At 68.9% G+C, this 226,309-nt stretch carries 197 protein-coding genes and 3 tRNA genes (1 of these 200 cut by a window edge); 101 read left to right on the forward strand and 99 right to left on the reverse strand.

Annotated elements, in window-relative coordinates; genetic code table 11:
- Nucleotides 1-715 precede the first annotated feature (715 nt).
- A complete protein-coding gene (gene ggt / locus KHC19_RS08905) occupies nucleotides 716-2,305 on the reverse strand; it encodes a gamma-glutamyltransferase (protein ID WP_213352009.1) in 1,590 nt (529 codons plus the stop codon).
- Nucleotides 2,306-2,563: 258 nt separating this feature from the next.
- Here ggt and KHC19_RS08910 point away from each other — a divergent pair, with 258 nt between their 5' ends.
- Nucleotides 2,564-3,799: a Zn-dependent hydrolase gene (locus KHC19_RS08910; RefSeq protein ID WP_343207679.1), complete on the forward strand. Its 1,236-nt coding sequence runs from the start codon at nucleotides 2,564-2,566 to the stop codon at nucleotides 3,797-3,799.
- Between the two features lie 60 nt (nucleotides 3,800-3,859).
- Here KHC19_RS08910 and KHC19_RS08915 read toward each other — a convergent pair whose 3' ends face one another.
- The 3 genes from KHC19_RS08915 to KHC19_RS08925 form a co-directional block, all read right to left on the reverse strand.
- Nucleotides 3,860-5,095 (reverse strand): HlyD family secretion protein, encoded by a 1,236-nt coding sequence (locus tag KHC19_RS08915; protein WP_213352011.1) that lies wholly within the window; start codon nucleotides 5,093-5,095, stop codon nucleotides 3,860-3,862.
- Nucleotide 5,096: 1 nt separating this feature from the next.
- Entirely contained in the window at nucleotides 5,097-5,504 is a 408-nt protein-coding gene (locus KHC19_RS08920) for a hypothetical protein (RefSeq protein ID WP_213352012.1), read from the reverse strand.
- 113 nt (nucleotides 5,505-5,617) lie between these two features.
- The gene (locus KHC19_RS08925; protein WP_213352013.1) at nucleotides 5,618-6,106 is read right to left on the reverse strand and encodes a hypothetical protein; all 489 of its coding nucleotides are present in this window, start codon (nucleotides 6,104-6,106) and stop codon (nucleotides 5,618-5,620) included.
- Between the two features lie 415 nt (nucleotides 6,107-6,521).
- Here KHC19_RS08925 and KHC19_RS08930 point away from each other — a divergent pair, with 415 nt between their 5' ends.
- From KHC19_RS08930 to fabI (KHC19_RS08940), 3 genes are read left to right on the forward strand one after another with little or no spacing between them, the layout of a single operon-like run.
- The gene (locus KHC19_RS08930; RefSeq protein WP_213352014.1) at nucleotides 6,522-8,726 is read left to right on the forward strand and encodes a DUF3141 domain-containing protein; all 2,205 of its coding nucleotides are present in this window, start codon (nucleotides 6,522-6,524) and stop codon (nucleotides 8,724-8,726) included.
- Nucleotides 8,727-8,732: 6 nt separating this feature from the next.
- Nucleotides 8,733-9,701 (forward strand): phosphate acetyltransferase, encoded by a 969-nt coding sequence (locus KHC19_RS08935; RefSeq protein WP_213352015.1) that lies wholly within the window; start codon nucleotides 8,733-8,735, stop codon nucleotides 9,699-9,701.
- Nucleotides 9,702-9,745: 44 nt separating this feature from the next.
- Entirely contained in the window at nucleotides 9,746-10,531 is a 786-nt protein-coding gene (gene fabI / locus KHC19_RS08940; RefSeq protein WP_213352016.1) for an enoyl-ACP reductase FabI, read from the forward strand.
- A gap of 39 nt (nucleotides 10,532-10,570) precedes the next feature.
- Here the strand turns inward: fabI (KHC19_RS08940) and KHC19_RS08945 are convergent, their stop codons facing one another.
- Nucleotides 10,571-11,323, reverse strand: coding sequence for a siderophore-interacting protein (locus tag KHC19_RS08945; protein ID WP_213352017.1), 753 nt, complete (start codon nucleotides 11,321-11,323; stop codon nucleotides 10,571-10,573).
- Nucleotides 11,324-11,515: 192 nt separating this feature from the next.
- On the opposite strand from KHC19_RS08945, the gene KHC19_RS08950 reads away from it, so the two are divergent.
- From KHC19_RS08950 to KHC19_RS08980, 7 genes are all read left to right on the forward strand, one after another.
- Nucleotides 11,516-12,001, forward strand: coding sequence for an RNA polymerase sigma factor (locus KHC19_RS08950; protein ID WP_213352018.1), 486 nt, complete (start codon nucleotides 11,516-11,518; stop codon nucleotides 11,999-12,001).
- 54 nt (nucleotides 12,002-12,055) lie between these two features.
- A complete protein-coding gene (locus KHC19_RS08955) occupies nucleotides 12,056-13,030 on the forward strand; it encodes a FecR family protein (protein ID WP_213352019.1) in 975 nt (324 codons plus the stop codon).
- A 139-nt stretch (nucleotides 13,031-13,169) separates the two neighbouring features.
- Nucleotides 13,170-15,596 (forward strand): TonB-dependent receptor, encoded by a 2,427-nt coding sequence (locus KHC19_RS08960; protein WP_213352020.1) that lies wholly within the window; start codon nucleotides 13,170-13,172, stop codon nucleotides 15,594-15,596.
- Between the two features lie 44 nt (nucleotides 15,597-15,640).
- A complete protein-coding gene (locus KHC19_RS08965; RefSeq protein ID WP_213352021.1) occupies nucleotides 15,641-16,528 on the forward strand; it encodes an ABC transporter substrate-binding protein in 888 nt (295 codons plus the stop codon).
- Complete coding sequence (locus KHC19_RS08970) at nucleotides 16,525-17,517, forward strand: FecCD family ABC transporter permease (protein ID WP_281418556.1); 993 nt, start codon at nucleotides 16,525-16,527, stop codon at nucleotides 17,515-17,517. The genes KHC19_RS08965 and KHC19_RS08970 overlap by 4 nt, the downstream gene beginning before the upstream one ends.
- The gene (locus KHC19_RS08975; protein ID WP_213352023.1) at nucleotides 17,514-18,578 is read left to right on the forward strand and encodes a FecCD family ABC transporter permease; all 1,065 of its coding nucleotides are present in this window, start codon (nucleotides 17,514-17,516) and stop codon (nucleotides 18,576-18,578) included. Before KHC19_RS08970 ends, KHC19_RS08975 begins: the two co-directional genes overlap by 4 nt.
- Nucleotides 18,579-18,598: 20 nt before the next feature.
- Nucleotides 18,599-19,375: an ABC transporter ATP-binding protein gene (locus KHC19_RS08980; RefSeq protein ID WP_213352024.1), complete on the forward strand. Its 777-nt coding sequence runs from the start codon at nucleotides 18,599-18,601 to the stop codon at nucleotides 19,373-19,375.
- Between the two features lie 10 nt (nucleotides 19,376-19,385).
- Here KHC19_RS08980 and KHC19_RS08985 read toward each other — a convergent pair whose 3' ends face one another.
- Nucleotides 19,386-20,273 carry a helix-turn-helix domain-containing protein gene (locus KHC19_RS08985; RefSeq protein ID WP_246548540.1) on the reverse strand — a complete coding sequence of 296 codons (888 nt, stop codon included), beginning with the start codon at nucleotides 20,271-20,273 and terminating at the stop codon, nucleotides 19,386-19,388.
- Between the two features lie 248 nt (nucleotides 20,274-20,521).
- On the opposite strand from KHC19_RS08985, the gene KHC19_RS08990 reads away from it, so the two are divergent.
- The 3 genes from KHC19_RS08990 (at nucleotide 20,522) to fhuB (ending at nucleotide 25,707) form a co-directional block, all read left to right on the forward strand.
- Complete coding sequence (locus KHC19_RS08990) at nucleotides 20,522-22,801, forward strand: TonB-dependent siderophore receptor (RefSeq protein WP_246548542.1); 2,280 nt, start codon at nucleotides 20,522-20,524, stop codon at nucleotides 22,799-22,801.
- Nucleotides 22,802-22,880: 79 nt separating this feature from the next.
- On the forward strand, nucleotides 22,881-23,771 hold the full coding sequence (locus tag KHC19_RS08995) for an ABC transporter substrate-binding protein (protein ID WP_213352025.1): 891 nt from the start codon (nucleotides 22,881-22,883) through the stop codon (nucleotides 23,769-23,771).
- On the forward strand, nucleotides 23,764-25,707 hold the full coding sequence (fhuB, locus tag KHC19_RS09000; RefSeq protein WP_343207680.1) for a Fe(3+)-hydroxamate ABC transporter permease FhuB: 1,944 nt from the start codon (nucleotides 23,764-23,766) through the stop codon (nucleotides 25,705-25,707). The genes KHC19_RS08995 and fhuB overlap by 8 nt, the downstream gene beginning before the upstream one ends.
- A 9-nt stretch (nucleotides 25,708-25,716) precedes the next feature.
- Here fhuB and KHC19_RS09005 read toward each other — a convergent pair whose 3' ends face one another.
- Together KHC19_RS09005 and KHC19_RS09010 are read right to left on the reverse strand one after the other, a co-directional pair.
- Nucleotides 25,717-26,778 (reverse strand): aldo/keto reductase, encoded by a 1,062-nt coding sequence (locus KHC19_RS09005; protein WP_213352027.1) that lies wholly within the window; start codon nucleotides 26,776-26,778, stop codon nucleotides 25,717-25,719.
- Between the two features lie 28 nt (nucleotides 26,779-26,806).
- On the reverse strand, nucleotides 26,807-27,895 hold the full coding sequence (locus KHC19_RS09010) for a LacI family DNA-binding transcriptional regulator (protein ID WP_213352028.1): 1,089 nt from the start codon (nucleotides 27,893-27,895) through the stop codon (nucleotides 26,807-26,809).
- Nucleotides 27,896-28,388: 493 nt separating this feature from the next.
- Between KHC19_RS09010 and KHC19_RS09015 the strand changes: the two genes are divergently transcribed.
- From KHC19_RS09015 to KHC19_RS09040, 6 genes are all read left to right on the forward strand, one after another.
- Nucleotides 28,389-29,384: an ABC transporter permease gene (locus KHC19_RS09015; RefSeq protein ID WP_213352029.1), complete on the forward strand. Its 996-nt coding sequence runs from the start codon at nucleotides 28,389-28,391 to the stop codon at nucleotides 29,382-29,384.
- 41 nt (nucleotides 29,385-29,425) lie between these two features.
- Nucleotides 29,426-30,469 (forward strand): substrate-binding domain-containing protein, encoded by a 1,044-nt coding sequence (locus KHC19_RS09020; RefSeq protein WP_246548544.1) that lies wholly within the window; start codon nucleotides 29,426-29,428, stop codon nucleotides 30,467-30,469.
- Between the two features lie 123 nt (nucleotides 30,470-30,592).
- Nucleotides 30,593-32,170 (forward strand): sugar ABC transporter ATP-binding protein, encoded by a 1,578-nt coding sequence (locus tag KHC19_RS09025; protein WP_213352031.1) that lies wholly within the window; start codon nucleotides 30,593-30,595, stop codon nucleotides 32,168-32,170.
- On the forward strand, nucleotides 32,167-33,195 hold the full coding sequence (locus KHC19_RS09030; protein WP_213352032.1) for an ABC transporter permease: 1,029 nt from the start codon (nucleotides 32,167-32,169) through the stop codon (nucleotides 33,193-33,195). Before KHC19_RS09025 ends, KHC19_RS09030 begins: the two co-directional genes overlap by 4 nt.
- Nucleotides 33,196-33,263: 68 nt before the next feature.
- Nucleotides 33,264-34,265, forward strand: a complete 1,002-nt coding sequence (locus KHC19_RS09035; protein ID WP_213352033.1) for a dihydroxyacetone kinase subunit DhaK — start codon at nucleotides 33,264-33,266, stop codon at nucleotides 34,263-34,265.
- A gap of 10 nt (nucleotides 34,266-34,275) precedes the next feature.
- Nucleotides 34,276-34,914: a dihydroxyacetone kinase family protein gene (locus KHC19_RS09040; RefSeq protein ID WP_213352034.1), complete on the forward strand. Its 639-nt coding sequence runs from the start codon at nucleotides 34,276-34,278 to the stop codon at nucleotides 34,912-34,914.
- A gap of 69 nt (nucleotides 34,915-34,983) precedes the next feature.
- Here KHC19_RS09040 and KHC19_RS09045 read toward each other — a convergent pair whose 3' ends face one another.
- Nucleotides 34,984-35,787, reverse strand: coding sequence for an inositol monophosphatase family protein (locus KHC19_RS09045; RefSeq protein ID WP_213352035.1), 804 nt, complete (start codon nucleotides 35,785-35,787; stop codon nucleotides 34,984-34,986).
- Between the two features lie 288 nt (nucleotides 35,788-36,075).
- On the opposite strand from KHC19_RS09045, the gene KHC19_RS09050 reads away from it, so the two are divergent.
- From KHC19_RS09050 to KHC19_RS09095, 10 genes are all read left to right on the forward strand, one after another.
- Entirely contained in the window at nucleotides 36,076-37,425 is a 1,350-nt protein-coding gene (locus tag KHC19_RS09050) for an ABC transporter substrate-binding protein (protein ID WP_213352036.1), read from the forward strand.
- 123 nt (nucleotides 37,426-37,548) lie between these two features.
- Nucleotides 37,549-38,103 (forward strand): SIS domain-containing protein, encoded by a 555-nt coding sequence (locus KHC19_RS09055; protein WP_213352037.1) that lies wholly within the window; start codon nucleotides 37,549-37,551, stop codon nucleotides 38,101-38,103.
- 58 nt (nucleotides 38,104-38,161) lie between these two features.
- Entirely contained in the window at nucleotides 38,162-39,076 is a 915-nt protein-coding gene (locus tag KHC19_RS09060; RefSeq protein ID WP_213352038.1) for a carbohydrate ABC transporter permease, read from the forward strand.
- Nucleotides 39,076-39,885 (forward strand): carbohydrate ABC transporter permease, encoded by an 810-nt coding sequence (locus KHC19_RS09065; RefSeq protein ID WP_213352039.1) that lies wholly within the window; start codon nucleotides 39,076-39,078, stop codon nucleotides 39,883-39,885. The genes KHC19_RS09060 and KHC19_RS09065 overlap by 1 nt, the downstream gene beginning before the upstream one ends.
- Nucleotides 39,882-40,811: a sugar phosphate isomerase/epimerase family protein gene (locus tag KHC19_RS09070; protein ID WP_343207681.1), complete on the forward strand. Its 930-nt coding sequence runs from the start codon at nucleotides 39,882-39,884 to the stop codon at nucleotides 40,809-40,811. Before KHC19_RS09065 ends, KHC19_RS09070 begins: the two co-directional genes overlap by 4 nt.
- A 10-nt stretch (nucleotides 40,812-40,821) precedes the next feature.
- Complete coding sequence (locus tag KHC19_RS09075; protein ID WP_213352040.1) at nucleotides 40,822-41,796, forward strand: sugar-binding transcriptional regulator; 975 nt, start codon at nucleotides 40,822-40,824, stop codon at nucleotides 41,794-41,796.
- A gap of 47 nt (nucleotides 41,797-41,843) precedes the next feature.
- Nucleotides 41,844-42,926 (forward strand): ABC transporter ATP-binding protein, encoded by a 1,083-nt coding sequence (locus tag KHC19_RS09080; protein ID WP_213352041.1) that lies wholly within the window; start codon nucleotides 41,844-41,846, stop codon nucleotides 42,924-42,926.
- A 40-nt stretch (nucleotides 42,927-42,966) separates the two neighbouring features.
- Nucleotides 42,967-44,004, forward strand: a complete 1,038-nt coding sequence (locus KHC19_RS09085) for an NAD(P)-dependent alcohol dehydrogenase (RefSeq protein ID WP_213352296.1) — start codon at nucleotides 42,967-42,969, stop codon at nucleotides 44,002-44,004.
- Between the two features lie 172 nt (nucleotides 44,005-44,176).
- Nucleotides 44,177-44,905, forward strand: coding sequence for an SDR family oxidoreductase (locus tag KHC19_RS09090; RefSeq protein WP_213352042.1), 729 nt, complete (start codon nucleotides 44,177-44,179; stop codon nucleotides 44,903-44,905).
- 2 nt (nucleotides 44,906-44,907) lie between these two features.
- Nucleotides 44,908-46,527, forward strand: a complete 1,620-nt coding sequence (locus tag KHC19_RS09095) for an FGGY-family carbohydrate kinase (protein ID WP_213352043.1) — start codon at nucleotides 44,908-44,910, stop codon at nucleotides 46,525-46,527.
- A gap of 104 nt (nucleotides 46,528-46,631) precedes the next feature.
- Here the strand turns inward: KHC19_RS09095 and KHC19_RS09100 are convergent, their stop codons facing one another.
- Nucleotides 46,632-48,278 carry an alpha-keto acid decarboxylase family protein gene (locus tag KHC19_RS09100; protein WP_213352044.1) on the reverse strand — a complete coding sequence of 549 codons (1,647 nt, stop codon included), beginning with the start codon at nucleotides 48,276-48,278 and terminating at the stop codon, nucleotides 46,632-46,634.
- A 333-nt stretch (nucleotides 48,279-48,611) separates the two neighbouring features.
- Nucleotides 48,612-49,310: an O-methyltransferase gene (locus KHC19_RS09105; RefSeq protein WP_213352045.1), complete on the reverse strand. Its 699-nt coding sequence runs from the start codon at nucleotides 49,308-49,310 to the stop codon at nucleotides 48,612-48,614.
- A 361-nt stretch (nucleotides 49,311-49,671) separates the two neighbouring features.
- Between KHC19_RS09105 and KHC19_RS09110 the strand changes: the two genes are divergently transcribed.
- Entirely contained in the window at nucleotides 49,672-50,160 is a 489-nt protein-coding gene (locus tag KHC19_RS09110; protein ID WP_213352046.1) for an RrF2 family transcriptional regulator, read from the forward strand.
- A 60-nt stretch (nucleotides 50,161-50,220) separates the two neighbouring features.
- On the opposite strand, the gene KHC19_RS09115 is transcribed toward KHC19_RS09110, so the two are convergent.
- The 3 genes from KHC19_RS09115 to KHC19_RS09125 all read right to left on the reverse strand — a co-directional run bounded on the left by KHC19_RS09115 (nucleotide 50,221) and on the right by KHC19_RS09125 (nucleotide 55,300).
- The gene (locus tag KHC19_RS09115; protein WP_213352047.1) at nucleotides 50,221-50,700 is read right to left on the reverse strand and encodes a carboxymuconolactone decarboxylase family protein; all 480 of its coding nucleotides are present in this window, start codon (nucleotides 50,698-50,700) and stop codon (nucleotides 50,221-50,223) included.
- A 178-nt stretch (nucleotides 50,701-50,878) separates the two neighbouring features.
- Nucleotides 50,879-54,040: an efflux RND transporter permease subunit gene (locus KHC19_RS09120; RefSeq protein ID WP_213352048.1), complete on the reverse strand. Its 3,162-nt coding sequence runs from the start codon at nucleotides 54,038-54,040 to the stop codon at nucleotides 50,879-50,881.
- Between the two features lie 6 nt (nucleotides 54,041-54,046).
- Entirely contained in the window at nucleotides 54,047-55,300 is a 1,254-nt protein-coding gene (locus KHC19_RS09125; protein WP_213352049.1) for an efflux RND transporter periplasmic adaptor subunit, read from the reverse strand.
- A gap of 211 nt (nucleotides 55,301-55,511) precedes the next feature.
- On the opposite strand from KHC19_RS09125, the gene KHC19_RS09130 reads away from it, so the two are divergent.
- From KHC19_RS09130 to KHC19_RS09150, 5 genes are all read left to right on the forward strand, one after another.
- On the forward strand, nucleotides 55,512-56,915 hold the full coding sequence (locus tag KHC19_RS09130) for an L-serine ammonia-lyase (protein ID WP_213352050.1): 1,404 nt from the start codon (nucleotides 55,512-55,514) through the stop codon (nucleotides 56,913-56,915).
- 199 nt (nucleotides 56,916-57,114) lie between these two features.
- Nucleotides 57,115-58,023, forward strand: a complete 909-nt coding sequence (gene osmF, locus KHC19_RS09135) for a glycine betaine ABC transporter substrate-binding protein OsmF (protein WP_213352297.1) — start codon at nucleotides 57,115-57,117, stop codon at nucleotides 58,021-58,023.
- Entirely contained in the window at nucleotides 58,020-59,249 is a 1,230-nt protein-coding gene (locus KHC19_RS09140) for an ABC transporter permease (RefSeq protein ID WP_213352051.1), read from the forward strand. The genes osmF and KHC19_RS09140 overlap by 4 nt, the downstream gene beginning before the upstream one ends.
- Nucleotides 59,246-60,187 (forward strand): ABC transporter ATP-binding protein, encoded by a 942-nt coding sequence (locus KHC19_RS09145; protein WP_213352052.1) that lies wholly within the window; start codon nucleotides 59,246-59,248, stop codon nucleotides 60,185-60,187. The genes KHC19_RS09140 and KHC19_RS09145 overlap by 4 nt, the downstream gene beginning before the upstream one ends.
- Nucleotides 60,184-60,915 carry an ABC transporter permease gene (locus KHC19_RS09150; protein WP_213352053.1) on the forward strand — a complete coding sequence of 244 codons (732 nt, stop codon included), beginning with the start codon at nucleotides 60,184-60,186 and terminating at the stop codon, nucleotides 60,913-60,915. The genes KHC19_RS09145 and KHC19_RS09150 overlap by 4 nt, the downstream gene beginning before the upstream one ends.
- 138 nt (nucleotides 60,916-61,053) lie before the next feature.
- Here the strand turns inward: KHC19_RS09150 and KHC19_RS09155 are convergent, their stop codons facing one another.
- The 17 genes from KHC19_RS09155 to KHC19_RS09235 form a co-directional block, all read right to left on the reverse strand.
- Complete coding sequence (locus tag KHC19_RS09155; RefSeq protein WP_213352054.1) at nucleotides 61,054-62,043, reverse strand: substrate-binding domain-containing protein; 990 nt, start codon at nucleotides 62,041-62,043, stop codon at nucleotides 61,054-61,056.
- The gene (locus KHC19_RS09160; protein ID WP_246548550.1) at nucleotides 62,040-63,818 is read right to left on the reverse strand and encodes a thiamine pyrophosphate-binding protein; all 1,779 of its coding nucleotides are present in this window, start codon (nucleotides 63,816-63,818) and stop codon (nucleotides 62,040-62,042) included. The genes KHC19_RS09155 and KHC19_RS09160 overlap by 4 nt, the downstream gene beginning before the upstream one ends.
- 17 nt (nucleotides 63,819-63,835) lie before the next feature.
- Entirely contained in the window at nucleotides 63,836-65,335 is a 1,500-nt protein-coding gene (locus KHC19_RS09165; protein ID WP_213352055.1) for a tripartite tricarboxylate transporter permease, read from the reverse strand.
- Between the two features lie 7 nt (nucleotides 65,336-65,342).
- Complete coding sequence (locus KHC19_RS09170) at nucleotides 65,343-65,843, reverse strand: tripartite tricarboxylate transporter TctB family protein (protein WP_246548552.1); 501 nt, start codon at nucleotides 65,841-65,843, stop codon at nucleotides 65,343-65,345.
- Between the two features lie 58 nt (nucleotides 65,844-65,901).
- Nucleotides 65,902-66,873: a Bug family tripartite tricarboxylate transporter substrate binding protein gene (locus KHC19_RS09175; protein WP_213352056.1), complete on the reverse strand. Its 972-nt coding sequence runs from the start codon at nucleotides 66,871-66,873 to the stop codon at nucleotides 65,902-65,904.
- A gap of 65 nt (nucleotides 66,874-66,938) precedes the next feature.
- Complete coding sequence (locus tag KHC19_RS09180; protein ID WP_213352057.1) at nucleotides 66,939-68,423, reverse strand: aldehyde dehydrogenase family protein; 1,485 nt, start codon at nucleotides 68,421-68,423, stop codon at nucleotides 66,939-66,941.
- A 108-nt stretch (nucleotides 68,424-68,531) separates the two neighbouring features.
- On the reverse strand, nucleotides 68,532-69,440 hold the full coding sequence (locus KHC19_RS09185; protein ID WP_213352058.1) for an NAD(P)-dependent oxidoreductase: 909 nt from the start codon (nucleotides 69,438-69,440) through the stop codon (nucleotides 68,532-68,534).
- An 84-nt stretch (nucleotides 69,441-69,524) separates the two neighbouring features.
- Nucleotides 69,525-70,151 carry a malonic semialdehyde reductase gene (locus KHC19_RS09190; RefSeq protein ID WP_246548554.1) on the reverse strand — a complete coding sequence of 209 codons (627 nt, stop codon included), beginning with the start codon at nucleotides 70,149-70,151 and terminating at the stop codon, nucleotides 69,525-69,527.
- 173 nt (nucleotides 70,152-70,324) lie between these two features.
- Nucleotides 70,325-72,112, reverse strand: coding sequence for a CocE/NonD family hydrolase (locus tag KHC19_RS09195; protein WP_213352059.1), 1,788 nt, complete (start codon nucleotides 72,110-72,112; stop codon nucleotides 70,325-70,327).
- 21 nt (nucleotides 72,113-72,133) lie between these two features.
- Complete coding sequence (locus KHC19_RS09200; protein ID WP_213352060.1) at nucleotides 72,134-72,535, reverse strand: cupin domain-containing protein; 402 nt, start codon at nucleotides 72,533-72,535, stop codon at nucleotides 72,134-72,136.
- A gap of 40 nt (nucleotides 72,536-72,575) precedes the next feature.
- Complete coding sequence (locus KHC19_RS09205; protein WP_213352061.1) at nucleotides 72,576-74,687, reverse strand: xanthine dehydrogenase family protein molybdopterin-binding subunit; 2,112 nt, start codon at nucleotides 74,685-74,687, stop codon at nucleotides 72,576-72,578.
- Complete coding sequence (locus KHC19_RS09210) at nucleotides 74,684-75,181, reverse strand: (2Fe-2S)-binding protein (protein WP_246548556.1); 498 nt, start codon at nucleotides 75,179-75,181, stop codon at nucleotides 74,684-74,686. The genes KHC19_RS09205 and KHC19_RS09210 overlap by 4 nt, the downstream gene beginning before the upstream one ends.
- Nucleotides 75,178-76,695 carry a tripartite tricarboxylate transporter permease gene (locus KHC19_RS09215; RefSeq protein WP_213352062.1) on the reverse strand — a complete coding sequence of 506 codons (1,518 nt, stop codon included), beginning with the start codon at nucleotides 76,693-76,695 and terminating at the stop codon, nucleotides 75,178-75,180. The genes KHC19_RS09210 and KHC19_RS09215 overlap by 4 nt, the downstream gene beginning before the upstream one ends.
- Entirely contained in the window at nucleotides 76,696-77,187 is a 492-nt protein-coding gene (locus tag KHC19_RS09220; protein ID WP_213352063.1) for a tripartite tricarboxylate transporter TctB family protein, read from the reverse strand. It abuts the gene before it with no gap.
- Nucleotides 77,180-78,880: a CocE/NonD family hydrolase gene (locus KHC19_RS09225; RefSeq protein WP_213352064.1), complete on the reverse strand. Its 1,701-nt coding sequence runs from the start codon at nucleotides 78,878-78,880 to the stop codon at nucleotides 77,180-77,182. The genes KHC19_RS09220 and KHC19_RS09225 overlap by 8 nt, the downstream gene beginning before the upstream one ends.
- 49 nt (nucleotides 78,881-78,929) lie before the next feature.
- The gene (locus tag KHC19_RS09230; protein WP_213352065.1) at nucleotides 78,930-79,916 is read right to left on the reverse strand and encodes a Bug family tripartite tricarboxylate transporter substrate binding protein; all 987 of its coding nucleotides are present in this window, start codon (nucleotides 79,914-79,916) and stop codon (nucleotides 78,930-78,932) included.
- A gap of 436 nt (nucleotides 79,917-80,352) precedes the next feature.
- Complete coding sequence (locus KHC19_RS09235) at nucleotides 80,353-81,390, reverse strand: AraC family transcriptional regulator (RefSeq protein ID WP_213352066.1); 1,038 nt, start codon at nucleotides 81,388-81,390, stop codon at nucleotides 80,353-80,355.
- 246 nt (nucleotides 81,391-81,636) lie between these two features.
- On the opposite strand from KHC19_RS09235, the gene KHC19_RS09240 reads away from it, so the two are divergent.
- From KHC19_RS09240 to choX, 3 genes are all read left to right on the forward strand, one after another.
- Nucleotides 81,637-83,067: a DUF1254 domain-containing protein gene (locus KHC19_RS09240; protein WP_213352067.1), complete on the forward strand. Its 1,431-nt coding sequence runs from the start codon at nucleotides 81,637-81,639 to the stop codon at nucleotides 83,065-83,067.
- Between the two features lie 89 nt (nucleotides 83,068-83,156).
- Nucleotides 83,157-84,047, forward strand: a complete 891-nt coding sequence (locus KHC19_RS09245; protein WP_213352068.1) for a hypothetical protein — start codon at nucleotides 83,157-83,159, stop codon at nucleotides 84,045-84,047.
- A gap of 146 nt (nucleotides 84,048-84,193) precedes the next feature.
- Nucleotides 84,194-85,138: a choline ABC transporter substrate-binding protein gene (gene choX / locus KHC19_RS09250; RefSeq protein ID WP_213352069.1), complete on the forward strand. Its 945-nt coding sequence runs from the start codon at nucleotides 84,194-84,196 to the stop codon at nucleotides 85,136-85,138.
- Nucleotides 85,139-85,404: 266 nt separating this feature from the next.
- Here the strand turns inward: choX and KHC19_RS09255 are convergent, their stop codons facing one another.
- Complete coding sequence (locus KHC19_RS09255) at nucleotides 85,405-86,370, reverse strand: GlxA family transcriptional regulator (protein ID WP_213352070.1); 966 nt, start codon at nucleotides 86,368-86,370, stop codon at nucleotides 85,405-85,407.
- A 92-nt stretch (nucleotides 86,371-86,462) separates the two neighbouring features.
- Here KHC19_RS09255 and bcoG point away from each other — a divergent pair, with 92 nt between their 5' ends.
- From bcoG to KHC19_RS09280, 5 genes are all read left to right on the forward strand, one after another.
- Nucleotides 86,463-87,365 (forward strand): 3-dehydrocarnitine:acetyl-CoA trimethylamine transferase BcoG, encoded by a 903-nt coding sequence (gene bcoG / locus KHC19_RS09260; protein ID WP_213352071.1) that lies wholly within the window; start codon nucleotides 86,463-86,465, stop codon nucleotides 87,363-87,365.
- Between the two features lie 5 nt (nucleotides 87,366-87,370).
- Nucleotides 87,371-88,867, forward strand: coding sequence for a carnitine 3-dehydrogenase (locus KHC19_RS09265; protein ID WP_213352072.1), 1,497 nt, complete (start codon nucleotides 87,371-87,373; stop codon nucleotides 88,865-88,867).
- Between the two features lie 179 nt (nucleotides 88,868-89,046).
- Nucleotides 89,047-91,179, forward strand: a complete 2,133-nt coding sequence (locus KHC19_RS09270; RefSeq protein WP_213352073.1) for an FUSC family protein — start codon at nucleotides 89,047-89,049, stop codon at nucleotides 91,177-91,179.
- Between the two features lies 1 nt (nucleotide 91,180).
- Nucleotides 91,181-91,426 carry a DUF1656 domain-containing protein gene (locus tag KHC19_RS09275; protein WP_213352074.1) on the forward strand — a complete coding sequence of 82 codons (246 nt, stop codon included), beginning with the start codon at nucleotides 91,181-91,183 and terminating at the stop codon, nucleotides 91,424-91,426.
- Nucleotides 91,417-92,286, forward strand: coding sequence for an efflux RND transporter periplasmic adaptor subunit (locus KHC19_RS09280; RefSeq protein ID WP_213352075.1), 870 nt, complete (start codon nucleotides 91,417-91,419; stop codon nucleotides 92,284-92,286). Before KHC19_RS09275 ends, KHC19_RS09280 begins: the two co-directional genes overlap by 10 nt.
- Nucleotides 92,287-92,352: 66 nt before the next feature.
- Here the strand turns inward: KHC19_RS09280 and KHC19_RS09285 are convergent, their stop codons facing one another.
- The 8 genes from KHC19_RS09285 to KHC19_RS09320 form a co-directional block, all read right to left on the reverse strand.
- Nucleotides 92,353-93,135 (reverse strand): hydroxypyruvate isomerase family protein, encoded by a 783-nt coding sequence (locus KHC19_RS09285; protein ID WP_246548559.1) that lies wholly within the window; start codon nucleotides 93,133-93,135, stop codon nucleotides 92,353-92,355.
- Nucleotides 93,136-93,147: 12 nt separating this feature from the next.
- Nucleotides 93,148-94,209 carry an Ldh family oxidoreductase gene (locus KHC19_RS09290; protein WP_213352076.1) on the reverse strand — a complete coding sequence of 354 codons (1,062 nt, stop codon included), beginning with the start codon at nucleotides 94,207-94,209 and terminating at the stop codon, nucleotides 93,148-93,150.
- 10 nt (nucleotides 94,210-94,219) lie between these two features.
- The gene (locus KHC19_RS09295) at nucleotides 94,220-95,716 is read right to left on the reverse strand and encodes a tripartite tricarboxylate transporter permease (protein ID WP_213352077.1); all 1,497 of its coding nucleotides are present in this window, start codon (nucleotides 95,714-95,716) and stop codon (nucleotides 94,220-94,222) included.
- Between the two features lie 6 nt (nucleotides 95,717-95,722).
- The gene (locus tag KHC19_RS09300) at nucleotides 95,723-96,214 is read right to left on the reverse strand and encodes a tripartite tricarboxylate transporter TctB family protein (RefSeq protein WP_213352078.1); all 492 of its coding nucleotides are present in this window, start codon (nucleotides 96,212-96,214) and stop codon (nucleotides 95,723-95,725) included.
- A gap of 26 nt (nucleotides 96,215-96,240) precedes the next feature.
- Complete coding sequence (locus KHC19_RS09305; RefSeq protein WP_213352079.1) at nucleotides 96,241-97,218, reverse strand: Bug family tripartite tricarboxylate transporter substrate binding protein; 978 nt, start codon at nucleotides 97,216-97,218, stop codon at nucleotides 96,241-96,243.
- An 84-nt stretch (nucleotides 97,219-97,302) separates the two neighbouring features.
- The gene (locus tag KHC19_RS09310; RefSeq protein ID WP_213352080.1) at nucleotides 97,303-97,719 is read right to left on the reverse strand and encodes a cupin domain-containing protein; all 417 of its coding nucleotides are present in this window, start codon (nucleotides 97,717-97,719) and stop codon (nucleotides 97,303-97,305) included.
- 2 nt (nucleotides 97,720-97,721) lie between these two features.
- The gene (locus KHC19_RS09315; protein ID WP_343207682.1) at nucleotides 97,722-99,131 is read right to left on the reverse strand and encodes an NAD-dependent succinate-semialdehyde dehydrogenase; all 1,410 of its coding nucleotides are present in this window, start codon (nucleotides 99,129-99,131) and stop codon (nucleotides 97,722-97,724) included.
- The gene (locus tag KHC19_RS09320; RefSeq protein WP_213352082.1) at nucleotides 99,128-100,213 is read right to left on the reverse strand and encodes an isocitrate/isopropylmalate dehydrogenase family protein; all 1,086 of its coding nucleotides are present in this window, start codon (nucleotides 100,211-100,213) and stop codon (nucleotides 99,128-99,130) included. The genes KHC19_RS09315 and KHC19_RS09320 overlap by 4 nt, the downstream gene beginning before the upstream one ends.
- A 157-nt stretch (nucleotides 100,214-100,370) precedes the next feature.
- Between KHC19_RS09320 and KHC19_RS09325 the strand changes: the two genes are divergently transcribed.
- Nucleotides 100,371-101,306: a GntR family transcriptional regulator gene (locus KHC19_RS09325; RefSeq protein WP_213352083.1), complete on the forward strand. Its 936-nt coding sequence runs from the start codon at nucleotides 100,371-100,373 to the stop codon at nucleotides 101,304-101,306.
- A 51-nt stretch (nucleotides 101,307-101,357) separates the two neighbouring features.
- Here the strand turns inward: KHC19_RS09325 and KHC19_RS09330 are convergent, their stop codons facing one another.
- From KHC19_RS09330 to KHC19_RS09380, 11 genes are all read right to left on the reverse strand, one after another.
- The gene (locus KHC19_RS09330) at nucleotides 101,358-102,134 is read right to left on the reverse strand and encodes a LytR/AlgR family response regulator transcription factor (protein WP_246548647.1); all 777 of its coding nucleotides are present in this window, start codon (nucleotides 102,132-102,134) and stop codon (nucleotides 101,358-101,360) included.
- Entirely contained in the window at nucleotides 102,134-103,297 is a 1,164-nt protein-coding gene (locus KHC19_RS09335) for a sensor histidine kinase (protein WP_213352085.1), read from the reverse strand. Before KHC19_RS09335 ends, KHC19_RS09330 begins: the two co-directional genes overlap by 1 nt.
- 286 nt (nucleotides 103,298-103,583) lie before the next feature.
- Nucleotides 103,584-104,816, reverse strand: a complete 1,233-nt coding sequence (locus KHC19_RS09340) for a Hint domain-containing protein (protein WP_213352086.1) — start codon at nucleotides 104,814-104,816, stop codon at nucleotides 103,584-103,586.
- Between the two features lie 512 nt (nucleotides 104,817-105,328).
- Nucleotides 105,329-106,615, reverse strand: a complete 1,287-nt coding sequence (locus KHC19_RS09345) for an NAD(P)/FAD-dependent oxidoreductase (RefSeq protein WP_213352087.1) — start codon at nucleotides 106,613-106,615, stop codon at nucleotides 105,329-105,331.
- Between the two features lie 30 nt (nucleotides 106,616-106,645).
- Entirely contained in the window at nucleotides 106,646-107,803 is a 1,158-nt protein-coding gene (locus KHC19_RS09350; RefSeq protein ID WP_213352088.1) for an alpha-hydroxy acid oxidase, read from the reverse strand.
- Between the two features lie 23 nt (nucleotides 107,804-107,826).
- Nucleotides 107,827-109,290, reverse strand: a complete 1,464-nt coding sequence (locus KHC19_RS09355; protein WP_213352089.1) for an FAD-binding oxidoreductase — start codon at nucleotides 109,288-109,290, stop codon at nucleotides 107,827-107,829.
- Between the two features lie 91 nt (nucleotides 109,291-109,381).
- Nucleotides 109,382-110,446 (reverse strand): polyamine ABC transporter substrate-binding protein, encoded by a 1,065-nt coding sequence (locus KHC19_RS09360; protein ID WP_213352090.1) that lies wholly within the window; start codon nucleotides 110,444-110,446, stop codon nucleotides 109,382-109,384.
- A 41-nt stretch (nucleotides 110,447-110,487) separates the two neighbouring features.
- Nucleotides 110,488-111,585, reverse strand: coding sequence for an ABC transporter ATP-binding protein (locus KHC19_RS09365; protein WP_213352091.1), 1,098 nt, complete (start codon nucleotides 111,583-111,585; stop codon nucleotides 110,488-110,490).
- The gene (locus KHC19_RS09370) at nucleotides 111,582-112,388 is read right to left on the reverse strand and encodes an ABC transporter permease (RefSeq protein ID WP_213352092.1); all 807 of its coding nucleotides are present in this window, start codon (nucleotides 112,386-112,388) and stop codon (nucleotides 111,582-111,584) included. The genes KHC19_RS09365 and KHC19_RS09370 overlap by 4 nt, the downstream gene beginning before the upstream one ends.
- Nucleotides 112,385-113,254: an ABC transporter permease gene (locus KHC19_RS09375; RefSeq protein ID WP_246548561.1), complete on the reverse strand. Its 870-nt coding sequence runs from the start codon at nucleotides 113,252-113,254 to the stop codon at nucleotides 112,385-112,387. The genes KHC19_RS09370 and KHC19_RS09375 overlap by 4 nt, the downstream gene beginning before the upstream one ends.
- A gap of 134 nt (nucleotides 113,255-113,388) precedes the next feature.
- A complete protein-coding gene (locus tag KHC19_RS09380) occupies nucleotides 113,389-114,000 on the reverse strand; it encodes a cupin domain-containing protein (RefSeq protein WP_213352094.1) in 612 nt (203 codons plus the stop codon).
- Between the two features lie 219 nt (nucleotides 114,001-114,219).
- Here KHC19_RS09380 and KHC19_RS09385 point away from each other — a divergent pair, with 219 nt between their 5' ends.
- The 3 genes from KHC19_RS09385 (at nucleotide 114,220) to KHC19_RS09395 (ending at nucleotide 117,581) form a co-directional block, all read left to right on the forward strand.
- Nucleotides 114,220-115,704, forward strand: coding sequence for an aldehyde dehydrogenase (locus KHC19_RS09385; protein ID WP_213352095.1), 1,485 nt, complete (start codon nucleotides 114,220-114,222; stop codon nucleotides 115,702-115,704).
- A gap of 11 nt (nucleotides 115,705-115,715) precedes the next feature.
- Nucleotides 115,716-116,621, forward strand: coding sequence for a dihydrodipicolinate synthase family protein (locus tag KHC19_RS09390; RefSeq protein WP_213352096.1), 906 nt, complete (start codon nucleotides 115,716-115,718; stop codon nucleotides 116,619-116,621).
- A 315-nt stretch (nucleotides 116,622-116,936) separates the two neighbouring features.
- Nucleotides 116,937-117,581: a DUF2239 family protein gene (locus KHC19_RS09395; protein WP_213352097.1), complete on the forward strand. Its 645-nt coding sequence runs from the start codon at nucleotides 116,937-116,939 to the stop codon at nucleotides 117,579-117,581.
- Between the two features lie 223 nt (nucleotides 117,582-117,804).
- On the opposite strand, the gene KHC19_RS09400 is transcribed toward KHC19_RS09395, so the two are convergent.
- From KHC19_RS09400 to KHC19_RS09415, 4 genes are read right to left on the reverse strand one after another with little or no spacing between them, the layout of a single operon-like run.
- Nucleotides 117,805-118,719: an ABC transporter permease gene (locus KHC19_RS09400; protein ID WP_213352098.1), complete on the reverse strand. Its 915-nt coding sequence runs from the start codon at nucleotides 118,717-118,719 to the stop codon at nucleotides 117,805-117,807.
- Nucleotides 118,716-119,801: an ABC transporter permease gene (locus KHC19_RS09405; protein WP_213352099.1), complete on the reverse strand. Its 1,086-nt coding sequence runs from the start codon at nucleotides 119,799-119,801 to the stop codon at nucleotides 118,716-118,718. The genes KHC19_RS09400 and KHC19_RS09405 overlap by 4 nt, the downstream gene beginning before the upstream one ends.
- A complete protein-coding gene (locus tag KHC19_RS09410) occupies nucleotides 119,798-121,375 on the reverse strand; it encodes an ABC transporter ATP-binding protein (RefSeq protein ID WP_343207683.1) in 1,578 nt (525 codons plus the stop codon). Before KHC19_RS09410 ends, KHC19_RS09405 begins: the two co-directional genes overlap by 4 nt.
- A 17-nt stretch (nucleotides 121,376-121,392) precedes the next feature.
- Nucleotides 121,393-122,364, reverse strand: a complete 972-nt coding sequence (locus KHC19_RS09415; protein WP_213352101.1) for a BMP family protein — start codon at nucleotides 122,362-122,364, stop codon at nucleotides 121,393-121,395.
- 295 nt (nucleotides 122,365-122,659) lie between these two features.
- Here KHC19_RS09415 and KHC19_RS09420 point away from each other — a divergent pair, with 295 nt between their 5' ends.
- Genes KHC19_RS09420 through KHC19_RS09430 form a run of 3 tightly spaced genes read left to right on the forward strand, consistent with a single transcriptional unit; the run spans nucleotide 122,660 to nucleotide 125,291 of the window.
- A complete protein-coding gene (locus KHC19_RS09420) occupies nucleotides 122,660-123,463 on the forward strand; it encodes a cysteine hydrolase family protein (RefSeq protein ID WP_246548563.1) in 804 nt (267 codons plus the stop codon).
- The gene (locus KHC19_RS09425) at nucleotides 123,346-124,617 is read left to right on the forward strand and encodes an amidase (protein WP_246548566.1); all 1,272 of its coding nucleotides are present in this window, start codon (nucleotides 123,346-123,348) and stop codon (nucleotides 124,615-124,617) included. Before KHC19_RS09420 ends, KHC19_RS09425 begins: the two co-directional genes overlap by 118 nt.
- On the forward strand, nucleotides 124,614-125,291 hold the full coding sequence (locus tag KHC19_RS09430) for a TetR/AcrR family transcriptional regulator (RefSeq protein WP_213352102.1): 678 nt from the start codon (nucleotides 124,614-124,616) through the stop codon (nucleotides 125,289-125,291). Before KHC19_RS09425 ends, KHC19_RS09430 begins: the two co-directional genes overlap by 4 nt.
- 47 nt (nucleotides 125,292-125,338) lie before the next feature.
- Here the strand turns inward: KHC19_RS09430 and bdcA are convergent, their stop codons facing one another.
- From bdcA to KHC19_RS09445, 3 genes are all read right to left on the reverse strand, one after another.
- The gene (gene bdcA / locus KHC19_RS09435; protein WP_213352103.1) at nucleotides 125,339-126,049 is read right to left on the reverse strand and encodes an SDR family oxidoreductase; all 711 of its coding nucleotides are present in this window, start codon (nucleotides 126,047-126,049) and stop codon (nucleotides 125,339-125,341) included.
- Nucleotides 126,050-126,132: 83 nt separating this feature from the next.
- Entirely contained in the window at nucleotides 126,133-126,417 is a 285-nt protein-coding gene (locus KHC19_RS09440; protein WP_213352104.1) for a hypothetical protein, read from the reverse strand.
- 586 nt (nucleotides 126,418-127,003) lie between these two features.
- Nucleotides 127,004-127,080 (reverse strand) — tRNA-Arg (locus KHC19_RS09445).
- Between the two features lie 147 nt (nucleotides 127,081-127,227).
- On the opposite strand from KHC19_RS09445, the gene KHC19_RS09450 reads away from it, so the two are divergent.
- Nucleotides 127,228-128,067, forward strand: coding sequence for a HesA/MoeB/ThiF family protein (locus tag KHC19_RS09450; protein ID WP_213352105.1), 840 nt, complete (start codon nucleotides 127,228-127,230; stop codon nucleotides 128,065-128,067).
- 16 nt (nucleotides 128,068-128,083) lie between these two features.
- Here KHC19_RS09450 and KHC19_RS09455 read toward each other — a convergent pair whose 3' ends face one another.
- A complete protein-coding gene (locus tag KHC19_RS09455) occupies nucleotides 128,084-129,085 on the reverse strand; it encodes a 2-hydroxyacid dehydrogenase (RefSeq protein WP_213352106.1) in 1,002 nt (333 codons plus the stop codon).
- 306 nt (nucleotides 129,086-129,391) lie between these two features.
- On the opposite strand from KHC19_RS09455, the gene KHC19_RS09460 reads away from it, so the two are divergent.
- Complete coding sequence (locus KHC19_RS09460; protein ID WP_213352107.1) at nucleotides 129,392-129,913, forward strand: SH3 domain-containing protein; 522 nt, start codon at nucleotides 129,392-129,394, stop codon at nucleotides 129,911-129,913.
- Nucleotides 129,914-130,231: 318 nt separating this feature from the next.
- Here KHC19_RS09460 and irrA read toward each other — a convergent pair whose 3' ends face one another.
- Nucleotides 130,232-130,762 (reverse strand): iron response transcriptional regulator IrrA, encoded by a 531-nt coding sequence (gene irrA, locus KHC19_RS09465; protein WP_213352108.1) that lies wholly within the window; start codon nucleotides 130,760-130,762, stop codon nucleotides 130,232-130,234.
- 352 nt (nucleotides 130,763-131,114) lie between these two features.
- On the opposite strand from irrA, the gene fabA reads away from it, so the two are divergent.
- The 3 genes from fabA (at nucleotide 131,115) to fabI (KHC19_RS09480) (ending at nucleotide 133,942) form a co-directional block, all read left to right on the forward strand.
- Entirely contained in the window at nucleotides 131,115-131,621 is a 507-nt protein-coding gene (gene fabA / locus KHC19_RS09470; protein WP_213352109.1) for a 3-hydroxyacyl-[acyl-carrier-protein] dehydratase FabA, read from the forward strand.
- A 143-nt stretch (nucleotides 131,622-131,764) separates the two neighbouring features.
- Complete coding sequence (fabB, locus tag KHC19_RS09475) at nucleotides 131,765-132,988, forward strand: beta-ketoacyl-ACP synthase I (RefSeq protein ID WP_213352110.1); 1,224 nt, start codon at nucleotides 131,765-131,767, stop codon at nucleotides 132,986-132,988.
- A 96-nt stretch (nucleotides 132,989-133,084) separates the two neighbouring features.
- On the forward strand, nucleotides 133,085-133,942 hold the full coding sequence (gene fabI / locus KHC19_RS09480) for an enoyl-ACP reductase FabI (protein ID WP_213352111.1): 858 nt from the start codon (nucleotides 133,085-133,087) through the stop codon (nucleotides 133,940-133,942).
- 54 nt (nucleotides 133,943-133,996) lie between these two features.
- Here fabI (KHC19_RS09480) and KHC19_RS09485 read toward each other — a convergent pair whose 3' ends face one another.
- Together KHC19_RS09485 and KHC19_RS09490 are read right to left on the reverse strand one after the other, a co-directional pair.
- Nucleotides 133,997-135,481, reverse strand: a complete 1,485-nt coding sequence (locus KHC19_RS09485; RefSeq protein ID WP_213352112.1) for a metal-dependent hydrolase family protein — start codon at nucleotides 135,479-135,481, stop codon at nucleotides 133,997-133,999.
- A 277-nt stretch (nucleotides 135,482-135,758) separates the two neighbouring features.
- Nucleotides 135,759-136,616, reverse strand: coding sequence for a prephenate dehydratase (locus KHC19_RS09490; protein WP_213352113.1), 858 nt, complete (start codon nucleotides 136,614-136,616; stop codon nucleotides 135,759-135,761).
- Between the two features lie 417 nt (nucleotides 136,617-137,033).
- Here KHC19_RS09490 and KHC19_RS09495 point away from each other — a divergent pair, with 417 nt between their 5' ends.
- The 8 genes from KHC19_RS09495 to KHC19_RS09530 all read left to right on the forward strand — a co-directional run bounded on the left by KHC19_RS09495 (nucleotide 137,034) and on the right by KHC19_RS09530 (nucleotide 149,196).
- Nucleotides 137,034-137,576 (forward strand): c-type cytochrome, encoded by a 543-nt coding sequence (locus tag KHC19_RS09495; RefSeq protein WP_213352305.1) that lies wholly within the window; start codon nucleotides 137,034-137,036, stop codon nucleotides 137,574-137,576.
- A 224-nt stretch (nucleotides 137,577-137,800) separates the two neighbouring features.
- Nucleotides 137,801-139,696, forward strand: a complete 1,896-nt coding sequence (locus KHC19_RS09500) for an extracellular solute-binding protein (protein ID WP_213352114.1) — start codon at nucleotides 137,801-137,803, stop codon at nucleotides 139,694-139,696.
- A gap of 80 nt (nucleotides 139,697-139,776) precedes the next feature.
- On the forward strand, nucleotides 139,777-141,687 hold the full coding sequence (locus KHC19_RS09505; RefSeq protein ID WP_213352115.1) for an extracellular solute-binding protein: 1,911 nt from the start codon (nucleotides 139,777-139,779) through the stop codon (nucleotides 141,685-141,687).
- Nucleotides 141,688-142,648: 961 nt separating this feature from the next.
- Nucleotides 142,649-143,758 carry a microcin C ABC transporter permease YejB gene (locus tag KHC19_RS09510; RefSeq protein ID WP_213352116.1) on the forward strand — a complete coding sequence of 370 codons (1,110 nt, stop codon included), beginning with the start codon at nucleotides 142,649-142,651 and terminating at the stop codon, nucleotides 143,756-143,758.
- A gap of 1 nt (nucleotide 143,759) precedes the next feature.
- Nucleotides 143,760-144,947 (forward strand): ABC transporter permease, encoded by a 1,188-nt coding sequence (locus KHC19_RS09515; RefSeq protein WP_246548568.1) that lies wholly within the window; start codon nucleotides 143,760-143,762, stop codon nucleotides 144,945-144,947.
- 14 nt (nucleotides 144,948-144,961) lie between these two features.
- Complete coding sequence (locus KHC19_RS09520; RefSeq protein WP_378295668.1) at nucleotides 144,962-146,641, forward strand: ABC transporter ATP-binding protein; 1,680 nt, start codon at nucleotides 144,962-144,964, stop codon at nucleotides 146,639-146,641.
- Nucleotides 146,638-147,324, forward strand: coding sequence for an NUDIX domain-containing protein (locus tag KHC19_RS09525; protein WP_213352117.1), 687 nt, complete (start codon nucleotides 146,638-146,640; stop codon nucleotides 147,322-147,324). Before KHC19_RS09520 ends, KHC19_RS09525 begins: the two co-directional genes overlap by 4 nt.
- Before the next feature lie 96 nt (nucleotides 147,325-147,420).
- Nucleotides 147,421-149,196: an alkaline phosphatase gene (locus KHC19_RS09530; RefSeq protein ID WP_213352118.1), complete on the forward strand. Its 1,776-nt coding sequence runs from the start codon at nucleotides 147,421-147,423 to the stop codon at nucleotides 149,194-149,196.
- Nucleotides 149,197-149,854: 658 nt separating this feature from the next.
- Here KHC19_RS09530 and KHC19_RS09535 read toward each other — a convergent pair.
- The 8 genes from KHC19_RS09535 to KHC19_RS09570 form a co-directional block, all read right to left on the reverse strand.
- Complete coding sequence (locus KHC19_RS09535) at nucleotides 149,855-150,706, reverse strand: C40 family peptidase (RefSeq protein WP_213352119.1); 852 nt, start codon at nucleotides 150,704-150,706, stop codon at nucleotides 149,855-149,857.
- A gap of 362 nt (nucleotides 150,707-151,068) precedes the next feature.
- Nucleotides 151,069-151,431 carry a MarR family transcriptional regulator gene (locus KHC19_RS09540; RefSeq protein ID WP_213352120.1) on the reverse strand — a complete coding sequence of 121 codons (363 nt, stop codon included), beginning with the start codon at nucleotides 151,429-151,431 and terminating at the stop codon, nucleotides 151,069-151,071.
- Between the two features lie 170 nt (nucleotides 151,432-151,601).
- Entirely contained in the window at nucleotides 151,602-153,002 is a 1,401-nt protein-coding gene (locus KHC19_RS09545) for a leucyl aminopeptidase family protein (RefSeq protein WP_213352121.1), read from the reverse strand.
- A 72-nt stretch (nucleotides 153,003-153,074) separates the two neighbouring features.
- The gene (locus tag KHC19_RS09550) at nucleotides 153,075-153,665 is read right to left on the reverse strand and encodes a histidine phosphatase family protein (protein WP_213352122.1); all 591 of its coding nucleotides are present in this window, start codon (nucleotides 153,663-153,665) and stop codon (nucleotides 153,075-153,077) included.
- Complete coding sequence (locus tag KHC19_RS09555) at nucleotides 153,662-154,303, reverse strand: hypothetical protein (RefSeq protein ID WP_213352123.1); 642 nt, start codon at nucleotides 154,301-154,303, stop codon at nucleotides 153,662-153,664. Before KHC19_RS09555 ends, KHC19_RS09550 begins: the two co-directional genes overlap by 4 nt.
- A 37-nt stretch (nucleotides 154,304-154,340) precedes the next feature.
- Nucleotides 154,341-155,138 (reverse strand): enoyl-ACP reductase FabI, encoded by a 798-nt coding sequence (gene fabI / locus KHC19_RS09560; protein WP_213352308.1) that lies wholly within the window; start codon nucleotides 155,136-155,138, stop codon nucleotides 154,341-154,343.
- Between the two features lie 208 nt (nucleotides 155,139-155,346).
- Complete coding sequence (locus KHC19_RS09565) at nucleotides 155,347-156,327, reverse strand: DnaJ C-terminal domain-containing protein (RefSeq protein ID WP_213352124.1); 981 nt, start codon at nucleotides 156,325-156,327, stop codon at nucleotides 155,347-155,349.
- Between the two features lie 164 nt (nucleotides 156,328-156,491).
- On the reverse strand, nucleotides 156,492-156,911 hold the full coding sequence (locus KHC19_RS09570; protein ID WP_343207684.1) for an RT0821/Lpp0805 family surface protein: 420 nt from the start codon (nucleotides 156,909-156,911) through the stop codon (nucleotides 156,492-156,494).
- Nucleotides 156,912-157,025: 114 nt separating this feature from the next.
- Between KHC19_RS09570 and pdxH the strand changes: the two genes are divergently transcribed.
- Nucleotides 157,026-157,664: a pyridoxamine 5'-phosphate oxidase gene (pdxH, locus tag KHC19_RS09575; protein WP_378295663.1), complete on the forward strand. Its 639-nt coding sequence runs from the start codon at nucleotides 157,026-157,028 to the stop codon at nucleotides 157,662-157,664.
- A gap of 45 nt (nucleotides 157,665-157,709) precedes the next feature.
- A complete protein-coding gene (locus KHC19_RS09580; protein WP_213352127.1) occupies nucleotides 157,710-158,456 on the forward strand; it encodes an SDR family NAD(P)-dependent oxidoreductase in 747 nt (248 codons plus the stop codon).
- A 39-nt stretch (nucleotides 158,457-158,495) separates the two neighbouring features.
- Here KHC19_RS09580 and corA read toward each other — a convergent pair whose 3' ends face one another.
- Together corA and KHC19_RS09590 are read right to left on the reverse strand one after the other, a co-directional pair.
- The gene (gene corA / locus KHC19_RS09585) at nucleotides 158,496-159,467 is read right to left on the reverse strand and encodes a magnesium/cobalt transporter CorA (RefSeq protein ID WP_213352128.1); all 972 of its coding nucleotides are present in this window, start codon (nucleotides 159,465-159,467) and stop codon (nucleotides 158,496-158,498) included.
- A gap of 184 nt (nucleotides 159,468-159,651) precedes the next feature.
- The gene (locus KHC19_RS09590; RefSeq protein ID WP_213352328.1) at nucleotides 159,652-159,909 is read right to left on the reverse strand and encodes a hypothetical protein; all 258 of its coding nucleotides are present in this window, start codon (nucleotides 159,907-159,909) and stop codon (nucleotides 159,652-159,654) included.
- Between the two features lie 295 nt (nucleotides 159,910-160,204).
- Here KHC19_RS09590 and KHC19_RS09595 point away from each other — a divergent pair, with 295 nt between their 5' ends.
- Nucleotides 160,205-160,807 carry a L,D-transpeptidase gene (locus tag KHC19_RS09595; RefSeq protein ID WP_213352129.1) on the forward strand — a complete coding sequence of 201 codons (603 nt, stop codon included), beginning with the start codon at nucleotides 160,205-160,207 and terminating at the stop codon, nucleotides 160,805-160,807.
- Nucleotides 160,808-161,035: 228 nt separating this feature from the next.
- Here the strand turns inward: KHC19_RS09595 and KHC19_RS09600 are convergent, their stop codons facing one another.
- Both KHC19_RS09600 and KHC19_RS26190 read right to left on the reverse strand, forming a co-directional pair.
- A complete protein-coding gene (locus KHC19_RS09600) occupies nucleotides 161,036-162,418 on the reverse strand; it encodes an aminotransferase (RefSeq protein WP_213352130.1) in 1,383 nt (460 codons plus the stop codon).
- A gap of 98 nt (nucleotides 162,419-162,516) precedes the next feature.
- Nucleotides 162,517-164,031: an extensin-like domain-containing protein gene (locus tag KHC19_RS26190; protein WP_213352131.1), complete on the reverse strand. Its 1,515-nt coding sequence runs from the start codon at nucleotides 164,029-164,031 to the stop codon at nucleotides 162,517-162,519.
- A gap of 102 nt (nucleotides 164,032-164,133) precedes the next feature.
- Between KHC19_RS26190 and KHC19_RS09610 the strand changes: the two genes are divergently transcribed.
- Together KHC19_RS09610 and KHC19_RS09615 are read left to right on the forward strand one after the other, a co-directional pair.
- The gene (locus KHC19_RS09610; RefSeq protein WP_213352132.1) at nucleotides 164,134-164,841 is read left to right on the forward strand and encodes an HAD family hydrolase; all 708 of its coding nucleotides are present in this window, start codon (nucleotides 164,134-164,136) and stop codon (nucleotides 164,839-164,841) included.
- A 7-nt stretch (nucleotides 164,842-164,848) separates the two neighbouring features.
- A complete protein-coding gene (locus KHC19_RS09615; RefSeq protein WP_213352133.1) occupies nucleotides 164,849-165,634 on the forward strand; it encodes a DUF1499 domain-containing protein in 786 nt (261 codons plus the stop codon).
- 6 nt (nucleotides 165,635-165,640) lie between these two features.
- Here the strand turns inward: KHC19_RS09615 and KHC19_RS09620 are convergent, their stop codons facing one another.
- Complete coding sequence (locus tag KHC19_RS09620; RefSeq protein WP_213352134.1) at nucleotides 165,641-166,552, reverse strand: MBL fold metallo-hydrolase; 912 nt, start codon at nucleotides 166,550-166,552, stop codon at nucleotides 165,641-165,643.
- Nucleotides 166,553-166,789: 237 nt separating this feature from the next.
- Here KHC19_RS09620 and KHC19_RS09625 point away from each other — a divergent pair, with 237 nt between their 5' ends.
- Both KHC19_RS09625 and KHC19_RS09630 read left to right on the forward strand, forming a co-directional pair.
- Nucleotides 166,790-167,404 carry a carbonic anhydrase gene (locus tag KHC19_RS09625; RefSeq protein ID WP_213352135.1) on the forward strand — a complete coding sequence of 205 codons (615 nt, stop codon included), beginning with the start codon at nucleotides 166,790-166,792 and terminating at the stop codon, nucleotides 167,402-167,404.
- Nucleotides 167,405-167,423: 19 nt separating this feature from the next.
- Entirely contained in the window at nucleotides 167,424-168,065 is a 642-nt protein-coding gene (locus KHC19_RS09630; protein ID WP_213352136.1) for an FkbM family methyltransferase, read from the forward strand.
- An 82-nt stretch (nucleotides 168,066-168,147) separates the two neighbouring features.
- On the opposite strand, the gene KHC19_RS09635 is transcribed toward KHC19_RS09630, so the two are convergent.
- Entirely contained in the window at nucleotides 168,148-168,324 is a 177-nt protein-coding gene (locus KHC19_RS09635) for a hypothetical protein (RefSeq protein WP_213352137.1), read from the reverse strand.
- Between the two features lie 290 nt (nucleotides 168,325-168,614).
- Here KHC19_RS09635 and KHC19_RS09640 point away from each other — a divergent pair, with 290 nt between their 5' ends.
- A complete protein-coding gene (locus KHC19_RS09640) occupies nucleotides 168,615-169,583 on the forward strand; it encodes a hypothetical protein (protein ID WP_213352138.1) in 969 nt (322 codons plus the stop codon).
- Nucleotides 169,584-169,987: 404 nt separating this feature from the next.
- Here the strand turns inward: KHC19_RS09640 and KHC19_RS09645 are convergent.
- A tRNA-Pro gene (locus KHC19_RS09645) sits at nucleotides 169,988-170,064 on the reverse strand.
- Nucleotides 170,065-170,252: 188 nt separating this feature from the next.
- Here KHC19_RS09645 and KHC19_RS09650 point away from each other — a divergent pair.
- Nucleotides 170,253-170,327: transfer RNA gene (locus KHC19_RS09650), tRNA-Gln, on the forward strand.
- Between the two features lie 114 nt (nucleotides 170,328-170,441).
- On the opposite strand, the gene KHC19_RS09655 is transcribed toward KHC19_RS09650, so the two are convergent.
- Nucleotides 170,442-170,696 (reverse strand): hypothetical protein, encoded by a 255-nt coding sequence (locus KHC19_RS09655; RefSeq protein WP_213352139.1) that lies wholly within the window; start codon nucleotides 170,694-170,696, stop codon nucleotides 170,442-170,444.
- A gap of 367 nt (nucleotides 170,697-171,063) precedes the next feature.
- Between KHC19_RS09655 and KHC19_RS09660 the strand changes: the two genes are divergently transcribed.
- Together KHC19_RS09660 and KHC19_RS09665 are read left to right on the forward strand one after the other, a co-directional pair.
- A complete protein-coding gene (locus tag KHC19_RS09660; RefSeq protein WP_213352140.1) occupies nucleotides 171,064-172,293 on the forward strand; it encodes a Hint domain-containing protein in 1,230 nt (409 codons plus the stop codon).
- Between the two features lie 366 nt (nucleotides 172,294-172,659).
- A complete protein-coding gene (locus KHC19_RS09665; RefSeq protein WP_213352141.1) occupies nucleotides 172,660-173,895 on the forward strand; it encodes an MFS transporter in 1,236 nt (411 codons plus the stop codon).
- A 150-nt stretch (nucleotides 173,896-174,045) separates the two neighbouring features.
- Here the strand turns inward: KHC19_RS09665 and KHC19_RS09670 are convergent, their stop codons facing one another.
- Nucleotides 174,046-174,195, reverse strand: coding sequence for a hypothetical protein (locus tag KHC19_RS09670; protein WP_213352142.1), 150 nt, complete (start codon nucleotides 174,193-174,195; stop codon nucleotides 174,046-174,048).
- 282 nt (nucleotides 174,196-174,477) lie between these two features.
- Here KHC19_RS09670 and KHC19_RS09675 point away from each other — a divergent pair, with 282 nt between their 5' ends.
- Nucleotides 174,478-174,843 carry a DUF488 domain-containing protein gene (locus KHC19_RS09675; protein ID WP_213352143.1) on the forward strand — a complete coding sequence of 122 codons (366 nt, stop codon included), beginning with the start codon at nucleotides 174,478-174,480 and terminating at the stop codon, nucleotides 174,841-174,843.
- A 63-nt stretch (nucleotides 174,844-174,906) separates the two neighbouring features.
- Here the strand turns inward: KHC19_RS09675 and KHC19_RS09680 are convergent, their stop codons facing one another.
- Complete coding sequence (locus tag KHC19_RS09680) at nucleotides 174,907-176,259, reverse strand: HdeD family acid-resistance protein (protein WP_213352144.1); 1,353 nt, start codon at nucleotides 176,257-176,259, stop codon at nucleotides 174,907-174,909.
- Between the two features lie 211 nt (nucleotides 176,260-176,470).
- Between KHC19_RS09680 and KHC19_RS09685 the strand changes: the two genes are divergently transcribed.
- Nucleotides 176,471-177,208 (forward strand): aspartate/glutamate racemase family protein, encoded by a 738-nt coding sequence (locus tag KHC19_RS09685; protein ID WP_213352309.1) that lies wholly within the window; start codon nucleotides 176,471-176,473, stop codon nucleotides 177,206-177,208.
- 13 nt (nucleotides 177,209-177,221) lie between these two features.
- On the opposite strand, the gene KHC19_RS09690 is transcribed toward KHC19_RS09685, so the two are convergent.
- The 6 genes from KHC19_RS09690 to KHC19_RS09715 all read right to left on the reverse strand — a co-directional run bounded on the left by KHC19_RS09690 (nucleotide 177,222) and on the right by KHC19_RS09715 (nucleotide 184,059).
- Nucleotides 177,222-177,923, reverse strand: coding sequence for an ABC transporter ATP-binding protein (locus KHC19_RS09690; RefSeq protein ID WP_213352145.1), 702 nt, complete (start codon nucleotides 177,921-177,923; stop codon nucleotides 177,222-177,224).
- Nucleotides 177,920-178,690, reverse strand: coding sequence for an ABC transporter ATP-binding protein (locus KHC19_RS09695; protein WP_213352146.1), 771 nt, complete (start codon nucleotides 178,688-178,690; stop codon nucleotides 177,920-177,922). Before KHC19_RS09695 ends, KHC19_RS09690 begins: the two co-directional genes overlap by 4 nt.
- On the reverse strand, nucleotides 178,687-180,546 hold the full coding sequence (locus KHC19_RS09700) for an ABC transporter permease (RefSeq protein WP_246548672.1): 1,860 nt from the start codon (nucleotides 180,544-180,546) through the stop codon (nucleotides 178,687-178,689). Before KHC19_RS09700 ends, KHC19_RS09695 begins: the two co-directional genes overlap by 4 nt.
- 519 nt (nucleotides 180,547-181,065) lie before the next feature.
- Nucleotides 181,066-182,292 (reverse strand): ABC transporter substrate-binding protein, encoded by a 1,227-nt coding sequence (locus KHC19_RS09705; RefSeq protein ID WP_213352148.1) that lies wholly within the window; start codon nucleotides 182,290-182,292, stop codon nucleotides 181,066-181,068.
- A 126-nt stretch (nucleotides 182,293-182,418) separates the two neighbouring features.
- Nucleotides 182,419-183,312, reverse strand: a complete 894-nt coding sequence (locus KHC19_RS09710; RefSeq protein WP_213352149.1) for a DMT family transporter — start codon at nucleotides 183,310-183,312, stop codon at nucleotides 182,419-182,421.
- 243 nt (nucleotides 183,313-183,555) lie between these two features.
- On the reverse strand, nucleotides 183,556-184,059 hold the full coding sequence (locus tag KHC19_RS09715) for a GNAT family N-acetyltransferase (RefSeq protein WP_213352150.1): 504 nt from the start codon (nucleotides 184,057-184,059) through the stop codon (nucleotides 183,556-183,558).
- 178 nt (nucleotides 184,060-184,237) lie between these two features.
- Here KHC19_RS09715 and KHC19_RS09720 point away from each other — a divergent pair, with 178 nt between their 5' ends.
- From KHC19_RS09720 to trxA, 16 genes are all read left to right on the forward strand, one after another.
- Entirely contained in the window at nucleotides 184,238-184,720 is a 483-nt protein-coding gene (locus KHC19_RS09720) for a hypothetical protein (RefSeq protein WP_213352151.1), read from the forward strand.
- Between the two features lie 115 nt (nucleotides 184,721-184,835).
- Nucleotides 184,836-185,558, forward strand: coding sequence for a L,D-transpeptidase (locus KHC19_RS09725; RefSeq protein ID WP_343207685.1), 723 nt, complete (start codon nucleotides 184,836-184,838; stop codon nucleotides 185,556-185,558).
- Between the two features lie 150 nt (nucleotides 185,559-185,708).
- A complete protein-coding gene (ubiE, locus tag KHC19_RS09730; RefSeq protein ID WP_213352153.1) occupies nucleotides 185,709-186,539 on the forward strand; it encodes a bifunctional demethylmenaquinone methyltransferase/2-methoxy-6-polyprenyl-1,4-benzoquinol methylase UbiE in 831 nt (276 codons plus the stop codon).
- Nucleotides 186,540-186,581: 42 nt separating this feature from the next.
- Nucleotides 186,582-188,129 (forward strand): 2-polyprenylphenol 6-hydroxylase, encoded by a 1,548-nt coding sequence (gene ubiB, locus KHC19_RS09735; RefSeq protein ID WP_213352310.1) that lies wholly within the window; start codon nucleotides 186,582-186,584, stop codon nucleotides 188,127-188,129.
- Nucleotides 188,130-188,141: 12 nt separating this feature from the next.
- On the forward strand, nucleotides 188,142-188,369 hold the full coding sequence (locus tag KHC19_RS09740; protein WP_213352154.1) for a hypothetical protein: 228 nt from the start codon (nucleotides 188,142-188,144) through the stop codon (nucleotides 188,367-188,369).
- A gap of 13 nt (nucleotides 188,370-188,382) precedes the next feature.
- Nucleotides 188,383-188,511 (forward strand): hypothetical protein, encoded by a 129-nt coding sequence (locus KHC19_RS26195; RefSeq protein ID WP_281418557.1) that lies wholly within the window; start codon nucleotides 188,383-188,385, stop codon nucleotides 188,509-188,511.
- A 100-nt stretch (nucleotides 188,512-188,611) separates the two neighbouring features.
- On the forward strand, nucleotides 188,612-189,868 hold the full coding sequence (gene coaBC, locus KHC19_RS09745) for a bifunctional phosphopantothenoylcysteine decarboxylase/phosphopantothenate--cysteine ligase CoaBC (protein ID WP_213352155.1): 1,257 nt from the start codon (nucleotides 188,612-188,614) through the stop codon (nucleotides 189,866-189,868).
- A complete protein-coding gene (dut, locus tag KHC19_RS09750; protein WP_213352156.1) occupies nucleotides 189,868-190,341 on the forward strand; it encodes a dUTP diphosphatase in 474 nt (157 codons plus the stop codon). Before coaBC ends, dut begins: the two co-directional genes overlap by 1 nt.
- Before the next feature lie 9 nt (nucleotides 190,342-190,350).
- A complete protein-coding gene (locus tag KHC19_RS09755) occupies nucleotides 190,351-190,794 on the forward strand; it encodes an RrF2 family transcriptional regulator (protein WP_213352157.1) in 444 nt (147 codons plus the stop codon).
- Between the two features lie 107 nt (nucleotides 190,795-190,901).
- The gene (gene cysK / locus KHC19_RS09760) at nucleotides 190,902-191,897 is read left to right on the forward strand and encodes a cysteine synthase A (RefSeq protein ID WP_213352158.1); all 996 of its coding nucleotides are present in this window, start codon (nucleotides 190,902-190,904) and stop codon (nucleotides 191,895-191,897) included.
- Nucleotides 191,898-192,091: 194 nt separating this feature from the next.
- A complete protein-coding gene (locus KHC19_RS09765; RefSeq protein ID WP_246548572.1) occupies nucleotides 192,092-194,578 on the forward strand; it encodes a PAS domain-containing sensor histidine kinase in 2,487 nt (828 codons plus the stop codon).
- A gap of 72 nt (nucleotides 194,579-194,650) precedes the next feature.
- Nucleotides 194,651-196,219 (forward strand): tRNA (adenosine(37)-N6)-threonylcarbamoyltransferase complex ATPase subunit type 1 TsaE, encoded by a 1,569-nt coding sequence (tsaE, locus tag KHC19_RS09770; RefSeq protein ID WP_246548581.1) that lies wholly within the window; start codon nucleotides 194,651-194,653, stop codon nucleotides 196,217-196,219.
- Nucleotides 196,216-196,935, forward strand: coding sequence for a nucleotidyltransferase family protein (locus KHC19_RS09775; RefSeq protein ID WP_213352160.1), 720 nt, complete (start codon nucleotides 196,216-196,218; stop codon nucleotides 196,933-196,935). The genes tsaE and KHC19_RS09775 overlap by 4 nt, the downstream gene beginning before the upstream one ends.
- A gap of 65 nt (nucleotides 196,936-197,000) precedes the next feature.
- Nucleotides 197,001-200,111 carry a double-strand break repair protein AddB gene (addB, locus tag KHC19_RS09780; protein ID WP_213352161.1) on the forward strand — a complete coding sequence of 1,037 codons (3,111 nt, stop codon included), beginning with the start codon at nucleotides 197,001-197,003 and terminating at the stop codon, nucleotides 200,109-200,111.
- Nucleotides 200,108-203,524 carry a double-strand break repair helicase AddA gene (gene addA / locus KHC19_RS09785; protein ID WP_213352162.1) on the forward strand — a complete coding sequence of 1,139 codons (3,417 nt, stop codon included), beginning with the start codon at nucleotides 200,108-200,110 and terminating at the stop codon, nucleotides 203,522-203,524. The genes addB and addA overlap by 4 nt, the downstream gene beginning before the upstream one ends.
- 86 nt (nucleotides 203,525-203,610) lie before the next feature.
- Nucleotides 203,611-203,931 carry a thioredoxin gene (trxA, locus tag KHC19_RS09790; RefSeq protein ID WP_213352163.1) on the forward strand — a complete coding sequence of 107 codons (321 nt, stop codon included), beginning with the start codon at nucleotides 203,611-203,613 and terminating at the stop codon, nucleotides 203,929-203,931.
- 90 nt (nucleotides 203,932-204,021) lie between these two features.
- Here trxA and KHC19_RS09795 read toward each other — a convergent pair whose 3' ends face one another.
- Both KHC19_RS09795 and dapB read right to left on the reverse strand, forming a co-directional pair.
- Nucleotides 204,022-204,645 (reverse strand): 2,3-bisphosphoglycerate-dependent phosphoglycerate mutase, encoded by a 624-nt coding sequence (locus KHC19_RS09795; protein WP_213352164.1) that lies wholly within the window; start codon nucleotides 204,643-204,645, stop codon nucleotides 204,022-204,024.
- A gap of 59 nt (nucleotides 204,646-204,704) precedes the next feature.
- Nucleotides 204,705-205,520 carry a 4-hydroxy-tetrahydrodipicolinate reductase gene (gene dapB, locus KHC19_RS09800; RefSeq protein ID WP_213352165.1) on the reverse strand — a complete coding sequence of 272 codons (816 nt, stop codon included), beginning with the start codon at nucleotides 205,518-205,520 and terminating at the stop codon, nucleotides 204,705-204,707.
- A gap of 342 nt (nucleotides 205,521-205,862) precedes the next feature.
- Between dapB and KHC19_RS09805 the strand changes: the two genes are divergently transcribed.
- The 5 genes from KHC19_RS09805 (at nucleotide 205,863) to KHC19_RS09825 (ending at nucleotide 211,138) form a co-directional block, all read left to right on the forward strand.
- Nucleotides 205,863-207,623, forward strand: a complete 1,761-nt coding sequence (locus tag KHC19_RS09805) for an acetolactate synthase 3 large subunit (protein WP_213352312.1) — start codon at nucleotides 205,863-205,865, stop codon at nucleotides 207,621-207,623.
- 322 nt (nucleotides 207,624-207,945) lie between these two features.
- Nucleotides 207,946-208,464 (forward strand): acetolactate synthase small subunit, encoded by a 519-nt coding sequence (gene ilvN / locus KHC19_RS09810; protein WP_213352166.1) that lies wholly within the window; start codon nucleotides 207,946-207,948, stop codon nucleotides 208,462-208,464.
- Nucleotides 208,465-208,774: 310 nt separating this feature from the next.
- On the forward strand, nucleotides 208,775-209,437 hold the full coding sequence (locus KHC19_RS09815; protein WP_213352167.1) for a TetR/AcrR family transcriptional regulator C-terminal domain-containing protein: 663 nt from the start codon (nucleotides 208,775-208,777) through the stop codon (nucleotides 209,435-209,437).
- Nucleotides 209,438-209,451: 14 nt separating this feature from the next.
- A complete protein-coding gene (gene ilvC / locus KHC19_RS09820; protein WP_213352168.1) occupies nucleotides 209,452-210,471 on the forward strand; it encodes a ketol-acid reductoisomerase in 1,020 nt (339 codons plus the stop codon).
- Between the two features lie 178 nt (nucleotides 210,472-210,649).
- The gene (locus tag KHC19_RS09825; RefSeq protein WP_213352169.1) at nucleotides 210,650-211,138 is read left to right on the forward strand and encodes a DUF2165 family protein; all 489 of its coding nucleotides are present in this window, start codon (nucleotides 210,650-210,652) and stop codon (nucleotides 211,136-211,138) included.
- A 12-nt stretch (nucleotides 211,139-211,150) separates the two neighbouring features.
- On the opposite strand, the gene KHC19_RS09830 is transcribed toward KHC19_RS09825, so the two are convergent.
- From KHC19_RS09830 to KHC19_RS09860, 7 genes are all read right to left on the reverse strand, one after another.
- On the reverse strand, nucleotides 211,151-211,669 hold the full coding sequence (locus KHC19_RS09830; protein WP_213352313.1) for a DedA family protein: 519 nt from the start codon (nucleotides 211,667-211,669) through the stop codon (nucleotides 211,151-211,153).
- Nucleotides 211,670-211,687: 18 nt separating this feature from the next.
- Nucleotides 211,688-212,977 (reverse strand): NAD(P)/FAD-dependent oxidoreductase, encoded by a 1,290-nt coding sequence (locus KHC19_RS09835; protein ID WP_213352170.1) that lies wholly within the window; start codon nucleotides 212,975-212,977, stop codon nucleotides 211,688-211,690.
- Between the two features lie 21 nt (nucleotides 212,978-212,998).
- The gene (gene mutL / locus KHC19_RS09840; RefSeq protein WP_213352171.1) at nucleotides 212,999-214,885 is read right to left on the reverse strand and encodes a DNA mismatch repair endonuclease MutL; all 1,887 of its coding nucleotides are present in this window, start codon (nucleotides 214,883-214,885) and stop codon (nucleotides 212,999-213,001) included.
- A 93-nt stretch (nucleotides 214,886-214,978) separates the two neighbouring features.
- Nucleotides 214,979-215,602, reverse strand: coding sequence for a dual specificity protein phosphatase family protein (locus tag KHC19_RS09845; RefSeq protein ID WP_213352172.1), 624 nt, complete (start codon nucleotides 215,600-215,602; stop codon nucleotides 214,979-214,981).
- Nucleotides 215,603-215,684: 82 nt separating this feature from the next.
- Entirely contained in the window at nucleotides 215,685-216,503 is an 819-nt protein-coding gene (locus KHC19_RS09850; protein WP_213352173.1) for an ABC transporter permease subunit, read from the reverse strand.
- The gene (locus tag KHC19_RS09855; protein ID WP_213352174.1) at nucleotides 216,504-217,430 is read right to left on the reverse strand and encodes an ABC transporter permease; all 927 of its coding nucleotides are present in this window, start codon (nucleotides 217,428-217,430) and stop codon (nucleotides 216,504-216,506) included.
- A 10-nt stretch (nucleotides 217,431-217,440) separates the two neighbouring features.
- The gene (locus KHC19_RS09860; RefSeq protein ID WP_213352175.1) at nucleotides 217,441-218,616 is read right to left on the reverse strand and encodes an ABC transporter ATP-binding protein; all 1,176 of its coding nucleotides are present in this window, start codon (nucleotides 218,614-218,616) and stop codon (nucleotides 217,441-217,443) included.
- 204 nt (nucleotides 218,617-218,820) lie between these two features.
- Between KHC19_RS09860 and KHC19_RS09865 the strand changes: the two genes are divergently transcribed.
- On the forward strand, nucleotides 218,821-220,221 hold the full coding sequence (locus KHC19_RS09865; RefSeq protein WP_213352176.1) for a glutamine synthetase family protein: 1,401 nt from the start codon (nucleotides 218,821-218,823) through the stop codon (nucleotides 220,219-220,221).
- Between the two features lie 579 nt (nucleotides 220,222-220,800).
- Here KHC19_RS09865 and KHC19_RS09870 read toward each other — a convergent pair.
- The gene (locus KHC19_RS09870) at nucleotides 220,801-221,847 is read right to left on the reverse strand and encodes an LLM class flavin-dependent oxidoreductase (RefSeq protein ID WP_213352177.1); all 1,047 of its coding nucleotides are present in this window, start codon (nucleotides 221,845-221,847) and stop codon (nucleotides 220,801-220,803) included.
- Between the two features lie 298 nt (nucleotides 221,848-222,145).
- Nucleotides 222,146-222,517, reverse strand: a complete 372-nt coding sequence (locus KHC19_RS09875; RefSeq protein WP_246548591.1) for a DUF1127 domain-containing protein — start codon at nucleotides 222,515-222,517, stop codon at nucleotides 222,146-222,148.
- Nucleotides 222,518-222,697: 180 nt separating this feature from the next.
- On the opposite strand from KHC19_RS09875, the gene KHC19_RS09880 reads away from it, so the two are divergent.
- Entirely contained in the window at nucleotides 222,698-223,582 is an 885-nt protein-coding gene (locus KHC19_RS09880) for a LysR substrate-binding domain-containing protein (RefSeq protein ID WP_213352178.1), read from the forward strand.
- A gap of 65 nt (nucleotides 223,583-223,647) precedes the next feature.
- On the forward strand, nucleotides 223,648-224,067 hold the full coding sequence (locus KHC19_RS09885) for a VOC family protein (protein ID WP_213352179.1): 420 nt from the start codon (nucleotides 223,648-223,650) through the stop codon (nucleotides 224,065-224,067).
- Between the two features lie 22 nt (nucleotides 224,068-224,089).
- Here the strand turns inward: KHC19_RS09885 and KHC19_RS09890 are convergent, their stop codons facing one another.
- Complete coding sequence (locus tag KHC19_RS09890) at nucleotides 224,090-225,460, reverse strand: glutamate--cysteine ligase (RefSeq protein ID WP_213352180.1); 1,371 nt, start codon at nucleotides 225,458-225,460, stop codon at nucleotides 224,090-224,092.
- 118 nt (nucleotides 225,461-225,578) lie between these two features.
- Nucleotides 225,579-226,309: the 3' portion of a 16S rRNA (uracil(1498)-N(3))-methyltransferase gene (locus KHC19_RS09895; protein WP_213352181.1), read on the reverse strand. The gene runs 34 nt beyond the window's last position; the window shows 731 of its 765 coding nt (coding positions 35-765); its start codon lies off the right edge, out of view; its stop codon occupies nucleotides 225,579-225,581.

Raw genomic sequence — 226,309 nt, forward strand, 5'->3', positions numbered from 1 at the left:
CTGCTTCACAACCCAAAAAGAACCCCACCGATCAGAAATGACCGGCGGGGTTCTTGCTGTTCAATCCCTCTAAAACCGATCCCAAGCCCCGTCGCGAAGAACCGCAACAGCCGCCCGCGCGGAAAAACCTCGCGCGACGGCGGCCGGCATTGTCCGGCGGCCTGCTTTCGGTGGCTTTCGGATCGCCATTGACGCCATTCCAGGTCTTAATCTCGGCGCGGTGTGTGCTCGAAACGCCGCTGCTGCATGTGCAGGGCTCCTCGGCGGCGCGCAGGCGATCCGCCTCGGCCGCCAATGCGAAGGCGCGTGACGCAGGCCTCCGCCGTCGCGCCGCCGTGCCGCGGTCGTGCAGCCGGCCGAACGGGGCAGGCGGGGGCGTCATCAACCGCTCAACACGCTCAACACGCGCGCCCGCCGGCACCCGAGAACCTCGACACGGCCCCGTCCCCAACTCAGCAGTTGGACCCGGTCCGGTGCGGTTCCATGAACGCGAACTCCTTCGGCCACCTCGCCAAGGAGATTTCACCGAGGAAGATGTCCTCCCGCCGGCTCCGCGCTCGCGGAAAACAAACGAGAACCGGCCACCAACCGCCCTTCACGCAGCATTACCCTGTCGCTGAGCCGGCTTTCTTTCCCGGCCGTCCGCTGCGAGAAGAACCGCTCCGGCCACCGGCGGCACCGCTGGTCACACAGTTCCCGATGCGAAGAGACAGTTTCAGATGCCGAGGGCGCAGCCATCCTTGCGCGGGTCGGAACCTCCGGTGAGCGTGCCGTTGGCGCGGTCGAGGCAGATCGCTTGCGCGCCGCCGATCGGCCGCCCCGACGGCACGATGTCGAAGCCGCGACGGCGCAGCTCGGCAATGGTCTCCGGCGGGAAGGTGTCCTCCGCCTCGACGGTTCCCGTCCCGGGCAGCGGGAACAGCCGCGGCAGGTCGATGGCCTCCTGCAGGCCGAGGCCGAAATCCAGCACCTTTGACAGCAGATGCGCGTGGCCCATCGCCTGGTAATGGCCGCCCATGACGCCGAAGGGCATCACCGGCCGGCCCTCCTTCAGCACCATGCCGGGAATGATGGTGTGCAGCGGCCGCTTGCGCGGCGCCAACTCGTTGGGATGGCCCTCTTCCAGCACGAAGCTCTGGCCGCGATTGTGCAGCAGCACGCCCGAGCGCGGCGCCAGCAGGCCGGCGCCATAGGGGTGGAAGATGGAGTTGATGAAGCTGGCGCAGTTCCGGTCCTTGTCGACCACGCAGATATAGACGGTGTCGCGGTGCTCGCCGGCGGCGAAGGCCGGCATGTCGGCGAGAGCCCGGTCGAGCCGGATGCGGCCGGCGAGTTCGTCGGCGAGTTCGTCGGACAGGAGATAACCCACCGGCACGCCGGCCTGCGCGGGGTCGGCGAGGAAGCGGTCGCGGGCGGCATAGGCGAGGCGGGTCGCCTCGATCTCGACATGCAGCCGGTCGGCGGCCAGGGGATCGCCCGAGGCCGGGAAGCGCGCGAGGATGTTGAGGATCATCAGCGCGATGACGCCCTGGCCGTTGGGCGGGCATTCATAGATTTCGTGCGCACGGAAGCGGGCGCGGATCGGCTCGACATACTCGCCCGCGGCCTCGGCGAAATCGTCGAGCGTGTGCAGGCCGCCGAGGCCGGCGAGATAGTCGACGATGTCCTGCGCCACCTCGCCGCGATAGAAGCCGTCGCGACCTTCGCGGGCGATGCGTTCCAGCGTGGCGGCCAGCTCCGGCTGGCGATGCACCTCGCCCATGGCGGGCGGCCGGCCGCCCGGCAGGAAGACGCGGGCCGCATTGGCATCGCCGGCCAGCAGGCCCGCCTCGCGATTCCAGTCGTAATGCACCCGCTCGGCGACGGCATAGCCATGGCGCGCCAGATGGATCGCCGGGGCGAGCAATTCGGCGAAGGGCAGCTTTCCATGATCGGCGTGCAGCCGGGTCCAGGCGTCCACCGCGCCGGGCACGGTGACGGCATGCGGCGACTGGCGGGGAATCTGGGCGAGGCCCTGCCCGCGCAGATGGGCGGCGGTGAGCGCGGCGGGCGCACGACCGGAGCCGTTGAAGGCGTGCACCTTGCCGTCCTCGCCGGCCAGCAGCGCGAAGCAGTCGCCGCCGATGCCGGTGGAACCGGGCTCGACCACGCATTGGACGGCGCAGGCGGCGATCGCCGCGTCGAGGGCGTTGCCGCCGCCCTCGAGGATTCGTATGGCGGCGAGCGTGGCGGAGGGATGCGAGGTGGCCGCCATCGCCTCGCGGGAGACGACGCTGGAGCGCCCCGGCTTCTGGAAGTCGCGCATGTCGGGGTCCCTCGCCTGTTGCTGCCTGTTCCGTGTCGTTATGCCCCGTGCATAAGCGCCGGCGCGCGCGCATTCAATATGCCGGCGGTATGAAGAGGCGGGATCTCCTTCGCCGCTCCCGGGTGTGGAGAGGCGCGCCCGAGGGCGAGGTTTCCGGCCGGCCCGTCGCAAGCATTGTCGCCGCACGCCCGACCGGCGCGCTATGTTCGCGGCATGCGAATCCCCCGCCATATTTCGTCTTCGCCAGGGAGCCTTGCCGTGTCGAACCTGAAGGTCGATGCCGACCGCCTGTGGTCGAGCCTGATGGAAACCGCCCGTTACGGCGGCACGCCGGATGGCGGCATCCGCCGCCTCACCCTCACGCCGGAAGACCGGCAGGTGCGCGACTGGCTCCGCGGGGAATGCGAGGCGCTCGGCTGCACCGTTACCGTCGACGCGCTCGGCAACATGTTCGCCTGCCGGCCTGGGACCGAGGCTGGGGCGCTGCCCGTCGCCATGGGCAGCCATCTCGACACGCAGCCGACCGGCGGCAAGTTCGATGGCATATTGGGCGTGCTGGCCGGGCTGGAAGTGCTGCGCACGCTCGATGCCGCCGGTTACCGCACCCGCCGGCCGCTGATGCTGGTGAACTGGACCAATGAGGAGGGATCGCGATTCTCCCCGGCGATGCTCTGCTCCGGGGCCTATGCCGGCGTGTTCGCCGTCGAGGACGTGCTCGCGCGCCCCGACGCCCGGGGCATCACCTTCGGCGAGGCCCTGCAGGCAATCGGCTATGCCGGTGAGGCGGAGGTCGGCTCGGTGCGGTTCGGCGAGATGTTCGAGCTGCATATCGAGCAGGGGCCGGTGCTGGAGCACGAGGGTGCCGTCATCGGCATCGTCACCGGCGTGCAGGGCATGCGCTGGTACGACCTCGTGGTGGAGGGCCGCGCCGCTCATGCCGGCACCACGCCGATGGCCCTGCGCCGCGACGCACTGGTCGGTGCGGCGCATATCGTTCTCATCGTACACCGCATCGCACGGGAACATGGGGGCGTGGCGACCGTCGGCGAGATCGGGGTGAGCGATGCCTCGCGCAACGTGGTGCCTGGCGAGGTTAGGATGACGCTCGACCTGCGCCACCCCGAGAGCGCGGTGCTCGCGGCGATGGAGGCAGCGATCGAGGCGGCGCTTGCCGGCCCCGACCTCGCGGCGACGCCGGTTCGCCTCGCGCGGCTGTGGGACAGTCCGCCGGTGGCGTTCGATGCCGGCTGCATCGCGGCGATCCGCGAAGGGGCGGCGGCCGCCGGCTATCCGGCGCGGGAGATCGTGTCCGGCGCCGGGCACGATTCCGTCTATGTCGCCCGCGTGGCGCCGACCGCGATGATCTTCGTGCCCTGCAAGGAGGGGCTCAGCCACAATCCGGCCGAAAGCGCAACGCCGGCCGATTGCGCCGCCGGCGCCCAGACGCTGCTCAATGCCGTGCTGGCGCGGGCCGACCGTACCGACTCGGACTAGAAGGCCTGCCGATGAAAAACGCTGCCGAGACAAGGCGTTATCCCGGCGAGAGCCGGCGGGCTAGTGCCCGCCGCTGAAGACCAGTGACTGGATCGGCAGGATCAGCGCCTGCAGTCGCAGCAGCAGGGCATGTACCAGCGCCACGGTGTCCACGACATGCAGGTACACCCATTGCAGCGGGCCCACTCCCCCCGCGGCCAGCCGCTCGTGATTGCTGGAATAGGCATTGGCGATGCAGCTGGATCCCGGCGGCACGCCATCCAGCCCGCCGTCGAAAAGCGGCTCCAGCGTGACGGTGAGCGTGCCGGGCTGCTGGACCTGCTGGGCGTCCAGCAATTGCTCCGTCGCCCGAAACTGGCCGGCGGCTATGACATCCTGCACGCCGGTCACCTTCATCGGAATGATGGCGAAGGGCCGGGAAATGCAGGTCGCCTCGGCCACCATGCCCGGCTGCATGACCTGGGCCTCGATCTGGCCGAAGCCAGCGATGAGCCGTTCGCGGCCGGCGCCGTCGGGGATGAGCAGGCCGGCCGGGCGCATCAGCGGATTGACGAGGTCGCCGACCCGGAGCGCGAACTGCTCCACGCGGCCGCTCACGCCGGCATGCACCACGGTCTTCGCCAGTGCGGTCTCGGCCTCGGCGAGGCTGGCCTCGGCACTGGCCTTCTGGGCGGGAAGCAGCTCGGAGAGACGGGTGCGATTGCCCTCGGCGGCCGCGATCGCGGCATCCAGGGCGCCCTGGCGTCCATCGACGACGTTCTGAAGCCGCTCGATCTCGCGCCGGGTCACGACGTCGGCATTGCGCGTGTTGAGTTCCTGCTTGGTCCGCAGCTCGTCCTGCGCCTGCTGAAGCGCTTCGCGCGCCTGCACGATCTGCCCTTCGCTCGCGACGATGTCCGAGCGTGCCACCGTCATGGCGGCATCGGTCTCGACGATGCGGCGCCGGGCGGTCTCGACCGCGGCCCGTTGCGTGGAATCGTCGAGGCGCAGGATCGGCTGGCCGCGGGTCACGTGGTCGCTGACGTCGACATAGATCTCGGCCACCCGGCCGATGGTCTCCGGCAGGACGGGAACGGTGCGGAAATAGGCGGTGACGTTGGATGTCGAGGGATGGTGATAGAAGATGACGGTGATGAGCCCGACCGTGAGCATGAGGCAGGTGGTGATGCCCCAGCGAAGCTCGAACCACACCGAGTAGAGCGTGATCTCGCGCCCGATCCGCTTACCCTGGCCATAGCGGCGGTAGAGATAGTCCGGCAGCACCGTCAGCAGCGAGCACAGCAGCAGTTCCAGCATGTCACGCCCCTGTCGGTCCCGGAGAGGGAACGGCCTCGTCGCCGGGCGGCGGCGGCTCGGGAGGCGGCGGGACGCCGGCCAGCTTCTCCGAAGCTCGGGCGATGCGGTTGAGCGGCGAGAGAAAATCCGGGAGATCGATGAAGGCCAGCAGCAGCGCCGCCACCCAGAACAGATGGATGTGGGTGAACAGGGCCAGCAGGCAGAGCACGGCGACGAGCTCGAACTGAAGCTTCTGTCCCTTGTGCGCCAGGCGCTCCGGCAGGGAGTGGATGCGCAGGAAAAGCACGCCGGCCAGCAAGACGGATCCGACCAGCACGACGGCAGCGATGATCATCAGCACATCGGTGTCGCCGGGGGCGGTGATGAAGAAGGGCAGGTGCCCGGGGGCGGATGTGTGGGGATCGGTCATGCCCTCGCTCCTTCTCGCGCCCTTTGCGGCGCACCGTCACCCCGCATGGCGGGCCCGCCGGCGGAAGCCGACCACCTTCCCGCCCTGCCCGTCGTCCGCCGGGAGGCCGACGGCTATTTCCTGTTCCATGTGAGGAAGAAGCCGACATCGCCCGGCATGCCGTTCGGCCACTCGACGATCATTGCCTTCAGGCCGTAGCCGGCCGGCTTCAGCCGGTCGCGCCAGAGCTCGTAGGCCTGGCGCGGCCGCCCGGTCAGCGTGTCCGGCCAGCCCGCCAGCGAGTTGTTGATCGCCCGGCCATGATCGGTGCACAGCAAATTGGGGAAGCGCATGACCATGATCTCGGTCTCGCCCCGCTCCGCCGCCGTGCGTAGCTTCACCTGCAGGGTGCCGGCGATTTCCTCCAGCTTCTGGGGGGTGAGTTCCATGGGCTCCGCCAGGGTCTTGGCGAGCTGCTGGCGGGCCTGCGTAGCCCGGTCCACCGCCTCCAGCGCCTCGTTGGCGTGCGCCATCTCGATCTTCTCCATGTAGTTCCGAAGATCGGCGGCGGACATGAAGGTTTCATCGGCGAGCGCGGCGTGCTTCTCGGTCGGGTCGGTCATGACCTTTCTCCCTGAGGACGGTCGACGAGGTGCGATGTGTTGGGAAGAATGCCGGTAGGGGGCCGGAAGGAGGAGCCTGCCGCGGCGAGGCCGTTTGCCGGTCTGCGCGTCAGGCGATGCCGTGCGGGATAGGCGCGTCGCTTCCGGGCAGATATCCAGACGGAACACATGGGACACCGCTGCAATCGACACCTTGAGCCGCCTCGGGAAGACGCGGCCCTGGCCCAGGCCACCAAACTCTGCGCCATGCGTGCCGTTGCTGCAAGATATCCGTTTTATCCTCCGCCTGCCGCTGCGGCATCTGGCCTCGGTCCGGGAGCCGTTGCCGTTTGACACCGATCGGGCCGACCCGCACTGTCACGGGAAATACTTGGAAGCACGATTACCGTAGGCCGTTTTTCAAGAGGGGAGCGTCATGGTCGTTGCTCCGCATGATTTTCTGGGCGCCGGTTCCTATCTCGTCGATGCCGCGCAGCGCTGGACGCTGTTCCTCGACACGCTGCGTCGTCGCGGGCAGCAATATGAAGCGCATATGGCCGAGCCGGCCCCCAATGTGCTGAGCTACCGGGCCGAGCTCGTCTGCGACGGCCGCAGCCTGCCGCGGCCGGTCAACTATCTGCTCGCGCGGATCGTGCCGCCCGAAGGCATGGCGATGGAGGAGACCCGGCGTCCCTTCGTCATCATTGATCCGCGTGCCGGGCATGGCCCGGGCATTGGCGGGTTCAAGGCCGATAGCGAGATCGGCGTGGCGATGGAGGCCGGCCATCCCTGCTATTTCGTCGGGTTCCTTCCCGCTCCCGTCCCCGGCCAGACCATCGAGGATGTCGGCCGGGCCGAGGCGCGCTTCCTGGAACTGGTCGCCGAGCGCCATCCGCTGGCGCAGGGCGGTCCCTGCGTCATCGGCAATTGCCAAGCCGGCTGGGCGGTGGCGATGGTGGCGGCGCTGCGGCCGGAATTGTTCGGGCCGCTCATCCTCGCCGGCGCGCCGCTCTCCTATTGGGCCGGCGTGAAGGGCGTCAATCCGATGCGCTATTCCGGCGGCCTGCTCGGCGGCAGCTGGCTGACCGCGCTGACGAGCGACCTCGGCGCCGGCGTCTTCGACGGCGCCTGGCTGGTGCAGAACTTCGAGAACCAGAACCCGGCCAACACGCTCTGGACCAAGCAGTACAACCTCTATTCCAAGGTCGACACCGAGACGGAGCGCTATCTCGGCTTCGAGAAATGGTGGGGTGGCCACGTCACGCTGAATGCCGAGGAGATCCAGTTCATCGTCGACGAGCTGTTCATTGGCAACAAGCTGGCCTGCGGCGACATCCGCACCTCCGACGGCACGCAGATCGACCTGCGCAACATCCGCTCGCCGATCGTGGTGTTCTGCTCGCGCGGCGACAACATCACCCCGCCGCAGCAGGCGCTGGACTGGATCCTCGACCTTTACGACAGCGTCGACGAGATCCGTTCTTATGGCCAGACCATCGTCTACGCGGTGCACGACACGATCGGCCATCTCGGCATCTTCGTCTCCGGCAGCGTCGCCCGGAAGGAGCATGAAGAGTTCGCCTCCAACATCGACTTCATCGACGTGCTGCCGCCCGGCCTCTACGAGGCGATCTTCACGCCGAAGGCAGGGGCGGACAGCGATCCCGAGCTGATCACCGGCGACTGGATCATGCGCTGCGAGGCACGCGACCTCGACGACATCCGCGCGCTGGGCGGCAACGACATCGCCGACGAGCGGAGTTTCGCCGCCGCGGCGCGGGTGTCCGAGATCAACCTGTCGCTCTACCGGGCGCTGGTGCAGCCCTTCGTGCAGGCAACCGCCAATCCGGCGATGGCGGCGACCCTGCGCAAGCTGCATCCGTTGCGGCTGTCCTACGAGATGTTCGGCGCGCAAAATCCCTTCCTCGCCTTTCTCGACACCGCCGCCGAAAAGGTGCGGGAGGAGCGCCGCCCGGTGGAGCCGGACAACCCGTTCCTGAAGGCGCAGGAGCAGGTCTCCCGGCATATCGTCGAAAGCCTCGATGGCTGGCGCGCGGCGATGGAACGCCAGGCCGAGCTGGTCTTCCGCACCGTCTACGGTTCGCCGATGCTGCAGGCGGCGGTCGGCGTCGATCCCACCTCCCCCCGCCGCCCGCGCACCGCCGCCCGGAGCCCGCTTCATGCCGAGCTGATGGCGCGGAAGATCGAGGAGCGGCGTGCCGCCTTCGATAAGGGCGGGCGGCTGGAAGCGGCGGTGCGTGCCCTCATCTATGTCGGCAGCGCCCGTGGCGGCGCCGATGAGCGCGGCTTCCGGGCCATCAAGCGGCTGCGTCGCGAGGGGGAACATGCGCGCAAGCCGACGCTCGACGAGTTCAAGGCGCTGGTGCGCGAACAGTTCGCCATGCTGCTGATCGACCGCTCCGCGGCGCTGCGGGCGATACCCGATCTGATGCGGAACGAGCCAGACGAGGCGAAGGCGGAAACGCTCGCTCTCGTCGAGCAGGTATTGTCCGCCAGCGGTGCGCTCGAAGGGGCGGCGGCCGAGCGCTTCGAGGAGGTTCGGCAGCTTTTCGGCCTCGCGGCATCCACGCAGGCCGGGACGCCGCGCCGGCTGGCCGTCGCGACCCGGAGGGGAGAATGAGGCAGCATGGTCGATAAGGAAGCCTCCGGGCCGGGGGCTGCGAGCCCTTCGAAATATGACCGGCTGATCGCCGCGGCGCGTGCGGAGACCGCCGCCGCGACCGCCGTCGCGCATCCCTGCGACGAGACCTCGCTGCGCGGCGCGCTCGAGGCCGCCGAGGCGGAGCTGATCGTCCCCATCCTGGTCGGGCCGGAGGCGAAGATCCGCGCCGTGGCGGAGCGCCATGGGCTTAATCTCGCCACCGTCGAGATCGTCGACGTGCCGCATAGCCATGCGGCGGCGGCGAAGGCGGTCGAGCTGGTGCGCGAGGGGCGCGCCGAGCTGCTGATGAAGGGCAGCCTGCACACCGACGAGCTGATGAAGGAAGTCACCGCTTCCGCCACCGGCCTGCGCACCGAGCGGCGCATCAGCCATGTCTTCGTCATGGACGTGCCCGGCCATGCCGAGACGCTGTTCATCACCGATGCGGCGATCAATATCTTCCCCGACCTCGATGCCAAGCGCGACATCATCCAGAACGCCATCGACCTCTGGCGCGGGGTGGGCCTGGGCACGCCCAAGGTCGCCATTCTCTCGGCGGTGGAGACGGTGACCACCAAGATCCCGTCCACCATCGAGGCGGCGGCGCTGTGCAAGATGGCCGAGCGCGGGCAGATCACCGGCGGGATGCTGGAGGGGCCGCTCGCCTTCGACAACGCGGTCGATCCCGAGGCGGCGGCGGTCAAGGGCATCGTCTCGCCGGTGGCGGGCCACGCCCAGATCCTGGTGGTACCCGATCTCGAGGCTGGCAACATGCTGGCGAAGAACCTCACCTTCCTGTCGCATGCCGATGCGGCGGGGGTGGTGCTCGGCGCGCGGGTGCCGATCATCCTCACCTCGCGGGCGGATTCGGTGCGGACCCGGCTCGCTTCCTGCGCCGTCGCCGCGCTCTATGCCGGCCGTCGCCGTCGCGCCGCGCCCGCGGTCGCGCAATAGCCTGCGCAACCTCGTTTCCGGTCGTCATCGAAGGAGCCGTCGCGATGCCCATCCCAAGCCTGCCGATCAAGCTTCTCGACGGCAAGAAGGGGCTGGTGGTCGGCATCGCCAACGAACATTCCATCGCCTGGGGCTGCGCGCGGGCCTTCCGCGCCTTCGGCGCCGACCTTGCCGTGACCTATCTCAACGACAAGGCCCGGCCCCATGTCGAGCCGCTGGCGGCGGAGCTGGAGGCACCGATTTTCCTGCCGCTGGACGTGGCGCAGCCCGGCCAGCTCGAGGCGGTGTTCGACCGGATCGCCGCCACATGGGGCAAGCTGGACTTTCTCGTGCACTCCATCGCCTTCTCGCCGCGCGATACCCTCGCCGGCCGGGTGACGGATGCGCCGCGCGAGGGGTTCCTGACCACGATGGAGGTGTCCTGCTGGTCCTTCATCCGCATGGCGCACCTCGCCGAGCCGCTGATGAAGGAGGGCGGCACGCTCTTCACCATGACCTATTACGGTTCCGAGCAGGTGGTGGAGAACTACAACATCATGGGCGTGGCCAAGGCGGCGCTGGAGAGCGCGGTGCGCTACATGGCCGCCGAGCTCGGCCCCAAGGGCATCCGCGTGCATGCGATCTCGCCCGGCCCGCTGGCCACCCGCGCGGCGTCGGGCATCCCCGAATTCGATGCGCTGCTGGAGAAGGCGAAGAACAAGGCGCCGGCGCGCGAGCTGGTGTCGATCGACGATGTCGGCGCCGCCACCGCCTTCCTCGCCCATGACGCAGCGCGGCTGATCACCGGGCAGGTGCTCTATATCGACGGCGGCTACCACATCATCGACTGAGCGGGGAGGGCGCCGCCCGGGCGGCGCGGCGGCGCGGTCTCAGGCGATCCAGTAGGCGATCGCCTTGCAGCGGGTTCCGGCGAAGGCCGGTATCTTGCGGGCCTTGCGGCGGACGGCGCGCATCGCCGCCTGTTCGCCGGCGGCCCAGAGATAGCCGTTGCCATCCATCATCGCGACCTGCGCGAACTGTTTGTCGAGGGTGCTGGCGCACAGGCCGTTGCCGGTTCCGTGGATCCAGCTGACGGTCGCGCGCGGATGGGCGGGCAGGCTCTGCTCGTGGGAACGGTCGGCCACCTCGATGAAGATCTGCGAGGCGACGTGATCCGGCGTCTGCTCGATGAGGCGCGCCAACGCCGGCAGGCCGGTGGCATCCGCCATCAGCACCTGCCAGCTCAGCTCCTCCGGGGGCTCGTAGAGACCGCGGGGACTGTTGATGACGATGGCCGCCCCCGGCTCCGCGGCACACGCCCAATCGCTCGCCATCCCGCCTGCGTGAACCACGAAGTCGATGTCGAGCTCGCGGGCGGGGGCATCGAACCGACGTATCGTATAGGTGGAGAACCTCACCCGCTCGCGCTCGGCGGGAAAGGTCCAGTGCCCCTCGTCGTCGATCTCGGGCAGCACCAGTTCGCCGGAGGCGGGGTCGGGGAAGAACAGGCGGACATATTCATCGCCGATGCCGGTGGAGGGAAACGCTGCCAGCTCCTCGCCGGTGAAAGTGAGGCGCACCATGCCGGGGGAGAGATAGCGCCGCTCGACGACGCTCAGTTCATGGAATTTGCGCTGGCTCATGGGTCCGTCCGCTCGGGTCGCCATCATCATCCCCGCCTCATTGCCGGACAGCTATAGTCGAAACAAGGAATAGACAAGTCTATACTCCGAAGCATTAATTGTAATATTTCTAAACTGTGTTTGTTGAAGGTATTCATTTTTGTTGTTAAGCATCGACCTGACGATTTTCCAGATCCGCGAGTTTTTGCGCTCATGTCGACCGGTCTCGACGACCTCGAGGAGCTCTATGTCTCCGAGCATCTGAGGCTCCAGCGGGTGGCTGCCGGCAAGGTGGGCCCCGCCCATGCCGCCGACGTGGTGCAGGATGTCTTCATCGCGCTGTGGGAGCGCGGCACCCGGGCCGTTTCGCGGAACTACCTCACCGGTGCCACGCGCTATGCCGCCATCGGCCGCTACCGTGCCGAGTGTCGGCGCGTCGCCCTGCTCGGCCGGCTGGTCGAGGAGCAATATGCCGCGCCTGTCGCGGGCCCGGACCGCCTCGTCGCCGCGCGGCGCGATCTCGCCCGGCTGAACGAGGCGATCGGCGCCCTGCCCGAGCGCACGCGGCAGGCATTTCTCTTGAATCGCGTCCATGACTGCACTTATGACGAGATCGCCGCCGTGCTCGGCGTCTCCTACAGCACGGTCGAGCGGGAGATCGCGCGGGCGCTTCTCGCGTGCCGCGCCAGCATCGACTGACGTGGAGGACGGGCGCGGCACCCGGCCCGGACGTGCCTCGGAGCGATACCGACGATGATCAGCGACGAGGAAGATCCGGTCGGCCTGCAGGCGGTGGCCTGGTTCACACGGATGAACGGACGGCCCTCCGAGGAGGACCGGCGCGATTTCGGCCGCTGGCTCGCGGCAGCTTCCGCGCATCGGGAGGCCTATGAAAAGCTGCGGGCGATGTGGGGCGATCTCCACGCGCTGGCCGACATGCCGGCGGTGCGCCAGGACGCCGGGCTGGCCGGGTTGCGCGCCAGGATCGAGGAGAAGCGCCGCCGGGCGCGCCGCCTCGCCTCGGGCGTGGCGCTCGGGCTGGCCATGCTTGTCGCCGGCAGCTGGGTCTGGCTCGAACGTCCCCATCTGCTGCAGGACCTGCGGGCCGACTATGTGGCGCCGCGCGGCGAGCCGCGCAGCGTCGGCCTTGCCGACGGCTCGGTGCTGCTGCTCGACGCCGACACCGCCATCGAGGTGGATCTCGGCGCGGGGCAGCGCCGCGTCGAGGTGCTGCGCGGCACGGTCTTCTTCCGGGTGAAACCTTCCAGCATCCCCTTCGTCGTCGCCGCCAGCAATGGCGAGGCACGGGTGCTCGGCACCGAGTTCGACGTGGCACGGCGAGAAGGGGGTGACGTCACGGTGACGCTGGACAGCGGCAGCGTCGAGGTCGGCCTGACCGATCGCGACGGCGCCGTCACGCTGCGCCCGGGAGAGAGCGTCGATTATGGCGGCCAGGGGCTGGGCGCGCCGCACACGGTCGATCTCGAGGAGGCGGGGGCGTGGCGGCAGGGGCGCTTCATCTTCACCAATGCCCGCCTCGCCGACGTGCTGGAGCGCATCGGCCGCTACCGCGACGGCCGCATCGTGGTGATCGGCTCCGCGCTCGCGGAGACGCGGGTCAGCGGCAACATCTCCCTGCGCGACACCGAGGCGGCGCTCGCGGCGGTGCGGTCCTCGGTGGGCTTTCCGCTGCACGAGATCGGCCGGCTGACGCTCATCGGGCCGTGACTGGCCGTTCGTCTCGAAAAAATATCGCGTTCCGCTGAGGGTCCCGCCCCTCCTCGCGCGACATGTCAGTGAGAGCCCGCCGCCGCATCCCGATGCGGCTGCCGGTTCGCGCGGGGCAGGTCGTCAAGGGGGACGGGGAATGAGGGTTGAATGCGGAACGGTCCGGCGGGCATGGCTGCTGGCGACCACCTTTCTGATGGTGGCGGCGGCAGGGGCCATGGGCGTCTCGCCGGCCGATGCGCAGGCCACGGTCCAGGCCGCCTACGCCTTCGACATCCCGGCCAAGCCGATCCGTGCGGCGATGAACGACATCGTGCGCGTCACCGGCATCGACGTCGTGTTCCGCGAGACCCCGGCCGCTTCCCGCCTCGGCAATCCGGTGCGCGGCTCGCTCACCGCCAGCCAGGCGGTGGCGACGCTGCTGGGCAATACCGGCCTGGCCTATCGCTTCAGCAACCCGACGACGGTGGAAATCTTCGACCCGGCCTCGTCGTCCGTCGGCAGCGCACCCGACGGGGCCATCTCGCTCGATACCATCCAGGTGGAAGGCTCCGGGACGCTGCCCGCCCCCTATGCCGGCGGGCAGGTCGCCACCGGCGGCACGCTCGGCGTGCTCGGCGTGCGCGACGTGATGGACACGCCGTTCACCGTGGCCAACTACACCTCGAAGCTGATCGACGACCAGAACGCCCAGTCGATCGCCGATGTGGTGAAGAACGATCCGGCGATCCGCAATGTCGAGCCCACCAACACCGGCAACGCCAATTACTACCTCATCCGCGGCATCCAGGTCGGCAATGGCGCGGTGGCGTTCGGCGGCCTGTTCGGCGTGGCGCCCAACAGCCAGTCGACGCTGGCCGGCATCGAGCGGGTGGAGGTGCTGAAGGGGCCGGGGGCCTTCCTCACCGGCCTTTCGCCGAGCGGCGTCGGCGGCGTCATCAACCTGGTTCCGAAGCGCGCCGGCGACGACCCGCTCACCGAACTGACCACCACCTACATCACCGACACCCAGTTCGGCGCCCATCTCGATATCGGCCGCCGTTTCGGCGAGAACAAGGAATGGGGCGTGCGCGGCAACCTGCTCTATCGCGACGGCGACACGCCGGTCAGCGACCAGTCGCAGGAGCTGATGAACGCCACGCTGGGCATCGACTACAAGGGCGAGAAGCTGCGGCTGGCGCTCGACCTCGGCACCCAGATCCTCAACACCGACCGCATGAACAACACCGTCACCCTGGCGGCCAAGGCACAGGTGCCGCGCCCGCCCTCGCCGGAGGACGGCTGGGTGTCGCCGTGGAACTACAGCGACTTCCGCGACAATTACGGGATGATCTCGGCGGAATACGACGTCACCGACAACATCATGGTCTATGCCAAGGCGGGCATCGACACCACGGACTGGGACCAGGCGGTCGAATCCGGCACCAACCTCCAGTACAATGGCGACTTCACCGCCAACGCCTATCGCTATCTGATCGATATCGAGCGCCAGTCGGGCGAGACCGGCGTGCGGGCCTCGTTCGACACCGGGCCGGTGGCGCATCAGCTGGCACTGTCGGCGAGCGCCTATACCGCCACCCGCTGGAGCGCACCCCAGCCGGCAGGATTCCCGATCAAGACTTCGTCGAACATCTACAACCCGACCTTCTCGCCGGAGCCGGTCATCCCCACCATGGTGATGGGTCCGCAGAGCGAGACCTCGTTCTCCAGCTACGCGCTGGCCGACACGCTCTCCATGCTCGACGAGCGGTTGCAGGTGACGCTCGGCCTGCGCCAGCAATATGTCGAGGTCGACAATTTCAATACCACGACCGGCATCCTGGCCAGCAGCTACAGCAGCGACGCGCTCACCCCCATGGTGGCGGTGCTGGTGAAGCCGTGGGAGCGGGTGTCGCTCTATGCGAGCTATATCGAGGGGCTCACCGCCGGCCAGGTGGTGCCGGTCGCCTATGCCAATGGCGGCGACGTGCTGCCACCCTTCACCACCAAGCAGTACGAAGCCGGCATCAAGGTCGATTGGGGCACGCTGCTCACCACGCTGAGCTTCTTCCACACCACCCAGGCCTCCGGCATCGCCAATACCGCGACCAACACCTTCACCGCCGATGGCGAGACGGTGTATCGCGGCATCGAGTTCGACGTCGCCGGCGAGATCGCGCCGTGGCTGCGCATCCTTGGCGGCTTCGTGCTGCTCGACGCCGAGATGACGCAGACCGACAAGGGCCTTTACAACGGCAATGACGCGCCCGGCGCGCCGCCGGTCACCGCCACGCTCGGCGTCGAATGGGACCCGAGCTTCGTGGAGAATCTCACCCTCTTCGGGCGCATGAACTTCACCGGCTCGTCCTATGTCGATGCCGGCAATACCCAGAAGCTCGCCAGCTGGACCACTTTCGACTTCGGCGCCCGCTACACGATCGAGCGCGAGGGCCACGAGCCGATCATCGTCCAGGCCAACCTGATCAACGCCTTCAACGAGGCTTACTGGACCACCTATCCCGGCTTCAACCTGCTCTATTCCGGCGAGCCGCGCACGCTGGCGATCTCTACCGTGTTCAAGTTCTGAGGCCGGCGCATCGGATGAGGCGGGGCATCACGAGGCGCGGCTTGGTGGGAGGCGGGCTCGCCTTTTCCGCTTGCGGGGCGTCGGCGACCCCCGCGCGCCGCACGGTGGAGACGCCGCTCGGCCGGCTCGACATTCCCGTCGCTCCGCGCCGGGTTCTGGCCGTCGATTCCCGGATCAGCCTCGAATCCGCGCTGGCGCTGGAACTGCCGGTGGTCGGCTACAGCCACAGCCGGGCGCGGCCCTGGGTGCCGGTACCGGCCGGTGTGCCGATGCTCGCCGCGCCGCCGGATCTCGAGCAGATCCTGATGCTGAAGCCGGATCTCATCCTCTGCCCGGATACCGCGCCCTATTCCGACTGGTGGCCGCTGGCCCGGCTTGCCGCCATCGCCCCGGTGCTGCCGAGCAACCATCGCCTCGGCTGGCAGGTGAACCTCGCCCGGCTCGCCGGTTGGCTGGCGCTCACGGCTCTGGCGGAGCCGCGCCTTGCCGCGCATGAGGAACTGGTCGCCTCGATCCGCCGCCGCCATGGTGCCGCGATCGCGTCGATGCGGGTCGCCGCGCTCTATTTCGATCCGCTGAAGCGGCGCGCCATGGTGTGCAGCGACGGTACTGCCTATGGCCGGGTGATGCCGGCGCAGGTGCTGGCCGAGCTCGGCGGCCGGGAGGTCGATGCCGGGCGGCTCGGCCCCTCTGGCGACGTCGCCCTCGAAGCCTTCGGCGATGTGTTCGGCGATGTCGATGCCCTGCTGGTTCTCGATTTCGGCGACGGCAGCGTTGGGGCGCTTGCCGGCGAGGCGCTGTGGCAGCGCCTTCCGGCCGTACGTGCCGGCCATGTGCATATCGTCGCCGGCAATTGCACCTTCGGCTCCTTCTACACGGCGCAATATCTGGCGGATGCCTGGGCTGCCCTCTATGCGCGGGCCGAGGCATGAGGCGCAGCGTCGCCGTTGCTCTGCTCTGTACCGGGTTGCTGGCGCTCGCGATGGCTGCGGGGCTTCTTGCCGGCGTGAAAAGCCTGTCGCTGCCGACCTTGCTCGAGGTGGCGCTCGGACGCGGGGACGCGGAGGCCCGGCTCATCCTCCTCGAGCTGCGCTTACCGCGGGTCGTGCTCGGTTGCCTCGTCGGCGCGGCGCTGGGCATCGCCGGCGGCATCATCCAGGCCGCGACGCGCAATCCGCTCGGCGATCCCGGGCTGCTGGGCATCAATGCCGGCGCCGGGCTTGCCATCGTCGTCGGCGCCGGGCTGCTCGGCCTATCCGGCATGGGCGCCCTGCTCACGCTCGCCGCGGCCGGCGCCGCGCTGGCCGCGCTCGGCGTGCAAAGCCTCGCCGGGCTCGTACAGGGCAGCAGCGCCCCACTTCGGCTGACCCTTGCCGGAGTCGCCGTCGGCGCCATGTGCATGGGGCTGACGCAGGCCATCGCGCTCGCCGATCCCGAGCGCTTCGATCTCGTGCGCAACTGGCGCGTCGGCTCGCTGGCCGGCGATGCCGGGCTCATCCTGCCCTCTCTCGTTCCGGCCCTCGGCGTCGGCCTGGTGGCGACCGCCCTGCTCGCGCCCCGGCTCAACATCGCCGCCCTCGGCGAGGAGCGGGCAGCTTCGCTCGGCCTGTCGATCGGCGTGACGCGCGGCCTCGCCTTGTTCGTCACCGTCCTCCTGGCCGGCACCGCGACCGCCGCCGCCGGGCCCGTCGCCTTTGTCGGCCTCGCAGCGCCCCACGCGGCACGCCGCCTCGCCGGGGCCGACGAGCGGGCGGTGCTGCTGAATGCCGGGCTCATCGGCGCGGCGCTGATCGCCGCCGCCGATGCGCTCGGGCGGATCGCCGCCGCACCGGCGGAAATCCCGGTGGGTGTCGTCACCGCCCTGCTGGGCGCGCCGATCCTCGTCCTGCTCGTCGGCGGCCGTCGTGGAGTGGCGCGATGACAGGTCGTCCGACGGCCATGCCCGCGCGGATGCTGACGCTCCGCCTGCCGGCGGGCCGCCTGTCGCTGCGGGTGGCGCCGAGGGCGGCTCTGTGCTGCGCCGGCCTCGGCGGTGGCTGCCTTCTCCTTGCCCTGGCGGCGCTGACGATCGGTACCATGCCGATCACCCTCGCCGAGGCGGCGCGGGCGCTGCGGGGAAACGCCGGCGCCGACCTTCATTTGGTGGTCGTCGAATGGCGGGCGCCACGCATTGCCGGCGCGTTGCTGGTCGGGGCGGCATTGGGCATGGCGGGGGCGCTGTTCCAGACGCTGCTGCGCAATCCGTTGGGCAGTCCCGATGTGGTCGGCTTCGACGCCGGCTCCTTCAGCGGCGCCCTGATGGCGATGCTGGCGGGAGGCGGCCCGGTCGCGGTCGCCGGCTCCGGCTTTGCCGGCGGTCTCCTGGCGGGCGCGCTGGTCTTCGGATTGTCCGGCTCGGCCGGCGGCTCCCGCGCGCGGCTGATCCTCACCGGCATCGCGGTCGGCGCCTTCTTCACGGCGCTCAACGACTGGATCGTGATGTCGGCGCGGCTCGACACCGCGCTGGCGGCGGCGAGCTGGCGGCTGGGCTCGCTCGCCGGCATTACCGCCGACCGGCTGGCGCTTGCGGCCGTCCTGCTCGCGGCGCTGCTGCCGCTCGGGCTGTCCTGCGGGAGGACGATGCGCGCCCTCGAACTCGGCGACGACAGGGCCGCCTCGCTCGGCATCGGGCTGGCGGCGGCGCGGCTCCGGCTGGCGCTGGTCGGGTTGGGGCTCACCGCCGTTGCCACCCTTGTCGCCGGGCCGATCGGCTTCGTCGCGCTCATCGCGCCGCAGGCCGCACGGCGGCTCGCCGGCGGCGCCTCGCTGCCGCTGCTCGCCTCGGCGTTGTTCGGGGCCTTCTTCCTGCTGGGCAGCGACGTGGCGGGGCGTCTGGCCTTCGCCCCGCTCCAGCTTCCCGCCGGCGCGCTGACGGCGGGGATCGGCGGGCTCTATTTCGTCGCCCTGCTGTGGAGCCGGCGCTCCGGCGGAAGGGTAGCCTGATGCGGGAGGGGAATCCGGCGATGGAGACGCGCGGCTTGACCGCCGGCCATGGCGGACGGCCGGTGCTGGCCGGGCTCGACGCCCAGTTTCCGCGCGGCGGCTTCTCCGTCATCATCGGCCCCAACGCGTCGGGCAAGTCCACCCTGCTGCGCTGCCTCGCCGGGCTGCTTCCGCCGATGGCCGGCGAGGTGCGGATCGATGGCGCACCCCTCGGCAGCTTCGACCGGCGTGCCCGCGCCCGCCGGCTCGGGCTGCTGCCGCAGCAGGCCGAGATGCCCGACGGCATCACCGCGGCGGAGTTGGTGGCACGCGGCCGCCACCCGCATCAGAGCCTGTTCCGCCAATGGTCGGCCCGCGACGAGGCGGCCGTCGCGGCGGCGCTGGCGGCTACCCGCACGGACGAACTGGCGGGGCGGCCGGTGCAGGAACTATCCGGGGGGCAGCGCCAGCGGGTGTCAATCGCGATGGCGCTGGCGCAGGAAACCGACATCCTGCTGCTGGACGAGCCGACGACCTATCTCGACATCGCCCACCAGATCGAGGTGCTGGATCTCTGCGTCGAGCTCAACCGGCGAGGCAAGACGCTGATCGCGGTGCTGCACGATCTCAATCTCGCCTGCCGCTACGCCACCCACCTCGTCGCCATGCGGGAAGGGGCGATCGCGGCGGCGGGGGCGCCGGCCGAAATCGTCACCGAGGCCCTGATCGCGCGCGTCTTCGGCATAGGCTGCCTGGTGCTGGCCGATCCGCTCACCGGGCGGCCGATGGTCATCCCCCGCGGAGCCGGGCACGCCTAGCCCGGTCGCCTCAGCCGCGCCGGTCGCGGCGCCAGGCGGCGGGCGTGGCGCCGAGATGCTGCCGGAACATCCGCGTGAAATGCGCCTGGTCGTAGAAGCCGGTCGCGGTCGCCACTTCGGTGAGCGACATGTCGCTGCCGAGCAGCAGGCCCTGGGCCCGCTTCAGTCGCGCATCGGTCTGCCACTGGTGCGGCGGAATGCCGGTGGCGGCCTTGAAGGCGTGGCTGAAATAGCTGGGCGACAGCCCGACCAGCTCCGCCAGCTCCTCCAGCCTGATGCCCCGCAGGCAATTGGCCGCGATATAGTCGGTCACGCGGCGTAGCTGCCAGGGTGCCAGTGCCGTGCGCTTCTGGCCGAGCCGCCGCGTCGACCGCAGGAAGTCGATGAAGAACGCCGTGGTCAGGCTGTCACCATAGAGCTGGTGCAGCGGCTGCGGTTCCCGGCATTCGGCGGCGATCAGCCCGGCGAAGGTCATCAGCCGCTCGTCGGTGAACATCAGCCGCGGGGTTTCGAACGGCTCGGGATCGAACTCGTCGGCCAGGCGGCGACGCAGCGCCTCCATGTCGAAATGCAGGTCGAGATGCCGCACATAGGTGGTGCGGGACACGCGCGACCAGAGCGGCACCCCGGCGGGAATGAAGCTGATCTGGCGCGGCGCGTGGCGTTTCGGCCGCGTGCGCATCCCGGGCGACAGCAGCATCTCGAATTCGCCGCCGGACTGGTCCAGCAGCACGAAGAGGCGAGGGTGTTCCGAGACATATTCGGCCCGCGCCCCTTCCCGGCCTTCCGCTTCCCACAGTTCCACCAGCACGCCGTCCCAGAACCGGCGATGGCCTTCCCCGAGGACGGAAATGCCCTCGTGTCGCGTGGTCATGTTGGGGGCGAACGGTACGGCCATGCTTCTCCTCGGTGGTTTAAATCTCCCGGATGCACCGCGGGACGAAGTGCGGGCAAATGGAACGTCGCCGTCGCAGCCATTCGGATTGATGAGCCAAGAACGTACAAGGTTTGACAAAAACGAACAATCATCCAAAGAAAAGGGTTGCTACCAGATGTTTCAAGTCGAGATCGGAGTTAAGTGACAGATATTCCTTTGAATATTTCCGATCTGACTGCGGGTTGGGCAAATAGTCTGGAATGATTGCAATGTATCGGTCCTCGTTCAAGCTGCTGCTTCTGACCACCACCATGGCGGCGAGCCTGCCCTGCTGGCAGGCGGCCCTCGCCCAGGAAGCGCAATCGCCGGCGCAATCTTCGGCGGGCTCGGCGATCGAGCTCGATACCGTGTCGGTCCAGTCCGACCGGCAGACCGGCACCGGCCCGGTCAACGGCTATGTCGCGACCCAGACCACCGCCGGCATGAAGACGGATGTGCCGATCACCGAGATTCCCCAATCCGTCTCAGTGATCGGGCGCGACGAGATCGACGACCGCAAGGCGCTGAAGGTCGACGAGGCGCTGCGCTACACCGCCGGCGTGCACGCCTCTCCCTATGGTGGGCCCGACCCCGATACCGACTGGTTCTATATTCGCGGCTTCAACGCCACCCAGACCGGCATCTTCCTCGACAGCCTGTCACTCTACAGCTACGGCTTCGGCGGCTTCCAGATCGATCCGTTCATGCTGGAGCGCATCGAGGTGCTGAAGGGGCCGGCCTCCGTGCTCTATGGCGGTTCGAGCCCGGGCGGACTGGTCAATCTGGTCAGCAAGCGCCCGCGCGAGGAGCGCTTCGGCTATGCCGAGGTAGGCATCAACAATTTCGGCAATGCCTATTTCGCCTTCGACATCAACGAGGTCTATGGCGCCGCGGATCCGCGCACGCGCGATCCCAACGATCCGAGCCTGGTGACCAAGGCGCCGGCCGCCACCAATCCGGTCTGGATGTATCGCATCACCGGCCGCATTGCCGGCGGCGACACCTATACCGACTATTCCAACGACCTGCGCGGCGTGATCATGCCCCAGGTCACCTATCGGCCGTCGCAGCAGACCGAAGTGACCGTCTATGCCCAGCTCGCAGCGCTCGACCAGGTCAATGTCGGCGGCGGCTTCCTGCCCTATTACGGCACGGTGGCCAACGCCCCGTTCGGTAAGATCTCGCGCGACGCCTATTTCGGCGAGCCGGACCTCGACAACAGCCGCTATACCCAGCTCCTGATCGGCTACGAGCTGAAGCACGAATTCGAGAATGACTGGATCTTCCACTCCAGCGCCCGCTACGGCCATCTCAACAAGCGCGAGATCGGCCCCTATCCCTATGGCTATTACGACCCGACCACCGGCTATGGCGGCAATCCCCTGCCGCTGACCTCGAACAACCTGCTCAACCGCATCGGCTTCGAGGGCAATAGCGAGGTCAACAGCTTCGCAACCGACAACCATTTCCGCCGCGAATTCGCTACCGGCGCGGTGGAGCACGACTTCATCGTCGGCGCCGACTACACGCTCTATCACCTCGACAACGTCCAGGCCTCGGGCGGGGCGACGCCGATCAGCGCCACCGACCCGGTCTATGGCGTGCCGCAGGGGCCGACCACGGTCTATATGGACCAGGTGCTGACCCAGCAGCAGTTCGGCGGCTATGTGCAGGACCAACTGCGCTTCGGCGATGGCTGGATCGTCACGCTCAACGGCCGCTACGACTATGTGAACACCAAGTCGGAGAGCCCGCCGACGCTGGCCTTCTCGCCCAATTACGAGACGAATGACGGCGCGTTCACCGGCCGGGCCGGCCTCGGCTACGAGTTCGCCAACGGCATGACGCCCTATGTGGCGGTGTCCAGCTTCTTCAACCCGGTGGTGGGCGTCGACGTGAACAATACCGGCTTCAAGCCGGAGGAGGGCCACCAGTACGAGGCCGGCATCAAGTACCAGCCGACTTTCGTCGACGCGCTGATCACCGCCTCGGTGTTCCAGATCACCCGCCAGAACGTCACCGTGCCGGATGTCGACAACATCTTCTTCGACACCCAGCTCGGCGAAGTCCGTTCCACCGGCTTCGAGCTGGAGGCCAAGGCGAATGTAACGAAGAATTTCCGCCTGATCGGCACCTTCACCGTGCTGGACATGGAGATCACCAACGACACCAATCCCGCCATCATCGGCAACGAGCCCATGCTGGTGCCGGACGTAATGGCTTCCGCCTGGGCCGACTACACCTTCGACCAGGGGCCGCTGGCCGGTGTCGGCATCGGTGGCGGCGTGCGCTATATCGGGGCGTCGTGGATCGACGACGAGAACACGTTGCAGGTGCCCTCGGTGACGCTGTTCGATGCGGCGATCCGCTATGAGCGCGACAGCTGGGGCGTCGCCCTCAACGTCAACAACATCTTCGACGAGGTCTATGTCTCCGGCTGCCAGGGCATCTCCAGCTGCGGCTATGGCGACAGCCGGACCATCACCCTGTCCGCCCACTACAAATGGTGAGAGCCGACCCGATGCCCGCTGATCCCGCCGTCGCGCCGCTACGCGCTCGCCATGTCGGCGTTCGGGCGGGTCTTGCCCGATGAAGGCTGACGGCGGCATTGGCCGCCGCGTCTTGCTCGCGGCGGCGGCGGCCTTCCCCTTCGGCGCGCCGGTGGGGGCGAAGGCCGCCATGCGGGCGGCGACGCTGGATTGGGCGATATTGGAGACGCTGCTGGCGCTCGGCCATCCGCCGGTGGCCGCCACCGAGCTGGTGCAGTTCCGCGAGATCGCGGTGGAGCCGCCGGTGCCGGAAGGCGTCGCCGATCTCGGCCTGCGCGGCCTGCCCAATCTGGAGACGCTGCTGCTCGCGCGGCCCGACGTCATCTTCAATTCGAATTTCTACGTCGCCCTGGAGGCGCGGCTGACGACGATCGCCCCGGTTGAAGGCTTCACGCTTTACCGCCCCGGCGTCGCGCCCTATGAGGCCGCTCTCGCCATGACCCGCCGGATCGCCGCGCGTCTCGGCATCGCCGCCGCGGCGGAGACACTGATCGGAGGGGTCGAGGCGGATTTCGCGCGGGCGCGCCAGCGTCTGGGGCCGATGGATCGCCCGGTGCTACCCATCAATCTCGGCGATGCCCGCCATTTCCGTGCCTTCGGATTCGACAGCATGATCGGCGAGGCATTGCGGCATATCGGCATCGAGAATGCCTGGACGCTTCCCACCAGCTACTCGGCGGCCGCCCCTCTCGGGCTGGAAACTCTCGCGCGGCACGGCGAGGCGTGGATCGCCATCATCGGGCCGGTCCCGCCGGATGCCGCCGACGTGCTGCGGCGAAGTGCGCTCTGGCGGGCATTGCCGGCCGTCGGGGCCGGGCGGGTGATGTGGCTCGATCCGGTCAACCCCTTCGGCGCGCTGCCTTCCACGCAGCGCTTCGCCCGGCTGCTGGCCGATGCGCTGGTCGCAAGCCGTGGTGACGCCCGTGGCTGATCCGAGGCGCCGGTGGCTCGGCGCCCTGCTCGTCGTCGCTCTCGCTCTCATTGCCGCGCTGGCGGCGCGCCCGGTCGTGCCGGGTCTCGAGGAGACGATGCTGTGGCAGGTGGCGCTTCCGCGCGCGGCGGTGGCGCTGCTGGCCGGGGCGGCGCTCGGCCTGTCAGGGGCGTTGCTGCAGCATGTGCTGCGCAATCCCATCGCCGATCCCTCGACGCTCGGCATCGCCTCCGGCGCCCAGTTTGCGCTGACCATCGCCCTTGCCTATGCGCCGGGCCTGCTCGGCTTCGGGCGCGAGGCGGTGGCGCTGGCGGGCGGCGCCGCCACCGCCGCGCTGGTGCTCGGCGCCGGCTGGCGGGGCGGCCTCGATCCGGTGGCGGTCGTCCTGTCGGGCATGATGGTGTCGCTGCTGGTGGGCGCGCTGAGCGCGACGCTCATCCTGGCGAAGGGCGATTATGTGCTCTCGCTCTTCATCTGGGGAGCCGGCGTGCTCGACCAGCAGGACTGGGGCAGCGCCGGCACGCTCGGCATCCGGCTCGCCATGGGGCTCGCGGCGAGCCTCCTCCTCCTGCGGCCGCTGGCGGTGCTCGGGCTTGACGATGCCGGCGCGCGCAGCCTGGGAGTGCGGCTGTCGGGTGTTCGGCTGGCGGCGCTGGCCCTTGCCGTCTGGCTGGCGGCCACGGTGACGGCCGAGGTCGGCGTCATCGCCTTCATCGGCCTTGCCGCCCCGGCGCTGGCGCGTTTCGCCGGTGCGCGCACGATCCGACAGGTCATGCTCGCCGCTCCCCTCGCCGGGGCGCTGGTGCTGTCGCTGACCGACAGCCTGGTCCAGCTCGGCGGATCGCAGGGGCGCGACCTGGCGCCGACCGGCGCCGTGACGGCGCTGCTGGGCGGGCCGTTGCTGCTCCTGCTGCTGGCGCGGCGACGGGCGGAACCCCGCCGCCATCCTGCATCCGCGCCCGTCTCGCGGCGGCTGTCGCGGCCGTTGCCGAGGCTCGGCCTGCTGGCGGCCGGCGCAGTGCTGGCGGCCCTCGCGGCGCTCTGCCTCGGCCGCTCGGCGCAGGGATGGCACCTCGCCACCGGCCCGCTGTTCATGGAGCTTCTCCCCCTGCGCTGGCCGCGGCTCGCGGCGGCGGGCGGCGCCGGCGCGATGCTGGCGGCAGCGGGGCTGATTCTCCAGCGCATCACCGGCAACCCGATGGCGAGCCCGGAAGTGCTGGGCGTCAGCGCCGGCAGCGGCGTCGGCCTTTCCGTCATGCTGCTGGCGGGGGGCGCGTCCGGGCCGCTGCTGTTCGCCGGCATGGGCGCCGGGGCGCTGGCCGTGCTCGCGATCATGCTGATCGTCGCCGCCCGGTTGTCCTTCGGCCCCGAGAGCTTCCTGCTGGCGGGGCTCGCCTGCGGCGCCTCCTGCATGGCGATCCTGTCGGTCGTCCTCTCCAGCGGCGGCATGGCCGCCTACATGCTGCTCGTGTGGATGTCGGGCTCGACCAACCGGGTCGGCCCGGGGGAAGCGCTGACCGCGCTCGGCGCGGCGCTGGTGCTGATCGCGCCGGTGTTCCTGCTGGCGCGCTGGCTGTCGATCCTGCCGCTCGGGCCGGGCGCGAGCCACGGCGTCGGCCTTCCCGTCCGGCAAGCGCGGCTGACCCTGGCGGTGCTGGCGGCGCTGCTGACCGGCATGGCGTCGTTCGTGGTCGGCCCGCTGAGCCTGGTCGGGCTGATGGCGCCGCATCTCGCCCATCTCGCCGGCTTCGCCCGCCTGCGCGAGCAATTGGCGGCGGCGCTGCTCATCGGCGCGACGCTGCTGGTCCTCGCCGATTGGCTGGCGCGGCTGGTGGTCTTTCCCTACCAGGTGCCGACCGGGCTTTTCGCCGCCCTGATCGGCGTTCCCTATCTCCTCTGGCTGCTCAACCGGGCGCAGAGGCCGCGCTGCGCCTGAGGGGATATGTCAGACCTGGCCGAGGTCCTCATACCCCGCATGCAGCGCCCAGTCGCCGGCGCCGAAGCGGTCGCGGGCGAAATTGTGCTGGTGCCAGTAGGGATAGAGATAGGGTGGCCGGCTGACGAGGTTGAGCCGTTCCAGTTCCTCGGCGGTCAGGTCGAGGTCGACCGCGGCGATGTTGTCGCGGAAATGGCTCTCCTGCGTGCCGCCCACCACCAGCGAGGCGATGCCCGGCCGCGACAGCGTCCAGGCGATCGACACCTGCGCGGCGGTGACGCCGCGCGCGGCGGCGATGTCGTTCAGCGTGTCGACGATGTTCCACAGCCGCTCGCTGTCGCGGATCGGCGGCTCGCTCCAGCCGGCGGCCTGGCGGGAATCGGCGGGAAACTTGTCCCGTCCGAACGCGCCGGAGAGCAGGCCGGCGGCGAGCGGGCTCCACACCATCACCCCGACTCCCTGGTCGACGGCGATGGGCAGCAGCTCGTACTCGGCCTCGCGGGCTTCCAGCGTGTAATGGATCTGCTGGGTGACGAAGCGCGGCAGGTTTTTCGCCTCGGCGATGCCCAGCGCCTTCATCACATGCCAGCCGGAATAGTTGGAGCAGCCGATATAGCGGATCTTCCCCGCCCGCATCACCGCATCGAGCGCCGAGAGCGTTTCCTCGAGCGGCGTCGTGCCGTCCCATTCGTGCAGGAAGTAGATGTCGATGCGGTCGGTGCGCAGCCGCTTCAGGCTCCGCTCGCATTCGCGGATGAGGTGGTAGCGCGACGTGCCTTCGTCATTGGGGCCGTCGCCGATGCGCATGCGCGCCTTGGAGGAGATCAGCACGCGGTCGCGCCGGCCCTCCAGCACCTCGCCGACGATCTCCTCCGAGCGGCCGAGCGAATACATGTTGGCGGTGTCGAGCACGTTGATGCCGCCGTCGAGGCAGACATCGACGAGCCGGCGCGCTTCGGCGACGCCGTGATTGGCGACCTTGGCGAAAGCGCCGACCCCGCCGAAGGAGAAGGTGCCCATGCTGAGCGCCGAGACCTTGAGGCCGGAGCGGCCGAGCGTGCGGTACTTCATGGCGGTTCTCCCGGAGTGATCGGTGCCGTCAGGCGGTTTCGGCGATGCCGCGCCGGCGGACCACGCGCGGGGCAGGGTGGGGCGCGGCGGGGCCGCGGTCGCTGGCGCGGCTCACCAGGCGGGCGCCGACGAGGATCTTCACCGGCGGCTGCGGCTCCGCGGCGCCGATGAGATCGTCGAGCAGGGTGACGGCGAGATTGCCAATCTTGCGCTTCGAGACATCGATGGTGGTGAGCGGCGGCTCCATGGTGGCGCTGAGCGGCAGGTTGTCGAAGCCGATCACCCCCACGTCGTCGGGGATGCGGACGTTGAACTCGCGCAGCGCCTTGATGAAGCCATAGGCGATCACGTCATTGGTGCAGAAATAGCAGTCGGCGAGGTCGATGCCGCGGGTCAGGGCCGCCACCGTATCGGCATAGGCGCCATCATAGGTCGATTCGACCGAGAGGATATGGGCGGGATCGGTCGGGAGGGCGAGCCGGGCCATATTGCGGTGGAAGGCTTCCTGCCGCAGCCGGAAATTGGTGGTGTCGACATGGCTCGCCACGAAGCCGATGCGCTCGAAGCCCTGCTGGCGCAGACGCGCCAGGACCTGGTAGACCGCGTCCTCATTGTTCATGTTGACGAAATTGGCTTCCACCACATCGTAGAAGGTGTCGATGAACACGATGGGGCGGCCGACGCCCTGCAGCACGCGTATGTCGGTTTCCGATATTTCGGTCCCCAGCGCGATGACGCCGCTGATCGGTGCCACCGCCAGCGTGTCGGCGACGGAAATGATGCTCTGTTCGTCGTGGCTGACCACTTCCAGCGTGTAGCCGCGCCGCGTCGCCTCGGCGGACATGCCGTCGATGTAGTCGGAAACGAAGACGCTGTGGTCGCGGTTCACCGTGTGGCCGTGCTTGGCGATCTTGAGGAAGCGGAGGGTGCCGGCGGCCTCCACCCGCGGCTTGGCGAGGCGCGGGACATAGTTGAGGCGCGCCGCGGCTTCGAGCACGCGGGCCCGGGTGAGGCCGGAAATCTCTCCCTTGCCGTTCAGCACGAGCGAGACCGTGGCCGGTGATACGCCCGCCGCTTCGGCAATGTCCCGGATGGTGAAGGACTTTTTCTCTTTCATGGCCCGATGCGTATCCTCAAGGAGCCCATGATGCGCCTGATGGCGCAATTTGTTTAGTAAACATTGAGGCTCCCTTTTGAGGGTTAAGCCAAAAGAAATGGGCTGGCAACAGCCGTGCAAGAGCAATGCAAGGTTCCGATGCCGACCTTGTCGTTTCGCTCATGATTTGTGCAGGCGTGGGCATTAAATCCGCCGCTCCCGACGACGCCCTCTGTGGCGGTGATCCGGCCGCGGCGGTGCTCAACTGGGTGAGAAGTGCTGTCCTATAAGGGTTTGGCATACATAATTCTTCCCCTGGTCGAAGGACGGTGGCCGTGCTTGGGCATGGCGTGATTTTCAGCGGGCCTCGGCGAGGGGCGCCACGGGTACCGGAGGCGAAACTCCGGCGTGTCGTATTGGAAGGCGGCTTGCACCCCGCAAAAGCCTTTGCTAGGGATTTAGTGAAGCTGGTCATAATTTAGTAAAAAGCTCGAACCACTCCGGGGAGGAGGCCATGCGGACCACCGGCGGACAGCTGGTCATGCTCGTCGTCATCAATGTGGCGCTGCTCGCTTTCGGCGCCGCCATATCCGGCGGCACGTTCCTCTCGCCGTTCAATCTGCAGTCCATGGCCGGCCAGCTGCCGGAAATCGGCTTCCTCGCCATCGGCGTCATGCTGGCCATGTGCGCCGGCAATGGCGGCATCGACCTGTCCGGCATCGCGCTTGCCAATCTGTCGGGCGTGGTCTCGGCGGTGGTGGTCGGCTCCTTCCTGTCGAGCGCGGATCAGCCGGCCGCCTATTCGCTGGCCTTCATCGCCGGCGCGCTGGTGGTCGGGGTGCTGGGCGGTACTTTCAACGGCGTTCTGATCAGCCGGCTCAACATTACGCCTATCCTCTGCACCCTCGGCACGCAGATGCTGTTCACCGGCCTCGCCGTGGTGGCGTCGGACGGACGGGCGGTGACGGTCGGCAGCCCGGACCTGCTGTCGGAGATCGGCAACGGCCTGTTCCTCGGCGTGCCCATCAGCTTCGTGATCTTCATCGCGGTGGCGGCCTTCATCGCCGCGCTGCTGAAGTTCACTCCCTTCGGCCTGTGGCTAATGCTGATGGGCACCAACCCGAAGGCGGCCGTCTATGCCGGCTTCCCGCGCACCAAGGTGCTGATCGCCACCTACGCGACCAGCGGCCTGCTCTCCGGCCTCGCCGGGGTGATCATCGCCGCGCGCAACGTCAACGTGAAGTGGGACTACGGCACGTCCTACCTGCTGATCGCCATCCTGATCGCGGTGATGGCCGGCGTGCGCCCCGAGGGCGGCTATGGCCGGGTGATCTGCGTGGTGCTGGCGGCGATCGCGCTGCAGCTGATGTCCAGCATGCTGAACTTCGGCGGGCTGTCCAATTTCGTGCGCGACTTCGCCTGGGGCGCGCTGCTTCTGACCTTCCTGGCGGTCGGCCGCTACAACGTCGTCGGCTTCCTGAACCCGAACAAGAGCAAAAAGCTCGTGTGATGCGGACCCCTCACGCATCGATCCGGCCAATCGAACCGGCCATGAGGGTGGCAACAACAGTGGAGGAAACTGTGGGCGCTATTTCGAAGAAGATCCTGCTCGGCTCGGCGATGGCGATGGCCCTCGTCGCGGGAACGGCCGGCGCGCTGATGGCGCAGGACAAGCCGGTCATCGCCACCGTGGTGAAGATCAGCGGCATTCCGTGGTTCGACCGCATGGAAACCGGCGTCAAGCAGTTCCAGAAGGACAATCCCGACGTCGTCGCCACCCAGTACGGTCCCGCCACCGCGGACGCCGCCCAGCAGCTGCAGATCGTCACCGATCTCGTCGCCAAGGGCGTGAACGGCCTCGCCGTGGTGCCGATGGATCCGTCGGTGCTGGAAGGCACGCTGAAGCGCGCCATGGACCGCGGGATCATCGTGGTGACCCACGAGGCCGACAACCAGAAGAACACCCATGCCGACGTCGAGGCCTTCGACAACGCCGATTACGGCAAGGCCCTCAACGAGCGCCTCGCCCAGTGCATGGGCGGCAAGGGCAAGTGGACCACCTTCGTCGGCTCGCTGGGCAGCCGTACCCACATGCAGTGGGTCGGTGCGGGCGAGGCCAACGCCAAGGCCGCCCATCCCGAGATGACGCTGGTCGACCCGAACAACGAATCGTTCGACGACGCCAACGGCACCTATGAGAAGGCCAAGGAAATCCTGCGCAAGCACCCGGACATCAAGGGTTTCCAGACCTCGGCCGGCAATGACGTGCTCGGCGTCGGCCGCGCCATCGACGAGGCTGGCCTGACCGGCAAGGTGTGCCTGGTCGGCACCGGCCTGCCCAACCCCTCCGCCGATCTGCTCGAAGCCGGCGCCATCACCGCCATCGGCTTCTGGGATCCGCAGAAGGCCGGCATGGCGATGAACGCCGTCGCCAAGAAGCTGATCGCCAAGCAGAAGGTCGAGGACGGCGCCAATCTCGGCGTGCCCGGCTATGAGAAGGTGAAGGTCACCAAGGGCCCGGGCGAAGGCCTGCTGATCATCGGCAACGGCATGGTGATCGCCGACAAGAAGAACTACAAGGAATACCTCTTCTGATCGGTTGTCCGACCCTGGATGCCCGGAGGCGGCTCGTCCGCCTCCGGGACCTCCCGAACGCGCCGTCGCGCGCCACGCCCGCCCATCGGTGAAGGGGGATCGCCCGTGTCCCAGGTTTCAGCAATGCCCCGCCCGGACGCCGCCGCCAAGGCGGACGCGTTCCTTGAGCTGCGCGGCATCCACAAGCGCTTCGGCGGCGTGCACGCGCTGCGCGGCGTCGGCTTCACCATCGAGCCGGGCGAGGCCTATCATCTGCTCGGCGAGAATGGCTGCGGCAAGAGCACCGTCATCAAGATCATGTCCGGTGCCCATGCCCCGGACGAGGGCGAGATCGTCCTCGAAGGCAAGGTTTACTACTCACTGACCGCCATCCAGTCGCTGAGCGCCGGCATCGAGACGGTCTACCAGGACCTCTCGCTGCTGCCGAACCTCACGGTGGCGGAGAATGTCGCGCTCAACGAGCAACTGGTCGCCAGCGGCGGGCGGCTCGCGCGGCTGTTCGACCGCGCCCGGCTGCGCGAGACCGCGGCGTCGGCGCTTGCCACCGTCGGTCTGCCGACCGACCGGGCCTTCCTCGGCACCGTCGTTTCCGACCTGCCGCTGGCGCAGCGCCAGCTGGTCGCCATCGCCCGCGCCATCGCCACCCGGGCGAAGATGGTGATCATGGACGAGCCGACCACCTCGCTCACCCGCCGCGAGGTCGACAACCTCATCGCCGTGGTGGAGCGGCTGCGCTCGGAAGGCGTGGCGGTGCTGTTCGTCACCCACAAGCTGGACGAGTGCTACCGCATCGGCGGCCACGCCATCGTGTTCCGCGACGGGCAGTGCGTCGAGCAGGGCCCGCTCGCCAACTACACCAAGCAGCGCCTCGCCGAGCTGATGACCGGCCGCCGGATCGACGCCGAGCGCTATCGCACCGGCGCGCCGATGGCCGGCGAATTGTTCGCCGCCAGCGGCCTCTCCCTGCTGCCCAATGTGCGCGACGTCAGCTTCTCCGTCCGCAAGGGCGAGATCCTCGGCATTACCGGGCTCGCCGATTCCGGCCGCAACGAACTCGCCATGGCGATCGCCGGGGTGATGCCGGCGACAGGCGGCAGCCTCCGCATCGACGGCAAGGCGGAGAAGATCCGCCACCCCTCCGAGGCGATCAAGCTCGGCATCGGCTATGTGCCGGAGGACCGGCTCGCCGAGGGGCTGTTCCTCGACAAGTCGATCTTCGAGAACGAGATTGCGCTGGTGGTGCGCGACCTCGCCAATGGCTTCGGCGTCGTCGACAAGGCGAAGGGCCGGGCGCTCGCCGACAAGCTGTCGCAGGACATGCGGCTGAATACCCGCAATCTCGACCTGCCGGTCGGCGCGCTCTCGGGCGGCAACCAGCAGCGGGTGCTGATCGGCCGCTGGCTGTCGATCCTGCCCAAGCTCCTGGTGCTGCACGGCCCCACGGTGGGCGTCGACGTCGGCTCCAAGGACACGATCTACCGCGTCATCCAGCAGCTCGCCGAGGCCGGCATGGGCCTCGTCATCGTCAGCGACGACCTGCCGGAGCTTTTGCAGAACTGCGACCGCATCCTGGTGATGAACAATGGCCGCGTCGTCGCCGAATACGACGCCCGCGAGACGGACGAGGACCAGCTGTACAAGGCCATGCTGGTCTCCAAGCCCGTCACTCAGCCCGCCGTGAACACGGAGACCGCCCGATGAGCGCCACGCATCTCACCGAGAGCGCCGCCGTGCCGGTCCCCCGGCCCAATCGGCTGCTGGAGCTGGTACGCCGGCGCCCGGAGATCATCACCCTGGTGCTGCTGGTGGCGATCTGCGTGGCGGTGTCGATCATCAACCCGGCCTTCCTCCAGCCCTCCTCGCTGGTCGATATCGGCCGCGCCAGCGTGGTGATGGGGCTGTTCGCGCTCGGCGTGTTCATCATCCTGGCGGCGGGCGGCATCGACGTGTCGTTCACCGCCATCGCCGCCTTCACCATGTATTCGATGACGCTGCTGGTGAAGAACCACTGGCCGGACGCGCCGATCTCGCTGGTGCTGGTGGCGGCGACGGCCGGCGGGGCGCTGCTCGGCGTCGTCAACGGCCTGCTGGTGCATTACCTCAAGGTGCCGTCGCTGATCGTCACCATCGGCACCCAGTATCTGTTCCGCGGCATCCTGCTCGCCTTCATCGGCACGGTGTGGATCATGTCGCTGCCGCCCACCATGGGCGCCTTCGGTCGGCTGCCGCTGGTGCAGTTCGATTCCGGCGGGCGCACCATCACCCTGCCGTTCTATTTCCTGGTGCTGCCGGCGGCGGCGCTGATCACCTGGTGGATGCTCAACCGCACGCTGATGGGCCGGGCCATCTTCGCGGTGGGCGGCAACGCCAATGTGGCGGAGCGGCTCGGCTACAGCCTGCGCACCATCCACGTCTTCATGTTCGCCTATGCCGGCGCGCTCGCCGGCCTTGCCGGCATCATCCACACCGCCGCCAACCGACAGTCGAACCCGTTCGACCTGGTCGGCACCGAGATCAACGTCATCGCCGCCGTGGTGCTCGGCGGCGCCCGCATCACCGGCGGCACCGGCACCGTGATCGGCACGCTGCTCGGCGTGCTGCTGGTGGTGGTGGTGAATAGCGTGCTGGTGATGGTCGGCATCCCCTCCACTTGGCAGCGCGTGGTGGTGGGGGCCTTCATCCTGCTCGCCGCCGCCTTCTTCGTGTTCTGCCAGAAGAAGAACTGATTTCCAAAGAGACACGCCAAAGCCACGTGTCAGAGACACGCCATAGCTTCGAGCTCAAGAGGACCGAGATGAAGAAGTTTCTCAACGATCCGGCGAATTTCGTCGACGAGATGCTCGAGGGCATCTACCGGGCTCATCCCCAGGTGACCTATGTGAACGACGACAAGCGCTGCCTCGTCGTTGCCAAGCCCAAGGACGGCAAGGTCGGCATCGCCACCGGCGGCGGCTCGGGCCATCTGCCGCTGTTCCTCGGCTATGTCGGCGACAACATGCTGGACGGCTGCGCGGTGGGCGGCGTGTTCCAGTCGCCGAGCGCCGACCAGATGCACGAGGTGACCAAGTACATCGACCAGGGCGCAGGCGTTCTCTACATCTACGGCAACTACACCGGCGACATCATCAATTTCGACATGGCCGCCGAGCTCGCCGACATTGACGGCATCACGGTGAAGCAGGTGGTCGGCAATGACGACATCGCCTCTTCCGTGGTCGGCGAGGAGCACAAGCGTCGCGGCGTCGCCGGTATCTTCTTCGTCTACAAGGCGGCCGGCGCGGCGGCGGCGAACGGCCTGTCGCTCGACGAGGTGACCCGTCTCGCCGACAAGGCGCGGCTGAACGTACGCACCATCGGCGTCGCGCTGTCGAGCTGCGTGGTGCCGGAAATCGGCCACGCGACCTTCTCGGTCGGCGAGGACGAGATGGAGATCGGCATGGGCATCCATGGCGAGCCCGGCATCAGCCGCAAGAAGCTCGCCCCGGCCGATGCCGTCGTCGACGAGATGACGGAACGGGTGTTCGCCGAGCTGCCGGCCGGCGCGGGCGACGAATTCGCCGTGCTGGTCAACGGCCTCGGCGGCACGCCGAAGGAAGAACTCTACATCCTGTTTCGCCGCGTCTCGCAGCTGTTCGAGGCGAGGGGCTCCAAGGTGAAGTACGTCTGGATCGGCGAGTTCGCCACCGCCATGGAAATGGCCGGCGCCTCGATCTCGGTCTTGAAGCTCGACGCCGAGCTCGACCCGCTGATCGCCGCGCCGGTGAACACGCCGTTCTTCGCCCACTACAAGGCGTGAGGAGAGAGCGATGGACGCGATCCGCGCCGACGATCTCATCGGCCTGTTCCAGAGCTGGCGCGACATGTTCGCCACCGAGCGCGAGTTCCTGATCGCGCTCGACGGCAAGGTCGGCGACAGCGATCTTGGCATCACCATGTCGAAGTCCTTCGCCGCCGCCTATGACACGGTGGCGGCCGAGGGCGCGGCGGCGGGACTGACCAAGCTGCTGCGCTCGGCCGGCGCCATCATGGCCAAGACCGCGCCTTCCACCATGGGCACGCTTACCGCCACCGGCTTCCTGCGCGGCGCCAAGGCGCTGGAGGGCAAGGACGCTATCGGCACCGCCGAGGCGGCCGCCTTCTGGCGCGCCTATGCCACCGGCATCGCCGAGCGCGGCAAGGCGAAGCTCGGCGACAAGACCATCCTCGACGTGCTCGACCCGGTCGCCGGGGTGCTGGAGACACAGGCGGCGTCCGGCGCCGCGCTTGCCCCGGCGATGGCGGCTGCGGCGGATGAGGCCGAGGCGGCGCTGGAGCGCACCAAGACCATGAAGGCGCAGCACGGCAAGGCGGCCGTCTTCCAGGAGCAGACGGTGGGCCTGCAGGACGCCGGCGCCACGGTGGGCGTGTTCCTGGTCAAATCCATGAGCGCGTTCGCCGCCGGCTGAGCGGCGTTCGGACGGAACGGCAGTGGCGGCGGCCATGACCCGCCGCCGCGCCTCTGACAAAGGGAACGATCAGGAGGCTGCGCCGCTCAGGCGGCGGAGCTGGCCATGCACGCGGTGATTGCCGGCCCAGATCGGGCCGGGTTGGCCAAGATCCCCCTCGAAGGTCACTACGCCGCCGGCTTCCCGCACGAGGACGATGCCCGCCCAGCAATCCCAGCAGTGGAGGGTGGGGTCGTAATAGCCGGCGAGCCGGTTGGCCGCGACATAGGCCAGCATCAGCGCTCCCGAGCCGACCCGGAACAGCACCCCGCCCTCGCGATAGAGCGCTTCGACGAACGCCCCCGCCTCCTGCGGCGAGGCCTTCTGGGTGGCGCCGAAGCCGATGGTCGTCGAGGCGACGGTCCAATCGGGATTCATGGTCAGCGGCCGGCCGTTGAGGCGGGCGCCGGCCCCCGTCGCCGCCGCATAGAGCTCGCGCAGCATCGGCGCATGGACGACCCCGGCCGCCGGCTCGCCCCGGCGCGCAATGCCGATGGAGACGGTCCAGTTCGGCTGGCCGACTAGGAAGGGCATGGTGCCGTCGATCGGATCGATCACCCAATCGAATCCGGAAAGGCCTTCGGTGGCGGCCTCCTCCTCACCGACGATGCCGTCATCGGGGAACTGCTCGCGGATCATCCGCCGCAACCAGATCTCGATGCTGCGATCCGCCTCGCTGACGAGATCTTGGGAATCGGACTTCGAGGTCGGATGCAGCGTGTCGCGATTGAGAAAGAAGGAGCGCGCCTTGGTCCCGGCCATGCGGGCCAGTCTTTCCGCGGCGGCCAGCCGCCTGTGGAGCGGATCGGCCTCGCCGTCTGTTGTCGCTGCCATCGCCTGCCTCTCCGCTTCCAAAGGTGCGTTCGGATCATATGCCGTCATGATGCTATTGCATATTTGAGTTTACAAATGTATCGATTTCATCGTCGAAAGACGGCGCGCACCGCCTTGCCGGTCTGGCTTTCCGAAGCTCCGGCAGCGGGATGGCGCGTTGCGCGGGTATGCGGACAGGAGCGGTCGCCTCGGCGAGGCCGTCTCGTTCGCCAATAAGGAGAGACGGCCCGAGCCGTCCGCATGTCGGCCTCGCCCAGCACCGGCGCTGCGCCATCTCAGGAGGAAAAAATGAAGCGTGCATTGAGAATCTGCGCCAGCGTCGCCGCCCTCGCGGCCGCGATCGCCGCGATGCCGGTCGCCGCCATGGCCGACTGGCTCGAAGAGGCGGCGAAGCCGCTGAAGGGCACCGAGGTCAACGGCATCTTCCTCGACCGCCCCGGCTACCGGGCCATCATCAAGCTACTGCCCGAATTCGAGAAAAAGACCGGCATCAAGGTAAATTACGAGATCGTCCCCTACGAGAACGCCCGTGAGAAGGAAGTGCTGAACTTCACCTCGCGCGGCGACCTCACCATGGCGCTGGTCGATCTCGTCTGGATCGGCGAGTTCGCCGAGAATGGCTGGCTGGTGCCGGTCGACGATCTCGCCAAGGACAAGGCGATCACCGATCCCGACCTCAACCTCAAGGGCTTCTTCCCGCTGCTGCTGGACGCGTTCGGCTCCTGGGGCGGCGTGACCTACGGCCTGCCCTTCGACAATTATTCCGGCCTGCTGTTCTACAATTCCTGCAAGCTGAAGGAGGCCGGCTTCGACAAGCCGCCGGCGAGCTGGGCCGAGCTGAAGGACGTCTATGGCCCGAAGCTGACCGATGCCTCCAAGAACCAGTACGCCTATGCTCTGCAGTCGCGCCGCGGCGAGACGCAGTCGGCCGACAGCTTCATGCGCTTCCTGTGGCCGTTCGGCGGCTCGCTGCTGAACAAGGACTTCAAGTCCAACCTCAACAGCAAGGAAAGCCAGACCGGTCTCGCCTTCCGCCAGGACCTGATGAAGTACATGCCGCCGGGTGACGTGTCCTTCGATCACGCCGAGGCGGTGAACGCGCTGGCGCAGGGCCAGGTGGCGATGATCACCGAATGGTCGGCCTTCTACTCGACCCTCGCCGACCCGGCGACCTCCAAGCTCGGCGACTGCCTCGCGGTGGCTCCCGAGCCCGCCGGTCCCGCCGGCCGCCTGCCGGCGCTGGGCGGCTTCTCGCTCGCCGTCGCCTCGCAGGCCTCGCCCGAGCAGCAGAAGGCCACGTGGCTGTTCATCCAGTGGGCGACCTCGGAAGCCATCGCCAAGGCCTATGTCGATGCCGGCGGCGTGTCGGGCCGCATGGCGGTCTATAACGACCCCGAGGTGAAGGCGAAGTACAAGTTCGTCGAGCCGCTGGTCGCCTCCTGGCAGGCCGGCGTGCCCGAGTATCGTCCGCGCTTCCCGGCCTGGCCGGCGATCTCCGAGATCGTCGCCGAGTGGGGCTCCAAGATGATGCTGGGTGAAGTCACCGTCGAGGGCGGCGCCAAGGAGATCGGCACCCGCATGGAGCAGATCCTCGGCAAGGAAGGCTATTACGACGGGAAGAAGAAGCTTCTCCAGTGATCTGAAGCCGGCGGTGCCTGCGGTTCTCCCCCCAAGGCATCGCCGACCTCGACGGGCGGGCGCCCTCTCCCGCGAAGCGGCGTCCGCCCCCTTCTTTCTGAAACCGTGCCGGGATCCGACGACATGACCACTCTCCATGGCCGGGCGCTGGACGAATTGCGCGGCTGCCTCGACGCGGTGCGTAGCGAGGAGTTCGATGGCGCTGTCGCTGCGATCGCTGCCGCCGGACGCGTCGCGCTCTATGGCGTCGGCCGCGAAGGGCTGCAGATCAGGGGTCTGGCGATGCGGCTGTTCCATCTCGGCCTCAAGGCCGCGGTGGTGGGCGATATGACGACGCCGCCGGTCGGCGCGGGCGACCTGCTCGTTGTCTCCGCCGGTCCGGGCGACTTCTCCACCGTCTCCGCGCTGATCGGCGTGGCGCAGGACGCCGGAGCCCGGGTACTGGTGGTCACCGCCGAGCCGGCCGGCGCCGCCGCGAAGCGGGCCGATCTCGTGCTCGCCGTGCCCGCCCAGACCATGGCGAGCGACCGGGGTGCCGCCGCTAATTCGGTGCTGCCGATGGGCTCGCTCTATGAGGGCGCGCTCTACATCCTGTTCGAGATTCTCGTCCTCAGCCTGCGCGAGCGGCTGGGCGTGTCGCCGGCGCAGATGCGCGCCAACCATACGAATCTGGAGTGATCCGGCGTCTGCCGCCGCGCGGCGCCTTGCTCCCGATCCCTGCCATCAGGACGATGCCATGAGTGAAACCATGCGGGCAGCGCCCACCAAGCCCAATCGCGGTTACGGCCGCTGGACGCCATTGTGGTTCCTGGCGCCCGCCGTGCTCACGCTGTTCCTGATCGGCATCTACCCGACGATCTTCGCGCTGGTCACTTCGTTCCGGCGCTACAACATCACCCGGCCGCGCGAGGGCTTTCCCTTCGTCGGTTTCGAGAACTACGTCGCGGTTTTGACCGACAGCACCTTCTGGTCGTCGCTGCTGCTCACCGCCAAGTTCTACGTCACCGTGCTGCCGATCCAGGTGGTGCTCGGCCTGATCATCGCGCTCCTGCTGCACAAGCCGGGCATGGGCCTGTTGAAGTCGCTCGCCCGGGTGACGTTGGTGGTGCCGCTGGCCACCACCTATGCGGTGGTCGGCCTGATCGGCCGGCTGATCTTCAACCGCGATTTCGGCGTCGCCAACCAGTTCCTCGGCTTCGCCGGCTTCGGTCCGATCGACTGGCTGTCGACGCCGGGCGGCGCCTTCGCCGCCATCGTCATCATGGACGTCTGGCAGTGGACGCCCTTCTGCGCGCTGATCTTCCTCGCCGGCCTTTCCATGGTGCCCGGCGAGATCGAGGAGGCGGCGCGGCTGGAGACCTCCTCCAAGCTCGCCTTGCTGCGCCATGTGCAGCTGCCCTATCTGCTGCCGGGCCTGACGGCGGTGATGATCCTGCGCTCGGCCGACGTGCTGAAGCTGTTCGACATGGTGTTCGTGATGACGCGCGGCGGGCCGGGCTCGGCCACCGACCTGATCTCGATCTACATCCAGCGCGTCGGCTTCCGCATCTTCGATCTCGGCACCGCCTCGGCGCAGGCGATCCTTTTGCTGATCATCACCATCGTCATCAGCCGGCTGTACATCCGCCTGCTCTACCGGGAGGTCCAGTGATGCGCGGCAAGATTCTTCACGCCATCGGGCTCGCTGCCATCGTCGTCTTCACGCTGTTCCCGTTCGTGTGGATGGTGATGGCGAGCTTCAAGACGCAGTCCGACATCCTCGCCTCGCCGCCGGTGTGGCTGTTTACCCCGACGCTGCAGAACTATGTCGACATCTTCGCCGATACCAAGGTCTCCGGCGCCATCGTCAACTCGCTGATCGTGGCGACGCTGAGCACGCTCCTGTCGGTGATCCTCGGCACGCCGGCGGCGTTCGCGCTGGCCCGCTACGATTTCCGCGGCAAGTCCGACCTGTGGTTCTGGTTCATCTCCAACCGCATGACGAGCCCGATCGTGCTGGCGCTGCCGGTCTACCTGCTCGCCATGTATGCGAACCTGCTCGACACCCACATCGTGCTGATCCTGATCTACCTCACCTTCAACATCCCGATCGTGGTGTGGATCGTCACCGACCAGTTCAAGTCGATCCCGCCGGACCTCGAACAGGCGGCGCGCCTCGACGGCGCCGACCAGTTCACCATCTTCCGCAAGATCTACCTGCCGCTCGGCGCGCCGGGCATCGCGGTCTCCGCGATCTTCTCCTTCATCTTCTCGTGGAACGAGCTGCTCTACGCGCTGGTGCTGACCCGCCGCAACGTGCAGACCGCGCCCGTCGTCGCGACCTCCTTCATGTCCGGCTACGAACTGCCCTGGGGCAAGATCATGGCCACCGGCACCGTCATCGTGCTGCCGGTGACGATCTTCGCGCTCATCGTCTCCCGCCACATGGTGCGCGGCCTGACCATGGGAGCGACCAAGTGACGGATGACGTCGTGACGGGTGACGTGCAGTCCATCCCCTTCGGCATCAACCTGTCCTTCTGCGTGAAGCGCTGGGTGACGCCCGAGCTGTGGGCGCCGCTGGTGCGCGAGCGCCTCGGCCTCGACCTGGTGCAATTTTCCTACGACCTCGCCGACCCGATGTGGCCGGATGCCATCCTCGACCGTCACGCCGCCGAACTGCGGCGGCAGGCGCAGGCGAGCGGCATCACCGTGCACAGCGCCTTCATCGGCCTCGCCCACTACACCTTCAACCAGTTGCTGCATCCCGACCATGACGTACGCGATTATGCGGAGCAATGGCTCGTCCGCGCCTACCGCTTCGCGGCGCTGGCCGGCATTGCCCGCGTCGGCGGCCCGCTCGGCGCCATCCCGGCGCGGCTCGACGGGACCGAGGCGGAGGCGCTCGACGCGGCGGACTATGCCGATCTCGTCGCCCGCATGCACCGGCTCGCCGAGCACGCGAAGGCCGAGGGCCTGGCGGAGCTCTATGTCGAGCCGACGCCGATGCGGCGCGAATGGCCGTGGACGGTGGCGCAGGCGCGCCGGATGATGGACGATGTCGCCGGCAGCGCCGTGCCATGGCGACTGTGCCCCGACTGGGGGCACGGCACCTTCGAGCCGCTCTACGGGCCGGACCATGGCGCGATGGAGCCGTGGTTCCGCGACCTCGCCGACGTCATCACCGCCGTTCACATCCAGCAGACCGACTTCCTCCTCGACCGGCACTGGGACTTCACCGTGCCCGGCAAGGTGGATCCCGTGGCGGCCGCAACGCTGCTGCGCCGCACCGGCCTCGCCGCGGCCCCGGTGTTCCTCGAGGTCTTCTATCCCTTCGAGCACGACAGCGGCTCGATCCTGACGGCGCTCGAGGCGACTTCGGCGCGCCTCAAGCAGGCCTTAGCCTGATGGGGAAGCCATGAACGGCGGTGGGCGCGAGCGCGGCAGGCAGATGGCGGGACAGGAGATCGAGGCGGCGCAGATCCGCGCCCGCGTCGCCTGGCTGTATTTCATCGGCGGCCTGACGCAGCAGGACATCGCCGACCAGCTCGGCCTCACCCGCCTGCGCATCAACAAGATCCTCGGCCAGGTGCGCTCGGACGGCTCCGTCTTCATCGACATCCGCCTGCCGATGGCCGAATGCGTCGAGGCCGAGCAGCGTTTGAAGGCGCGCTACGGGCTGGAGGCGGCGACGGTGGTACCGAGCCTGCCGGACGAGGCCGAGCAACAGCGCGTCATCGGCGAGGCCGCCGGCGCCGAGCTCGACGGCCTGCTGGAGAACGGCATGGGCCTCGGCGTCGGCTGGGGCAAGACGCTGGCTGCCGGCCTCAAGCGCGTGACGGTACGGCCGATGCCGCAGAGCTGGGTGACCTCGGTGATGGGCGGGCTCACCCGCGGTTCCGGCGCTTCCACCTTCGAGGTGGCGACCGGCTATGCGCGTTCGATCTCGGCGGAATGCTACTATCTCGCCGCGCCGCTCTATTTCCCGACCCCGGAGAGTCGCACCATGCTGCTCTCGCATCACGGAATCCGCGAAACCATGCGCCGGGCGCGTACTGTCGACGTGGCGCTGCTGTCCTGCGGCGACATGACGAACCGCTCGCTGCTGGTGCAGACGCAGACCGTCTCGGAGAATCTGCCGAGCCTTGCCGCCGCTGGCGCCGTCGGCGACCTGCTCGGCGTATTTCTCGATGGGCAGGGGCGCCCGGTGCATCATCCGCTCAACGAGCGGGTGCTGTCGCTGGCGCCGCACGAGCTGAGCCCGGTGCGCCATTCCATCCTCGCCTCGGGCGGGCTCTACAAGGTGCCGATTGTCCGGGCGATCCTCCGGGCGGGCTATGTGAAACGACTGGTGACCGACGAGCGGTGCGCGGGCGCGCTGCTGGAAAGCTGATGGACGGCGTCCGCATGCCCGGACCGGCCCTATCTGGAGTTGAGCTGATGACTTTCCTGCGACTGGACAACATCAAGAAGAACTATGGTGACGCCTCGGTCATCAAGGGCGTCAGCTTCGCCGCCGCGAAGGGCGAGTTCGTGGTGTTCGTCGGTCCCTCGGGCTGCGGCAAGTCCACGCTGCTGCGGATGATCGCCGGCCTGGAGGATGTCAGCGAGGGCCAGCTCTACATCGACGGCAAGGACGTCACCTATGAGGAGCCCGCCAAGCGTGAGGTCTCCATGGTGTTCCAGTCCTACGCGCTGTACCCGCACATGAACGTGTTCGAGAACATGGCGTTCGGGCTGCGCATGGCCAAGCGCCCGGAAGCGGAGATCAAGGCGCAGGTGGCGGAGGCCGCCCGCATCCTGCAGCTGGAGCACCTGCTCGACCGCAAGCCGCGCGCCCTGTCCGGCGGCCAGCGCCAGCGCGTCGCCATCGGGCGCTCCATCGTCCGCCATCCCAAGCTGTTTCTGTTCGACGAGCCGCTGTCCAACCTCGACGCCGAGCTGCGCTCGCAGATGCGCGTCGAGATCGCCAAGCTGCACCGCAGCCTCGGCGCCACCATGGTCTACGTCACCCACGACCAGGTGGAGGCGATGACGCTGGCGGACCGCATCGTGGTGCTGCGCGCCGGCCTCGTCGAGCAGATCGGCTCGCCGACCGAGCTCTACGACAAGCCGGCCAACACCTTCGTCGCCGGCTTCATCGGCTCGCCGAAGATGAACTTCATCAATGCCAAGGTGTCCTCCGCATCCGGCACCGGCCTGCGGCTCGACCATCCGGCCTTCGCCGGCGGTACGCTGGGCGTCGACACGCCGGCTGCCGCCCGCGCCAAGGTCGGCGATACCGTGACCGTCGGCATGCGGCCGGAGCACCTCACGGTCGGCGCGGCCAATCCGGTGCTGTCGCTCACTCTCGACTTCGCCGAGAGCCTGGGCGGCTCGACCCAGCTCTATGCCCGTTCGGAGGGCGAGCCGGTGATCGCGCTCACCGCCGGCCGGCCGGAACTCAAGCCGGGCGATACGCTCAATCTCGGCATCGATCCGCGCCACATCTATCTCTTCAACGCCGCCGGCCTCGCTCTCTAGAGCCTGCCGACGACGGCAACCCCAGCAGGAAAAGCCCATGGTGCAGGCACTGGTTCTCGAAAAGAAGGGCGAGCTTTCCCTTCGCGACATCGATCTCCCGCAGGAGGTCGGCCCCGACGACGTGAAGATCGCCATCGACACGGTCGGCGTCTGCGGCAGCGATGTGCATTACTACACCCACGGCGCGATCGGCTCCTTCGTGGTGCGCGAGCCGATGGTGCTCGGCCACGAAGCGGCAGGCACCATCATCGCGATCGGCGCCAACGTGAAGAACCTAAAGGTCGGCGACCGGGTCTGCATGGAGCCGGGCGTGCCGAACATGAACTCCCGCGCCACCAAGCTCGGCATCTACAATGTCGATCCCGACGTGCGCTTCTGGGCGACGCCGCCGATCCACGGCGTGCTGACCCCCGAGGTCGTGCATCCCGCCGCCTTCACCTACAAGCTGCCCGACAACGTCTCCTTCGCCGAGGGCGCGATGGTCGAGCCCTTCGCCGTCGGCCTGCAGGCGGCGACGCGGGCGCGCATCACCCCCGGCGACGTGGCGGTGGTGATCGGCTGCGGCCCGATCGGCATCATGACCGCGCTGGCGGCGCTCGCCGGCGGCTGCGCCCGGGTCTACATCTCCGACCTCTCGGCGCCGAAGCTGGCGATTGCCGGGCAATATGCCGGCATCCATCCGGTCAACATCACCGAGCGCAAGCTCGCCGACGTGATCGCCGAGGAGACCGAGGGCTGGGGCGCCGACGTGGTGTTCGAGGCCTCGGGCTCGCCGCGCGCCTATGACGGCATCTTCGACATCGTGCGGCCCGGCGGCACGCTGGTGCTGATCGGCATGCCCGTTGAGACGACGAAGTTCGACGTCGCGGCGGCGATCATCAAGGAAGCGCGCATCGAGACGGTGTTCCGCTACGCCAATAATTTCGACCGCGCGGTCAACCTCATCGCCTCCGGCAAGGTCGACCTCAAGCCGCTGATCTCCGAGACCTTCGACTTCGCCCGCAGCATCGAGGCCTTCGACCGCGCGGCCAAGGGCCTGCCGGACGACGTGAAGCTGCAGATCAAGCTGCGCGGCTGAGCGCGGGAGCCTCCCTCTCGCGACCTTGGTTCCCTCTCCCCATTGGGGAGAGGGTTAGGGTGAGGGGGGAGCGACGTCCAAGGCTCCGCAACCGCGCCCCTCACCCAGCGCTATGCGCCGACCTCTCCCCATTGGGGAGAGGTTGTTTCACCTCACCCATTCGGAGTTTCTCATGGGAAGCAGGCTTCAGGGCAAGGTTGCCGCGATCACCGGCGCGGCGTCGGGCATCGGCCTCGAATGCGCCCGCGCGATGCTGGAGGAGGGCGCCACCGTCGCCCTCGTCGACCGCGCCGCCGATGCGCTGGAGGGTGTCTGCACCGAACTCGGCCCCAAGGCCGTGCCGGTGGTGGTCGATCTCCTGGATCCGGCCAGCGTGGCCACCATGCTGCCGCAGATCCTGGACAGCTGCGGTCCGCTCGACATCTTCCACGCCAATGCCGGCGCCTATATCGGCGGCAACGTGGTGGAGGGCGACCCGGACGTGTGGGACCGGGTGCTGAACCTCAACGTCAACGCCGCCTTTCGCACCGTGCAGGCGGTGCTGCCGCACATGGTCGAGCGCAAGACCGGCGACGTCATCTTCACCTCTTCGGTCGCCGGCGTGGTGCCGGTGGTGTGGGAGCCGGTCTACACGGCGTCGAAATTCGCCGTGCAGGCCTTCGTCCACACCGTGCGCCGGCAGATGGCCCCGCATGGCGTGCGCGTCGGCGCGGTGCTGCCCGGCCCGGTGGTCACCGCCCTCATCAAGGACTGGCCGCAGGCCAAGCTCGACGAGGCGCTTGCCTCGGGTGCCCTCATGGAGGCAAAGGAGGTGGCGGACTGCGTCATGTTCATGCTGACCCGTCCGCGTAACGTCACGGTTCGTGATCTCGTCATTCTGCCGAACGCAACGGATCTTTGAGCATGAGCGGATGTTTCGCTGGAATTGACGTCGGCACCGGCAGCGTTCGCGCCGGCATCTTCGACAGCAGCGGCAAGCAGCTGGCCGTCGCCAAGCGGGACATTCGCATCTGGAAGGAACATGGCGATGTCGTCGAGCAGTCGAGCGACGACATCTGGGCCTGCGTCTGCGCCAGCGTGAAGGAGGCGGTCGCCCGTGCCGGTATCGCGGCGGGCGACGTGAAGGGCATCGGCTTCGATGCCACCTGTTCGCTGGTCGTGCTGGGGGCGGAGGGCCGGTCGCTGCCGGTCGGTCCCCATGGCGATCCGGCGCGCAACGTCATCGTGTGGATGGACCACCGTGCGACCGGGCAGGCGGATCGCATCAATGCGCTGGGCAGCCCGGTGCTCGACTATGTCGGCGGCACCATCTCTCCCGAGATGGAGACGCCCAAGCTGCTCTGGTTGAGCGAGAAGCTGCCCAACACCTTTGCCGATGCCTGGCAGTTCTTCGATCTTGCCGATTTCCTGACCTGGAAAGCGACCGGCAGCCTTGCCCGCTCGGTGTGCACGGTCACCTGCAAATGGACCTATCTCGCCCATGAGCAGCGCTGGGACCCGGATTACTTCCGCAAGATCGGCCTCGGTACGTTGGCCGACGAGGGCTTCGTGCGGATCGGGACCGAGATCGTCGCCGCAGGGACGCCGCTCGGCGGCGGCCTCACCGCGCAGGCGGCGGAGGAACTCGGGCTTGCAGATGGGATCGCGGTCGCCGCGGGCCTCATCGATGCGCATGCGGGGGGCCTCGGTACGGTCGGCGCGCGGCAGGGCGGCGGCGAGGCGGGGGCGAACGGGGCCTTGAGCCGCATGGCCTATGTGTTCGGCACATCGGCCTGCACGCTGCTCACCACGACCGATCCTGCCTTCGTGCCCGGCGTATGGGGCCCTTATTTCTCGGCGATGGTGCCGGGTTTCTGGTTGAACGAGGGCGGCCAATCGGCCGCCGGCGCCGCGATCGATCGTCTGGTCCGGCTGCATCCGGCGGCGGCGCAGGCGACCGAACTCGCCAAGGCCGACGGCCAGAATCTCAGCGCATGGCTGGCTCGCCGCGCCGAGGCGGCCGGAGGGGCGTCGGCCATCGCCGCGCTGGTCGGCACGCTGCATGTCGTGCCCGAGTTTCTCGGCAATCGCGCGCCCTTCGCCGATCATCTCGCGCGGGGCGTCATCGCCGGGCTGGACATGGACGAGGACCTCGATAGCCTGGTCGGACTCTACATGGCCGGGCTTGCGGGCATCGGCTACGGCCTGAAGCAGATTCTCGACGCCCAGGCGGCGAAGGGCGCCCGAACCGAGACCGTTGTGGTGTCCGGTGGGGCCGGCCAGAGCGCCCTGGTGCGGCAGGTGCTCGCCGATGCGGCCAATGTGAACATCGCCGCCATCGGCGCGCCCGAGCCGGTTCTGCTCGGAGCGGCCATGCTCGGCGCCGTGGCGGCCGGACGCTATGCCGACTTCCGCGAAGCCATGTGGTCGATGTCGGAAATCGAGGTCGTCTATCCCCCCGATGCCGCCACCCGGCTCTGGCACGAGCGCCGCTTCAAGGGGTTCGAGGCTCTGCAGGCCGCCTATCGCCATCTTCGTGATTGAGGTCTGCGGATCGACGCAAGTGGCCCGCCCCCGGCCATGCGGGGGCCGCCGCCGGGGCGCAGGGCGACGGAGATCCTCCGTCGCTTGCGCGCGGGATGCCGCGGTCAGCCTTCCGCGGCGGCCTGCTTCATCTTCTCGCTCAGCTTCAGCGAGAGCGGGGAGGCGTCGTAGCGTCCCGTCACGACTTCGATATAGGCTCCCTTGTCTGCGGCCGCGGCCGCCGTCAGCGCAGCATCGAGCTCGGCGCAGGTCGTGGCGCGCATCACTGTCCAGCCATCGCAGCCGAAGGCGTGCGGAAGCTCGGTGTACCGCCAGGGCGCGATGTCGTTGTAGAGGATCTCGGGATCCTTGCAGAGCAGCCGCTCGATCAGGTAGCCGTCATTGTTGAGCACGAAGACGACGGGCTTCAGTCCCAGCTGCTCGAACAGCCCGAGTTCCTGCACGGTGAGTTGGTGCGAGCCTTCGCCGGTGATCAGCACGGTGCGCCGTGTGGGATCAGCCAGCGCCGTTCCCACCGCTGCCGGGGTCGCCCAGCCGATCGCTCCCCAGAGGGTCTGGTTGTAGAAATTCGCCCCTGACGGCATGCGGGCGAAGCCGAGACCCATGGAGGCGGTGCCGGTTTCGGCAACCACGATATCGCCCGGCTGGATGAATTCCGCCCAGCGCGGGTAAAGCGCCTCGGCACTGATCGGCTCGTCGCCGGCGCCACTTATCGGCCCGAGCGAGCCGGCGGCAATGCCTGGCCAGTCGCGCTGCTTCAGGGCCCGGGTGAGCGCCGCCAGCATGTCGCCGAGCTCGACGCTGGGATAGGTGTGGCCATCGACGCTGACGCTGTGGTGGTCGATGGCGATGGTGCGCGCCGGATCGAGATTCGCGGTGAAGGAGCCGGTATTGAAGTCGGTCATCAGCGTGCCGACGGTGACGATCCGGTCGCGGCCCTCGACGAAGGCCTGAACCTCCTCGTTCATCAATGCGCCGTCATACATGCCGGCATAGGCCGGTTGCCGCTCGTCCAGAACGGTCTTGTCGTGGAACATGGTGGCGAAGGGCAAGCCGGAGGCATCGACCAGTTCCTGCAGCCGATGGCCCAGGCCGAGGCGGGCGACGATCAGGCCCGGCAGCAAACAGGCGGTCTGCGCCCTGTCGAGCGCGGCGACCACGGCCCTGGTGGCCGCGGCGAGCTGGTCGGGATCGCTCCTGGGGGCCGGTACCGGTGCGGCGCTGCTCACCACCGGCTGGTTGGCGAGATCGGCCGGGAAAGCCATGTAGACCGGGCGTAGATGGTAGAGAGCCTCGGCGATCAGACGCTCGGTCTCATAGGCGACGTTCTGGGGCGTCATGACCGCGTGGGCGCACACCACCGGCTCGCTCATCCGGCGGAACAGATCATATTCGCCGGTGCCCAATGTGTGATGCACGATGGCGCGTGCGCGCTGAACCGCCATGCGGGGCGTGCCCACCAGATGGAAGATCGGCAGCCGTTCGGCATAGGCCCCTGCCACACCGGCGAGCGCGCTGAGTTCGCCCACGCCATAGGTGGTGCTGAGCGCCGCCACGCCCTTGATGCGGGCATAGCCATCGGCGGCATAGGCGGCATTCAGCTCATTGGCGCAGCCGACCCAGCGCATGCCGGGCTGCTGGCAGATGGCGTCGTTGACCGGAAAGGCGAAATCGCCAGGCACGCCGAAGACATCGGAAATGCCGATCTCATGCAATCGGGTGAGGACGTGCTGGATGACGGTGAGTGCCATGGAAGGCTCCAGTGGAGGCGTGTCGGTGGGCCGGCATGCTCAGAACGTGGTCGCGGAAAGCGACGACGGCAAGAGAACGGCAGCGGTTTCACCGAGGTTCCCGGCTGGCAACGATATGTGCCTCGCCGGCGTGGAGGTGCCTCGCCCGGGCGCAGCAGGCCGGTGTGCTCGCGGCTCCTCGATCGCAGGGCGCAGCCATTCGCGCCGTATCCGCCAGGTTGGCGGATCGGCGATCTCTCCTGCCTGTGGAGCGCGAGGACGTCGTCGAGAGCGTGGAAAGAGGCAAGCGCGCGGATGCGCCGTCAGCGCCTCATCCTTCGTCGCTCCCCGTCTTCATACCTCGATCATTCCGATCCTGGTGGAGACGGAGAGGCTTCCCTTGACATAATTCTCGTTGGACACCTTCTCCCAGCAATTGCGCATATCGTCCGAGAAATTGACGTCGTCGAGAATGACGATACCTCCCGGCCGCATATATCTCCGCAGGATTTCCAGCTGGCTCAGAACGAAATCCTTGGTGTGGATGGCATCTATGAAGCCGATATCCACCGACCCCGCCGACAGGGTTCGGTCGGCGTGATGTTCGAATGTGCCGCGGATAAGGGCGAAGTTCGAGGATATGGCCGACAAATTCTTGGCGGCGAGCTCCGCCCATATGTCGTTCGGCTCATATGTGAAGAGCTTTCCTCCGGTGTGCTTCAAGCCGGACAGCCAGTACATGCCCGACGCGCCGAAGGCCGTTCCGAACTCAACGACCGTCTTGGCGCGCAGTCTGTCGACCAGCCACACGTAAAGACGCCCATATTCGGAGCTGGTCCTCACATTGTTGCTGCGCCGGACTTTCGAATGGGCGTTCTTGTAATTCTTTACCGTTGAATATCCGGACCAAAGAGGGTGCTCGCCTGTTTCGTTGGTCAGGCGGCAACGCTTTTCCACGATCGGCTCTTCGTCAAAACCCGATGCTACGAACTCGTCGCTACAGAATAGGTCGGCGAGGACGCCGGATTTCTTCGTGAACTTGATGGCCGACATATTTCTCTCCCGGAGATTGAATTTGGGATGACGCGAGCATGACAAGAGCGAACTGGCGCTTTTCGCTCCGTCGCAGCGGCGACGTCTCCGGGACAGCGATGCTAGTGCAATAACCTAGCGTAAGGAACAGTGAAATGTTGGGATGCAGGGCGCCTGTTTGATTGCCGCGAGAATTGTGTACAGCAGACGAGGACCCGATTACCGGTTCATTCGTTCCCGGATGGGAAAAGTGCTCCGCCATGTCGGGAGCCGGCGTCGGGGATTACTGAAGCGGACCGGAGGGAAGAGCGGCATTTGCAGCTCTGCCAATTTAAGGATATTTTCAATCCACAATTAGGGCGGCGTTTGGTCGGGCAGCGGCATGATCCTCAAAAGCCAGGTGGAATGGGCGCTTCATTGCTGCGCCATCCTTGCCGGACTTCCGGCGGGTCGTTACCTGTCGACGAAGGCACTGGCGGAATTCCACGGCTTGCCGAAGGAGTATCTCTCCAAGGCGTTGCAAAGCCTTTCGCAGGCGGGTCTCGTCGACACATCCCTGGGGCCGAGCGGAGGCTACCGGCTGCGGGTGCCGGCTTCGGAACTCACCTTCCTCGACATCGTCGAGGCCGTGGAGGGCAAGGGAAAGTCGTTCGTCTGCAACAATATTCGCGCCAACAACCCATGCCGTCCGCAAGGCTTTTGCGAGAGCCACCCCTGCGCCATCGCGCGGATAATGTGGGAGGCGGACGAAGCCTGGCGTGTCAGGCTTCGCGCTGTGCGCATCGCGGATCTCATCGCCATGCTCGGGGAAGAGATCCCCCCGGACGTCTGGAAAAAGACGGCGGACTGGGTCTTGAAACGAGCCGGCTAACGGTGTGGCGCAGCGTCGTCTGCCGTCTCGTCGGCGGGACGAGGCGGGTCAGGCCGGCGTTCAGCTCAGCCCGGCCTTGTCGAGGCCGAAGGCCTTGTCGGCAGAGCCCGGCACGCTGCGAAAGGCGATGGCTACGCGGTTCCACGCATTGATGGCCATGATCTCGAAGGTGAGATCGGAGATCTCCTTTTCCGAGAATTCGCCCCGCACATATTGGTAGGTGTCGTCGGATACCCCGCCTTCCGGCAGTTTCGTCAGCACTTCCGCCCAGGCAAAGGCGGCGCGCTCGCGGGATGTGAACAGGTTGGATTCCCGCCAGATCGCCACGTGATAGAGCCGGAGTTCGCTCTCTCCGCGGATTTTCGCCTCCTTGACGTGCATGTCCAAGCAGAAGGCGCAACCATTGATCTGGGAAACGCGGATCTGCACCAGATCGTGGATCGATTTCTCGATCACGCTGCTCTTGAGGGCAAGACTGAAGTCCGAAAATTTCTTGTAAAATTCGGCAGACTGCTGGACGTAGTTGATGCGCTGGCTCATCGGATGCCTCATTAGGGATATTTGATATCCATAAGGATATTTATCATCCATAATTCGGCGCGCGTAAATGCCGAATCCGCCCTGATCGGGAAATTTTACTTTTCGGTGTGGAGAGGGGCGCGGTGCGTGCGGGAGGGACGCCTCGGCGCCCCTCCCGCACGGTTCGTGATGGGATCGGCTAGAGCGCCTGTTCTCCCGAAGCGTCGTTGGCGGGAGACGCCTCCGTGGTCCTTGCGCGCTTGAAGACGCGGCGCACCGCGACGAACAGCAGCGGCACGAAGAAGATGCCGAGCACGGTTGCCGCGATCATGCCGCCCATCACGCCGATGCCGATGGCATTCTGCGCGCCCGAGCCGGCGCCGCTGGCGATGGCGAGCGGGGTCACGCCGAGGATGAAGGCGAAGGAGGTCATCAGGATCGGCCGCAGCCTTTGGCGCGCGGCATCCAGCGTCGCCTCGACGAGGCCCATGCCGTGCCCTTCGCGCTCGATGGCGAACTCCACGATCAGAATGGCGTTCTTCGCCGCGAGGCCGATGGTGGTGAGCAGGCCGACCTTGAAGTAGACGTCGTTGGTCTGCCCGAACAGATGCGCCCCGAGCAGGGCGCCGAAGATGCCGATCGGCACCGAGAGCATCACCGCGAACGGGATCGACCAGCTCTCATAGAGCGCGGCGAGGCACAGGAAGATCACCAGCACCGAGATGGCATAGAGCGAGGCCGCCTGGTTGCCGGAGAGCTCCTCCTGCTTCGACAGGCCGACCCATTCATGCCCGTATCCGGCCGGCAGCTGGGCGACGAGTTCGTTGATCGCCGTCATCGCGTCGCCGGAGCTGACGCCCTGCGCCGCCTCGCCCTGGATCTCCACCGCCGAGGCGCCGTTGAAGCGCTCGAGACGCGGCGAGCCGAAGGTCCAGCGCGTGGAGGTGAAGGAGGAGAACGGCACCATCGTGCCGTCGGAGTTCCGCACATGCCAGCGGGCGAGGTCCTCCGGCTGCATGCGGAAATCGGCCGAGGACTGGACATAGACTTTCTTCACCCGGCCGCGATCGATGAAGTCGTTGACGTAGTCGCTGCCCCAGGCCGTGGTGAGCGTGTCGTTGATGTCCGACAGCGTCACCCCCAGCGCGCTGGCCTTTTCCTGGTCGATATCGATGACCAGCTGCGGCTCGTCCTCCTGCCCGTTGGGGCGGGTATTGGCGAGGCGCTTGTCGCCGGCGGCCTTGGCAAGCAGCTGGTTGCGGGCGGCGATCAGCTTGTCGTGGCCGGCGCCGTTGACGTCCTGCAGGTAGAAGTCGAAGCCGTTGGAATTGCCCATGCCCTGGATGGCCGGCGGGGCGAGGGCGAAGACGCGGGCATCGGGGAATTTGGAGAAGACGGCCATGGCGCGGCCGGCCACCGCGCTGGCGGAGAGCTCGGCCGATTTGCGCTCGTCGAAGGGGCGCATGCGCAGGAAGGCGATGCCGACATTCTGCCCCTGGCCGCCGAAGCCGAAGCCCTGCACGGTGAACACGCCTTCCACCGCGTCCTTCTCGTTGTCGAGATAGTGGCGGGTGACATCGTTGAGCACCGTCTGGGTCCGGTTGGCGGTGGCGCCCACCGGCAATTGCACGCTGGTGATCAGGATGCCCTGGTCCTCCTGCGGCAGGAAGGAGGAGGGCAGCCGGGCGAACATCCAGCCCATCGCGACGGTGATCAGCGCGAAGATCATCAGGAAGCGGCCGGAGCGGGCCAGCACGCCCGACGTCCCGTTGCGGTAGGCATGGCTGCCGCGGTCGAAGGCGCGGTTGAAGGCCCCGAACAGGCCGCGCTGCTTCGCGTGGCCGGCTTCGCCATGGGCTTTGCGCGGCTTCAATATGGTGGCGCAAAGTGCGGGGGTGAGGATCAGGGCGACCAGCACCGACAGCACCATGGCCGAGACGATGGTGACCGAGAACTGCCGGTAGATGATGCCCACCGAGCCGCCGAAGAATGCCATCGGCACGAAAACGGCGGAAAGCACGGTGGCGATGCCGATGAGCGCGCCGGTGATCTCGTCCATCGATTTGCGGGTGGCCTCTCGCGGGGAGAGGCCTTCCTCCTCCATCACCCGCTCGACATTCTCCACCACCACGATGGCGTCATCGACCAAGAGGCCGATGGCCAGCACCATGGCGAACATGGTCAGGGTGTTGATGGAATAGCCGAACAGCGCCAGCACCCCGAAGGTGCCGAGCAGCACCACCGGCACCGCGATGGTGGGGATGATGGTGGCGCGGATGTTCTGCAGGAAGACGAACATCACCACGAAGACGAGGACGATGGCTTCGCCCAGCGTCTTCACCACTTCCTCGATGGAAAGTACCACGAAGGGGGTGGTGTCGTAGGGATAGACCACCTCCAGCCCTTCCGGGAAGGTGCCGGACAGCCGCTGGATCGCCGCTTTCACGCCTTCCGCGGTGCTGATGGCATTGGCGCCGGTGGCGAGGTTGATGCCGAGGCCGGCGGCGGGCTTGCCGTTATAGCTCGCCGTGGTGGTGTAGCTTTCCGCGCCGAGCTCGACGGTGGCGACGTCGTTCAGCCGCACCAGCGAACCGTCGCTGGTGCTCTTGATGATGATGTTGCGGAACTGCTCCGGCGTCTGCAGCCGGCCGCGCGCGGTGACGGTGGCGTTGAGCTGCTGGCCCTTGCGCTGCGGCAGGCCGCCCAACTGGCCGGCCGAGACCTGGGTATTCTGCGCCTCGATGGCCGAACTGATGTCGCTCGGCATCAGCTGGTACTTGGCCAGCTTGTCCGGGTCGAGCCAGATGCGCATCGAATAGGACGAGCCGAACACCTGGGTGGTGCCGACGCCGTCGACGCGCCGCAGCGTGTCGTTGAGGGTGGAATCCACATAGTCGGCGATGTCGATCGAGGACATCGAGCCGTTGGTCGACACGAAGCCGATCACCATCAGGAAGCTGTCGGAAGCCTTGTCGACCTCGATGCCGCTGGTCTGCACGATGGTCGGCAGCTGCGAATTGACCAGTTGCAGCTTGTTCTGCACCTGCATCTGCGCCACGTCGGGGTCGGCGGCGCTGGTGAAGGTGATGGAGATCGAGGCCTGGCCCGTCGAGGTCGAGGTGGCCGACATGTAGTCGAGATTGTCGAGGCCGGTCATGCCCTGCTCGATGACCTTGGTCACCGAGTTCTCCACCGTCTGCGCGTCGGCTCCCGGATAGGAGGCGGTGATGCGCACCGTGGTGGGGGCGATCTGCGGATATTGCGCGATCGACAGCGAGTTGAGGGCCAGCAGGCCGCCCAGCATGATCAGGATGGCGATGACCCAGGCGAAGACGGGCCTGTCGATGAAGAAGCGTGCCACGACGCCTTACTCCTGCGCGGTGCCGGCCGGCGTGCCGGCGGCGGCGTAGTGGCGGTCGGCGGGCCGTGCGCTTTCCTTGCCGCGGTCGCGGACCTCGCCGGTGGTCTCGTCGATGGTGACTTCCACCGGCGAGGCCATCTGTCCCGCGGTGACAAACTGGCTGCCCTCGACCACGACCCGGTCGCCATCGGCGATGCCGCTTTCGACCAGCCAGTTGTTGCCGACGCTGCGGCCGATGGCGAGCAGGCGCTGCTCGACCTTGCCGTCGCCATTGACCATCAGCGCCACCGGCTCGCCCTTGGTGTTGCGGGTCACGGCGCGCTGCGGCACCAGGAAGCTGTTCGGCGCCACGCCCTCCTCGACGATGGCGCGCACATACATGCCAGGCAGCAGCAGGCGGTCGGGATTGGGGAACTGGGCGCGCACGCCGAAGGTGCCGGTGGTTTCGTCGACATAGGCCGAGGCGAATTCCAGCGTGCCCTCATGCGGATAGGGCGTGCCGTTGTCGAGCTTCAGGCGAACCTTGACGTCCTTGCCGGCGATCTTGATGCGGCCGTCGCTGATCGCCGCGCGCAGATTCAGCAGGTTGGTACTGGACTGGGTGACATCGACATTGATGGGATCGAGCGTGCGGATGGTCGTCAGGGCCGTGTCCTGGCTCGCGGTGACCAATGCGCCGGGGGTGAGCGAGGATTTGTCGATGCGGCCGCCGATCGGCGCGGTGATGCGGGTATAGTCGAGATTGATCTTGGCGGTGTCGACGCTGGCCTTCGCCGCGGCAACCTCCGCCTTGGCCTGCGCCAGCGAGGCCGAGGCGTCGTCATAGTCCTGCTTGCTCACCGCGTTCTGCTTGATGAGGCCCTGGTAGCGTTCGAGCTTGGCCTGGGCGCTGGGCACGGCGGCCTCGGCCTTCTGCAGGCTGGCCACCGCGCTGTCATAGCTGGCCTGATAGCTGGCCGGATCGATCTGGTAGAGCGGATCGCCGGTCTTCACCTCGCTGCCCTCCTGGAACAGCCGCTCCTTGATGATCCCGCCCACTTGCGGGCGCACCTCGGCAATCAGCGAGGCGGTGGTGCGGCCCGGCATCTCGGCCGTGACGGCAACGGATTGGGGGTGCAGCGTCACCACACCGACCTGCGGGCGCTCCGACGTGCCGGGTGCCTGGGAGGTGGCCGCGTCGCGCCCATCGCAGCCCGCGACGAGGAGCAATATGAGGCCCGATATCGGCAGCAGCGCGGACCGCCTTGCGTAGATCGACATCCCAGCACAATCCCATTTTAGGAAACTAATTGGTATCCATATTACCCGGATCTCTGCCGTGTCAACCGTTGGGGCATAGTGGCGGGAGGGTTCATCCGTGCCGGCCTCGCCGGAAATCGCCCCGTGGCGGTGCGATCCTCAGGATTCCCTCGGTCCGGCGGGTGCAGTACTCTTTCCCGCGCCGTCGACGCGGACGGTGGTGAGAAGCATCATGTTCCTGTCCGTCTTCGAGCTCTTTAAGATCGGCATCGGGCCGTCCAGTTCTCATACGATGGGGCCGATGACCGCGGCGGCGCGTTTCCTGGAGGATGTGAAGAGGGAGGAGTGGCGGCGGCGGCCGGACGATCATGTCGCCCGCATCACCGCCCGCCTGCACGGATCGCTGGCCTATACCGGCGTTGGACACGGGTCGGACCGTGCCGTGATCCTCGGCCTTGCGGGAAAGACGCCGTTGACCGTGGATCCCGACGAGGTCGAGGCCATCGTCCAGGCCGTGTCAGCGTCGCACCTTGTGAGGCCGTCCGGTCATCCGGCCTATGTGTTCGACCCGGCGACGGACCTCGTTCTGGACAAGACGACGCCGCTGCCGGGCCACGCGAACGGCATGACCTTCCAGGGCCACGACGCCGAGGGCCGCGTGCTGGTCGAGCATGTCTATTATTCGATCGGCGGCGGGTTCGTCCTCTCGGAGGAGGAGTTGCAGGCGGCCCGATCGAACAAGGCCTCCGCCACGGATCAGCGGGCGGTGCCGTATCCCTTCCGTACCGCCGCCGAAATGTTGTCCATGGCGTCCGAAAGCGGCCTGTCGATCGCCGCGATGAAACGGGCAAATGAAGAGACGTGGATGCCGCGCGCCGAGCTGGACGCGGGATTGGACGCCATCTGGCAGGCCATGAGCCGTTGCATCGAGCGCGGGCTTGCGCAGGACGGCGTCATACCGGGCCGGCTGAAGGTCAAGCGCCGCGCCCGGGCCCTGCATGACAAGCTGGTCGACGACTGGCGGCAGAACCGATCCAATCCGCTGCTCGCCAACGACTGGCTGTCGATCTACGCCATGGCGGTGAACGAGGAGAACGCCGCCGGGGGCCGTGTCGTCACGGCGCCGACGAATGGTGCGGCCGGCGTGGTGCCCGCCGTGATGCGGTACTGGCTGCACTTCAATGCCGAAGCCGACCAGAGAAGCATCCGGGATTTTCTCATGACGGCCGCGGCCATCGGGGGGATCATCAAGTCCAACGCGTCGATCTCGGGTGCCGAAGTCGGGTGCCAGGGCGAGGTGGGATCGGCGGCCGCCATGGCCGCGGCGGGACTGGCAGCTCTCCTGGGCGGGTCTCCCGCGCAGGTGGAGAACGCCGCCGAGATCGCGCTGGAGCATCATCTCGGCATGACCTGCGACCCGATCGGCGGTCTCGTGCAGGTGCCCTGCATCGAACGCAACGCGCTCGGGGCGGTGAAGGCGGTTACCGCCGCCTCGCTGGCGATCAAGGGCGACGGCACGCATTTCGTGCCGCTGGATGTTGCGATCGAGACGATGCGGCAAACCGGCATGGACATGAACGAGAAGTACAAGGAAACCAGTCTCGGAGGCCTGGCGGTCAACGTCGTTGAATGCTGATCGTGCCGCGACGTGGGGCCTGGGTTTCCCGGTGCGGCCGCCCGGCTGAAGCGCTTCGTCGAGGCCGCCCTGAGGCGTGGTGGCGCCAAGGGGAAGCCACGAAGGGAATTGTCTATAAAATTAGTAGTGATATGTCTGTCGGAGGCGTGGGCCTTTTCGGCCACGGGTCTAATGGAGCATTGAAATGACGTTCAGGCGCATTCTCGCCGTTGCCGCGCTTGCAGCCAGCCTCGGCTTCGTCGCGGCCGGGCCGGCTGCCGCCGCCGGCAGCGTGACCGTCGGGTCCAAGATCGACACCGAGGGGGCTGTCCTTGGCAATGTCATTGCACTGCTGCTGAAGCAAGAGGGCATCGACGTGAAGGAGCGGATCTCGCTCGGTCCTACCAAGATCGTGCGCACCGCGCTCCTGCAGGGTGAAATCGACATCTACCCGGAATATACCGGCAATGCCGGCTTCTTCTTCAATGTCGACGCCGACCCGGCATGGAAGAAGGCCGATACCGCCTATGCAAAGGCGAAGGAACTCGATGCGGCCAACAAGATCGTCTGGCTGCAGCCGGCCCCCGCCAACAACACATGGGCGATCGCCGTCCGCGGCGACGTCGCCAAGGCCAATCATCTCGCGACGCTGGAGGATTTCGGCAAATGGGTCGCGAGCGGTGCCGAGGTGAAACTGGCCGGGTCGGCTGAATTCGTGGAAAGCCCGGCGGCGCTGCCGGCCTTCCAGACGGCCTATGGCTTCAAGCTGGGCCAGGATCAGTTGCTCGTTCTCTCCGGCGGCGACACCGCGGCCACGATAAAGGCGGCGGCCGAAGGCACGTCCGGCGTCAATGCCGCCATGGTCTACGGCACGGATGGCGGTATCGCGGCGCTCGATCTGAAGGTGCTCGCCGATACCAAGGGCGTGCAGCCGGTCTATGAGCCGGCGCCCGTTGTCCGGGCCGCGGTATTGGAGGCGAACCCGGAGATCGCCACCATTCTGGCGCCGGCTTTCGCGGCGCTCGATCTCGAAACGCTGCAGTCGCTCAATGCCAAGGTGCAGCTCGAAGGACAGGATGCGCGTTCGGTCGCCAAGGCATGGCTCACCGAAAAAGGCCTGTTGAAGTGAGCCTGACGGACGGTTCAGCGGTTGCCGAGACACCGGAGACCGCTGCCATCCAGAGGAGGACCGGAGGCGCCGGGGCCAACCCGCTGCTGATGCTGATCGTCGCCGGCATGGCGGCCGCCCTGGCGAGCCTGGGTTTCGTATCCGTCGGGCCCAATCGCATCGTCAGCGGCAAGCCGCTTGCGCTGTGGTCGGCGGTGGAGCCGGCGTTTGCCGTCGGCCTCGCAATGCTGATCCTGATGCTGGGACTTGCGGCGCTGCTGCGCTCGGGGGCATGGCGTGACCGCCTCGTCAGCGTCGTTGCCGCGCTCCTCCTGCTGGCAAGCGTGGCAACGGCGGGACATGCGGCCAGCCTGGTCGCCGAGGCTAGCGGGCCGATCGCGCGCACCTCGCTGGGCGCGGCCTTCTGGATCATCGCCGCCGGTTCCGCCTTTGCGTTCGCCGATGCGATGGGGCGGATGGCGCCGCATCCGCTCGCGCAGGTCGTCGTCGCCGCCGCGATGGGTGGTGCGCTCGCCGCGCTTGCCGTCTCCGGCGCGTTGTCGGATCTCTCGCTCGCCCGGGAATTCGCCAATCGCCGCGAAGCTTACGGCGCGGAAGTGCTGCGGCATCTCGCGCTGGTCGGCGGTGCGCTTGCCGGTGCCTTGCCGATCGGCGCCCTGCTCGGCGTCGTGGCCCTGCGGCGCCAGGCCTGGCGCAAGCCGCTCTTCGCGGTGCTGAATCTCATCCAGACGATACCCTCCATCGCGATCTTCGGACTGCTCATCGGCCCGCTCAGTACCTTGTCAGCCTGGCTGCCCGGCCTGCGCTCGCTCGGCGTCGGCGGCATCGGCGCGGCTCCGGCCATCATCGCCCTTACCCTCTACGGCCTGCTGCCGACCGCGCGCGGAACCTTCGCGGGGCTCGCTGCCACGCCGCCGGCCGTCATCGAGGCCGCCCGCGGCATGGGGCTCGACGAGCGGCAGATCCTGTGGCGGGTGTCCATCCCGCTCGCATTGCCGATCCTCATCGCTTCCCTTCGCCTGGTCGTGGTGCAACTTGTCGGCCTCGCCGTGGTGGCGGCGCTCATCGGCGCCGGCGGGCTGGGCGCCTTCATCTTCCAGGGGCTCGGCCAGACGGCCACAGACCTCATCCTGCTCGGCGCGCTGTCGGCCATCGCCCTCGCTCTCGCCGCCGACCTCGCGCTTCGGAGCCTGGGCGCGGCGCTGACGCCCGGAGCCTCCTCATGATCGTGCTCGACCGCCTCACCAAACGTTTCGGCACCACTCTCGCCGTCGACAACCTTTCCCTGACCGTGCCCAATGGGTCCATCTGCGCGCTGGTCGGGGCATCCGGCTGCGGCAAGTCGACGACGCTGCGGCTCATCAACCGCCTCAGCGAGCCGGATGGCGGGCACGTCCTGATCGACGGCACCGACGCCGCCAGCCTGGCGCCCGTCGCGCTTCGCCGGCGCATCGGCTACGTCATCCAGTCGATCGGGCTGTTCCCGCATTGGAGCATCGCCCGCAATATCGGCACCGTGCCCGAACTCCTGGGCTGGCCGGCGCATCGGGTGGCGCAGCGCGTCGACGAATTGCTGGATCTCGTCGGCCTCGATCCCGCCCGCTATCGCAGCCGGCGCCCGCATGAGCTTTCCGGCGGGCAGCAGCAGCGGGTCGGCGTCGCCCGCGCTCTTGCCGCCGACCCGGACCTGCTGCTGATGGACGAGCCGTTCGGCGCCCTCGACCCTGTGACCCGGGACGGCCTGCAGGGCGCGCTTCTCGATATTCAGGCGCGGACCCGCAAGACCGTCGTCATCGTCACCCACGACATCGACGAGGCGATCCGTCTTGCCTCGCTGATCGCCGTGCTGGACGGCGGGCGGCTGATCCAGCAGGGCTCGCCCCATGAGCTGCTTGCCCGACCTGCCAATGCCTTTGTCGAAGCTTTCGTCGGCGGTCCCCGTCGTGGCCTGCGGCTGTTGCAGGTCACGCCGGTCGGCGAGCGCACCCGTTATGGGATGGGCGCGGAAGGCGTCCCGATCGATGCCGGGGCGACGCTCGACGTGGCCCTGGAGCGGATGGTGACGGGCAACATCGATCGGATCCCGGTGCTCGACCGGGCAACCGGCCGGAGCGGCGCGCTTTCATTGACCGATATCGTGGCACCGGACGGGGCGTTGCGATGAGCCGGCTCCTGCGTCTGGCGGGCCGTCCGGCCGTGTGGGTCAGCGGGGCATTCCTCCTCGTCCTGGGCGCGCTCCCCTACAGTGCAGGACTGTTCGGAGCGCTGTTCCCGGACCTGCCGCGCCCGCTCTATAGCCGGGCGAGCTTCCTCGATCTCGCGCTCTCGCACGCGGCACTGGTCGGCATCGCCACGCTGGTGGTCGTCGGGGTGGGTATCGGTGTCGGCATCTTCGTGACCCGTCCGGTCGGTCGCGACTTCGCCGGGCCGATCGATACGCTGACCGCCGTGGGGCAGACATTCCCGCCGACCGCGGTGCTGGCGCTGGCTGTCCCGGCAATGGGCTATGGCGGCGCGCCGACGGTCATGGCGTTGATCGTCTACGGCTTGTTGCCGGTGGTGAGCGCCACCATTGCCGGCCTGAACGCCGTGCCGAGGGCGCCGATGCAGGCGGCGGACGGAATCGGCCTCTCGCCCGGGGGCCGGCTTCTCAAGGTCGAACTGCCGCTTGCCGCGCCGGTCATCCTGTCGGGCGTGCGCACCTCGGTGGTCCTCAACATCGGAACCGCCACGATAGGGTCGACGGTCGGCGCTCTCACGCTGGGGTCGCCGATCATAGAGGGATTGTCCGGCTCCAATCCCGCCTATGTCATCCAGGGGGCTGTTCTTGTCGGCCTGTTCGCGGTGGCGGCCGATCTATGGCTCGACGAGCTGGAGCGGGCGTTGACCTAGAGCGTTTTCGAGCGAAGTGGAATCCGGTTCGCGTGAAGAAAACGCCTTGAAACAAGAACCTGGCACGTGCTGAAGCCTCGATGCGACAGCGCCCGGCGGAAACGGATCATCCGCCAGGCCGTTGCCCGGACCCTATCGTCAGCCCAGCGGGAAGATATCGGGCACTGCCTGGATTCGCTCCACGATGCCCTGTTCGAACTGGTAGCGGGCGAAGGTCTCGATCGCCCGCCGGTTCGCTTCCAGCCCGTAGGGCCAGTAATCCGCTGCCATCGCCGCCTCGGTCTCGCGCAGCGATGCCTCCTGCCAGGGGAGCATGGCGGTGTCGTAGGCATATTGATGCAGCTCGCCGGCGGCGAAGGCCTTGGCCGCCCCGAACGCCTCGGCGAGCGCGGCGGGCAGGCCGGGATGGCGTTCCACTATATCGGCGCGGATGCCGATCACGTGCATCAGCGGGAACAGCCCGGTGCGGCGGTAATAGTCCTTCTCCGCCGCGGGTATGTCGGCGAACAGGCGCCGGATCGCCGGATGCCCCTGCGCGAAGGCCTGCGGCGCGCGCGGGGCGATGATGGCATCGATGCGCCCCTCCAGCATCTGCTGCCACAAGGTCTCGCCAGCGCCGAGCCGGGTAACGGCGAAGCGGGCGGGCAATTCGATCGGCACCTTTTCCTCGCGCCCCGGCGCGTCGATGCCGCCGATCACCCAATGCACCTTGTCGGCGCTCACCCCGTAGTCGTCGGAGAGCAGGCCGCGCACCCAGACATTGGCGGTCAGCTGGTATTCCGGCACGCCGATGCGCCGGCCGGCGAGATCCTCCGGCCGGGCGATGCCGGCGTCGGAGCGGATATAGATCGCGCTGTGCCGGAACTTGCGCGAGACGAAGATCGGCAGGCCGACATAGCGGCAGGTGCCGCGCGCGCGCAGCAGCGCATAGGTGCTGAGCGACATTTCGGTGATGTCGAACTCGCCGCCCAGCATGCCGCGCAGGAATACCTCCTCCGGCGGCAGGATCGCCCAGTCCAGCCGGAAGCCGGCCGGGCGGACCACGCCGGCGATCAGCGGCCAGGTGCGGTCATAGGCGCCGCAGCCGACGGTGAGCGCCTCGGCCGGCGCCATCTGGAACTCGCTCATTTGCTCGAATATCCCGGCACGATCAGCGCATCGATGACATAGCGGCCACCGGCTGCCACTACCGCCGCGCCCTTTTCCAGCTCGGCGCGGAGCTCGGCGACGCTGGAGACCGGGGCGCCGCCGGAAAAACCCTGCGCCCGCGCCAGCGCGATGATGTCCGGCGGCGGGTCGTCGAGCCGCTGGCCGATCCACTTGTTCTCCACCGGCCGGCCGCGCTCGCGCGCCATCCGCTCCTGATGCACCTCGTCGTTGAAGTAGGAGCGGTTGTTGGAGACCACCAGCATCATCGGCACTTCGCCGCGCGAGGCGGTCCACAGCGCGTTGACGCCCATCAGATAGTCGCCGTCGCCGATGACGCCGACCGTCATCCGGCCGCTGTCGCGCAGGGCGATGGCGGCGCCGATGGTGTGACCCGGCCCGGTGCCGACCGCGCCGCCGCCATCCTTGCCGAGGAAGTCGAGCGGCGTGCGGAAGCGCGACGCCTGCCGCGGCCAGCCGAAGGCCAGCCGGGCGAAAGTCACCGGCCGCTCGCGACCGAAGGCGGCGAGCGTGTAGGCGAGCTGCTCGGAATTGAACGGCGCCGCCTCGTCCGGCCCCTCCGGCGCGGCGAGCGTCCAGTGACGCTCGGCCGCCACCAGCGGCGATGCCGGGGGCCAGTCCTTCTCGACGTCGAGCCGTTCCAGCAGCTGCGCGACGAAGCGGTCGGGGTCGGCGAGCACGCGCAGATCCACGGCCGGCAGCGCCTGATGGTCCATGCTCCAGCCATTATGGACATAGCTGTCGAGCGAGCAGTGGACGATGGTGGCGGCGACCGGTTCCTGTGTCTGCGAGGCGCCGGAGCGGGCGGCGAGGAAGCCGGCGAGATCGTGCCAGTCGAAGCTGACGATCAGGTCGGCGGCGGCCAGCACCTCCGCCTCGGCGTCGGTCGGGCGCTCGCCCACCGGCGCGAGGGCATGCAGGCCATGCTCGGTGGGAAATACCGAGGCATTGTGCAGCGTGGTCAGCACCAGGGCGCCGAGGCGCTCGGCGAGCGCGACGCGCCGGTTCCAGTCATCCGCCGCGCGCGAGCCGCGCCCGAACAGCAGCACCGGCGCCCTTGCGGTACGCAGCAGCGTGACGATCCGCTCCATGTCCTCGCCGGCCGCCGCCGGCGGGCGTGGCGGGGCGTAGCGGCGTACGTCCGGCACCTTCACCTCGCGGTCTAGCCGGCTCTCCTGCATCTCGGCGTCGAGGCAGACATAGACCGGGCCGGTGGGCGCGGTGCGGGCGATCTGGTCGGCGCGCAGCACCGATTCCACCGCCGCCTCGGCCGAGGCCGGCTGGTCGTCCCATTTGGTGTAGTGGCGCACCAGCGCGCCCTGGTCGCGCGCGGTGTGGATCCAGTCGATCCACGGCCGGCGTTTATGCGCGTCGACCGGGCCGGTGGCGCCGAGGATCAGCATCGGCCGGCGGTCGCACCAGGCGTTGAAGATCGACATGGTGGCGTGCATCAGCCCGACATTGGAATGCAGCGCCACCGCCATCGGCTCGTTGGCGACGCGCGAGAAGCCGTCGGCGATGGCGACCGCGTGGCCCTCGTGCAGGCAGACGATCATCTCGGGGTCGTGGTTGCCGAGATGGTTGACCAGGCTGTCATGCAGGCCGCGGAAGCTCGCGCCGGGCACCAGCGCGATGTAGCGGTAGCCGAGCGCGCGCACGGTCTCAGCGACCACGTCGCTGCCCCAGAGCTCCTTCTGCGCCGTCAGCGTCTCGGTGGTTTTCATGGCGGTGTTCATGGATCCGTTCCGGTCTGTCAGTCGACGAAGACCTCGTCGCGCCCGCGCCGGATGGACGGCAAAATGCCGACGGCGAGCATGACGATGGCGAGCACGATGAAGAAGGCGGCGATCGGCCGCTCGACGAAGGTGAGGAAGCTGCCGCGCGAGATCATCAGCGCCTGCCGCAGGTTCTCCTCCATCATCCGGCCGAGCACGAAGCCCAGAGTGAGCGGCGCCGGCTCGAAGTTGAACTTGGAGAGCGCGTAGCCGAACACCGCGAGGGCGGCCATGATCAGGATGTCGGCCGGCTCGGAATTGATGGAGTACACGCCGATGCAGCAGAAGATGACGATGCCGACGAACATAAGCCGGTAGGGCACGTTGAGCAGCTTCACCCACAGCCCGACCAGCGGCAGGTTGATGATGAGCAGCATCAGATTGCCCATCCACATCGAGGCGATAAGACCCCAGAACAGGTCCGGCATCTTGGTCATGATCTGCGGGCCCGGCACGATGCCGTGGATGGTCATCGCGCCGACCATCAGCGCCATCACCGCATTGGGCGGAATGCCGAGGGTGAGCAGCGGGATGAAGGAGGTTTGCGCGCCGGCATTGTTGGCGCTCTCCGGTCCCGCCACCCCTTCGATCGCCCCGCGCCCGAAACGGCCGGGCTGGCGGGCCAGCTTCTTCTCCAGCGTATAGGAGGCATAGGGCGCCAGCACCGCGCCATTGCCGGGCAGGATGCCGAGGATGCTGCCGAGCAGGGTGCCGCGCAGGATCGGCCTGGCCGAGGCCCGCAGTTCCTCCCGGCTGGGCAGCAGGCTGCCGATCCGTGTCTGCCTCACCTGCCGCGCCTCTCCATGCTCGAGGCTGCGGAACACTTCGGCGATGCCGAACAGGCCCATGCCGAGCAGCGCGATCTCGATGCCGTCGGCGAGCCATACGGCGCCGAAGGTCAGACGCAGCTGGCCGGTGGTGAGGTCCGGTCCGATCGTCGACAGAAGGATGCCGATCAGGATCATGATGATCGCCTTGAACACCGAGCCGCGGGCGAGCAGCACGGCGAAGGCGAGGCCGGTGAGCATCAGCGCGAAATATTCCGCCGGGCCGAATACCAGCGCCAGGCTGGCGAGCGGCGAGGCCAGCGCGGCGATGACCACGGTGGCGATGGTGCCGGCGACGAAGGAGCCGATCGCCGAAATGCCGAGCGCCGCGCCCGCGCGTCCCTGCCGCGCCATCTCGTGACCGTCGAGCGCGGTGACGACGGCGCTCGATTCGCCGGGGATGTTGAGCAGGATCGAGGCGGTGGAGCCGCCATATTGCGCGCCATAATAGATGCCGGCGAGCATGATCAGCGCCGCCGTCGGGTCGAGCCCGAAGGTCAGCGGCAGCAGGATGGCGATGGTGGCGATCGGGCCGATGCCGGGCAGCACGCCGATCAGCGTGCCGAGCATGCAGCCGGCGAAGCACAGCAGCACATTCACCGGCGACAGCGCGACACCCACCCCGTGAACGAGATTCTGGAGGAAATCCATCGGAGGCTCAGAACTGGATCGAGAGGGCCGGCAGGACCAGCATCGGCAGCGGCTGGTTCAGCAGGACACGGAAGACCACGGCGCAGAACACCGTCATCGCCACGGTGAAGATGACGAGTTCGAGCGGACGCACCTCCCGCGAGCCGAAGCCGGCGGTGAGCATCGACAGCGGCGCCGCCACCAGAAAGCCCACCGAACGGATCGTCGCGGCGAAGATGACGAGCGAGGCCAGCACGAAGATCGGGCCGCGCAAGTGCCAGCGCTCCAGCGCCTCGCCTTCCTTCAGGAAGCTCAGCACCACCAGCACGGCGCCGCCGAGCCCGATGCCGACCGCGGTCCAGCGCGGCACCATGGCCGGCCCCATGGTGCGCAGCGTGCCTTGCGACAGCCCGCTGAGCATCCACACCACGAAGGCGGCGGCCACGATGAGAAACGCGCCGGCGACGAAGTTCTGCGGCGAGCGGATGACGGGGTGGATCCCGTCTCCGCCCTTGTTCAGCAAGGACATGCGATCCTCCTTGATCGGCCTGTCAACGTGCGGACGGAGGCGGCCGTCCGGGCCGCGCTCACTCGACGCTGACGCCGATGGTCCGCACCATCTCGCCCCACTTGTTGACCTCGTCCTGCAGATAGACCGAGACCTCCGCGACATTGCGCTTGTGGAGCTGGTAGCCCATGCCGACGAGCTTCTCCTGCACGTCCTTGCGCGCCAGGATCTCGCCGATGTCGGTGTTGATCTTCTCGACGATGTCGGCGGGCGTCTTGGCCGGCGCCAGCACGGCGACCCAGGATTCCGCCACGAAGGGGAAGCCCTTCTCGGTATAGGTCGGCACGTCCGGCATGGCGGAGACGCGGGTCTCGCTGGCGACGGCGAGGCCCTTGAGCTTGCCTTCCGTCACCTGCGGGATGACGCCGAAGGAGGAGGCGACCATGTCGACCTGGTTGCCGAGCGCCGCCTGCACCGACAGCGCGCCGCCGCGGAACGGCACATGCGTCGCCGGCGTCCTGGCGAGCTTGCGCAGGAAATATTCGGCGGCGATGTGCGAGCCGCTGCCGACACCGGCGGTGGCGAAAGTGATCTCGCGATCCTTGGCCCAGGCGAGGTAGTCCTTCAGGTCGCCCGGGTTCGAGGGATGGGTGGCGATGGTCTCCGGCGAGGAGACCGAGATGGAGATCGGCACCAGCTGGCCGAGCGAGTAGTCACGCTGCTTGTAGAGCGTCTCGTTGATGGCGATGGCGGTGGAGGTGACCAGCAGGTTCAGACCGTCGGGCTTGGCGTTGGCGACGATCGCGGCGGCGGTGTTGCCGCCGGCGCCCGCCTTGTTCTCGACGGTGACCGGCTTGCCCCATTTGGTGCTCAGCTCCTGCGCGATGATCCGCGCGAAGGAATCCACGAAGCCGCCCGCCGCGAAGGCGACGGTCAGGGTGACGCGGTCCTGCGGGTAGGAGGCTGCCTGGGCGTTGGCGACACCGGTGCAGCCGAGCATGATGGCGACCGCCGACAGAGCGGCCGCGACCGGACGACGAAGGGCGTTCATTTTCCTCTCCATGTAGGTCTTGCTTGCGAACCTCTCTGCGGAGGTTTCGTCGGTAGGCCGCCGGCTCAGCGGGCCGGGCGCTTCAGATTGACGTGGATGTGCTTCTCCTGGGTGTAGGCGATCAGCTCCTCCAGGCACTCCTCGCGGCCGAGGCCGGACTGCTTGTAGCCGCCGAACGGCGTGCCGAGGAAATGGCGGGAAACCTCGTTGATCCATACGAAGCCGGCCTCCACCTCGCCGGCGAGGCGGTGCGCGTCGCGCACGTCGTCGGTCCAGATCGAGCAGGTGAGCCCGTACTCGACGCTGTTCACGGTCTCCAGCATCTGTGCCTCGTCGGACCAGCGGAACACCGCCAGCACCGGGCCGAACACCTCCTCGCGGGCGAGGCGCATCTGCGGCGTGACCTCGGTGAAGATGGTGGGCTCGACGAAATTGCCGCCGGCCAGCGCCGGGTCGTCCGGCACGCCGCCGCCGCATAGCAGCGTGGCGCCCTCCGCCTTGGTGTCGGCGATGAAACCCATGACCTTGTTGAACTGGGCGCGGCTGATGATGGCGCCCATGGTGGTCGCGGGATCGGCGGGATCGCCCGGCCTGAAGTGTCCGATGCGGTGTACGATGCGTTCGACCACCGCGTCGTGAATGGCGTCGTGCAGGAACACCCGGCTGGTCGAGCCGCAGGACTGGCCGCACCAGGTGAAATTCATGCCGGCGACCACCGCCGCGGCCACCTCGTCGGGGTCGGCATCGGCGCGCGCGATCAGCGCGTTCTTGCCGCCGAGCTCCAGCAGCACCGGCTTGATGGTGTCGGCGCCGGCCCTCATCACCGCGCGCCCGGCCTGGACGCTGCCGATCAGCGAGATCATCGCCACGTCCGGGTGCGAGGCGAGCGCCGCGCCGGTCTCGCGCCCGCCCGGCAGCACGCTGAACACGCCCGGCGGCAGCAGGCCGTCGATCAGCTCGGCGAAGCGCAGCGAGCTCAGCGGCGCCTGATCCGGCGGCTTCACCACCACCACGTTGCCGGCGGCGAGCGGGGCGGCCGACTTGGCGGCGCAGAACATGAAGGGATGGTTGAAGGGGATGATGCGGCCGATGACGCCGCGCGGCTCGCGCACCGAGAAATTCACCGAGTCCGGCCCGAGCGGCACCGAATGCCCCTTCATCTCGGTGACGAGGCCGGCGAAGAATTCGAGCTGGGCGGCGGCGTTGGCGACGTCGCCGGCCATCTCGTGCACCGGATTGCCGCCGTCGATGGCGTCGATCAGCGCCAGTTCGTCGGCGTTCTCGCGCACGATGCGGGCGATCTGCCGGAGGATCCTGGCCCGCTCGGCCGGCCGCACCCGGCGCCATTCGCGATAGGCGGCCCGGGCGGCCTTCACCGCGGCGTCGACATCCGCCGCATCCGCCTGCGCCACGAAGCCGAGCGAGGCGCCGTTGGCCGGGTTGGTCAATTCGACGCGCGCGGATCGGGCGGGGGCCCGCCAGGCGCCGTCATAATAAAGGGCGCGGTTCTTCGGCAGAACATCCGCAGCCTTGATGGCATCGATATGCATGGGGGCGTTTCCTCCCGCCTCGGGGGCGGCGTTTCCCGATTGATGTCCAGGTTTCTCTTGTTGCCGCGCCGTGCCGGCGCGCCGGAAACCCCGGTCTCGCGCGGCCGCTCAGGCCGGCACGTTCGTCTCCTGCAATTCCCGGCGGACCAGATCGAGCATCTCTTCCAGGCCGGGCGGATAGGTGGTCAGGGCAAGGCGGCCGAGCCGCTCCTGCTGCGCCACGGTGCCTTCTGTCACCGCCGGCTCGACGCCGAGTTCGCGCAGCGTCAGCACGACCTCGCGCATTTCGGCGGCGCGGCGCACGCCGTGGTCGAGCATCCGGCTGACGTTGTAGGCAGCGATGTCGCGCCAGGCGATGCCGGGATAGCTGCGCTGGAGCGAGGCGAGGATATCTTCCTCGATGCCCGCCGCCCGCGCGGCGGCGAAGCACTCGTAGCAGAGCGCCTCCAGGCCCTTCACCATCACGCTGCGCACCATCTTCACCTGCGTCGCCGCGCCGATGGTCTCGCCTTCCACGGACAGCTCCATGCCGAAGCCGCGGAAGGTGCGGACGAAATCCGCCGCCGCTGGACCCGCCGCGAGGCAGGGGGTCTGGTGCCGACGCGGATGCACCGGCGCCATGATGGCGAGGTCGAGATAGCCGCCGGGCCGGCCGATGGCGGCGGCGGCCGCGCGCTTGCGGCCGGGCGACACCGAGTTCACGTCGACGAAGAGCTGGCCGGGCGCCAGCCACGGCGCGACGCTTCGCGCGGCGTCGAGGCTGGAGGCCGCGGTGACGGCCGCGAACACGTAGTCCGCCCCTTCCATCGCGGCGGCTGGGTCCGCGGCGAGGCGCACGCCCAGCCGCTCGGCCGGCTCGCGCACCCGCGCCTCGTCGCCGGCGATGTCGAACGCCGACACCTCGCGGATGCCGGCCTCGATAAGGCCCCCCGCAAAGGCCTGCCCGGCCTCGCCGAAGCCGATGAAGCAGAGCCGCGGGACCGCGGCGCGGCCGGTAGCGGGATCGGACTGGGACATGCTCACCTCCATTGCGTGCCGGAGCCGGCGGCCGACTCGGGCCTGCGCGGGCTCGGCGCGTCGAACCTTGCGGCCAGGGCCGCCTCAGAGAATCCGGCAGACATCGTCGAAGTCGAAACGGGCGGCGCGCGGGCGCAGGCTGGCCGGGTCGCCGTAGCCGATATTGACGAGGAAGTTCGACCTGACCCGCCCGCCGGGGAAGAAGGCCTCGTCCACCGCCTCGTGCAGGAAGCCGGACATTGGGCCGCAATCGAGGCCGAGCGCCCGCGCCGCCAGGATGAGATAGGCACCCTGCAGCGTCGCGTTGCGGAAGGCGGCCCGCCAGGCGAGGTCGGGATCGGCGATATAGGCCTCGCGCCGGCCCGCCGCGTGCGGCGCCAGCGTCTCCAGATGCTCGTAGAAGGCGGTGTCGATGCCGAGCACCGCCGTCACCGGCGCCGCCATGGTCTTGTCGACATTGCCCGGCTTCAGGCAGGGCCGGAGCCGCTCCTTGGCCTCGGGCGAGGCCACGAAGACGATGCGCTGCGGGCAGATGTTGCTGCTGGTCGGCGGCAGGCTGGCGAGCCGGTGGAGGGCGCGCAGCTCCGCTTCCCCGACCGGCTTCGGCAGCCAGCCATAATAGGTCCGCGCCTCGCGGAAAATCTGGTCGAGGGCGCTGTCGGCGACACGTTGGCGCGTCGCGTCCGTCGTTGCGTCCATCATGGCGTTCATGGTCGTTTCCACCGTTATTAGGTGGAAATAGACACAAGAATCGAAGCGTCGTCGTCCGGCCAAACGGCAAAAAATCTATAGCTGAAAGTTATATGTCGGCCGCCGCCCGAGCCGGAGCATGCCGGGTTCGCTCCCGCGGCCGGAAAGCCGTCCGGCGCCGCATGCAACCGGCGTCACCGCGCCGGCGGCACACGCGGCAGCAGCAGCTGGCCGGGCGCGGAAGCGCCGAAATGCAGCGTCGTCGTCCCCGCGAAGATTTCCGGCGGGCGGTCGAGCGGGTCGTCGTGAAGGAACGGCCCGCAGCCCGTCAGCTCGTTCTTGAAGGCGGAAAGCCGGCCGCCACTGCCGCCGCCATAGACATAGTCCCGCCCGCGCAGCGTCAGGCCGATGCGCGCGCCGGCCGGTATCACGATCGATGTCGGCCAGATCTCGATGTCCAGCATCACCGGCTCGTCCGGCGTCAGCGGCTCGATCTCGTCATGCACATGATAGGGGCGATAGGGCCGCGACAGCACGGGATCGACCTTGCGATGCGAGGCGCGCAGCCACCCCTGCGCCACCGGCGTGTGCGGATCGATGGCGCCCTGGAACACGACCTCCTTCATATCGGCGGCGAACACCCGCAGCACGGCGAAGATGTCGCAATCGCCGGTGCTGGAGGACACCGCCAGGCGCAGGGCCGACGGGCCGGTCAGCTCGGTCTCCTCCGCCAGCGGCCCGGACAGGAACGTCACGCCCTCGCCCATGGCCTCGAAGCGCACGGTGCCGCTCGCCGTCGGCGGATGGGGGCTCAGGCGCAGGCCGTCGGGATCGAGATGGAAGGCGCTCCATTGCGTGCGGGCGATCGGCCACTCGCCCTCCTTGCGCGGCACGAAGCGCTCGCCGGGATGGCGCACCTGCAGCAGCACCGGCGGCTCGCGGTCCCAGCCATTGTCCTCGCCCTTGAGGAAATGGTCGAAGAAGCGCAGCTGCAGCGTGCGGCCATAATCGGTGTAGAACTCGGTCCAGTGCTCGATGCCGTGCACCTCCAGCCATTTCCGGGGTGCGGCGGCGCGCACGAAACCCTCGAAATTGCCGCGGGCATGCAGCCCGGCGCCGCCCCAATTGGCGCAGGAGAGGAACGGCGTCACCACCCGGTCCCAATCCGGCGAGCGCGCCTGGTGATAGGCGTCGTCGAGCGGATGGGCGCGGATCTCGTCGCCGAAATCGCAGCGATTGCGCGCGAGCTCCTCCTCGCCGAGCTCCAAAGGCCCGCAGACCAGCCCGCCATGCACGCGCGAGCGGCGGCCGCGCTCGCCGATGCCGTGCTGCACCGTCTTGACCTGCATGTCGTACCAGTTGGCCCAGAAGGTCGAGAGGATGCCGCCATGGTGGGTCATGTCGCGGTACCAGTCGGCCGCCCCCTCCCAGATGCACATGGCCGCGAGGTGCGGCGGCTGCAGGCTGGCGACATGCCACTGATTGCTGCCGAAATAGGAAATGCCGTTGAGGCCGACCTTGCCGTTCGACCAGGGCTGGGTGCCCGCCCATTCGATGCAGTCGTGATAGTCGCGGGTCTCGCGCGGCGAGAACGGATCGATATAGCCGGGCGAGCCGCCGCAGCCGCGCGAATCCACCCGCACGCAGGCATAGCCCTCGCGCACCCATTTCTCGGGATCCACCACCTCCCAGCTCTGGTAGAGGTTGCTGGAATGGGCGGTGACGTCGGGATGCCTGGCGGACATGCGCTCCCAGGCGCTGGGATAGCCCTCCTGGAAGGCGAGGCCCTTGGCATAGGGGCCATAGGTGATCAGCACCGGGTGGCGGCCCTCCGCCACCGGCCGGTACACGTCGGCCCGCAGCACCAGCCCGTCATCCATGGCGATCGGCACGTCCCAGTCGATGCGCATGCCGTCGCGGATCTCGGAGGCGCGCGCGGCAGGATCCGGGGCGGCACGGCCGTTCGCGGTGCGGTTGTCCATGGCGGTGTCGAGCTCCGTTGGTCAGACAGCCTTGATGCCGTGCAGGCCGTGCGAGGTGTCCTTCACCGTGAAGAACACCACGTCGGCGTCCGTGCCGGCCTTGCCCTGGTGCAGCGTGTCCGAGGGGATGTAGATCAGCGTCCCCGGCGTGGCGGTGATCGGCTTGCCGCCCACCGTGGCGTGGAAGGTGCCCTCGAGGATGAAGATCCACTGCTCGTTGGGATGCGAATGCGGCTCGGCGCCGGTGCCGGCCTTCATGCGCATCAGCGCCACCATCATGCGGTCGCCCTCGACGCAGGAGCCGACGGCGCTCGAATAATCCGGCCCGCCGAGCAGGCGGTTCACGCTCGCGAGCTCGAAGGCGTATTCCTGCGGCCCGGCTCTCAGGGCGCCCGGGGTGCGGGCCTGTTCCGTCGTGCTCATGTCGGTGTCTCCTTCCCGTTGCGTGCCGTGCCGGCGCCTCTCACATCAGCGCCGCGATGATGCGTTCGCGGCTCAGCGGCAGGTCGCGGATGCGGGCGCCGAGCGCCCGCGCCACCGCATTGCCGATGGCCGCCGCCGTCGGTCCCTGCGCCACCTCGCCGAGGCCGAGCGGCGGTTCGCTCGCCATGTCCATGAAGCGGATCTCCACCGCCGGCACCTCGGAAAAGCGCAGGATCGGGTAGGTGTCCCACTGGGTGCAGCCGGCGCGTCCCTCCCGGAAGCGGACGCTCTCCTTCAGCGTCCAGCTCGTGGCCTGGACGATGCCGCCTTCCACCTGGTTCGCCGCCCCGTCCGGGTTGACCACGAGGCCGGCATCCACCGCGCACCATAGGCGGGCGACGCGGACCTCCTCGTCGAGCTCGACCTCGGCGATGGCGGCCATGTAGGCGGCCTTGTTCTTGTAGCGGGAGAAGCCGATGCCCTTCGCCGTTCCCTCGCCCGCCGGGGCGTCCGGCGACCAGCCGGCCATGGCGGCGACGGCCTCGATGGTCGCCCGCGCCCGCGGGTCGGGCAGCAGCGACAGCCGATAGGCCACGGGGTCCTGCCCCGCCGCCTCCGCCAGCTCGTCGATGAAGCTTTCGATGGCGAAGACATTGGCGAAGGCGCCGAGCCCGCGCAGCGAGGAGGTGCGCACCGGATGGCCGGCGAGGAAATGGGTGACGATGCGCTGCGCGCGCAGATCATAGGGCGCGAAGGCGTTGCGCGCCGAACCGAAGCCGTTGGCGTCGGGCACGTCGCCCGGCGGGACGCGCGACGGCGCACCCGACAGGGCCTCGGCGCCGATCAGGTTGACCGCGCCATGCATGCCCGGCCGCTGGCCGTGCGGCGCCGACCAGATGTCGAGGCTCCAGCCGGCCGGCCGGCCCTGCGGTCCCAGCGCCGCGCCGAGCCTGACCGCCATCGGCGCGCCGAAGGGAGCGGCGGTGAGCTCGTCCGCCCGCGTCCATTGCACCCGCACGGTGCGGCCGGGCCGCCGCATCGCCAGCAGGGCGGCGTCGAAGGCGGCGTCGTCGGCGCCGTTATGGCCGTAGCACCCCGCCGCCTGACGATGGCGGACCGCCACCGCGACGGGATCCAGCCCCAGCGCCCGCGCCAGCGACTGGCGCAGCGGATAGACCCCCTGCGAATGGGTCCAGACGTCGAGGCGCGTCCCGTCCCAATGGGCCAGCGCGCAGCTGGGACCGATGGAGGCGTGGGCGATGAAGCCGCGCGAATAGGTCGCCTCGATCCTCTCGCCGGCCTCCGCCGGCTCGCCTTCGGCGATCACCCGCTCCGCGGCGGGCTGCGCCATCAGCCAGCCGGCCTCCGCCGCCTCGTCGGGCGGCCTCTCGCCGCCGCTCCACGCCGCCTTCTCGCGGGCGACCGCCGCGGCCGCCTCGACGCTCGCCTCGTCCGCGCCGAGAAGGGCGAGGAAGCTGCCTTCCCGCAGGATCTCGATGGGCCGCCGCGCCGCGCGGTGCAGCGCCCGCTCGTCGAGCGCGCCGAGCTCGGCGCCGCGCCAGGCCTGCCGCAGCACGCGCGCGTGCAGCAGGTCCGGCATCCGCATGTCGTGGATGAAGGCGCCGCCGCCGATCTTGTCCGGCAGGTCCGTGCGCGGCTGCGAATGCCCGACCAGCCGGTAGGCGGCGACCGGCTTGGGCGCCGCGCCGCCCGTCGCCTCCCGGGACAGGTCGATGTCGCCGGCCAGACGCCAATAGTCGAAACCGGTCGGCCGGCCGTCGCGGCGGAACGCCCCGTCCTCGACATCGAGTTCCTGCGCCGCGCAGTCGAGCAGCGTCGCCGCGCGTTCGAGGAACAGCGCCCGCACCTCGGCGCAGACGATGCGCAGCGCGCCGCCGGAATTCTCCACCGAGTAGCTGCCGGCGGTATAGCCCTCGTTCGGCCCTTCCCCGGTGTCGCCGGAGACCAGGCGCAGGCGCCTCAGCGCCACGTCGAGCTCCTCCGCCGCGATCTGGGCGATGGTGGTGAGCACGCCCTGCCCGAGCTCGACCTTGCCGGTGGCGATCCGCACCTGCCCCGGGGCGTCGAAGCCGATCCAGGCGTCGAGGCGCGGATTGTCGGCAAGGCTGCGCGGCAGCTGGTTGGCGATCATGCCGCGGCTCCCTCGGCCGCGAGGTGCGCCGCCGCGCGCTGCACCGCCCGGACGATGCGGTTATGCACCCCGCACCGGCACAGGTGCCGGTCGAGCGCCGCCACCACCGCGGCGCGGTCCGGCGAGGGCTCGCGCGCCAGCAGCGCCCGCGCGCTCATGACGATGCCGGACAGGCAATAGCCGCACTGGCCGGCCTGCTCGTCGAGGAAGGCCTGTTTCAGCGCGGCGAGGACGGGATCGCGCCCGACATCCTCGATGGTGGCGACCGACCGGTCCGCCACGCTCCAGGCCGGCCGCGAGCAGGCATAGGCGGGGGCGCCATCCACCAGCACCATGCAGGCGCCGCACTGTTCCAGCCCGCAGCCGAAGCGCGAGCCGGTGAGGCCGAGATCGCCGCGCAGCACCGCCAGCAGCGGCACGTCGCCGGCGGCGTCGACCTCGACGCTGCGGCCGTTGACGGTGAAACGGACCATCAGGGGAGCCGCTTCGCTCATGCGCCCTCCGGTTCGTGAAAGGCCACCTCCCGCGTGCGCCGGATCGAGGGCAGCACGATCAGCGCCAGCAGGGCCGCCGAGGCGAGAAGCAAGGCGAGGCAGATCGGCCGCTGCAGGAAGATGAGGGGATCGCCGCCGGAGATCAGCATGGAGCGCCGGAGGTTCTCCTCCATCAGTGGTCCGAGGACGAAGCCGAGCAGCAGCGGCGCCGGCTCGCAGCGCAGCCGCACGAAGACATAGCCGAGCACGCCGAAGCCGGCGGCGAGCAGCACGTCGAAGCTGGAATTGTTCACCGTGTACACGCCGATGGCGCAGAACAGCAGGATGGCGAGGTAGAGCAGCCGATAGGGGATGCGCAGCAGGCTCACCCACAGGCCGATCAGCGGCAGGTTGATGACCACCAGCATGAGGTTGCCGATCCACATGCTGGCGACGATGCCCCAGAACAGCTGGGGATTCTCGGTCATCACCATCGGGCCCGGCTGGATGCCGTGGATGGTGAGCGCCCCGATGATCAGCGCCATGGTGGCGTTGCCGGGAATGCCGAGCGTCAGCATGGGGATGAAGGAGGTCTGCGCGCCGGCATTGTTGGCCGCCTCCGGTGCCGCCACGCCCTCTATGGCGCCGTGTCCGAAGCGCTCCGGCTGGCGCGACAGCTTCTTCTCGAACATGTAGGCGGCGAACGAGCTCAGCGTGGCGCCGCCGCCCGGCAGCACGCCGAGGAAGGAGCCGATGCCGGTGCCGCGCAACACCGCGGGAAATCCGCGCCGGAAATCCTCTCGGCTCGGCCACAGATGCGAGATCCGGCCGCCGAGCACCGAGCGGTCCTGCGACCCGTGGGCCAGCGTGACGATGATCTCGCTGAGCCCGAACAGGCCGATGGAGAGCGGGACGAAATTGATGCCATCCGCGAGATTGGCGATGCCGAGGTCGAACCGGGCATTGCCGGAATTGACATCGGTGCCGACCATGCCGAGCAGCACGCCGAGGAAGATCATCGCGATCGCCTTCGGCACCGAGCCGCTCGCCAGCACCACGGTGGCGAGCAGGCCGAAGGTCATCAGCGAGAAATATTCCGGGGCGCCGAAGGAGCGCCCCACCAGGGCCAGCGGCGGCGCGGCGAGCGCGATCAGCACCGTTGCCACCGTGCCGGCGAAGAAGGAGCCGAGCGCCGCCGCCGCCAGCGCCGGGCCGGCGCGTCCCTGCCGCGCCATCTGGTAGCCGTCGAGACAGGTCACGACGGCCGACGTCTCTCCCGGCAGGTTGACCAGGATCGCCGTGGTCGAGCCGCCATACTGGGCGCCGTAGAAGATGCCCGACAGCATGATCAGCCCGGATATCGGGGTGAGGTAGAAGGTCAGCGGCAGCAGCATCGCCACCGTCGCCACCGGCCCGATCCCCGGCAGCACGCCGATGAGCGTGCCCACCAGGCAGCCGATGAGGGCGAAGCCGAGATTGGCCGGCGTCAGGGCGGCATCGAATCCGAGCGCGAGATGAGCGATGAGATCGTGCATCTAGAACTCCGGCCAGATCGGGAGGGACAGCCCCAGCCCCCAGACGAAGACCAGCACCGAGCCGGCGATGAGCGCGGCGCCGAGCAGCAGCGTTTCCAGCGGCCGCGCGTCGCGCCCGGCCAGCGCGCCGAGTAAGACCAGCCCCGCCGCCGCGACCACCAGCCCGGTGCGTTCCACCATGAGGCCGAAGGCGACGATGGCGAGCGGGACGAAGGCCAGCGGGCGCCAGGCGATGGCTTCCTCGTGCTCCCGTTCCGCGTAAAAGCCGCGCAGGGCGATGACGGTGCCGAGCCCGACCATCGCCCAGCACACCAGCCGCGGCACATAGCCGGCGCCCATCCGCGCCGCGGTCCCCATGTCGTAGCCGCGCGCCAGATAGAGCCCGAACGCCCCGATGGCGGCGAACATGACGCCCGCCCACAGGTCGGGACGCCCGGTCGGCCCGGCGGCTCGCCCGGCCGGCGCCGGATCGGGAGCGGAGCGTTCAGCCATGGGCGGCGGCCGGGATGATCGGCAGCAGCAGGTAGGAGTCGTGCGCGCCGCCCGAATGGATGGTGTTGTGGCCGGTATTATAATCCGCGTGGTAATGCGTGTAGTGGATGCTGCCGAGGCCGTCGCGCGGCTGGATGTCCAGCCGGATGCGGTGCCCCTTGCGGAACACCATGCTGGTCGGCCACACCTCCACCTGCACCTCGACCTTCTCGCCGGGCGACAGCCACAGCCGCCGCTTATGGGCGTGATAGGGACGGTAGGGCCGGCTCAGTTCGGGATCGAGCTCGCGATGCGACACGCGCAGCCAGCCCTTGGCCACCGGCACCTGCTGGCCCTGCTGGCCGACCTCGAAGACATCGTTGCCCTCGGCGTCGATGTTGCGCAGCGTCAGGAACAGGTCCATGTCCTCGGTGGAGCTCGACACCCAGAAGCGCGCCATCACCGGCCCGGTGACCTCGACGTCCTCCTCCAGCGGCGGCGTCTCCAGCGCGATGCCCATGCCCGCCATCATCGCCCCGGCGGCGAGGAAGGTGGACGAGGCCGAGGCCTGCCCCGCCTTGCCGGCGCCGCTGGCAAAATAGGTGCGCGAGGCCTCCCCGGACGGGGCCTCGCGGGTGAGGCGGCCCGAATTCTTCGGCTGGTCCGCCGCCGGCGGCGACAGGTCGAAATGAAATTTGGTCCACCGGGTGCGCGCCAGCGGCCACTCGTTCTCGTGGCGCCAGAAGCCCTCGCCGTTGCCCTGGCGGATCCACAGCTTCACCGGCGGCTCGTCCATCACCCCGTTGGGCTCGCCCTTCAGCCAGTGGTCGAAGAAGCGGAGCTGATCGTTGCGGCCGTCCTCGGTGTAGAAGGGGTGCACATGGTTGCCGGCATGCATGCGCAGCTTCTTGTGCGGCGAGGCCGCGCGCATGAAGGCCTCGGTGTTGCCGCGCATGTGCAGCCCCATGCCGGACCAGTTGCCGACGGTGAGGAAGGGCACGGTGATCCTGTCCCACTGCGCCTGCTCGCCGCGGAAGGCGCCGCTGTCGAGGCTGTTGCGCACCCACTTCCACAGCGTGTTGGTCTGGAAGGTATCGGGGTTGTGCCGGTAGGCCCGTCCCAGCAGGTGATGCATCATGTGGGTGACGAACCAGTTGGTCATGAACAGGTTCAGGAGCCCGCCATGGAACAGCGCGTCGCGATAGAGGTCGGCGAAGCCCTCCCACGGGATCATCGCCGTGAGCGAGGGCGGCTGCAGATTGGCGACGAACCACTGGTTGATCGCGAAATAGGAGATGCCGCTCAGCCCGACCTTGCCGCTCGACCAGGGCTGGGCCGCCGCCCATTCGATGGCGTCGTAATAGTCGACCGCCTCCTGATAGGACCAGGGCTCGCCCTGGCCGGGCGACTTGCCGGTGCCGCGGGCGTCCACCCGCACCAGCGCGTAGCCGCGCGGCACCCACCATTCGGGATTGACCGTCTCCCAGTTCATCAGCGGATTGGCCTTCTCGGCCAGATCGTCCGGCGGCACCCAGACCTTGTCCTTCTGGTAGGGGCCGAGATTCATGATGACGGGAAACGGGCCCTCGCCCTCCGGCCGGAAGAGGTCGGCCTTGAGGTTCACGCCGTCGCGCATGGGGATGTCGACATCCTTCTCGATGACGATCCGGGACGCGGCGGCCGATGGCGGGGCGAGGGTCGTGGGGGCGTTCATGAGCGGGATTCCGGGCTGCGAGCGGGGAGGGCGGCGGCGGAGGCGGGGCTCACTCCAGCGCGACGTTGGCCTCGGCCACCGTCTTGCGCCATTTCTCGATCTCGCTGTTCAGCCAGGCCTGGGCGTCGTCCGGCGAGGTGCTCGGCTCGGCGGCGATGACCTGCTTCTGGAAGGCGGCGACGATCTCGGGCGAGGCGAGCGCCTCCACGACCGCCTTGTGCAGCGTGTCGAGCACCGGCTTCGGCGTGCCGGCGGGCGCGAACAGCCCCTGCCAGTTGAAGGTGCCGATGCCGGCATAGCCGAGCTCCTTCAGGGTGGGGACGTCGGGATATTCCTTCATCCGGGTCTCGGTGATCACCGCCAGCGGCTTGAGGTCGCCGGACTTCACCATGCCCATGGAGCTGGCCACATTGATGAAGGCGGCCTGCACGTCGCCGGTGATCAGGTCGTTGATCATGCCGGCGGCGCCGGCCTTGGTGGGCACATGCACGGCGTCGAACCCCGCCTTCTTGGCGAACACCGCCATGTCGAAATGCGGGTAGCTGCCGACGCCGGCGCTGGTGTAGCGCAGCTTGCCGGGGTTCTGCTTGGCATAGGCGACCAGCTCGGCCAGCGTATCGACCTTGAAGCCGTTCGCCGTCGTCGCCACCACCACGGCGGGGATGACGGCGAGCCGCGCGACGGCCACCACGTCCTTCTGGTAGTCGATCTTGAACTTGTTGGCGTAGATGATCGGCGTGATGGCGTTGGTCGAGACATTACCGACCATCAGCGTGTAGCCGTCGGGCTTGGCGCGCACCATCTCCTCGATGGCGAGGATGCCGAAGGCGCCCTGCTTGTTCTCGACCACGAAGGCCTGGCCGAGCGTCTCGCGCAGGCGGTCGGAGAGCAGGCGCGCCACGATGTCGGTGGCCCCGCCCGGCGCATAGGGCACGAGGATCTTCACCGGCTTGGACGGGTAGGTGTCGGCGAAAGCGGCGCCGGCGGCGACGACCGCGCCGACGAGGCCGCACAACAGCATACGGGCGAGTTTCATGGCACCACCTCCGAGGCTCCGTGTCGCGAGCCGGCAGTGGCGAAAACGCCGGCGCGCGCCGGGCCATACGCCCGAGCTGCACCGGTGCGGGCTTCAAGTCGACCGTCCCCGCTTCAGGGCGGAGAGGATGAACTGAAGACCGCCTCCGTCCTCACTGTCCGGCGGCGGATGGCTTTGGCGTTTCCTCCGGCCGCCTCGTGTTCCCGAGTGTCGGCGGAATGCCGGCGCGTCGTCGGCCGGCAGGGGTAGCGTGTTGGCTCGAGGCAATATTTTCCAATGATAAGATCTGATCCTTCCGATCATGAATCCTAATGCGGATCGGCGCCTTTCAACGCGGTGCCGCGCGCGGCGCACGGGGGATCGCGGCCCCGATCATGCGTTGCCCGGCGTCATGGCGCCGGCGACGTGCTGCGCGTGCGCCCAATGACGGCGCGATCTACGAAGCGGAGGTTTCCGCCTCGTTCCGCATCAACGACCAATGCTCACTGCGCCATTGCGAGGGCGTCACGCCGGTCCAGCGCTGGAAGGCGTGGTCGAAGGAGCTGTTGGCGGAATAGGACAGCGCCTCCGCAATGCGGCCGATGGGCAGGCGGGTGAGCGCCAGCAGCTCGCGCGCGACGGTGAAGCGCACCTCGTCCTTGATGTCCTCGAAGGTGGTGCCGGCGCGCGCCAGATGCCGGGCGAGCGTCCGCGGCTCCAGGCCCAGCTCGCGCGCGACGGTGGCGCGGCCGGCTTCGCCGAGCATCAGCCGCGGGCGCAGGGCGTGGCGGACCCTCGCCGCCACATCCTCCATATCGCCGCGGACCATGTCCTGTATGGCGGCGCGAAGCTGCATCCGCCGGGCCGGATTGGCGCCCGGCAACGGCATGGCCATGTCGTGCCGGGCGATGACGATGCCCGTCTGCTCCTGATCGAAGAGGATGCCGGTCTTCAATATGTTCCGGTAGACGGCGGCATTGTCGGGCCGGCCGACGCTCTCCACCACGCGCAGCGGCTGCACGCGCCCCCCGGTGAGCGCCCGCACCATGTTGCAGCCGATGGCCACCACCAGATCGTGGATCTGGCGGCCCAGGCCGGCACCGGCGTCATAGAGGCCATAGCCGATGAAGTAGTGCTCGTCGGTATGCCGGAGATACACCACCGCACCGCGCGAATAGCCGATCTGCAGGCCGACATAGTCCCGGAAGGCATCGCCCAGCGTCGGCGCGCTCGCCATCATGTCGCCGATGGCCCCCAGCGCCCGGTGGTCGCTGCGCGCGCCCAACAGCAGCCCCAGATGCGGGCACTGGGCCAGGCTCGCGCAGCGCTCGATCAGGCCGGTGAGGGCGGGATAGGCGAAGCGCGCCTCCGGCAGGAGCTGCCCGGGCTCGATCCCGGTACCGGCGAAGGCCTCGTCGAGGCTGACGCCGAGCTCGGCAAGCAGGGCCGGGAGCTCGGCCACCGGGCCGACGCGCTGGGACGGAACGTTGTTCAAAATCGGCGGGCCCTGTCCCCAAATAGCAAGCGGATCGGGCACTCATAAGCTATGCCTCGGGCAACCGGCAACGCCGTTTTCTTGGACTGATCAAATGACGCATGCCGAACATCTGCGTATCTGGCTCCGCGTGCGGCCCCTTCTTCGACCCGAGCCTCCGCTGTCGATCCGTTCCGCTTGCCGGGGCGCGGCCCTCCTTTTCGCCAATACTCCATCCGACCACGCCTATCGTTGAGGTATCCTGTCATGAATGTTTCACGCCGTATGTTGATGCTTGGCGGCGCGTCGCTTGTCACGGTCGCCACGCTGCACAAGGCCATGGCCTGGGACGGGCCCATTCTCGATCTCGTCGAGGGGGCCGAAGATTTCGACATCGCCTCGGACGCCTATGTCTTCGGCTATCCGCTCGTCACCATGGAGATGACGCGGCGGGTGATGACCAATGTGGCGAAGCCCGAGGGTACCCGCGCCCCGATGGGCACGCTGATCAAGCTGCGCAGCTATCCCGACGCGTCCTTCCGGGACGTGACCGCTCCCAATGCGGACACGCTGTACACGACTGCCTTCCTCGATGTCGGCGAGGAGCCCTGGGTGGTGAGCGTGCCGGACATGAAGGGCCGCTATTTCCTGCTGCCCTTCCTCGACGGCTGGACCAACGTGTTCCAGGTGCCCGGCGCCCGCACCACCGGCACCGGCGCGCAGACCTATCTCGTCACCGGCCCCGGCTGGTCCGGCAAGGTGCCGGACGGCATGGTGCAGCTCAAATCCTCCACCAGCATCGTCTGGATGCTCGGGCGCATCTACTGCACCGGCACGCCGGAGGACTATGCCGCCGTGCACGCGCTGCAGGACCAGTTCAAGCTGTTCCCGCTGAGCGCCCTCGGCAAGGACTACACCCCGCCCGCCGGCAAGGTCGACGCCGCGATCGACATGAAGACCTCGGTGCGGGACCAGGTGAACGCGCTGAGCGCCGCCGACTATTTCAAGCTGCTCGCCGAGCTGATGACGCGCAACCCGCCCGCCGCCAAGGACCAGCCGGCGCTGGAACGGTTCGCGCGGATCGGCCTGGTGCCCGGCAAGGGCTTCGATCCCGCCAAGGTCGACCATCGCTGGGACCGGCGGCTGCCGCAGCTCTCCTATGACCGCATCATGCTGCACTTCAAGGACAGCGGCGGCGACATCCAGAGCATCAATGGCTGGGGCTACACCACCAAGACCGGCGTCTACGGCACCGACTACCTGCAGCGCGCCCTCATCACCGCCATCGGCCTCGGCGCCAACCGGCCGCAGGACGCCGTCTATCCCACCTCGCTGAAGGACAAGGACGGCCAGTACTATAGCGGCGCGAACACATACGAGCTGCGTTTCGCGCCCGGCCAGCTGCCGCCGGTCAAGGGCTTCTGGTCGCTGACCATGTACGACGCGGAGATGTTCTTCGTCGCCAACCCGATCGACCGCTACTCGATGAGCCTGCGCACCAACCCCAAGCTCGAGGCGGACGGCTCGCTGGTCATCTACATCCAGAACCAGAGCCCCGGCGCGGACAAGCAGGCAAACTGGTTGCCCGCCCCGAAGGATCGGTTCAACCTGATGCTGCGCCTCTATTGGCCCGACGAGAACGATCCCTCGATCCTGAACGGCTCCTGGGTCATCCCGGAGGTGAAGAAGGTCGGCTGAGGCGGCGGGCAACCGCCTCCCGGTCTTGTTCGGAAACGGCCGCGCGTGCCGGCGCGGCCGTATCACGGCACAGAGGACAGGAGAACGTGATGGGCAACCAGATGCACCGGCAGGCGGCGCAACGCCGGCTCGGCCATGCGCCATGGCGGCACGCGCCGTTGCGGCTCGCGCCGTTACGGCTCTGGCCGTTGCTGTTCATGGCCTCGCTTGCCGCGGGCACGGCCCATGCCGCCGATCTTCCGCCTTCCGCGCCGCCATCCGGTGCCGTGGCGCCGGCCCAGCCGTCGGACTGGCGCTTCCAGGCCACGCTCTATGGCTGGCTCACGGCGATCGACGGCGATGTCGGCGTCGGCAGGCTGCCGACGGTGCCGGTGCACGCCTCCATCCCCAACGTGCTCGACAATCTCGACGGCGCCCTGATGGGCTCGTTCTTCGCCAGCAACGGGCAATGGCTGTTCCTGGCCGATCTCGTGCTGGCGAAGCTGTCGCACAGCGACCAGGTCGGGCTTTACGGGCAGAGCGCTCTCGACGCCGAGCTTTCCCAGACCATCGCCACCGGCGCGATCGGCTACTGGCTGCCGCTCGGGCTCTCCCATGTCGACCTCGCGGTCACCGGCGGCCTGCGCTATGTGCGGGTATCCTCCGACGTAGCGCTGACGTCGGAGCGGCTGCCGGCCACGCTGTCGGGCAGCCAGACCGAATGGTGGATCGACCCGACGATCGGCTTCGCGGCGCAATGGAAGATCGACGAGCGCTGGTTCGTGAACGCCACCGCCGATATTGGCGGCTTCGGCGTCGGCTCGAAGCTGTCCAGCACCGGCTATGTCGGCCTCGGCTATGTGTGGACGTCGTCGATCTCCTCCGCCGTCGGCTATCGCTACCTCTACGAGGACTATGAGAGCTCCAATGGCGATGGCGGCTCGTTCCGCTACAACACGACGATGCACGGGCCGACGATAAGCCTCGCCTGGCATTTCTGAAGCCGGGCGTCGCCCGGCTGACGGCGGTGCGGCGCTGCGCATTCGGTCATCTGGGGTTCGAGAACAGTCAAGCAGCGAAAGGAGCCGGGCGTAGGCTTTCCCTTGCGATGCCGCCAGCGGCGTGATCGCCAACACGGGGAACAGCAATGATTTCACGCCGTCTCGTTGCCTGCCTCACCTTGTCCGCCACGCTCATTGGGTCGCCGGCCTTCGCCAACGACCCCGCCGCGTGCGCCAAGCCACGCTTCTCCGATGTCGGCTGGACCGACATCACCGCCACCACCGAAATCGCCCGGCAGGTGCTGGCCGGGCTCGGCTACAAGCCGGAAGTGTCGGTCCTCTCCGTCGCCATCACCTTCAAGGCGCTGGAGAATGGCGACCGCGACATCTTCCTCGGCAACTGGATGCCGCTGCAGGAGCCGACCCAGGCGCCGCTGGTGAAGGCCGGCAAGGTCGAGATCGTCGCCGACAACCTCAAGGACGCGCGCATCGGCTTCGCCACCTCCAAGGCCGCCTATGATGCCGGCCTCAAGACCTATGCCGACATCGCCAGGTTCAAGGACCAGCTCGGCGGCAAGATCTACGGCATCGAATCCGGCAGCGGCGCCAACAACACCATCTCCAAGATGATCGCGGAGAACAGCTTCGGCCTGAAGGGCTTCGACCTGGTGGAATCGAGCGAGCAGGGCATGCTGGCCCAGGTCGCGCAGGATATCCGCCAGAACAAGCCGGTGGTGTTCTTCGGCTGGCAGCCGCACCCGATGAACGTCAACCTGCCCATCGCCTATCTCACCAAGGGCAATGACGTGTTCGGGCCGAACGACGGCGGGGCCACCGTCGTCACGCTGACGCGGCCGGGCTATGCGAAGGAGTGCCCCAATGTGGGGCGCTTCCTCTCCAATCTCGTCTTCAACGTCGCGATGGAGGATCGGCTGATGAGCGACATCCTCGACAAAAACATGCAGCCGGACGCCGCCGTGCGGGCGTGGCTGAAGGAGAATCCCGCCGCGCTCGACAAATGGCTCGCCGGCGTCTCCACGCTGGACGGCAAGCCCGGCCTCACCGCGGTGAAGAGCGGGCTCGGCCTCTGAGGCCGGCCGACAACCATCGTCATGGCCGGGCTTGCCCCGGCCATCCACCTCTCCGGCCGGGTACGGGCGGTGAGGAAGACGCGGATTCCCGGGTCAAGCCCGGGGCGTTTCGGCACTTTGTTGCGTCGCCGGACGACAGCCGGGACTTGCGTGTCCGGCCCATCTGGAGCCTTTCCGGTGAACTCCAGTTCACCGGAAAGGCTCTAGGTTTTTGTTCGGACGTGTTTTCTTCACGCGAACCGGATCCCGCTTCGCTCGAAAACGCTCTAGAGCCGGGCGCGCCGCGCCGCCGAGGGCGGCACGCCGAATTGCCGGCGATAGGCGCGCGAAAGCGAGGCGATGGCGGAAAAGCCCGTCCGCTCGGCGATGTCGGCGATGGGAAGGCTGGTATCGAGCACCAGGCGGCGCGCGGCGCTGAGCCGCAACGCGACGTAATAGGCGCCCGGCGACACGTCGATCGTCTTGAGGAACAGCGTTTCCAGCCCGCGGGTGGAGATGTCCAGCCGCCGGGCGATGGCGGCGATGGTCACCGGCCGGTCGATATGCGTCTCCATGATGCGGATCGCCTTGGCGACGCGCGGCTCGTGCTGGCGGATGCGCCCGAGCGAGACGATGGGCTGCACGTCCGAGCCGGTCCGCATCTCCTCATAGATATAGAGGCTGGCGACATCGAGCGCCGCCGAATAGCCGTTGCGGGCGCGGATCAGCGACAGCATGCAGTCGAGCGCCGGCGTCGCCCCGCCGGTGGTGAACACCGGCTCGTCGACGACGAAGCGGTCCGGCTGCACGTCGACATTGGGGAAGCGGGCCGCGAAGTCCTCCAGATCCTCCCAATGGGTGGTCGCCCGGCGCCCGTCGAGCAGCCCGGCAAATCCCATCAGCCACGACCCGGATTCGATGCCGCCGACGATCCGCGAGCGCGTCGCCCCCATGCGCAGCGCCCTGAGGATGCGGGGCGTCGCCTGGCTGGCCGCGTCGAAGGCGGCGAGCACGATCAGGGCGTCCTGGGGGTCGGCCGGCGCGAAGGCGCCATCCACCGGGATCGGCAGGCCGCAGCTGGCGACGGGCATTTCGCCATCCATAGAGACCAGCCGCCAGCGATAGGCGGTGCGGCCGAGCACGCGATTGGCACCGCGCAGGGGATCGAGCGTCGCCGCCAGCGAAAGCAGCGACAGCCCGGGAAACAGCAGCAGCGTGACGTTCAGCGTCTCGTCGGAATGAGCAAAGATCATCGCTTCGCGAAGTGGCAAATCCGTTGCGCAAAGAGTTGCGTCACGGTTTCGCTTCCCCGTCAAGCTTCGCGGAGTTTTCCGGGAGTTCCGAGATGCCCTTGTCGATGAACCGCGATGTCTTCATCACCTGCGCCGTCACCGGCGCCGGCGACACGGTGGGACGCTCGCCCCACGTTCCCGTCACGCCGAAGCAGATCGCCGAGAGCGCCATCGAGGCCGCCAAGGCCGGCGCGGCGGTGGTGCATTGCCATGTGCGCGACCCCGAGACCGGCGCCGCCTCCCGCCGCCGTGACCTGTTCCGCGAGGTGACCGACCGCATCCGTTCGGCCGAGGTCGACGTGGTGCTGAACCTCACCGCCGGCATGGGCGGCGACCTGGTGTTCGGCAGCGTGGAAGCGCCGTTCCCGCTCAACGCGGCGGCGACCGACATGGCCGGGGCCACCGAGCGCGTCGCCCATGTCGCCGAGTGCCTGCCGGAGATCTGCACTCTCGACTGCGGCACGATGAACTTCAATCTCGGCGACTACGTCATGACCAACACGCCTGCCATGCTGCGCGAGATGGCGCGGCAGATGACGGCGCTGGGCGTGCGGCCGGAGATCGAGGCGTTCGATACCGGGCATTTGTGGTTCGCCAGGCAGCTGGTCGAGGAAGGCCTGATCGAGAATCCGGTGCTGGTGCAGCTGTGCATGGGGATTCCGTGGGGGGCGCCGGACGACCTCAATACTTATCTGGCGATGGTGAACAACGTGCCGGCGGGCTGGGTGTACTCGGCCTTCTCGATCGGCCGCAACGCGCTCGCCTATCCCGCCGCGGCGGTGCTGGCCGGCGGCAATGTCCGCGTCGGCCTCGAGGACAATCTCTATATCGGCAAGGGCCAGCTCGCCACCAATGCCCAGCTGGTCGAGAAGGCCGCCACCGTCGTCACCGGCATGGGCGCGCGCGTCATCGGCCCGGCCGAGGTGCGCGAGAAGCTGAAGCTGGTGAAGCGCTGAGGAGAATGACGATGCTCGCACCCATCTCCCGCGCGGCCTGCATCGGCGGCGGCGTCATCGGCGGCGGCTGGATCGCCCGCTTCCTGCTCGCCGGCATCGATGTGAGTGTGTTCGACCCGCATCCTGAGGCCGAGCGCATCGTCGGCGAAGTCATCGCCAATGCCGAGCGGGCCTATGGGCTGCTCACCCAGGCGCCGCTGCCGGCGCGCGGGCAGCTGGTGTTCTGCGCCAGCCTCGCGGAAGCGGTGAAGGGCGCCGAATGGGTGCAGGAGAGCGTGCCGGAACGGCTCGACCTCAAGCACCGCGTGCTGGCGGAGATCGACGCTGCCGCCCCGGCGACGGCGCTGATCGGCTCCTCGACCTCCGGCCTCAAGCCCTCCGATCTGCAGCAGGGATTGAGCCATCCCGGGCGGCTGTTCGTCGCCCATCCCTACAACCCGGTCTACCTGTTGCCGCTGGTCGAGATCGTCGGCGGCGCGGCGACGGCGCCCGCGACCATCGAGCGGGCGAAGGCGGTGCTGGACGCCATCGGCATGAAGGGCGTGGTCATCGCCCGCGAGATCGAGGCCTTCGTCGGTGACCGTCTCCTGGAAGCGCTGTGGCGCGAGGCACTGTGGCTGATCAAGGACGACATCTGCGACGTCGAGACGCTCGACGACGTGATCCGCTACTCCTTCGGCCTGCGCTGGGCGCAGATGGGGCTGTTCCAGACCTATCGCATCGCCGGTGGCGAGGCCGGCATGCGGCACTTCCTGGCGCAGTTCGGGCCCTGCCTGCAATGGCCGTGGACGAAATTGACCGACGTGGTCAACCTCGACGAGGCGCTGGTCGAGAAGATCGGCGCGCAGTCCGATGCCCAGGCGGCGGGCCTGTCGATCCGCGAATTGGAGCGGATCCGCGACGAGAACCTCGTCGGCATCGTGCAGGCGCTGAAGGCGGGGCGCGGCGGTGAAGGCTGGGGCGCGGGAGCGCTGCTGGCGGATTTCGAGCGGCGCCTGCTCGCCGGCGCCCCGGCCCCGGCGCCTGCCGACCCGACGGCCCCGCTGGCGCTGGTCGAGACCCGCGTCTCGCCGGCTTGGATCGACTATAACGGCCACATGACCGAGCACCGCTATCTGCAGGTGTTCGGCGACACCACCGACGCGCTGCTGCGGCTGATCGGCGTCGACCTCGCCTATGTCGAGGGCGGGCACAGCTACTACACGGTGGAGACGCATCTGCGGCACCTCGACGAGGCGCGGCTCGGCGAGGAGCTGCGCACCACCTGCCAGATCCTGTCGGTCGACGAGAAGCGCCTGCATCTGTTCCACCGGATGTTCGCCGGTGCGGACCGACGCGAGATCGCCACCGCCGAGCAGATGCTGCTGCATGTGGATGTCGCGAAAGGGCGCGCGATGCCGGCGACGGACGCCGTCCTCGCACGCCTTCGGGGCCTCGCGGCGGCGCATGCGTCGCTCCCGGCGCCTGCCGGCGCGGGCCGCTCGGTCGGCGGAAGCCGGTAGATACCGGTCCGGGAACGAAGCCTAGTCGGCATCCGATCAGGGCATCGTCGCCTCGGGAGGAGAGGGGCGTTCCATTTGCCCGCGCCTCTGGCGGCGTCTCCCGCTTCACCTGTCCGGCTCCACGCGCTAAGGCTGGCGATCATTCGCTTGCATCGCGACCCGAGCGCGGCTGGAGAGAGATGAGCATCGCCGAGAACACGGCCCCCCGATGGCGTCCCGCATTCGGCGTCGACCTCGGCTGGCGCAATGTGGTGTTTGCGCTGCGCACGGCGGTGGCGGCGGTCGTCGCGCTGGCCATCGCCTATTGGCTGGAACTGCAGGACCCGCAATGGGCGGTGCTGACCGTCTACCTGCTGGCGCAGCCGACCGCCGGCGCGGCGCTGGCGAAAGGGGCCTACCGCATCGTCGGAACCGTGCTCGGCGCGGCGGTCGGCCTCATCGTCCTGGCGCTCTATTCGCAGGCGCCGGTGCCGCTGGTCGGGGCCATCGCGCTCTGGCTGGCGCTGTGCTTCTTCATCGGCGCCCAGATGCGCAACTATACCGCCTATGGCTTCCTGCTGGCCGGCTACACGGCCCTTCTCGTCGGGCTGCAGGGCGCCGCCGACCCGGCGCATGCCTGGCGCCTCGCCTTCGACCGCACCGCGGAACTGCTGATCGGCATCGCCTGCATCACCGCGGTGAGCGTGATCGTGTTCCCGCGCTATGCCGGCGTCATGCTGCGCGAGCAGCTTGCCGACCTGTTCGGCCGGCTCAGCCATTACGGTGCGACCGCGCTGCGCCCCGCCACCCCGCTCGCGACCTTCGCCGCGCTGCGCCGCACGATGGTCGAGGCCGTGGTGAAGTTCGACGCCTTGCGATCCTTCGCGGCGTTCGAGGCCCCGGAGCTGCGTGCCGACGACGCGATGCTGAAACGCATGGTGCGCGAATTCCTGCGGGTGCTGGCCATCGCGCGCGGGCTCTATGTGCGCATCGAGGATTTTCAGGTCGAGGGATCGGGGCCGATCGTCGAGCGGCTGCGGCCGGCCATGGCCGCCACCGCCGCGCTGTTCGATCGCCTCGCCGCCGATCCCCGCGCCTTCGCGACGCCGCACCGGACCCGGTCGGAACTGCTCGCCGCCCGGGTGGCGCTCAACGAGGCCGCCGTCGAGCTGGAGGCGATGGCGGGGAGCGTGCCGTTCCAGCCGCTGGCGGAAGGGCTGCTCATCCTGCACCGCGCACGCGACCTGCTGCACGGGCTCTCCATGGTGATGGTGAGCGAGGCGGCCATCATGCGCGGCCGCCGCCGCGCCGCGCAGGCGGAAGCGAGCATTCCGGTGATGCCGGCGGCCTCGAACGCCGAGGCGCTGCTGCTGGCGATACGCTCCGCCCTGGCGCTGGTGGTGATGTGCACGCTCTGGGCGGCGACGGAGTGGACCGACGGCTTCGATGCCGTCTCCGGCCTCGCGATCATCCTGTTCTTCGCGGTCAATCAGGACCGCCCCGGCAAGCTCGGCTTCGCCTTCCTGCTGTGGTCCGGGATCGGGATCGCGGCCGCCTATGCGGCGATGGTCCTGGTCCTGCCGTGGATCGAGGGCTACGAGGCGCTGGCGCTGTTCCTCATCGTGGCGCTGCTGCCGGCCGGGCTGATGGCGGGAACGCCGCAATATGCCTGGCCCGGCATCGCCTTCGGCAGTTTCTTCACCGCCGAGATCGGCACGAGCAACATATTCCAGCCCGACGAACTGGCCCTCGTCAATTCCGCCTTCGGCCTGCTGTCCGGCATGGCGATCTCGCTTGTGCTGCTCAATCTGTTCCCGGTGACGTCGCTCACCACGCGCGGGCGCATCTGGACCGTGACGATCGGGCGGCTTCTGCCGGAGGCGGCGCGCGGACAGCGGCACGAGCGGGTGATTCTCGGAGAGATCATCGCGATGCTCGCCCAGCTGCTGCCCCGGCTTTCGCTCGACCGGCGGGGCGAGGAGGAGTTCCTGCGCGGTACGCTCGGTGCCGCCTCCGTCAGCCTCGAGCTCGGCCGACTCAACCGGCTCCGGCGGGCGCCCGGCCTGTCCGCCGAGCTCGCGGGGATTCTCGACGACTTCCTCACGGCGTTTCCCGCCGAGCTGGAGGGACTGTCGAGCGCCGGCGGCGGTCCGGCCGGGGTGTCGCGGGCCGAGACCTGCGTGCGGGCGGCCGGCGCGGCGCTCGCCGCGCTACCGCTGGAGCCGGGCGCGCCGGGGGCCGCCCTGAACCTCAGGGCAGGCGCGTCGCTGCGGTTCATCGCCGATCGCTTCGACATCGACCGGGCCTTCTTCGCCCATGCCTACGAGAGTTGACATGGACCTCGTCAACACCCTCCCGTTCTACACGCCGGAGCTGTTCGGCTTCTATCTGTCGCCCATGCTGATGTGGGCGCTGCTGACGCTGCCGCCCTTCCTGGCCGCGAGATGGCTGCTGGCGCGGATGGGAGCCTATCGCTACGTCTGGCACCGGCCGCTCTTCGACGCGGCGCTCTACATCATCCTGTTCGGCGCCGTTATCTTCGGCCTGCCGGTATTGCACGGAGAAGCAGGATGGCTCTAGGCCGAACGGCGCTGCGCGTCGGCGTCACACTGATCGCGGTGGGCGTCGCGGTCTTCGTGGGCTGGCGGCTCTGGCAGTTCTATACCCTGGCGCCGTGGACGCGCGATGCCCGCGTCCTCGCCAATGTGGTGGAGATCGCTCCCGACGTCTCCGGCCTCATCAGCACGGTGAACGTGGTCGACAACCAGCAGGTCCGGCGCGGCGACGTCCTGTTCGTCATCGATCAGGAGCGGTTCAAGGTCGCGGTGCAGCAGGCGCAGGCCAATGTGGCGATGAAGACCGAAGCCTTGCGCCTCGCTCAGGATACCGCCAACCGCAACACAAGCCTGGTGCGCGAGGACAGCGACGCGATCTCCGCCCAGGCGGCCGAGCGCACCAGCGTTTCCGCTGCCGAGGCGGCGGCCGAGCTGCAGGCGGCCCAGGCGGCGCTCGCGACGGCGCAGATCAATTTCGAGCGCAGCACGGTGCGCGCGCCGGTGGACGGCTACGTCACCAATTTCAACGTGAATGTCGGCGACTATGCCACGGTCGGCCAGGGCGTTCTGGCGCTCGTCGACAGCACTTCCTTCTATGTCTACGCCTATTTCATGGAAACCAAGCTGCCGGCGGTGCGGGACGGCGCCCCGGCGCGCGTGGAGCTTCTGGCCGGGGACGTGATCATCGACGGGGTGGTCGAGGGCCTCAGCCGGGCGATCGCCAATACCGGCGCCGGCAGCGGGCTGCTGGCACAGGTGAATCCCAATTTCGACTGGATCCGCCTCGCCCAGCGCATTCCCGTCCGCATCAAGCTCGGCGCGCTGCCGCCGGGCGTGCGGCTTTCTGCGGGAATGTCGGCGACGGTCGTCGTCCTGCCCCGTTAGCCCCGCGCATTGTCCGGGCAGGGCGACAGGCCCGCGGCGGCACGGGAACCGCCCGATCCGGTCATGTCAGGCGAAGGCCCGTTGCCAGGTCAGGCCCGGCTCGGTGCCGGCCAGGGGGATGTATTCGAGCCCGACGGAGCCTCGATAGCCGACCCGCTCCAGGACCGAGAAGAAGGCCTTGAAGTCGAAACGGCCGGTTCCGGGCTCGTGGCGGCCCGGGTGGTCGGCGATATGGACATGGGCGATCCTGTCCGCATGCTCCGCCATGAAGGCGTGCGGGTCGACGCCGGCATTCGTCGCATGGAACGCATCGAACAGCAGCTTGAGATGGGGCGCGCCGATCTCATCCAGCGCCCGCAGCGCCTTGTGCGGATGATCGATGAAATAGTCGGCGATCGTCGCGGCGCCGATGGGCTCGACCAGCAGCGTCATGCCGCGTCGGCCCGCCTCCTCGCAGGCGAAGCCCAGATTGGCGATGTAGGCCTGCCAGGCGGCGTCGCGCTGGGCGGGATCGGCGACGACACCCGACATGACGTGAACATACCGGCTTCCGACCGCCTGCGCGTAGTCGAGGCCGACCGGGACGCCGGCGCGAAAATCCTCCTGGCGGCCCGGCAGCGCCGCCAGCCCCTTCTCGCCATGCGCAGGGTTTCCGGCGGGAAGCGCCATCTGGACGAAGGTGAGGCCGTGCTCGGCGCAGATGTCCCGCACGCGCGCGGCCGGGAGCGCATAGGGGCCGGGGTGCTCGACATGGCCGAACCCGGCCCGCGCGGCGGCGGCGAAGCGCTCCTCGAGGGCGTATTCGTTGAACATGTAGCCGAGATGGGCGCTGTAGACGGGAGGGGGCAAGGGTCTCGATCCTCAAACGGGTAGAAGCGACCGGCAGCCGAATTCGTCGGCGAGCGTCGCGAGGTCCCGGCGCGTGTCGCCGGGCAGGATCAGGCCGTTGGCGCGATTGTACGCATCGTTGCGGGCCTCCAGTTCGCCGGGATAGACGATCTCGTCATGGCCCTTGGCGAGCGGAACCGATTTCAGCTCGCCGATCAACTGCTCCATCCGCGCGCCGAAGGCGTCGGGCGACTGGAAGGCGGCGATGTCGAGGGCGATGATGAAGTGCCCGGTGCCGCCGCGCTTCTCCGCCTGGTAGGGGCCGGTGACGCCGGTGCCGAAGGCGCTGCCGGTGAGCACGCCCGACAGCATGTCCATCATCACCGCGATGGCGTAGCCCTTGTGCTCGGCCATGGGCAGGGTGACGCCCCCCAGCGCCTCCTCGGGATCGGTGGTCGGCTCGCCCGCCGCGTTGATCGCCCATCCCTCGGGGATCGCCAGCTTCTTCTGCCGGGCGAGGTAGATCTTGCCGCGCGCCACGCCGGTATTGGCGATGTCGAGCACCATCGGGGCCTGCCGGCCGGCGGGCGCCGCCCAGGACCAGGGGTTGGTGCCCACCGCCTTGGCACGCCCTCCCCACGGCGCCATGGCCGGGCTGGCATTGGTCGAGAGGAAGCCGACGCATCCCGCCCGCGCCGCCGTCAGGGTGAAGTACATGGCGGTGCCGAAATGGTTGGAGTTGCGCAGCGCCACCGCGCCGACCCCATGCAGCCGGGCGCGCCGGATCGCCTCTCGCATGCCATGCGCGGCCACGATCTGGCCCATGGCGTCGCGGCCGTCGATCACCGCGACGGCGCCGGCATCGACGACCGCCTCCGGCACGGCGTCGGTCTTCACCACCCCGGATTTGAGGCGCGCCACATACCACGGCAGGCGCATGACGCCATGCGACTGGTGCCCCCACAGATCCGCCTGCACCAGCGTGTCGGCGCAGAGCTCGGCGCCCTGCCGGTCGAGACCGGCGGTCCTGTAGACCGCCGTCGCGAAGGCGAGGAGATCGTCGGCCTTGATGGGAGGGGAAAGGGGCAGGGACATGATGAGGGCCTCAAGCCGGAAGCTGCGCCGCCCGACGCCGGCGCAGCAGCATCGGCACGAGGATGAGCAGAAGCCCGATCAGCAGCAGCGCCAGCGAGATCGGATGGGTGACGAAGACGGAGAGGTCGCCCTGGCTGATCGCCAGCGCCCGGCGGAACTGCTGCTCGGCCATCGGACCCAGGATCAGGCCGACGATGCAGGGCGCGACCGGCACGTCGAGCACGCGCATGCCGAAGCCGATCAGCCCGATCACCCAGAGGATCACCAGGTCGACCAGGTTGTTGTTGAGCGTGTAGGCGCCCATGGTCGCGAAGATCAGGATGCCGGCATAGAGCCAGGGGCGCGGGATCGCCAGCAGCTTCACCCACACGCCGGCCATCGGCAGGTTGAGCACCAGCAGCAGCACATTGCCGATATAGAGGCTGGCGATCAGGCCCCAGACCAGGGTCGAATTGTTATCGAACAGCAGCGGGCCGGGTTGCAGCCCGTATTGCTGGAAGGCGGCCAGCATGATCGCCGCGGTGGCCGAGGTCGGCAGGCCGAGCGACAGCAACGGCGCCAGCACGCCGGCCGCCGAGGCGTTGTTGGCCGCCTCCGGCCCGGCGACCGCCTCGATCGCGCCATGGCCGAACTCTTCCGGGTGCCTGGAGAGCCGCTTCTCGGTGAGATAGGACAGGAAGGTGGGGATCTCGCTGCCGCCGGCTGGCAGCGCGCCGATAGGAAAGCCGATCAGCGTGCCGCGCAGCCAGGGCTTCCAGGAGCGGGACCAGTCCTCCCGGCTCATCCATTTGGAACCCTTGAGGTCGTACATCTCTTCCGGCTCGAAGCGGTGGCGCGCGGCGTTGTAGAGCGTCTCGCCGACCGCGAACAGGCCGACCGCCACCACCACCACGTCGATGCCGTCGAGCAGTTCGGGAATGCCGAGCGCGAAGCGCGCCTGCCCGGTCTGCAGGTCGATGCCGACGAGGCCGAGCGCCAGCCCGAAGAACAGGCTGGCCAGCCCGCGCGGCAGGGAATCGCCCAGCACCGCCGTGACCGTGGTCAGCGCCAGCACCATCAGCGCGAAATATTCCGCCGGCCCGAAGGCGAGGGCGACCCGCACCATCAAGGGCGCGACGAAGGTGAGCGCCACCGTCGCGATGGTGCCGGCGACGAAGGAGCCGATGGCGGCGGTGGCCAGCGCCTGCGCCCCGCGTCCCTTGCGCGCCATGGCATGGCCGTCGAGCGCGGTGACGATGGAGGCGCTCTCGCCGGGGGTGTTCAGCAGGATCGAGGTGGTCGAGCCGCCATACATCGCCCCGTAGAAGATGCCGGCGAACATGATGAAGGCGCTGGTCGGGTCGAGATTGTAGGTGACCGGCAGCAGCAGGGCGACGGTGAGCGCCGGGCCGATACCGGGCAGCACGCCGATGGCGGTGCCGAGCGTCACGCCGATCGCCGACCACATCAGATTGTAGGGCGTGAGCGCCACGGAGAAGCCGTGGAGGAGGGCGCTGAGCGTTTCCATGGTGATCTACTTTTGCAGGGCGTCGAGCAGCGGCTCGAACAGCGAGCCGACGGGCAGTTCGAGGTCCAGCCCGAGGTCGAACACCAGCAGGGTGAGGCCGGTCAGCAGGAGGCCGATCAGCATGTTGGTGCCATAGCGACGGCTGCCGAAGGCCCGCGCGGTCATGACGAACAGCAGCGTGCCGGCGACGATCCAGCCGAGGGTTTCCAGCAGCACGATCTGCAGCAGCAGGCCGCTCGCCACCAGCGAGAAGGCCGGCCAGTCGATCTCGATCCCATCCGCCTCCACCGGGCCGGTGGTGAGCGCCTCGACTTGCAGCCACAGACCGACCAGGATCAGTCCCGCCGCGACGAGGCCGGGGAACAGGCGGGGGCCGACGGTCGTTGTCGCCCCCACCACCGGCATGGTCCAGGTTTCGAAGGCGATGAAGACGCCGAGCGCCAATACCGCCAGGCCGAAGGCGACCTCACCGAGGCGCAGGCCCTTATCCATCGTCATCGCCGTCGCTCCCTGTCAGCCGCCGGTCACTGGGACAGGCCGACATCTTTCAGCGCCGTGGCGACGCGCACCTGCTCCTGCTTGAGGAAGGCGGCGAACTCGGCCGGCGGCAGATAGGTGTCCAGCCAGCCGCGCTTCTTGAGCGCCGCCTTCCACTCCTCGGTCTTGACCATGGCGGCGATCATCCCGGCGAGCGCCTTCCTCTCCTCCTCGGGAGTGGAGGCATGCACGGCGAGGCCGCGCCAGTTCATGATGGCGAGATCGACGCCGCCTTCCTTCAGGGTGGGGACATCGACGCCCGGCATGCGCTCGCCGGAGGAGATCGCCAGCGCGCGGAGCTTGCCGGCCTCGATCTGGCTGCGGAATTCCTCGAAGCCGCTGATCCCGACCGTCGCATGGCCGCCGAGCGTGGAGGCGAGCACCTCGCCGCCGCCGGCATGCACGACATAATTGACCTTGGTCGGGTCGACGCCGACGGCCTTGGCGATGAGCCCGACCATCACATGGTCGATGCCGCCGATGGAGCCGCCGGCCCAGGACACCGCCTGCGGGTTGGCCTTCAGCTTGGCGACCAGATCGGCCAGCGTCTTGATGTCGGACGTCGCCGGCACGACGATGACGTTCGCCTCACCCATCAGCCGGGCCAGCGGCACCACCTGATCCAGCGTCACCGCCGATTTGGTGGTGATGATGCCGCCCATCAGCGCGAAGCCGAATACCAGGATGCTGGGCGCGCGCTTGCGGCTGGTGATGAACTGCGACAGGCCGACGGTGCCGCCGCCGCCGGCGACGTTCTGCACCTGCACGCCGGAAGCCAGGTGCTTCTCCTGCAAGACCGCCTGCATGGTGCGGGCGAGCTGGTCATAGCCGCTGCCCGGCGCGCTCGGGGCGAGGAATTCGAGCCCCTTCACCTCATTGGCCAGCAGCGGCGAGGCGCCAGCGGTCAGCGTCGCGACGGCGCCGGCCGCGAGAACGGAAAACTGGCGGCGATTGATCAGGGTCATTCTTCCCTCCCTGGGAATATCTGTTTGTCTGGATTGGCGTATTCTTGTTGGGAGAGCCGGTGGCCGGCCTCCTTCGGCCGGCGCCTAGCGGGCGCCGTGTTCGGCGTCGATGCTGCGCGTGTCGCCGGTGGCGACGATGGTGCGGGTGGCGTCGACGGAGGCGTAGGTCCAGAAGATCTTCATCGGCTTGGTCGCCGAGGCATTGCGGAAATTGTGCGGCACATTGGCCGCGATCCAGGTGGTCTCCTGCGGACCGAGATGGTGTTCGACACCGTCGAGGGTGGCGATGGCGTGCCCTTCCAGCACCATCACGCTCTCTTCGCAGTTATGGGTGTGGATCGGGATCTCCGCGCCGCCTTCGAAGGCGGTGATGCCGTTGATCAGGCTGGTGGAGCCGACGCGGCGGGTGACCAGCGGGATGGTGCGGGCGCCGCCGCCGCGCTCGCGCGGCGTGATCTCGGAGGGGCGCAGCACGGCGCCGGCGGGGGTGTTCGCGGTCATGGTCAGGCTGCCTTCACGGGACCGACCCAGAGGGTCTTGAGGTTCACGAATTCGCGGATGCCGTAGGAGCCGAGCTCGCGGCCATAGCCGGAGCGCTTGATGCCGCCGAAGGGCAGGCGCGGATCGGAGGCCACGATGCCGTTGACGAACACCGCGCCGGCATCGATCCGCCGCGCCAGCCGGGTTGCCGTCTCGACATCGGCGGTCCACAGCGCCGCGCCGAGGCCGAACTCGGTGTCGTTGGCGAGGGCTATGGCCTCTTCTTCCCCGTCGACGCGGACGATGGCGGCAACCGGGCCGAAGGTTTCCTCGCGGAACGCCGCCATGTCCGGGGTGACATGGTCGAGCACGGTGGCCGGGTAGAAGAAACCCGGTCCCTCGACGATGGCGCCGCCCATCTTCAGCACCGCGCCGGCGGCGAGGCTGCGCTGCACCTGGTCGTGCAACGTGGCACGCAGATTGGCGCGCGCCATCGGGCCGATGGACACGCCCTGTTGCAGCGGGTCGCCCATCTTCAATGCGGCGGCATGCCGGCAGAACGCCTCGACGAAGCGCTCGGCCACCGCGTTGTCGACGATGAAGCGCTTGGCGTTCACGCAACTCTGGCCGACATTGACGTAGCGCGCCTTCACCGCGGCCATGGCCGCCGCCTCGATATCGGCATCGGCGAGCACGATGAACGGGTCCGAGCCGCCGAGCTCCAGCACCTGCTTCTTCAGCGCCTTGCCGGCCTGCGCCGCGACGATGGCGCCGACCTCGGTCGAGCCGGTCAGCGTCACCGCCGCAATGCGGTCATCGGCGATGATCCCGGCGACCGAGCCGGCATCGATGAGCAGCGTGCGGAACAGCCCATCGGGGCAGCCTGCCGCGCGCATTACTTCCTCGATGGCCAGCGCGCAGCGCGGCACGTTGTTGGCGTGCTTGAGAAGGGCACCGTTGCCGGCGGCGAGGGCCGGGGCGGCGAAGCGGAAGAACTGCCAGAACGGGTAGTTCCACGGCATGATGGCGAGCACCACGCCGAGCGGATCGAACACCACGGCGCTGTGCGAGGCCGAGGAGGCGATGATTTCATCCGCGAGGAAGGCCGGGGCTTCCTTGGCATAGAAGTCGCAGTTCCAGGCGCATTTCTCGATCTCGCCTTCGGCCTCGGCAAGCGGCTTGCCCATCTCCTCGGTGATCAGCCGGGCATAGCCCGCCTTGCCGGCCCGCAGCACGGAGGCCATGCGGCGCAGGAGCTCGACACGCTCGGTGATCGGCACCTGCCGCCAGGCGGCCTGCGCCGCGGCGGCGCCGGCGAGGGCGGCCTCCACCTCGCGCTCGCTATGGAGCGGGAAGCGCGCCAGTTCGGCGCCGTCGGCGGGATTGACGGATACGAGCATGGTGGAACCGTTCGATTGGGTGGTGGAAGTCACGCCGCCCGGCCGGCGGCCGGCTGGCGCGCGATCGCCTCGCACACGGCATCGGTGAAGGCGTCGGTGGAGAGCGCGCCGCCGAGATCGGCGGTGCGCGTCGCGGGATTGCCCAGCACCGAGGCGACGGCCTGTTCGAGCGCCGCCGCCGCGGCGACCAGCGTCCGGTTGCCGTCCCGCTGCCCGCGCCAGTCCAGCAGCATGGCGGCCGACAGCATCAGCGAGGTCGGGTTGGCGAGGTTGCGCCCGGCGATGTCGGGGGCCGAGCCGTGCTGGGCCTGGGCGACGCAGATGCCGTCGCCGACGCTGATCGAGCCGCCGAGCCCGAGGCTACCGCACAGTTCCGATGCCTCGTCCGACAGGATGTCGCCGAACATGTTGGTGGTGACGATGACGTCGAAACGGTCGGGCGTGCGGATGAGATGGGCGGCGGTAGCGTCGACGATCAGCTCTTCCAGCGTGACGTCGGGATAATCGGCGGCCACCTTGCGCACCTCGCGCAGGAACAGGCCGTCGGAGAGCTTCAGCACATTGGCCTTGTGGACCGCCGTGACCTTCCTGCGGCGGGAGCGGGCCAGCTCGAAGGCCGCCCGCGCGACCTGTCGCGAGGCGCGCGCGGTGATCTTGCGCACCGACAGCGCCATGTCCTCGTCCGGCATGAATTCGCCGGTGCCGGCGACCATGTTGCGGTCGGAATAGAAGCCCTCGGTGTTCTCCCGCACGATGACGAGATCCATCGGCCGGCGCAGGAGGCTGAGGTCGCTCAGCGACCGGCAGGGGCGGACATTGGCGAACAGTTCGAGGCGCGTGCGCAGCTCGCCCGAGGGATTGATGCCGCCCTGCTGCCGCGCCGGATATTCGTAGTGCGACACCGGGCCGAGCAGCACGCCATCCGCCGCGCGGGCGGCGGCGAGGATCCCCTCCGGCAGGGTGGTGCCCTGCTCGCGCAGCGCCTTCAGGCCGATGTCGATTTCGGTCCAGCCGATGCCGGCACCGTGGCGCTCATTGACGAGGCGCAGCGCCCGCAAGGTCGCGGCAGTGATTTCCGGTCCGATTCCGTCTCCCGGCAAAACGATCACCTGCACGGCCGTCTTCCTCCCAGGCTGTTCTGTATTGGTTTTTTGTCGCGTTAAAATGCCTTATAGAGATCATATCGGCATTTTGCAATGCCAAAATACCAAGTGGGGTTTGTCCCGCCCGCGGGCTGTGCCAGAAAGGGGTGTGACAAGGATGTTTCCGGCGATGCAGACCACTCCCCTGACCCAGCAATTGGCGGCGCAGATCGCCGACTACATTCGCGCCGAGCGCCTCGGCGAAGGTGAGCGGCTCGTCGAACGGCGGCTCGGGGACCTGTTCCGGGTGTCGCGCTCGCCGGTGCGGGCGGCGCTGAAGCTGCTGGAGCAATCGGGGATCGCGCGTCCGGGCGACGGCGGCGGATATGTCATCGCCCGGCTCGATGCCGAGACGTTCCGCGCCCTCGATCACGTCCCGAGCTATGACGACGACCAGATCTATCTCGACATCGCCGACGATCGGGTATCCGGCAACCTTCCCGATCGCATCACCGAGAACGAGCTGCTGCGGCGCTACAAGCTCACGCGCGGGCGGCTGACGCATATCCTGCGGCGCATGGCGAACGAAGGCTGGATCGAGCGCCTGCCCGGCCATGGCTGGGAATTCCTGCCGGTGCTGACCTCGCTGCAGGCCTATGAGGACAGCTACCGGTTCCGCCTGCTGATCGAGCCGGCCGCCATCCTCGAGCCGGGTTTCGTGCTGAACCGGCCGGCCCTGGAGCATTGCCGGGACCAGCAGCAATGGCTGGTCGACGGCGCGATATTCGAGGTGTCGAATGCGCGGCTCTTCGAGCTCAACAGCGGCCTGCACGAGACGATCATCGAATGCAGCCGCAACAGCTTCTTCATCGACGCGCTGAAGCGCATCGACCGGCTCCGCCGCCTGATCGACTACCGGCAGATGCTCGAACGCGACAGCGCCCGCCACCGCTGCCGGGAACATCTCGAGCTGATCGACCTCCTGCTTGCCGGCAAGCGCTTCGAGGCCGCGGAGTTCATGAAGAAGCACCTGGAGGAACTAAGCACCCTCAAGGTGCGGGCACGCAGCAGGCGGCCGGGCGAGCCTTCCGCCGAACCGGCGACGTCCCGCTCCGTCTCGGCATAGGCGGGTTCCCGGCGAGCGCTTTCGCGGCCGGAAGACGTGCCGTCGTCGACGTCATCCCATATGCAGGGTGGGAGCCTCACCAAGGCCGGCATGCGTGGCCGACAGCTGGCGCAGGCGGCGGGTGCCGGCGCGCCCGAGCTCCAGCGACGGGGCGGTATCGTTGAAATGCAGCCTCGCGCGTCCGCCGTCCCGCCAGACCACCCGGGCGATGGAGCCGATATTGACGATGACCGAGCGGCTCAGGCGCAAGAAGGGTGGCGAGGGAAGCTCGGCGGCAAACTGACCGAGCAGCCGGCAAATGAGATAGGACTGGCCGCTGCCGATGGTGATGCGCGAATAGTCGCCTTCCGCGAGCACGGAGATGATGGCATCGAGGGGGAGGTAGAGCGATTGGCCGGAAAGCGTGACCAGCAATCGCTCGGGCGCTGAACGGGCGCGCGCCGGTGCCGGCTCGTCCGGTACGGGAGCGGGACCGATGCGTCGCCGCAGCCGGTCGAGCGTGAGCGTCAGCCGGTCGGGCTCCACCGGCTTCAGCAGGAAGTCCATGGCCTCGACATCGAAGGCCTCTATCGCGTATCGCGAATAGCCGGTGACGAACACGATGTGCAGCGGCCGCAATTCGGGGCGATGCTCGGCGGCCCGGATGACGTCGAACCCCCGGCCGTCGAGCAGCTCGACATCGAGAAACAGGACGTGCGGCGCAACCTCCGCCATGAGGGCGAGTGCCTGGCCGACGCTCGCCGCCTCCGCCACCACCTCGATATCGTCATGCGCCGCCAGCAATTGCCGCAGGCTGCGCCGCGCCGGCGGTTCGTCGTCGACGAGCATCACGCGAAGCATATCGGCGCCTGCAGGATGAGGCGCGCCACCACCAGCTCCCCCTCCTGGGAGAGGACCAGGGCATGCCGATCCGGGAAATGCAGCGCGAGCCGGCGGCGGATATTGGCGAGGCCGACCCCCCTTCGATGGCCGCGCGAACCGAGCCTGCCCTGATTGGCGACCGTGACCACCAGGCGGCCTTCCTCCATCCGCGCGCGCAAATCGATGTGCAATTGGGTGGCGGCTGACGGCCGCAGGCCATGCTTGACGGCGTTTTCAACCAGTCCCTGCAGGATCAGATGCGGCACCGGGAATTGGCCGGCGTCCTCATCCATGGCGACCGTGCAGCGGATGACGCGTTCGTAGCGCAGCTCCTGGATGCGCAGATAGGCCGAGACCGCCTCGATCTCCTCGGCCAGCCAGCAGACCGGCTGTCCCTGGCGATCGAGCAGATAGCGCAGATATCCGGCGATCCGCCGCGTCATTTCGAGCGCGACAGCCGGCCGGTCATAGATCTCGCCGGTGACGGTGTTCAGGGAATTGAAGAGGAAGTGCGGATCGAGCTGCAGGCGGAGCTGCTCCAGCTCGGCGCGCGCCGCGGCCGACCGCGCGTCGCTGTGGCGTAGCCGTTCGTTGCGCGCCGCACGGTCGGTTCCCAGCCAGAAATAGGCGAGTGCCCAGACGAGGAAGACCGCCGTGTAATAGATCAGGGGCGGTACCGCCGGATTGAACGAATCCGGCATGTCCGCGCCGGAGGGAAAATGCAGGCGGGCCTGATGGGCGAGCAGCATTTGCACCAGGCCGCCGGCAAAGGCGAGCAGCACGGCCAAGGGTACCATGCGGACGGCGGAGACGGGCCAGTGAAGCCAGCGCCGGACCGCCAGATGGACCCCGCAGGTCAACAGAAAGCCGAACGTGTCGGATATGCCCGCCATGAAGAGGGCGTAGGCCCAATCGCCGAAGAAGGCGACCCGCGAAAAGATCCCGAAAAGCGCAATGATGATCCAGCCGGCAAGGTTGGCTTGCCAGAATGTCGTCACCTGCGGCGATAGATCCGATGAGCGCTTGCTGAAAAAATTTTCTTTGGAATTTGTTTGCAATATCGGATTTATAGGCGAATTATTCGACGATTGATGGTCCACCTGCCCCTCGAATACGTGCGGTGCATCCATCAAGCGTAGCCGGCACTGCTGGTCAACCGGTTACCGGTTGTGTCGGCCCGCAGATCTCGCGCGCGCCGACCGCTTCACTCAGAAATGACGGGACGGCGAGCCCGTCTGCCGGGCGGTTGTCGGGATCGTCGTTCGACGGCGAGGGGCGGCACCGTCGGACACGGGTTGCAAGCTGTTCCATTGCCTCCCGATATCGGAGGCGGCGAGAGGCGGGCGCACCCGCGTGGCAAGGGCGATCGATGTCGGGTGGACGGCCCGCCGGCGTTCTTCCGGCGGGCCGTGGCGATCACGCCGCGACGAGCGCGGCGTCTTGCCGGCTATCGGCTTCCGCCGCGCCGGCGGCCCGGCGCGCGATCTGCTCATGGACGCGCCTGGGCACCTGCCGCCACGACTTGGCGCGCGGATAGTCCAGCTCCACCAGCCCGCCGGCGGTCTCCGGGCATTCCTGCCAATTGTCGAAGGTGGTGATCGTCACATGGTCGATGAAGGTCTCGGTCGGGACGTTCTCGGTCACGATCAGGCTGTGGTCGTCGAGCATGACGTGGTGATAGGTGAATTCCTCGGGCATGCCGAGGTGACGGGTGATGTTGTCGCCATTCACCAACGCCCCGGCCTGCACCAGCATGCCGTCGATCAGCACCGCATGATCGGGCGAGACGAAGAGGTCGCGCGCCGGCAGGTTGTCGCCGAGGGCGCCGGCCTGGATGCGGATCGGATAGACCCGCAGCGGATCGAAGCTGCTGGCCGAAACCGTCTTGCGGCCCATCCAGCTGATCGCCTTGACCTCGCCGTCGAAGGTCACGACGAGATCGCCGGCCACGAGCTGCTCGATCGGCCGGTCGCCGTCCGGGGTGCGGACGAGGGTGCCCGGCAGGAAGCACGGAAGATCTTCCAGGGAATATTCGGTACCCGCGAAGATGAACGTCTCGACCCCGCTGACCACGGTGACGTCGCCATCGGCAATGCGGGTCAGCGTGACCGTCCCGTCGTTCTTTTCAATGCCGTACTGATTTATGTCGTTCAGGTAGACACGGTCATTGCCGTCTCCACCGATGATGGTAGCGCTTTCGCCGGCGCTCAGGTTGAACGTGTCGTCGCCCGTGCCGCCATCGAAGGTGCCGCCGGTGCTGTTGCCGAAATTGAACGTGTCGTTGTCGTCGCCGCCGTTGAAGGTGCCGTTGGTGCTGCCATTGGCGAAGATGGTATCGCTGCCTTCGCCACCACTCACGACACTGTCGACGCTGATCCCGGCGTCGATCGTGTCATTTCCCGCGTCGCCATTATACGTGCCGCCGGTGCCGCCGGCATAAAGCGTGTCATCGCCGTCGCCCCCACTGAAGGCGACGCCACTTCCATAGCCGTTTACGAAGACGTCATTGCCGCCCATGCCGTTAAAAACAACGTTGTTGTAGGATACGTTGTTGTTGATATCGGGATCGTAAACGGCGTTGCTGAAACTGTCGGACGCTTCGGTGCCGTTGATGATCTGGCCATCCGAGCTGGAATTGTAATCTGCCATATCTATCTCCTGAATCCGTGCTTTGCTGAATTATATGGCGGGGCTGATGCTTGGTTCGCTGTGGTTCTTTCGCGAATTATTCTGTCAGTTTGCTTTTGCATTCAGCGGTATCAGCAGTGCGGACTCAGCGGCAACGATCATTCGATGAAACGGCGGATCGGCTCGATGAAACGTATCCCGGGGAATTTCAACGCAGTGGGGTGGCGTCCGGTCGGCAGATCTCCGGGGAAGGGCGCAGGCATCGGCGCCTTGCCTCCCGGGTGATGATCCGCTCGATGAACTTCAGGGGGCGGGGATGCCGGATCCCGAGACGATGGCTGGCGGGACGAGCGGGTTCGCATGCACGGCCGGTGGCGCCGCGCCGCTCGGTGGCGGGTGACGGCCGCTTTCTCCGGGCGTTTTTCACCGGTCATTGCCCGGTCTCACCCGGATCCCGTCGAGAGGGGGATACGGATCGGCCGGGTTCGATATGGTGGGCGGAAAGCGTCGCTTCCGTTCGCGACGTCCTGGCGCTAGAGGCCGAGTCGGTCCATCAGGCGGCCATGCAGCACCGCGGCGCGCACGCCGAGCGGCCAGAAGGCATGGAAGGCGATCGGCTTGGGTGTCACCACCGGCAGGTCGAGCCGGAAGCCGCCGCCATGCAGCAGCCGGCCGGCCAGCTGGGCGGCGAGAGCGGTGGCAAGCGCCACGCCGCGGCCGTTGCAGCCGAGATAGATCAGCGCGTCCGGCGACGGCTCGTGGATGTGCGGCCAGTGATCCTTGGTCATGGCGAGCTGGCTATTCCAGCCATGGGTCCAGCGCACGCCCTTCAACTGCGGCCAGAGTTCGACCGCGTAATCGGTGAGATAGGCGATGGGATCGGGCGTCGCGATGGGCTGCATCGGGCCACGGCCGCCCATCAGCAGGCGGCCCTGCGCGTCGATGCGGTAATAGACGGTGATGCGCCCGCTCTCATAGACCGAGGGCCGGTCCGGCGTGATGCCGTCACGCTGCGCCGGGCTCAGGGGCCCGGTGGCGGCGATGGCGCTGAACACCGGCACGATGGTGCGGCGCAGGCCCTGCCACAGATCGTCGGTGAAACCGTTGGTGGCAATGAGGATCTTCTCGGCTTCGACAGTGCCGGCCGGGGTTTCGACCGACCAGCCGGCGGCGGTGCGGCGCAGCGCAGTGGCCGGGGTGCCGCCATGGATGCGGGCGCCGGCGGCGAGCGCGGCGCGGGCGAGGCCGCGCGAATAGGCGAGGGGGTTGAGATTGCCGCCGCGCGTGTCGAGCATCGCGCCGTGATAGGCCGGCGTGCCGGTCACCGCCTGCGTCTGTGTTCGGGCGAGCCAGTCGACCGGCATGCCGCGAGCCATGCACTGCCGGGCGGTCGTCTCCACCGCCCCACGCGCCTTGGCGCTACGAGCGGCGCGCAGCGTGCCGCCCCTGTGGGCGTCGCAGGCGATGCCGAGCCGCTCGATCAGCTCGAAAGCGCGGGTCGGCGTGTCCCAGGCGAAGCTCACCATGCGCCGGCCGAGCTCGGGTCCCCAGGTTTGCTCGATGGTGTCGGGATCGAATTTGAGGCCGGGATTGAGCTGGCCGCCATTATTGCCGGAGGCGCCCCAGCCCGGTTCGTTGGCTTCCAGCACCACGACGTCGGTGCCCGCCTCGGCGAGATGCAGGGCGGTGGTCAATCCGACGATGCCGCCGCCGATGATCGCCACCGAGGCGCGGCGCGAACCGTCGAGCGGCGGGGTATCCGGCGCGGGCGGGGCGTCGAGCTGGTAGACATTGGGGGGCAGCGGCCGAGCGAGGGTCATGAGGCGATCTTTCGGGACGGCGATGGCCGGTCAGCTTCTCTCATAAGACACGAAGGAGGAATCGAGCGCGTCGAGACGGGGGCAGCCGAGGAAACCGAGCGTCGCCAGCATTTCCCGCCGCAGCAGGTCGAGCACATGGCTGGCCCCGGCCTCGCCGGCCGTCGCGATGCCATAGAGCGGCGCGCGGCCTATGAGCACGGCATCCGCGCCGAGCGCCATCAGCTTGAGCACGTCGGTCCCGCGCCGCACGCCGCTGTCGGCGAGCACGGTGGCGCGCCCGCGCACCGCTTCGGCGATGGCGGGCAGGACGCGCACCGGCGGGATGGCGGCATCGAGATTGCGTGCCCCATGGCTGGAGACGACGATGCCGTCGGCGCCGGCCTCCACCGCGCGCGCCGCGTCGCCCGCGGTCAGCACGCCCTTGAGGATCAGCCGTCCGCGCCAGCGCCGGCGTAATTCGCGGAAATCGTCCCAGCCCAGCGCATCGGTGAGCCGGACCTCGGAACAGGGCTTGCTGCGGGTGATGCTGGCGCGCAGGCCCTCGGGATAGTGCCGGAAGGTCGGCAGGCCCTCGTCGATCAGGTAGCGCAGCAGTACCGAGACCACCCAGCGTGGATGGGTGAGCATGTCGAGCCCGCCTCTGAGGCTGGCGCGGATCGGCACCGCATAGCCGTTGCGGGCGTTATATTCGCGGATCGGGTTGGCCACCGTGTCGACGGTGAGCACCAGCGTCTCGATGCCGCTCGCCCAGGCGCGGTCGATCAGCGCGTAGGAGAGATCGCGCGCCTGCCACATATAGAGCTGGAACCACAGCCGGGCCCGGCTTTCGGTGACGATGCGCTCCATCTCGGTGATGGATTCGGTAGCGATGGTGAAGGGTATGCCGGCCTTTGCGGCGGCGCGGGCGAGCTCGATCTCCCCCTGGTGCCAGGCGAGGCCGGCCGCCGCCGTCGGGGCGATGACGAGCGGCAGCGGCTGCTCGTGGCCGAACAGCCGGACCGACAGGTCGCGCCGGGAGACGTCGACGAGGATGCGGGGGTGGAAGACGAGTTCATCGAAGCCGCGGCGCAGCCGGGCGAGGCCGACCTCGTCCTCGGCGCCGCGGTCGATATAATCGAAGATGCCGCGCGGCAGCCGGCGGCGCGCCAGCCTGCGGACATCCTCGACATTGAGAGCGGTGGACAGCATGGCGGGTTCCTTGACCGGCCGGATCAGGCGGCCGCGTCGGGCAGGAACAGCTTGCCGGGGTTCATCCGGTTCTCGGGATCGAGCACCGCCTTGATCTGGCGCATCAGCGCCAGCTCGGCCGGATTCTTGGTGCGGGCGAGGCGCTTGCGATAGGTGGTGCCCACGCCGTGCTCGGCGGTGATCGAGCCGCCGAGCTCCATCGCCACGTCGTCGATGATGACGTCGATGGCGTCGGAGGCGGCCTCGAACTCCTCGGAGGTTGCGAAACGCTCATGCGGGAACAGCACCACGACATGGATGTTGCCGTCGCCGATATGGCCGACCGACATCACATTGGCGTCTGGATAGGCGGCCAGCACGCCTGCCTCCACGCGCCGGACGAAGGCCGGCTGCTCGGCCACCGGCACCGAGGTGTCGTGCGACATGGTCTTGCCGGCCAGCTTGAACTCGCCGGTGACGCCGTGGCGCAGCTTCCAGATCGCCTCTTCCTGCGCGAGGCTGGCGGCGATGGTGGCGTCGCTGATCAGCCCGGCCTCGAAGGCATCGGCGAGGAAGCCCTCCATCGCCGCGGCGAGCGGGGCGTCGAGCTGGGAATCCCCGGCCTCGATCAAGAGGTACCAAGGCGATTTCTGCGCGAAGGGCATCACCGTGCCCGGCACGTAGCGCAGCACGAAGTCCATATAGGACGAGCCGATGATCTCGAAGCTGGAGATGCGCTCGCCGAACACCGCGCGGGCACGGGCGAACAGGGCGAGCGCGTCCTCGACGCTGGCGAGCTGCATCAGGGCGATGGAGCGCGAGCGGATGGCGGGAAACAGCTTCAGCGCCGCCGCCGTGACCACGCCGAGCGTGCCTTCCGCGCCGATGAACAGCTGCTTGAGGTCGTAGCCGGCATTGTCCTTGCGCAGGCGGCGCAGCCCGTCGAGCACGGTGCCGTCGGCCAGCACCACTTCGAGGCCGAGCACCAGCTGGCGCATATTGCCATATCTGAGCACGGCGATGCCGCCGGCATTGGTCGAGATGTTGCCGCCGATCTGGCAGCTGCCCTCGGCGCCGAGGCTGAGCGGGAAGAGCAGGCCTTCCTTCGCCGCCGCCCCCTGGATGTCGGCGAGGATGCAGCCCGCCTCCACCGTGATGGTCTCCTCCGCCGGGGAAACGGCGCGGATGCGATTCATGCGGTCGAGCCGCAGCACCACGGCGGGGCGGGGTTCCAGCGGCGTGGCGCCGCCGCACAGGCCGGTATTGCCGCCCTGCGGCACGATGGCGACGCCGGCCACGGCGCAGGCCTTCACCACCTTCGCCACCTCGGCGGTCGAGGAGGGGCGCACCACCGCCAGCGCCTTGCCGTGGTAGCGGCCGCGATGGTCGGTGAGGAACAACGCGGTGTCGGCGGCGTCGGTGAGCACATAGCGCTCACCGACGATCGCCTTCAGCTCGGCGAGGAAGGCGGCGTTGGAAGATGCGTCGGCGGCGGTTTGGGCGGACATGGCATTCGTACCGGATGGGCGGCGGGAGGAAGGCACGCGGAAAAACAAACCCCGTCCCGGCGGCCGGGACGGGGGCCGATGAGGTGGACGATCAGATCAGCATCCACTCGGCGTAGCGCTTCTGCACCGCCGTGTAGTTCTCGCCCCACCACTGGGAGTTGACGATGACGTTCTTGCCGTTGGTGAGGTCGGGCAGGAAATCGCCGGAGGGCGACTTCTTCACCTCGTCCATCGCCGCGACGCTGTTGGGCAGGTAGTAGCCGCGCACCGACCAGGCCACCTGTCGGTCGGGCCGCAGGCAGAAGTCGATGAAGCGCATCGCCGCTTCCTTGTTCTTCGTGCCCTTGGGGACGGCGAAATAGTCGAGCGAGTTGACGGTCTGCTCGAAGGAGAAGGCGAGCGGGGCGCCGGCCTTCTGCGCCGACTTCACGCGGTTGAAGTAGCTGTAGGAGAAGTCGCCCTCGTTCTGCACCACGGCATTCACCTGGTCGGGCGTGGTCGCCGCCCATTTCGAGACGTGCGGCTTCATGCGGTCGAGCGCGGCGAAGGCGCGGTCGACGTCGAGCGGGTAGAGGTCCTTCGGCGCCACGCCGTCGGCCACCAGCGCCACTTCCAGCGTCTCGGAGGCGAGCGAGCGCATGACGCGGCGGCCGGGATATTTCGCGAAATCATAGAAGCCGGCGAAGTCGACCGGGTGCTTGCCGTCCGGGTTGCGCTTGTCGTCCCACAGGATGCCGCCGGAATAGAGATACATCGGCATGTAGTCGGCCGCCGGCTTGGCGATGAGCTCACCCGGCTTGATGATGCCCATGTCCAGCTCTTCCCAGAGCTTGTCGCGGGCGCCGGAGGTGGCGAAGGCGGCGGGGGCGTCGATCACGTCCCACTGGACGTTGTTGCCCTGCACCTGCGCCTTCACCTTGGCCATGTCGCCATTGTCGACCAGCGTCACCTTGATGCCGGTCTCGGCGGTGAAGGGGTCGGCGAACACCTCGCGCACTGACTTGTTGTAGTCGCCACCCCAGGAGGTGACGGTCAGCGTGGTGTCGGCGGCCGCCGCCCGGCCGGTGAACACTGCCGGCGCCGCGAGGAGGCCGAGGAGGCCGGCACCGCCGCGCAGGACGCCGCGGCGGGATGTGATGAGCGTCGTCTTGGTCATAGGCACGTCCCCTCTTGTTCTCGTGTTTGTTGGATCGTCGTTCAGCCGGCCGGCGCCGGCGGGAGAAGACGGCCGTGCTGCGGCTGCCAGGCGGCGCGGACCGCCTCGCCCCGATGCGCGCCGGGGCGACCGGGCTGGTTGAGCTCCTGGATGATCAGGCTGGAGCCATCAGCGCAGCGCACGAAATGGCGCACCACGCCGCCGAGCAGGATGGAATCCTCGATATGGCCGTCGACGCCGGCCGGCGTCGGCGTGGCGGCCAGCGCCATGTTTTCCGGCCGCACCAGCAGCACGGCGGGTTCGCCGGCCTTCATTGCCCGCTCGGGCGCGGGGGCGGCGAAGCGGCCGAGCGCGGTGTTCAGCGCATAGGCGCCGTCCGCGCCGATCTCCACCGTGCCGGGAATGAGGTTGGACGAGCCGATGAACTCGGCGCTGAACACCGTCTCCGGGCGGAAATACAGCGTGTCCGGTGTGCCCTGCTGCTCGATGCGCCCGCCATTCATCAACACGATGCGGTCGGACATGGTCAGCGCCTCGTCCTGATCATGGGTGACGTAGAGCATGGTGATGCCGAGCTCGGCGTGCAGTCGCTTGATCTCCAGCTGCATCTGCTCGCGCAGCTTCTTGTCGAGCGCGCCGAGCGGCTCGTCCATCAGGATCAGCGCCGGGTTGTAGACGATGCAGCGCGCCAGCGAGATGCGCTGCTGCTGGCCGCCGGAGAGTTCGCGCGGCTTGCGGTTCGCCACATGGCCGAGCTGGATCAGTTCCAGCGCCTCGCCGACCTTGCGCTTGATCTCCGCCTTGGACAGCCGGCGGACCTCGAGCGGGAAGGCGATGTTCTCGAACACCGTCATGTGCGGCATCAGGGCGTAGTTCTGGAACACCATGCCGAGGCCGCGCCTGTTGGTCGGCAGGGTGGTGGCGTCGCGGCCGTCGATGACGATGCGCCCGGAACTTGGCGTGATCATGCCGGCGATCAGGTTGAGCAGCGTCGTCTTGCCGGAGCCGGAGGGGCCGAGCAGGGTGACGAACTCGCCCTTGGCGATGGAGAGGTCGACGCGGTGCAGGGCGTTGACCTCGCCATAGCGCTTGGCGACGCCCTGGAGCTCGACCATGGCGGGGGTGGAGCTGGCGGTCATTGGGAGGCCTCGGTCTTGCCCTGCATCGCGATGATCCCGAGGGCGATCAGGAGCGAGAGCACGGTGAGCAGCGTGGAAACCGCCGCCAGCACCGGCGTCAGCTCCCAGCGGATGGAGGAGTACATCTTGACCGGCAGCGTCATGCTGTCGGTGCCGGTGAGGAAATAGGCGACCACCACCTCGTCCAGCGACATCAGGAAGGCGAACAGCGCCCCCACCGCGATCGAGGTCTTGAGCTGCGGCAGCACCACGCGAAAGAAGATGCGCAGCCGCGAGGCGCCCATGATCGAGGCGACCGTTTCCAGCGCCACGTCGGAATGGCTGAGGCCCGACATCACCGACACCATGATGTAGGGCGTCGTCAGCATGACATGGGCCAGCACCAGTCCGGCGGTGGTGTCGAGCAGGCCCCAGTTCGAATATTGCAGGTAGAGGCCGAGGCCGAGCACGATGACCGGCACCAGCATCGGCATCATGAACAGGCCCTGCAGGCCGCCGCGTCCCGGCAGCCGCGAGCGGGCCAGCGCATAGGCGGCGGGCACGGCGAGCACGAGGGTGGCGAGCGTGGTCAGGCAGGCGACGATGAGGCTCTGCACCGTCGAACCCCACCAGGCGGCGTCGGTGAAGAACTGACGGTAGAGCTCCAGCGAGAACTGCCGCGGCGGGAATTCGATCTGCCCGGGATTGCCGAAGGAGATGGGTATGACGATCAGGCTCGGCACCAGCAGGAAGGCGTAGCAGAGCCACGCCATGGAGGAGACGAGGCCGCGGGCGAGGCGGCTGGAACCGAACAGCTCGTTCATGCGCCGGCTCCCGCGAGGCCGGACGCGCCGCGCACCTTGCCGAGCAGGGCGACCAGCAGCCCGGACAGGATGAGCAGCGCCACGGCGGTGGCCGAGGCGGCGGTCCAGTCCAGCGTCTGGCGGGTGTAGAAGTCGACGAGGTTGGCGACCATCATGTCCTGCCGCCCGCCGAGCAGGGCGGGGGTGATGTACATGCCGATCGACAGCGTGACGTTGATCAGTACGCCGGCCAGCACGCCGGGGAGGCTGAGCGGCAAAGTGATCTTCCAGAAGATGCGCAGCGGGCCCGCGCCCATGGTCTCGGCGGCGAGGATCAGCCGGCGGTCGAGCGCCAGCAGGCTGCCGAGGATGGACAGGATCATGAAGGGCAGCAGGAAGTTGATCATGCCGAGGATGACGCCGACGCGGTTGAACATCATCGGCACGTTGAGCGTGCCGCCGCTGACGACGCCGAGAAACTGGTTGATCAGCCCCTGATTGCCGAACACCGCCACCAGCGCGAAGCTCTTCACCAGAATGCTGGTCCAGAACGGCAGCATCACCATGATGAGATAGGCGGTGCGCTTGCGCGGCGGCTGGGCGGCGAGGTGCAGCGCCACCGGATAGCCGAACAGAAGGCTGACCAGCGTGCCGCCGATGGCGATCTCGAAGGTGTTGCGCAGCACCCGCAGGAACAGCGTGGAGGAAGCGAGCTCGACATAGGCGTCGAAGGAGAACCGGCCATTATAGAGGCTGGTCCAGACCGTCAGGCCCAGCGGGTAGATGAGGATGAGCAGCATCACGGCGGTCAGCGGCGCCAGCAGCAGGAGGGCCGTCCAGGGGCTGAGGTCCGATGCGGAGGATGAGTGAGCCGATGATTGAGCCAAGGGCGGCGCGTCCTTCGGTTGCCGGGCGGCCTTCGGAAGGCTGCTCGCCGTCGCCCCGCGGGGCATGGCCGGACTATGACAGTCGGTTTTCAGAACTTCAATGTTAAAGTTCAGAATTCTGAAAACTAAACGCGCTAAATATCGGCGTTCACCCAGAACACCGAGGCCGGGCGCGTGCCGAGATTCGCGAAATGGTGCGGCTTGTCGCTGGAGAAGGCGAAGCAGTCGCCCTCGTTGAGGCTGAAGGTCTCACCGTCGATCTGCAGCTCGAGCGAGCCGGACAAAAGGAAGCCGATCTCCTCGCCCTTGTGCGAGTAGGGCTGGGCGCCGGAATTGCAGCCGGGCTGGATCACCATGAAGAAACCGCGCAGCCGCTCGCTCGCCGCCGGCGAGGCGATGTCCTTGCGGATGCCGTCGATGTCGAGCAGGCGGGAGCGCTGGCCGGCCCTGACGACGTAACGGCTTTCCGATGTCTGGACGGGGCTTTGCGAGGGGTCGATCAGCCAGGCCGGCATGACGCCGAGCGCGTTGGCGACAGTGTAGACGGTGCGGACGGTCGGCGAGACGAGGCCGCGCTCCAGCTGCGACAGCGTGCCGATCGACACGCCCGTCCCCTTGGCGAGATCGGACAGGGTCATGCCGGCCTTGAGCCGCAAATCGCGGATCCGCTGGCCGAGCTTCTGGGTTTCGTCGTCGGGATTGCTCATGCCGGCCGGCAGGCGTGCGGCGTCGTCAACGATCTTCATGGGCGACATGGAGGGGAAAAATCCGTTTTCATCCGACCGGTGGCCCCGCCCAGGAGGCAGGTTTTCACAGTGTATAGCGATAGCCGCATCTGGCGAAGAAGCCAATTCATTTTTCAGAAAACCAAAAAAGATGTAGAGGCCGATGAAAACGCTCCCTATCATGGGCGCATCGTCCGGGGCCGTCACGCGTCGCCGGCCCTCCTTCCAGGAATGCTCATCATGTCCGCTCCGATCGACTGGCACGCCCGTGCCGCCGCGCTTTCCCTCAACGGCCAGGCGTTCATCGGCGGGCGCTATGTCCCGGCGCTGTCCGGCAAGCTGTTCGACGGCATCAACCCGGCCAGCGGCAAGGTGCTGGCGCAGATCGCCGCCTGCGACGCGGAGGATGTCGATCGCGCGGTGAAGGTGGCGCGGGCGGCCTTCGAGAGCGGGGCCTGGTCGCGCATGGCGCCGCGCGAGCGCAAGAAGCGGCTCAAGGCCTTCGCCGCGCTGATCGCCGATCACACCGAGGAACTGGCGCTGCTCGAGACGCTCGACATGGGCAAGCCGATCCGCGACAGCCTCGCCGTCGACCTGCCGCTGTCGGCGCAGTGCATCGACTGGTACGCCGAGGCCATCGACAAGGTTTATGACGAAATCGCTCCGACTGCGCCGACCGCCGTCTCGCTGATCCGCCGCGAGGCGCTCGGCGTCGTCGCCGCGGTGGTGCCGTGGAACTTCCCGCTGCTGATGGCGGCCTGGAAGCTCGGGCCGATCCTTGCCGCCGGCAATTCGGTGATCCTGAAGCCGGCCGAGCAGTCCTCGCTCACCGCCATCCGGCTCGGGGCGCTGGCGAGCGAGGCCGGCATCCCCGACGGGGTGTTCAATGTGCTGCCGGGCTTCGGCGAGACCGCCGGCCAGGCGCTCGGCCTGCATATGGACGTCGACGCCGTCGCCTTCACCGGTTCGACCGAGGTCGGCAAGTATTTCCTCCAATATTCCGGCCAGTCCAACATGAAGCGGGTCGGGCTGGAATGCGGCGGCAAGAGCCCGAACATCATTCTCGCCGACGCGCCGGACCTCGACGCCGCCGCCACCTCGGCGGCCTGGGGCATCTTCTACAATCAGGGCGAGGTGTGTAACGCCGGCTCGCGCCTCGTCATCGAGGAGAGCGTGAAGGACCGGGTCGTGGAGAAGGTGATCGAGGTCGGCGGCGCCATCAGGGTCGGCGATCCGCTCGACCCGGCGACCGAGATGGGCGCCATGGTCGATGCCCGCCAGACCGAGCGGGTGATGGGTTATATCGAGAAGGGCGTGGCGGAAGGCGCCAGGCTCCGGCTCGGCGGCAAGCGCATCGTCGCCGATGGCTGCTTCATCGAGACCACGCTGTTCGACGACGTCACCAGCGACATGACCATCGCCCGCGAGGAGATCTTCGGCCCGGTGCTCGCCACCATCGCCGCGAAGGATATCGACGAGGCGATCCGCATCGGCAACGACACCACCTACGGGCTTGCGGCGGCGGTTTGGACTCGGGACATCAACAAGGCGTTCAAGGCCTCCTCGGCCTTGCGGGCCGGCGTGGTGTGGGTGAACTGCTTCGACCATGGCGACATTTCCTCGCCGTTCGGCGGCTTCAAGCAATCCGGCTTCGGGCGCGACAAGTCGTTGCACGCGCTGGAGAAATATACCGAGCTGAAGGCGACCTGGATCAATCTCGGCTGAAGGAGGCGGCAATGGCAGAGCTGATGTTTCGCGGGCTGATCCCCGCCTTCCCGACGCCGGTGCGGGACGATGGGGTGATCGATGAGGCCAAACTGGCCGCCATCGTCGACTACCAGATCGTCAACGGCGCCTCCGGCCTGGTGCCGGTCGGCGGCACCGGCGAGGCGAATTCCTTCGGCCTCGCCACCCGCCGGCGCATCGTCGAGGTGACGGTCGCCACCGCCGCGCGCCGGGTGCCGGTGATCGCCGGCGTGCTCGACCCCGGCCTCGGCGGCGCGCTGGAGAGCGGGCGCGCCTATCGCGAGGCCGGCGCCGACGGGCTGATGGTGATCCCGCCCTATTACGCCCGGCCCGACCAGGAGGGCACGCTGCGCTATTTCCGGGCGCTGGTGCCGGAGCTGAAGCTGCCGGTCGTGTTCTACGACAACCCCTACCGCACCAACATGGTGACGGCCCCGGCCACCATCGCCCAATTGGAGCGGGAGGGGCTGATCGTCGGCATGAAGGCCTCCAGCACCGATCTCTATCACTTCGCCCAGCTGGCCCAGCTGGTCAGCGAGCGCTTCTGCCTTTTGTCCGGCCAGGACACGCTGTTCGTCGAGCAGGTGCTGCTCGGCGCCAAGGGCGGGGTGCTCACCTCGGCTTCGCTGCTGCCGGGCTATTGGGGGCAGGTGCAGCAACTGGCGGAACAGGGACGGGCGAAGGAGGCGCTGGCGATGCAGGGCCGGCTGCACCCGCTGATGGACGCGCTGTTCGCCGAGCAGTTTCCCGAGGCGGTGCGGCGCGCCTTCGCGCTGATCGGCCTGCCGATCGGCACCTCGCTGCCGCCGGTCGGCGCGCTGTCCGCCGCCGCCGAGGCCCGGCTCATGGCGGCCGTGGACGAACTCGTCGCGAACGGCACGCTCGGCCGGATTTGAGCCGGCAGGCGGGAGCCGGAGGCGCGGACGCTCCTTGCGCGGATAGCCGTGGCTGTCCGTGCGGCCTCCGACGTCGCGGGGTGGAAATCGAGGCGAAGACGGCATCCGCCAATATTGCCGCAAGGCGGGCAGGCTCCCGCTCGCCGACCCACGCGGCCCGTCGACGTGCCGATTTACTTCGCCATGCGCTTTCAATGCCCCGAAATGGCGGGATTCAGAGGCCTTCAGTCGGAAGGAATATATTTCATCCGGGTGTAATTGACGAAGATATTTCACCCGGATATTAATCGCGCAATCCCATTTGGTGAGCGCGACATGTTCCAGACCACACTTTGTACGGCCTTCACCGGCCCGCGACTGATGTCCTCCGGCCCGCTGCCGGAGGTGGCCCTTGCGATCGCACGAGCGGCCGGGACGGCGGATCCGGTCCTTGTGTTCGACGACGCGACGGGCCGCGTGATCGATCTCGATCTGCGCGGCAGCGATGCGGAGATCCTCGAGCGGCTGGCCACCCCTGCGAAAACCCCCGAGGGGCGCTATCGGCCCAAAGCCGGCGCCGCCCCCGACGCCGGGGCGACGGAGGACGGGCAGCGGGGGCGCGGGCGGCCGAAGCTGGGAGTCGTCGCCCGCGAAGTGACCTTGCTGCCACGGCAATGGGAGTGGCTGGCGGCCCAGCCGGGCGGCGCCTCCGCGACACTGAGGCGTCTCGTGGACGATGCCCGCAAGACGGTGCATCCGCGCCAGCAAAGGCGGGCGGCGCAGGAGGCCGCGTATCGGTTCATCCACGCGATCGCCGGCGATCTGCCGGGCTATGAGGAGGCGACGCGCGCCCTTTTCGCGGATGACCGGCCGGCGATGGAGGAGCGGATCGCCGCCTGGCCGGAGGACGTTCGGGCCTATGCCCTGCGCCTCGCCTTCGGCCCTTCCGCCCCGCCGGATCAAGACCGAACGACGGGGTGAGCCACCAGGGAGCGGGTCCGAACCCGTTTCATGTCGTGCCGGCACCGTCGTGCGGCTCAATCCGCCCGCGTCGCGGGCATGGATGTGGCGCCGGTCAACACCGAACGCGACGTGTCGAAGACGCGCGCGAAGAGCCGGTTCGGCGACGAGAGTCCCGAGAAAGCCGCACGGCTCGGGGAGGCGGATCCCCTGATGGGGGCCGGTGCGCTCCGCGTGGGTGCTTTCACGGCCAGTAGGGCTGGGCGAGAGCCCGCGGCGCGGTCTGCCGTCCGACCAGGCCCGCCACCGCGAGGAAGGCGAGCAGGTAGGGCAGCATGATCAGCAGTGCATTGGGGATGCCGAGGCCGAGCGCCGGCAACTGGAACTGCAGCGCGGTCGCGGCTCCGAACAGCAGGCACGCCATCACGGTGCGGCCGAGCTTCCAGCTGCCGAAGATGACGGCGGTGATCGCGAGGTATCCGGCGCCGTTGGTCATGCCCTCCGTGAAGGTATGGATGTCGCCGATCGACAGGAAGGCGCCGCCGAGCGCCGACATGATGCCGGCAAACAGTACCGCGCCGTGACGGAGGGCGAGCACGGATCGGCCTGCCTTGGCGACCGCCTGGGGGTTTTCCCCGACGGCCCGGAGCGTGATGCCGAGCCCCGTCATCGTCAGCACCGCGCCGACGGCGAGGATGATGGCGATGGCGAGCCAGGCCATCCCTATCTGCTGGAACAGCGGGCCGACGAGCGGCAGATCGCTGAGAACGGGAACCGGCCAGGCGTCGAAGCCGGGAATCGTCGTGCGCGAGCGGGCGCCGAAAAACTCGCGATAGCCGAGCGTCGTCAGCCCGAGCACGAGAATGTTGATGCCGATGCCGGTGACGATCTGGTTGGCGCGAAGGGTATTGGTGAGCACGGATTGCAGCAGGGCGACGGGCAGCACCGCGAGAACGGCGCAGGCGAGCCCCAGCAGGGGCGATCCGGTCATCGCGGCGCCGATTGCGCCGCCGAAGGCGCCCGCGAGCATCATGCCCTCGATGCTCATATTCACCACGCCGGCCCGTTCCGACACGAGCTCGCCCGTGGCCGCGAACAGGAGCGGAATCGCGAGGCGGAAGCTGGACGCCAGGAATATCGCGACAAGTTCGAGCGTCACTTGCGATCTCCCCTGTCGACATAGTAGGCGGCGCCGGCGATCGTCACCACGATCAGCCCCTGCAGCACATCGATGAGCGCGGAGGGAACCGAGGCGCCCATCTCCATCGAGATGCCGCCCGAGCGCAGGAAACCGAAGAGCAGCGCGCCGGCGATCACCCCGGCGATCGAGTTCCGCGCCAGGAGGCCGACCACCAGCCCGTCGAAGCCGTAGCCGGAGGAGAAGCCCGCCTTCAGCGAATATTGCTCGCCCTGCAGCATGAGGCCGCCGGCAAGGCCGCCCATCGCGCCGGCGAGGAACAGGGCGGTGACGATGCTGGCGCCGACCGCAATGCCGGCGCGGGCCGCGGCAACCGGATTGAGCCCGACCGCCTTCAGCTGGAAGCCGAATATGGACCGCGACAGCACGAGGGCGGTGACGGCGGCGATGACGACGAGCAGCGGCAGGCCGAGCGTCACCGGGGAACTGTAGGAGCCGGTGAGCAGCGGCACCTGCGTCGTCACCGGGATCGGCAGCGATTCCGGCAGGGTCGCCGAACTGGTCATCGGCTGGCGCAGCAGCGCCTCCGACTGGACCGACCAATAGAGCAGCCAGACCGCGATGAAGGAGAGGAGCAGCGTCGAGATGACCTCGTTGGTGCCCACCCGCACCTTGAGGAAGCCGGCGAGCGCCCCCCAAACGCCGCCGGCCAGGGTCGCGCCGAGGAGGGGGACGAGGAAGGCAAGGCCGAGCGGCAGATCGGCGATGCCGGGAGCAAGACAGATCGCCGTCGCGGCGACGCCTCCGACGGCGATCTGTCCCTCCCCGCCGACATTGGTGAGCCCGGCGCGCGCGGCGAACACGAAGCCCGTGCCGACCAGGGCCAGCGCGACCGCGCGATTGATCGAGGCGGAGATCGCATAGGCATTGCCGAAGGCGCCACGCCAGAAGGCCGTCAACGCCTCTCCGAGCGGCACGCCCAGCGCCATGATCGCCACGGCGCCGACGGCGAAGGCGGCCAGCACCGCGCCGACCGGCAGAAGGAGGCCCGCCAGCCCGGGCGGTAGCCGGGGCGGGGCTGCGGATCGAGATGCGACGCTCATGCGGACCTTCCCGACATCAGGGTGCCGATGGCCTCCCGGTGGACCGGGTCGGCAGGGTATTCGCCGGCGATCCGGCCGCGATAGAAGACGACGATGCGATCGGCCACCGCGATCAGCTCGTCGAGCTCGGAGGAGACCAGCAGGACGCCGACGCCCTCCTCGGCCGCGTCCCGTATCAATCCGTAGACGGTCTCGATGGCGCCGATGTCGAGGCCGCGCGTCGGCTGCGCCGCCAGCAGGAAGCGGAGATTCGGCGTCGTCAGTTCGCGCGCGAGGACGGCCTTCTGCTGGTTGCCGCCGGAAAGGCTGCCGAACGCCACCGTCGCGCCCGCCGCCCGCACGTCGAAGCGCTGGATGTAGTCCCGCGCCTTCTCCATCTGGCGTCGGCGGTCGATCAGCCCGAGACGCGAGAATTGCCGCATCCGGTTCAGGAACAAATTGTCGGCGAGCGAGAGCTTGCCGATGGAGCCGACCGCGTGCCGGTCTTCCGGCACGATGCCGACGCCGCTGCGGGTGATCTCGCGCGGGCTTGCCTGGGTGAGGTCGCGGCCGCCGGCAAACCAGCGGCCGTCGGTCGGCCGGGCGAGACCGGCGAGGATGGCGCCGAGCTCGCTCTGGCCGTTGCCCTCGACGCCGGCGACACCGACGATCTCGCCGCGCTCGATGCTGAGCGTGACGGCGTCCAGCCGGCGCACGCCGGTGCGGTCGTCGAAGGAGACGCCATCCAGCTGCATCGCTTCCCCGGCCGGCGGGCGGGGCCCGGCCGGCTTGCGTTTTGCCAGGGCGATCGCCCCGACCACGGCCTCGCCGGACCGCGCGGCCGGGCGCTGAATCATGGCGGAGACCAGTGCCGGGATCTCTTCCGCCGGCCGATCCGACCGGGCGCTGACGCGCCCGCGATGCAGCACGGTGACGCGATCGGCGACGCGCTCGATCTCGGCCAATTTGTGCGTGACCATCACCACGGCGCAGCCGCTGTCGGCCACCTGCCGGCAGACAGTCAGCAGCGACCCGATCTCGTCGGGCAGCAGCACCGCCGTCGGCTCGTCGAGAATCAGCACCTGCGGCCGGCGCATCAGGCATTTGACGATCTCGACGCGCTGCCGCTCGCCGACGGACAGGTCGCCGACCGTGGCGAAGGGCGCGAGCGCCAGGCCGAATTCCTCGGCCAGCGCCTCGATCCGCCGGGCCTCCGCCTTGCGGTCGAGCCGCCCGCGCGAGCCGCCCATCAGCAGATTGTCGATGACGGTCAGCTCGTTGACCAGGCTGAAATGCTGGTGGACCATCGCGATGCCCCTGGCGAGGGCGTCGCTGGGGCCGCTCGGCGCATAGGCTTCGCCCTTCAGTCGCATCGCGCCCTCGCTCGGACGATGGATGCCGAAGACAAGGTTGCAGAGCGTCGACTTGCCGGCGCCGTTCTCGCCGAGAAGGCAGTGCACCTCGCCGCCGGCGAAATCGATGTCGATGCCGGCAAGCGCGACGAACGAGCCGAAGCTCTTGCCGATGCCGTTCATGGTCAGGAGCGACGGCGCGGCGGCGCGGGTCCCGGGGACGGGCACGACGGTCTCCGTCACGATGCCGCTCCCGTCCATCAACCTTCGAGGACCTTGATCTTGCCGGACTTGATGTCCTCCATGATCGCCTTGAGCTTCTCGGTCATTTCCGGCGTCGGCGCGCAGACGGCGATGGTGGAGGCTTCCGGGCCCATGGCGAGGCCGAACGGCTTGTAGCCCGGCGCCCATGTACCGGCGACGGCCTGGTCGATGGCATAGGACACCTGGTAGCCGACACCGGTGATGGAATAGGCCAGATAGAGCGGGTCGGTTCCGCAATAATTGGTGTAGGAACCGATGATGTGGGTGCCCTTCTCGGAGGCCGCCTGCTCGAGGCCGCGCAGGCCGAGATTGAGGATATGGTAGTGGATGTCGGCGCCCTGGGCGATCGCCGCCAGCGTGGCTTCCTTCGACTTGGCGACGTCATCGAAATTGCCGGTATAGCTTTCGAAATACTTGACGTTCGGATTGATGTAGCGCGCGCCGTTGCCGAATTCCTTGCCGGCATTGACGATGGAGGGGATCTCCATGCCGCCGACATAGGAGACGGCGCCGGTCTTCGACAGCATGGCGGCGGCGGCGCCGGCGACGAAGGCGATCTCGGCCTGCTTGACGTCATAACCGGCGACGTTCGGCCGCTCGGCGCCGGCATTGCCGCCGACGATCGAGAACTTCACGTCGGGGAAACGCGGGGCGACCTTCAGCACATCGGCCTGGGTCTGGCCGCCGACGCCGATGACGAGCTTGTTCGCCGATGCCAGCTGGGTCAGCGCCTGACCCATGTCGGCATAGGAAATGTTCTCGATCATCTGCACCTTGATCTTGTCGCCATACTTCGCCCGCGCGGCGACGAGGCCGTTATAGCCGGATTCCATCCAGCCCTTGTCGGACTTCGAGCCGGGAATGAGGATGCCGACCGTCAACGGTTCCTCGGCCAGCGCGGCTCCCATGCCGGCGGCGAGCAGCGCGGCGGCGGCGAGGCCCTGCAGGGTCATGCGGCGTGTGATCATCGACGTCTCCCGATCGGCATCCAATTGCGCGAGACGCTCCATTGCTGCGTCCCCGAGGAGATGAAACGCAATCGTCGTGCCAACCTCGGAACGGGCTCAACCGCGCGCGTTTCCTCAAGCCGGGAGTGAAAAAATAAGTAAGTGATTAATTATCAATCGGCCGTGCGCGCCTCTCTGCCCGCAAATTGGGCGAGGCCTGTGCCGAGGGCGTCCGAAGCGCTGCGATCACGGTGCCGGCGGTGTGGCACGGGGCTTGCGATGGTGTTCGCAACGCGGACATCAAGAGGACACCGACATGAGCGCCATGAAATCCGTCAGCCAGGAAATCCCGCCTTCGCGGCCGCTCGGGGTCGGCCTGAATACGCGCTGGATGGCGCGCGCGGACAATGTCGACATGACCCTGCCCGAGGTGGCGCCACGGGTCGTCACGCTCGCCACGAAGCCGCAGACGGTGACGATCGATCTGGCGCGGACCGCGATCCTCGTCATCGACATGCAGAACGACTTCTGCACCAAGGATGGCTGGGTCGATCTCGTCGGCGGCGACCATACCGCCGCCCGCGCCGCGATCGAGCCGCTGCAGGCGCTGCTGCCGCAGCTTCGCGCGCATGCGGTGCCGATCATCTGGGTGAACTGGGGCAACCGGCCCGATCTCGCCAACATGCCGCCGAACCAGATTCATCTCTACAAGAACAGCGGCGAGGGCATTGGGCTGGGCGATCCGCTGCCGGCCAGTGGTGCGGCGGTGCTGGAAAAGAACTCGTGGGCCGCGGCCGTCGTCGATGAGCTCGCGCCGCTGCCGGGCGACATCATGGTCGACAAGCATCGCATCAGCGGCTTCTGGGATACCCCGCTCGACTCGATCCTGCGCAATCTCGGCATCCGCACCGTGCTCTTCGCGGGGTGCAACACCGACCAATGCGTGCTGCATTCGCTCACCGACGCCAACTTCCTCGGCTATGGCTGCGTGATGATCGAGGATTGCTGCGCTACCAGCTCGCCCGCCTTCTGCACGGAAGCGACGATCTGGAACGTCAAGAAGTGCTTCGGCTTCGTCTGCGATTCGCAGGCGGTGCTGGCGGCGCTCCCGCTCCGGTGAACGGCTTTCTGCCCGGCGGCGAGGGGCGCCTGGACCCGACGGGCAAGGGTCCGCTCGACGGTCTTCGCTTCGCGGTCAAGGACCTGATCGACGTTGCGGGAACGAGGACAGGGGCCGGCAACCCGGACTGGCTCGCGCGGGCCGTTCCCGCCGAGCGCCACGCGCCGGCGGTGGCGCGACTCCTCCAGGCCGGCGCGCATTGCCTCGGCAAGACCATCACGGACGAGCTCGCCTTCAGCCTGGAGGGTGAGAACCTTCATTTCGGCACGCCGGTGAACCCACGTCACCCGGACTGGCTGCCCGGCGGATCGTCGAGCGGTTCGGCCGTGGCGGTCGCGGCCGGCGCGGTCGATTTCGCGCTCGGCACGGATACGGGCGGCTCCGTGCGCGTGCCGGCCGCCTTCTGCGGCATCTTCGGCTTTCGTCCGAGCCATGGCGCGATCAGCCTTGCCGGTGTGCTCCCCTTTGCGCCGAGCTACGACACGATCGGCTGGTTCGCGCGCGATGCCGCCGTCCTGGAGAGAGTCGGAAGGGTGCTGCTGCCGCCGGCGGCACCGCCGCCGATCACCCGCATCCGCCTTGCCCGCGACGTGCTGGCGGAAATGGACCCGGAAATCGCGGGAGACATCACGGATGCCGCCGCCCGGCTCGTTACCGATGGGCCGGTCGATCTCCTCGGCGGCCACCCGCTGGCGGCGTTCCGGCAGGCCTATGCCCTCGTTCAGGGGTACGAGATCAAGCAGGCGCTCGGGGCGAGGCTGGCGAGCGTCTCGCCGCGTTTCGCGCCGCCGATCGCCGAGCGTTTCGCGGGCGCGCTCGCGATCGCCGAGGCCGACTACCAGTCCGCCTCGGCGGATCGACGGCGCCTTGCGCGGATCGTGGCCTCATGCTGTCCGCCCGATACCGCCATCGCCGTGCCGGTCGTCTCCCGCCGCCATGTGCGGCGCGACGCATCCGCTGCCGAGCGTGGCGCCTTCTATGCCGGCACGCTCGGCCTCACGGCCCTTGCCGGCCATGCCGGCATGCCGCAGGTTCAGCTCGGCGCCACACGGGGAGAGGGGCTCGGGCTCGCCCTTCTCGGCAGCGCCGGCTGCGATCTGGCCCTCCTGGACCTGGCGCGACGCGTCGCGGAGACGGACACCGATATTCCATGAGCATGACCCCCGAAAAGCCGGTCGAAACCCCGGCCCGGATCCGTCGCACCCGCAATGCGGCCGACACCAAGGAGAAGCTGCTCAAGGCCGCACGGATCGAATTTGCGCAGCACGGCTTCGCGGGCGCACGCACGGACCGGATCGTCCGAAGCGCGGAATCCAACCCGCGCATGATATCGCACTATTTCGGCGGCAAGGCCGGGCTGTATGTCGCCGTGCTGGAGGAGGCGCTGGGCGATCTGCGCCGGCAGGAACTGAAGATCGACCTCGAGGATCTCGGGCCGCTGGACGGGCTCATCCAGCTCTTCGACTTCATGAACCGGCATTTCGAATCGAACACCTATCTCGTTCGCCTGCTCAGTGCCGAGAATGTGCAGAAGGCACGCTACCTGAAGACTTCGAAGCGCGTGCAGCAGATGGCGTCGCCGGTGCTCTCGAATATCTCGACATTGATCGAGCGGGGCGAGGCGGATGGAACCTTGCGTAAAGGTCTGGATCCACTGGAAGTATATGTCATGATGGTGGCATTGAACCAGTTTCACCTTTCGAATGTTCATACGCTCTCGGTGATATTCGAGCGGGATCTGGGCTCGCCCGCCTGGCGCGCCTCGCGCCATGTCGCCGCGCGCACGATGATGCGAGTCTATCTGGAGCGGGACCGGCGCGAGACTTGAGGGATAGACCGCTCTCGGCGCGAGGGGGGCGGCAGAGGCGAGCCCGATCAGGCCGCGAAGCCGCCATCGATCGTGTGCATGGCGCCGGTGATCCCGCGGGCCTGCGGGCCGGCGAGATAGAGCGTCAGGCTCGCCACTTCGTCAGGCGTGCCGTAGCGTTTGATGGACATCGGCCCGAGCATGGAAGCCGCCCGAGGCCCCTCGGCCGGGTTCATGTCGGTGTCGGTCGGGCCGGGCTGCACCACGTTGACCGTGATGTTGCGCGGGCCCATGTCGCGCGACAAGCCGCGCGCCATGCCCTGCACCGCCGCCTTGGTCATCACATAGGCCGAGAGCCCGGTGAACGGCATATTGTCGGCGGTGTCGGATCCGATGACGATGATGCGTCCCCCATCGGGCATCAAGCGCGACGCTTCGATACTGCCGAAATAGGCACCGCCAATGTTGACGTCGATCATCCGTTCGACGTCGTCGGCGGCGAGCGTCAGCGGATCGCCGAAGACCAGCAGACCGGCATTATAGACGAATATGTCGATCGGCCCGGCATCGCGGATCGCCGCGATGAGTTCTTCGCGAGCGCCGGCATCCGCCCGCAGCGCCTGCGCGCCGGTTTCGGTGGCGAGCCGGGTGGCCGCATCCGCCGAGGCGGCATAGGTGAACACGACCGTTGCGCCGGCTGCCGAGAAGCGCCGCACGATCGCGGCGCCTATGCCGCGGCTGCCGCCGACGACGAATACCTTGTGATCTGAAAATTCCATCGTGCTCGACCTTCGAATGCGGAGGGAAGTGCGTCTGTCGATGATGGGCTGCCGCCTCCAATCCGGTGCGACAGCCGGCGCCGTCAGAGCGGGATGCCGATGCGGCGGGACACGGTGGCGTCCGTAAAACGGGGGACGTCCGCCATCACGGCCTCTGTCTCGGCGGATGCGAGCGCCGCGTGCAGCGCGGCCTCATCGCGAAACCGGTAGATCCCCACGGAGACATCCACGACATCGGCGTCGCGGGGAAAGAAGGCAGCGGCGCTTTCCAGTCCATGCCGCTGCCAGCACGCGAACGCCAATGGCAGGTGGACGTCGACATAATGGTCGCGATCGAAATAGGTGCCGCCGCTGCAGGTCACTATCATTATTGCATTTGCCATGAAGGACATGTGGGCCGATTGAAATTGATCCTCAACTTCCAGAAATGAACATTCTCCGTTCAATTATGTGGGTAGAGGCGAGCGGCATGCCTTCGCTTGTCGAGGCGCGAGATCATCGCTGCCTCCCGGGGCATGATCCGCAAGAAGGCTATTGCTGATCTTCGCCCCTTGCTGGAGCGCGCGAATTCACGCCTCGTGGCCGCATGCGGCCGCGGCATGAGAGCGGAACAGGCCGCCATCGTTCGCGGCTTGTTGCCGTGGGTCTGCTCCTGGCGCATGGCAGAGCGGGGTCTTCACCCGGGGGCGATGGACCTCCTCTTGCGGCACGCGGATCGTATCGGCCTGCCTTTTGGCAAGCGTTCGACAACTCGACCTGACGTACTCGCCACCCTGATGCGTCGTGGGGCTTTCGGACCGGATCGGCCAGAATGTGGGCCCTGCAGGCCATGGTTATGATGTGCGCGACATCCGGCACCGTTCCCATCGTAGAGACCGGCCCGTTCGCGCGCGGCCGAACGTAGGGGAAGGGGCGCCAACGGTGGCTCAGGTCCAGCCAAGCGCCTGAAAAATTTGGCGCACCCGGCACGATTCGAACGTGCGACCTTTGCCTTCGGAGGGCAACGCTCTATCCAGCTGAGCTACGGGTGCCAGCGGCGCGTTCGCGCCGGACGCCGTCTTCTTAGTCGAAGGACCGCGCGCCGGCAACATGTGGTGTCGGCTCCTGCGCAGGAAATGCGGTCGATCCGCCCGGTGCCATATGGCAGCGGGCCGCGCGATGGTTATATAGCGCTCGCCATGAACAGCGATGCGCCGACCACCCCCCGCAAGCCCTTCTTCTCCCCGGAGGAGATCGAGCGTTACGCCCGCCACCTCGTGCTCGGGGAAATCGGCGGGCCGGGCCAGCAGAAGCTCAAGAAGGCCAGCATGCTGGTGGTGGGAGCCGGTGGGCTCGGCGCGCCGGCCCTGCTGTATCTCGCCGCCGCCGGGGTCGGCCGGCTGGTGGTGATCGACGACGATGTCGTCTCGCTTTCCAACCTGCAGCGGCAGGTCGTCCATACCACCGAAATGGTCGGCCGGCTGAAGACGGAGAGCGCCGAAGCCTTCGTCGCCGCGCTCAATCCGCATGTCGATTTCCAGGGCGTGGCCGGGCGGCTGAGCGCGGAGAACGCGCTCGATCTCGTCGGCACGGTCGACGTGGTCATCGACGGTTCGGACAATTTCTCCACCCGCTATCTGGTGTCGGATGCCTGCGCGCTGGCGCGGAAGCCGCTGGTCACCGCCGCCCTCGGGCGTTTCGATGCCACCGTCACCACCATCCGCGCCCATGAGAGCGGACCCGACGGTGCGCCCAATCCCACCTATCGCTGCCTGTTTCCCGAACCGCCGCCCGCCGGCCTGGTGCCGAGCTGCGCCGAAGCCGGCATTCTCGGCGCGGTGGCCGGCGTCGCCGGCACGCTGGTGGCGTTGGAGGCGATCCGCGTCGTGGTCGGCTTCGGCGAAGGCCTGGTGGGACGGCTGCTGATGATCGACACGCTGTCGATGCGCTTCGAGACGCTGAGCTATGGCTGGGATCCCGACAATCCGTTGACCGGCACCGCCCCGACCATCACCGACCTGTCGGGCCACCGGCGCTGAGGCGACGGCGCGCGCCTCACAGCATGGCGGGCAGCACGCGGTCCGGCGGGCGATGGCCGTCCATGAAGGCGCGGATGTTGACGATCACCTTCTCGCCGGTGTCGATGCGCGCTTCCACCGTCGCCGAGCCCATATGCGGCAGCAGCACCACCTTGCCCTGGCGCGCCAGCTTGAGCAGCTTGGGGCTGACCGCCGGTTCGCGCTCGAACACGTCGAGGCCGGCGCCGGCGAGCTCGCCGGTTTCGATCATGCGAATAAGCGCATGTTCGTCAATGACTTCGCCGCGGGCGGTGTTGACGATATAGGCGTCGCGCTTCACCAGCTTCAGCCGGCGGGCGGAGAGCAGGTGGAAGGTGGCCGGCGTGTGCGGACAGTTCACCGAGATGATGTCCATCCGCGCCAGCATCTGGTCGAGGCTGTCCCAATAGGTGGCCTCGAGCTCGTCCTCTATCTGGCCGGGCAGCGGGTGGCGGTTGTGATAGTGGATCTGCAGGCCGAAGGCCTTGGCCCGCCGCGCCACCGCCTGGCCGATGCGTCCCATGCCGATGATGCCGAGCCGCTTCCCCCAGATGCGGTGGCCGAGCATCCAAGTGGGCGACCAGCCGGGCCAGACGCCCTCGTCGCGGATGATCAGCGAGGCGCCCTCGGTAAGTCGCCGCGGCACCGCGAGAATCAGCGCCATAGTCATGTCGGCGGTGTCCTCGGTGAGGACGCCGGGGGTGTTGGTGATGGTGATGCCGCGCTCGGTGGCGGCGGTGACGTCGATGTGATCGACGCCGTTGCCGAAATTGGCGATCAGCTTGAGGTTGGGGCCTGCCGCCTCGATCACCCGGGCGTCGATGCGATCGGTGATGGCCGGCACCAGCACATCGGCGCTCGCCATCGCCTCGGCGAGCTGGGCCTGCGTCATCTGCACGTCCTCGACGTTCAGCCGGGCGTCGAACAGCTCGCGCATGCGGGTTTCGATCTTGTCGGGCAGCTTGCGGGTCACCACGACCAGCGGCTTCTTGCGGGCCATCTCAATCCCCGTCGCGAGCAAGGTCCCGTTAACGTCGAAGGCGGAAAATACGGACCGGCCGGGACGGAGCCTCATTAGCAGACGGGTCGGCGAAACACAAAAAGCACCCATTCGCGGTGCAGGCGTGCGCCCGCCGCCGGGAGTTACCTCCGGGCGGCCGTGACGTGCGATGAACAGGTGACAGGAACGATGCGACTTTCCACGCTTCGAATCGGTGCGAGGCTTCGAGGCGGCAAGGAGCGCCGCGGGGGATGGCGGGGCGGCTTCGGGAAGCGGCCCCTGCTCTTCGCCCTGCTGGCGGCAGGCATGGTCCTGGCGGCGGAGCCGTTGATCCACAAGAGTTTTTCACCCGCGCAAGCGCAGTCCGCCGCGCCGGCCACCAAGGGGCCGGTCGGGCGCGAAAGCGGGCTGCCGGTGCCGCGCTTCGTCTCGATCAAGGCGGACAAGGTGAATGTTCGCTCGGGTCCGACGCGCGACCACAGCGTGGCCTGGGTCTTCACCCGCGCCGGGCTGCCGGTGGAGATCACCGCCGAGTTCGAGACCTGGCGGCGCATCCGCGATTCGGACGGGGCCGAGGGCTGGGTGTACCACTCGATGCTGTCGAGCCGGCGCACCGCGCTGGTGGGGCCGTGGCTGAAGGACGGGGCGACCTCGCTCTATGCCAGCCGCGACGCGCAGTCCCGCGTCGCCGCGCAGGTGGAGCCGGGGGTGCTGGGCCAGGTCAATGATTGCGACGGCAGCTGGTGCCGCTTCTATGGCGACGGCTTCGAAGGCTTCATCCAGCAGGAGAAGCTGTGGGGCGTCTATCCCGGCGAGAAGATCGACTGATCCGGTGTGCAGTGGGGCCAGATCCGGGCGCCGGCTCCCGGTTCGGTGAGGTGTACGATCGGGCCAGCCTGTCCGGTGAGGCCGATTTCCGCCCGGGACCGGCCTGCCGCGATGGCGCCGCGCTCCCATAGGGGGGCGTCATGGCCGGGGGAGGCCGCGTGCGCCCGTCGCCATGTCGCGGCGATCCGAGGTGCCCGGCCCGGAGCCGGGTGCGGGCCGGGCAAGCAAAAAGGCCGGTCGCGGGACCGGCCTTTTCATATTTCAGGGAATCTGACGAGCGGGCCGCACCGCTCCGGGACCGTCTCGGCCCCGGCGCTCTCAGCCCCGGCGCTTGGGGCGCAGGCGGACCACCACGTCGACGCGGGCGATCTCGTAGCCTTCCGGCGGCTCGGGAACCCGCTCCACCTCGACCGCCGCGCTGGGGATGTCGAGGAGGTGGTTCTCGCCTTCCATGAAGAAATGGTGGTGGTCGGACGGGTTGGTGTCGAAATAGGTCTTCGACCCGTCAATGGCGAGCTCGCGGAGCAGCCCGACCTCGGTGAACTGGTGCAGCGTGTTGTACACGGTGGCCAGCGACACCGGGAAGCGCGCCTTGATCGCCTCCTCGTGCAGGATTTCCGCCGAGACGTGGCGGTCGCCCTTGGCGAAGAGCAGCCAGCCGAGCGCCAGGCGCTGGCGGGTGGGGCGGAGCCCGACATCGCGCAGCATGTGGCGGACGTCATGGAACGGGCAGCCGGTGCGGCTCGCGCCAGCGCTGTCGCGCAGTCGGGCCACCGGAAGCACCGGCTCGTCGTCCTCCATCACCATACGCGACACGGCAACAGGGGCAGGGCGAAAAGTCTCGTTCATCTCACGTTCCGAGCAGACAATCCAAGACGGCAGCCAGCCTTTCGACCGGCGCCGCGAGCAGTTGCAAGGCGATGCCACCGGACATAGATGGCCGCAGGCAACGGGTTTTTCAAAGCCAGTATATTCGCAGGCACGGTCTGCGGGCAACAATCCGTCGCATTATAGTAATCATTCCAAACTGTAAGACCGGCGGCGCCGGCGCGGCGGGCCGTCATGCTACCGACACAGTGAGCGGTACCGCCGCATGGAGGATGGCTTTGAGCCGGCAGGGCGCTGTGATAGGAAGCGCCAGAAACCGGGCGGCAGCCTTTCCGCCCGCGGTCGAAACGACAAGCGTGGTGATACGGCGGCAATGGTCGAACGGCAGAACAGCTTCTCCTACGATGAACTGCTCGCATGCGGGCGCGGCGAGCTTTTCGGACCCGGCAACGCCCAGCTGCCGCTGCCCCCGATGCTGATGTTCGACCGCATCACCTCCATTTCCGAAGAGGGCGGCGCCAACGGCAAGGGCCATGTGCGCGCCGAGCTCGACGTGAACCCGGACCTGTGGTTCTTCGCCTGCCACTTCAAGGGCGACCCGGTGATGCCGGGCTGCCTCGGCCTCGACGCCATGTGGCAGCTGGTCGGCTTCTATCTCGGCTGGCTCGGCTCCCCCGGGCGCGGGCGGGCGCTCGGCCTCGGCGAGCTGAAATTCTCCAACCAGGTGCTGCCGACCACCAGGAAGGTGGTGTACGGCATCGACTTCAAGCGCGTCATGCGCTCCAAGCTGGTGCTCGGCATCGCCGATGGCTGGCTGGAGGCGGATGGCGAGGTGATCTACCGCGCCAGCGACCTGAAGGTCGGCCTGTTCCAGGCCTGACGCACGCCGCGGGAGCGCGGCCCGGCCGCACGGCCTTGTCGACAACGGCCCCCGGCGCCATCTGCCGGGGGCTCACTCATGAAGAGGGGTGCCGCGCGGCGCCGGACCGAACGCCGCCGCCGCCCGCCAGGGAAGGAAAGCCTATGCGCCGCGTCGTCGTCACCGGGATGGGTATCGTCTCGTCGATCGGCAACTCCACCCAGGAGGTGCTCGCCTCGCTGCGCGAGGGCAAGAGCGGCATCACCCGCTCCGAGAGCTATGCCGAACTGGGCTTCCGCTCGCAGGTGCACGGCGCGCCGCTTCTCGACGCCAGCGAGATCGTCGACCGCCGTGCCATGCGCTTCCACGGCGGCGGCACCGCCTGGAACCATGTGGCCATGGAGCAGGCGATCCGCGATTCCGGGCTGGAGCCGCATGAGGTCTCCAACGAGCGCACCGGCCTCGTCATGGGCTCGGGCGGCTCTTCCACCCGCACCATCGTCGAAGCCGCCGACATCACCCGCAAGAATGCCAGCCCCAAGCGCGTCGGCCCCTTCGCGGTGCCGAAGGCGATGGGCTCCACCGCCTCGGCGACGCTGTCGACCTGGTTCAAGATCAAGGGATCGAGCTATTCGATCTCGGCGGCCTGCGCGACCACCAATATCTGCATCGGCAACGCCGCCGAGCTGATCCAGTTCGGCAAGCAGGACATCGTGTTCGCCGGCGGCTGCGAGGACCTCGACTGGACGCTGTCCTGCCTGTTCGACGCCATGGGCGCCATGTCCTCCGACTATAACGACCGCCCGGCGGTGGCCTCGCGCCCCTATGACAAGAACCGCGACGGCTTCGTGATCTCCGGCGGCGCCGGCGTGCTGGTGCTGGAGGAGCTGGAGCACGCCAAGGCGCGCGGCGCCCGCATCTATGCCGAGGTCATCGGCTACGGCACCTCCTCGGACGGCGCCGACATGGTGGCTCCCTCCGGCGAGGGCGCGGCGCGGGCGATGAAGCTGGCGCTGGCCGGCGTGAAGGGCGGCATCGACTACATCAACCCGCACGCCACCTCGACGCCGATCGGCGATCTCAAGGAGATCGAGGCGATCCGCGAGGTGTTCGGCGCCCATTGCCCGCCGATCTCCGCCACCAAGTCGCTGACCGGCCACTCGCAGGGCGCCACCGGCGTGCACGAGGCGATCTACTCGATCCTGATGATGCAGAACGGCTTCATCGCCGCCAGCGCGCATATCGACGAGATCGACCCGGCCTTCGCCGACATGCCGATCGCCCGCGAGCGCATCGACAATGCCAAGCTCGGCCGGGTGCTGTCCAACGGCTTCGGCTTCGGCGGCGCCAATGCCGTGCTGGTGCTGCAGCATCCCGACGCCGCCTGAATTTTTTGACGTGAGCGTGCTTTCCCGTCGCCCGGACGTCATCGTCCGGTCGGAAAGAGCGCCAGCCGGCGTCGCGCCGGCCGCGAGGAGAAGACGATGAGCCTGACGCAGGGCAATCCGGTGCACGGCAATCTGATGGAAGGCAAGCGCGGCCTGATCATGGGCGTCGCCAATGATCATTCCATCGCCTGGGGCATCGCCCGGGCGCTGGCGGCGCAGGGGGCGGAGCTGGCCTTCACCTATCAGGGCGAGGCGCTGGGCCGCCGGGTGAAGCCGCTTGCCGAGCAACTGGGCAGCGACACCGTGCTCGCCTGCGACGTCGAGGACATCGCCTCGGTGGACGCGCTGTTCGAGCAGCTGAAGGCGAAGTGGGGGACCATCGACTTCCTCGTCCACGCCATCGGCTTCTCCGACAAGAACGAGCTGAAGGGTCGCTATGCCGACACCACGCGGGAGAACTTCTCGCGCACCATGGTGATCTCCTGCTTCTCGTTCACCGAGCTCGCCAAAAGGGCGGCGGCGCTGATGCCCGATGGCGGCTCGCTGGTGACGCTGACCTATGGCGGCTCCACGCGGGTGATGCCCAACTACAACGTGATGGGCGTCGCCAAGGCGGCGCTGGAGGCGAGCATGCGCTACCTCGCCGCCGATTACGGGCCGCAGGGCGTGCGGGTGAACGCCATCTCCGCCGGGCCGATCCGCACCCTCGCCGGGGCCGGCATCGCCGATGCGCGGCTGATGTTCAACTACCAGAAGCGCCATGCGCCGCTGCGCCGGACCGTGACCATCGACGAGGTGGGCGGAGCGGCGCTGTACCTGCTCTCCGACCTGTCGAGCGGCGTCACCGGCGAGGTGCACTTCGTCGATTCCGGCTACAACATCATCTCCATGCCGCATCCCGAGGCGCTGAAGACCATCGAGGACGCGGTGGAGGCCGGCGAGGCGGCGCAGTAGGCCTCCCCGGCCGGCGCCGGGGCGGTGCCGGCCATGGCCGGAAGGATCCGGCCGTCAGTGGCCGAGCGTGTCCTTGTGGATGCGGCCATCCTTCATGATGATGCGGAAATTCGTCCCGGCATCGGCGATCAGCGAGAGATTCTCCAGCGGGTTGCCCTCGACCAGCAGCATGTCGGCATAGGCGCCTTCCTCCAGCACGCCGAGCTTGCCGGGATAGGGATTGCGCGGTCCGGACAGCGCCAGCAATTCGGCATTGGTGGCGGTGGCCATCCTCAGCGCCTCCGCGGCCGAATACCAGCGGGCGAGATGGGTGAGCATCACCCCCTGCCGCCGCGCCAATTCCGGCGAGAACAGCATGTCCGAGCCGAAGGCGGTCTTGATGCCGTGCTTCTTCGCCAGCGCGTAGACATTGTCGGTGGCGGCGAAGATCGCCAGCGCCCGGTCGCGGCTGGGGCCGGTCAGCGGCCCGGTATCCTCGAGGCTGAGGAAGGGCTGGGTGCTGAGCCAGATGCCCTTCTCCGCCATCCGCGCGGCGATCTCCTCATCCATCAGATGGCCGTGCTCGATGCAGGTGACGCCGGCGTCGAGAGAGCGCCGGATGGTGTGCGAGGCATAGGCGTGGCTGGCGACATAGGTGTTCCAGTCGCTCGCCACCTGTACCGCCGCGCGCATCTCGCCTTCGGTGAAGGTGGAGGCGTCGAGCGGGCTGCGCGGCGAGGACACGCCGCCGCCGCCCACCATCTTCAGCTGTGAGGCGCCCTGCATCAGCTGCTCGCGCGCCCGCAGCATCACCTCCGCCTCGCCATCGGCGATGGCGACGCCGCCGGTGCGCTCGGTGCGGTCCGGCGTGCCGGCGGCGCGCGGCAGTTCGGCGAGCGGGCGCAGGTCGCCATGGCCGGCGCTGGCGGTGATCATGGCGCCGCAGGGATAGATGCGCGGGCCGGCGGTCAGCCCCTCGTCGATCGCCTGCTTCAGCGGGAAGGACGGGCCGCCGAGATCGCGGATGGTGGTGAAGCCGCGCATCAGCGTGCGCTCGGCCTCGGCGGCGGCGGCAAGGAAGATGTAGCCGGGCTCGGCCGACAGCATCACCGGGATCGGCAGCGCGGCGAAGATGGCGTGCCAGTGCATGTCGATGAGGCCGGGCATCAGCACCCGGCCGCCGCCGTCGATCACCCGCGCGCCTTCCGGCGCCGCCGGGGTGCCGGCCGCGATGGATTTCACGCGGCTGTCCTCGACCAGCAGCGACACGCCCTCGCGCAGCGCGCTGGCCCGGCCGTCGAACAGGCGGATATTGGTGAAGAGGATCCGCTGCGGTCCGGCGGGCTGCTGCGCCCGCGCCGGCCGCGCGAGGCCGAGCGCGGCGAGCGAGGCCGCCATGCCGGCGACGAAGCCGCGCCGCGACATGCCGGCCTGGAGCCGGGCCGTCAGCGCGGCGAGTTCCGGCCGGTGGCAGAGGCAGCCCGTGTGGCCTTCGGGGGCGACCGCCGTCTCATCCGTGCAGGCGAAGGCGGGGGGAGGGGGCGAGGGGCGGAACGACATGAGGCACCTCCGGGTCGCTTCGTGGACGGTTCGGCCCGCCCCGTTCGCGACCCGCGCACCCTACGCGGATACGCTGCCGGCGCAACCCGCGCCGCCTTCGCGGGACGCCGCCGCCCACGAGGAGGCGCTCCCCGCGAGGGGCGCCTCGCGCGAAGGAGGCTTCACGCGAGGGAGGCTTCACGCGAGGGAGGCTTCACGCGAGGGAGGCTTCACGCGAGGATTCTTGCGCGCCGCGATCCCGCAAGCGCTTTGCCCGCGCCGGCGACGGCCGGCCCGGCTACTCGCCGGCGCTGAGCGCGATGCGGTAGGCATCGGCGGGGTAGACGCCGAGGATCCGCAGCTCCTTGGAGAAGAAGGCGAGCTCCTCCAGCGCGTGCTTCAGCCCGACATCGTCGGGATGGCCGATGACGTCGGCATAGAACTGGGTGGCGAAGAACTCGCCGTCGAGCTGGTAGGATTCCAGCTTGGTCATGTTGACGCTGTTGGTGGCGAAGCCGCCCAGCGCCTTGTAGAGCGCCGCCGGCACGTTGCGCACCCGGAACACGAAGGTGGTGACGGTGGGGCCGTTATTGGCCGGCGCCCAGTGGGCGTCGCGCGAGAGGATGATGAAGCGCGTGGTGTTGTGCGCCTCGTCCTCGATGTTCTCGGCGATGATGTCGAGGCCGTAGATCTCGGCGGCGAGGCGCGGGGCGATGGCGGCCACCGTCGGGTCGCCGGCCTCGGCGACCAGGCGCGCGGCGCCCGCCGTGTCCGAGCCGACCACCGCCTTAAGCCCCAGCTTGCGGATGATGTTGCGGCACTGGCCGAGCGCCATGACATGGCTGGTGACGGTCTTCACCGTGGCGAGCGTCGCGCCCTTCACCGCCATCAGCTGGTGCGAGAGCGGCAGGAAATGCTCGCCGATGATGTTGAGGCCCGAGGTCGGCATCAGATGATGGATGTCGGCGACGCGGCCGGCGACCGAGTTCTCGATCGGGATCATGCCGAGATCGGCCTCGCCGGACTGGATGGCGGCGAAGGCGTCCTCGAAGGTGGGGCAGGGCAGCACCACGGCGTCGGGAAACCGCTCGCGGCAGGCATTGTGGGAATTGGCGCCCGGCTCGCCCTGAAAGGCCACGGTGCGGGGGGTATTCATGGTCCTCGATTCCTTCACCTGCGCGCCCGGCGATCCGAGGCGTCTCGACACGGCACCGCCGCCGGCTCGCGCACCGCAAAAAGCGCGACGGAACGCCGCGCCAGCCGCCGCTCCCTGCCGCCCGCGCACCGGGCGCGGCGGCCGGACAGGCGCCGCATCCGCCTGCCGCTTCGGCAGGCTGCGCGAGAAATGACAGAAGTGTCATAGACTTGCGCAAGAACAGCGCCGGCCCGCATGCGGGCGGACGGTGGCGAAACGTAGCACCGACGGCGCGCTTATACGGGTTGCACGCCTAGGGTCAAAATGATTAGTTCCGCCCGCCGTTGGCGGCCGTGCGACGCGGCTGTTACATTACGTGCGGGCATCGGCGGTCCAGCCGGATGGATCGCGGTGCCGGTCGAGGGAGCGGAACTCAAGATGGACAGCTTCGAGCTGAACAAGATCGCCGGCGCCGTGCTCGGCGTGCTGACCTTCACGCTGGGCCTGAACGTGTTTTCGGGCATCCTGTTCACCTCGCACGCGCCGGAAAAGCCGGGCTTCGAGATCGCGGTCCCCGAGGGCGGCGGCGGTGCCGCCGTGGCCGCCGCGGCGCCCGACGTGCCGATCGCCGAGCTGCTGCCCAAGGCCAGCATCGAGAAGGGCGCCGCCGTCGCCAAGAAATGCGCCGCCTGCCACAACTTTGTCGAAGGCGCGGGTGCCAAGGTCGGGCCGGACCTCTATGCCGTCGTCGGCCGGCCGGTGGCGAGCGCCGAGGGCTTCGCCTATTCCGCCGCGCTCAAGGCACATGGCGGCAACTGGACCTTCGAAGAGCTCAACGCCTTCCTGAAGAACCCCAAGGCCGACATTCCCGGTACCGCCATGGGCTTCGCGGGCCTCGCCAAGGAAACCGAGCGCGCCGACCTGCTGGTCTATCTCAACTCGCTGTCGCACAGCCCGCAGCCGATCCCGGCGGCGCCCTGAACCGGCGATTTTAGCCGGCGACCGGCCGGCATTGCCGAAGCGAATGCTTCGGAATTGCCGGTGAATTTCTTCACGATCACGTCAGGCCGGAGGCGCGGCGCGCTTCCGGCCTTATTGTTTTCCGAACGTCACCGTTCACATTGGTGACGCGGGAGGTAGGCTGTGCCGGAATGGCCGGTGCGCCCGGCCCGACATGCCGAGATTCGAACAAGGAAGTGCGTCGCATGGCCGATCGCCGATCTCTCCCGGTCTCCACCGCCTTTGCCCGTCCCACCCGCCGGCTGGCGCTGGCGCTGATGGGAGGCGTGCTCGCCCTCGGCACGATCGGCCTGCCCGATCTCGCCCGCGCCGAGCCGCAATGGCGCCACGGCCTCTCTCTGCTCGGCGAGCCGAAATACCCGGCGGACTTCAAGCGCTTCGACTATGTGAACCCCGACGCGCCCAAGGGCGGGCTGCTGCGGCTCTCCGCCAGCGGCACCTTCGATTCGCTCAACGACATCATCCCGCGCGGCAATCCCGCCGCCGGGCTGTCGCTGATCTACGACACGCTGATGAGCCCCGCCGCCGACGAGGTGGCCACCGAATACGGGCTGATCGCACAATCGGTGCGCTATCCCGACGACTTCTCCTCGGTCACCTACAAGCTGCGCCCGGAAGCCAAATGGCATGACGGGCAGAAGATAACCCCCGACGACGTGGTGTGGTCCTTCGAGCAGACCATCAGGAACAACCCGCGCCAGGCCTTCTATTACAGCCACGTCAAATCGGCGGCGAAGACCGGCGACGACGAGGTGACCTTCACCTTCGACCAGGCGGGCAACCGCGAACTGCCGCAGATCGTCGGCCAGCTGCGGGTGATGCCGAAACACTGGTGGACGGCGAACGGCCCGGACGGCAAGCCGCGCGACATCGCCCAGGGCACGCTGGAGGTGCCGCTCGGTTCCGGCCCCTACAAGGTGAAGCAGGTGGTGCCCGGCCGCTCGATCTCCTTCGAGCGGGTGAAGGATTATTGGGGCCGCGATCTGCCGGTGAATGTCGGCACCAATAATTTCGACGAGCAGCGCTTCGAATATTTCCGCGACGACACGGTGGAGCTGGAGGCCTTCAAGGGCGACCAGTATGATTTCCGCGTCGAGAGCTCGGCCAAGGACTGGGCCACCGCCTATGACTTCCCGGCGGTGAAGCAGGGCAAGGTGATCCTCGAGGAATTCGCCAACCGCGCCTCCGGCCAGATGCAGGCCTTCATCCCCAATCTGCGGCGGGCGAAGTTCCAGGACCAGCGGGTGCGCCGGGCGCTCAACTACGCGCTCGACTTCGAGGGCATGAACCGCACGCTGTTCTTCGGCCAGTACAAGCGGACCGCCAGCTATTTCCAGAACACCGAGCTCGCCTCCTCCGGCCTGCCCGAGGGCCGCGAGCTGGAGATCCTGCAGGGCGTGAAGGACAAGATCCCGGCCAGCGTGTTCACCACGCCCTACCAGAACCCGCCGCAGGGCGGGGAAGAGGAGCGCCGCAGCAACCTGCGCGAGGCGGCGCGGCTCTTGAAGGAGGCCGGCTGGACGGTGAAGGACCGCAAGCTGGTGAACGCCAGGGGCGAGCCCTTCACCATCGAGATCCTGATCGCCAATCCCGCCTTCGAGCGCGTCGCGCTGTTCTACAAGCCGGCGCTGGAGCGGCTCGGCATCACCGTGAACGTGCGGCAGGTGGACACCTCGCAATATATCAACCGGCTGCGCGCCCGCGACTTCGACATGATCCTCACCGGCTGGGGGCAATCGCTGTCGCCGGGCAACGAGCAGCGCGACTTCTGGGGCTCGGCGGCGGCCGACCGGGAAGGCTCGGCCAATTATGCCGGCATCAAGGATCCCGGCATCGACGCGCTGATCGAGACGGTGATCTATGCCAGGGACCGCGGCGACCTCGTCGCCGCCACCCACGCGCTCGACCGGGTGCTGCTGGCCTATGATTTCGTGATCCCGACCTGGAACTACCCGAACTACCGCACCGCGCGGTGGAACCGCTTCGCGCATCCCGAAAAGCTGCCGGAATATTCCTTCGCCTTCCCCGACATCTGGTGGTGGGACGCGCAGAAGGCGGCGCAGACGGGAGGGGCGCCGTGAGCGGGGGGAGACGACCGGGTGCGTCTCCTCCCCCCTCTCCCCGCGGGGGAGAGGGGGGAGGAGAGGGGGGGCAACATGGTTTGAGCCTGTCGCGGCGGGCCTTGCTGGCGCTCGGCGCCGGGGCGGGGGCGGCGCTCGCCTTGCCGCGCACCGGCCGGGCGCAGGGGGCAGGGACGGCGGCGGCTCCCGGCGCGGTGCCTGCCGCCGCGTCGACCTTGCCCGCCGGCGAGCTGCATGGGCTCTCGGCTTTCGGCGACCTGAAATATCCCGCCGATTTCGCGCATTTCGCCTATGTCGATCCCGCCGCGCCGCGCGGCGGCGGCTTCTCGCAGATCGGGCCGGTGGCCTTCTACAATCAGGCGCTGCAGACCTTCAATTCCTTCAACGGCTACATCCTGCGCGGCGACGCGGCGCAGGGCGTCGAGCTGACCTTCGACACGCTGATGGCGCGGGCGCTGGACGAGCCGGACGCCGTCTACGGCCTGCTCGCCCGCTCGGTGGCGGTGAGCGAGGACGGCACGGTCTACCGCTTCCGGCTGCGGCCGCAGGCGCGCTTCCATGACGGCTCGACGCTCGATGCCGAGGACGTCGCCTTCTCGCTGAACCTTTTGAAGGCCAAGGGGCACCCGGTGATCCAGCAGGGCCTCGCCGACATGGAGGGGGCGGAGGCCGAGGGCGCCGACATCGCGGTGGTGCGCTTCGCCAAGGGGCGCGCGCGCGACGTGCCGCTGCTGGCGGCGCAGCTGCCGGTGTTCTCGCGGGCCTATTACGGGGCGAAGAATTTCGAGGAATCGACGCTGGAGCCGCCGCTCGGCTCCGGCCCCTACAAGGTGGGGCGGTTCGAATCCGGGCGCTATGTCGAATATGGCCGGGTCGAGGACTATTGGGGCGCCGGCCTGCCGGTGAATGTCGGCGTGAACAATTTCGACACGGTGCGCTTCGAGTATTTCCGCGACCGCGAGGTGGGCTTCGAGGCGTTCAAGGCCGGCACCTACCGCTTCCGCGAGGAGTTCACCGCCCGCAGCTGGGCCACCGGCTACGACTTCCCTGCCCTCCGGGACGGCCGGGTGAAGCGCGAGGAACTGCCCGACGACACGCCCGGCGGCGCGCAGGGCTGGTTCCTCAACCTGCGGCGGCCGCAATTCGCCGACCCGAAGCTGCGCGAGGCGCTCTCCTATGCCTTCGACTTCGAGTGGACCAACAAGAACCTGATGTTCGGCATCTACAAGCGCACGCTGTCCTTCTTCGAGAACTCGCCGCTGAAGGCGCAGGGCCCGGCGGGAGAGGCGGAGACGGCGCTGATCGACAGGCTGGCCGACATCCTGCCGGCGGAGCAGATCGCGGCACTGAAGGGCGAGCCGTGGTCGCCGCCGCTCTCGGACGGCTCCGGGCAGGACCGGGCGCTGCTGCGCAAGGCGCAGGAGCTGCTGCGCGCCGGCGGCTTCACCGTGAAGGACGGCAGGCTCACCGACACGGCCGGGCGGGCCATCACCATCGAGTTCCTCGACGACGAGGGCTCGCTGGAGCGCCACACCGCGCCCTTCATCAAGAACCTCAAGCTGATCGGCATCGAATCGACCTTCCGCCTCGTCGACCCGGCGCAATATCAGCGCCGGCTCAACGATTTCGACTTCGACGCCACGGTGCGGCGCTATTCGCTGACCTCGGTGCCGGGGGAATCGTTGCGCAGCTTCTTCGGCTCCAAGGCGGCGGCGACGCCGGGCTCGCCCAACCTCGCCGGGCTCGCCGACCCGGCGATCGACCGGCTGATCGAGATGGTCATCGCCGCGCAGACGCGCGAGGCGCTCACCACCGCCTGCCGGGTGCTCGACCGCCGGCTGCGCTGGAACCGCTTCTGGGTGCCGCAATGGTATTCCGGGGTCCATCGCATCGCCTATTGGGACGAGTTCGCCTGGCCCTCGGTGCCGCGCCCGACCTATGCCCGCGCCATTCCCGGCATCTGGTCGGCGAAGCTGCGCAAGGCGGGGTGAGGGAGGCGCCATGGGGCCGTGCGTTGCGCTGCCGTTCGCTGCCTCGCCGTCCGTTCCGTCGTCATGGCCGGGCTCGGTCCGGTCCTCGACGCCCTGGCGCCGTGGGCACCCGGCCGAAGGCGTGGATCCCCGGGACGAGCCCGGGGATGACGGGGCTTTATGGGGGATGGAGGGCTCTGTGGGGGATGGCGGGGCTTTATGGGAGACTTTACGGCGGAGAGGTTCGGCGAAGCTGCGCAAGGCGGGGTGAGGGGCTGCCATGGCGCCGTGCGTTGCGCTGCCGTTCGCTGCCTCGCCGTCCGTTCCGTCGTCATGGCCGGGCCTGGTCCGGTCCTCGACGCCCTGGCTCCGTGGGCGCCCGGCCGAAGGCGTGGATCCCCGGGACGAGCCCGGGGATGACGGGGCTCTATGGGGGATGGAGGGGCTCTATCGGAGGCTCTACGGGGGAGTGGTTCGGCGAAGCTGCGCAAGGCGGGGTGAGGGGGCCGCCATGGGGCCGTGCGTTGCGCTGCCGTTCGCTGCCTCGCCGTCCGTTCCGTCGTCATGGCCGGGCTTGTCCCGGCCATCCACGTCTTCGGCCGCGCGCGGCGTTTGGAGGAAGTCGCGGCTCCCCCGGTCAAGCCCGGGGATGACGTCGCTTGAGGCGAGACGTTCGGCAGAAGGAGCGCCAAGCACGTTGTGCCAGGGAATGAGCAATGCCTGTCTTCTTTCTTTCCCTCTCCTCGGTGGGTAGAGGTGGCCCGCGCAGAGCGGGCCGGTGAGTGGGCACGCGATCGGGACGCGTTGCTCACCCCTCACCCCACCCCTCTCCCCCACGGGGAGAGGGAGCAGGTTGCTCTTTCTGAGGGAGAACCTATGAGGTCACCCTCACATCAACTCCCGCAACCTGACAAGACGTTAAGTTGACCGGCAGGCCGCGCGCCGCCAAGTTGAGCGCAATTCCCGGAGGTTTCTGCCCCGCATGCTCGCCTATATCGTCCGCCGCATCGCGCTGATGGTGCCGACCCTGGTCGGCATCATGCTGATCTCCTTCGTGGTGGTGCAATTCGCGCCGGGCGGCCCGATCGAGCGGGTCATCGCCCAGTTGACCGGCGAGGGCTCCTCCGCCACCCAGCGCATTTCCGGCGGCGGCGGCGATTTCGGCGGCGGTGGCGGCAGCGGCGCGGGATCGAGCGACCCGATCTCCTCCAAATATCGCGGCGCGCAGGGGTTGGACCCCGCCTTCATCAAGCAGCTGGAAGTGCAGTTCGGCTTTGACAAGCCGGCCTATGAGCGTTTCGGCAAGATGCTGTGGGACTATGCCCGCTTCGATTTCGGCCGCAGCTACTTCCGCGACATCTCGGTGATCGACCTGATCAAGGAGAAGATGCCGGTCTCGATCTCGCTCGGCCTGTGGATGATGCTGATCACCTACGCGATCTCGATCCCGCTCGGCATCGCGAAAGCCGTGCGCGACGGCTCGCGCTTCGACGTGTGGACCTCGGCGGTGATCATTATCGGCTACGCCATACCGAGCTTCCTGTTCGCCATCCTCTTGATCATCCTGTTCGCCGGCGGCTCGTTCTTCTCGATCTTCCCCTTGCGCGGCCTGACCTCCGACAATTGGGACCAGCTGTCGCTCGGCGCCAAGATCCTCGACTATTTCTGGCACCTCGTGCTGCCGATCACTTCCATGGTGCTCGGCGCCTTCGCCACCATGGCGCTGCTGACCAAGAACTCGTTCCTCGACGAGATCCGCAAGCAATATGTCGTCACGGCGCGGATGAAGGGCCTGTCGGAACGGGCGGTGCTGTACCGCCATGTGTTCCGCAACGCCATGCTGATCATCATCGCCGGTTTTCCCGGCGCCTTCATCGGCGCGTTCTTCTCCGGCTCGCTGCTGATCGAGACCATCTTCTCGCTGGACGGGCTGGGGCTGCTCGGCTTCGAGAGCGTGCTCAACCGCGACTATCCCGTCGTGTTCGCCAATCTCTACATCTTCTCGCTGGTCGGACTGGTGGTGAACCTCGTCTCCGATCTCACCTATAGCTGGGTCGATCCGCGCATCGACTTCGAGAAGCGGGACGTGTGAGATGGACGCTTCCGCTTCCCAGCCCGTGCGGCCGTCCACCCAACCGTCCACCCCCACCGAGGCCGCGCCGCCGGCGACGCGCGAGCGCTCGCGCCTGTCGCCGATCAACCAGCGCCGGCTTGCCAATTTCCGCCGCAACCGGCGGGGATTCTGGAGCTTCTGGATCTTCGCGGTGCTGTTCGTGGCGAGCCTCGGGGCCGAGTTCATCGCCAACGACAAGCCGTTCCTGGTCGAATATGACGGTGGCACTTATTTCCCCGCCTTCAAGGCCTATCCCGAGACCGCCTTCGGCGGCGATTTCGAGACCGAGGCGGATTATCGCGACCCCTATCTGCAGAAGCTGATCGCCGAGAAGGGCGGCTGGATGGTGTGGCCGCCGATCCGCTACAGCTACGCGACGCATAATCTCGATCTGCCGACCCCGGCGCCCTCGCCGCCGACCTGGATGCTCACCGACGCGCAATGCGCGCCGGTGGTGGAAAAGCTCGGCCGCACCGGCGGCTGCGGCGCGCTGGAATGGAACTGGCTCGGCACCGACGACCAGGGGCGCGACGTGCTGGCCCGGCTGATCTACGGCTTCCGGCTCTCGGTGCTGTTCGGGCTGGTGCTGACCATCATCTCCTCGATCATCGGCGTGGCCGCCGGCGCGGTGCAGGGCTATTTCGGCGGCTGGACCGACCTTCTGTTCCAGCGCTTCATCGAGATCTGGACGGCGATCCCGGCCCTGTACCTGCTGCTCATCATCTCCTCGATCCTGGCGCCGGGCTTCTGGATCCTGCTCGGCATCCTCTTGCTGTTCTCCTGGGTGGCGCTGGTGGGGCTGGTGCGCGCCGAGTTCCTGCGGGCGCGCAACTTCGAATATGTGCAGGCGGCGCGGGCGCTCGGCGTATCGAACGCCGTCATCATGTGGCGGCATCTGCTGCCCAACGCGATGGTGGCGACGCTGACCATGATGCCGTTCATCGTCTCCTCCTCGGTGATGACGCTGACCGCACTCGACTTCCTCGGCTTCGGCCTGCCGCCCGGCTCGCCCTCGCTCGGCGAATTGCTGGCGCAGGGCAAATCCAACGTGCAGGCGCCCTGGCTGGGGCTCACCGGCTTCTTCACCGTCGCCTTCATGCTGAGCCTGCTGATCTTCATCGGCGAAGCGGTGCGCGACGCCTTCGACCCGCGGAAGACCTTCGCATGAGTGAAGATTCGCGCATGAGTGACGATCCGCGCATGAACGCCGCCACCCCCGACGCCCCCCTTCTCTCCGTCGAGGATCTCTCCGTTGCCTTCGCCCGCGAGGGCGGCGCCCCGGCGCTGGCGGTCGACCATGTGTCGTTCCAGCTGAAGCGCGGCGAGACGCTGGCGCTGGTCGGCGAGAGCGGTTCCGGCAAGTCGGTGACGGCGCTGTCCATCCTCAAGCTGCTGCAATATCCCGCCGCCTCGCATCCCTCGGGCAAGGTGATGTTCGAGGGGCGCGACCTGCTCGCCATGGAGGAAGGGCAGATCCGCCGGGTGCGCGGCAACGACATCACCATGGTGTTCCAGGAGCCGATGACCTCGCTCAATCCGCTGCACACGGTGGAGCAGCAGATCGCCGAGATCCTGTCGCTGCACCGGGGCATTTCGGGCAGCGCGGCGCGGCGGCGGGTGATCGAGCTCCTGACCGAGGTCGGCATTCCCGAGCCGGAGACGCGGCTCGGCTCCTATCCGCACCAGCTTTCCGGCGGCCAGCGCCAGCGGGTGATGATCGCCATGGCGCTCGCCAACGAGCCGAAGCTGCTGATCGCCGACGAGCCGACCACCGCGCTCGACGTCACCGTGCAGGCGCAGATCCTGGCGCTGCTCAAGCAGCTGCAGGCGCGGCTGGGCATGGCGCTGTTGTTCATCACCCACGATCTCGGCATCGTCCGGCGCATCGCCGACCGCATCTGCGTGATGAACAAGGGCCGGATCGTCGAGGAGGGAACGGTGGGCGAGGTGTTCGACGCCCCCCAGCATCCCTATACGCGCCAGCTGATCGCCGCCCAGCCCTCGGGCGAGCCGGCGCCGGCGCGGCCGGATGCCGAGCTGATCATGCAGGCGACCGACCTCAAGGTGTGGTTCCCGATCAAGGCCGGGCTCATGCGCAAGACCGTCGGCCATGTGAAGGCGGTGGACGGCGTCTCCGTCGCCATCCGCAAGGGCGAGACGCTGGGCGTGGTGGGCGAATCGGGCTCGGGCAAGACCACGCTGGGGCTGGCTTTGCTGCGGCTGATCTCCTCCGACGGGCCGATCGTGTTCATGGGCCAGCCCGTCGACACGCTCGGCTTCAAGGCGATGCGGGCGCATCGCAGCGACATGCAGATCGTGTTCCAGGACCCGTTCGGCTCGCTCTCCCCGCGCATGTCGATCGCCGACATCATCGGCGAGGGATTGCGGGTGCACCGGCCGGAACTCTCCGCCGACCAGCGCGACGCGCGGGTGGTGGAGGCGCTGACCGATGTCGGGCTCGACCCGGCGAGCCGGCACCGCTACCCGCACGAATTCTCCGGCGGGCAGAGGCAGCGCGTCGCCATCGCCCGCGCCGTCGTGCTGGAGCCGAGCTTCGTGGTGCTGGACGAGCCGACCAGCGCGCTCGACATGATCGTGCAGGCGCAGATCGTCGACCTCCTGCGCGACCTGCAGAAGCGCCGCAGCCTCACCTACATGTTCATCAGCCACGACCTGAAGGTGGTGGCGGCGCTGGCGTCGAAGCTGATCGTGATGCGTCATGGCGAGGTGGTGGAGCAGGGCGAGGCCTCGGCGATGTTCGCCGACCCGAAGACGCCCTATACGCGGGCGCTGTTCGCCGCCGCCTTCCATCTGGAGGAGGCGCCGGGGGCGAACGGTCCCGCCGCCGGAGCCCCGGCGTGAGCGGGGAGCCGCGTGCGGGCGCGCGGCAGGGGAACGCGCCATGCGAGGCGCTCGGCGACCGGGCGGTGCCCGTGACGCTGGAGGGCCCTGCCGATATCGGCGGCGACGGCTTCCGGCCCTATCGTCGTTACACGGTGACGCTGCCGGGCGCCGGCGGCGCGCCGCTGACGCAGACACGCGACATATTGCGGGTCGGGCCGGTGGTGGCGGTGCTGGCCTGGGACCCGGCGGCGGGGGTGTTCGCGCTGATCCGCCAGTTCCGCCTCGCCGCGCATCTGGCGACCGGGCGCGGCGAACTCGTCGAGATCGCCGCCGGGCGGATCGAGGAGGGCGAGGCGGCGGAGACGGCGGCCCGCCGCGAATGCCGCGAGGAACTCGGCGTCGCGCCGCTGGCATTGCTGCCGATGCTGAGCTTCATGCCGACGCCCGGCGTTACCGACGAGCATGCCGAGCTGTTTCTCGCGCTGGTGGATGCCGCGCGGGTGCCGGAGGAGGCGGGGGAGCCGGGCGAGACGGAGCATACCCGCCCGTTCCTGCTGCCGGAAGCGGCGGCGCTGGCGGCGCTCGCCACGCCGGCGCCGGGCGTGATCGGCAACGTGTTCACGCTGGCGGCGCTGCAATGGTTCGCGCTCAACCGCGCGCGGGCAGAGGCGTTCGCCGCCGACCATGCGCCGGCGAAATAAAGGGCGCGCCGGCTATTGTCACCGGCGTGACATCGAAGCTGCCTAGAGGGTTCTGCGATCCGCGGCCGCGCCGCCTGTCCGTAGCGGAGACGCTCCATGCGCAAGACCCTGCTGGCTGCCGCCAGCCTCGCCCTTCTGTCCAGCACCGTGCTGTCCGGCGCGGCCTTCGCTGCTGATACAATATATCCTATCGACCGCGCAACGATTTTGCAAGGCTCGCCTTTCGACTTCAAGGTGGAGTTCGACGGCGTGGTGAAGCCGGAAGAGGTGAAGATCACCATCAACGGCGAGGACTACAAGCACGTGCTCGGCAAGGACGCGACCTTCGTGGAGAAGGAGCCGGGCGTCGAGGCCTCGGCGCTGGTCCTGCGCGGCGCTTCCATCGCCGCTCCCGGCAGCTACAAGGTCGAGGCCAGCGCGGCCGGCAAGACCAAGACGGTGACCTGGGACGTCTACGGCACCCCGGCGCTGCCCAAGGTGAAGAACGTCATCTTCTTCCTCGGCGACGGCATGTCGGTGGCGCACCGCACCGCGGCGCGCATCATGTCCAAGGGCAATACCGAGGGCAAGGCCAACGGCAAGCTCAACATGGACACCCTGGACCACATGGCGTTCATCGGCACCTCGTCGACCGATTCGATCGCGGTGGACAGCGCCAACTCCATGTCGGCCTACATGACCGGCCACAAGAGCGCGATCAACGCCATCGGCGTCTATGCCGACCGCACCAAGGACAGTTTCGACGACCCGAAGGTCGAGACACTGGGCGAGGCGGTGCGCCGCACCGGCAACAAGGCGCTCGGCATCGTCTCCACCGCCGAGCTGCAGGACGCCACCCCGGCGGCGGTGGTCGCGCATACCCGCAAGCGCGCCGACAAGGCCGAGATCGCCCAGATGCTGTACGATGTCCGCCCGGACGTGGTGCTCGGCGGCGGCGGCGCCTATTTCATCCCGCAGTCGACCCCCGGCTCCAAGCGCAAGGACGACAAGAACTTCGTCGAGCTGTTCAAGGCCGACGGCTACCAGATCGCCACCACCAAGGCGGAGCTGGCGCAGGCCTCGAAGTCGAACTCCGGCAAGATCTTCGGCGTGTTCCACCCCGGCAACATGGACACCTGGCTGGACCGCAACCAGCTGAAGAAGGGCACGGTCGGCAAGTTCCCCGACCAGCCGGGCCTGGTCGACATGACCCGGACCGCACTCGACGCGCTGTCGAAGAATCCCGAAGGCTTCGTGCTGATGGTCGAGGGCGCCTCGATCGACAAGATGTCCCACCCGCTGGACTGGGACCGCGCCATCGTCGAGACCATCGAGTTCGACCAGGCCGTCGGCCTCGCCCGCGAATTCGCCAAGAACAACCCAGACACGCTGATCGTCGTCACCGGCGACCATGCCCATGGTGTGTCGCTGATCGGCACCATCGACGACAACAAGCCGGGCACCGAGATGCGCGAGAAGGTCGGCGTCTACGCCGAGGCCGGCTTCCCCAACTATGAGGACAAGGACGGCGACGGCTTCCCGGACCGCATCGACGTTTCCAAGCGCCTCGCCATCTTCGCCAACAACTTCCCGGACTATTACGAGACCTTCCGCCCGAAGCTCGACGGCCCCTTCGTGCCGGCGGTGCAGAACGCCGAGAAGAAGTACGTCGCCAACGAGCAGTACAAGGACGTGCCCGGCGCGGTGCTGCGCACCGGCAACCTGCCGCGCGACAACGACACCGGCGTGCATGCGGTGGATGACATCGTGCTGCAGGCGACCGGCCCGGGCGCCGACGGCTTCAAGGGCTACATGGAAGAGAGCGACGTCTATCGCGTGATCGCCGAGGCGCTGGCCTTCGGCGCCCCGACCAAGCGCGCCTCCGCGCAGTGAGGCCGCGCGGGGCCCGACCCCGCGGCTGACGGACGTGACGATGCCCGGCCCGCCTCGTGCGGGCCGGGCGTTTTTGTCTGGAGGCGGTGCGGATGGCGGACCGGTGTCGTTCGGGCGCCGGCAGGCTGGGTCGCCGGAGGCTCGTTTCGGAAGATGGTGGGGGCCTTTTCTCTCCCTCTCCCCGCCCGAACTCGGCTGTTGCCGAGTTCGGTTCCGGCAAGGTCGAAACCGGAAATAGCCGGTTTCGACGGAGAGGTGGCCCGCGTAGCGGGTCGGTGAGGGGGGACGACATGGGGAGGCCAAGAAGGCCCCTCACCCCACCCCTCTCCCCGACGGGGAGAGGGGGCCTGTCGCTGGGCGGGGGGAGCGCCTTTCTGGCTTAATGGACCGGGCCGCCTCTCAGAGCTGCTTCACCGTGCGCACCGGCGTGCCGGCCGCCGCGATGCAGACCGGTGCGGCGCTGAGGGGCTTGTCGGGCATCGGCCGTATGCGTCCTTCGAGGCCCGAGCTGCGCCCGGGCACCTCAGGATGAGGTCGGTCGTTCGGTTGCAGGTCTTTTGCAAACGGTCCTGCAACGCCCCTCATGCCGAGGTGCCGGCCGCGGGCCGGCCTCGAAGCACGCAGGCGGCCATCCCGAGCGGCAGCTGCCGCACGTCTCTCAGAGCCGCTTCACCGAGCGCACCGGCGTGCCGCCCGCCGCGATGCGGGCCAGCGCCGGGCCGAGCGGCTCGCGCACCACCGACATGTAGTGCGCGGTGGCGTGCAGCAGCGTCCCGGCATCCTCGACGAGGCCGACATGGCCGGGCCAGAAGACGAGATCGCCGCGGCGCAGGCTCGAGAGGTCGCCGGCAAAGCCGATGTCGTGACCGAGCGCGGCCTCCTGCATGTCGCTGTCGCGCGGGCAGGCGATGCCGCAGGCGGTGAGCGCCGCCTGCACCAGCCCCGAGCAATCGAGGCCGAGGCTGGAGCGCCCGCCCCACAGATAGGCGGCGCCGAGGAAGCGGGCGGCTACCGCGACCGGATCCGCCTCGACGCGATCGAGCGGGACGAGATGCTCGGCGAAGACGAAGCCGCCATCGGCGGTCATCAGGAAACGGTCGCGCAGGCCGGTGACGGCGAGGCGGGCGCCGAAGGAGAGCAGGGCGGTCGGCGGCAGCTTGATGCTGGGGCCGGGAAAGACCGGGGTGCGCAGCGCCGCCACCTTGTGGGTGGCCGGCGCGCCGGGCGGCGCCAGCGCCTCCAGCGCCATCCAGCCGACATAACCATCGGCATCGAGCTGCACCCAGCCCCAGCCTTCCTCGGTCGCCTCATAGAGGGTGACGGCCTCGCCGAACAGCGCCTCGGTGGTGAGCGGCGCGGTGGAATCCGGGGTGCGGGTGACGCCGGCGCGCTCGCGGACGACGCGCCAGGGCGTGCCCTCGACATAGCGGGCGGCCTCCACCACCCCGCGCAGATGCGCGGCGGCGAGATCGGGGCGGGCGGGGGTGAGGCGGGGGTCGAGAAGGGTCATGCGCGACACGATCCGTTGCAGCCTGTCGGCTATGAGTTCGATCAAGAGGCATGCGCCAGCCGGGCGCGACAGGCAAGGGCGGCGTCACTCGATGAAGGCACAGGCTTCCCGCTTCGGCCGTTTTGGCGTGCGGCGGTGCCGCGTCGTCCATCCGGCCGGCACCGGGCCGGCGGCCTGCGCGCGGCAACCCGGGACGACCGCAGCCTGAGGTGCGCGCGTCAGCGAGCTTCGAGCGGTGCTCGTTGAAGCGCACCCGGACGAGCCTGCTTCGAGACCCGGCCTTCGGCGGGACACCTCGGGATGAGGGCGATCGGGAGGGCGGGAGCAGGGCGCCATGGCAGGCGGCCGGGTGCATAAGGCCCTCAGCGCGGCAGGCTGCGGGCGGTGGCGACCACGAGGTCGCCGAGCTTTTCCAGATAGAGCGCGCCTTCCACGGTGCGCTGGACGATGACGTTGCGCCGGTCCGCCTCGTCGCGCCGGCGCGAGACCAGCTTCTGCGCGCCCATGGTGTCCAGCGCGCGGGTGATCACCGGCTTGGAGACGCCGAGCCGGGCGGCGAGGCCGCGCACCGTGTGCGGCGGGCTCTCCAGATAGACGCTGAGCAGGATGGCGAGCTGGCGCTGCGACAGGTCGGGCGCCGCCTCGCGCACCTGGTCGCGCACCTGCGCCAGCGCCAGCTCGTGCAGCAGGCGCAGCGCCTGCGACGCGCGCATCTCGACCGCCATTCCACCGCCTCCGCCGTGCGCAATCGTTACGGCTACGGATTGTTCTCGCATTCTCGCGAGGGAACGGCAAGGACGGCTTTCGGAAAAGGCTTAACGGGCAATCACTTCCGCGTTTGCGGCCAGCGGCGCGCCACCCTGCGGGGCGCTCCGCCCGTCGCGCCGGCCCGGCGCTAGCCGTAGCGCTCGGCCAGCAGCGCGTCGAGGGCGCGGATCGCCTGCGCCTCGCCGCCTTCCGGCCGGGCGGGGCGGGTCGAGGGGTTCCAGGCGTAGATGTCGAGATGCAGCCAGGCGCCGGCCCGCTCCACGAAGCGCTGCAGGAACAGCGCGGCGGTGATGGAGCCGGCGAAGCCGCTGCCGGGCGCGTTGTTCATGTCGGCGACCGGGCTGTCGAGCATGCCGGCATAGGGCTTCCACAGCGGCAGGCGCCAGAGCGGATCGGCCTCGGCGGCGGCGTGGCGGGCGAGATCGGCGGCCAGCGCCTCGTCGTCGGTATAGGCGGGGGGAAGCTGCGGGCCGAGCGCGACGCGGGCGGCGCCGGTGAGGGTGGCGAAATCGACCACCAGTTCCGGGGCTTCCTCGTCGGCGAGGGTCAGTGCGTCGGCGAGCACGAGGCGGCCTTCGGCGTCGGTGTTACCGATCTCCACCGACAGTCCCTTGCGCGAGCGCAGGATGTCGCCGGGGCGGAAGGCCGAGCCGTCTATGGCGTTCTCCACCGCCGGGATCAGCACCCGCAGGCGCACCGGCAGGTTGCGGGCCATGATCATGTGCGCGAGGCCCAGCGCGCTCGCCGCGCCGCCCATGTCCTTCTTCATCAGGAGCATGCCGGAGGACGGCTTGATGTCGAGGCCGCCGGTGTCGAAGCACACGCCCTTGCCGACCAGCGTCACCTTCGGCGCGTCGGGGGCGCCCCAGCTCAGGTCGATGAGGCGCGGCGCGCGCGGGCTGGCGCGGCCGACGGCATGGATCATCGGCAGGTTGGCGGCGAGCAGGGCGTCGCCGGCGGTGACCTCGATGGCGGCGCCGTGGCGGGCGGCCAGCGCCCGGGCGGCCGCCTCGAGCTCGGCCGGGCCCATGTCGTTGGCCGGGGTGTTGACGAGATCGCGGGCGAGCGTCACCGCCTCGACCGTGCGGATGAGCGCCGCCGCGTCGACACCGTCGGGAACGACCAGGCGCGGGCGCGGCGTGTTGCGCACGCGGTAGCGCTCGAAACGATAGGCGCCGAGGGCGAAGGCGAGCGCGGCGAGGCGCGGATCCGGCGCGCCGCCGGCGAGGCGGTAGTCGCCGGCCGGCAGCGCGGTGGCGAGCTTGCCGAAGGCGAGCGGATCGCGCGGGGTGGCCTCGACGCCGAACAGCACGCCGGCAATGGCGCCGGCGGCGTCCGGCACCACGAGGAGCTTGCCCGGCTCGGCGCGGAAGCCCGACGCCTCGGCGAAGGCGACGGCGACGGACGGCAGCTCGCCGGCCACCTGCCGCCAGTCCTGCGCGGTGACGCACCAGATCGGACGCGGCTGGTCGGCGGCCTCGGCGCGGATCAGCACAAGGGCGGCATGCTGGGGGGCATCCTGCGGCATCTCTTCCTCAATCTCCGGCTTCGGCCTCGCGGCCCGACGTGAAGGCCCCGCCTGTCGGGTGCGGGATGGTCGTCAGGCCAGCGCCATCTCGAAGGCGCCGTCCTCGATCAGATAGACCGCGCCCTGGCGCACCGGCAGGAACGCCGCTTCCTGCGCCGGCATGCCGGTGAGGGCGTGCAGGATCGCCCGCACCACGCCACCATGGGTGACGACCACGGCGTCGCGGGCGATCTCGCCCATCGCCGCCATCACCCGCACCGAGAGGTCGGAATAGCTCTCGCCGCCGGGCGGACGGTAGTGCCAGGGATTGGCGCGGTGGTCGGCGACCGAGGCCGGGTCGCGGCGCTTCAGCTCGGTCCAGGTGTTGCCTTCCCAGCGACCGAAGGAGATTTCCTTCAGTCGCGGCTCGCGGCGGAACAGGTCCGGCGGCAGGCCGAGCTCGGCGCGTAGGATCGCCATGGTCTGGGCCGCACGCGACAGCGGGCTCGCGACATAGTCGAGCGGCCCCACGTCGCCCGCCAGCCGCTCGATGACGCGGGCGAGGCCGGCGGCCTGCTCGCAGCCGAGATCGTTGAGCGGAATGTCGTGGCTGCCCTGCAGGCGGCCGGCGAGGTTCCAGTCGGTCTCGCCGTGCCGCACGAGGAAGATCCGGCGTTTGCTCATCGCGACGGCAGGGACACGGTGTGCGTGTAGCTGGTGCCGCCATTGCGGCCGACGCGCGGCCAGGCGACGCGGACCGTCACGCTGCCGCCGCCGCGCGGCGGCCGGCCGGCCAGCACGAGGCGGCTGCCGCGGATGTTGCGGCCCACGCAATAGGTCGAGCCCGCATCGTTGCCGGTCGCGGTGAAGGCGCCGTAATCGGTGGTGAGGTTCACGCCGCGCGGGGCGCTGAGGACGGTGAGGGTCGGCGCGTCGGCGGGCTGGCAGGAGGTGTCGGCCATGCCGGCGGCGAAGACCACGCGGCCGGCGCCGCCGCCGGTGAGCAGCGCCAGGCGCTGGTAGCTGCTGTCATTGGCGGCGGGCGAGGCGTAGCCGGGGAAAATGGCGCCGCCGCCGCCGAAAATGCGGTCCCAGAACGGGTATTGCTGGAAGCTGGGCGGGGTGCCGCTGTCCTGGTTCGGGGAGCCCGGGGTCGCCCAGTCCGGCGGCAGGCCGGAGCCCGGCGGCGGGTAGACGGTGATGGCGGTCTCGGCGGCGGCCGGCAGCGCCGCCGGGACGACGCTCCCCGCCAGCAGCATGGCCATCGCCGCCATGCGGACGGCGCCGCGCATCCTGCCTTGTGTGCCGGGAGCCTTGATCATCGCCGTCTCCTGTCTGGTCCTGGAAGCCGTCCCGGCGTCAATCCCGCTCGAGGGTGAGGTCGGGAGCCTCGGGATTCTTCATGCCCACCACATGGTAGCCGGCATCGACGTGATGGATCTCGCCGGTAACGGCGCGGCCGAGATCGGAGAGCAGGTACATGCCGGTATCGCCGACCTCGTCGATGGTGACGGTGCGGCGCAGCGGCGCGTTCAGCTCGTTCCACTTCAGGATGTAGCGGAAATCACCGATGCCGGAGGCGGCCAGGGTCTTGATCGGCCCGGCGGAAATGGCGTTGACCCGGATGTTCTTCGGGCCGAGGTCGGCGGCGAGGTAGCGCACGCTCGCCTCCAGCGCCGCCTTGGCGACGCCCATCACGTTGTAATGCGGCATCCACTTCTCGGCGCCGTAATAGGTGAGCGTCAGCATCGAGCCGCCGTCCTTCATCAGCTTCTCGGCGCGCTGGGCGACGGCGGTGAAGCTGTAGCAGGAGATCAGCATGGTCTTGCTGAAATTCTCCGCCGAGGTGTCGACATAGCGGCCGTCGAGCTCGTTCTTGTCGGAGAAGGCGATGGCGTGGACGAGGAAGTCGAGCCCGCCGAGCTGGCGCTCGGTCTCGGCGAACACCGCGTCGATGGTCGCGGGATCGGTGACGTCGCAATGCCCCACCAGGGCGGCGTCGAGCTCGGCGGCCAGCGGCTCGACGCGCTTCTTCAGCGGCTCGCCCTGATAGGTGAAGGCGAGCTTCGCCCCCTGCATATGGGCGGCCTTGGCGATGCCCCAGGCGATGGAGCGGTTATTGGCCACTCCCATCACCAGGCCGCGCTTGCCGTTCATCAAACCGGCCGAAACCGTGCCCTGCTCCGTCACGCCCTGCTCCGTCAACCCAATTCAACGCCGTGCGGCGAGAGGTTCCTATCGCACAGCGGCGGGGAGCGCTCAAGCGAGCCGGAAGGAGGGGTGGACCCGGCGGGCACTCCCGCCGCGACACGCCCGGCGGTTCCGGCGGCGTCGCCGGGCGGAATCTTCCTCCCGGCCCTCGCCGTCAGTCTTCCTGGCCGGAGCCTTCCCGGCCGGCCCATCGCCGCATCAGCGCCTCGAGTTCCGGGTCCGGCTTCTCCGGCAGCATGATGCGCAGGGTGGCGAGGATGTCGCCGTCGCCGGTCTCGCCGGCCGGCAGCCCCTTGCCGCGCAGGCGGAAGGTGCGCCCCGAGCTGGTCCAGGCCGGCACGCTCAGCTCCACCGAGCCGGTGAGGGTGGCGACGCGGACCTTGCCGCCGAGCACCGCATCGGCCAGCGGCACCGGCACGTCGATGCGCAGGTCGTGCCCGTCGACGCGGAACTGGCGGTTGGGGGCATAGGCGACCACCACATAGGCATCGCCCGGCGTGCCGCCGAAGGCGCTGGCCTCGCCCTGGCCCTTGAGGCGCATGCGGAAGCCCTCGACGGTGCGCGGCGGGATCTTGACCTCCACCGAGCGCCCGTCGGGCAGCGTCACCTTCACCGGCCCGCCGACGACCGCCGTCTCCAGCGGCACCGGCACGCGGATGTCGATGTCGCTGCCGCGCGGAGGCTCGAAGCCGGAGGACGAGCCGCGCCGGCCGGCGCGACCGCGGCCCATGCCGCCGAGAATGTCGGAGATGACGTCGTCGAAGCCGCCGGCATCGTGCCGGCCGGCACGGCCGCCGCCGGCGCCCTGGCCGAAGGAGAAGCTCTCGAAGATGCTGTCGTCGTCGCCGGCCTGGCGGAAGCCGCCGCGCCGGAAGCCCCCGGCGCCGGCGCCGAAGCCCTCGAAGCCGCGCGGCTTGCCTTCGGCGTCGATCTCGCCGCGGTCGAACTGGCCGCGCTTTTCGGTATCGGAAAGGATCTCGTAGGCGCCGTTGAGTTCGGCGAACTTCTCCTGCGCCTTCGGGTCGGAGGCGTTGGCGTCGGGGTGCAGCTTCTTGGCAAGGCGCCGGAAGGCGCGCTTGATCTCGGTCTGGTCGGCGCTGCGGGCGACGCCAAGAATGTCGTAGGGATCGCGCATGGACAGGTCTTCTCGGCCGGCGGTTCCGGGCTCAGCTCCCCATATGGAGGCAGTGTTGCGCCGATGCAACGGTCAGTCGCGCGATTGATGCGGATATAACGCGACGTCCAGATAATTCGTGCCGCCGCGCCGGCGCCGGGAGGCCCGGCCGGCGCGGCCTGGCGTCAGCTGCGCTCCAGCATCCGCGCCTGGCCGATGCGCCAGCCGCGCGCGGCGGTGCGGCAGGCCTCGCCCTGCAGCCAGTCCTCGTTTTCCGCCCGCACGAAGCTCACGAGGAAGGCGCGGCACTTGCCGTCGTCCTTGCTGGCCAGCGGGGTGACGGTGCCGCGCGTGGCGGTGGCGGTGTTTTCCCACGGCACGCTCGGCGCGGCATCGCGGGCGGCGAGCGCCTCGGCCAGCGCCTGGCGGGCGGCGATCCAGTCGTCCGGCGTCACGCCGCTCGGCACGGGTTCGCCGGCGGAGGTGGCGACCGGGGCCGGGGCGGGCGCGATCGACCCGGTGACGGTGCCGTCGAGCCCCGGCGCCAGCACGCCGCAGCCAGCCAGCGCCGCGGCCGGCAGAAGCGCCAGAAGACGGAAAAGCACTGGGCGCGCTGCCCGCTGCCCCCTATATGGGAGGCGGCGGCCGCCTTTGCGCTTCGCCGCCCCTGCCCGCCCGATCGCTGTCAACATGGGCCGCCCCCGGTCCCGACGCCACTGATGAAGCCAATGGATACGCAAGAACCGTTAACAGCCGGTGATTTCACCGCGGCCGACGAGCCTTTCGCCCTGTTCGAGCAATGGTTCGCGGAGGCGCAGGCCAGCGAGCCGAACGATCCGCACGCCATGGCGCTCGCCACGGTCGACGATGACGGGCTGCCCGACGTGCGGATGGTGCTGCTCAATGCCCATGACAGCCGCGGCTTCGTGTTCTTCACCAATACCGGCAGCGCCAAGGGCCGCGAGCTCGCCGCCCATCCCAAGGCGGCGGCGGTGTTCCACTGGAAGTCGCTGCGCCGGCAGATCCGCGTGCGCGGCCCGGTGGAACAGGTGAGCGGGGAGGAGGCCGACGCCTATTTCGCCACCCGCCCGCGGCTGTCGCAGATCGGCGCCTGGGCCAGCCAGCAGTCGCGGCCGCTGGAGGGACGCTTCGCGCTGGAGACGGCGATCGCCAGGGTGACGGCGCAATACGCACTCGGCAGCGTGCCGCGCCCGCCGCACTGGACCGGCTTCCGCATCAAGCCGGTGCAGATCGAGTTCTGGCACGACCGCCCGTTCCGCCTGCACGACCGCATCGTGTTCCGCCGCGCGGCGGAGAGCGAGGGCCTGTCTTGGGTCAAGACACGGCTCTATCCTTGAGCTAGACCTGTCACCCAGCACGCGCTCCACCAGACAAGGTTCATCATGTCGGGTACCAACCAGCCCCGCCGCACCCTCCTGCTGACCGGCGCCTCGCGCGGGATCGGCCATGCCACCGTGAAGCGGTTCTCGGCGGCCGGGTGGCGGGTCATCACCTGCTCGCGCCATGCCTTCCCGGAGAACTGCCCGTGGGAGATGGGGCCGGAGGACCATATCCAGGTCGATCTCGGCGACGAGGCGGATACGCGCCGCGCCGTCGAGGAGATCAAGAGCCGGCTGCCGGACGGGAAGCTGCACGCCCTAGTCAACAATGCCGGCATCTCGCCCAAGGGGCAGGGCGGCGCCCGGCTCGGCACCATCGACACGCCGGAGGAGACCTGGCGCAAGGTGTTCCAGGTGAACTTCTTCGCGCCGATCCTGCTGGCGCGCGGCCTCCTGGAGGAGTTGAAGCGCACGCAGGGCGCGGTGGTGAACGTCACCTCCATCGCCGGCATGCGGGTGCACCCCTTCGCCGGGGCGGCCTATGCCACCTCCAAGGCGGCGCTGGTCGGGCTGACGCGCGAGATGGCGGCGGATTTCGGCCGCGTCGGCGTGCGGGTCAACGCCATCGCGCCGGGCGAGATCGACACCTCCATCCTCTCGCCGGGCACCGAGAAGATCGTCGAGCAGATTCCGATGCAGCGGCTCGGCACCCCCGACGAGGTGGCGAAGATCATCTACGTGCTGTGCACCGACACCTCGTCCTACCTGAACGGCGCCGAGATCCACATCAATGGCGGCCAGCACGTCTGAGCGCGACGGGGCCGGCTCTGGCCCCGCGACCGCCGCGCGCTAGAGCCAGCGCTTCCACTTGAAGAACAGGTAGGGGACGATGGCGGCGGCGAGCATGGCGAGCAGGGCGATCGGATAGCCCCAGTGATCGGCGAGCTCCGGCATGTACTGGAAGTTCATGCCGTAGATCGAGGCGATCAGCGTCGGCGGCATGAACACCACCGACAGCACCGCGAAGATCTTGATGATGTTGTTCTGCTCGATCGACACCATGCCGAGCGTGGCGTCGAGTAGGAAGGTGATCTTGTCGCTGAGATAGGAGACGTGGTTGGTCAGCGAGGAAATGTCGCGCTGCAGGCTCTTCAGCGTCGCGCGCTGTTCCTTGCCCGGCTTGCGCGTCTCGCTCTCGGCGACGAGGAAGGTGACGATGCGCGCCATGGAGACCAGGCTCTCGCGCGCCTTGGAGGCGAGGTCGCCCTTGCGGCCGATCTGCCGCAGGATCGCCCGGTAGCGCTGGCTGTCCCGGCCATTGTCGCGCTCGAAGATCCGGCGCGAGATCAGGTCGATGTCCGACGCCACCCGCTCGACGGTGTCGGCGCTGCGGTCGACGATGGCGTCGAGCAGCGACATGAAGATCTGGTCGCCGCGCAGGCCGCCCGGGCAGCCGCGTTCCAGCTGGGCGACGACCAGGCTGAACGCCTTGAACTCGCCGTAGCGCACGGTCAGCAGCCGGCCGTTGAACAGGATGAAGGTGACCTCGGACAGGGAAGGCCGCTCGCCCTCGCTGCCCAGCACCAGCGAGCCGGTCATGTATTGCGCCTCGTTCTCCACCCGGAGACGGCTCGAGGGCTCGATTTCCGCCATCTCCTCATGGGTGGGGATGGGGATGCCGAGGATGCCCTCGACGAATCGGTCCTCCGCCGGCGCCGGATCGATGAGATCGATCCAGGTCGCATCGGCCGGCATGTCGCCACCGACCGGCACCTCGACGCGCCGGAGCGCACCCTCGCGCAGGCAATAGGCATGAATCATGGCGTCTCCCGGCGCTCGGCCCTCATATCGCCCGCTGGTCGCAGACTAGCGCCCCCCGGCCGGCGGCGCCAACCGCCGGCACGACGAGGCGCCGCGTGACCCGGCGGGTCGCGTTCGGCATCGCTGCGAAGGGAAAGGGAGGGGCGGCGGGGTCCGGGCGTCCGCGGGCGGACGGGCGGAACGATCAGGCCGCGAAGAACTCGATGTCCCGTAGGGTAACGATCTTCGGCGCCGGCGGCTCGCTCCGGGTCGTGTCGGCTCCGGCTGCCTGGTTTCCGGTCACGCCGGTCCCGGAGGCGGCGAGCGGGGGCAGGGGGGCGGACGCGTAGCGCGCCGCGGCGGCAACGGCAGAAATTCCGATTTCGCGCCAATGGGCGCTCTGCTGCGAGCGCTCCCAGCGCCCACGACCGGGTTCGACTTCCCGGTTGTCCTCGGCCGACATGGTATCCTCCTATGCATCGCCCACGATGGGTTCGACTGCCAACGAATTAGGCGACGACTGCGACATAATTGAGCAGATTGCGGCATGGTGGTAGGGCTGCACGCAAATTGTCGCGGTTTTGGTTAACTATTTGAACCGTTGCAAGCTGGGTGATGCTTTTGCGCAACAGGGGCGCAGGACCGACATGCGGCAGCCGCATGGCCTCTTCAAGGCGAAGCCAAGTTCGGCTATCCCGAATACAGAACGCGGCGCGTAATGCGTGCCGCTGCGGCAAGTGATTCTGGAGAACTCGAAAATGAAACTGCGGGGGATGGGCTTGGTGCTCATCGCGCTTAGCTTGGGTGCTTGCAGTAATTCTGTGAAGGCGCCGGCGCCGGAAGCTTCCCTGACGCCCCGCGACAAGCAATTGCTGGCGAAGGCGCCCTATCAGAAGGTGCTTCCGCCGGACATGTACCAGCGGCATATCGTCGACTATTCCGGCGGCCAGAAGCCCGGCACTGTCGTCGTCGATACCGACAAGAAATTTCTCTATCTGGTCGAGAATGACGGCAAGGCGATACGCTACGGCGTGACCGTCGGCGAAGAAGGCCTGGCCTTCAAGGGCGAGGCCAAGGTGGGTCGCAAGGCCGAATGGCCGACCTGGACGCCGACCGCCGAGATCAAGGAGCGAATCGCCGGCGTGCCGAACTTCGTCGGTCCCGGCCCGCACAACCCGATGGGTGCGCGCGCGCTCTATCTCTACCAGGGCAACAAGGACACGCTGTTCCGTATCCACGGCACCAACCAGCCGGAATATATCGGGCAGGCGATCTCCTCCGGCTGCATCCGCATGCTGAACGAGGACGTGATCGACCTCTATACCCGCGTTCCGCAGGGCGCCGACGTCGTCGTGCTCTGAGGCGCGGCCGCCACGGCAGAATTGAAGAAGGGCGCGGCTTCGGCGGCGCCCTTTTTGTTTGTCCGGCGCCGGGTGGGGTGCCGGGCTCGCGTCGCGCGCCTCAGGACGAGATCGTTCTGTTGGGCGCATGCAGAGCCGTGGCCCTGCGGCCCGGCCGGCGCAAATGGAAATCCCCGGGCGCGGGCCCGGGGATGATGCCGTCTTCCCGAGGGGGACGAAGCCGCCGGCTCAGGCCGCCAGATGCCGCTCGCGCACCGCCCAGTCGAGCGTGCGGTCGAGGGCGCGGGTCAGGCGATCGAACAATTCGTCGATCTCCGCCGGCGAGATGACCAGCGGCGGGCAGATGGTCACCGCGTCGCCGAACACGCTGCGCACGATCAGCCCTTCCTCCTGCGCGAAGGCGACGCATTTCGCGGCCATGCCGAGCTTGGGGTCGAACTGCGCCTTGGTCTTCTTGTCGGCGACCAGCTCGATGCCGGCCACCAGCCCCTTGCCGCGGGCCTCGCCGACCAGCGGATGGTCCTCCAGCGCGGCGCGGCGGGCGTCGAATTGCGGGATCTTGGCCCGCACCCGCTCGAAGACGTTCTCGCGGTCGTAGATCTCCAGCGTCTTCAGCGCCACCGCGGCGGCGACCGGATGGCCGGAATAGGTGAAGCCGTGGCCGAAGGAGCCGAGCTTGCGGCTTTCCTCCAGCAGCGCCTGGTACATCGCCTCGGGAATCATCACCGCGCCGATCGGCTGGTAGGCCGAGGACAGCGCCTTGGCGACCGAGATCGAATCCGGCTTCATCTCCATCGCTTCCGAGCCGAAGGCGGTGCCGAGCCGGCCGAAGCCGGTGATCACCTCGTCGGCGATGAAGAAGACGTCGTACTTCTCCAGCACCGCCTTGATCTTCGGGTAATAGGTCCGCGGCGGCACGATGACGCCGCCGGCGCCCATCACCGGCTCGGCGATGAAGGCGGCGACCGTGTCGGGCCCCTCGGCGAGAATCAGCGCCTCGAGATCGGCGGCGAGCCGGGTGGCGAAGGCCTCCTCGCTCTCGCCCGGCAAGGCGAGGCGGTAATGGTGCGGGCTGGTGGTGTGGCGCACACCGGCGATCGGCAGGTCGAAATCATTGTGGTTGCCGGCGAGGCCGGTGAGCGAGGCCGAGGCGATGGTGACGCCGTGATAGGCGCGCACCCGCGAGATGATCTTCTTCTTGTTCGGCCGGCCGAGCGCATTGTTCATGTACCAGACGAGCTTCATCTGGGTGTCGTTGGCTTCCGAGCCCGAGGAGGTGAAGAACACCTTGGAGATCGGCACCGGCGCCATCTCCTTCAGCTTCTCGGCGAGCTCGATGGCCGGGTCGTGGCTCTTGCCGCCGAAGATGTGGGTGAAGGGCAGCTTGCGCATCTGCGTCGCCGCCGCCTCGACCAGCTCCTCGTTGCCGTAGCCGAGCGCGGTGCACCACAGGCCGGCCATGCCTTCGAGATAGGGCTTGCCGTCGACGTCATGCACCCACACTCCCTGGCCGCGTTCCAGGATCAGCGGGCCGGTGTCGCGCAGGGTGGCGAGATTGGTATAGGGGTGAACCAGCGTCTCGACGTCGCGAGCCTGAAGATTGGTCAGCATGGAAGCGCTCTCCCGGGGCGGAAAATCGGGGCCACCCTAATGCGGCCGGCCCCGGCCCGGAAGCGCGCCCTTGGTCGGAGCCCGGCGGTTCCCCAGGGTCATTTGCGCGAGCCCGGCGCGGACCGGCCCGCCGCTCCGGCCTCCGAGGCCTCCGGGGCCTCCGGGGCGGCGTCGGGGGCGTCGGCCTCCGGTTCTCCGGCGCCGTCCTTCGCCGGCTCGGCCGTTTGCGCGGGGGAGGGAGCGGCGGCGCCTTTCGCCCCGGCGGTGCCGGCTCCGCGCGCGGCGGGCGCCGGCGAGGGCGCCGCTGTTCCCGCCCTGGCGCCGGGCGGGCGGGTGCCGGTCGCCCAGCGGCACAGCACCATGTTGCTGCGCCGCACGGCGCGGTCCACATGCAGGTGCAGTTCGTGATAGCCGTCCGAGCCGGGGCCGAGGATGGTGGTGAAATCGGCGCAGGCGCTGGCCTTCAGCCGCTCCTGGAACGCCAGCGGCATCGCCTGCTCGCCGGTGCCGCCGACGAGGACGCTGCGCCCGTCCATCAGCGTGTAGCCGCGGGTGTCCATGGCGTTGCCCTGGCCGTGCTCGCTGATCTTCGCGCCCCTGACCCGGTTGCGCGGCCGGCAGGAATAGGAATCGGCGACCTGGATCGTCGCCAGCGGGCTGCCAAGCGTCTCGACGGCGGGGGCCACCCCCTCGCGCACCCAGCGCGCCACCGCCGCCGCCATGTCGCAGCGCAGGGTCGCGGCCGGCTCCAGCGGCACCAGGCGCCCGTCCTTCAGTTTGACGCCGGTGAGGCTGACCGGGCGCTCGATGCGGCAGGCCGGCGACATCTTCACGGCGGCGGCGGTGAAGGTGCCGATCTCGCCGACGCTCAGTTCCGGGCAGCCGGCGAGAGGGCCGGGCGGCGGGGTCAGCGGGGCATCCACCGGCGCATCGCCGGGCGGAAGCATGGCGGTTTGCGTTGATGGCCGCGCCGGCGGCAGCGGCACGCCGGTGGCCTCGGCGGCGGGCTCGTCGGCGGCCTCATCGGCGGCAGCGGCGTTCGACGCCGTGGAGGGGGGCGGCGCGTCCTCGCCCGGAGCGGCGAGCGCCGCCAGCCGCGGCCTCGGCGGCGGCAACGGAACCGGGCCGGCGGCGGTTCGCGCCGTCGTCCCGAGGGCGACGGCCGCCGCGGTGGCGCGATCCGGGCGCAGGGGCGGCAGCGGGATGCCGGGCGCCTCGGCGAAGGCCGGCTCCTCCTCGACAGGCGCCACCGGGCCTGCCGGCTGGGCCGGGCGGGCCGTGAACGGCGGCGGGGTCGAGGTCCGGGCCGCCGGCCGGGCGGCGGCGGCGGCGGCCATTTCCGGGGATGGCGTCGCCGGACCGGCGGCATCGAGATCCGCCGGGCGCGGGGGTGGAAGCGGCACCGACCGGGCGGGGGAGGGATCGGCCGCGCGGGCGCGGGCGCGGGCGGCGGCGGCTTTCGGCCGGGTCTTGCGCGCCGGAGCGGGCGCGCCGAGCCATTGCTCGATCTGCCGGCTGGCGGCGGTGCCGGCGCGGTCTATGTCCGATTTCAGCTGCTGGGCCCGGGCGGGCGGCGGATTCGCCATCAGCGCAAGCGCGAGGCCGATGATCATGCCCGACCGGGCAGCCCACCGGCGCCGGCCGGTTGGGAGGCGCCTCCAATTCATGCTATTCGGTGCTCCCTCGCCCCGCGACCTGCCGGAGGTCTACACCAAGTGAACGCCGTTCGCGCCATTCTGTTCGACAAGGACGGCACGCTGATCGATTTCGATCGCACCTGGGGACCGGCGGCCGGCGGGGTGATGGCCCGGCTCGCCGGCGGCGACGCGGCGGTGCTGTCGCGCCTGCACGAGGTGAGCCACTACCTCGCCGACCATGAGCGCTTCCTGCAGACCTCGCCGCTGATCGCCGGCTCCTCGCGCCAGTATGGGCCGCTCTGGGCGCAGGTGCTCGACCGTCCCGCCGACGAGGCGCTCTTCGTCGAGATCGACGAATTGTTCATCGAGGAAGGCCAGGCGCATCTGGCGCCGCTCGGCCACCCGCGCGAGGCGCTGGCCCGGCTCGCGCGGCTCGGCCTGCCGCTCGGCATCGCCACCAATGACAGCGAGCGCAATGCCCGCATCCAGGCGGACATTCTCGGCCTCACCGAGCTGCTGGCGGCGATCTACGGCCATGATTCCGGCTTCGGCTCCAAGCCGCTGCCGGGCATGGTGCGCGCTTTCGCCGAACGCGCCGGCGTGCCGGTCTCGGCGGTCGCGCTGGTGGGCGATACCCATCACGACCTCCTGACCGCCAAGGCGGCGGGCGCGGTCTCGGTGCTGGTGCGCAGCGGCCCGGGGCCGATCGACGCCTTCGCCGGCGAGGCGGATCTCGTCGTCGACGATGTCGAGGCGCTCGCCGAACTGTTCCTCGAGCCGGCGTGAGGGCGCGATGATCCGGCGGCGGCTCTATGTCGAGGAGCGCATGTCGCGGCTGGCGGTGTGGAGCCTGCGCCTCGCCGTCTTCGCCCTGCCGGTCACGCTCATCGGCATCGCCTGCTATGCCACCGAGGTCTTCGATCTGGAAAGCGCGCTCTACACCGTGCTCGCCGGCGTGGCGCTGGCGGGGCTGGCGCTGCTGGTGGCGCTCGCGGCCTTCGTGGTGATCTGGAACGAGGGGCTGCGCGGCCTCGGCCGGGTGATCGGCGCCGGGGCGCTGGCGCTGGCGCTGATCGCGCCCACGGCCGGCCTCGCCGCCTTCGGCGCCCGGCTGCCGGTGCTGCACGAGGTGAGCACCGACATGGAGGATCCGCCTGCCTTCGTGACGCTGGCCATGGCGCGCTCGCGCGCCGCCAACCCGCTCGACGGGCCGGACGAGGCGGCGGCGAGCGTGCAGGCCGACGCCTATCCGGCGATCCGGCCGATCGACTTCGAATCGACGCCGGACGACGTGTTCGGCGATCTCATGGCGCTGGTGGCGCGGCGCAAATGGACGGTGATCGACGTAGTGCCGCCGCGCGGCGGCCAGCGCGACGGGCGCATCGAGGCGGTGACGCGCGGGCTGCCGCTGGGCCTGCGCGAGGACATCGTGATCCGGGTGCGGCGCACGGCGGAGGGCACCCGGGTCGACATGCGCTCGGTGACGCGCAACGCGGCGCGCGATTTCGGCTCCAATGCGCGGCGCGTCGACGATTTGTTCGCCGAACTCGCCGAGCGGCAGGGCAAAAGGCGGCGCTGAGCGGCCTCAGGCGCGGCCGTAGCGCCCCTTGAGCGTCGGGGGACCGTCGGTCTCCACCTCGCCGCGGGCGACGAGGTCCTCCAGATGCGCCAGCGTCGACAGGCCGGCGGCGCCGGCGAGCCGCGGGTCGAGCCCGATATAGATCATCCGCACGATATCCGGGATGAGCGCCGGCCCGCGCGCCAGCGCCCGCAGGATCGCGGTCTCGCGGGCCTCGCGGTGGCGCAGATAGCGCGCGACGAAGGCGGGCCCCTGCCGCACCGGGCCGCCATGGCCGGGCAGATAGAGCGCCTCGGGACGTTCGCCGAGGCGGCGCAGCGAGGCCATGTAGTCGCCCATCGAGCCGTCCGGCGGCGCGACGATGGAGGTGGACCAGGCCATGACGTGATCGCCGACGAAGACGAGGCCGGCATCGTCCAGCACGAAGGCCATGTGGTTGGCGGTATGGCCGGGCGTGGCGAGCGCGGTGAGGGAGAAGCCGTCGCCGGCGAGACGCTCGCCGTCGGCCACGCGCAGATCGGGCACCGCCTCGCGGTCGCCGGCGGCGTCGAGGACGTTCTCCTCGCCTTCATGCAGCGGCCGGGCCGGGCGGTGCGGGCCTTCGGCGACGACCGGCGCGCCGGTGGCGGCCTTCAGCGCGGCGAGGGCGCCGGTATGGTCGCGATGGGTGTGGGTGAGCAGGATGTGGCTGACCCGCCGGCCGCCGACCGCCGCCAGCACCGCGGCGACATGGCGGGCGTCGTCGGGCCCCGGATCGAGGATCGCCACCTCGCCGGTGCCGATCAGATAGGTGCAGGTACCGGTGAAGGTGAAGGGGCCGGGATTGGGAGCCAGCACCCGCACCACGCCGGGCGCCACCTCCTCCGCCACGCCGGGCACGGCGGCGAAGTCGCGATCGAAGGGAATGTCGTCGGCCATGTCGGTCGGTTTCCGTGGTCGTGGCCCGCCCGCCATCCGGGGCCGGTACCTCGCACCTAGCCCAGCCGGCGGCGGGCGTCGAGTGCGGTCATGTCTGCCGCGGGAACGGATATTGCCTTCCGTCAGGAGAGATCAGGCATTAGTCATTGCGCCGCCGCTTGTCAGGGATGGCCGGGTGACGGCATTTTCGCCGTGCGGCGGCCGGCCGGGTGGCGGGCCGCGAGGGAAGGACCTTTTATGGACGATCTGCTGGAAGGCTATCGGCGCTTTCGCGTCACCTCGTGGCCGGAGCGCAAGGCGTTGTTCGAGAAGCTCGCCTCGCGCGGGCAGAGCCCGCAGACGCTGGTGATCGCCTGTTCCGACAGCCGCGTCGACCCGACCATGATCTTCGACGTCGGCCCGGGCGAATTGTTCGTGGTGCGCAACGTCGCCAATCTGGTGCCGGCCTATTCGACGCCCGACCACGCGCATCACGGCACCAGCGCCGCCATCGAGTTCGCGGTGAAGGTGCTGGAGGTGAAGCAGATCGTCGTGCTCGGCCATGCGCTGTGCGGCGGCGCGCGGGCGCTGCTCGACGGCGCCCCGGAAGCGGCGCAGGACTTCCTGCCCGACTGGATCCGCATCGCCGCCCCGGCGAGCGAGGTGGCGCGGCATCTGACGGACGACGAGGCCGAGCAGCGGCGGCTGGTCGAATATGGCTGCGTGCGGCTGTCGCTGAACAATCTCGAGAGCTTCCCGTGGATCCGGGAGCGCATCGACGACGGCCGGCTGTCGCTGCACGGCTTCTATTTCGCCGTCGCGACCGGGGTGCTGGAACGGCTGCGGCCGGACGGCACCTTTGGCCCGGCGTGAGGGGCCGGAGCGCGAGGGCATGTTGGAAGAGCTCGATTTCGAAGAACTCGACGGCGTGAAGCTGATCGTCCGCGAGGACAACGTTCTCGCCGCGCAGAAGAAGCGGAGCAAGGGGTTCGAGCCGATCTCCCGGCGCCTGTGGGCCGAACTGGCCGGCAAGGGCGGCACGGTGGTCGATGCCGGCGCCTATTCCGGCTTCTACTCGATCCTGGCGGCGCGCTCGGGAGCCGACCGGGTGCACGCCTTCGAGGCCAGCCCGCTCATCGTTCCGCGCCTGCTCGCCAATCTCGCGCTCAACGACATCGGCACGGTGCGGGTGCATCCCCATGCGCTCTCCCGCGTCTCCGGGCAGCGCATCGCCATTCGCGGCAAGGACGGGCTGAGCTCGGCGGGGAGCATCGTCGGCGACGGAGCGGTGATCGGCAGCGCCAGCACCCTGGCCCTGGACGATGTCGGGCTCGCCGAGCTGTCGGTGATCAAGATCGACGTCGAGCGGGCCGAATACGACCTGCTGCAGGGCGGCGCGGCGACGATCCGTCGCTTCCGGCCGCATATCCTCATCGAGCTGCTCGACGAGATCGACGCGGTGGACGGGCTGCTGCGCGGCTGGGGCTATACCGGCGAGAAGACCGACAGCAGCATGTACCACTACCACGTCTGAGCCGGGCCGGCGGGACGCCCGAAAAGGCACGGAGCGGCGGATGGCCGCCCTCTCCGGCGCCGCAAGCCGCGCGCCTGCGCGGTCAGTCCTTCCGAAGGTCTTCCATCATGGCCTCGATGGCCCCGATGGTGACTTCGATGTCGGCGATCTTGCGCAGCGCGTTGTCGGACGGGAGCGTCCCGGCCTCGGCGGCGGCCTTGATCAATTCGCGCTGGGCGGCGAGCAGCCGGGTGCGGAGGGCGGTGAGCTTTTCAATCATGCTGTCGGACTAGCGCAATGGCCGCCCGGGTTCAATCACCAACCTGCCGGGGCCGGCATCTTCCGTTGTCATGGGCGATCGCGCCGTCGATCCGGCATGGATACGCCGGAGATGCCGGGCCGGGCCGTATCGGGATCCGGCAACTTATTCGTGTATAGACTTTCGTTCCCGATGATCTCGCGCCGCCCGGCGACGAAATGGCGCCGCCGATCTGGCAGGCGGGCTTCCCGATCTGCTAGAGTGACGCCATTCCCCTTCGTCATTTTCATGCAGCCGATTGGAAGCACCCCATGAAGCAGATCATTGGTCTTGGTGACAGTCATCTACAATATTTCAGCTTTGCCGCCACCAACGGACTGCTCTCGCCCTATCAGTTCCATGCCTGCCGGGTGCCCGGCGCCACCGCCGCCGGCCTCATGAACGAGAAGTCGGCGACGGATGCGCGCGGGTCTTTCCTCAATTTCCTCAAGGAATACGACAAGACATCCCTCGTCCTGCTGCATCTCGGCGAGGTGGATTGCGGCATCCTGGTCTGGCTGCGGGCGCAGAAGAACGGAACCTCCCTCGAGCATGAGGTGTCGCGGTCGATCGAGAGCTACATGCGGTTCGTGGACGAACTGGTCGCCGGCGGCCGCAAGAACGTCGCCATCACCTCCGCGACCTTGCCGACGATCAACGACCATGACCATAGTGGCGACATCATCTCCATCCGGCGGCAGGCGGTCTCGGCGACCCAGAAGCAGCGGACCGAGGTGACCCACCTGTTCAACGCGCAACTTGCGCGCGAGGCGGCGGCGCGCGGCCTGACCTTCATCGATGCGCAGGCGGAGGTGGTCGACCGCGCGACCGGCATGGTGAGCACGCGCTTCCGCAATCGCAACGCCGCCGACCACCATATGGACAATGTCCAGGCGGGGGTGATGTGGGCGTCGCTGCTGAACAGGAAGCTGCGCTTTCCCCGCCAGGGCGCCGCTTCGCACTTCGTCGCCAAGGAGGACACGCTGCTGAAATCGCTGCCGCTGCGCTCCAGCAAGCTCACCGGCGACCATTACGTCCTGTGCAAGAAGGGCACGGCGATCCGCGGCCGGCTGGTGGGATCGCTGAATGGCTGCGCCATCTTCCGCGAAGTGTCCTCGCCGGACGTCGCCGTCGCCGATCTGCACCGCGTGGCCTACCAGCCCCATTGGGAGCAGGTGACGGCGGCCGGGCGCAAAACGGCGCGGAAGCGTGCCGCCGACGTCGCGCAGGCGAGCGCCTGACGGGGCGGAGCCCGCCGGGGCTTCTCCCGGCATGGCCGGCATCGAGCCGATCCTCCCCTGTCTGTACCCGCTCGCTCTCTCTTTGGAGGGCGGACGGGTTTTTGCGTTGGCACGGACCGTGCCGACGTGCGTTTCGATGCCATGTGCATGCCCGTGGGGCCCGGGCGATGTCGAGGCTGCGGCGCGGCGGCCGCTGGAGCGCCGGTCCCGGCTATCAAGGCGCCGACCCCCACCGCGCGGCACGCCAGGCCGCTGGGGGCAGCCTCGTCTGCGGGTACCGGGAGCCAATCACGGTCGAGGTGCGGCATCATCCGGCTTCCCCGGATGAGGGGCGAAGCTCCGGGCTTCTGTCGGGATGATCGTCGGGGTCGTTCCTGTCGGGAACAGGAAATCAAGATGCCGCTTGGTCGGAGTGGCAGGATTTGAACCTGCGACCCCCTCGTCCCGAACGAGGTGCGCTACCAGGCTGCGCTACACTCCGACGCGGCGGGCGAGCCTCTAGCATGGGGATGCGCCGGCCTGCAAGGGCAGCGTCGCACTTCTTCACACAGCCTGTTGATGACGCCGGGACGTCCGGTCGCCAATCTCGCGCATGACGGTTGAAAGCGACGCGCTCCTGTGGCTATGTCCGCGCCCGCATGATCCGCGTCGCCGGAAGATGCGGAGCGTTGGGGCGTCGCCAAGCGGTAAGGCAGGGGATTTTGATTCCCCCATGCGGAGGTTCGAATCCTCCCGCCCCAGCCAACCTTCTTATCTCTCTGATTCCCACGAGATAATTCGGAATTTCACTCGCCGGACACCCCCCGCGGATACGCCCGTATCGGGCGTTCGATGCGCCTTGCGGGGGAAGGCCGGGCGTCAGTTGCCCTGCTCGGCGGCCTTCCTGGCGAACAGGAAGCCTCCCAAGCCGCCCATGAGGCCGCCATTCACGTAGATGACGAGGAGCGGCGCGAAATCTTCGAAATAGCCGAACCGAACGGCGGCAGCAGAGGCGAGGACCGTCAATGCACCGATAAGCAGCGCCGCAGGCACCAGCCTTCTGATCGTGAAGGCTATCAGCCCGGAAGCGCAGAGTATGAGGAAGCCAGAGATCAACGCGAAGGGGTCTATCATTCAATGTCCCTTGGGGAAGGTGCCGGCGGCATAGGTCGTTCGCAGCGGATCGGGGATGTTCAGCCCGGCAATATCTACGAGGGGACTGTTGTTCGGCGAGTGGACCATTCAGCGCAGGGGCGATGCGGAGTGCCTGTATCACGCCGGCAGGGATTTCGGAGCGAGAGCGAGGGTGTAGGGCACGTCGCCGTCGAACAAGCGCGTGTCCTCGAAAGAGATGGTGTCAAAAACACCACATATTCGAAGCAAACTGTTGGCACTTCCTTCTGGTTGGTTGCCTCTAGGGCACGCCGATGAATGATGCGTCCCGCGCCAAATCGGGGTGGGACAAGGTGTCTTCCCGTTCCGTCGCGTGGGAGGCACAAGAATGGCTACAATTAACGTCGATCTCAGCGAGTCGGATCAAACCGTAAGCTCGGGTTCGGTGGAGTATGATCCCAATTCCGCAACAACGATCCACATCATAGACATCGGTGGCGACCATACGCTGGTCGTCGATGGTATTGATGCGAACGTTATATTCACGCGCCTTGGTATAAGCGTTCTGGCGCATTCCACCTTTGAGGCGATCAACGGCGCCAACGTCTACATCTCGCAGAATGGATTGAGCCTGGCCGTCGGCAGCAGCCTGCGTTACGAAGTTGGCGATGCTTCCAGCATTTCCGTTCATCCCGGTGATTTCAATTACGAAATCCTGAGCGGCCATTATGTGGACTTCGTGGGCGAGCAGCCCGGAAGCTTCACCTATGATTTCACGTCATCGAGCGCCGAAACGCCCAGCTTCACGGTAACGGGATTCGGCTATGGCGACTCGCTCAACGTTGCGGGACTGAGCTTCGAGAGCTTCACCTATGATGCCGCGACGGGCGATGCGACCCTGATATATGACAATGACGAGATCGGCGGGAGCGTCACCTTCAACATCAAGGACATGGACCCGGCCCTTGCCGAACTGATCGCGGCAGATCCCAGCGCCTATGTCGACCAGTCCAGCGGCGCCTTCGTCGCTCCCCTGTGCTTCCTCGCCGGCACCCATATAGCGACGCCCCAAGGCGAGCGGCTCGTGGAGGACTTCAGGATAGGCGACCTGGTGCTCACCGCCTCCGGCGAGGCCCGGCCCGTTCGCTGGATCGGCCGCCAGGCCGTGATCCGGGTCTTCGCCGACCCGCTGCGTGCCTACCCTGTTCGTATCGCCGCCGGTGCATTGGAGGAGGGCGGGCCGTCTCGCGACCTTTTCCTGTCCCCGGATCATGCGCTGCTGATCGATGGGGTGCTGGTGCAGGCGAGTGCGCTGGTGAACGGCGTGAGCGTCACCCGCGTCGAACGGCCCGAGGAACGCTTCACCTACTACCATCTCGAACTTGAGGACCACGCGCTGGTGCTCGCCGAGGGCGTGCCTGCCGAGACCTTCGTGGACAATGCAACGCGCCGCCGCTTCGACAATTACGCCGAGTTCGAGGGCCTGTACGGGGTCCCCGTCCAGGCCATCGCGGAAATGGACAAGCCGCGCGTGAAGTCGGCGCGGCAGCTTCCTGCGACGATCCGCAGGCGGCTCGAGATGCGGGCGCGTGAGCTCGCAATGGTGGCGGCCGCCTAGAGCCCTCCGGTGAACTCCGGTTCACCGGAAAGGGTCCAGGTTCCTGTTCGGACGCGTTTTCTTCACGTGACCCGGATCCCGCTTTGCTCGAAGACGCTCTAGCTTCCGCCGAGGCACTCCCTGCCGGTCTTGAAGGCCGAGGAGTGCCCTTCTCGCGGCGGGGAACGGGCCGCTCGATCAAGGAGACGTGGAGACCTCCGGCAGGTCGCGGGAAGGACGAGACCAGAGGCGGTGCCTTGATACGGCCCCGGGATTTCCTCGCGCCTGTCATGTCGCAAGATGAACAAAACGACCTTGGGTGTTACGGTTCGCCTGCAGGGCGGGAGGTAGAGCGGAATACCTCAGGAACGCTCGAGGGAGTGGACATTGTACGCACAGGTCGGCGCGCTCATCTTCGCCACCAGCCTTGTTCAGCTGGCGAACGGCTTCTTTACGACCCTCGTCTCGCTTCGCCTGGGCGTGGAGGATTTCAATCCCGCCCTCGAAGGCGTCGTCATGAGCGCCTATTTCGTCGGCTTCACCCTCGGCTCCGTCACCTGCGGCGGCATCATCCAGCGGATCGGCCATATTCGCGGCTACGCGGCCTTCGGCGGCATCGTCATCGGCGCCACGGTGGGCATGAGCCTCATGGTGGATGCGCTCGCTTGGGGGCTGTTGCGCGCGGCCATCGGGTTCGGTTGCGTCGGCCTGTTCGTCGCGACGGAGAGCTGGCTGAATTCCAAGGCCACCCCGGCTTTGCGCGGCAAGGTCTTCTCCACCTACATGGTGGGGACCTTCCTCGCCCTCGCGCTGGGCCAGCTGCTCGTCGGCCGGTTGCCGCTCGAGGGTGCCACGGCTTTCGACATCATCGTGGCGCTGTTCGCGGTGGCGCTCGTCATCGTCAGCATGACGCGGGCCGAGCAGCCCATCGTCACGAAAGAGGTCACGCTGCCTTACGGCGAATTGCTGCGGGCGGCTCCCGTCGCCATTCTCGGGGCGGCGATCGCCGGCATGATCAGCGCCACGTTCTACGCGGTCGTGCCGAGCTGGATGCTGGCAAACAACATCCCGCAGGAGACGATAGGGCTGGTCATGCTGAGCGCGGTGCTGGGCGGGCTCGCCTTTCAGATCCCCGTCGGCTGGCTGTCCGACCGCATGGACCGGCGCATGCTCCTCGGCGGGCTGGCGTTCGGCTTCGCCCTGGCGGCCGTGGTGCTTATTTTCCTGCCGCGCCAGCTGAGCTTCGTCCTGCCGGTCGCGGCGCTTCTGGGCGGCTTCATGTCCACGCTCTATCCCGTCTGCGTTTCGCACGCCATGGACAACATGGCGCAGGAGGGGGCGGTGTCGATCAGCGGGCGGCTCATCCTCATGAGCGGCATCGGGTCCACCGTCGGGCCGCTTACCGGCGCGTGGATCATGGGCGCCCTCAACCTGCGCGGCGTGTTCTATTTCATGGCGGCGGCGGCCACGCTGCTGGGCGTGGTTGCCGTGATGCGGGCGCTGGCGCGGGCCCCGGCACCGAGCGTGGAGGCGCCTTTCACCGTCGTGGCGCCGCAAGCGCTGCATGTCGTGCCGGAGGAGCCCGTCGCCACCGGCGCGCCATCGGATGCGCCCGCCCGCTAGGGTGACGTTCGAGGTGTTCTCGGTGGTGCCTCGATCCGGAGCCCGGGGGCGCGCTTGCCTGAGCGCGGGCCGTTATCCCGCCGTCACGGCGCCTAGCGGCGGGGCGCGAGCGCCAGACTGTGGATCGCTCGGCGTCCGCTGGCGGCGGGGTCAGCCGATCTGTTCGATGACGATGGCGCGGATTTGTTCGCGGGTCAGTCCGCAGGGCTCCGGCTTCCAGTCAGGGCTGGAGCGCCGCGCGTCGGGCGCGGGAGCGGGCGGGGAGACGGGAAGGGGTCGGCGGGTAATCTGAATCTGCATATATCCTCTGTGCCTCCGGCAAATAGCCGGCGGCTGACGCTCGTGCGTCGATTTGAGTGAGGCCCGATGCCTGAGGCAGGGCGTAGCCGCGTGTGCGACGATGATGACCTACCGGGACAATGCGTCCCCAGTATGACACTCCGACATCGCCACATCGGGATACCGAAGGTCCTTCCGCCGCCCGCCCAACCCACCGGGTTCGCCGGGTGGCTGGCGAGAGCGGGTTTGAGCGGCCGGGGCCGGCGGGATAATCTGGCGGCTCTCGCTTGCGGTGCCCCCGTCATGACCAAGGCTGCCCCCGATCTCAGGCTGAAAAGAGCGTACGACCCTATCGGGAGCGACGACGGGGCCCGCATTCTCGTCGACAGATTGTGGCCGCGCGGCATCCGCAAGGAGGCCCTGGCGCTGACCCTCTGGCTGAAGGAGATCGCCCCCACGGCGGCCTTGCGGAGCTGGTTCGGGCACGATCCCGGCCGCTTCGAGGAGTTTTCGCGCCGCTACCGTGCGGAACTGGACGCCAATGCCGCCGCGGTCGCGCGTCTCGAGGCGTTCCTGGAGCAGGGGCGCGTCACATTGCTCTATTCGGCGCGTGACGTCGTGCACAACGACGCGGTGGTGCTGGCGGACTATCTTCGCACGCGCGGCTGACAGCCGCGGCGGTGAATCGGGATGATCCCCGCGATGGCCCGGCCACCGCGGGCGAGCGCGGAATCAGCCCGCCGGCGGCTCGGGAGCCGTCGCCGGCAGCGGGGCGGCCGCGGACCGGCCCGGGCGCAGCCGCTGCAGGAACAGCTTGAAGCGGAAGCTCCAGTCCGTCTGCTGGGCCTCGGTCAGGCGGGCGAGGGTGCGGGCGTAGTCCAGCACCAGGCCAGGGGTCCAGGTCATGGACGAGGCGTGGCTGCGCAGCAGCGCGGCGGTCCACAGATCGGGATTGGCGAGCAGACGCAGCAGCCGCAACCAGGGATACTGGCTGGCGAGCGCCCCCTCCAGCGCGGCATCCAGCGCTTCGGCCACCACGACGGAGCAGTTGCGGTTGGTGAGGTTGTAGGTGTCGTCCTGCCGGTAGCCGGCCCAGAATGCCCGCAGCCGGCGCGGATCGAAATTGCGGAACGCCACATGCTGGTCCGCGGGGCACCATTCGCTGGTTTCGAAGGCGTAGGAAGGCTGGAAGCGGCCCTTGAGGTCGTTCTCCGCCGTGGCGCGCAGCGCGGCGATGAAATCGCCGCTCGACCGGTCGATCTCCTGCGCCGGGTAGTGGCTGATATAGAGGTCCGGCGGCAGTTCCAGCGCGGCATGGCCGGTGGAGATCACCCCGTGCCCGTCCACCGCGGCGATGTAGCGGTCGACCAGCAGCCGCCGTTCCGGCTGATAGGCCGAACCCACCGGCGTCCACACATGCACCGTCATCGGGTGCTCGACGGTGGCGCGGCCGCCGCCGATCAGCACCGGCGCGTTCTGGTACCATCCGCGCCCGGCGAAGATCGGCAGGTTCATGGCCGAGGCTTCGTCCTCCAGCGTCCGCAGCATCAGCCCGAAACGCACCAGCAGCCACCCCCACAGCCCGAGCAGCAGGGCGATGCAGAACGGGATGTTCTTGTCGTGCGACAGCGGCCATTCGGTGACGATCAGCATCGCCAGCAGGAGTTCGACGACACCGCAGGCGGCCAGCAGCCGCCAGCCGGGAAAGCGCACCACCACCGCCGTGGCGATGCGCCCCAGCCCGTCCACGGCGAAGGCGAGGCCGAACAGCCAGGCGATGGCGATCCGGGTGCTGATCGGGAAATCCAGGATCAGGCTGCCGAGCAGGATCAGCGCGGTGGCCTTGAGGAAGCCGAGATGCCGGGAGCCCTCCCGCGGCAGCGCCAGGAACACGTAGAGGGCGAGAAGGCCGTTGAGGACGAAGACGGCGCCCATGGCTTCCTTCGTCACCAGGGTGACGCCGTCCGAGGCGTCGATGGCCAGCAGGCTGGCCAATGCCAGCAGCACCGCGCCGAACACCGGCAAGACGTACCAGCGCGCACGGAAGGCATCGGCGCCGACGAGGAGGAAGGCGATCTTGAGCACGCGCCGGACCTGACAATGAATTCAAGCAATTCTTTCGCCGGAAACTACCGTACCGCCCCGGTGATGAAAAGCGGCTGCGCGTCGGGCCGGCCATCCGTCGCCGGGGCGGCCGATGGGCGGGAAACCGGCGGGCAAGGCCTCCTTGCGTGCTGGCGGAGGCCCCGCCGGCATGAGATGGTCGGCGGCCCATTCCTCACGCTGCGGTCCCGACGTGCGCCTCCATCTCGTCAATCCGAACACCACCCAATCGATGACCGACAAGATCGCCGCCGCCGCCCGGCTGGTTGCGGCGGACGCGACGACCATCCTCGCGGCGACCTCGCGGATGGGGCCGGCCTCCATCGAGGGCTATTACGACGACGCGCTCGCCCTGCCCGGGCTGGTCGATGCGGTGGCGCGGGCCGAGGACGAGGCGGTGGACGGTCATATCGTCGCCTGCTTCGACGACACCGGCGTCGATGCGGCGCGTGCGCTCGCCCGGGCGCCGGTGATCGGCATCGGCGAGGCGGGCTTCCACATGGCGAGCCTGATCGCCCATCGCTTCAGCGTGGTGACGACGCTGTCGCGCTCGGTGCCGGTGATCGAGGCCAATCTCGACCGCTACGGGCTGGCGCGGCGCTGCGCGCGGGTGCGCGCCTCCGACGTCGCGGTGCTGGAGCTGGAGGATCCCGCTTCCGATGCCCGCGCCCGCATCTCGGCGGAGATCGGCCGGGCCGTGCGCGAGGACCATGCGGAGGCGGTGGTGCTGGGCTGCGCCGGCATGGCCGATCTCGCCCGCGCGCTCGGGCAGGAGCACGGCGTGCCGGTGATCGACGGCGTCGCCTGCGCGGTGGCGCTGATGGAAGGGCTGGTCCGCGTCGGGCTCGCCACCTCCAAGGCCGGCGCCTATGCGCCGCCACGGGCCAAGCCTTATGCCGGCCTGCTTGCCGGCTTCGCGCCGCAGGGTTGAAGGCGGCCTTCCCTCACTCCGCGGTTCCGTCCTCGATGCCTCGGGCGTCCGCCATCGGCCCGCTCCAGCGCAGGGCGCCCTGGTCGATGTGATAGGCGCGGTCGCAGAGTTCCTCACACAGCGCGGCGTTCTGCTCCGACAGCAGCAGCGAGAGGCCGTCCGCCTTCAATTGCCGCAAGGCGGCGCCCATCTCCTCGACGATGATCGGCGCCACGCCCTCGGAGGGTTCGTCGAGCAGCAGCAGATCGGGATTGCCGACCAGGGCGCGGGCCACGGCGAGCATCTGCTGCTCGCCGCCGGACATGGCGTCGCCGCGTCGTCCGCGCAGCTCGGCGAGATTGGGGAACAACGCGAAGAGCCGCTCCGGCGGCCAGCGGTCGATGCCGTCGCGGCCGGGGCGGCGGGCGAGGGCGAGGTTCTCCTCGGCGGTCAGATCGATGAAGATGCGGCGGTCCTCGGGGACATAGCCGACGCCGCGCCGGGCGACGCGGTGGGGCGGCAGGCCGGAAATATCCGCGCCGCCGAGGGAGAGGCGGCGGGCGCGATGGCGCACCAGTCCCATCACCGCCTTCAGCGTGGTGCTCTTGCCGGCGCCGTTGCGGCCGATCAGCGCCACCGCTTCGCCGCGCCCCACGGTGAGCGACAGGCCGAACAGCGCCTGGGCCGGGCCGTACCAGGCCTCCAGTCCGTCGATTTCCAGCAGCGGCGCCGTCACGTCCGTCCCTCCGTCCCGCTACGGCCGAGATAGACCGCGCGCACCTGCGGGTCGGCGCGCACCGCCTCGGCGCTGCCATCGGCGATCACCCGCCCGCGGGCGAGCACGAGGACGCGGTCGGCATGGCCGAACACCACGTCCATGGAATGCTCGGTGAACAGCACCGCGAGGCCGCGCGCGGCGGCCAGGCGCTGCACCAGGCCGATCAGGGCGAGGCGCTCATGGGCGCCCATGCCGGCGGTCGGCTCGTCCATCAGCAGCAGGCGCGGCGAGCCGGCCAGCGCGATGGCGAGCTCCAGCCGCTTGACGTCGCCATAGGCAAGGCCGGCGGCGGCATGTTCCGCCCGCGCGGCGAGCCCGGTCTGTTCGAGAAGCGCCAGCGCCTCGTCCCGCGCCTGCCCGTCCTGCGGGCGCCACAGGCCGAAGCTGCGGCCGCGCGATGCGAGGATCGCCGTCTCGACATTGGCCAGCACGGTGAGCGAGACGAAGACGGCGGCGATCTGGAAGGTGCGGCCGACGCCGAGCCGGGCGATGGCGCGTGGCGCGCGGCCGGTGATGTCGCGCCCGGCGAGGCGTACCGTGCCGGCATCGGGGCGGATCTGGCCGTTCACCACGTTGAAGCAGGTCGACTTGCCGGCGCCGTTGGGGCCGATCAGCGCCAGCAATTCGCCCGCCTGCACCTCGAAGCTCACCCCGTCGAGGGCACGCACGCCGCCATAGGACTTGGCGAGGCCCTCGACGCGCAGCACCGGCGCGGCGGCGGTCATCGGGCCGGGCTCCATCGGGCGGCGAGGCGCGACAGGCCGCCGGCGATGCCGCCGGGAAACAGCAGGACGAGGGCGAGGATCAGCGCGCCGAGCAAAGCGCGCCAATAGGCGGTCTCGCGCATCACCATGTCCTGCAGCAGGGTGAAGGCGCCGGCGCCGAGCACCGGCCCGGCCGGGCTGGAGAGGCCGCCGAGCAGCACCATCACCAATGCGTCGATGGAGCGCCCGACCGCCAGCGTCTCCGGCGAGATCGAGCCCTTGGCAAAGGCGTAGAGCCCGCCCGCCGCGCCGGCGAGCAGGCCGGAGGCGAGGAAGGCGAGCCAGCGTATGCCAGCGACGTCGATGCCGGAGGCCTCCGCCCGCCGGCGCGCGTCGCGCCCGGCCCGCAGCGCGTGGCCGAAGGGGGCGTGGATCAGCCGGCGAATCATCAGGAGGCCCGCGACGGTGACGGCGAGGGCGGCGAGATAGAGCCCGGCGCGGCTGTCGAACGGCCAGTCCGGCCAGATGCCGATCAGCCCGTTGGAGCCGCCGGTGACCTCTTCCCACTGGAAGATGACCGACCAGACGATCTGCGCGAAGGCGAGGGTGAGCATGGCGAGATAGACGCCTTCCAGCCGCACGCAGAACCAGCCGAAGACCAGCGCTCCCGCTCCGGCGGCGAGGATGCCGACGCCGAAGGCCGGCACCGTGGGCAGGCCGAGCCCGGTCGCCGCCAGCGCCGTGCCGTAGGCGCCGAGGCCGAAATAGGCGGCGTGGCCGAAGGAGGCCATCCCGCCCGGCCCCATGACGAGATGCAGGGAGGCGGCGAACAGCACCGCGACGAGCATGTCGAGCGCCAGCACCGGCGCATAGGCCCAGGCCGAGGCGAGCAGCGGCACGGCGAGTGCGGCCGCCAGCGCGAGGCCGGCGAGGGTGCGGCCGCTGGCGCCCAGCGGCCGCAGGGGAGCTTCGTCGGCCTGTCCCCGCGCGGGGGCGCCGTGCGGGCGGCCGAACAGGCCCTGCGGGCGCAGCACCAGCACCAGCGCCATCACCAGGAATTCGGCCACCAGCGTCAGCTTGCTCATGTTGAACGCCCAGCCGGTGATGTCGACGGTGCCCAGCGCGATGCACAGGGCCTTGGTCAGCGCCACCAGCACCGCGGCGACATAGGCGCCGGGGATCGAGCCCATGCCGCCGATCACCACCACCACGAAGGCGTCGCCAAGCACGGCAAGGTCGAGCGACAGGTTGGCCGGCTCGCGGGCGGTCTGCAGCGCCCCGCCGAGGCCGGCGAGACAGGCACCGAGGGCGAAGACGGCGGTGAACAACAGCGCGGGGTTGATGCCGAGCGCCGCCACCATCTCGCGGTCCTGGGTCGCCGCGCGCACCGTGCGGCCGAAGCGGGTGCGCTTCATCAAGAGGTGCAGCCCCAGCAGCACCGCGGGGCCGGCGATGGCCAGGAAGACGTCATATTCCGGCAGGCGGCGGCCGATGAGCTCGATCGAGCCCTTCAGCCCCGGTGCCCGCGGGCCGAGCAGGTCCTCCGGCCCCCAGAGCCACAGGGCGGCGTCGTTGAGGATGAGGGCGAGCGCGAAGGTGGCGACCAGCTGGTAGAGCTCCGGCACGTGGTAGATGCGCCGCAGCAGCAGGATCTCCACCGCCGCGCCGAGCAGGCCGATGGCGAGCGCAGCGAGGAGCAGCCCGCCCCAATAGCCGAGTGGGCCAGGCAGGCGGTCGGCCAGCGTCACCGCGAGATAGAGCCCCAGCATGTAGAAGGCGCCATGCGCCATGTTCACGATGCGGGTGACGCCGAAGATGATCGACAGGCCGGCGGCGACGAAGAACAGGCCGGAAGCCGAGGCCAGCCCGTTGATCATCTGGAACGCCAGGGAATCGAGCGTCACGCGGGCCTCCTTGCCGGTTCAGGTCTTGATGGTTGCCCGGCGTGCGCGGAGCCGGCATCGGGTGGATCGCCGCGATCCGGCGGGGTTGAACGGCGTTCCTTGCGGACCGGTCGGAATGGGGCCGAGATGTGCTCGCGGCCACCAAGAGGCGGGGCATGCGAGGACCGGGCTCTTCTCCCTCTCCCCGTCGGGGAGAGGGGTAGGGTGAGGGTGTGGACGCTCCAAGGCTCCGCAGCCGCGTTCCCCCTCACCGCCCCGCTTCGCGGGCCACCTCTCCGTCGAAACCGGATACATCCGGTTTCGGCCTCGCCAGAACCGAACTCGGCAACAGCCGAGTTCGGCGGGGAGAGAGAAAGAAAGGTCGGCTTGCGAGAATTGGCGGATGGCCTGCCTGCCGGCCCACGATTGAAGTGCCTGTACCGTGCAGCGCCGACCCACACCTCGCCGACCCACACCTCGCCGACCCACGCGTCGCCGTTCCGCGCGGCGCCCTCAGTCGCGCCTCGGCCGCAGCTTCCCCACCTCGGCGTCGGAGGGCAGCACGCTCGCGCCGTCGACATAGACGGGATCGAGCATCACGCCCTTGCCGTCCTTCTGGCCGAGCGTGCCGACGAAGGCGCCCATGGTGGCCTGGTGGTCGCTGGCGCGGTAGGTGAACGGGCCGAACGGGCCGGTGACGGCCAGTCCCTTAAAGGCCTCCACCAGCTTCTCGGTGTCCGGCCCGCCGGCCTTCTTCAGCCCCTCGGCGAGGGAAATGATGGCGGTGTAGCCGACGATCGAGCCGAGCCGCGGCGGCTCGCCATATTTCGCCTGATAGGCGTCGAGGAAGGCTTTGTGCTCGGGCGTGGCGATGGCGTACCAGGGATAGCCGGTGGCGACCCATCCCTGCGGCGCCTCGTCCTTCATCGGGTCGAGATATTCCGGCTCGCCGGACAGGAGGCTGACGACGAAGGTGCCGTCCAGCGTGCCGCGGCTATTGGCCTCGCGCACGAATTTGGCGAGGTCGGCGGCGAACAGCACGTTGAACACCGCATCGGGCTTGGCGTCCGCCAGCGCCTGCGCCACCGCGCCGGCATCGAGCTTGCCGAGCGGGGTGGCCTGCTCGGCGACGAACTCCACGTCCGGCTGCGCGGCCTTCAGCAGCGTCTTGAAGGTGGCGGCGGCCGACTGGCCGTATTCGTAATTGGGATAGACCAGCGCCCAGCGCTTCCTGTTGGCCTTCACCGCATAGGGCATCAGCATCGCCACCTGCATGTAGGTGGAGGCGCGCAGGCGGAAGGTGTAGCGGTTGCCGTCCGCCCAGGTGATCTTGTCGGTCAGCGGCTCGGAGGCGAGGAAGAACACCTTGCGCTTGTCGGCGAAGCCGGCCACCGCGAGGCCGACATTGGACAGGAAGGTGCCGGTGAGCACGTCGGCCTTCTCGCGGGTGACGAGGTCCTCGGCGACCCGCACCGCGTCGCCGGGATTGCCGCCATCGTCGCGGATGATCAGCTCGAGCGGGCGCCCGTTGATGCCGCCGGCGGCGTTGACCTGCTCGACGGCGAGCTCCATCGCCCGGCGATAGGGCTCGAGGAAGGCCGGCTGTGCCTTGTAGCTGTTGAGTTCGCCGATGCGGATCGGCTCGGCGGCGCGCGCCGCCATCGGCCCGGCGATCCCCGCGACGAGGAGCGCAGCGGCGGTCAGGCGCGACAGGAGCGACGAGCGCGGGGCGGCGGGCATGCGGATCTCCGGGCAGGATGGGCGTCGGTCGCCAACTTAGCCGCTGCGCCTGCCGCGTCCAGAGCATCGGGCGGCGGCGGCCGATTTTGGAGCGTTTCTCGGCAGCGCCGTCCGTCCATCTCCCTGCTACGGGCCGACATCGACCTCCGGCTCGTTGACGCGGGCGCGCCGCGAGGCGATGAGCGCGCCGCCAATGATCAGGCCGGCGCCGAGGAGGGTGGCGGCGCCGGGAATCTCGCCGAAAGCGAAGAAGCCGATCAGGATCGCCCAGATGAAGGCGGTGTATTCGAACACGCCGAGCCGGCTGGCATCGGCGCGCTGATAGGCGGCGGCGAGGCACAGATGGCCGGCGGTGCCGAGCGCGCCGATCAGCAGCATCAGCGCGAGTTCGCCCGCATCCGGCGCCGTCCAGAACATCACCCCGAGCGGGGCGATGAGCAGCGCCGGGAACAGGTTCTGCAACAGCACGATGGTCGAGAGCGGGTCGCGCGCCGCCCGGCTCTTCAGCACCACCATGGACAGCGCATAGGTGACGGCGGAGACCAGGGCGGCGGCGATGCCGAGCAGGTTGGCCTCCTCGGCCGCGCCGGGCGCGATCTGGCTGAACAGCACGACCAGCACGCCGAGAAAGCCGATGCCGATGGCGATCACCACCGAGCCGGTGGGGCGCTCGCCGAGAATCATCGCGGCGAACAGCGCGATGAAGATCGGCGAGGTGAAGGACAGCGCCAGCACCACGGCGAGCGGAAGCACCGAGAGGGCGTAGAAGAAGGACAGCGCCGTCGCCGTCACCACCAGGGAGCGCCAGGCATGCGGGCGCAGCGTCTCGCGGCTGGGCAGCCGGGTGCGCATGGCGGCGAACACCAGGAAGGCCATGCTGCCGCCGGCGAGATAGCGCATGAAGGCCACTTGCGGCGTCGAATGGGTCTCGCCGACGAACTTGATCATCCCGTCCATGATCGACAGGAGGAAGATGCCGGCGACCGCCAGCAAAGCGGGGCCGAGCGCGGGACGGAGCATGAGGCGGGTGATCATGGCACGCGGAATGGCGGACGCCCCGCCGAGGCGCGCCGGCCGGCGCGCGTTCCGGTCCGGCGAGGCTACGCTCGCTTCGCCGGCGAATCGGTCGCCGGCTGCGGGGCCGCGCGTGCCTCGCGGCCGGAGGTGTAGAGGATGTCGGCGCCGAGGGAAACGGCTTTTGCGCCGTGGCGTGCCGCCGGAGACGGATCGCCGGAGACGCATCGCCACGGGCGCGCGGGCCGCTCACCCCCCGGCGAGGGACAGGCGATAGGGATATTCCGAGGTGTCGGACATGTCGCCGAACGTCCGCGTGCCCGGCAGGCGCTCGAAGCCGAGGCTCTCATAGAAGCGATGGGCGTCGAGGAAGCGGGTGTCGGTCCACAGCCGCATCTCCGGCGCGCCATGGGCGCGGGCGAAGGCGAGCGCCTCGCCCATCAGCGCACGGGCGACGCCGCGGCGGCGGGCGGCACGCGCGACATAGACCTTGGTGATCTCCACGGCGCCGGCGGGGGCGTCGCGGCCGCGCATCGGGGCGGCCGCGAGCGAGCCGATGACCGTCCCGGCATCGGCCGCCACCCAGATGGCGCCGGACCGGACGGCGAAGTGGCTGGCGATGGCATCGAGCTCGGGGAATTCGGCGGCGCGATCGAAGATGCAGCCGGGATATTCGGCGAAAGCGCCGGCGATAAGGGCGGCGATCGCGTCGCCATCGGCGTCGCCGGCGAGGCGAATCAGGGGCAGGCTCAACGAATTCTCTCGTAGTGTGGCTCGGTTAACGTCGACGAGTCGGCGAGGGCGCACTATTGTGTCCTTCCGTTTCCCGCGTAAAGCCCGTATGCGGGAAGGTATCCCATTCACTTGTGCGGCCGGGGTTTGCCTGGTCGCTGGTCTTTACGACCGGCATCTACCCGTCCCGGAGTGCTCGATGAAGCTGTCTAGTCGTTTCGTGCGTCTGTCCCTCGTCGCCGCGGTGGCCGCGCTCGCGGCCGCCTGCGCCAGCACGCCCCAGGCGCCGACGTCGGTCGAGCCGGCCATGCCGCGCTACACCTCGCCGATCACCGCCCAGCAGCTGGTGGGCAAATGGGGCCTGGCCGCCTATCACCGGCCGGACGACGCCAGCCGGACCGAGGCGCAGGCCCGGCAGGGCTGCCGGCAGCCCTACGTGATCAGCGCCGGCCCGAATGGCGGCTTCATGATGTATCTCGCCGACCAGTCGACGCCGTCCGAGCTGGTGTCGAAGCAGGTGGCGCCGGGGCCGACCTTCATCGGCCTGCCGGACGAGCCGCCGGGCGCGCAGTCCGACCGCGAGGTGCTGCGCTTCGACGGCCAGATCCTGGTGATGAAGTGGGTCGACCAGGAGGTTCAGGGCCGCTACGGCACCATGGTCTATGTCCGCTGCCCGGCCTGACCGGTCGCACGGCTAACCGCGCATTAACCATGCACGGTGAAAGCTGGGGGGCATGGAGCGCGAGCGCCGGAGCCCTGGCATGCATGGTCGGCGGAGAACGGGATGGCGCGGCGGCGTGCACCGCAGCCGGCGTGGCATCGGCCTGCGGGCGGCGCTCGCCGTCGCCTCGGGTATCGTGCTGGCGGCGGTGATCGCCGCGCTCGCCGGCACGCTGGTGGCGACGCCGGCGGCGGCACAGGCCCGCAGCTGGTCGGGCGGCGGCTTCTACGGCATCGACGACAGCAATTACGCTGTGTTCTCCGCGCAGCCTCGCGAGGGCGGCGGTGCGGCCGGCGGGTATTTCGACGCCAATGCGCCGGCGCCGGTGTATCCGGGCGGCGGCGGGCGGGGCGTCAACACGGAATATAACCGCCAGATCGTGCCCTATGTCTCGGCCGATCCCCCCGGCACCGTCATCGTCGATACCGGGGCGCGCTTCCTCTATCTGCTGCAGGGCGGCGGCCGGGCGTTGCGCTACGGCATCGGCGTCGGCCGCGAGGGCTTCGCCTGGAGCGGCGCCGAGCGCATCAGCCGCAAGGCCGAATGGCCGAGCTGGACGCCGCCGGCGGAGATGCATGCCCGCCGTCCCGGCCTGCCGGAGCGCATGGAAGGCGGGCCGGACAACCCGCTCGGCGCCCGCGCGCTCTATCTCGGCAACACGCTCTACCGCATCCACGGCACCAACGAGGCCGACAGCATCGGCCGGGCGGTGTCGTCCGGCTGCATCCGCATGCGCAACGACGATGTGATCGACCTCTATGGCCGGGTACGGATCGGCACGCTGGTGCGGGTCATCTGAGCCCTTGCAAGGCCGGCGTCGCGCTCCATCTGCCACCTCATGCGGGCCTTGCATGGCTCGCCGTCTGGTCGGGCGGGAGCGGCTCGGCTATGGTCCGGCCGCGCTTCGGTCGGCGCAGGGGTCGGACCGGGCGGGGATCGCGAGGACAGGATGACGGCAGGCAGCAGCGCGCAGGACGGGATTCCGCAGGATGCCGCCGAGCCGGTGTCGGCCCCGCATTCGCCCGATGCCGGCGCCGACACCCATTTCGGCTATCGCACCGTGCCGCTGGGCGACAAGCAGCGCATGGTGGACGAGGTGTTCCACTCGGTCGCCCGCCGCTACGACGTGATGAACGACTTCATGTCGCTCGGCCTGCACCGGGTGTGGAAGGACCTGCTCGTCTCGCGCATCCGTCCGCCGAAGAACGACCGGCCGTTCCGCCTGCTCGACGTCGCCGGCGGCACCGGCGACGTGTCGTTCCGCACCGTGGAGGCCGGCGGCGCCGGCACGCGCGCGGTGGTGGCCGACATCAATGGCGGCATGCTCGGGGTGGGGCGCGAGCGCGCCGCCAGCCTCGGCCATGCGGACAAGGTGGAGTTCGTCGAGGCCAATGCCGAGGAACTGCCCTTCCCGGACAAGTCCTTCGACGCCACCTCCATCGCCTTCGGCATCCGCAACGTGCCGCGCATGGACAAGGCGCTTTCCGAGATGCGCCGGGTGCTGAAGCCGGGCGGGCACGCCTTCGTGCTGGAGTTCTCCCGCGTCGACGTGCCGGGGCTCGACGCGATCTACGACGCCTATTCCTTCAAGGCGATCCCGCCCATGGGGCGGCTGGTGACCGGCGATTCGGAATCCTACCGGTATCTCGTCGAATCGATCCGCCGCTTCCCGGCGCCGGAGCTGTTCGGCGAGATGATGCGCGAGGCCGGGCTGAAGCGCGTCGCCTGGACCCCGCTGACGGGCGGCATCGTCTGCCTGCACAGCGGCGCGCGGATCTGAGCGCGAGGATCTGGACGCATCGTGGCCACCTTCTTCGGAGACATGCTGCGGCTCGCCCGCGCCGGCTATGTGATGGCCCGCGAGGGCGTGCTCGCCCGCGTCGACCCCGACATATTGCCGCCCGGCACCGAGCCGCTGTTCCGTCTCGCCCGGCTGATCGAACGCCGCGACGGCCGTTCCAGCGCCGCCGCGCTCGGCGCCGCGCTGTCCCGGCTCGGGCCGTCCTATGTGAAGCTCGGCCAGTTCCTGGCGACGCGCCCGGACGTGGTCGGCGTCGAGATGGCGCGCGACCTCGAAGTGCTGCAGGACCGCATGCCGGCCTTCCCGCAGGCGGTGGCGGAGGCAGCTGTCGCCCGTACGCTCGACCGGCCGGTGGCGGCGCTTTATGCCTCGCTGGGCCCGCCCATCGCCGCCGCCTCCATCGCGCAGGTGCACCGGGGCGAGACGCGGGAGGCCGAAGGCCCGGCGCGCCTCGTGGCGGTGAAGGTGCTGCGGCCGGACGTGCAGGCGCGCTTCCGGGCCGACCTCTCCTCCTTCTATCGGGCGGCCCGGCTCGGCGAGAGGGCCTCGCCGGAGGGGCAGCGGCTGCGGCTGGTCGCCATCGTCGACACGCTGGCGCGCTCGGTGGCGATGGAGATGGATTTGCGGCTCGAGGCGGCCGCGCTTTCCGAACTGGCGCAGAACACCGCCGCCGAGACCGATTTCCGCGTGCCGGCGGTGGACTGGGACCGCACCGGGCGGGAGGTGCTGACCACCGAGTGGATCGACGGCATCAAGCTGAACGACATGGAGGGGCTGCGGGCCGCTGGCCACGACCTGCCGGAGCTGGGCCGCATCCTCATGCAGTCCTTCCTGCGCCACGCGCTGCGCGACGGCTTCTTCCACGCCGACATGCACCCCGGCAACCTGTTCATCGATGCCGAGGGCCGGCTGGTGGCGGTGGATTGCGGCATCATGGGCCGGCTGGGGGTGAAGGAGCGGCGCTTCCTCGCCGAGATCCTCTACGGCTTCATCACCCGCAACTGGATCCGTACCGCCGAGGTGCATTTCGAGGCCGGCTACGTGCCGATGCACCATTCGGTGGAGGATTTCGCCCAGGCGATCCGCGCCATCGGCGAGCCGATCCATTCGCGCAGCGCCAGCGAGATCTCGATGGCGAAGCTGCTGACGCTGCTGTTCGAGGTCACCGCGCTGTTCGACATGAAGACGCGGCCAGAACTGCTGCTCTTGCAGAAGACCATGGTGGTGGTGGAAGGCGTCGCCCGCACCCTCGACCCGAACCTGAACATGTGGCGCACCGCCGAGCCGGTGGTGCGGACATGGATCGAGCGCAATCTCGGCCCGGCCGGCAAGCTGGAGGAGGCCACGCACGGGCTGCAGGCCGTGGGGCGCGGGCTTCAGGCGCTGCCGGACCTCGTCGCGCAGGGCCAGCGCATCGCCGCCCAGCTCGACCGCTCGACCCGCGACGGCATCGCGCTGGCGCCGGAAACGGTGGAGGCGATCGGCCGGGCGGAAGGGCGCGGCAATCGCGGCCTCACCTTCGCGCTGTGGGCGATCGCGGCGCTGCTGGCGGCGCATCTGCTCTTATGACGGGACGTCGTCATGAGCCTTGTACCGAATGAGCGCACCAAATACCTCGCCACGCTGATCAACACGGTGGCGGCGGCGAGCATCGTCGCCGGGGTGGTGGCGCCGATGGTTGCCTTCACCTTCGGCATGCCCGGCCCGATCAGCGGTGGCTTTACCGTGGCGGTCGGCATCGTTTGGCTTTTAGTCGGTGCCGCCTTACATTACACGGTGAGGATCATCCTCGGAACGCTCAAGCCGTAAGGAGGTGCGAGCCATGACCTTACTGCAATGGTACGTCCTGGTTGGAGCTCCGCTCATTCTGCTGGCGGGCGCCTATGGCGCTGTGTGTCTGGCCAAACATGACCGCCGGAATGCGGATCGCCATATCGGCCCGGCCGAGTGATCGCCCGGATGGATCTCCCGATCTCGGCCCCATCGCCTCTGGGCCGCACGGCCGCGCTGCGCTATAGGCCTTGTCAGGCAAAAGGCGCAGGCAGTTCCGCATGCTCGCAGGCAAGACGGTCCTTCTCATCATCGGCGGCGGCATCGCCGCCTATAAGAGCCTCGATCTCATCCGCCGGCTGAAGGAGCGCGGCGCCCGGGTGCGTGTCGTGATGACCGCGGCGGCGCAGCATTTCGTCACCCCGCTCGCCGCCGGGGCGCTGTCGCACGAGCCGGTGTTCACCGAATTGTTCGATCGCGCCGCCGAGCAGGATATCGGTCATATCCGCCTCGCCCGCGAGGCCGATCTCGTGATCCTCGCGCCCGCCACCGCCGACCGCATGGCGCGGATGGCCACCGGCTTCGCCGAGGACCTCGCCGGCGCGGTGCTGTTGGCCGCCCGGGTGCCGGTGCTCGTTGCCCCGGCGATGAACCCGGCGATGTGGGCGCATCCCGCCACCCGGCGCAGCGTCGCGACGCTGAAGGCCGACGGCATCGCCTTCATCGGCCCGATGGCCGGGGCCATGGCCGAGCGCGGCGAGGAAGGCCTCGGGCGCATGGCCGAGCCCACCGAGATCGCCGAGGCCGCGGAGGCCCTGCTGGCGGCCGGCGGGGCGCTGGCGGGCAAGCATGTGCTCGTCACCTCCGGGCCGACCCATGAACCGATCGACCCGGTGCGCTACATCGCCAACCGTTCCTCCGGCAAGCAGGGCCACGCCATCGCCGCCGCCGCCGCGCGCGCCGGCGCGCGGGTGACGCTGGTCTCCGGCCCGGTGAACCTGCCGGACCCGGCCGGCGTCGAGGTGCGCCGCGTCGAGACCGCCCGCGAGATGCTGGCGGCGGTCGAGGCCGCCCTGCCGGCCGATGCGGCGGTGTTCGCCGCCGCGGTGGCGGACTGGCGAGTTGCCGCCGAGGCCGGGCAGAAGCTGAAGAAGGACGGCAACGCCATCCCGCCGCTCGCTCTCACCGAGAACCCGGACATTCTTGCCGGCATCGCCCGGCGCGTCGCGGGGCGCCCGCGCCTCGTCATCGGCTTCGCGGCCGAGACGCAGAACGTCATCGCCCATGCGCAGGCCAAGCTCGCGCGCAAGGGATGCGACTGGATCCTCGCCAACGACGTCTCGCAGGATGGCGGCGACCAGAGCGGCATTCCCGGCGGGGTGATGGGGGCGGACCGCAACGCCGTGCATCTCGTCAGCGCCGCCGGGGTGGAGGATTGGCCGACCGCCTCCAAGGCGGAGGTGGCGCGGCGGCTCGTCGACCGCATCGCCGAAGCGCTGGACCGGCAGGAGACGCTGGGCCGGCAGGAGAACCCCTGATGAGCCTCGTCATTCCCGTCCAGGTCCTGCCGCATGGCGAGGGCCTGCCGCTGCCGTCCTACGCGACCGAGGGCGCAGCCGGCCTCGACCTGATCGCCGCCGTGCCCGACGCCGAGCCGCTGGTGCTCGCCCCGCTCGCGCGCGCGGCGGTGCCCACCGGGCTCTGCCTCGCGCTGCCGGCCGGCCATGAGGCGCAGGTGCGCCCGCGCTCCGGGCTGGCGCTGAAGCACGGCGTCACCGTGCTCAACGCGCCGGGCACCATCGACGCCGACTATCGCGGCGAGGTGAAGGTGCTGCTGGTGAATCTCGGCGAGGCGCCGTTCCGCATCGAACGCGGCATGCGCATCGGCCAGATGGTGGTGGCTCCCGTCCTCCGCGCGACTCTCGAAAAATCCCGTGATTTAGAAAAAACAACGCGGGGAGATGGTGGATTTGGCTCGACGGGGCTCGACGGCGGGCAAATATCGCGCTAGCCAAGAGACATGCCGCGTTTGTCCGACAAAAGCCTGCTGGCCATCGCCGCCGTCGTCGACGTCGCCCTCTATGCGCGGGGCACGCCGGTGGCGGCCAAGGCGTTGGCTGCGCGTCACGAATTGCCGCCGCGCCATCTGGAGCCGGTGTTGCAGTCCCTCGTGCATGCCGGCGTATTGAAGGGCGTGCGCGGCCCGCGCGGCGGCTACGAGCTTGCGCGCGAGCGCCGGCGCATCACCGTCGCCGAAATCGTGCGGGTGGTGGAGGCGGAGGCGGGCGACGCGCTGGAGAGCCTGCCCTCCATCGTGCGCGAGGTGATCCAGCCGGCCGTTGGCGAGGCCGAGCGCACCTTCGAGGCGGCGCTGGATGCGGTGACCGTCGAGGATCTCTGTCGCAGCTCGGCGCAGAAGGAAGACCGTCGCGCCCTGCCGGAAGGCATAGATTTCACGATTTGATTTCGTGATACTTCAGTTTCTCGACAATATTACGTGAATATGTTAGGCGTCGGTTCAATGCTGGCGGGCGAAGCATCCGCCGCGATCACGTCCCATCGGAGGCATACATGGCCGAGCCCGCCCTTTCGCCCGTCCGCCAGCCGGTCACTGCCGGCTCGAAGCCCGGCCGCGGCCGCGTCTATTCCTCGATCACCGAGACGGTCGGCGACACGCCGCTGGTGGAGCTTCGCCGCCTGCCGGCGCAGCGGGGCGTGAAGGCGCGCATCCTCGCCAAGCTCGAATTCTTCAACCCGCTCGCCAGCGTGAAGGACCGCATCGGCCTCTCGATGATCGCGGCGATGGAGGAGGCCGGCGTGCTGCGGCCGACGACGGTGCTGGTCGAGCCGACCTCCGGCAATACCGGCATCGCGCTGGCGTTCGTGGCGGCGGCGCATGGCTACAAGCTGATGCTGGTCATGCCCGAATCGATGTCGGTGGAGCGGCGCAAGATGCTCGCCCTGCTCGGCGCCGAGCTGGTGCTCACCCCGGCGGCGCAGGGCATGCGCGGCGCGGTCGCCAAGGCCGAGGAGTTGGTGAAGGAGCTGCCCGACGCCATCATCCCGCAGCAGTTCCGCAATCCCGCCAATCCCGAGGCGCACCGGCAGTACACCGCCGAGGAGATCTGGAACGACACCGACGGCGCGGTGGACGTGGTGGTGTCCGGCGTCGGCACCGGCGGCACCATCACCGGCATCGGCCAGGTGCTGAAGCCGCGCAAGCCCTCGCTGCGCATGGTGGCGGTGGAGCCGGAGGATTCCCCGGTGCTCTCCGGCGGCCAGCCCGGCCCGCACAAGATCCAGGGCATCGGCGCCGGCTTCATCCCGGAGGTGCTGGATCGCTCGGTGATCGACGAAGTGGTCACCGTCGGCAACCAGACCGCCTTCGAGACCGCCCGCGCCGTGGCGCGGCTGGAGGGCATCCCGGTCGGCATTTCCTCGGGCGCGGCGATCGCGGCGGCGCTCGAGCTCGGCGCCCGGCCGGACATGGAGGGGAAGACCATCGTGGTCATCATTCCATCCTTCGCCGAGCGCTACCTTTCCACCGCCCTGTTCGAAGGGCTGTGAGCCGCCGCCCGCGCGGGGATTCCAGAGCGACTCCGGCTTCGCTACAGTCGCGTTGATTCGGCATGTTCGGCGGCGGGCTTCGTCCCCGTGCCGAACCGATACGGGGCAGCGTGGCGGGACAAGGGGGACGGGCGCGGATGGCGCAGCCGGCCGGCAACGGCGGTGCAGGTGGGATGCGGACCCTGGCGGTGCGCATGGTCCGTCCTGTTCGTTCCCTTCGCTCGCCGCGACGCGGGCTGCTCGGCACCAGCGCGCTGGTGGCGGTGCTGGCGGATGCCGGGCCGGCCGCGGCGGCGGATCTGCTGGGCGGTGCGGCGCGCAGCCTGGCGGCGCTCGACCCCGGCTCGCTGGTCGGCCTGTCGCTGGCGCTCGGCCTGCTCGCCTTCGCCACCACCACCGCCATCGTGCATGTGCGCTTCCGCCGGCTGGCCCGGGCGCGGGAGGAGGCGGCCTTCGCCGAGATCTCCCGGCTGGAGGCGCAGATCGAGGAAGGCCGCGCCCTTCTCATGGCCGAGCCGCAGATCATCGTGGTCTGGCGCGATCCGGCCGCCGATCCCGAGATCATCGGCAATACCCCCGCCTTCACCGGCGTCGCGGCGCCGTCGCGCATCCTCGCCTTCGGCAGCTGGCTCGCCGCGCCCTCCGCGCGCGAGATCGAGGCCGCGGTCGATCTCCTGCGTGCCCGCGGCACGCCGCTCGCCGTGTCGCTGGTGACGCAGGACGGGCGCCATGTCGAAGCCGACGGTCGTCCGGTCGGTTCCGCCGTGGTGCTGCGGCTGCGCGACATTGCCGGGCTGCGGCGCGACCATGCCCGCCTCGCCGAGGCGCATGCGCTGCTGGAGCGCCAGACGCGGGCGCTGCGCAACCTCGTCGACGCCATCCCGGCGCCGGCCTGGCTTGCCGATGCCGAGGGGCGGCTCGCCTTCGCCAATGCCGCCTATGTCCATGCGGTGGAGGCGCGCGATCTCAAGGAGGCGCTCGGCCGCGACCTCGCCCTGCTCGATGCCGAGGGCCGGCGCCAGGCGCTGGCCGCCCTCGCCGAGGCCGGGACGTTCCAGGCCCGCCTGCCGGTGGTGGTGGCCGGCAGCCGCCGCCTGGTCGATGTGCGGGAAGCGGCGGTCGGGGACGGCAGCGCCGGCATCGCGCTCGATGCCACCGAGGAGGAGCGCATCCGCACCGAGCTCGCCCACGCGCTCGGCGCGCACCGGCGCACGCTCGACCAGCTCTCCACCGCCGTCGCCATTTTCGGCGAGGACCAGCGGCTGATCTTCCACAACGCCGCCTATGCGAGCCTGTTCGATCTCGATCCGGGCTTTCTCGACGACCGGCCGAGCGACGTCGCGGTGCTGGACCGGCTGCGCGCGGCCCGCCGCCTGCCGGAGCAGGCGGATTTCCGGGCCTGGCGCGCCGAGCTGCACGAGGCCTACCGCTCCATCGAGCCGCGCGAGCATTGGTGGCACCTGCCGGGCGGGCGGACGCTGCGGGTGGTCACCGCGCCCAACCCGGAAGGCGGCATCACCTATCTGTTCGACGAAGTGACCGAGCGGCTGGCGCTTGAGAGCCGCTTCAACGCGCTGACCCGCATCCAGAGCGAGACGCTGGACGCCCTCGCCGAGGCGGTGGCGGTGTTCGGTTCCGACGGGCGGCTCGGCCTTTCCAACAGCGCTTTCCGCCGCATGTGGAAGCTGGAGGCAGGGCAGCTCGCCGGACGGCCGCATATCGACGCGGTGGTGGAGGCGTGCCGGCCGCTCTCGGCGGACGAGGCAGCCTGGGGACGCCTGCGTGCGGCGGTGACCGGCATCGAGGCCCGGATGCCGGCCGTGTTCCGCATGGAGCGCGTCGACGAGGCGATCCTCGACGGTTCCACCCAGCCGCTGCCGGACGGCGGGACGCTGATCACGCTGCGCGACGTCACCGACAGCGTGAATGTCGAGCGGGCGCTGGTCGACCGCAACGAGGCGCTGGTGGCGGCGGACCACCTCAAGAGCACCTTCGTCAGCCACGTTTCCTATGAGTTGCGCTCGCCGCTGACCACGATCATCGGCTTCGCCCAGCTGCTCGACGACACCGGCATCGGCCCGCTCAACGACCGCCAGCGCGCCTATGTGAACCACATCACCGAATCGAGCGCGGCGCTGCTGGCGATCATCAACGACATTCTCGATCTCGCCACCATCGATGCCGGGGCGATGAGCCTCGACCTCGCCGAGGTCGACGTGCGCGGCGCGATGGATGCGGCGGCCGAGGGGGTGCGCGACCGGGTGGTGGAGGGCAACCTCACCCTCGCCATCGAGGTGTCGGCGGGTGCCGGCAGCTTCCGCGCCGATGCCAAGCGGGTGCGGCAGGTGCTGTACAATCTCTTGTCCAATGCGGTGGGTTTCGCCCCCAGCGGCTCGACGGTGCGGCTCGCGGCCGAGCGGCGCGGCGGCGAGGTGATCTTCCAGGTGCGCGACCAGGGGCCGGGCATCCCGCCGGAAATCGGCGGCCGGCTGTTCGACCGCTTCGAGAGCCATACCTCCGGCTCGCGCCATCGCGGCGTCGGCCTCGGCCTGTCGATCGTGCGCTCGCTGGTCGCCCTGCACGGCGGATCGATCCAGATCGGTCCGGCGCCGGGGGGCGGCACGCTGGTGACCTGCCGCTTCCCGCTCGACAGCGGCACGGCGCAGGTGGCGGCGGAGTAGGCGATGAAGGAGGGGCAGATCGGGTTCGGTCAGGTCGCCGGGGGACAGGCCATGGGAGCGCAAGGCGCGGGAATGCCCGTTCATTGGAGCGTGGTGCTGCCGGACGAGCACGCCACCGGCCGCCTCGCCATGGACCTCGCCTTCGCGCTGGTGCCGGGCGATCTCGTCACCCTCGACGGCGATCTCGGCGCCGGCAAGTCGACGCTGGCGCGGGCGCTGATCCGGGCGCTCGCCGACGATCTCGAGCTCGAGGTGCCCAGCCCGACCTTCAATCTCGTGCAGACCTACGACCTGCCGCGCCACCGCGTGGTGCATGCCGATTTCTACCGGCTCGGCGATCCCGCCGAACTGGAGGAGATCGGCTGGGACGAACTCGCCGATGGCGCCATCGCCCTGGTCGAATGGCCGGAGCGGGTGCCGGCGCTGCTCAACGCGCCGAACCGGCTGGACGTGCATATCGCCCTGACGCCGGAAGCGAGCGCGACGACCCGGCGCGTCCGGCTGATGGCCTATGGCCGGGTCGCCGAGGCGCTCCGGCGCATGAAGGCGATCCGCTCGCTGATCGATCTCGCCGGCTTCGGTCCCGCCCGCCGCAAGCATCTGCAGGGCGATGCCTCCACCCGCGCCTATGAGCGTCTGGTCGGCAAGGCCCGCAACGCCATTCTCATGAACGCGCCGCGCCGGCCGGACGGCCCGCCGGTGCGCGACGGCAAGCCCTACAGCCAGATCGCCCATCTGGCCGAGGACGTGAAGCCCTTCGTGGCCATGGCGCGCGGCCTCGCGGCGCGCGGCTTCTCGGCCCCGACCATCTATGCCGCCGATCTCGCCGGCGGCCTGCTGGTCATCGAGGATCTCGGCGACGAGGGCGTGGTGGCGGGCGTGCCGCCGGCGCCGGTGGCCGAGCGCTACGAGGCGGCCGCCGACGTGCTGGCGGCCCTGCACGGCATGGAACTGCCGGCGACGCTCACCGTCTCGCCGGATTGCGACCATACATTGCCGGCTTACGACCTGGCGGCGCTGTTGATCGAGGTCGAGCTGCTGCTCGACTGGTACATTCCCCATCGGGGCGGCGGGCCGGTGAGCGACGCCATGCGCGCCGAGTTCCGCGGCCTGTGGACGGCGGCGCTCGCCGGCTCGCTCGCGCTGAAGCCGACCTGGGTGCTGCGCGACTATCATTCGCCGAACCTCATCTGGATGCCGGACCGGCAGGGGCTGGCCCGTGTCGGCCTCATCGACTTCCAGGACGCGGTGATGGGCCCCGCCGCCTACGACCTCGTCTCGCTGGCGCAGGATGCGCGCGTCGACGTGCCGGAGGAACTGGAGCTGCACCTGCTCGGCCGCTACATCCGCGACCGGCGGGTGGAGGCGGATTTCGACATCCGCGCCTTCGCGGCCTCCTATGCGGTGATGGGCGCGCAGCGGGCGACCAAGATCCTCGGCATCTTCGCGCGTCTCGACAAGCGGGACGGCAAGCCGCAATACCTTCGCCATATCCCGCGTATATGGAACTATCTCCAGCGCGGGCTCGCCTTCACCGATCTCGCGCCGCTGAAGGCCTGGTTCGACCGGCATGTTCCGGCCCCGGACCAGCCCGTCGCCCGCCCCGTCGATCCACCCTCCGAGCCGCCGCAGACGACATGAGCCCTATCCGCAACGCCATGGTGCTCGCCGCCGGCCTCGGCACCCGCATGCGCCCGCTGACCGACGACCGGCCCAAGCCGCTGGTGGAGGTGGCCGGCCAGCCGCTCATCGACCATGTGCTCGACCGGCTGGCCGATGCCGGCATCGAGACCGCGGTGGTCAACCTGCATTATTTCGCCGATCTCCTGGAAGCGCATCTCGCCGGGCGTACCCGCCCGCATGTGGTGTTCTCCGACGAGCGCGGCCTCCTGCTCGACACCGGCGGTGGCATCCGCAAGGCGCTGCCGCTGCTCGGCGACGGGCCGTTCGTCTCGATCAATTCCGACACCATCTGGATCGAGGGCATCCGCCCCAATCTGCCGAGCCTCATGGCGGAGTTCGATCCCGAGCGGATGGATGCGATGCTGCTGCTCGCCGCCGCCACCGGCTCGGTCGGCTATGAGGGACGCGGCGATTTCTCCATGGATGGCGATGGCCGGCTTACCTTGCGCGGCGAGCGGCTGGTGGCGCCCTTCGTCTATGCCGGGGCGGCGGTGCTCGCGCCGGCGCTGTTCGACGGCGCGCCGGAGGGGCCGTTCTCGCTGGTGAAGCTGTTCGCCCGCGCCGCCGAGGCCGGTCGGCTGTTCGGGCTGCGCCTCGATGGCGTCTGGATGCATGTCGGCACGCCGGAGGCGATCGGCGAGGCGGAGCGTGCCGTCAGCCTGTCGACGGAATAGGCGACGAGGCCTTTCCCGCCGGCATCCTCTAAGATCGGCGGGCACACGATTCGACAGGCCCCAGCATGCCGGCGTCGCAGACATCGTTCGATTTCGGGAAGGCGGCGGGAGAGGCCGGGCCGGAGCCGGTCAGGACGGCGCGCCGGCCCGCGCGGGTCTTCACCATTCCCGCTTCGGCTCCGTTTCTGCCCGTGCTCGCCGAGGCGCTGCTCGACGGCACGCTGGTGCCCGGCTTCGCGCCGCGCGGCGATCCCCTGGCGCTGGCTTCCGCCACCGTCTACCTGCCGACCCGCCGCGCCGGCCGGCTGTTCGCCGAGGAACTGCGCCGGCGCATGGGCGGCACCACGCTGCTGCCGAAGATCGTCCCGGTCGGCGATGTCGACGAGGATGCGCTGATCTTCGCGGAGGAAAGCGCCGGCCCGCCGAAGGCGGTCGCCTCGACGACCCGGCGACTGGCGCTGGCCAGCCTCGTCGGCAAATGGCGGGCGGCGCTGGGCGAGGAGGACGGGCGCAGCGCGGTGGCGGCCGGTCCCGGCGCCGGTCTCGCGCTGGCCGACGCGCTGGCCGGGCTGATCGACGAGATGGCGGCGCAGCAGGTGCCGTGGTCGCGGCTCGACGATCTGGTGCCCGGCGAGCATGACCGCTACTGGGACATGGCGCTCGACTTCCTCAAGATCGCCCGCGAGGTGTGGCCGGCGCTGCGCGGCGAGGAGGTCGACGCCGCGCTGCGCCGCGACCGGCTGATCGACGCCGAGGCGGCGCGGCTGGCGGCGCTCGGGGAAGCCGCCCCGCCGGTGGTGGCCGCCGGCTCCACCGGCTCGATGCCGGCGACGGCGCGCCTGCTCGATGCGGTGTCGCGGCTGCCGCGCGGGGCGCTGGTGCTGCCGGGCCTCGACCGCCACATGTCGGAGGTCGACTGGAACGCGCTCACCCGCGAGCCGGATCCGGCGCCCAGCCATCCGCAATATGGCCTGGCGCGGCTGCTCAGCGGCATGCATCTGCGCCGCGCGGAGGTGGTTCCGCTCGCCGAGCCCGCCGCGCCGCATCGCGAGCTGCTGCTCTCGGAAGCGCTGCTGCCGGCCGAGGCGACGCAGGGCTGGGCGCGCCTTGCCGAGCGCCTGCCGGAGGCGGACCGGGCGACGGCGCTGGCCGATGTCACGCTGATCGAGGCGGACGACGCCCGCGAGGAGGCGCTGGCCATCGCGCTGGTGCTGCGCGAGACGCTGGAGGCCGAGGCGCGGCGGGCGGCGCTCATCACCCCGGATCGCGACCTCGCCCGTCGCGTCGCCGCCGAGCTGCTGCGCTTCGGCATCGCCATCGACGATTCCGCCGGCGAGCCATTGTCGGAGAGCGGCGCCGGCCGGTTCGCGCGGCTGATCGCCGACGCGGCGGCCGAGCGTCTGGCGCCGTTGCCGCTCGCGGCGCTGCTGCGTCACGCGGCGGCGCGCTTCGGGCTCGACCGGGCGGCGCTCGCGCAGGCGACAGATGCGCTGGAGCTGATGGTGCTGCGCGGCCCGCGCCCGGCGCCCGGCGCCGAAGGACTGGCCGCGGCGGTCGCCGGCTTCCGGCCGGAGGACTGGCACCGCGACGATCCCCGCCGCATGGTCGATATCGACCGGCGGGAGCGGGCGGCCGATCTGGCGCGACGGCTCGGCGAGGCGCTGGCGCCGCTCAGCGGCCTCGGACCGGGGCTGCACGGTTTCGCCGATCTCGTCGATGCCCATCGTGCGGCGGTGATGGCGGCGCTCGCTGAGGAGGGGGGCGCGCGCGAGGCGACGCCGGACGAGGCGGCGCTCGCCGCGGCCTTCGACGAACTGGCGGCCGGCGCGCCGCTCGCACCGGCGATGAGCCTTGCCGACTATGCGGCGGCGCTGCCGCTTCTGCTCGCCAGCACGCCGGTGCGGCCGCCGCTCGACGCCGGGGCGCGGCTGCGCATCTACGGTCCCCTGGAAGCGCGCCTCGTCCATGTCGACCGCGTGGTGCTGGCGAGCCTCGTCGAGGATGTCTGGCCGGCCATGCCGCGGCCGGACCCGTGGCTGAGCCGGCCGATGCGCGCCGCGCTTGGCCTCGATGTCCCGGAACGGCGGATCGGCCTGGCGGCGCACGACTTCGCCCAGGCTTGCGGCGCACCGGAGCTCGTCCTCACCTATCCGCGCAAGCTGGGCGGCGCGCCGACCGTGCCCTCCCGCTTCCTGCAGCGCCTCGCGGCGGTGGGCGGGCGAGCCTCGTGGGAGGCCGCCCGTGCCCGCGGCGAGCGCTGGCGGCGTGTGGCCGCCGTGCTCGATGTCGAGCCGGCGAAGGAGCGCATCAAGCGGCCGGCGCCGACCCCGCCGGCCGAGCTGCGGCCCACCCGGCTCAGCGTGACCGAGATCGAGACCTTCCTGCGCGATCCCTACGCCATCTATGCGCGGCATGTGCTCGGGCTGCGGCCGCTGGATCCGCTCGACGCCGCGCCGGGGGCCGGCGAGCGCGGCACCGCCATCCACGAGGCGCTGGGCGAGTTCGCCAAGGCCCATCCCGGGGTACTGCCGGCGGACGCGGCGGCACGCCTCGCGGCCTTCGGGCGCGCGGCCTTCGCGCCGCTCGCCGCCTTCCCGGCGGAGCACGCGCTGTGGTGGGCGCGCTTCGAGAAGCTGATCCCGCTCTATCTCGCCTGGGAGCGCGGGCGTCGCGCCGGGCTCGACCGGGTGATCGCCGAGGCCGGTGGGCACCTGTTGATCCCCGGCACGCGCGGGCCGTTCCGGCTCAACGCCTATGCCGATCGCATCGAGCAGCGCCGGGGCGGCGGCCTCGCCCTTCTCGACTTCAAGACCGGCATGGTGCCGACGGCGAAGCAGACCCGCGCCAATTACTCGCCGCAGCTGCCGCTCGAAGCCGCCATCGCCACGCGCGGCGGCTTCGAGGGCGTGCCGGGCGAGCCGGCGGTGGAACTCGCCTATGTGAAGCTCGGTACCGCCGTGCTCAAGGAGATCTCCGCCATCGACAAGGACGCGACGGCGCTCGGCCTTGCCGAGGACGCGCTGGAGCGGGTGACGGTGCTGATCCGCGCCTTCGAGAACCCCGCCCAGCCCTATATCGCGCTGCGCCGTACGCAGTTTCGCGGCCGTTCCGGCCCCTATGATCATCTGGCGCGGGTGCGCGAATGGTCGATCGGCGAAGAGGAGGAGGCGGAATGAGCGAGGCCCCGGCCCTGTCCGCCGCGCTCGGCGCCGCCACGGCGCTGCAGACGCGCGCCTCCGATCCGGGCCTGTCGGTGTGGGTCTCGGCCAATGCCGGCGCCGGCAAGACGCATGTGCTCGCCCGCCGGGTGATCCGGCTGCTGCTGCGCGGCGTGCCGCCCGGGCGCATCCTCTGCCTGACCTATACCAAGGCCGCCGCCGCCAACATGGCCAATCGGGTGCTCGCCATATTGCGCGACTGGGCGGTGATGGACGACGCCTCGCTGGACCGGGCGATCCTCGCCAGCGACGGCGGCGACCCGGCGCCGCTGCGGGCCCGCGCCCGCTCGCTGTTCGCCCTGGCGCTGGAGACGCCGGGCGGGCTGAAGATCCAGACCATCCACGCCTTTTGCGGCCATCTGCTGCGGGCCTTCCCCTTCGAGGCCGGGGTGCCGGCCGGCTTCCGCTCGCTGGAGGATGCCCAGCGGCTGGAACTGCTCGCTCTGGTGCGGGCGCGCATCGTCCACGAGGCGGCGGGCGCGCCGGACACCCCGCTCGGGCAGGCGCTGGCGCTGATCATCGGCGAGGTCGCCGATGGCGGGCTGGACGAATTGCTCGCCGCCCTGCTCGACGCGCCGGATGCGCTCGATGCCGGCGAGGCGGACCTTGCCGGTCTCGTCGGCCTCGATCCGGTGGAAGCCAGTGCGGTTCTCGCCCGGCGCCTCGTCGAGGAGGCGCTGATCCCGCGCGGGGCGTGGCGCGGCATGGCCGAGGCGCTGCTCGCCGCCGGCGGCAATGCCGCCCGGCGCGGCGCCGACCTCCTCGCGGCCGCCGAGGCGGCGGAGGACGAGGTGGCCGAGGCCTATGCCAATGTGTTCCTCAAGGCCGATGGCGACGCCTATGCCGACAAGTTCCTCGGCTCCGGCGAGGTGCGCGCGGCCTTCCCGGCGCTCACCGCCGAGCGCGACCGCGTCGCTCTGCTCGGTCCCCGCCTCGCCGCCGCCCGCGCGGTGGAGCGGAGCCTGGCGGCGCTGGAGCTCGGGCGCGCCGCCCGCCGGCTCTACGAGGAGGCGAAGGCCGCGCGCGGCATGCTCGACTTCGCCGATCTCGTCACCGCGGCGCGGCGGCTGCTCGGTTCCGGCGCCTCCGCCTGGGTGCATTACAAGCTCGACCGCGGCATCGATCATGTGCTGCTCGACGAGGCGCAGGACACCAGCCCCGAGCAATGGGAGGTGATCCAGCCGCTGGTGATGGAGTTCTTCGCCGGCGAGGGCGCGCGGGAGCCGGCGGCCGAGGCGCCCCGTACGCTCTTCGTGGTCGGCGACGAGAAGCAGTCGATCTTCTCCTTCCAGGGCGCCGATCCCAGCCGCTTCGACGCCATGCGCGAGGAGTTCTCCCGCCATGCGCCGGAGGGCGTCTTCCATCATGTGAAGCTGCAGCATTCCTTCCGTTCGGCGCCGGGCATCCTCGCGGCGGTCGACGAGGTGTTTTCCCGCGAGACCGCGTATCGCGGGCTGACCGCGGTAGCCGAGCGCACCGTGCATGTGCCGATCCACGCGCAGCTGCCGGCCCGCGTCGAGATCTGGGAGCCGGAGGCGCCGGTGGAGTGGGAGGAGTCCGATGCCTGGCAGCGCCCGCTCGACGCCCCGCGCCATGACGATCCGGTCAGCCGGCTGGCCGACAAGATCGCCGCCCATGTCCGGGCGCTGATCGACGAGGGCGCGCCGGTGCAGGATCGGCATGGCCCGCGCGCCGCCCGTCCCGGCGATTTCCTGGTGCTGGTGCGCCGGCGCGGCGCGCTGTTCGAGGCGGTGATCCGCGCCCTCAAGCAGGTGGGCGTCGCGGTGGCCGGTGCCGACCGGCTGGTGGTGGCCGAGCATATCGCGGTGATGGATCTCGCCGCGCTCGGCGAGGCGCTGCTGTCGCCCGACGACGAGCTGTCGCTGGCGAGCGCGCTGAAGAGCCCGCTCTTCGGCTTCGACGACGAGGACCTCATCGCGCTGTTGCCGAACCGCGCCGCGCGGCTGATCGACGAACTCACCCGTCGGGCCGATGAGAGGCCGCGCTGGCGGGCGGCGGTGGAGCGGCTCGAGCGCCTGCGCCTGGAAGCCGTCAGCCTGCGGCCCTTCGATTTCTACGCCCGCGTGCTCGGGCGCGAGCGCGGCCGCGCGCTGATGCTGGCGCGGCTGGGGCCGGAGGCGGCGGACGCGCTCGACGAGATGCTGGCGATCGCCCGGGCCTATGAGGGGGCGGAGGCGCCCTCGCTCGCCGGCTTCCTGGCCTTTCTGCGCGGCGGCGAGGCGCAGGCCAAGCGCGACATGGAGGCCGGGCGCGACCAGGTCCGCGTGATGACCGTTCACGGCGCCAAGGGGCTGGAGGCGCCCTATGTCGTGCTCGCCGACACCACCTCCGGGCCACAGAAAAGTCCGCGCGGCGGGTTGCTGGCGGGGCGGCGGCCGGATGGCCGGCGGGTTCTGCTGGTCGCGCGGCAGAAGGCGAAGGACACGCCGGCGATGAAGTGGCTGCGCCAGCACGCCGAGGCGGCGCAGATGGATGAATATCGCCGCCTGCTCTATGTCGCGCTGACCCGCGCCGAAAGCGCGCTGGTGCTGTGCGGCGCCGACGGCAAGCGGAGCCGGCCGGCCGATTGCTGGTACGACGTGGTGCGCGAGGCGCTGGAGCCGCAGGCGGAGCCGGCGCCGGCCATCGGCTTTCCCGGCACGGTGCTGCGCTGGCGCGCGACGTCCGAGCCTGTGGTGTCGATGCCGGCGCCGGCATCCGTGCCGGTGCCGGACGAGCGTGCCGGCGAGGTCGCGCTCGCCCGCCGGCTGGCGTCGCCGGTGGCGCCGGACGAGCCGCATGCGCGGCTGCGCCCGTCGCAGTCCTTGCTGGCCGCTGCCTCGCTGGCCGCCGCCTCGCCGGAACAGGCGCAGATGCTGGCGCGCGGCGCCTTGCTGCACCGGCTGTTCGCGGCGCTGGCGCCGCTGCCGGAGCCGCAGCGCGCGACGGCCGGCCACCGCGTGCTGGCGCTGGCCGGGGCGGGGGACGGCGAAGAGCTGCTCGCCGAGGCGCTGGCGACGCTCGCCTTGCCGGCGCTGGCGGCGCTGTTCGCATCGGAAGGGCGGGCGGAGGTGGATATCGCCGGCGTTCTCGCCGACGGCACGCTGGTCAATGGCCGGATCGACCGGCTGGTGGTGAGCGCGGACCGTGTGCTGGTCGCCGATTTCAAGACCGACCGCCGGGTGCCGGCGGGCCTTGCCGCGGTGCCGCGCGCGCATCTCGACCAGATCGTCGCCTATGCGAGGCTGCTGGCGCGGCTCTATCCCGGCCGGCGGATCGAGCCGCTGCTCATCTATACCGCCGGCCCGCGGGTGCTGGCGCTCACCGAGGCGCGGCTGTGGACGGACGGCGAGGGGCTCACGTCGGAGTGACGGTGCCTTGACGCGGGTGGGGGGCGATACCTACCTTCAGTCCAACTTCATTTCCCCCTGCGGGGGATTCGCGGAAAGGGTACGCCATGGGCGTCGAAAAGGTGTCGGACCAGTCGTTCGAGTCCGACGTGATCAAGTCCTCCGAGCCGGTGCTGGTCGATTTCTGGGCCGAATGGTGCGGCCCCTGCCGCATGGTCGCCCCGGTGCTCGACGAGGTCGCCGGCGAGATGGACGGCAAGCTGAAGATCGTGAAGCTCAACGTCGACGAGAATCCCGCCGTCGCGTCCAAATACGGCATCATGTCGATCCCGACGCTGCTGCTGTTCAAGGACGGCCAGCTCGCCGCCCGCCAGGTCGGCGCCGCCCCCAAGGCGAAGCTGGTGCAGTGGATCAACAGCTCCATCTGATCGGGTACTGATCCCAGACATGACAAACCCCGGAGCGGTTCGCCGCTCCGGGGTTTTTCGTTGGGCGATGGCGTGTCGCGCGCCGCCGGCTCAGGCGGCGAGGTCGATCTTGCTCGCGACGGTGGAATCGGCGTTGAGCCGGTAGATCACCGGCGCGCCGGTGGCGAGCTCGCGCTTCATGATGCTCTCCGGCGTGTGGTTCTCCAGCACCATGATCAGCGCCCGCAGCGAATTGCCGTGCGCGGCGACCAGCACCCGGTTGCCCTGCAGCACCTTGGGCAGGATCTGGGTGACGTAATAGGGCAGGGTGCGCGCCACCGTGTCCTTCAGGCTTTCGCCGCCGGGCGGGGGCACGTCGTAGGAGCGGCGCCAGACATGCACCTGCTCCTCGCCCCATTTGGCGCGGGCATCGTCCTTGTTGAGGCCGGAGAGGTCGCCATAGTCGCGCTCGTTCAGCGCGAGGTCGCGGGTGATCGGCAGGTCGGTCTGGCCGAGCTCGTTCAGCGCGAGGTCGAGGGTCTTCTGCGCGCGGGAGAGCACGGAGGTGAAGGCGAGGTCGAACTGGTAGCCTTCCGCCTTCAGCCGCTGGCCGGCCTTCTTCGCCTCTTCCACTCCCAGCGCGGTGAGATCCGGGTCGCGCCAGCCGGTGAACAGGTTCTTCAGGTTCCATTCGCTCTGGCCGTGGCGGACGAGCACGAGAAGGCGTTCGGACATCGGGCGTTTTCTCCGGGTGAGGGCGGCGTGGGACGGAAGCGCAGTAAGGAAGGCGGGATCTAGAAATCGGTGAGGTCGAGCACGTCGCGCATGGAATAGAGGCCGGGCTTGCGCCCGCGCGCCCAGCGGGCGGCGGTCAGCGCGCCGCGGGCGAAGATCATGCGGTCCTCCGCCTTGTGGCCGAGCTCGATGCGCTCGCCCGGCCCGGCGAAGATCACGTTGTGCTCGCCCACCACCGTGCCGCCGCGCAGGGTGGCGAAGCCGATGTCGCCGGCCCGGCGGGCGCCGGTGTGGCCGTGGCGGGCGAACACGCCCTGGGTGCCGAGTTCGATGCCGCGCCCCTCGGCGGCGGCGTTGCCGAGCAGCAGCGCGGTGCCGGAGGGGGCGTCGATCTTGCGGTTGTGGTGCATCTCGACGATCTCGATGTCGAAATCCTCGTTCAGCGTGCGCGCGGTCCGCTGGACCAGCGCCGCGAGGAGATTGACGCCGAGGCTCATATTGCCGGACTTGACGATGGCGGCATGGCGGGCGGCCGCCTCGATCTTCGCGTCGTCCTCGGGCGAGCAGCCGGTGGTGCCGATCACATGCACGATCCGCGCCTGCGCCGCCAGCGCGGCGAAGGCGACGCTGGCCGCCGGCACGGTGAAGTCGATCACGCCCTCGGCCCTGGCGAAGACCGGCAGCGCGTCGTCGGTCACTTCGACGCCGAGCCCGGGCAGGCCGGCGAGCTCGCCGGCGTCGCGGCCGAGATTCTCGCTGCCCGGCGGCTCGATCGCACCGGCCAGGACCAGATCGGGAGCCTCGCTCACCGCCTTGATCAGCGCGCGGCCCATGCGCCCGCCGGCGCCGACGATGACGAGCCGCATCTGCGACATATGAGCCACTCCTTCACATTGTGCTCTGCGGTATAGCCGCCGGACATCGTCACGAAAAGTGCTTGTTCGCCCGTCATTCTCGGCAAAATGGCGTTGTCGCTTGACGCAGGCGCCGGGCGGCTGTAGAGGTCGCGCAACTTTACGAAGGAGCGGCGCGAGCATGCGCAACAATATTATCCTTATCGTAGGACGGCGCGTCGCCGCGAAGGCTGCCTGACGGCAGCTTCGCCCAACGGTGACGCGCGCAAATGGGCCCCTGACGGGGCCTTTTGATTTTCCGGGGCAGAGTTTCTTGGGGCTTTGCCGGGACGAAAGCCAGACGCAGGAAACGAGGTAATGACCATGATGCGCGAGATGACCGGCGCCGAAATGGTGATGCAGGCCCTGATCGATCAGGGCGTCGAACACATGTTCGGCTATCCCGGCGGCGCGGTGCTGCCGATCTACGACGCGATGTTCCACCAGAACCAGGTCCGCCACGTCCTCGTGCGCCACGAGCAGGGCGCGGTGCACATGGCGGAGGGCTATGCCCGCTCCTCCGGCAAGGTCGGCGTAGTGCTCGTCACCTCCGGGCCCGGTGCCACCAACGCCGTGACCGGCCTCACCGACGCGCTGCTCGATTCCATCCCGGTGGTCTGCATCACCGGCCAGGTGCCGACGCATCTGATCGGCTCGGACGCGTTCCAGGAGTGCGACACGGTCGGCATCACCCGGCCCTGCACCAAGCACAACTACCTCGTCCGCGACGTCAACGACCTCGCCCGCGTGCTGCACGAGGCGTTCTACGTGGCGCAGAACGGCCGTCCCGGCCCGGTGGTCGTCGACATCCCGAAGGACGTGCAGTTCGCCAAGGGCATCTATGTCGGCCCGGAGAACATCCAGCACAAGACCTACCAGCCGAAGCTGAAGGGCGACGACGACAAGATCCGCGCCGCGGTCGAGCTGCTGGCGAAGGCGAAGCGGCCGGTGTTCTACACCGGCGGCGGCGTCATCAATTCCGGCCCGGAGGCGAGCCGCCTGCTGCGGGAGTTCGCGCGGCTGTCGGGCTTCCCGGTCACCTCGACGCTGATGGGCCTCGGCGCCTATCCGGCCTCGGACAAGCAGTGGCTGGGCATGCTCGGCATGCACGGCACTTACGAGGCCAACATGGCGATGCATGACTGCGACGTCATGCTGTGCGTCGGCGCGCGCTTCGACGACCGCATCACCGGCCGTCTCGACGCCTTCTCGCCGGGTTCGAAGAAGATCCACATCGACATCGACCCGTCCTCGATCAACAAGAACGTCAAGGTCGACATCCCGATCATCGGCGACGTGAAGCATGTCCTGGAAGACATGCTGACCTGCTGGCGGGCGATGAAGGCCGAGCCGGATCGCCGCGCCATCGCCTCCTGGTGGGGGCAGATCGACCGCTGGCGCGCCCGCAAGTCGCTGTCGTTCCACCAGCCCGCCGACATCATCAAGCCGCAGTTCGCCATCCAGCGGCTGTACGAGGCGGTGAAGGAGAAGGACGTCTACATCACCACCGAGGTCGGTCAGCACCAGATGTGGGCGGCGCAGCACTTCCACTTCGAGGAACCGAACCGCTGGATGACCTCCGGCGGCCTCGGCACCATGGGCTACGGCCTGCCCGCCGCCATCGGCGCGCAGGTGGCGCACCCCGAAAGCCTCGTCATCGACATCGCCGGCGAGGCCTCGATCCAGATGTGCCTGCAGGAGCTCTCCACCGCGCTGCAGTTCAACCTGCCGGTGAAGATCTTCGTCTTGAACAACGAATATATGGGCATGGTGCGCCAGTGGCAGGACCTGCTGCATGGCGGGCGCTACTCGCACAGCTATTCGGAATCGCTGCCGGACTTCGTGAAGCTCGCCGAGGCCTATGGCGGCGTCGGCATACGCTGCCACCGGCCGGGCGATCTCGATGCGGCGATCCAGGAGATGATCTCCATCGACCGCCCGGTGCTGTTCGACTGCCTGGTCGACCAGAAGGAGAACTGCCTGCCGATGATCCCCTCGGGCAAGCCGCATAACGAGATGATCCTGCCGGATCATCCCGAGGCGCTGGACGAGGCCATCGACGAGGAAGGCAAGATCATGGTGTGAGGCGGCAACCGTCGGCGTCACGTCATGGCCGGGCTTGACCCGGCCATCCACGACTTGGTTTCCGCCGGGCCTCTGGTCGGAGAAAATCGCGGATCCCCGGACCAAGCCCGGGGATGACGGCCAGAAGGCTTCCCTGTCGTCCCGACTCCCCCTTACTTGACCTCTCCCCGGTGGGGAGAGGTGGCCCGCATAGCGGGTCGGTGAGGGGGGACACGATTGGGAAGCGTTGCATCCCCCTCATCCCACCCCTCTCCCCGCCGGGGAGGGGGAGCATGCTGCCCTCATCGTCCCGCGCGTTTTCACTCGTTTCTCCGAGTACCCCATGCCCCCGATCAATCACGAAGCCCCCGAGCGCCACACCCTCTCCCTCCTCGTCGACAACGAGCCGGGCGTCCTGGCCCGCATCGTCGGCCTGTTCTCCGGCCGCGGCTACAACATCGACAGCCTCACCGTCTCCGAGGTGAGCCACGATTCCCGCCGCTCGCGCATCACCGTGGTGACCACCGGCGCGCCGATGGTCATCGAGCAGATCAAGAGCCAGCTCGATCGGCTGGTGCCGGTGCACCGCGTGGTCGATCTCACCGTCACCGGCAAAGCGGTGGAGCGCGAGCTCGCGCTCATCAAGGTGCGCGGCAAGGGCGAGATCCGCCAGGAGGCGCTCTTGATCGCCGAGAGCTTCCGCGCCCGCACCGTCGACACCACGCTGGAGAGCTTCGTGTTCGAGATCACCGGCAAGCCGGAGAAGATCGACCAGTTCGTCTCGCTGCTGGAGCCGCTCGGCCTGGTCGAGGTGTCGCGCACCGGCGTCGCCGCCATCGGCCGCGGGCCGGACGGGATGTGAGGGGCGCGGGGGGCCGTTTCCGGCTTCCCCGCCTTTCCAACCCGGGGAACCGCATCCCGAGGTAGTAGGCTTCCCCGCCCGCACATCCTCATCCTGAGGTGCCCGCCGGAAGGCGGGCCTCGAAGGATGCTCATCCGGGTGCGCTGCGACGAGTATCCTTCGAGGCTCGCTTACGCTCGCACCTCAGGATGAGGATGTTCCGTGGGGAATGAGAGGGCGCCGGCCGGCCGATCCTATGTGTTACGGCTTGCACGGTTTCCCATCGTCCTGTAACAGAACCGTAACGTACGGTACGCAAAATTTCCCGGCCATGGCGACCCTGACAGACCACAGCGGCGACGAACTGACGGCCCGGCAGCGGGCCGTGCTCGATGCCGTGCTGGCGCTGATGGTCGAGCGGGGCGGTGCCGTCACCATGACCGCCGTGGCCCGCCGCGCCAGCTGCTCCAAGGAAAGCCTGTACAAGTGGTTCGGCGACCGTGACGGCCTGCTCTCCGCCACCGTGCGCTGGCAGGCCTCCAAGGTGCGGGCCGGCAATTACGACCGGACGAAGCTCGACGCGCTGGCGCTGCGCGACAGCCTGATCCGCTTCGCCGCCAACTGGCTCGGCGTGATCTCCAGCCCCACCTCGATCGCGCTCAACCGCTTCGCCATCGGCGAGGCGGCGGCGACGGGCTCGAATCTCGGCGCGATCATGCTCGCCAATGGCCGCTTCGCCATCGGCGAGCGGCTGAAGCCGGTGCTCGATGCCGGCCGCGAGGCCGGGCTGATCGGCTTCGACGACACCGAGACCGCCTTTCGCAGCTTCCTCGGGCTGGTCGGCCGCGACGTGCAGATCCGCCTGCTGCTCGGCGACGATCTCGCCCTGACGCCGGCGGAGATCGAGCGCGACGCCGCCCGCGCCACCGACCAGTTCTTCACCCTCTACGGCACCGCGCCCACCGCGCCGGGCCGGAACAAGACCAACGCGTGACACAGGAGACACCCATGCGCGTTTATTACGATCGCGACGCCGACCTCAACCTGATCAAGGGCAAGAAGGTCGCCATCATCGGCTACGGCTCGCAGGGCCGCGCCCACGCGCTGAACCTGAAGGATTCCGGCGCCAAGGAGATCGCTATCGGCCTGAAGCCGGGCTCGGCGACCGCCAAGAAGGTCGAGGCCGACGGCCTCAAGGTGCTCACCGTCGCCGAGGCGGCCAAGTGGGCCGACCTCATGATGATGGCCACCCCGGACGAGCTGCAGGCCGACATCTACCGCGACGAGATCGCCCCCAACATCCGCGACGGCGCCGCCATCGCCTTCGCGCACGGCCTCAACGTGCATTTCGGCCTGATCGAGCCGAAGAAGACCGTCGACGTGCTGATGATCGCCCCCAAGGGCCCCGGTCACACCGTGCGCGGCGAATATGAGAAGGGCGGCGGCGTGCCCTGCCTCGTCGCGGTGCATCAGGACGCCTCGGGCAACGCGCTCGACCTCGGCCTGTCCTATGCGTCGGGCGTCGGCGGCGGCCGCTCGGGCATCATCGAGACCACCTTCAAGGAAGAGTGCGAGACCGACCTGTTCGGTGAGCAGGTGGTGCTCTGCGGCGGCCTCGTGGAGCTGATCCGCGCCGGCTTCGAGACGCTGGTGGAGGCCGGCTACGCCCCGGAGATGGCCTATTTCGAGTGCCTGCACGAAGTGAAGCTGATCGTCGACCTCATCTATGAGGGCGGCATCGCCAACATGAACTACTCGATCTCCAACACCGCCGAGTGGGGCGAGTACGTCTCCGGCCCGCGCATCATCACCGCCGAGACCAAGGAAGAGATGAAGCGCGTCCTGAAGGACATCCAGACCGGCAAGTTCACTTCGGAGTGGATGCAGGAGTACCGCGCCGGCGCCGCCCGCTTCAAGGGCATCCGCCGCCTGAACGACAGCCACCAGATCGAGCAGGTCGGCGAGAAGCTGCGCGGCATGATGCCGTGGATCGGCAAGAACAAGCTGGTCGACAAGGCGAAGAACTGAGCCTTATCGCGCTCTGAGCGCGTTGGTGCCGTCGCCCCCGGGCGGCGGCACTTTGCGTTTTGGGCCGGTCGTTCGAGGGGGCGGCCTTCCGGCGCGGCTGGCAGGACGGGCCGGCCATGCTATGGGCGTGCCTCATGGCCTGCGGGCATCGCGTCCGCCGGCGATGGTGGAGGGACGCATGATCGTGGTTCGGCTGACCAAGAGCTTCATGGTGGCGGCGCTGGCCGCCTTCGCGCTCATGGTCGCCTACAACAATGTCGCCGACTGGGGCGCCAACTACGCCTTCGTCCAGCATGTCCTCGGCATGGACACCACCTTTCCCGGCAATCCGCTGACCGGCCGCGCGATCACCGATCCCTCGCTGTGGCGTGCGGCCTATGTCGCGATCATCGCCGCCGAGGCCGTCGTCGGCGTGGTACTCGGGATCGCGGCGCTGCGCATGCTGCGGGCCCTGCGCGACGGGGCGCGCTTCGCCCAAGCCAAGACATGGGTGGCGGCGGGGTGCGGCCTCGGCTTCGCGCTGTGGTTCTTCGGCTTCATGGTCGTCGGCGGCGAGTATTTCCAGATGTGGCAGTCGGCCACCTGGAACGGGCAGGAATCGGCGTTCCGCTTCTACATGACGATGCTGGGCGTGCTGATCTTCGTCAGCCTGCCGGAGCCGCATTGAGGCCCGCGGACCTCACCACCCGCTCCAGAACTTCATCACCGCCGCGCCGGGCGCCAGCAGCACCAAGGCCCACAGCATCGCCGAGGTGATGTTGGCCATCTGGAACACCAGGGCCGGCATGGCGAACATGCCGGCCACCAGCGGGATCACCGCCCTTATCGGCCCGAAGAAGCGGCCGATGAACACGCTCCACGAACCGTAGCGGTGGAAGAAGCGCTCACCGCGCTCCAGCATCTGCGGATGCCGGCTGAACGGCCAGAGCTTGTGGGTGTGTTCCTTGAAGCGGAAGCCGACCCAGTAGGACACCGCGTCGCCCAGCGCCGCGCCCGCCGCCGCCCCGGCCCAGACCGGCAGCAGCGCCATGCCGCCCGCCTCGATCAGCGCGCCGACCCCGACCAGGATGAAGGTCGCCGGCACCACCAGCGAGATGACGGCCAGCGATTCACCGAAGGCGAGGGCGAAGACGATGTAGGGGGCGAGATGCTTGTGCGCCTCGACGAAGGCCAGCGCGGCATGCGCCCAGCTTTGCAGGTCCAGCACTCGAAATCCTCACAGCCTGTCGCGCAGGGCGTAATAGCTCAGCCCGGCGACCAGCAGCGGCCAGCGCATCAGCGGCCCGCCGGGGAAGGCCGGCACCGGCAGCTTTTCCAGAAGGTCGAAGCGCCCGAGCTGGCCCGCCACCGCCTCGGCGAGGATCCGGCCGAAATAGGGCGCCAGCATAACGCCCTGGCCGGAATAGCCGGAGGCGGTCAGCACCTTCGGTCCCAGCCGCCGCACGAAGGGCATGCGGGTCATGGTGATGCCGAGAATGCCGCCCCAGCCATAATCGATGCGTACGTCCTGGAGCTGCGGGAAGATCTTCAGCATATAGGGCCGCACGAAGCCGCCGGGATCGGCGCGCAGCCGGCGCGTCCAGCTCTCGCCGCCGCCGAACAGCAGCCGCCCGTCGGCGCTGAGGCGGTAATAGTTGATGACGAAGCGGCTGTCGGCCACCGCCGCGTCGTTGGCGATGATGCCTTTCGCCCGCTCGCCGAGAGGCTCGGTGGCGGCGATGTAGTTGGCGATCGGCATCACATGGCGGTCGACGCGGGCGTCGAGCCCGTCCTGCAGCCCGTCGCCGCATTCCAGCACCCAGTCGGCCTCGACCGTACCCTCGGCGGTCGCCACCTTCACCCGGCCGTTTTCCTCGATGCGGCGCGCGCGTGAATGTTCGTAGAGCTTCGCCCCGGCCGCCACCGCCGCCCGGGCGATGCCGAGCGCCAGGTTGAGCGGATGCAGGTGCCCGCCCTCACGGTCGATCACCCCGCCATGATAGGCGTCGCTGCCGACCAGCTCCCGCACCTGCTCGCGCGACAGCGGCGCGACATGCGGGTAGTCGTAGAGCTCGGCCAGCTTGCGCGCATAGGCATGGGAATGGGCGACATAGCCGGGCTTGTGGTCGGCCATGATCAGCCCCTTGCGCGGGGTGCAGTCGATGCCGTGGCGGGCGATCAGCGCGTAAAGGTCGGCCTTGGCGTCCTCGGCGAGCCGCCACAGCGCCCTGGCCATGTCGAGCCCGACCCGCTCCTCCAGCCAGTCCTGGTCGCGGCGCTGGCCGGTATGGATCTGGCCGCCATTGCGGCCGGAGGCGCCGGAGCCGATCTTCGCGGCTTCCAGTACCACCACGTCGAGCCCCGCCTCGGCGAGATGCAGCGCGGCGGACAGCCCGGTATAGCCGCCGCCGATCACGCAGACATCGGCGCGCACCGTGCCCTTCAGCGGCGGAAAATCGGGAAACGGCGTCGCCGTGGCGGCGTACCAGCTGTGGGGATGGCCGTTCTCGGAAAAGGCGTCAGTCAAGATGGGTCACTCTGATCGATCTCAGCGCCGCGCGAAAAGCTTCTCGATGTCGGGGAGCGACAGCGTCACGAAGGTGGGGCGCCCGTGATTGCACTGGCCGGCATTGGGGGTGCGTTCCATCTCGCGCAGCAGGGCGTTCATCTCCTCGGGCCGCAGCCGCCGGCCGGCGCGCACCGAACCGTGGCAGGCCATGGTGGCGGCGACATGCAGCAGCCGCCGCTCCAGCGGCAGGTCATCGTCCCACTCCGCCGCGTGCTCGGCAAGCTCGCGGACCAGCGCCGGCACGTCCGCCTCGCCGATCAGCGCCGGCACCTCGCGCACCAGCAGCGCCCCGGGCCCGAAGGATTCGATCACCAGCCCGAAGCGTTCCAGCGCCTCGGCGCGCTCGGCGAGGCGCGCCGCCTCGGCGGGATCGAGGTCGACCACGAGGGGCACCAGCAGCATCTGCCGGGCGAGGCCGTCGCGCTCCATGGCGGCCTTCAGCTTCTCATAGACGATGCGCTCATGCGCGGCGTGCTGGTCGATGATCACCACGCCGTGCTGCGTCTGCGCGACGATATAGGTCTCGTGCAGTTGCGCGCGGGCGGCGCCGAGCGGGCGGTCCATGGCGTCGGCCTGCGCCGGCGCCTCATGGGCGCGCGCATCGGCGGCGGGGGCGAGGTCGAGGCCGAGATCGAGCGCCGGCCCGGCGCCGGCATCCGGTTCGGCCGGCGGTCCGGCAAAGTCCGGGGCCGGCGCTTCCCAGCCTTCCGGCCGTGCCCAGGATTGCCGCCAGTCGGTGGGCGGCGAGGACTGCCGCCAGCCGGCGGCGGCGGGCGGGATGCGCAGCGGCGCCGCCGGCAGCACGCTCGCCCCCATATGCGCCTGCGCCAGCTCGGCGAGCCGGTCGGCGGCGGTGGTGGCGGTGCGCGGCACCCCGGCGGTGAGCGCATCGGTGAGGGTGCGCACCATCAGCGCGCGGATATTGCCGGCGTCGCGGAAGCGCACTTCGGTCTTGGCCGGGTGGACGTTGACGTCGACACCCTCGGGGTCAAGGTCGAGGAACAGCACCGTCACCGGGTGGCGGTCGGAGGGCAGCAGGTCGGCATAGGCGGCGCGAATGGCGCCGATCAGCACCTTGTCGCGCACCGGCCGGCCGTTGACGAACAGATATTGCGACAGCGAGTTGGCCTTGGAATAGGTCGGCAGCCCGGCGAGGCCGGTCAGCCGCGCCCCCTCCCGCGTCCCGTCTATGTCGAGGGCGTTCCGTGCCACCTCGTGGCCGAGCACGTCGGCAATGCGCGCCCGCCGTCCCGCCGCATCGGCGGTTCGGGCGGGCCAGCTCACCGGCGCCCGGTCGTCGGTCACCAGCGTGAAGCCGACCTCGGGACGGGCCAGCGCCAGCCGGCGCACCGCGTCGACGGCGGCGGCGGTCTCGGCGCGTTCGGATTTCAGGAATTTCAGCCGCGCCGGGGTGGCGAAGAACAGGTCGCGCACCTCCACCCGCGTGCCGGGGCCAAGCGCCGCCGGCCGCACCTCGCTCTTGGCGCCCGCCTCGACGCGGATCTCGTGCGCATTGGCCTCGCCCGCCGGGCGGCTGACGATGGAAAGCCGCGCCACCGCGCCGATCGAGGGCAGCGCCTCGCCGCGAAAGCCCAGCGTCGAAATCGCCATCAGGTCCTCGGCGTCGAGCTTGGAGGTGGCGTGGCGCTCGACGCACAGCGCGAGGTCCGCCGCGCCCATGCCGCACCCGTCGTCGGTGACGCGCATCAGCCGGCGCCCGCCGCCATCGATGACGATCTCGAGGCGCCCGGCGCCGGCGTCCAGCGCGTTCTCGACGATCTCCTTCAGCGCCGCGGCCGGGCGTTCCACCACCTCGCCGGCGGCGATGCGGTCCACGAGCGTCGAGGGAAGCAGGCGCAGCGGCATGAGGTCGTGAGGTCCCGATTCGAAGGCGCCCAGCCTACACCCTCGCTCCGGCCGGCGCGCCCCGATTGCGCCGATCCCGCTGTGGGCAGCGGGTCACGAATTGGGAAAGCCGAGCCAGGGCTCGATGCGCTCGAAGGTCTCGTCCATCGCCCAGGCGGGGGCGAAGGGGAACGGGAAATGGCCGTAGAACAGCGACAGCTGCCATTCGGCCGCCGCCTCGCCACCCTTGGAGATGGCGGCGACATAGAGCGCCGAGGCGATGCCGGAGCGGTCGGAGCCGCCGCGGCAATGCACGAGGATGGGCTTGGGCGCGTCGCGCATGAGGGCGATCAGCTGCTCCACCTGCGGCTGGGTCAGCTCGCGCCCGGCGGAGAGGCCGAAATCGATATGGGTGAGGCCGAGCTTGTCGCTCTCGGCCACCTCGTCCCTGTACCAGGCCTTGTCGGAGGCGCCGCGCAGGTTGATCACCGTCCTGATGCCGTAGTCCTTCTGAAGGTCGGCGAGCTCGCGGGCGTCGACCTGGGCGGAGCGGTAGAGCTCGCCCGGCACCACGGTGTGGAAATTGCCGATCAACTGCTCGACGCCGAGATAGACGCCGATCAGCAGCGCGATCACCCCGACAGCCTGCAGGGCGCGCCGCAGGAGGCGCCGGCGGCGGGGCACGGCCCCGGCTCCGGCCGGGGGAGGGGCCGCGGCGAGGGTATCGGTCGGGCTCATGGGCGTGGGCTCGCGGGAGGAGGCCGAGGACGGGAACGGTAACGCAATGGCGACCATTCCTTCCTCGCAATCGTGTCGGAATTCAGCCCGCCGCGGCGAGCCGCTCCGCCCTTTCCCGCGCCACTTCCTGCCGCTTGGTGATGACCGAGGCGATCACCACCACCACGGTGACGATGGCGATCAGGATGGTGCAGATGGCGTTGATCTCCGGCGTCACCCCGAGGCGTACCTGCGAATAGATGCGCATCGGCAGGGTGGTGGCGCCGGGGCCGGTGGTGAAGCTGGCGATGACGAGGTCGTCGAGCGACAGGGTGAAGGCCAGCATCCAGCCGGAGACCACCGCCGGCAGGATGATCGGCAGCGTCACCACGAAGAAGGTCTTCAGCGGCGGGCAGCCGAGATCGAGGGCGGCCTCCTCCAGCGAGCGGTCGAAGGTGACGAGGCGCGACTGCACCACCACCGAGACGAAGCACATGGTGAAGGTGATGTGCGCCAGCGTGATGGTCCAGAAGCCGCGGTCGAAGTTCACCGCCACGAACAAGAGCAGCAGCGACAGGCCGGTGATCACCTCCGGCATCACCAGCGGCGCGTAGACCATGCCGGAGAACAGCATGCGGCCGTTGAACCGGCCGTAGCGGGTTAGCGCGATCGCCGCCAGCGTGCCCAGCACCGTCGCCACGCTCGCCGACAGGAAGGCGACGCGCAGCGTCACCCAGGCGGCTTCCAGCAGCTGGTCGTTCTGCAGCAGCTTCCAGTACCACTCGGTGGAGAATCCGGCCCACACCGTCACCAGCCGCGAGGCGTTGAAGGAGTAGATCACCAGGAGCACGATCGGCAGGTAGAGAAAGGTGAAGCCGAGCGCGATCGAGGTGGTGTTGAACCAGGAGAGCCCCTTGCGCATCTAGCGGCCCTCCATCTCTTTGGCCTGGACGTTCTGGTAGAAGACGATCGGGATCACCAGCACCAGCAGCAGCAGCACCGCCACCGCGGCGGACACGGTCCAGGAGCGGTTCACCGAGAATTCGGTCCACAGCACCTTGCCGATCATCATGGTGTCGGAGCCGCCCAGCAGGTCGGGGATGACGAACTCGCCCACCGCCGGGATGAAGCACAAGAGGCAGCCGGCGAACACGCCGGGCAGCGACAGCGGCCAGGTGATCTTCCAGAACGCCGCGAAGGGCGGGCAGCCGAGGTCGGCGGCGGCTTCCAGCAGTGTGTCGTCCATCTTCTCCAGCGCCGAGTAGAGCGGCAGGATCATGAAGGGCAGGTAGGAATAGACGATGCCGATATAGACCGCGGTGTCGGTGGCGAGGATCTGCAGCGGCGCGTCCGGGCTGACGATGCCGAGCGCGATCAAGAGCTGGTTGAGCAGGCCTTCCGGCGACAGGATGCCGATCCAGGCATAGACGCGGATCAGGAACGAGGTCCAGAACGGCAGGATCACCAGCATCAGCAGCGTCGGGCGGATCGATTTCGGCGCCCGCGCCATGCCATAGGCGATGGGATAGCCGACCGCGAGCAGCAGCAGCGTCGAGATGCCGGCGATCCAGAGGCTGGAGCCGTAGGCCTCGATGAACTCGTTGTCCCAGCTGAGGACATAGGCGTAATTGTCGAAATTGAGCTGGCTGAACGCCTCCGTGAAGGCCTCCCAGCCGGCGGCGAGGTCGAAGACCGGCTCGTAGGGCGGCTGGGCGATGGCGTCCTGCGACAGGCTGATCTTGAAGACGATCAGGAACGGGACGAGGAACAGCACCAGCAGCCAGAGATAGGGAATGCCGAGGACCAGCCAGCGGCCCGGCCCCTTGTTGCCTCGCGCTTTCGCGGCCATGTCCGCCTCCTCAGCGCGTCAGCACGACGCCGGAATCCGGCGTCCAGGAGACCCACACCTTGTCTTCCCAGGTGATCGGCCGCTCCACCATGCGGGTGAGGTTGGGCTTGGCGGCCTTGATGCGCGTGCCGCCCTCCAGCTCGACATGATAGATGGAGAGGTCGCCGAGATAGCCGATGTCCCACACCTCGCCGCGCAGGCAGTTGGCCTCCTGCCAGGCCGGCGGGTCGAGGTCGACACGCACCTTTTCCGGGCGGATGGCGACGAAGGCGGTGTCGCCGGGCTTGGCCTCGACATTCTGGGCGATGGACAGCTTGGCGCCGCCGCCGACGCTCGTATAGAGGCTGACATTGCCCGGGGCGATCGCCTCGACCTTGGCCTCGAGGATGTTCACGTCGCCGACGAAGTCCGCGACATAGCGCGAATTGGGCTGCTCGTAGATCACCGCCGGCGGCGCCACCTGGATCAGCTTGCCGTGGTCCATCACCGCGATGCGGTCGGCCACCGTCATCGCCTCCTCCTGGTCGTGGGTGACGATCAGGAAGGTCATGCCGAGCTGCATCTGGATGTCCATCAGCTCGAACTGGGTTTCCTCGCGCAGCTTCTTGTCGAGCGCGCCGAGCGGCTCGTCGAGCAGCAGCACCTTGGGGCGCTTGGCGAGCGAGCGGGCGAGCGCCACGCGCTGGCGCTGGCCGCCGGAGAGCTGGTGCGGCTTGCGCTTGGCGAACTTCTCCAGCTTGACGAGCTTGAGCATCTCCTCGACGCGGGCGGCGATGCTGCCCTTCTCCATCCGGTCCTGCTTGAGGCCGAAGGCGATGTTGTCCCACACGCTCATATGCGGGAACAGCGCGTAGGACTGGAACATCATGTTGGTCTGCCGCTTGTAGGGCGGCATGCCGACGAGGTCCTGCCCGCCGAGGGTGATGCGGCCCTCGGTGGGGTCCTCGAAGCCGGCGAGCATCCGCATCAGCGTGGTCTTGCCGCATCCCGAGGGGCCGAGCAGGGCGAAGAACTCGCGCTCGTAGATGTCGAGGGAGAGGTTGTCGACGGCGGTGAATTCGCCGAAGCGCTTGGAGACGTTCTCGTAGCGGATGAGCGGGACGGCGGCGGGGTCGTTCCAGGGGGCGAATTTCCGGCGGATGCCGCCAATGGTGGTCTGCGTCTTCTCGGTGACGCCCGTGCTCATCTGCTACCCCGTGATGCCCCGCCGGCGCGCCGGCTCCGTCGGGAACGCTAACCGCCTTCCGGCGGCGGCTCAATGACAGATTGCAAACAATTTTGCCATGCATCGAATCGGGCAAATCCCGTCGCGGCAGCGGCCCCCTTGACGGCCGGATTGGGGCCGTGATTGCCTCGCAAGGGCGCGGCAGACGCGCGGTGGAAGGTTCACATGGCTAAGAAGAAGCGTTCCGAGCAGGACGCGATCGGCAATCCGCGCGGCGTCGCCAATCTGGCGGAAGCGAAGGCGTGGATGGCGGCGCGGGGCATCACCGAGATCGAATGCGCGGTGCCCGACCTTGCCGGGGTGGGGCGCGGCAAGATCATGCCGGTGTCGAAGTTCCTCAACGGGCCGGTGATGAACCTGCCGCTCAGCGTGTTCTTCCAGACCATCTCCGGCGATTACCCGCCTTACGACAATCTCGTCGATTCGGTGGTGGTCGACAGCGACCTCGTCATGGAGCCGGATTTCTCGACGCTGGCCGTGGTGCCGTGGGCGCAGGACCCCACCGCGCAGATCATTCACGACGCCTATCACCGCGACGGCCGCCCGGTGGACCTCGCCCCGCGGCAGGTGCTGAAGAACGTCGTCGACCTCTATGCCAAGAAGGGCTGGAAGGCGGTGGTGGCGCCGGAGATCGAGTTCTATCTCGTCGAGCCCAACACCGATCCCGACTATCCGCTGAAGCCCCCGGTCGGGCGCTCCGGCCGGCCGGAGATCGGCCGCCAGTCCTATTCGATCCAGGCGGTCAACGAGTTCGACCAGCTGTTCGAGGACATGTACGACTATTCCGAGGCGCAGGGCCTGGAGATCGACACGCTGATCCACGAGGACGGCGCGGCGCAGATGGAGATCAACCTGCTGCACGGCGACCCGATCCAGCTCGCCGACCAGGTGTACCTGTTCAAGCGCACCATTCGCGAGGCGGCGCTGGAGCACAAGATCTACGCCACCTTCATGGCGAAGCCGATCGCCGACGAGCCCGGCTCGGCGATGCACATCCACCAGTCGATCGTCGACGGCGAGACGGGGAAGAACATCTTCTCCGACAGCGACGGCGACCCGACGCCGGAATTCTTCTCCTTCATCGCCGGCCAGCAGCGCTACCTGCCCACCGTGATGTCGATCCTGGCGCCCTATGTGAATTCCTATCGCCGGCTCACCCGCGATTCCATGGCGCCGATCAATGTGCAGTGGGGCTACGACAACCGCACCGCCGGCCTGCGCGTGCCGCCCTCCTCGCCGGCGGCGCGGCGGGTGGAGAACCGGGTGCCGTCCTCCGACGCCAATCCCTATCTGGTCATCGCCGCCTCGCTGGCCTGCGGCTATCTCGGCCTCGTCGAGGGGCTGCGCCCGACCGAGCCGCTGGAGGCCGACGCCAAGGGCCTCGACTTCGAGCTGCCGCGCGGCCTGCTCGAGGCGGTGGCGGCGATGCAGTATTCCGACGAGATCGCCACGGTGCTGGGCCCGTCCTTCGTGAAGACCTACACGGCGGTGAAGCAGCAGGAGTTCGACACCTTCATGCGGGTGATCTCCCCCTGGGAGCGCGAATATCTGCTGCTGAACGTGTGAGGGCGGAGGGGGCGTGGGGCGAGGCGCTTCCTTCTCATGAGGTCGGGAGCTTTCCCGGACGCACCCCATCCCACACGCCGTCATGCCCAGCTTCCCGGACGCACGCCGTCATGCCCGGGCTCGTCCCGGGCATCCACGTCCTGGGCGGCGCGCGACCGGACGTCGTGGAGGAACGGGCCAGACCCGGCCATGACGCTGCGAGGACGGTCATCGCCGCATGGGAGACGGTTCGCCGGCGGCGCGGCACAGTGCGCCATGTGAGGGCGCAAAGCTCCCTCTCCCCGTCGGGGAGAGGGGTGGGGTGAGGGGGCTCGACGCTCCCCTGCTCCGCAGCGGCCTTCCCCCTCACCGACCCGCTGCGCGGGCCACCTCTCCCCACTGGGGAGAGGAAGCTGAAGCCGCCGACACCAGCACCGTGTCATGCCCAGCTTCCCGGACGCACCCGTCCCACACGCCGTCATGCCCGGGCTCGTCCCGGGCATCCACGTCCCGGGCAGCGCGCGGCCGGACGTCGTGGAGGGCCGGGCCAAGCCCGGCCATGACGCAGGGGAAGCGGAACCCGCGCAGGCCCCTCCCGCCTCACTCCGCCAGCATCTCGCGCACCAGCGGGATCACCTTCGTCCCGTAGAGCTCGATGCAGCGCAGGCACTTGTCGTGGCCGAGCGGGCCGGCGCTGTATTTCAGGTCGAAATGATCGAGGTCCAGCGCCTTGGCGGTACGGGCGATCTTCGCCGCCACCGTCTCCGGCGAGCCGAGATAGAGCGAGCCATGGCTCACCTCGCGCTCGAACTCGTCGCGGCCCATCGGCCCCCAGCCGCGCTCGGCGCCGATGCGGTCGCGATTGGCCTTGAAGGCCGGGAAGAACTCCTCCCTGGCCTGCTCGTCGGTGGCGGCGATATAGCCGGGCGAATGCACGCCGATCGGCTGCGGCGTGGTGCCGAGCTGGGCGACGGCCTTGTGGTAGAGCTCGACATAGGGTTTGAACCGCGCCGCGCTGCCGCCGATGATGGCGAGCATCAGCGGCAGGCCGTAGCTTGCCGCCCGCACCACCGATTCCGGCGAGCCGCCTACCCCGATCCAGGTCTTCATGGTGCCGCTTTCCGGCAGCGGGTAGACGTGCTGGCCGGCGAGCGGCGGACGCAGCTCGCCCTTCCAGTTCACGCCGTCCGCCGAGCCGTTTTCGCGCAGCAGCGCCGCGAACAGGTCGAGCTTCTCCGAGAACAGCGTCTCGTAGTCCTTCAGGTCGAAGCCGAACAGCGGGAAGGATTCGGTGAAGGAACCACGGCCGAGGATGATCTCGGCGCGCCCGCCGGAAATCGCGTCCACCGTGGCGAAGCGCTGATAGACGCGGATCGGGTCGTCGGAGGACAGCACCGTCACCGCCGAGCCGAGCCGCACGCGCTTGGTGCGCGCGGCGATGGCGGCCAGCACCACTTCGGGGGCGGAAACCGCGTAGTCGGCGCGGTGATGCTCGCCGACCGCGAAGAAGTCGGTGCCGGTCTCGTCGGCGAGCACCCCCTGCTCGACCACGTTGCGCAGCACCTGCGCGTGAGGGAGCGGACGGCCCTCGCCATCGGCCATCACGTCGCCGAAGGTGTCGAGCCCGAGATCGAGATGCTTTGCCATGATGCGGATGCCCCGAACGCTTGAGAGTACCAGCCGGCTCGTCGCCGGCCGTGCTCATATGGACGCTGTCGTCGCCATCACCATTGCGGGGCCTGCAATGGGAGGATTTCACGTCTGCAAGCTCGTCTCGTCAGGCTCGCTTCGTCGGCCTCGTCCCGGCGCCGGCAGGCAGGAAAGCCCGCCCGGAAGGAAAAAGCCCATCAAGAAAAAAGCCCGCCGGGCGACCGGCGGGCTCAGTTAGGCGGCATAAGGGGATAGGAACCGCCAAAGCTCGGTCCGGGTTTGCGGCCCGGCATGATCAGTGGCACCCGGCGGTTTCGCGGGTGGCGGCGTTCGGCTCGGCCTGCGGGCGCATCGCGTCGAGGCTGTCGCGCACCGCCTGCCGGCGGCCGGCGCGACGCTCGACGGCACGCACGACCAGCACGCTGGTCGGGTCCTGCCAGATCGGGCCGGAGGCGGCATCGCGCAGGTCGGCGCGCGTGAGGCCGATATCCTTGAGCATGCGGTCGTCGAAGTCGCCAAGCCGGTTGAGCACCGTACGGCGGTGCAGCGCCTTGGCGATACGCACGAGGGTCACGAAGCCACCGGCCAGCAGTCCGCTGGCAGCGGCACCGAAGGATGAAAACGCGGTTCTGCGGACTTCGCCCATGTACGACATCGATTCCTCCATCTGCGTCGGTCGCGCGGCGGTGCGGGCTATTTCGCCGATGGCGCGTCCCGCGCCCACCCGAATTCGCCGTCACCCGTTCGCGACGAAATGGTTATGCGCGCGATCCATTGATCACACTAGCGAATGTTTCTGATCCGAGTTATCATCGATTTTGATGATACGCGCCATGAGGGTCCCGCCATGACCGCCCTGCTCGACATTGATCAATTAAGAACGTTCATAGCCATCTCCGAAACCGGCAGCTTCACCCGGGCCTCCGAGGTGGTGCACAAGACCCAGTCGGCAGTGTCGATGCAGATGAAGCGGCTGGAGGAGCGGGTCGGCAAGCCGATCTTCTCCCGCGACGGGCGCGCCTCGCGCCTCACCGACGAGGGCGAGCGTTTGCTGGACTACGCCCGCCGCATCGTCCGGCTGAACATGGAGGCGGTGGCGAGCCTCACAAATGCCGAGCTTTCCGGCCGCGTGCGCCTCGGCGTGCCCGACGATTACGCCGATCGCTACCTGCCCGAGATCATGGCGCGCTTCTCGCACACCCACCCCAATGTCGAGCTGACCGTGGTGTGCGATCCATCAACGGATCTGATCGATCGCATCGACACCGGCGATCTTGACCTGGCGATCATCACCGATTGCGAAATGATCGCCCGCGAGACCGAGATCATCCGCCGCGAGCAGCTGCTCTGGGTGGGGTCGAGCCGCCACGCCACGCATCTCGAGGAGCCGCTGCCGCTGGCGCTCGGCCGGCAGAGCTGCAATTGGCGGCAGGAGGCGATCGCGCAATTGCAGGCGCTCGCCCGGCCGTTCCGCATCCTCTACACCTCCTCCAACTCGACGGCGGTGTCGGCGGCGGTGCTCGCCGGGCTCGCCATCTCCGTGCTGCCGGAATCCGGCCTGCGGCCGGGCATGCGGGTGCTCGGTCCCAGCGAGGGCTTTCCGGCGCTGGCGCCGTGCCGCATCGGGCTGGTGCGCAACCGGCATGAGCATTCCGCCCTCGCCGACGCGCTCGCCGATCACATCGTGCAGGGCCTGGACAATATTTCGGAAGCGGCGATCGCGGCGGAATAGGAACCCGGGGCGCGTCCCGCCGGTTGTGGCGGCAGGCGAGAGGCCACAGCTCCGGGGAGGCCGCCATGGCAACCAGTCCCGTTTCCGGCGACATCGTGCCGTTCCTGCGCTACGCCGATCCGCGCGCGGCCATCGACTGGCTGGAGCGGGCCTTCGGCTTCGAGCCGATCCTGGTGGTCGACGACGAGGCGGGCGGCGTCGCCCATGCCGAGCTGCGGCTCGGCTCCTCCGCCATCATGCTGGGTGGCCTGAAGGAGGACGCGCTGGGCATGATCCGGCCGGGCGAGGCCGGCGGCGTCACCCAGGGCATCTATGTGACGGTGGCGGACGCCGAACCGCTCTGGGTGCGGGCGCGGACCGCCGGCGCCCGGGTGGTGATCAACATCTACGATACCCCCTATGGCTCGCGGGAGTTCGCGGTGTGCGATCCCGAAGGCCATCTGTGGAGCATCGGCACCTATCGCGCCGGCTCGTGGCAGGGCTGACGCCGCCCCGCCGCCGGCGGGCTCAGTAGGCGTCCTCGTCGAACACCGGCTCCACCGAGCCGCCCCACGGACCCTCATAGCGCGCCAGCAGGCGCTCGGCCGGGGTGATGCCTTCCGCCAGGCTGTCTTCCAGCGGCTTGAGGAAGCGCGTCTCGTCGCGGCCCTGGCTGTCGCGCCTGTCGCGGCGGGCGAGCCCGGCGCGGGCGATGGACACCATTTCGCGCGCCAGGTCGAGCATCGTCCGGCCGGCGATCTCGGCCTTGAAGCCGAGCCTCGGCACGTCGTCGCGCAGCTTCTGCCGCTCGGCCGCGCTCCAGCCCTTGGCGAGGTCCCAGGCGGCGTCGAGACTGGTGGTGTCGTAATAGAGGCCGGTCCACAGGGCCGGCAGCGCGCAGAGGTTCTTCCAGGAGCCGGCATCCGCCCCGCGCATTTCGAGATAGCGCTTCAGCCGCACCTCGGGGAAGATCGTAGAGAGGTGGTTGGCCCAGTCGGAGACGGTCGGCCCCTCGCCGGGCAGCGCGGGATGCTTGCGGGCCATCAGGTCGCGGAAGGACGAGCCGGCGACGTCGATGTAGTGATCGCCGCGCTTGATGAAATACATGGGAACGTCGAGCGCATAGTCGACATAGGCCTCGAAGCCCATGCCGTCCTCGAAGGCGAAGGGCAGCATGCCCGCGCGCTCATTGTCGGTGTCGCGCCAGATCTCCGAGCGGAAGGAGAGGAAGCCGTTGGGCTTGCCCTCGGTGAAGGGCGAGTTGGCGAACAGGGCGGTGGCGACCGGCTGCAGGGCGAGGCCGACCCGCAGCTTCTTCACCATGTCGGCTTCGGAGGCGAAATCGAGATTCACCTGCACGGTGCAGGTGCGGAACATCATGTCGAGGCCGTGCGAGCCGACCTTCGGCATGTAGTTGGCCATGATGCGGTAGCGCCCCTTGGGCATCACCGGCGTCTGCGCCAGCGTCCATTTCGGGCTCATGCCGAGGCCGAGGAAGCCGAAGCCGAGCGGGGTCGCCACCTCGCGCACCTGGTCGAGATGGCCGTTCACCTCGGCGCAGGTCTCGTGGATCGAGGCCAGCGGCGCGCCGGAAAGCTCGAACTGCCCGCCGGGCTCCAGCGAGATCGCCCCGCCGCCCACGGTGTCGGCGAGGCCGATGATCGCCTCGCCCTCCATGATCGGCTCCCAGCTGTTCAGCGCCTGCATGCCCTCCAGCAGGGCGCGGATGCCGTTCGCGCCTTCATAGGGCACCGGCGCGTGGCCGTTCAGCGTGAAGGGGAATTTCTCGTGCTCGGTGCCGATGCGGAAGCGCTGCGGCGGCTTGCAGCCGGCCTCCAGCCAGGCGACCAGTTCGTCGCGGCTCTCGATGGGCTGGGTGTCGATCTGGTCTCGCGCCATGGGAACTCCGGCGGCTCGGACGAGCCAATTGGGGCGCGAGAACATACACAGGCCGAAGGGCAACGCAAATCGGTGAATTTCCGCGATTTCACCGTGGGATTCACCGGCTGCCGCAGCGTCAGATTTCGCGCGCCGCGCCGACCAGGGCGAGGGCCGCCACCGCCGCCGTGTCGGCCCGCAGGATGCGGGGGCCGAGCGAGAGGACGATGGTTCTATCGCGCGCGATAAGCATCCGCCGCTCCACCTCGGCAAAGCCGCCCTCGGGCCCCACCAGCACCGCCAGCGGCGCGGTGCCGGCGGCGCGGATCCTCGCCACCGGGTCGCCGGGCCCGGCGGCCTCGTCGCAGAATATGATCACTTTTTCGTGTTCGAGGCCGGCCAGCCAGCGCTCGAAAGGCAGCGGCTCGGCGACCTCGGGAATGGCGAGGATGCCGCATTGCTCGGCGGCCTCGATGGCGTTCGCCCGCATGCGCTCGGTGTTCACGCGGGTGGCCTGGGTGTGGCGGGTGATCACCGGCACGAGGCGGCCGGCGCCCATCTCCACCGCCTTCTGCACCATATAGTCGAGCCGGGCATGCTTCAGCGGCGCGAAGGCGTAGTCGAGGGCGGCCAGCGGGGCCTGCGGCCTGAGCTGCCGCTCGCAACGCAGGACGACGTCGCGCTTTCCCGCGCTCTGGCGCACGGCGCGCCACTCGCCGTCGCGCCCGTTGAACAGGTGCAGCGCCGCGCCCGGCTCGAGGCGGATCACATCGGCGACATAATGCGCCCGGTCGCGGTCGAGGCGGATCTCCGCCCCGTCGCCCAGCTCGTCGGGCACGAACAGCCGCTGGGCGCGGAAATCATAGGCCT

It is taken from the genome of Ancylobacter oerskovii (assembly GCF_018390555.1).
Lineage (GTDB): Bacteria > Pseudomonadota > Alphaproteobacteria > Rhizobiales > Xanthobacteraceae > Ancylobacter > Ancylobacter oerskovii.

What these genes read in the sequence shown, in the direction of transcription:
- KHC19_RS09420 (WP_246548563.1), top strand. Translation starts at nt 122,660, where the DNA reads ATGAGCGCCATGAAATCCGTCAGCCAGGAAATCCCGCCTTCGCGGCCG.
- KHC19_RS09150 (WP_213352053.1), top strand. Translation starts at nt 60,184, where the DNA reads ATGAGCCGGCTCCTGCGTCTGGCGGGCCGTCCGGCCGTGTGGGTCAGC.
- KHC19_RS09325 (WP_213352083.1), top strand. Translation starts at nt 100,371, where the DNA reads ATGCAGACCACTCCCCTGACCCAGCAATTGGCGGCGCAGATCGCCGAC.
- KHC19_RS09195 (WP_213352059.1), bottom strand. Translation starts at nt 72,112, where the DNA reads ATGGACAACCGCACCGCGAACGGCCGTGCCGCCCCGGATCCTGCCGCG.
- KHC19_RS09670 (WP_213352142.1), bottom strand. Translation starts at nt 174,195, where the DNA reads ATGCAGATTCAGATTACCCGCCGACCCCTTCCCGTCTCCCCGCCCGCT.
- irrA (WP_213352108.1), bottom strand. Translation starts at nt 130,762, where the DNA reads ATGAACGAGACTTTTCGCCCTGCCCCTGTTGCCGTGTCGCGTATGGTG.
- KHC19_RS09565 (WP_213352124.1), bottom strand. Translation starts at nt 156,327, where the DNA reads ATGCGCGATCCCTACGACATTCTTGGCGTCGCCCGCAGCGCCGACCAG.
- ilvN (WP_213352166.1), top strand. Translation starts at nt 207,946, where the DNA reads ATGCCCCCGATCAATCACGAAGCCCCCGAGCGCCACACCCTCTCCCTC.
- KHC19_RS09455 (WP_213352106.1), bottom strand. Translation starts at nt 129,085, where the DNA reads ATGGCCCGCAAGAAGCCGCTGGTCGTGGTGACCCGCAAGCTGCCCGAC.
- KHC19_RS09530 (WP_213352118.1), top strand. Translation starts at nt 147,421, where the DNA reads ATGCGCAAGACCCTGCTGGCTGCCGCCAGCCTCGCCCTTCTGTCCAGC.
- KHC19_RS09710 (WP_213352149.1), bottom strand. Translation starts at nt 183,312, where the DNA reads ATGCTCCGTCCCGCGCTCGGCCCCGCTTTGCTGGCGGTCGCCGGCATC.
- KHC19_RS09860 (WP_213352175.1), bottom strand. Translation starts at nt 218,616, where the DNA reads ATGAGCACGGGCGTCACCGAGAAGACGCAGACCACCATTGGCGGCATC.
- dapB (WP_213352165.1), bottom strand. Translation starts at nt 205,520, where the DNA reads ATGTCGCAGATGCGGCTCGTCATCGTCGGCGCCGGCGGGCGCATGGGC.
- KHC19_RS09110 (WP_213352046.1), top strand. Translation starts at nt 49,672, where the DNA reads ATGATCCTCAAAAGCCAGGTGGAATGGGCGCTTCATTGCTGCGCCATC.
- fabB (WP_213352110.1), top strand. Translation starts at nt 131,765, where the DNA reads ATGCGCCGCGTCGTCGTCACCGGGATGGGTATCGTCTCGTCGATCGGC.
- fabA (WP_213352109.1), top strand. Translation starts at nt 131,115, where the DNA reads ATGGTCGAACGGCAGAACAGCTTCTCCTACGATGAACTGCTCGCATGC.
- KHC19_RS09805 (WP_213352312.1), top strand. Translation starts at nt 205,863, where the DNA reads ATGATGCGCGAGATGACCGGCGCCGAAATGGTGATGCAGGCCCTGATC.
- KHC19_RS09385 (WP_213352095.1), top strand. Translation starts at nt 114,220, where the DNA reads ATGTCCGCTCCGATCGACTGGCACGCCCGTGCCGCCGCGCTTTCCCTC.
- KHC19_RS09230 (WP_213352065.1), bottom strand. Translation starts at nt 79,916, where the DNA reads ATGAAACTCGCCCGTATGCTGTTGTGCGGCCTCGTCGGCGCGGTCGTC.
- KHC19_RS09490 (WP_213352113.1), bottom strand. Translation starts at nt 136,616, where the DNA reads ATGAATACCCCCCGCACCGTGGCCTTTCAGGGCGAGCCGGGCGCCAAT.
- fabI (WP_213352308.1), bottom strand. Translation starts at nt 155,138, where the DNA reads ATGAACGGCAAGCGCGGCCTGGTGATGGGAGTGGCCAATAACCGCTCC.
- fabI (WP_213352016.1), top strand. Translation starts at nt 9,746, where the DNA reads ATGCCCATCCCAAGCCTGCCGATCAAGCTTCTCGACGGCAAGAAGGGG.
- KHC19_RS09105 (WP_213352045.1), bottom strand. Translation starts at nt 49,310, where the DNA reads ATGTCGGCCATCAAGTTCACGAAGAAATCCGGCGTCCTCGCCGACCTA.
- KHC19_RS09660 (WP_213352140.1), top strand. Translation starts at nt 171,064, where the DNA reads ATGGCTACAATTAACGTCGATCTCAGCGAGTCGGATCAAACCGTAAGC.
- KHC19_RS09495 (WP_213352305.1), top strand. Translation starts at nt 137,034, where the DNA reads ATGGACAGCTTCGAGCTGAACAAGATCGCCGGCGCCGTGCTCGGCGTG.
- KHC19_RS09555 (WP_213352123.1), bottom strand. Translation starts at nt 154,303, where the DNA reads ATGATCAAGGCTCCCGGCACACAAGGCAGGATGCGCGGCGCCGTCCGC.
- KHC19_RS09190 (WP_246548554.1), bottom strand. Translation starts at nt 70,151, where the DNA reads ATGAACGCCATGATGGACGCAACGACGGACGCGACGCGCCAACGTGTC.
- KHC19_RS09125 (WP_213352049.1), bottom strand. Translation starts at nt 55,300, where the DNA reads ATGTCGATCTACGCAAGGCGGTCCGCGCTGCTGCCGATATCGGGCCTC.
- KHC19_RS08985 (WP_246548540.1), bottom strand. Translation starts at nt 20,273, where the DNA reads ATGGCCGTACCGTTCGCCCCCAACATGACCACGCGACACGAGGGCATT.
- KHC19_RS09365 (WP_213352091.1), bottom strand. Translation starts at nt 111,585, where the DNA reads ATGACCGCCAGCTCCACCCCCGCCATGGTCGAGCTCCAGGGCGTCGCC.
- ilvC (WP_213352168.1), top strand. Translation starts at nt 209,452, where the DNA reads ATGCGCGTTTATTACGATCGCGACGCCGACCTCAACCTGATCAAGGGC.
- KHC19_RS08950 (WP_213352018.1), top strand. Translation starts at nt 11,516, where the DNA reads ATGTCGACCGGTCTCGACGACCTCGAGGAGCTCTATGTCTCCGAGCAT.
- KHC19_RS09890 (WP_213352180.1), bottom strand. Translation starts at nt 225,460, where the DNA reads ATGGCGCGAGACCAGATCGACACCCAGCCCATCGAGAGCCGCGACGAA.
- KHC19_RS09825 (WP_213352169.1), top strand. Translation starts at nt 210,650, where the DNA reads ATGATCGTGGTTCGGCTGACCAAGAGCTTCATGGTGGCGGCGCTGGCC.
- choX (WP_213352069.1), top strand. Translation starts at nt 84,194, where the DNA reads ATGATTTCACGCCGTCTCGTTGCCTGCCTCACCTTGTCCGCCACGCTC.
- ubiE (WP_213352153.1), top strand. Translation starts at nt 185,709, where the DNA reads ATGACGGCAGGCAGCAGCGCGCAGGACGGGATTCCGCAGGATGCCGCC.
- KHC19_RS09255 (WP_213352070.1), bottom strand. Translation starts at nt 86,370, where the DNA reads ATGATCTTTGCTCATTCCGACGAGACGCTGAACGTCACGCTGCTGCTG.
- KHC19_RS09620 (WP_213352134.1), bottom strand. Translation starts at nt 166,552, where the DNA reads ATGGCCGACGACATTCCCTTCGATCGCGACTTCGCCGCCGTGCCCGGC.
- KHC19_RS09075 (WP_213352040.1), top strand. Translation starts at nt 40,822, where the DNA reads ATGAACGGCGGTGGGCGCGAGCGCGGCAGGCAGATGGCGGGACAGGAG.
- KHC19_RS09580 (WP_213352127.1), top strand. Translation starts at nt 157,710, where the DNA reads ATGTCGGGTACCAACCAGCCCCGCCGCACCCTCCTGCTGACCGGCGCC.
- KHC19_RS09145 (WP_213352052.1), top strand. Translation starts at nt 59,246, where the DNA reads ATGATCGTGCTCGACCGCCTCACCAAACGTTTCGGCACCACTCTCGCC.
- KHC19_RS08960 (WP_213352020.1), top strand. Translation starts at nt 13,170, where the DNA reads ATGAGGGTTGAATGCGGAACGGTCCGGCGGGCATGGCTGCTGGCGACC.
- KHC19_RS09635 (WP_213352137.1), bottom strand. Translation starts at nt 168,324, where the DNA reads ATGATTGAAAAGCTCACCGCCCTCCGCACCCGGCTGCTCGCCGCCCAG.
- KHC19_RS08955 (WP_213352019.1), top strand. Translation starts at nt 12,056, where the DNA reads ATGATCAGCGACGAGGAAGATCCGGTCGGCCTGCAGGCGGTGGCCTGG.
- KHC19_RS09360 (WP_213352090.1), bottom strand. Translation starts at nt 110,446, where the DNA reads ATGACCAAGACGACGCTCATCACATCCCGCCGCGGCGTCCTGCGCGGC.
- KHC19_RS09740 (WP_213352154.1), top strand. Translation starts at nt 188,142, where the DNA reads ATGAGCCTTGTACCGAATGAGCGCACCAAATACCTCGCCACGCTGATC.
- KHC19_RS09175 (WP_213352056.1), bottom strand. Translation starts at nt 66,873, where the DNA reads ATGAACGCCCTTCGTCGTCCGGTCGCGGCCGCTCTGTCGGCGGTCGCC.
- KHC19_RS09590 (WP_213352328.1), bottom strand. Translation starts at nt 159,909, where the DNA reads ATGTCGGCCGAGGACAACCGGGAAGTCGAACCCGGTCGTGGGCGCTGG.
- KHC19_RS09300 (WP_213352078.1), bottom strand. Translation starts at nt 96,214, where the DNA reads ATGACGATGGATAAGGGCCTGCGCCTCGGTGAGGTCGCCTTCGGCCTG.
- tsaE (WP_246548581.1), top strand. Translation starts at nt 194,651, where the DNA reads ATGCCCGTTCATTGGAGCGTGGTGCTGCCGGACGAGCACGCCACCGGC.
- KHC19_RS09625 (WP_213352135.1), top strand. Translation starts at nt 166,790, where the DNA reads ATGGACGATCTGCTGGAAGGCTATCGGCGCTTTCGCGTCACCTCGTGG.
- KHC19_RS09340 (WP_213352086.1), bottom strand. Translation starts at nt 104,816, where the DNA reads ATGGCAGATTACAATTCCAGCTCGGATGGCCAGATCATCAACGGCACC.
- KHC19_RS09850 (WP_213352173.1), bottom strand. Translation starts at nt 216,503, where the DNA reads ATGCGCAAGGGGCTCTCCTGGTTCAACACCACCTCGATCGCGCTCGGC.
- KHC19_RS09115 (WP_213352047.1), bottom strand. Translation starts at nt 50,700, where the DNA reads ATGAGCCAGCGCATCAACTACGTCCAGCAGTCTGCCGAATTTTACAAG.
- KHC19_RS09615 (WP_213352133.1), top strand. Translation starts at nt 164,849, where the DNA reads ATGATCCGGCGGCGGCTCTATGTCGAGGAGCGCATGTCGCGGCTGGCG.
- KHC19_RS08925 (WP_213352013.1), bottom strand. Translation starts at nt 6,106, where the DNA reads ATGACCGACCCGACCGAGAAGCACGCCGCGCTCGCCGATGAAACCTTC.
- KHC19_RS09265 (WP_213352072.1), top strand. Translation starts at nt 87,371, where the DNA reads ATGACGATGCTCGCACCCATCTCCCGCGCGGCCTGCATCGGCGGCGGC.
- KHC19_RS09050 (WP_213352036.1), top strand. Translation starts at nt 36,076, where the DNA reads ATGAAGCGTGCATTGAGAATCTGCGCCAGCGTCGCCGCCCTCGCGGCC.
- KHC19_RS09270 (WP_213352073.1), top strand. Translation starts at nt 89,047, where the DNA reads ATGAGCATCGCCGAGAACACGGCCCCCCGATGGCGTCCCGCATTCGGC.
- KHC19_RS09415 (WP_213352101.1), bottom strand. Translation starts at nt 122,364, where the DNA reads ATGATCACACGCCGCATGACCCTGCAGGGCCTCGCCGCCGCCGCGCTG.
- KHC19_RS09540 (WP_213352120.1), bottom strand. Translation starts at nt 151,431, where the DNA reads ATGGCGGTCGAGATGCGCGCGTCGCAGGCGCTGCGCCTGCTGCACGAG.
- KHC19_RS09335 (WP_213352085.1), bottom strand. Translation starts at nt 103,297, where the DNA reads ATGGATGCACCGCACGTATTCGAGGGGCAGGTGGACCATCAATCGTCG.
- KHC19_RS08920 (WP_213352012.1), bottom strand. Translation starts at nt 5,504, where the DNA reads ATGACCGATCCCCACACATCCGCCCCCGGGCACCTGCCCTTCTTCATC.
- KHC19_RS09370 (WP_213352092.1), bottom strand. Translation starts at nt 112,388, where the DNA reads ATGAACGAGCTGTTCGGTTCCAGCCGCCTCGCCCGCGGCCTCGTCTCC.
- KHC19_RS09165 (WP_213352055.1), bottom strand. Translation starts at nt 65,335, where the DNA reads ATGGATTTCCTCCAGAATCTCGTTCACGGGGTGGGTGTCGCGCTGTCG.
- KHC19_RS09795 (WP_213352164.1), bottom strand. Translation starts at nt 204,645, where the DNA reads ATGTCCGAACGCCTTCTCGTGCTCGTCCGCCACGGCCAGAGCGAATGG.
- KHC19_RS09440 (WP_213352104.1), bottom strand. Translation starts at nt 126,417, where the DNA reads ATGATAGTGACCTGCAGCGGCGGCACCTATTTCGATCGCGACCATTAT.
- KHC19_RS09280 (WP_213352075.1), top strand. Translation starts at nt 91,417, where the DNA reads ATGGCTCTAGGCCGAACGGCGCTGCGCGTCGGCGTCACACTGATCGCG.
- KHC19_RS09380 (WP_213352094.1), bottom strand. Translation starts at nt 114,000, where the DNA reads ATGAAGATCGTTGACGACGCCGCACGCCTGCCGGCCGGCATGAGCAAT.
- KHC19_RS09395 (WP_213352097.1), top strand. Translation starts at nt 116,937, where the DNA reads ATGTTCCAGACCACACTTTGTACGGCCTTCACCGGCCCGCGACTGATG.
- KHC19_RS09295 (WP_213352077.1), bottom strand. Translation starts at nt 95,716, where the DNA reads ATGGAAACGCTCAGCGCCCTCCTCCACGGCTTCTCCGTGGCGCTCACG.
- KHC19_RS09155 (WP_213352054.1), bottom strand. Translation starts at nt 62,043, where the DNA reads ATGAGCGAGTTCCAGATGGCGCCGGCCGAGGCGCTCACCGTCGGCTGC.
- bcoG (WP_213352071.1), top strand. Translation starts at nt 86,463, where the DNA reads ATGCCCTTGTCGATGAACCGCGATGTCTTCATCACCTGCGCCGTCACC.
- KHC19_RS08980 (WP_213352024.1), top strand. Translation starts at nt 18,599, where the DNA reads ATGGAGACGCGCGGCTTGACCGCCGGCCATGGCGGACGGCCGGTGCTG.
- KHC19_RS09290 (WP_213352076.1), bottom strand. Translation starts at nt 94,209, where the DNA reads ATGTCCCTGCCCCTTTCCCCTCCCATCAAGGCCGACGATCTCCTCGCC.
- KHC19_RS09170 (WP_246548552.1), bottom strand. Translation starts at nt 65,843, where the DNA reads ATGTCCTTGCTGAACAAGGGCGGAGACGGGATCCACCCCGTCATCCGC.
- KHC19_RS09185 (WP_213352058.1), bottom strand. Translation starts at nt 69,440, where the DNA reads ATGTCCCAGTCCGATCCCGCTACCGGCCGCGCCGCGGTCCCGCGGCTC.
- KHC19_RS09095 (WP_213352043.1), top strand. Translation starts at nt 44,908, where the DNA reads ATGAGCGGATGTTTCGCTGGAATTGACGTCGGCACCGGCAGCGTTCGC.
- KHC19_RS09765 (WP_246548572.1), top strand. Translation starts at nt 192,092, where the DNA reads ATGGTCCGTCCTGTTCGTTCCCTTCGCTCGCCGCGACGCGGGCTGCTC.
- KHC19_RS09215 (WP_213352062.1), bottom strand. Translation starts at nt 76,695, where the DNA reads ATGCACGATCTCATCGCTCATCTCGCGCTCGGATTCGATGCCGCCCTG.
- KHC19_RS09695 (WP_213352146.1), bottom strand. Translation starts at nt 178,690, where the DNA reads ATGACCGCCGCCGCGCCGGTGCTGCGCGTCGAGGGCCTCGCCAAGTCC.
- KHC19_RS09405 (WP_213352099.1), bottom strand. Translation starts at nt 119,801, where the DNA reads ATGAGCGTCGCATCTCGATCCGCAGCCCCGCCCCGGCTACCGCCCGGG.
- KHC19_RS09015 (WP_213352029.1), top strand. Translation starts at nt 28,389, where the DNA reads ATGCGGACCACCGGCGGACAGCTGGTCATGCTCGTCGTCATCAATGTG.
- KHC19_RS09500 (WP_213352114.1), top strand. Translation starts at nt 137,801, where the DNA reads ATGGCCGATCGCCGATCTCTCCCGGTCTCCACCGCCTTTGCCCGTCCC.
- KHC19_RS09515 (WP_246548568.1), top strand. Translation starts at nt 143,760, where the DNA reads ATGGACGCTTCCGCTTCCCAGCCCGTGCGGCCGTCCACCCAACCGTCC.
- KHC19_RS09225 (WP_213352064.1), bottom strand. Translation starts at nt 78,880, where the DNA reads ATGAACGCCCCCACGACCCTCGCCCCGCCATCGGCCGCCGCGTCCCGG.
- KHC19_RS09040 (WP_213352034.1), top strand. Translation starts at nt 34,276, where the DNA reads ATGGACGCGATCCGCGCCGACGATCTCATCGGCCTGTTCCAGAGCTGG.
- KHC19_RS09200 (WP_213352060.1), bottom strand. Translation starts at nt 72,535, where the DNA reads ATGAGCACGACGGAACAGGCCCGCACCCCGGGCGCCCTGAGAGCCGGG.
- KHC19_RS08915 (WP_213352011.1), bottom strand. Translation starts at nt 5,095, where the DNA reads ATGCTGGAACTGCTGCTGTGCTCGCTGCTGACGGTGCTGCCGGACTAT.
- KHC19_RS08945 (WP_213352017.1), bottom strand. Translation starts at nt 11,323, where the DNA reads ATGAGCCAGCGCAAATTCCATGAACTGAGCGTCGTCGAGCGGCGCTAT.
- KHC19_RS09045 (WP_213352035.1), bottom strand. Translation starts at nt 35,787, where the DNA reads ATGGCAGCGACAACAGACGGCGAGGCCGATCCGCTCCACAGGCGGCTG.
- KHC19_RS09160 (WP_246548550.1), bottom strand. Translation starts at nt 63,818, where the DNA reads ATGAACACCGCCATGAAAACCACCGAGACGCTGACGGCGCAGAAGGAG.
- KHC19_RS09035 (WP_213352033.1), top strand. Translation starts at nt 33,264, where the DNA reads ATGAAGAAGTTTCTCAACGATCCGGCGAATTTCGTCGACGAGATGCTC.
- KHC19_RS09245 (WP_213352068.1), top strand. Translation starts at nt 83,157, where the DNA reads ATGGGCAACCAGATGCACCGGCAGGCGGCGCAACGCCGGCTCGGCCAT.
- KHC19_RS08995 (WP_213352025.1), top strand. Translation starts at nt 22,881, where the DNA reads ATGAAGGCTGACGGCGGCATTGGCCGCCGCGTCTTGCTCGCGGCGGCG.
- KHC19_RS09305 (WP_213352079.1), bottom strand. Translation starts at nt 97,218, where the DNA reads ATGACCCTGATCAATCGCCGCCAGTTTTCCGTTCTCGCGGCCGGCGCC.
- KHC19_RS09870 (WP_213352177.1), bottom strand. Translation starts at nt 221,847, where the DNA reads ATGGCAAAGCATCTCGATCTCGGGCTCGACACCTTCGGCGACGTGATG.
- KHC19_RS09655 (WP_213352139.1), bottom strand. Translation starts at nt 170,696, where the DNA reads ATGATAGACCCCTTCGCGTTGATCTCTGGCTTCCTCATACTCTGCGCT.
- KHC19_RS09060 (WP_213352038.1), top strand. Translation starts at nt 38,162, where the DNA reads ATGAGTGAAACCATGCGGGCAGCGCCCACCAAGCCCAATCGCGGTTAC.
- KHC19_RS09485 (WP_213352112.1), bottom strand. Translation starts at nt 135,481, where the DNA reads ATGTCGTTCCGCCCCTCGCCCCCTCCCCCCGCCTTCGCCTGCACGGAT.
- KHC19_RS09020 (WP_246548544.1), top strand. Translation starts at nt 29,426, where the DNA reads ATGAGGGTGGCAACAACAGTGGAGGAAACTGTGGGCGCTATTTCGAAG.
- KHC19_RS09880 (WP_213352178.1), top strand. Translation starts at nt 222,698, where the DNA reads ATGACCGCCCTGCTCGACATTGATCAATTAAGAACGTTCATAGCCATC.
- KHC19_RS09090 (WP_213352042.1), top strand. Translation starts at nt 44,177, where the DNA reads ATGGGAAGCAGGCTTCAGGGCAAGGTTGCCGCGATCACCGGCGCGGCG.
- KHC19_RS09220 (WP_213352063.1), bottom strand. Translation starts at nt 77,187, where the DNA reads ATGGCTGAACGCTCCGCTCCCGATCCGGCGCCGGCCGGGCGAGCCGCC.
- KHC19_RS08990 (WP_246548542.1), top strand. Translation starts at nt 20,522, where the DNA reads ATGTATCGGTCCTCGTTCAAGCTGCTGCTTCTGACCACCACCATGGCG.
- KHC19_RS09510 (WP_213352116.1), top strand. Translation starts at nt 142,649, where the DNA reads ATGCTCGCCTATATCGTCCGCCGCATCGCGCTGATGGTGCCGACCCTG.
- KHC19_RS09390 (WP_213352096.1), top strand. Translation starts at nt 115,716, where the DNA reads ATGGCAGAGCTGATGTTTCGCGGGCTGATCCCCGCCTTCCCGACGCCG.
- KHC19_RS09065 (WP_213352039.1), top strand. Translation starts at nt 39,076, where the DNA reads ATGCGCGGCAAGATTCTTCACGCCATCGGGCTCGCTGCCATCGTCGTC.
- KHC19_RS09815 (WP_213352167.1), top strand. Translation starts at nt 208,775, where the DNA reads ATGGCGACCCTGACAGACCACAGCGGCGACGAACTGACGGCCCGGCAG.
- pdxH (WP_378295663.1), top strand. Translation starts at nt 157,026, where the DNA reads ATGAAGCCAATGGATACGCAAGAACCGTTAACAGCCGGTGATTTCACC.
- KHC19_RS26195 (WP_281418557.1), top strand. Translation starts at nt 188,383, where the DNA reads ATGACCTTACTGCAATGGTACGTCCTGGTTGGAGCTCCGCTCATTCTG.
- coaBC (WP_213352155.1), top strand. Translation starts at nt 188,612, where the DNA reads ATGCTCGCAGGCAAGACGGTCCTTCTCATCATCGGCGGCGGCATCGCC.
- KHC19_RS09025 (WP_213352031.1), top strand. Translation starts at nt 30,593, where the DNA reads ATGCCCCGCCCGGACGCCGCCGCCAAGGCGGACGCGTTCCTTGAGCTG.
- KHC19_RS09855 (WP_213352174.1), bottom strand. Translation starts at nt 217,430, where the DNA reads ATGGCCGCGAAAGCGCGAGGCAACAAGGGGCCGGGCCGCTGGCTGGTC.
- KHC19_RS09180 (WP_213352057.1), bottom strand. Translation starts at nt 68,423, where the DNA reads ATGCATATCGATGCCATCAAGGCTGCGGATGTTCTGCCGAAGAACCGC.
- KHC19_RS26190 (WP_213352131.1), bottom strand. Translation starts at nt 164,031, where the DNA reads ATGATCATCGGCCTCGCGCTTGCGCTGATGGCGAATCCGCCGCCCGCC.
- ubiB (WP_213352310.1), top strand. Translation starts at nt 186,582, where the DNA reads ATGCTGCGGCTCGCCCGCGCCGGCTATGTGATGGCCCGCGAGGGCGTG.
- KHC19_RS09275 (WP_213352074.1), top strand. Translation starts at nt 91,181, where the DNA reads ATGGACCTCGTCAACACCCTCCCGTTCTACACGCCGGAGCTGTTCGGC.
- KHC19_RS09700 (WP_246548672.1), bottom strand. Translation starts at nt 180,546, where the DNA reads ATGATCAACGGGCTGGCCTCGGCTTCCGGCCTGTTCTTCGTCGCCGCC.
- fabI (WP_213352111.1), top strand. Translation starts at nt 133,085, where the DNA reads ATGAGCCTGACGCAGGGCAATCCGGTGCACGGCAATCTGATGGAAGGC.
- KHC19_RS09630 (WP_213352136.1), top strand. Translation starts at nt 167,424, where the DNA reads ATGTTGGAAGAGCTCGATTTCGAAGAACTCGACGGCGTGAAGCTGATC.
- KHC19_RS08935 (WP_213352015.1), top strand. Translation starts at nt 8,733, where the DNA reads ATGGTCGATAAGGAAGCCTCCGGGCCGGGGGCTGCGAGCCCTTCGAAA.
- KHC19_RS09350 (WP_213352088.1), bottom strand. Translation starts at nt 107,803, where the DNA reads ATGCTGTCCACCGCTCTCAATGTCGAGGATGTCCGCAGGCTGGCGCGC.
- addA (WP_213352162.1), top strand. Translation starts at nt 200,108, where the DNA reads ATGAGCGAGGCCCCGGCCCTGTCCGCCGCGCTCGGCGCCGCCACGGCG.
- corA (WP_213352128.1), bottom strand. Translation starts at nt 159,467, where the DNA reads ATGATTCATGCCTATTGCCTGCGCGAGGGTGCGCTCCGGCGCGTCGAG.
- KHC19_RS09330 (WP_246548647.1), bottom strand. Translation starts at nt 102,134, where the DNA reads ATGCTCGTCGACGACGAACCGCCGGCGCGGCGCAGCCTGCGGCAATTG.
- KHC19_RS08970 (WP_281418556.1), top strand. Translation starts at nt 16,525, where the DNA reads ATGAGGCGCAGCGTCGCCGTTGCTCTGCTCTGTACCGGGTTGCTGGCG.
- KHC19_RS09030 (WP_213352032.1), top strand. Translation starts at nt 32,167, where the DNA reads ATGAGCGCCACGCATCTCACCGAGAGCGCCGCCGTGCCGGTCCCCCGG.
- KHC19_RS09545 (WP_213352121.1), bottom strand. Translation starts at nt 153,002, where the DNA reads ATGCCGCAGGATGCCCCCCAGCATGCCGCCCTTGTGCTGATCCGCGCC.
- KHC19_RS09450 (WP_213352105.1), top strand. Translation starts at nt 127,228, where the DNA reads ATGAACAGCGATGCGCCGACCACCCCCCGCAAGCCCTTCTTCTCCCCG.
- KHC19_RS09210 (WP_246548556.1), bottom strand. Translation starts at nt 75,181, where the DNA reads ATGAGCGAAGCGGCTCCCCTGATGGTCCGTTTCACCGTCAACGGCCGC.
- KHC19_RS09205 (WP_213352061.1), bottom strand. Translation starts at nt 74,687, where the DNA reads ATGATCGCCAACCAGCTGCCGCGCAGCCTTGCCGACAATCCGCGCCTC.
- KHC19_RS09130 (WP_213352050.1), top strand. Translation starts at nt 55,512, where the DNA reads ATGTTCCTGTCCGTCTTCGAGCTCTTTAAGATCGGCATCGGGCCGTCC.
- KHC19_RS09345 (WP_213352087.1), bottom strand. Translation starts at nt 106,615, where the DNA reads ATGACCCTCGCTCGGCCGCTGCCCCCCAATGTCTACCAGCTCGACGCC.
- KHC19_RS08975 (WP_213352023.1), top strand. Translation starts at nt 17,514, where the DNA reads ATGACAGGTCGTCCGACGGCCATGCCCGCGCGGATGCTGACGCTCCGC.
- KHC19_RS09080 (WP_213352041.1), top strand. Translation starts at nt 41,844, where the DNA reads ATGACTTTCCTGCGACTGGACAACATCAAGAAGAACTATGGTGACGCC.
- KHC19_RS09775 (WP_213352160.1), top strand. Translation starts at nt 196,216, where the DNA reads ATGAGCCCTATCCGCAACGCCATGGTGCTCGCCGCCGGCCTCGGCACC.
- KHC19_RS09535 (WP_213352119.1), bottom strand. Translation starts at nt 150,706, where the DNA reads ATGACCCTTCTCGACCCCCGCCTCACCCCCGCCCGCCCCGATCTCGCC.
- KHC19_RS09640 (WP_213352138.1), top strand. Translation starts at nt 168,615, where the DNA reads ATGAAGCAGATCATTGGTCTTGGTGACAGTCATCTACAATATTTCAGC.
- KHC19_RS09520 (WP_378295668.1), top strand. Translation starts at nt 144,962, where the DNA reads ATGAGTGACGATCCGCGCATGAACGCCGCCACCCCCGACGCCCCCCTT.
- KHC19_RS09600 (WP_213352130.1), bottom strand. Translation starts at nt 162,418, where the DNA reads ATGCTGACCAATCTTCAGGCTCGCGACGTCGAGACGCTGGTTCACCCC.
- KHC19_RS09885 (WP_213352179.1), top strand. Translation starts at nt 223,648, where the DNA reads ATGGCAACCAGTCCCGTTTCCGGCGACATCGTGCCGTTCCTGCGCTAC.
- KHC19_RS09595 (WP_213352129.1), top strand. Translation starts at nt 160,205, where the DNA reads ATGAAACTGCGGGGGATGGGCTTGGTGCTCATCGCGCTTAGCTTGGGT.
- KHC19_RS09460 (WP_213352107.1), top strand. Translation starts at nt 129,392, where the DNA reads ATGGTCCTGGCGGCGGAGCCGTTGATCCACAAGAGTTTTTCACCCGCG.
- KHC19_RS09100 (WP_213352044.1), bottom strand. Translation starts at nt 48,278, where the DNA reads ATGGCACTCACCGTCATCCAGCACGTCCTCACCCGATTGCATGAGATC.
- KHC19_RS09865 (WP_213352176.1), top strand. Translation starts at nt 218,821, where the DNA reads ATGGCTAAGAAGAAGCGTTCCGAGCAGGACGCGATCGGCAATCCGCGC.
- KHC19_RS09675 (WP_213352143.1), top strand. Translation starts at nt 174,478, where the DNA reads ATGACCAAGGCTGCCCCCGATCTCAGGCTGAAAAGAGCGTACGACCCT.
- KHC19_RS09430 (WP_213352102.1), top strand. Translation starts at nt 124,614, where the DNA reads ATGAGCATGACCCCCGAAAAGCCGGTCGAAACCCCGGCCCGGATCCGT.
- trxA (WP_213352163.1), top strand. Translation starts at nt 203,611, where the DNA reads ATGGGCGTCGAAAAGGTGTCGGACCAGTCGTTCGAGTCCGACGTGATC.
- addB (WP_213352161.1), top strand. Translation starts at nt 197,001, where the DNA reads ATGCCGGCGTCGCAGACATCGTTCGATTTCGGGAAGGCGGCGGGAGAG.
- KHC19_RS09875 (WP_246548591.1), bottom strand. Translation starts at nt 222,517, where the DNA reads ATGGAGGAATCGATGTCGTACATGGGCGAAGTCCGCAGAACCGCGTTT.
- KHC19_RS09755 (WP_213352157.1), top strand. Translation starts at nt 190,351, where the DNA reads ATGCCGCGTTTGTCCGACAAAAGCCTGCTGGCCATCGCCGCCGTCGTC.
- KHC19_RS09720 (WP_213352151.1), top strand. Translation starts at nt 184,238, where the DNA reads ATGAAGCTGTCTAGTCGTTTCGTGCGTCTGTCCCTCGTCGCCGCGGTG.
- KHC19_RS09005 (WP_213352027.1), bottom strand. Translation starts at nt 26,778, where the DNA reads ATGAAGTACCGCACGCTCGGCCGCTCCGGCCTCAAGGTCTCGGCGCTC.
- bdcA (WP_213352103.1), bottom strand. Translation starts at nt 126,049, where the DNA reads ATGGAATTTTCAGATCACAAGGTATTCGTCGTCGGCGGCAGCCGCGGC.
- KHC19_RS09055 (WP_213352037.1), top strand. Translation starts at nt 37,549, where the DNA reads ATGACCACTCTCCATGGCCGGGCGCTGGACGAATTGCGCGGCTGCCTC.
- mutL (WP_213352171.1), bottom strand. Translation starts at nt 214,885, where the DNA reads ATGCCGCTGCGCCTGCTTCCCTCGACGCTCGTGGACCGCATCGCCGCC.
- dut (WP_213352156.1), top strand. Translation starts at nt 189,868, where the DNA reads ATGAGCCTCGTCATTCCCGTCCAGGTCCTGCCGCATGGCGAGGGCCTG.
- KHC19_RS09550 (WP_213352122.1), bottom strand. Translation starts at nt 153,665, where the DNA reads ATGAGCAAACGCCGGATCTTCCTCGTGCGGCACGGCGAGACCGACTGG.
- KHC19_RS09010 (WP_213352028.1), bottom strand. Translation starts at nt 27,895, where the DNA reads ATGAAAGAGAAAAAGTCCTTCACCATCCGGGACATTGCCGAAGCGGCG.
- cysK (WP_213352158.1), top strand. Translation starts at nt 190,902, where the DNA reads ATGGCCGAGCCCGCCCTTTCGCCCGTCCGCCAGCCGGTCACTGCCGGC.
- KHC19_RS09240 (WP_213352067.1), top strand. Translation starts at nt 81,637, where the DNA reads ATGAATGTTTCACGCCGTATGTTGATGCTTGGCGGCGCGTCGCTTGTC.
- KHC19_RS09355 (WP_213352089.1), bottom strand. Translation starts at nt 109,290, where the DNA reads ATGTCCGCCCAAACCGCCGCCGACGCATCTTCCAACGCCGCCTTCCTC.
- KHC19_RS09845 (WP_213352172.1), bottom strand. Translation starts at nt 215,602, where the DNA reads ATGAGCCCGACCGATACCCTCGCCGCGGCCCCTCCCCCGGCCGGAGCC.
- KHC19_RS08930 (WP_213352014.1), top strand. Translation starts at nt 6,522, where the DNA reads ATGGTCGTTGCTCCGCATGATTTTCTGGGCGCCGGTTCCTATCTCGTC.
- KHC19_RS09310 (WP_213352080.1), bottom strand. Translation starts at nt 97,719, where the DNA reads ATGACCGCGAACACCCCCGCCGGCGCCGTGCTGCGCCCCTCCGAGATC.
- KHC19_RS09705 (WP_213352148.1), bottom strand. Translation starts at nt 182,292, where the DNA reads ATGCCCGCCGCCCCGCGCTCGTCGCTCCTGTCGCGCCTGACCGCCGCT.
- ggt (WP_213352009.1), bottom strand. Translation starts at nt 2,305, where the DNA reads ATGCGCGACTTCCAGAAGCCGGGGCGCTCCAGCGTCGTCTCCCGCGAG.